216 protein-coding genes and 1 tRNA gene (1 of these 217 only partly in view) are annotated in these 230,686 nt (G+C 33.3%); 123 read left to right on the top strand and 94 right to left on the bottom strand.

The features are described from left to right. Window positions 1-765, bottom strand: partial view of a sensor histidine kinase gene (locus FEF17_RS03050; RefSeq protein WP_139000897.1) — the 5' portion only. It extends 390 nt beyond the left edge of the window; 765 of the gene's 1,155 nt are visible here — the first part of the coding sequence; it begins with the start codon at window positions 763-765; its stop codon lies off the left edge, out of view. 120 nt (window positions 766-885) lie between these two features. On the opposite strand from FEF17_RS03050, the gene FEF17_RS03045 reads away from it, so the two are divergent. The 6 genes from FEF17_RS03045 to ppk2 (FEF17_RS03020) all read left to right on the top strand — a co-directional run bounded on the left by FEF17_RS03045 (window position 886) and on the right by ppk2 (FEF17_RS03020) (window position 6,004). Next, complete coding sequence (locus FEF17_RS03045; protein ID WP_139000896.1) at window positions 886-1,755, top strand: flavin reductase family protein; 870 nt, start codon at window positions 886-888, stop codon at window positions 1,753-1,755. A 26-nt stretch (window positions 1,756-1,781) separates the two neighbouring features. Further along, window positions 1,782-2,159: a DUF3127 domain-containing protein gene (locus tag FEF17_RS03040; protein WP_139000895.1), complete on the top strand. Its 378-nt coding sequence runs from the start codon at window positions 1,782-1,784 to the stop codon at window positions 2,157-2,159. Window positions 2,160-2,264: 105 nt separating this feature from the next. After that, window positions 2,265-3,641: a short-chain fatty acid transporter gene (locus FEF17_RS03035; RefSeq protein WP_139000894.1), complete on the top strand. Its 1,377-nt coding sequence runs from the start codon at window positions 2,265-2,267 to the stop codon at window positions 3,639-3,641. Further along, on the top strand, window positions 3,641-4,267 hold the full coding sequence (gene aat, locus FEF17_RS03030; RefSeq protein ID WP_139000893.1) for a leucyl/phenylalanyl-tRNA--protein transferase: 627 nt from the start codon (window positions 3,641-3,643) through the stop codon (window positions 4,265-4,267). Before FEF17_RS03035 ends, aat begins: the two co-directional genes overlap by 1 nt. Window positions 4,268-4,324: 57 nt before the next feature. Continuing rightward, window positions 4,325-5,173 carry a polyphosphate kinase 2 gene (ppk2, locus tag FEF17_RS03025; protein ID WP_139000892.1) on the top strand — a complete coding sequence of 283 codons (849 nt, stop codon included), beginning with the start codon at window positions 4,325-4,327 and terminating at the stop codon, window positions 5,171-5,173. A gap of 6 nt (window positions 5,174-5,179) precedes the next feature. Further along, on the top strand, window positions 5,180-6,004 hold the full coding sequence (ppk2, locus tag FEF17_RS03020; RefSeq protein WP_139000891.1) for a polyphosphate kinase 2: 825 nt from the start codon (window positions 5,180-5,182) through the stop codon (window positions 6,002-6,004). On the opposite strand, the gene FEF17_RS03015 is transcribed toward ppk2 (FEF17_RS03020), so the two are convergent. Continuing rightward, window positions 6,001-6,567, bottom strand: a complete 567-nt coding sequence (locus FEF17_RS03015; protein WP_139000890.1) for a DNA-3-methyladenine glycosylase I — start codon at window positions 6,565-6,567, stop codon at window positions 6,001-6,003. The two genes, ppk2 (FEF17_RS03020) and FEF17_RS03015, sit on opposite strands and share 4 nt — an antisense overlap. Before the next feature lie 108 nt (window positions 6,568-6,675). Here FEF17_RS03015 and FEF17_RS03010 point away from each other — a divergent pair, with 108 nt between their 5' ends. After that, the gene (locus tag FEF17_RS03010) at window positions 6,676-7,293 is read left to right on the top strand and encodes a thioredoxin family protein (protein ID WP_139000889.1); all 618 of its coding nucleotides are present in this window, start codon (window positions 6,676-6,678) and stop codon (window positions 7,291-7,293) included. Here FEF17_RS03010 and FEF17_RS03005 read toward each other — a convergent pair. From FEF17_RS03005 to FEF17_RS02990, 4 genes are read right to left on the bottom strand one after another with little or no spacing between them, the layout of a single operon-like run. Further along, window positions 7,277-7,999, bottom strand: a complete 723-nt coding sequence (locus FEF17_RS03005; protein ID WP_246046776.1) for a hypothetical protein — start codon at window positions 7,997-7,999, stop codon at window positions 7,277-7,279. The two genes, FEF17_RS03010 and FEF17_RS03005, sit on opposite strands and share 17 nt — an antisense overlap. A 53-nt stretch (window positions 8,000-8,052) precedes the next feature. Continuing rightward, window positions 8,053-8,745, bottom strand: coding sequence for a tRNA pseudouridine(55) synthase TruB (gene truB, locus FEF17_RS03000; protein WP_139000888.1), 693 nt, complete (start codon window positions 8,743-8,745; stop codon window positions 8,053-8,055). Between the two features lies 1 nt (window position 8,746). After that, complete coding sequence (locus FEF17_RS02995; protein WP_139000887.1) at window positions 8,747-9,541, bottom strand: undecaprenyl-diphosphate phosphatase; 795 nt, start codon at window positions 9,539-9,541, stop codon at window positions 8,747-8,749. 51 nt (window positions 9,542-9,592) lie between these two features. Continuing rightward, window positions 9,593-10,615, bottom strand: a complete 1,023-nt coding sequence (locus FEF17_RS02990) for a LacI family DNA-binding transcriptional regulator (RefSeq protein WP_139000886.1) — start codon at window positions 10,613-10,615, stop codon at window positions 9,593-9,595. A 124-nt stretch (window positions 10,616-10,739) separates the two neighbouring features. Here FEF17_RS02990 and FEF17_RS02985 point away from each other — a divergent pair, with 124 nt between their 5' ends. The 6 genes from FEF17_RS02985 to FEF17_RS02960 all read left to right on the top strand — a co-directional run bounded on the left by FEF17_RS02985 (window position 10,740) and on the right by FEF17_RS02960 (window position 19,194). Continuing rightward, window positions 10,740-13,412, top strand: coding sequence for a TonB-dependent receptor domain-containing protein (locus tag FEF17_RS02985; protein ID WP_139000885.1), 2,673 nt, complete (start codon window positions 10,740-10,742; stop codon window positions 13,410-13,412). An 86-nt stretch (window positions 13,413-13,498) separates the two neighbouring features. Then, on the top strand, window positions 13,499-14,800 hold the full coding sequence (locus tag FEF17_RS02980) for an MGH1-like glycoside hydrolase domain-containing protein (RefSeq protein WP_139000884.1): 1,302 nt from the start codon (window positions 13,499-13,501) through the stop codon (window positions 14,798-14,800). Window positions 14,801-14,803: 3 nt separating this feature from the next. Next, a complete protein-coding gene (locus FEF17_RS02975) occupies window positions 14,804-15,415 on the top strand; it encodes a GNAT family N-acetyltransferase (protein ID WP_139000883.1) in 612 nt (203 codons plus the stop codon). 4 nt (window positions 15,416-15,419) lie between these two features. Further along, window positions 15,420-17,066, top strand: a complete 1,647-nt coding sequence (locus FEF17_RS02970; RefSeq protein WP_139000882.1) for a sodium:solute symporter family transporter — start codon at window positions 15,420-15,422, stop codon at window positions 17,064-17,066. A 19-nt stretch (window positions 17,067-17,085) separates the two neighbouring features. Continuing rightward, window positions 17,086-18,207, top strand: coding sequence for a glycerate kinase (locus FEF17_RS02965; RefSeq protein ID WP_139000881.1), 1,122 nt, complete (start codon window positions 17,086-17,088; stop codon window positions 18,205-18,207). 15 nt (window positions 18,208-18,222) lie between these two features. Then, on the top strand, window positions 18,223-19,194 hold the full coding sequence (locus FEF17_RS02960; protein WP_139000880.1) for a type I phosphomannose isomerase catalytic subunit: 972 nt from the start codon (window positions 18,223-18,225) through the stop codon (window positions 19,192-19,194). Here FEF17_RS02960 and FEF17_RS02955 read toward each other — a convergent pair whose 3' ends face one another. The 3 genes from FEF17_RS02955 to FEF17_RS02945 form a co-directional block, all read right to left on the bottom strand. After that, window positions 19,195-19,449 (bottom strand): DUF3098 domain-containing protein, encoded by a 255-nt coding sequence (locus FEF17_RS02955; RefSeq protein WP_139000879.1) that lies wholly within the window; start codon window positions 19,447-19,449, stop codon window positions 19,195-19,197. 67 nt (window positions 19,450-19,516) lie between these two features. Then, window positions 19,517-20,395: a cell division protein FtsX gene (locus FEF17_RS02950; protein ID WP_139000878.1), complete on the bottom strand. Its 879-nt coding sequence runs from the start codon at window positions 20,393-20,395 to the stop codon at window positions 19,517-19,519. A gap of 82 nt (window positions 20,396-20,477) precedes the next feature. Further along, window positions 20,478-21,392, bottom strand: coding sequence for a DMT family transporter (locus FEF17_RS02945; protein ID WP_170180956.1), 915 nt, complete (start codon window positions 21,390-21,392; stop codon window positions 20,478-20,480). Between the two features lie 129 nt (window positions 21,393-21,521). On the opposite strand from FEF17_RS02945, the gene leuS reads away from it, so the two are divergent. The 7 genes from leuS to FEF17_RS02910 all read left to right on the top strand — a co-directional run bounded on the left by leuS (window position 21,522) and on the right by FEF17_RS02910 (window position 28,902). After that, a complete protein-coding gene (gene leuS / locus FEF17_RS02940; protein WP_139000876.1) occupies window positions 21,522-24,335 on the top strand; it encodes a leucine--tRNA ligase in 2,814 nt (937 codons plus the stop codon). 116 nt (window positions 24,336-24,451) lie between these two features. Further along, entirely contained in the window at window positions 24,452-24,757 is a 306-nt protein-coding gene (locus FEF17_RS02935) for a DUF6370 family protein (protein ID WP_139000875.1), read from the top strand. An 11-nt stretch (window positions 24,758-24,768) separates the two neighbouring features. Next, window positions 24,769-25,020: a SemiSWEET family sugar transporter gene (locus tag FEF17_RS02930; RefSeq protein ID WP_139000874.1), complete on the top strand. Its 252-nt coding sequence runs from the start codon at window positions 24,769-24,771 to the stop codon at window positions 25,018-25,020. An 80-nt stretch (window positions 25,021-25,100) separates the two neighbouring features. Next, the gene (locus tag FEF17_RS02925; RefSeq protein ID WP_139000873.1) at window positions 25,101-25,796 is read left to right on the top strand and encodes a zinc metallopeptidase; all 696 of its coding nucleotides are present in this window, start codon (window positions 25,101-25,103) and stop codon (window positions 25,794-25,796) included. A 75-nt stretch (window positions 25,797-25,871) separates the two neighbouring features. Continuing rightward, a complete protein-coding gene (locus FEF17_RS02920) occupies window positions 25,872-27,641 on the top strand; it encodes a MutS-related protein (protein WP_139000872.1) in 1,770 nt (589 codons plus the stop codon). A gap of 11 nt (window positions 27,642-27,652) precedes the next feature. Further along, on the top strand, window positions 27,653-28,183 hold the full coding sequence (gene rimM / locus FEF17_RS02915; protein WP_139000871.1) for a ribosome maturation factor RimM: 531 nt from the start codon (window positions 27,653-27,655) through the stop codon (window positions 28,181-28,183). Window positions 28,184-28,242: 59 nt separating this feature from the next. After that, window positions 28,243-28,902 carry a tRNA1(Val) (adenine(37)-N6)-methyltransferase gene (locus tag FEF17_RS02910; protein ID WP_139000870.1) on the top strand — a complete coding sequence of 220 codons (660 nt, stop codon included), beginning with the start codon at window positions 28,243-28,245 and terminating at the stop codon, window positions 28,900-28,902. Here the strand turns inward: FEF17_RS02910 and FEF17_RS02905 are convergent, their stop codons facing one another. Next, window positions 28,903-29,781 (bottom strand): dimethylarginine dimethylaminohydrolase family protein, encoded by an 879-nt coding sequence (locus FEF17_RS02905; protein WP_139000869.1) that lies wholly within the window; start codon window positions 29,779-29,781, stop codon window positions 28,903-28,905. It abuts the gene before it with no gap. Then, complete coding sequence (locus FEF17_RS02900) at window positions 29,782-31,089, bottom strand: amino acid permease (protein ID WP_139000868.1); 1,308 nt, start codon at window positions 31,087-31,089, stop codon at window positions 29,782-29,784. A 74-nt stretch (window positions 31,090-31,163) separates the two neighbouring features. On the opposite strand from FEF17_RS02900, the gene FEF17_RS02895 reads away from it, so the two are divergent. From FEF17_RS02895 to FEF17_RS02880, 4 genes are all read left to right on the top strand, one after another. Further along, window positions 31,164-32,252, top strand: a complete 1,089-nt coding sequence (locus FEF17_RS02895) for an SRPBCC family protein (RefSeq protein WP_139000867.1) — start codon at window positions 31,164-31,166, stop codon at window positions 32,250-32,252. Window positions 32,253-32,382: 130 nt separating this feature from the next. Continuing rightward, complete coding sequence (locus FEF17_RS02890; protein WP_139000866.1) at window positions 32,383-33,561, top strand: acyl-CoA dehydrogenase family protein; 1,179 nt, start codon at window positions 32,383-32,385, stop codon at window positions 33,559-33,561. A gap of 138 nt (window positions 33,562-33,699) precedes the next feature. After that, window positions 33,700-37,158: a PPi-type phosphoenolpyruvate carboxykinase family protein gene (locus tag FEF17_RS02885; RefSeq protein WP_139000865.1), complete on the top strand. Its 3,459-nt coding sequence runs from the start codon at window positions 33,700-33,702 to the stop codon at window positions 37,156-37,158. 76 nt (window positions 37,159-37,234) lie between these two features. After that, window positions 37,235-38,134 carry a metallophosphoesterase family protein gene (locus FEF17_RS02880; RefSeq protein WP_139000864.1) on the top strand — a complete coding sequence of 300 codons (900 nt, stop codon included), beginning with the start codon at window positions 37,235-37,237 and terminating at the stop codon, window positions 38,132-38,134. A 5-nt stretch (window positions 38,135-38,139) separates the two neighbouring features. On the opposite strand, the gene FEF17_RS02875 is transcribed toward FEF17_RS02880, so the two are convergent. The 7 genes from FEF17_RS02875 to trmB all read right to left on the bottom strand — a co-directional run bounded on the left by FEF17_RS02875 (window position 38,140) and on the right by trmB (window position 42,253). Beyond that, window positions 38,140-38,481 carry a YegP family protein gene (locus FEF17_RS02875; RefSeq protein WP_139000863.1) on the bottom strand — a complete coding sequence of 114 codons (342 nt, stop codon included), beginning with the start codon at window positions 38,479-38,481 and terminating at the stop codon, window positions 38,140-38,142. Between the two features lie 41 nt (window positions 38,482-38,522). Next, window positions 38,523-38,852 carry a 2Fe-2S iron-sulfur cluster-binding family protein gene (locus tag FEF17_RS02870; RefSeq protein ID WP_139000862.1) on the bottom strand — a complete coding sequence of 110 codons (330 nt, stop codon included), beginning with the start codon at window positions 38,850-38,852 and terminating at the stop codon, window positions 38,523-38,525. 118 nt (window positions 38,853-38,970) lie between these two features. Next, window positions 38,971-39,213 carry a NifU family protein gene (locus FEF17_RS02865; protein ID WP_139000861.1) on the bottom strand — a complete coding sequence of 81 codons (243 nt, stop codon included), beginning with the start codon at window positions 39,211-39,213 and terminating at the stop codon, window positions 38,971-38,973. A gap of 3 nt (window positions 39,214-39,216) precedes the next feature. Beyond that, window positions 39,217-40,353, bottom strand: coding sequence for an Mrp/NBP35 family ATP-binding protein (locus FEF17_RS02860; RefSeq protein ID WP_139000860.1), 1,137 nt, complete (start codon window positions 40,351-40,353; stop codon window positions 39,217-39,219). A gap of 261 nt (window positions 40,354-40,614) precedes the next feature. Beyond that, complete coding sequence (locus tag FEF17_RS02855) at window positions 40,615-40,947, bottom strand: MGMT family protein (protein WP_139000859.1); 333 nt, start codon at window positions 40,945-40,947, stop codon at window positions 40,615-40,617. Continuing rightward, entirely contained in the window at window positions 40,947-41,576 is a 630-nt protein-coding gene (locus FEF17_RS02850) for a LysE family transporter (protein WP_139000858.1), read from the bottom strand. The genes FEF17_RS02855 and FEF17_RS02850 overlap by 1 nt, the downstream gene beginning before the upstream one ends. A 2-nt stretch (window positions 41,577-41,578) precedes the next feature. Then, on the bottom strand, window positions 41,579-42,253 hold the full coding sequence (trmB, locus tag FEF17_RS02845) for a tRNA (guanosine(46)-N7)-methyltransferase TrmB (RefSeq protein WP_139000857.1): 675 nt from the start codon (window positions 42,251-42,253) through the stop codon (window positions 41,579-41,581). A 136-nt stretch (window positions 42,254-42,389) separates the two neighbouring features. Between trmB and FEF17_RS02840 the strand changes: the two genes are divergently transcribed. Beyond that, a complete protein-coding gene (locus FEF17_RS02840; protein WP_139000856.1) occupies window positions 42,390-43,439 on the top strand; it encodes a glycosyltransferase in 1,050 nt (349 codons plus the stop codon). Here FEF17_RS02840 and FEF17_RS02835 read toward each other — a convergent pair. Both FEF17_RS02835 and FEF17_RS02830 read right to left on the bottom strand, forming a co-directional pair. Then, the gene (locus FEF17_RS02835; RefSeq protein ID WP_139000855.1) at window positions 43,422-44,465 is read right to left on the bottom strand and encodes a sensor histidine kinase; all 1,044 of its coding nucleotides are present in this window, start codon (window positions 44,463-44,465) and stop codon (window positions 43,422-43,424) included. The two genes, FEF17_RS02840 and FEF17_RS02835, sit on opposite strands and share 18 nt — an antisense overlap. A gap of 7 nt (window positions 44,466-44,472) precedes the next feature. After that, window positions 44,473-45,153, bottom strand: a complete 681-nt coding sequence (locus FEF17_RS02830) for a response regulator transcription factor (protein WP_139000854.1) — start codon at window positions 45,151-45,153, stop codon at window positions 44,473-44,475. 183 nt (window positions 45,154-45,336) lie between these two features. Here FEF17_RS02830 and FEF17_RS02825 point away from each other — a divergent pair, with 183 nt between their 5' ends. The 3 genes from FEF17_RS02825 to FEF17_RS02815 all read left to right on the top strand — a co-directional run bounded on the left by FEF17_RS02825 (window position 45,337) and on the right by FEF17_RS02815 (window position 48,491). Then, window positions 45,337-45,678 (top strand): T9SS type A sorting domain-containing protein, encoded by a 342-nt coding sequence (locus FEF17_RS02825; RefSeq protein WP_139000853.1) that lies wholly within the window; start codon window positions 45,337-45,339, stop codon window positions 45,676-45,678. A gap of 112 nt (window positions 45,679-45,790) precedes the next feature. Next, window positions 45,791-47,428 (top strand): T9SS type A sorting domain-containing protein, encoded by a 1,638-nt coding sequence (locus FEF17_RS02820; protein ID WP_139000852.1) that lies wholly within the window; start codon window positions 45,791-45,793, stop codon window positions 47,426-47,428. A gap of 82 nt (window positions 47,429-47,510) precedes the next feature. Beyond that, window positions 47,511-48,491, top strand: coding sequence for a LuxE/PaaK family acyltransferase (locus tag FEF17_RS02815; RefSeq protein ID WP_139000851.1), 981 nt, complete (start codon window positions 47,511-47,513; stop codon window positions 48,489-48,491). Window positions 48,492-48,595: 104 nt separating this feature from the next. On the opposite strand, the gene tyrS is transcribed toward FEF17_RS02815, so the two are convergent. Then, window positions 48,596-49,891, bottom strand: a complete 1,296-nt coding sequence (gene tyrS / locus FEF17_RS02810; protein WP_139000850.1) for a tyrosine--tRNA ligase — start codon at window positions 49,889-49,891, stop codon at window positions 48,596-48,598. A gap of 87 nt (window positions 49,892-49,978) precedes the next feature. Here tyrS and FEF17_RS02805 point away from each other — a divergent pair, with 87 nt between their 5' ends. Continuing rightward, complete coding sequence (locus tag FEF17_RS02805) at window positions 49,979-50,989, top strand: NAD-dependent epimerase/dehydratase family protein (protein ID WP_139000849.1); 1,011 nt, start codon at window positions 49,979-49,981, stop codon at window positions 50,987-50,989. Here FEF17_RS02805 and FEF17_RS02800 read toward each other — a convergent pair. Genes FEF17_RS02800 through FEF17_RS02790 form a run of 3 tightly spaced genes read right to left on the bottom strand, consistent with a single transcriptional unit; the run spans window position 50,946 to window position 53,540 of the window. Continuing rightward, window positions 50,946-51,467, bottom strand: coding sequence for a DUF4296 domain-containing protein (locus FEF17_RS02800; protein WP_139000848.1), 522 nt, complete (start codon window positions 51,465-51,467; stop codon window positions 50,946-50,948). The two genes, FEF17_RS02805 and FEF17_RS02800, sit on opposite strands and share 44 nt — an antisense overlap. Next, a complete protein-coding gene (locus FEF17_RS02795) occupies window positions 51,464-52,810 on the bottom strand; it encodes a dihydroorotase (RefSeq protein WP_139000847.1) in 1,347 nt (448 codons plus the stop codon). The genes FEF17_RS02800 and FEF17_RS02795 overlap by 4 nt, the downstream gene beginning before the upstream one ends. Window positions 52,811-52,817: 7 nt before the next feature. Next, entirely contained in the window at window positions 52,818-53,540 is a 723-nt protein-coding gene (locus tag FEF17_RS02790) for a polyprenol monophosphomannose synthase (RefSeq protein ID WP_139000846.1), read from the bottom strand. A gap of 118 nt (window positions 53,541-53,658) precedes the next feature. Here FEF17_RS02790 and FEF17_RS02785 point away from each other — a divergent pair, with 118 nt between their 5' ends. Both FEF17_RS02785 and FEF17_RS02780 read left to right on the top strand, forming a co-directional pair. Then, entirely contained in the window at window positions 53,659-54,306 is a 648-nt protein-coding gene (locus FEF17_RS02785; RefSeq protein ID WP_139000845.1) for a DUF4271 domain-containing protein, read from the top strand. Between the two features lie 23 nt (window positions 54,307-54,329). Next, window positions 54,330-55,079 carry a uroporphyrinogen-III synthase gene (locus tag FEF17_RS02780; RefSeq protein WP_139000844.1) on the top strand — a complete coding sequence of 250 codons (750 nt, stop codon included), beginning with the start codon at window positions 54,330-54,332 and terminating at the stop codon, window positions 55,077-55,079. An 86-nt stretch (window positions 55,080-55,165) separates the two neighbouring features. Here FEF17_RS02780 and pckA read toward each other — a convergent pair whose 3' ends face one another. Both pckA and FEF17_RS02770 read right to left on the bottom strand, forming a co-directional pair. Beyond that, window positions 55,166-56,782 carry a phosphoenolpyruvate carboxykinase (ATP) gene (gene pckA / locus FEF17_RS02775; protein ID WP_139000843.1) on the bottom strand — a complete coding sequence of 539 codons (1,617 nt, stop codon included), beginning with the start codon at window positions 56,780-56,782 and terminating at the stop codon, window positions 55,166-55,168. 58 nt (window positions 56,783-56,840) lie between these two features. Continuing rightward, window positions 56,841-57,242 (bottom strand): DUF423 domain-containing protein, encoded by a 402-nt coding sequence (locus FEF17_RS02770; protein ID WP_139000842.1) that lies wholly within the window; start codon window positions 57,240-57,242, stop codon window positions 56,841-56,843. Between the two features lie 112 nt (window positions 57,243-57,354). Here FEF17_RS02770 and FEF17_RS02765 point away from each other — a divergent pair, with 112 nt between their 5' ends. Both FEF17_RS02765 and FEF17_RS02760 read left to right on the top strand, forming a co-directional pair. Continuing rightward, entirely contained in the window at window positions 57,355-58,719 is a 1,365-nt protein-coding gene (locus tag FEF17_RS02765) for a saccharopine dehydrogenase family protein (protein ID WP_139000841.1), read from the top strand. 99 nt (window positions 58,720-58,818) lie between these two features. Then, window positions 58,819-59,286 carry an Lrp/AsnC ligand binding domain-containing protein gene (locus tag FEF17_RS02760; RefSeq protein WP_139000840.1) on the top strand — a complete coding sequence of 156 codons (468 nt, stop codon included), beginning with the start codon at window positions 58,819-58,821 and terminating at the stop codon, window positions 59,284-59,286. Here the strand turns inward: FEF17_RS02760 and FEF17_RS02755 are convergent. Both FEF17_RS02755 and FEF17_RS02750 read right to left on the bottom strand, forming a co-directional pair. After that, on the bottom strand, window positions 59,276-60,097 hold the full coding sequence (locus tag FEF17_RS02755) for a DUF6503 family protein (protein WP_139000839.1): 822 nt from the start codon (window positions 60,095-60,097) through the stop codon (window positions 59,276-59,278). The genes FEF17_RS02760 and FEF17_RS02755 overlap by 11 nt on opposite strands. 91 nt (window positions 60,098-60,188) lie before the next feature. Beyond that, window positions 60,189-61,730: a glycine--tRNA ligase gene (locus tag FEF17_RS02750; RefSeq protein ID WP_139000838.1), complete on the bottom strand. Its 1,542-nt coding sequence runs from the start codon at window positions 61,728-61,730 to the stop codon at window positions 60,189-60,191. 64 nt (window positions 61,731-61,794) lie between these two features. On the opposite strand from FEF17_RS02750, the gene FEF17_RS02745 reads away from it, so the two are divergent. Next, window positions 61,795-62,517, top strand: coding sequence for a ComF family protein (locus FEF17_RS02745; RefSeq protein ID WP_344736738.1), 723 nt, complete (start codon window positions 61,795-61,797; stop codon window positions 62,515-62,517). A gap of 191 nt (window positions 62,518-62,708) precedes the next feature. Beyond that, entirely contained in the window at window positions 62,709-64,319 is a 1,611-nt protein-coding gene (locus FEF17_RS02740; RefSeq protein ID WP_139000837.1) for an Ig-like domain-containing domain, read from the top strand. On the opposite strand, the gene FEF17_RS02735 is transcribed toward FEF17_RS02740, so the two are convergent. The 5 genes from FEF17_RS02735 to FEF17_RS02715 all read right to left on the bottom strand — a co-directional run bounded on the left by FEF17_RS02735 (window position 64,309) and on the right by FEF17_RS02715 (window position 69,088). Continuing rightward, window positions 64,309-65,088: an amidohydrolase gene (locus FEF17_RS02735; RefSeq protein ID WP_139002116.1), complete on the bottom strand. Its 780-nt coding sequence runs from the start codon at window positions 65,086-65,088 to the stop codon at window positions 64,309-64,311. The genes FEF17_RS02740 and FEF17_RS02735 overlap by 11 nt on opposite strands. A gap of 267 nt (window positions 65,089-65,355) precedes the next feature. Further along, window positions 65,356-66,498, bottom strand: a complete 1,143-nt coding sequence (locus FEF17_RS02730; protein ID WP_139000836.1) for a methionine aminotransferase — start codon at window positions 66,496-66,498, stop codon at window positions 65,356-65,358. Window positions 66,499-66,528: 30 nt separating this feature from the next. Then, window positions 66,529-67,218 carry a LytR/AlgR family response regulator transcription factor gene (locus FEF17_RS02725; RefSeq protein ID WP_139000835.1) on the bottom strand — a complete coding sequence of 230 codons (690 nt, stop codon included), beginning with the start codon at window positions 67,216-67,218 and terminating at the stop codon, window positions 66,529-66,531. A gap of 3 nt (window positions 67,219-67,221) precedes the next feature. Further along, on the bottom strand, window positions 67,222-68,193 hold the full coding sequence (locus FEF17_RS02720) for a sensor histidine kinase (RefSeq protein ID WP_246046775.1): 972 nt from the start codon (window positions 68,191-68,193) through the stop codon (window positions 67,222-67,224). A gap of 118 nt (window positions 68,194-68,311) precedes the next feature. Next, the gene (locus tag FEF17_RS02715; protein WP_139000834.1) at window positions 68,312-69,088 is read right to left on the bottom strand and encodes an XRE family transcriptional regulator; all 777 of its coding nucleotides are present in this window, start codon (window positions 69,086-69,088) and stop codon (window positions 68,312-68,314) included. A 77-nt stretch (window positions 69,089-69,165) separates the two neighbouring features. Between FEF17_RS02715 and FEF17_RS02710 the strand changes: the two genes are divergently transcribed. Together FEF17_RS02710 and dinB are read left to right on the top strand one after the other, a co-directional pair. Next, the gene (locus FEF17_RS02710) at window positions 69,166-72,138 is read left to right on the top strand and encodes a DNA polymerase III subunit alpha (protein WP_139000832.1); all 2,973 of its coding nucleotides are present in this window, start codon (window positions 69,166-69,168) and stop codon (window positions 72,136-72,138) included. After that, window positions 72,138-73,355: a DNA polymerase IV gene (gene dinB, locus FEF17_RS02705; protein WP_139000830.1), complete on the top strand. Its 1,218-nt coding sequence runs from the start codon at window positions 72,138-72,140 to the stop codon at window positions 73,353-73,355. The genes FEF17_RS02710 and dinB overlap by 1 nt, the downstream gene beginning before the upstream one ends. 1 nt (window position 73,356) lies before the next feature. Here dinB and FEF17_RS02700 read toward each other — a convergent pair whose 3' ends face one another. From FEF17_RS02700 to FEF17_RS02690, 3 genes are read right to left on the bottom strand one after another with little or no spacing between them, the layout of a single operon-like run. Continuing rightward, entirely contained in the window at window positions 73,357-73,809 is a 453-nt protein-coding gene (locus FEF17_RS02700; protein WP_139000829.1) for a DUF3157 family protein, read from the bottom strand. A gap of 36 nt (window positions 73,810-73,845) precedes the next feature. Beyond that, window positions 73,846-74,052, bottom strand: a complete 207-nt coding sequence (locus FEF17_RS02695; RefSeq protein WP_139000827.1) for a helix-turn-helix domain-containing protein — start codon at window positions 74,050-74,052, stop codon at window positions 73,846-73,848. Window position 74,053: 1 nt separating this feature from the next. Next, a complete protein-coding gene (locus tag FEF17_RS02690; protein WP_139000826.1) occupies window positions 74,054-74,578 on the bottom strand; it encodes a DUF2975 domain-containing protein in 525 nt (174 codons plus the stop codon). Between the two features lie 114 nt (window positions 74,579-74,692). Here FEF17_RS02690 and FEF17_RS02685 point away from each other — a divergent pair, with 114 nt between their 5' ends. The 6 genes from FEF17_RS02685 to bioB are packed head-to-tail and all read left to right on the top strand — an operon-like array spanning window position 74,693 to window position 80,425. Continuing rightward, a complete protein-coding gene (locus FEF17_RS02685) occupies window positions 74,693-75,841 on the top strand; it encodes an aminotransferase class I/II-fold pyridoxal phosphate-dependent enzyme (RefSeq protein WP_139000825.1) in 1,149 nt (382 codons plus the stop codon). Window positions 75,842-75,852: 11 nt separating this feature from the next. Then, the gene (locus FEF17_RS02680) at window positions 75,853-76,230 is read left to right on the top strand and encodes a DUF2007 domain-containing protein (RefSeq protein WP_139000824.1); all 378 of its coding nucleotides are present in this window, start codon (window positions 75,853-75,855) and stop codon (window positions 76,228-76,230) included. Then, complete coding sequence (gene bioD / locus FEF17_RS02675; protein WP_139000822.1) at window positions 76,230-76,838, top strand: dethiobiotin synthase; 609 nt, start codon at window positions 76,230-76,232, stop codon at window positions 76,836-76,838. The genes FEF17_RS02680 and bioD overlap by 1 nt, the downstream gene beginning before the upstream one ends. Beyond that, on the top strand, window positions 76,835-78,100 hold the full coding sequence (bioA, locus tag FEF17_RS02670; protein ID WP_139000821.1) for an adenosylmethionine--8-amino-7-oxononanoate transaminase: 1,266 nt from the start codon (window positions 76,835-76,837) through the stop codon (window positions 78,098-78,100). The genes bioD and bioA overlap by 4 nt, the downstream gene beginning before the upstream one ends. A gap of 21 nt (window positions 78,101-78,121) precedes the next feature. Continuing rightward, window positions 78,122-79,279 (top strand): beta-ketoacyl synthase N-terminal-like domain-containing protein, encoded by a 1,158-nt coding sequence (locus FEF17_RS02665; RefSeq protein ID WP_139000819.1) that lies wholly within the window; start codon window positions 78,122-78,124, stop codon window positions 79,277-79,279. A 51-nt stretch (window positions 79,280-79,330) separates the two neighbouring features. Beyond that, window positions 79,331-80,425, top strand: a complete 1,095-nt coding sequence (gene bioB / locus FEF17_RS02660; RefSeq protein ID WP_139000818.1) for a biotin synthase BioB — start codon at window positions 79,331-79,333, stop codon at window positions 80,423-80,425. Between the two features lie 83 nt (window positions 80,426-80,508). Here the strand turns inward: bioB and FEF17_RS02655 are convergent, their stop codons facing one another. Beyond that, the gene (locus FEF17_RS02655) at window positions 80,509-81,009 is read right to left on the bottom strand and encodes a 30S ribosomal protein S16 (RefSeq protein ID WP_139000816.1); all 501 of its coding nucleotides are present in this window, start codon (window positions 81,007-81,009) and stop codon (window positions 80,509-80,511) included. An 86-nt stretch (window positions 81,010-81,095) separates the two neighbouring features. After that, on the bottom strand, window positions 81,096-82,157 hold the full coding sequence (locus FEF17_RS02650) for a lactonase family protein (protein WP_139000815.1): 1,062 nt from the start codon (window positions 82,155-82,157) through the stop codon (window positions 81,096-81,098). 184 nt (window positions 82,158-82,341) lie between these two features. Between FEF17_RS02650 and dnaE the strand changes: the two genes are divergently transcribed. After that, window positions 82,342-86,727: a DNA polymerase III subunit alpha gene (gene dnaE, locus FEF17_RS02645; protein ID WP_139000813.1), complete on the top strand. Its 4,386-nt coding sequence runs from the start codon at window positions 82,342-82,344 to the stop codon at window positions 86,725-86,727. A gap of 71 nt (window positions 86,728-86,798) precedes the next feature. Here the strand turns inward: dnaE and FEF17_RS02640 are convergent, their stop codons facing one another. Then, window positions 86,799-87,473: an NAD(P)H-dependent oxidoreductase gene (locus tag FEF17_RS02640; protein WP_139000812.1), complete on the bottom strand. Its 675-nt coding sequence runs from the start codon at window positions 87,471-87,473 to the stop codon at window positions 86,799-86,801. Window positions 87,474-87,577: 104 nt separating this feature from the next. Here FEF17_RS02640 and FEF17_RS02635 point away from each other — a divergent pair, with 104 nt between their 5' ends. Further along, window positions 87,578-87,907 (top strand): winged helix-turn-helix transcriptional regulator, encoded by a 330-nt coding sequence (locus tag FEF17_RS02635; RefSeq protein WP_139000810.1) that lies wholly within the window; start codon window positions 87,578-87,580, stop codon window positions 87,905-87,907. A gap of 127 nt (window positions 87,908-88,034) precedes the next feature. Continuing rightward, window positions 88,035-89,993, top strand: a complete 1,959-nt coding sequence (dnaG, locus tag FEF17_RS02630) for a DNA primase (RefSeq protein ID WP_139000809.1) — start codon at window positions 88,035-88,037, stop codon at window positions 89,991-89,993. Here the strand turns inward: dnaG and FEF17_RS02625 are convergent. Together FEF17_RS02625 and nadE are read right to left on the bottom strand one after the other, a co-directional pair. Continuing rightward, on the bottom strand, window positions 89,988-90,620 hold the full coding sequence (locus tag FEF17_RS02625) for a response regulator (RefSeq protein ID WP_139000808.1): 633 nt from the start codon (window positions 90,618-90,620) through the stop codon (window positions 89,988-89,990). The two genes, dnaG and FEF17_RS02625, sit on opposite strands and share 6 nt — an antisense overlap. A gap of 104 nt (window positions 90,621-90,724) precedes the next feature. Next, complete coding sequence (gene nadE, locus FEF17_RS02620) at window positions 90,725-91,513, bottom strand: NAD(+) synthase (RefSeq protein ID WP_139000807.1); 789 nt, start codon at window positions 91,511-91,513, stop codon at window positions 90,725-90,727. A gap of 93 nt (window positions 91,514-91,606) precedes the next feature. Between nadE and gldB the strand changes: the two genes are divergently transcribed. After that, window positions 91,607-92,569 (top strand): gliding motility lipoprotein GldB, encoded by a 963-nt coding sequence (gldB, locus tag FEF17_RS02615; protein ID WP_139000806.1) that lies wholly within the window; start codon window positions 91,607-91,609, stop codon window positions 92,567-92,569. Then, window positions 92,569-92,904, top strand: coding sequence for a gliding motility protein GldC (gldC, locus tag FEF17_RS02610; protein ID WP_139000803.1), 336 nt, complete (start codon window positions 92,569-92,571; stop codon window positions 92,902-92,904). Before gldB ends, gldC begins: the two co-directional genes overlap by 1 nt. Window position 92,905: 1 nt before the next feature. On the opposite strand, the gene def is transcribed toward gldC, so the two are convergent. The 8 genes from def to FEF17_RS02570 all read right to left on the bottom strand — a co-directional run bounded on the left by def (window position 92,906) and on the right by FEF17_RS02570 (window position 101,511). After that, on the bottom strand, window positions 92,906-93,433 hold the full coding sequence (gene def, locus FEF17_RS02605; protein WP_246046773.1) for a peptide deformylase: 528 nt from the start codon (window positions 93,431-93,433) through the stop codon (window positions 92,906-92,908). A gap of 162 nt (window positions 93,434-93,595) precedes the next feature. Next, complete coding sequence (rodA, locus tag FEF17_RS02600; RefSeq protein ID WP_139000800.1) at window positions 93,596-94,873, bottom strand: rod shape-determining protein RodA; 1,278 nt, start codon at window positions 94,871-94,873, stop codon at window positions 93,596-93,598. Then, window positions 94,866-96,812 (bottom strand): peptidoglycan D,D-transpeptidase FtsI family protein, encoded by a 1,947-nt coding sequence (locus FEF17_RS02595; protein ID WP_139000799.1) that lies wholly within the window; start codon window positions 96,810-96,812, stop codon window positions 94,866-94,868. The genes rodA and FEF17_RS02595 overlap by 8 nt, the downstream gene beginning before the upstream one ends. Next, on the bottom strand, window positions 96,809-97,165 hold the full coding sequence (locus tag FEF17_RS02590; protein ID WP_344736436.1) for a rod shape-determining protein MreD: 357 nt from the start codon (window positions 97,163-97,165) through the stop codon (window positions 96,809-96,811). The genes FEF17_RS02595 and FEF17_RS02590 overlap by 4 nt, the downstream gene beginning before the upstream one ends. A 142-nt stretch (window positions 97,166-97,307) precedes the next feature. Beyond that, window positions 97,308-98,126, bottom strand: coding sequence for a rod shape-determining protein MreC (gene mreC / locus FEF17_RS02585; protein ID WP_139000797.1), 819 nt, complete (start codon window positions 98,124-98,126; stop codon window positions 97,308-97,310). A gap of 21 nt (window positions 98,127-98,147) precedes the next feature. Continuing rightward, window positions 98,148-99,176: a rod shape-determining protein gene (locus FEF17_RS02580; RefSeq protein ID WP_139000796.1), complete on the bottom strand. Its 1,029-nt coding sequence runs from the start codon at window positions 99,174-99,176 to the stop codon at window positions 98,148-98,150. A gap of 170 nt (window positions 99,177-99,346) precedes the next feature. Next, window positions 99,347-100,879 carry a bifunctional phosphoribosylaminoimidazolecarboxamide formyltransferase/IMP cyclohydrolase gene (purH, locus tag FEF17_RS02575; protein ID WP_139000795.1) on the bottom strand — a complete coding sequence of 511 codons (1,533 nt, stop codon included), beginning with the start codon at window positions 100,877-100,879 and terminating at the stop codon, window positions 99,347-99,349. Between the two features lie 176 nt (window positions 100,880-101,055). After that, the gene (locus tag FEF17_RS02570) at window positions 101,056-101,511 is read right to left on the bottom strand and encodes a GAF domain-containing protein (RefSeq protein ID WP_139000794.1); all 456 of its coding nucleotides are present in this window, start codon (window positions 101,509-101,511) and stop codon (window positions 101,056-101,058) included. Between the two features lie 66 nt (window positions 101,512-101,577). On the opposite strand from FEF17_RS02570, the gene xrtF reads away from it, so the two are divergent. The 7 genes from xrtF to FEF17_RS02535 all read left to right on the top strand — a co-directional run bounded on the left by xrtF (window position 101,578) and on the right by FEF17_RS02535 (window position 106,904). After that, window positions 101,578-102,126: an exosortase family protein XrtF gene (gene xrtF, locus FEF17_RS02565; protein ID WP_139000793.1), complete on the top strand. Its 549-nt coding sequence runs from the start codon at window positions 101,578-101,580 to the stop codon at window positions 102,124-102,126. Beyond that, on the top strand, window positions 102,123-102,551 hold the full coding sequence (locus FEF17_RS02560) for an exosortase F system-associated membrane protein (RefSeq protein ID WP_139000792.1): 429 nt from the start codon (window positions 102,123-102,125) through the stop codon (window positions 102,549-102,551). The genes xrtF and FEF17_RS02560 overlap by 4 nt, the downstream gene beginning before the upstream one ends. A 57-nt stretch (window positions 102,552-102,608) precedes the next feature. Further along, a complete protein-coding gene (locus FEF17_RS02555) occupies window positions 102,609-103,010 on the top strand; it encodes an HYC_CC_PP family protein (protein ID WP_246046771.1) in 402 nt (133 codons plus the stop codon). 102 nt (window positions 103,011-103,112) lie between these two features. Next, on the top strand, window positions 103,113-103,835 hold the full coding sequence (locus FEF17_RS02550; RefSeq protein ID WP_139000791.1) for a heavy metal translocating P-type ATPase: 723 nt from the start codon (window positions 103,113-103,115) through the stop codon (window positions 103,833-103,835). Window positions 103,836-103,892: 57 nt separating this feature from the next. Further along, window positions 103,893-106,133 (top strand): TonB-dependent receptor, encoded by a 2,241-nt coding sequence (locus tag FEF17_RS02545; protein WP_139000790.1) that lies wholly within the window; start codon window positions 103,893-103,895, stop codon window positions 106,131-106,133. 22 nt (window positions 106,134-106,155) lie between these two features. Next, window positions 106,156-106,512: a heavy-metal-associated domain-containing protein gene (locus FEF17_RS02540; protein ID WP_139000789.1), complete on the top strand. Its 357-nt coding sequence runs from the start codon at window positions 106,156-106,158 to the stop codon at window positions 106,510-106,512. A gap of 26 nt (window positions 106,513-106,538) precedes the next feature. Then, a complete protein-coding gene (locus tag FEF17_RS02535) occupies window positions 106,539-106,904 on the top strand; it encodes a DUF2200 domain-containing protein (protein WP_139000788.1) in 366 nt (121 codons plus the stop codon). Between the two features lie 165 nt (window positions 106,905-107,069). Here the strand turns inward: FEF17_RS02535 and groL are convergent, their stop codons facing one another. The 8 genes from groL to miaB form a co-directional block, all read right to left on the bottom strand. Further along, window positions 107,070-108,701 (bottom strand): chaperonin GroEL, encoded by a 1,632-nt coding sequence (groL, locus tag FEF17_RS02530; protein ID WP_139000787.1) that lies wholly within the window; start codon window positions 108,699-108,701, stop codon window positions 107,070-107,072. Between the two features lie 98 nt (window positions 108,702-108,799). After that, the gene (locus FEF17_RS02525; RefSeq protein ID WP_139000786.1) at window positions 108,800-109,075 is read right to left on the bottom strand and encodes a co-chaperone GroES; all 276 of its coding nucleotides are present in this window, start codon (window positions 109,073-109,075) and stop codon (window positions 108,800-108,802) included. A gap of 145 nt (window positions 109,076-109,220) precedes the next feature. After that, complete coding sequence (secG, locus tag FEF17_RS02520) at window positions 109,221-109,586, bottom strand: preprotein translocase subunit SecG (protein ID WP_139000785.1); 366 nt, start codon at window positions 109,584-109,586, stop codon at window positions 109,221-109,223. A 2-nt stretch (window positions 109,587-109,588) separates the two neighbouring features. Next, on the bottom strand, window positions 109,589-110,533 hold the full coding sequence (locus FEF17_RS02515; RefSeq protein ID WP_139000784.1) for a DUF8458 domain-containing protein: 945 nt from the start codon (window positions 110,531-110,533) through the stop codon (window positions 109,589-109,591). Between the two features lie 10 nt (window positions 110,534-110,543). Then, a complete protein-coding gene (lptE, locus tag FEF17_RS02510; protein ID WP_139000783.1) occupies window positions 110,544-111,056 on the bottom strand; it encodes an LPS assembly lipoprotein LptE in 513 nt (170 codons plus the stop codon). A 53-nt stretch (window positions 111,057-111,109) separates the two neighbouring features. Continuing rightward, entirely contained in the window at window positions 111,110-112,381 is a 1,272-nt protein-coding gene (locus FEF17_RS02505) for a sigma-54 interaction domain-containing protein (protein WP_139000782.1), read from the bottom strand. A gap of 13 nt (window positions 112,382-112,394) precedes the next feature. Next, a complete protein-coding gene (locus tag FEF17_RS02500; RefSeq protein ID WP_139000781.1) occupies window positions 112,395-112,736 on the bottom strand; it encodes an avidin-fold protein in 342 nt (113 codons plus the stop codon). A 6-nt stretch (window positions 112,737-112,742) separates the two neighbouring features. Then, window positions 112,743-114,191, bottom strand: coding sequence for a tRNA (N6-isopentenyl adenosine(37)-C2)-methylthiotransferase MiaB (gene miaB / locus FEF17_RS02495; RefSeq protein ID WP_139000780.1), 1,449 nt, complete (start codon window positions 114,189-114,191; stop codon window positions 112,743-112,745). A gap of 147 nt (window positions 114,192-114,338) precedes the next feature. Between miaB and FEF17_RS02490 the strand changes: the two genes are divergently transcribed. From FEF17_RS02490 to FEF17_RS02450, 9 genes are all read left to right on the top strand, one after another. Further along, the gene (locus tag FEF17_RS02490) at window positions 114,339-114,992 is read left to right on the top strand and encodes a TonB-dependent receptor plug domain-containing protein (RefSeq protein ID WP_139000779.1); all 654 of its coding nucleotides are present in this window, start codon (window positions 114,339-114,341) and stop codon (window positions 114,990-114,992) included. 40 nt (window positions 114,993-115,032) lie between these two features. Then, window positions 115,033-115,794 (top strand): hypothetical protein, encoded by a 762-nt coding sequence (locus FEF17_RS02485; RefSeq protein WP_139000778.1) that lies wholly within the window; start codon window positions 115,033-115,035, stop codon window positions 115,792-115,794. Between the two features lie 138 nt (window positions 115,795-115,932). Beyond that, entirely contained in the window at window positions 115,933-118,422 is a 2,490-nt protein-coding gene (gene topA, locus FEF17_RS02480) for a type I DNA topoisomerase (protein ID WP_139000777.1), read from the top strand. Window positions 118,423-118,607: 185 nt separating this feature from the next. Further along, the gene (locus FEF17_RS02475) at window positions 118,608-119,774 is read left to right on the top strand and encodes a formimidoylglutamase (RefSeq protein WP_139000776.1); all 1,167 of its coding nucleotides are present in this window, start codon (window positions 118,608-118,610) and stop codon (window positions 119,772-119,774) included. 162 nt (window positions 119,775-119,936) lie between these two features. Further along, window positions 119,937-121,301 (top strand): T9SS ring complex lipoprotein PorK/GldK, encoded by a 1,365-nt coding sequence (gene porK / locus FEF17_RS02470; protein ID WP_170180955.1) that lies wholly within the window; start codon window positions 119,937-119,939, stop codon window positions 121,299-121,301. A gap of 74 nt (window positions 121,302-121,375) precedes the next feature. Beyond that, window positions 121,376-122,011: a type IX secretion system motor protein PorL/GldL gene (gene porL / locus FEF17_RS02465; RefSeq protein WP_139000774.1), complete on the top strand. Its 636-nt coding sequence runs from the start codon at window positions 121,376-121,378 to the stop codon at window positions 122,009-122,011. Window positions 122,012-122,060: 49 nt separating this feature from the next. Then, entirely contained in the window at window positions 122,061-123,620 is a 1,560-nt protein-coding gene (porM, locus tag FEF17_RS02460) for a type IX secretion system motor protein PorM/GldM (protein WP_139000773.1), read from the top strand. A 48-nt stretch (window positions 123,621-123,668) separates the two neighbouring features. Next, window positions 123,669-124,559, top strand: a complete 891-nt coding sequence (porN, locus tag FEF17_RS02455) for a type IX secretion system ring subunit PorN/GldN (RefSeq protein ID WP_139000772.1) — start codon at window positions 123,669-123,671, stop codon at window positions 124,557-124,559. Window positions 124,560-124,664: 105 nt separating this feature from the next. Further along, window positions 124,665-125,705, top strand: a complete 1,041-nt coding sequence (locus FEF17_RS02450; RefSeq protein ID WP_139000771.1) for an NAD(P)/FAD-dependent oxidoreductase — start codon at window positions 124,665-124,667, stop codon at window positions 125,703-125,705. Window positions 125,706-125,734: 29 nt separating this feature from the next. Here the strand turns inward: FEF17_RS02450 and FEF17_RS02445 are convergent, their stop codons facing one another. Continuing rightward, window positions 125,735-126,118, bottom strand: coding sequence for a DUF983 domain-containing protein (locus tag FEF17_RS02445; protein ID WP_139000770.1), 384 nt, complete (start codon window positions 126,116-126,118; stop codon window positions 125,735-125,737). Window positions 126,119-126,205: 87 nt separating this feature from the next. On the opposite strand from FEF17_RS02445, the gene abc-f reads away from it, so the two are divergent. From abc-f to FEF17_RS02305, 28 genes are all read left to right on the top strand, one after another. Continuing rightward, entirely contained in the window at window positions 126,206-128,122 is a 1,917-nt protein-coding gene (abc-f, locus tag FEF17_RS02440) for a ribosomal protection-like ABC-F family protein (protein WP_139000769.1), read from the top strand. A gap of 93 nt (window positions 128,123-128,215) precedes the next feature. After that, a complete protein-coding gene (locus FEF17_RS02435) occupies window positions 128,216-129,046 on the top strand; it encodes a Two component regulator three Y domain protein (RefSeq protein ID WP_139000768.1) in 831 nt (276 codons plus the stop codon). Between the two features lie 83 nt (window positions 129,047-129,129). Continuing rightward, window positions 129,130-129,312, top strand: coding sequence for a CPXCG motif-containing cysteine-rich protein (locus FEF17_RS02430; protein ID WP_139000767.1), 183 nt, complete (start codon window positions 129,130-129,132; stop codon window positions 129,310-129,312). 58 nt (window positions 129,313-129,370) lie between these two features. After that, window positions 129,371-129,443 (top strand) — tRNA-Met (locus tag FEF17_RS02425). Window positions 129,444-129,537: 94 nt separating this feature from the next. Next, the gene (locus FEF17_RS02420; protein WP_139000766.1) at window positions 129,538-131,037 is read left to right on the top strand and encodes a toxin-antitoxin system YwqK family antitoxin; all 1,500 of its coding nucleotides are present in this window, start codon (window positions 129,538-129,540) and stop codon (window positions 131,035-131,037) included. Between the two features lie 5 nt (window positions 131,038-131,042). Beyond that, window positions 131,043-131,738, top strand: coding sequence for a toxin-antitoxin system YwqK family antitoxin (locus FEF17_RS02415; RefSeq protein WP_139000765.1), 696 nt, complete (start codon window positions 131,043-131,045; stop codon window positions 131,736-131,738). Between the two features lie 304 nt (window positions 131,739-132,042). Further along, window positions 132,043-134,430, top strand: a complete 2,388-nt coding sequence (locus tag FEF17_RS02410) for a lectin-like protein (protein WP_139000764.1) — start codon at window positions 132,043-132,045, stop codon at window positions 134,428-134,430. A 246-nt stretch (window positions 134,431-134,676) separates the two neighbouring features. Further along, window positions 134,677-135,573: a toxin-antitoxin system YwqK family antitoxin gene (locus tag FEF17_RS02405; RefSeq protein ID WP_139000763.1), complete on the top strand. Its 897-nt coding sequence runs from the start codon at window positions 134,677-134,679 to the stop codon at window positions 135,571-135,573. A 284-nt stretch (window positions 135,574-135,857) separates the two neighbouring features. Next, the gene (locus FEF17_RS02400) at window positions 135,858-136,808 is read left to right on the top strand and encodes a sugar phosphate isomerase/epimerase family protein (protein WP_425552632.1); all 951 of its coding nucleotides are present in this window, start codon (window positions 135,858-135,860) and stop codon (window positions 136,806-136,808) included. Between the two features lie 53 nt (window positions 136,809-136,861). After that, window positions 136,862-139,174 carry a chondroitinase-B domain-containing protein gene (locus FEF17_RS02395; protein WP_139000761.1) on the top strand — a complete coding sequence of 771 codons (2,313 nt, stop codon included), beginning with the start codon at window positions 136,862-136,864 and terminating at the stop codon, window positions 139,172-139,174. A gap of 5 nt (window positions 139,175-139,179) precedes the next feature. Next, window positions 139,180-140,181, top strand: a complete 1,002-nt coding sequence (locus FEF17_RS02390) for a sugar kinase (RefSeq protein WP_139000760.1) — start codon at window positions 139,180-139,182, stop codon at window positions 140,179-140,181. A gap of 67 nt (window positions 140,182-140,248) precedes the next feature. Next, a complete protein-coding gene (locus tag FEF17_RS02385; RefSeq protein WP_139000759.1) occupies window positions 140,249-141,286 on the top strand; it encodes a polysaccharide lyase family 7 protein in 1,038 nt (345 codons plus the stop codon). Window positions 141,287-141,318: 32 nt separating this feature from the next. Next, window positions 141,319-143,199 (top strand): NADP-dependent phosphogluconate dehydrogenase, encoded by a 1,881-nt coding sequence (gndA, locus tag FEF17_RS02380; protein WP_139000758.1) that lies wholly within the window; start codon window positions 141,319-141,321, stop codon window positions 143,197-143,199. 22 nt (window positions 143,200-143,221) lie between these two features. Beyond that, entirely contained in the window at window positions 143,222-144,496 is a 1,275-nt protein-coding gene (locus FEF17_RS02375; RefSeq protein WP_139000757.1) for an Nramp family divalent metal transporter, read from the top strand. Between the two features lie 54 nt (window positions 144,497-144,550). Continuing rightward, window positions 144,551-145,615, top strand: a complete 1,065-nt coding sequence (locus FEF17_RS02370) for a polysaccharide lyase family 7 protein (RefSeq protein ID WP_139000756.1) — start codon at window positions 144,551-144,553, stop codon at window positions 145,613-145,615. A gap of 17 nt (window positions 145,616-145,632) precedes the next feature. After that, on the top strand, window positions 145,633-146,400 hold the full coding sequence (locus FEF17_RS02365) for an SDR family NAD(P)-dependent oxidoreductase (protein WP_139000755.1): 768 nt from the start codon (window positions 145,633-145,635) through the stop codon (window positions 146,398-146,400). Window positions 146,401-146,618: 218 nt separating this feature from the next. Next, entirely contained in the window at window positions 146,619-147,698 is a 1,080-nt protein-coding gene (locus FEF17_RS02360) for a T9SS type A sorting domain-containing protein (protein WP_246046770.1), read from the top strand. 21 nt (window positions 147,699-147,719) lie between these two features. Beyond that, window positions 147,720-150,122, top strand: coding sequence for a heparinase II/III domain-containing protein (locus FEF17_RS02355; protein ID WP_139000754.1), 2,403 nt, complete (start codon window positions 147,720-147,722; stop codon window positions 150,120-150,122). 10 nt (window positions 150,123-150,132) lie between these two features. Further along, entirely contained in the window at window positions 150,133-150,510 is a 378-nt protein-coding gene (locus FEF17_RS02350) for a cupin domain-containing protein (protein ID WP_139000753.1), read from the top strand. A 431-nt stretch (window positions 150,511-150,941) separates the two neighbouring features. Beyond that, on the top strand, window positions 150,942-154,049 hold the full coding sequence (locus FEF17_RS02345) for a SusC/RagA family TonB-linked outer membrane protein (RefSeq protein ID WP_139000752.1): 3,108 nt from the start codon (window positions 150,942-150,944) through the stop codon (window positions 154,047-154,049). Between the two features lie 12 nt (window positions 154,050-154,061). Continuing rightward, window positions 154,062-155,510, top strand: coding sequence for a RagB/SusD family nutrient uptake outer membrane protein (locus FEF17_RS02340; protein WP_139000751.1), 1,449 nt, complete (start codon window positions 154,062-154,064; stop codon window positions 155,508-155,510). Window positions 155,511-155,526: 16 nt separating this feature from the next. Continuing rightward, window positions 155,527-157,467, top strand: a complete 1,941-nt coding sequence (locus FEF17_RS14490) for a PKD domain-containing protein (RefSeq protein ID WP_139000750.1) — start codon at window positions 155,527-155,529, stop codon at window positions 157,465-157,467. A gap of 5 nt (window positions 157,468-157,472) precedes the next feature. Beyond that, window positions 157,473-158,387: a polysaccharide lyase family 7 protein gene (locus FEF17_RS02330; protein ID WP_139000749.1), complete on the top strand. Its 915-nt coding sequence runs from the start codon at window positions 157,473-157,475 to the stop codon at window positions 158,385-158,387. 31 nt (window positions 158,388-158,418) lie between these two features. Beyond that, complete coding sequence (locus tag FEF17_RS02325; RefSeq protein WP_139000748.1) at window positions 158,419-159,330, top strand: polysaccharide lyase family 7 protein; 912 nt, start codon at window positions 158,419-158,421, stop codon at window positions 159,328-159,330. Between the two features lie 262 nt (window positions 159,331-159,592). Next, on the top strand, window positions 159,593-160,303 hold the full coding sequence (locus FEF17_RS02320; protein ID WP_139000747.1) for a FadR/GntR family transcriptional regulator: 711 nt from the start codon (window positions 159,593-159,595) through the stop codon (window positions 160,301-160,303). Window positions 160,304-160,488: 185 nt separating this feature from the next. Then, the gene (locus tag FEF17_RS02315; protein WP_139000746.1) at window positions 160,489-161,766 is read left to right on the top strand and encodes an MFS transporter; all 1,278 of its coding nucleotides are present in this window, start codon (window positions 160,489-160,491) and stop codon (window positions 161,764-161,766) included. Between the two features lie 39 nt (window positions 161,767-161,805). Beyond that, entirely contained in the window at window positions 161,806-162,570 is a 765-nt protein-coding gene (locus tag FEF17_RS02310) for an SDR family NAD(P)-dependent oxidoreductase (RefSeq protein WP_139000745.1), read from the top strand. A gap of 37 nt (window positions 162,571-162,607) precedes the next feature. Continuing rightward, complete coding sequence (locus FEF17_RS02305) at window positions 162,608-163,363, top strand: SDR family NAD(P)-dependent oxidoreductase (protein ID WP_139000744.1); 756 nt, start codon at window positions 162,608-162,610, stop codon at window positions 163,361-163,363. Between the two features lie 71 nt (window positions 163,364-163,434). Here FEF17_RS02305 and FEF17_RS02300 read toward each other — a convergent pair whose 3' ends face one another. From FEF17_RS02300 to hutH, 3 genes are all read right to left on the bottom strand, one after another. Then, on the bottom strand, window positions 163,435-163,662 hold the full coding sequence (locus FEF17_RS02300; RefSeq protein ID WP_139000743.1) for a YgaP family membrane protein: 228 nt from the start codon (window positions 163,660-163,662) through the stop codon (window positions 163,435-163,437). 79 nt (window positions 163,663-163,741) lie between these two features. Beyond that, window positions 163,742-165,739 carry a urocanate hydratase gene (gene hutU, locus FEF17_RS02295; RefSeq protein ID WP_139000742.1) on the bottom strand — a complete coding sequence of 666 codons (1,998 nt, stop codon included), beginning with the start codon at window positions 165,737-165,739 and terminating at the stop codon, window positions 163,742-163,744. Window positions 165,740-165,749: 10 nt separating this feature from the next. After that, a complete protein-coding gene (gene hutH / locus FEF17_RS02290; protein ID WP_139000741.1) occupies window positions 165,750-167,243 on the bottom strand; it encodes a histidine ammonia-lyase in 1,494 nt (497 codons plus the stop codon). A gap of 81 nt (window positions 167,244-167,324) precedes the next feature. On the opposite strand from hutH, the gene FEF17_RS02285 reads away from it, so the two are divergent. From FEF17_RS02285 to era, 3 genes are all read left to right on the top strand, one after another. Then, window positions 167,325-168,203 (top strand): LysR substrate-binding domain-containing protein, encoded by an 879-nt coding sequence (locus FEF17_RS02285; protein ID WP_139000740.1) that lies wholly within the window; start codon window positions 167,325-167,327, stop codon window positions 168,201-168,203. Window positions 168,204-168,256: 53 nt separating this feature from the next. Further along, window positions 168,257-169,012, top strand: a complete 756-nt coding sequence (gene bamJ / locus FEF17_RS02280; protein ID WP_349291587.1) for a BamJ family beta-barrel-assembly machinery protein — start codon at window positions 168,257-168,259, stop codon at window positions 169,010-169,012. A 100-nt stretch (window positions 169,013-169,112) separates the two neighbouring features. Further along, the gene (gene era, locus FEF17_RS02275) at window positions 169,113-169,991 is read left to right on the top strand and encodes a GTPase Era (RefSeq protein ID WP_139000738.1); all 879 of its coding nucleotides are present in this window, start codon (window positions 169,113-169,115) and stop codon (window positions 169,989-169,991) included. 10 nt (window positions 169,992-170,001) lie between these two features. On the opposite strand, the gene FEF17_RS02270 is transcribed toward era, so the two are convergent. Both FEF17_RS02270 and FEF17_RS02265 read right to left on the bottom strand, forming a co-directional pair. After that, window positions 170,002-170,733, bottom strand: a complete 732-nt coding sequence (locus FEF17_RS02270; RefSeq protein WP_139000737.1) for an SIMPL domain-containing protein — start codon at window positions 170,731-170,733, stop codon at window positions 170,002-170,004. A gap of 44 nt (window positions 170,734-170,777) precedes the next feature. Further along, window positions 170,778-171,272, bottom strand: a complete 495-nt coding sequence (locus FEF17_RS02265; protein WP_139000736.1) for a GTP-binding protein — start codon at window positions 171,270-171,272, stop codon at window positions 170,778-170,780. 174 nt (window positions 171,273-171,446) lie between these two features. Here FEF17_RS02265 and der point away from each other — a divergent pair, with 174 nt between their 5' ends. After that, window positions 171,447-172,751: a ribosome biogenesis GTPase Der gene (gene der / locus FEF17_RS02260; RefSeq protein WP_139000735.1), complete on the top strand. Its 1,305-nt coding sequence runs from the start codon at window positions 171,447-171,449 to the stop codon at window positions 172,749-172,751. Window positions 172,752-172,793: 42 nt separating this feature from the next. On the opposite strand, the gene FEF17_RS02255 is transcribed toward der, so the two are convergent. The 5 genes from FEF17_RS02255 to FEF17_RS02235 all read right to left on the bottom strand — a co-directional run bounded on the left by FEF17_RS02255 (window position 172,794) and on the right by FEF17_RS02235 (window position 176,049). Beyond that, the gene (locus FEF17_RS02255) at window positions 172,794-173,597 is read right to left on the bottom strand and encodes a TPM domain-containing protein (protein WP_139000734.1); all 804 of its coding nucleotides are present in this window, start codon (window positions 173,595-173,597) and stop codon (window positions 172,794-172,796) included. Continuing rightward, the gene (locus FEF17_RS02250) at window positions 173,597-174,034 is read right to left on the bottom strand and encodes a TPM domain-containing protein (protein ID WP_139000733.1); all 438 of its coding nucleotides are present in this window, start codon (window positions 174,032-174,034) and stop codon (window positions 173,597-173,599) included. The genes FEF17_RS02255 and FEF17_RS02250 overlap by 1 nt, the downstream gene beginning before the upstream one ends. A gap of 6 nt (window positions 174,035-174,040) precedes the next feature. Next, window positions 174,041-174,643 carry a LemA family protein gene (locus tag FEF17_RS02245; protein WP_139000732.1) on the bottom strand — a complete coding sequence of 201 codons (603 nt, stop codon included), beginning with the start codon at window positions 174,641-174,643 and terminating at the stop codon, window positions 174,041-174,043. A 105-nt stretch (window positions 174,644-174,748) separates the two neighbouring features. Next, window positions 174,749-175,078: a MerR family transcriptional regulator gene (locus FEF17_RS02240; RefSeq protein WP_139000731.1), complete on the bottom strand. Its 330-nt coding sequence runs from the start codon at window positions 175,076-175,078 to the stop codon at window positions 174,749-174,751. Next, a complete protein-coding gene (locus FEF17_RS02235; protein ID WP_139000730.1) occupies window positions 175,078-176,049 on the bottom strand; it encodes a M23 family metallopeptidase in 972 nt (323 codons plus the stop codon). The genes FEF17_RS02240 and FEF17_RS02235 overlap by 1 nt, the downstream gene beginning before the upstream one ends. Before the next feature lie 218 nt (window positions 176,050-176,267). Here FEF17_RS02235 and alaS point away from each other — a divergent pair, with 218 nt between their 5' ends. The 5 genes from alaS (at window position 176,268) to FEF17_RS02210 (ending at window position 185,133) form a co-directional block, all read left to right on the top strand. Beyond that, window positions 176,268-178,880 (top strand): alanine--tRNA ligase, encoded by a 2,613-nt coding sequence (gene alaS / locus FEF17_RS02230; RefSeq protein ID WP_139000729.1) that lies wholly within the window; start codon window positions 176,268-176,270, stop codon window positions 178,878-178,880. A gap of 166 nt (window positions 178,881-179,046) precedes the next feature. Next, window positions 179,047-180,006 carry a GSCFA domain-containing protein gene (locus FEF17_RS02225; RefSeq protein ID WP_139000728.1) on the top strand — a complete coding sequence of 320 codons (960 nt, stop codon included), beginning with the start codon at window positions 179,047-179,049 and terminating at the stop codon, window positions 180,004-180,006. An 81-nt stretch (window positions 180,007-180,087) separates the two neighbouring features. Continuing rightward, on the top strand, window positions 180,088-181,929 hold the full coding sequence (locus tag FEF17_RS02220; RefSeq protein ID WP_139000727.1) for an outer membrane protein assembly factor BamB family protein: 1,842 nt from the start codon (window positions 180,088-180,090) through the stop codon (window positions 181,927-181,929). Window positions 181,930-182,465: 536 nt separating this feature from the next. Then, window positions 182,466-184,418, top strand: coding sequence for a tetratricopeptide repeat-containing sensor histidine kinase (locus FEF17_RS02215; protein ID WP_139000726.1), 1,953 nt, complete (start codon window positions 182,466-182,468; stop codon window positions 184,416-184,418). 64 nt (window positions 184,419-184,482) lie between these two features. Continuing rightward, entirely contained in the window at window positions 184,483-185,133 is a 651-nt protein-coding gene (locus tag FEF17_RS02210) for a response regulator (RefSeq protein WP_139000725.1), read from the top strand. Window positions 185,134-185,440: 307 nt separating this feature from the next. On the opposite strand, the gene FEF17_RS02205 is transcribed toward FEF17_RS02210, so the two are convergent. Next, window positions 185,441-185,755 carry a rhodanese-like domain-containing protein gene (locus tag FEF17_RS02205; protein WP_139000724.1) on the bottom strand — a complete coding sequence of 105 codons (315 nt, stop codon included), beginning with the start codon at window positions 185,753-185,755 and terminating at the stop codon, window positions 185,441-185,443. 110 nt (window positions 185,756-185,865) lie between these two features. On the opposite strand from FEF17_RS02205, the gene FEF17_RS02200 reads away from it, so the two are divergent. Then, window positions 185,866-186,618, top strand: coding sequence for an enoyl-CoA hydratase/isomerase family protein (locus tag FEF17_RS02200; protein WP_139000723.1), 753 nt, complete (start codon window positions 185,866-185,868; stop codon window positions 186,616-186,618). Between the two features lie 2 nt (window positions 186,619-186,620). On the opposite strand, the gene FEF17_RS02195 is transcribed toward FEF17_RS02200, so the two are convergent. After that, entirely contained in the window at window positions 186,621-188,378 is a 1,758-nt protein-coding gene (locus FEF17_RS02195; protein ID WP_139000722.1) for an aromatic amino acid hydroxylase, read from the bottom strand. Window positions 188,379-188,531: 153 nt separating this feature from the next. Between FEF17_RS02195 and FEF17_RS02190 the strand changes: the two genes are divergently transcribed. Continuing rightward, window positions 188,532-189,635 carry a bestrophin family protein gene (locus FEF17_RS02190; RefSeq protein ID WP_139000721.1) on the top strand — a complete coding sequence of 368 codons (1,104 nt, stop codon included), beginning with the start codon at window positions 188,532-188,534 and terminating at the stop codon, window positions 189,633-189,635. 40 nt (window positions 189,636-189,675) lie between these two features. On the opposite strand, the gene FEF17_RS02185 is transcribed toward FEF17_RS02190, so the two are convergent. Both FEF17_RS02185 and FEF17_RS14255 read right to left on the bottom strand, forming a co-directional pair. Further along, entirely contained in the window at window positions 189,676-190,242 is a 567-nt protein-coding gene (locus FEF17_RS02185; protein WP_139000720.1) for a DUF4136 domain-containing protein, read from the bottom strand. Between the two features lie 147 nt (window positions 190,243-190,389). After that, window positions 190,390-190,554 carry a C1orf53 family protein gene (locus FEF17_RS14255; protein WP_170180954.1) on the bottom strand — a complete coding sequence of 55 codons (165 nt, stop codon included), beginning with the start codon at window positions 190,552-190,554 and terminating at the stop codon, window positions 190,390-190,392. 49 nt (window positions 190,555-190,603) lie between these two features. Here FEF17_RS14255 and FEF17_RS02180 point away from each other — a divergent pair, with 49 nt between their 5' ends. The 4 genes from FEF17_RS02180 to hemL are packed head-to-tail and all read left to right on the top strand — an operon-like array spanning window position 190,604 to window position 193,948. Further along, window positions 190,604-190,942: a hypothetical protein gene (locus tag FEF17_RS02180; RefSeq protein WP_139000719.1), complete on the top strand. Its 339-nt coding sequence runs from the start codon at window positions 190,604-190,606 to the stop codon at window positions 190,940-190,942. Further along, window positions 190,932-191,846 (top strand): 1-aminocyclopropane-1-carboxylate deaminase/D-cysteine desulfhydrase, encoded by a 915-nt coding sequence (locus tag FEF17_RS02175; RefSeq protein ID WP_139000718.1) that lies wholly within the window; start codon window positions 190,932-190,934, stop codon window positions 191,844-191,846. Before FEF17_RS02180 ends, FEF17_RS02175 begins: the two co-directional genes overlap by 11 nt. Next, window positions 191,847-192,650 carry a glucosaminidase domain-containing protein gene (locus tag FEF17_RS02170; protein ID WP_139000717.1) on the top strand — a complete coding sequence of 268 codons (804 nt, stop codon included), beginning with the start codon at window positions 191,847-191,849 and terminating at the stop codon, window positions 192,648-192,650. 11 nt (window positions 192,651-192,661) lie between these two features. After that, the gene (gene hemL, locus FEF17_RS02165) at window positions 192,662-193,948 is read left to right on the top strand and encodes a glutamate-1-semialdehyde 2,1-aminomutase (protein ID WP_139000716.1); all 1,287 of its coding nucleotides are present in this window, start codon (window positions 192,662-192,664) and stop codon (window positions 193,946-193,948) included. A 72-nt stretch (window positions 193,949-194,020) separates the two neighbouring features. Here the strand turns inward: hemL and FEF17_RS02160 are convergent, their stop codons facing one another. From FEF17_RS02160 to FEF17_RS02150, 3 genes are all read right to left on the bottom strand, one after another. Next, the gene (locus FEF17_RS02160; protein WP_139000715.1) at window positions 194,021-194,476 is read right to left on the bottom strand and encodes a DUF4890 domain-containing protein; all 456 of its coding nucleotides are present in this window, start codon (window positions 194,474-194,476) and stop codon (window positions 194,021-194,023) included. Window positions 194,477-194,589: 113 nt separating this feature from the next. After that, on the bottom strand, window positions 194,590-195,759 hold the full coding sequence (locus FEF17_RS02155; RefSeq protein WP_139000714.1) for a hypothetical protein: 1,170 nt from the start codon (window positions 195,757-195,759) through the stop codon (window positions 194,590-194,592). Window positions 195,760-195,845: 86 nt separating this feature from the next. Next, on the bottom strand, window positions 195,846-197,366 hold the full coding sequence (locus FEF17_RS02150) for a hypothetical protein (protein ID WP_139000713.1): 1,521 nt from the start codon (window positions 197,364-197,366) through the stop codon (window positions 195,846-195,848). A 150-nt stretch (window positions 197,367-197,516) separates the two neighbouring features. On the opposite strand from FEF17_RS02150, the gene yiaA reads away from it, so the two are divergent. The 5 genes from yiaA to FEF17_RS02125 all read left to right on the top strand — a co-directional run bounded on the left by yiaA (window position 197,517) and on the right by FEF17_RS02125 (window position 201,105). Beyond that, on the top strand, window positions 197,517-197,999 hold the full coding sequence (gene yiaA / locus FEF17_RS02145) for an inner membrane protein YiaA (RefSeq protein ID WP_139000712.1): 483 nt from the start codon (window positions 197,517-197,519) through the stop codon (window positions 197,997-197,999). A 230-nt stretch (window positions 198,000-198,229) separates the two neighbouring features. Further along, the gene (locus FEF17_RS02140) at window positions 198,230-199,024 is read left to right on the top strand and encodes an alpha/beta hydrolase (protein WP_349291586.1); all 795 of its coding nucleotides are present in this window, start codon (window positions 198,230-198,232) and stop codon (window positions 199,022-199,024) included. Beyond that, complete coding sequence (locus FEF17_RS02135; protein ID WP_139000710.1) at window positions 198,984-199,808, top strand: alpha/beta hydrolase; 825 nt, start codon at window positions 198,984-198,986, stop codon at window positions 199,806-199,808. The genes FEF17_RS02140 and FEF17_RS02135 overlap by 41 nt, the downstream gene beginning before the upstream one ends. A gap of 144 nt (window positions 199,809-199,952) precedes the next feature. Continuing rightward, window positions 199,953-200,420 carry a hypothetical protein gene (locus FEF17_RS02130; RefSeq protein WP_139000709.1) on the top strand — a complete coding sequence of 156 codons (468 nt, stop codon included), beginning with the start codon at window positions 199,953-199,955 and terminating at the stop codon, window positions 200,418-200,420. A gap of 208 nt (window positions 200,421-200,628) precedes the next feature. Next, complete coding sequence (locus FEF17_RS02125; RefSeq protein WP_139000708.1) at window positions 200,629-201,105, top strand: DUF2306 domain-containing protein; 477 nt, start codon at window positions 200,629-200,631, stop codon at window positions 201,103-201,105. Between the two features lie 136 nt (window positions 201,106-201,241). Here the strand turns inward: FEF17_RS02125 and lysS are convergent, their stop codons facing one another. Next, window positions 201,242-202,933: a lysine--tRNA ligase gene (gene lysS, locus FEF17_RS02120; RefSeq protein WP_139000707.1), complete on the bottom strand. Its 1,692-nt coding sequence runs from the start codon at window positions 202,931-202,933 to the stop codon at window positions 201,242-201,244. A gap of 161 nt (window positions 202,934-203,094) precedes the next feature. Here lysS and FEF17_RS02115 point away from each other — a divergent pair, with 161 nt between their 5' ends. Then, window positions 203,095-203,253 (top strand): YqaE/Pmp3 family membrane protein, encoded by a 159-nt coding sequence (locus FEF17_RS02115; protein WP_139000706.1) that lies wholly within the window; start codon window positions 203,095-203,097, stop codon window positions 203,251-203,253. Window positions 203,254-203,282: 29 nt separating this feature from the next. Further along, window positions 203,283-203,987, top strand: coding sequence for a lipoyl(octanoyl) transferase LipB (gene lipB, locus FEF17_RS02110; RefSeq protein WP_139000705.1), 705 nt, complete (start codon window positions 203,283-203,285; stop codon window positions 203,985-203,987). 2 nt (window positions 203,988-203,989) lie between these two features. Here lipB and ppk2 (FEF17_RS02105) read toward each other — a convergent pair whose 3' ends face one another. The 7 genes from ppk2 (FEF17_RS02105) to rsfS all read right to left on the bottom strand — a co-directional run bounded on the left by ppk2 (FEF17_RS02105) (window position 203,990) and on the right by rsfS (window position 209,654). Then, a complete protein-coding gene (gene ppk2 / locus FEF17_RS02105) occupies window positions 203,990-204,769 on the bottom strand; it encodes a polyphosphate kinase 2 (protein WP_139000704.1) in 780 nt (259 codons plus the stop codon). Window positions 204,770-204,882: 113 nt separating this feature from the next. Next, window positions 204,883-205,146 carry an acyl-CoA-binding protein gene (locus FEF17_RS02100; protein ID WP_139000703.1) on the bottom strand — a complete coding sequence of 88 codons (264 nt, stop codon included), beginning with the start codon at window positions 205,144-205,146 and terminating at the stop codon, window positions 204,883-204,885. Continuing rightward, window positions 205,139-205,795 carry a phosphatidylserine decarboxylase family protein gene (locus FEF17_RS02095; protein WP_139000702.1) on the bottom strand — a complete coding sequence of 219 codons (657 nt, stop codon included), beginning with the start codon at window positions 205,793-205,795 and terminating at the stop codon, window positions 205,139-205,141. Before FEF17_RS02095 ends, FEF17_RS02100 begins: the two co-directional genes overlap by 8 nt. Next, a complete protein-coding gene (locus tag FEF17_RS02090) occupies window positions 205,785-206,606 on the bottom strand; it encodes a phosphatidate cytidylyltransferase (RefSeq protein WP_139000701.1) in 822 nt (273 codons plus the stop codon). The genes FEF17_RS02095 and FEF17_RS02090 overlap by 11 nt, the downstream gene beginning before the upstream one ends. Window position 206,607: 1 nt before the next feature. Next, window positions 206,608-207,216: an LUD domain-containing protein gene (locus FEF17_RS02085; RefSeq protein ID WP_139000700.1), complete on the bottom strand. Its 609-nt coding sequence runs from the start codon at window positions 207,214-207,216 to the stop codon at window positions 206,608-206,610. A 119-nt stretch (window positions 207,217-207,335) separates the two neighbouring features. Next, on the bottom strand, window positions 207,336-209,276 hold the full coding sequence (gene ftsH, locus FEF17_RS02080; protein WP_139000699.1) for an ATP-dependent zinc metalloprotease FtsH: 1,941 nt from the start codon (window positions 209,274-209,276) through the stop codon (window positions 207,336-207,338). Window positions 209,277-209,282: 6 nt separating this feature from the next. Next, window positions 209,283-209,654 (bottom strand): ribosome silencing factor, encoded by a 372-nt coding sequence (gene rsfS / locus FEF17_RS02075; protein ID WP_139000698.1) that lies wholly within the window; start codon window positions 209,652-209,654, stop codon window positions 209,283-209,285. 92 nt (window positions 209,655-209,746) lie between these two features. Between rsfS and FEF17_RS02070 the strand changes: the two genes are divergently transcribed. Beyond that, window positions 209,747-210,478 carry a biotin--[acetyl-CoA-carboxylase] ligase gene (locus FEF17_RS02070; RefSeq protein ID WP_139000697.1) on the top strand — a complete coding sequence of 244 codons (732 nt, stop codon included), beginning with the start codon at window positions 209,747-209,749 and terminating at the stop codon, window positions 210,476-210,478. Here FEF17_RS02070 and FEF17_RS02065 read toward each other — a convergent pair. Continuing rightward, window positions 210,475-210,870, bottom strand: a complete 396-nt coding sequence (locus FEF17_RS02065) for an SRPBCC family protein (protein ID WP_139000696.1) — start codon at window positions 210,868-210,870, stop codon at window positions 210,475-210,477. The two genes, FEF17_RS02070 and FEF17_RS02065, sit on opposite strands and share 4 nt — an antisense overlap. Window positions 210,871-210,937: 67 nt before the next feature. Continuing rightward, entirely contained in the window at window positions 210,938-211,582 is a 645-nt protein-coding gene (gene pyrE, locus FEF17_RS02060; protein ID WP_139000695.1) for an orotate phosphoribosyltransferase, read from the bottom strand. Between the two features lie 124 nt (window positions 211,583-211,706). On the opposite strand from pyrE, the gene FEF17_RS02055 reads away from it, so the two are divergent. Next, on the top strand, window positions 211,707-212,288 hold the full coding sequence (locus tag FEF17_RS02055; protein WP_139000694.1) for an NUDIX hydrolase: 582 nt from the start codon (window positions 211,707-211,709) through the stop codon (window positions 212,286-212,288). Between the two features lies 1 nt (window position 212,289). On the opposite strand, the gene FEF17_RS02050 is transcribed toward FEF17_RS02055, so the two are convergent. Beyond that, a complete protein-coding gene (locus FEF17_RS02050; RefSeq protein ID WP_139000693.1) occupies window positions 212,290-214,026 on the bottom strand; it encodes a M14 family metallopeptidase in 1,737 nt (578 codons plus the stop codon). Window positions 214,027-214,162: 136 nt separating this feature from the next. On the opposite strand from FEF17_RS02050, the gene FEF17_RS02045 reads away from it, so the two are divergent. Further along, window positions 214,163-215,776 carry a SulP family inorganic anion transporter gene (locus tag FEF17_RS02045; RefSeq protein ID WP_139000692.1) on the top strand — a complete coding sequence of 538 codons (1,614 nt, stop codon included), beginning with the start codon at window positions 214,163-214,165 and terminating at the stop codon, window positions 215,774-215,776. A gap of 23 nt (window positions 215,777-215,799) precedes the next feature. Here the strand turns inward: FEF17_RS02045 and coaD are convergent, their stop codons facing one another. Then, window positions 215,800-216,255: a pantetheine-phosphate adenylyltransferase gene (gene coaD / locus FEF17_RS02040; RefSeq protein WP_139000691.1), complete on the bottom strand. Its 456-nt coding sequence runs from the start codon at window positions 216,253-216,255 to the stop codon at window positions 215,800-215,802. Window positions 216,256-216,273: 18 nt separating this feature from the next. After that, window positions 216,274-217,248, bottom strand: a complete 975-nt coding sequence (locus FEF17_RS02035) for a D-alanine--D-alanine ligase (RefSeq protein WP_139000690.1) — start codon at window positions 217,246-217,248, stop codon at window positions 216,274-216,276. A gap of 171 nt (window positions 217,249-217,419) precedes the next feature. Here FEF17_RS02035 and FEF17_RS02030 point away from each other — a divergent pair, with 171 nt between their 5' ends. Both FEF17_RS02030 and FEF17_RS02025 read left to right on the top strand, forming a co-directional pair. Continuing rightward, window positions 217,420-217,974, top strand: coding sequence for a PASTA domain-containing protein (locus FEF17_RS02030; RefSeq protein ID WP_139000689.1), 555 nt, complete (start codon window positions 217,420-217,422; stop codon window positions 217,972-217,974). A gap of 2 nt (window positions 217,975-217,976) precedes the next feature. Beyond that, on the top strand, window positions 217,977-219,011 hold the full coding sequence (locus FEF17_RS02025; RefSeq protein ID WP_139000688.1) for an RluA family pseudouridine synthase: 1,035 nt from the start codon (window positions 217,977-217,979) through the stop codon (window positions 219,009-219,011). Between the two features lie 80 nt (window positions 219,012-219,091). On the opposite strand, the gene FEF17_RS02020 is transcribed toward FEF17_RS02025, so the two are convergent. Beyond that, on the bottom strand, window positions 219,092-220,441 hold the full coding sequence (locus FEF17_RS02020) for a serine hydrolase domain-containing protein (RefSeq protein WP_139000687.1): 1,350 nt from the start codon (window positions 220,439-220,441) through the stop codon (window positions 219,092-219,094). A 203-nt stretch (window positions 220,442-220,644) separates the two neighbouring features. Between FEF17_RS02020 and yaaA the strand changes: the two genes are divergently transcribed. Further along, entirely contained in the window at window positions 220,645-221,403 is a 759-nt protein-coding gene (gene yaaA, locus FEF17_RS02015; RefSeq protein ID WP_139000686.1) for a peroxide stress protein YaaA, read from the top strand. A 5-nt stretch (window positions 221,404-221,408) separates the two neighbouring features. Further along, window positions 221,409-222,134 carry a hypothetical protein gene (locus tag FEF17_RS02010; RefSeq protein WP_139000685.1) on the top strand — a complete coding sequence of 242 codons (726 nt, stop codon included), beginning with the start codon at window positions 221,409-221,411 and terminating at the stop codon, window positions 222,132-222,134. A 13-nt stretch (window positions 222,135-222,147) separates the two neighbouring features. On the opposite strand, the gene FEF17_RS02005 is transcribed toward FEF17_RS02010, so the two are convergent. Then, on the bottom strand, window positions 222,148-222,282 hold the full coding sequence (locus FEF17_RS02005; protein WP_139000684.1) for a 30S ribosomal protein THX: 135 nt from the start codon (window positions 222,280-222,282) through the stop codon (window positions 222,148-222,150). 55 nt (window positions 222,283-222,337) lie between these two features. Here FEF17_RS02005 and FEF17_RS02000 point away from each other — a divergent pair, with 55 nt between their 5' ends. After that, window positions 222,338-223,015, top strand: a complete 678-nt coding sequence (locus tag FEF17_RS02000) for a uracil-DNA glycosylase family protein (protein WP_139000683.1) — start codon at window positions 222,338-222,340, stop codon at window positions 223,013-223,015. 18 nt (window positions 223,016-223,033) lie between these two features. Here the strand turns inward: FEF17_RS02000 and FEF17_RS01995 are convergent, their stop codons facing one another. The 4 genes from FEF17_RS01995 to rnhB all read right to left on the bottom strand — a co-directional run bounded on the left by FEF17_RS01995 (window position 223,034) and on the right by rnhB (window position 228,018). Beyond that, window positions 223,034-223,510 (bottom strand): hypothetical protein, encoded by a 477-nt coding sequence (locus FEF17_RS01995; RefSeq protein ID WP_139000682.1) that lies wholly within the window; start codon window positions 223,508-223,510, stop codon window positions 223,034-223,036. A gap of 93 nt (window positions 223,511-223,603) precedes the next feature. Continuing rightward, on the bottom strand, window positions 223,604-224,653 hold the full coding sequence (locus tag FEF17_RS01990) for a nucleoid-associated protein (RefSeq protein WP_139000681.1): 1,050 nt from the start codon (window positions 224,651-224,653) through the stop codon (window positions 223,604-223,606). A gap of 288 nt (window positions 224,654-224,941) precedes the next feature. After that, the gene (locus tag FEF17_RS01985) at window positions 224,942-227,374 is read right to left on the bottom strand and encodes a ribonuclease HII (RefSeq protein ID WP_139000680.1); all 2,433 of its coding nucleotides are present in this window, start codon (window positions 227,372-227,374) and stop codon (window positions 224,942-224,944) included. Window positions 227,375-227,418: 44 nt separating this feature from the next. After that, a complete protein-coding gene (gene rnhB, locus FEF17_RS01980; protein ID WP_139000679.1) occupies window positions 227,419-228,018 on the bottom strand; it encodes a ribonuclease HII in 600 nt (199 codons plus the stop codon). Between the two features lie 371 nt (window positions 228,019-228,389). Here rnhB and FEF17_RS01975 point away from each other — a divergent pair, with 371 nt between their 5' ends. After that, window positions 228,390-230,378 carry a putative porin gene (locus FEF17_RS01975; protein ID WP_139000678.1) on the top strand — a complete coding sequence of 663 codons (1,989 nt, stop codon included), beginning with the start codon at window positions 228,390-228,392 and terminating at the stop codon, window positions 230,376-230,378. Window positions 230,379-230,686: the final 308 nt, after the last annotated feature.

Genomic DNA, 230,686 nt, shown 5'->3' with positions numbered 1-230,686 from the left:
TGACTTTAAATAATCGTAAGAATCAATCGTTTCTTTAACAATATCGAGTGGTTCTAAATTAGTTGTAGACCCTATTTTACTAAAGCGTTCTGTAATCGTTTGAAGTCTGTCAATATCCTTTTCAATTTCAAAAATATAATTTGGATTTACATTTTCACTTTTTAAAATTTCAGTCCAACCAATTAAAGAAGATAAGGGTGTGCCAATTTGGTGTGCGGTTTCCTTGGCCATACCCGACCATAACTTATTTTGAATGGCATTTTTGTTACTGGTATAGAAAAAATAAATAACCGCACCAAAGAGAAAGATTATGAGTAGTAGTGCTAAGGGATAATATTTTAATTTATTTAATAAAGGCGAGTTTCCATAGTAAATAGTCGATAATACTTCATTATTGTATATAACCTTAATTGGTCTGTATTCGTTTTGAAATTTTAAAATGAGCTTTTTAATATAAATAGAATCCTTTGCTTTTTCTTCTTCTATGTTGTTGGTTTCATAACTCCCATCTTGATTGACTATAATCATTGGAGTTGTCTTGTTGCTTTGCAAAATTTCTATGGGTAATTCGCCTATATCTGTGTTTAAATCGGAAGTTTTATTTAACTCCTTTTGAGCAAAAGACCAATTTTGCATTTTTACACGCTCTTCTTCTTTAAAGTTTTGAAAAAACTCGTAAGTGTTCCATAATATAAGAGAAACAATAACAAAGGATACTACAATCATTATCCATCGAAGAGAATTCTTATACTTTATGAAAATCATTGGCGGTAATTTTTACATGTAATATAATGCAAATCTGTTAATATTATTGTGTAAGTTGTTAGTAAATCGGTTTTTAGTTATATACCATTATAGTTACATTTGTTCAAATTAAACATGGGTATGACTTCATTTGATCCTAAAGCCTTAGCTACGGGAAAATTACACAGTTACTTGTTGTCTGCAGTGGCACCAAGGCCTATTGCTTTTGCAAGTACCATAGATGAAGATGGAAATTCTAATTTATCGCCGTTTAGTTTTTTTAATGTATTTAGTGCTAATCCACCAATTATGATATTTTCTCCTGCGCGTCGTGTGAGAGATAATACTGTTAAGCATACTTTAATAAATGCAGAGGCTACAAAGGAAGTGGTTATAAATGTTGTTAATTACGATTTAGTACATCAAATGTCATTAAGTAGTACTGAATATGACAAAGGTGTAAATGAATTTGAAAAGGCTGGTTTAACAATGTTAAAATCGGATTTAGTAAAACCTTTTCGAGTAGCAGAATCTCCAGTTCAATTTGAATGTAAAGTCAATGAGATTGTTAAATTAGGAACAGAAGGAGGAGCGGGAAATTTAATCATATGCGAAATAGTGAAATTTCATATTAGTAAGGACGTTTTAGATGAAAATGGAGCTATTAATCAAGAGAAGTTAGATTTGGTTTCTCGAGCAGGAGGAAGCTATTATAGTCGTGCAAATAAGGGCTTTTTTGAAATACCAAAGCCATTATCAACACTAGGAATAGGTGTGGATGCTTTGCCAGACCATGTTAAGAATAGTATGATTTTAACTGGAAATGATTTAGGAATGTTAGCAAATGTTGAAGTTTTACCCTCTCAAGAAAGTGTAGAAGCTTTTATTGAAGATGTTGGTGGGAAATACCCGAATATTAAGAATGCGACACATAGAGAAAAACATAAATTAGCTCAAAATTATTTGAGTTTTGGAGATGTAGATAGTGCTTTAAAAATAGTATTAAGTTAGAATTAAATAAATATAAATTATAGTAAATGGAAGTTCAAGGAAGAATTAAAGTGATTGGAGAAACTCAAACGTTTGGTGCTAATGGGTTTAGAAAAAGAGAAATTGTTGTAACTACAGAAGAACAATACCCACAACATATTATGGTCGAGTTTGTTCAAGATAAAACAGATTTATTAAACAATTATCAGGTTGGGCAACAGGTTAAAATAAATATCAATTTAAGAGGTAGAGAATGGGTAAACCCACAAGGTGAAACCAAGTATTTCAACTCTATTCAAGGATGGCGTATTGAAGCACTTCAAAGCGAAGCTGGAGGAGAGAACTTACCACCAGTACCACCAATGGATGCATTTGAGCCAGCGGGTGATTTAAATGAAGATGATCACGACGATTTGCCTTTTTAATTAAATATTTTAAGAAACCAGTAGGTCTTTACATTTTATGTAAAACCTCAACGTAATATTTACGTTGAGGTTTTTTTTGTTTAGAAAATGACTTATTTTTCCAGTATGAAGATTACGAAATCCATCGAAGTTTTTTTTAAACGGTTTATGCCTTCGCCATTTACTATTGCAATTTTGCTAACTCTAATTACAATAGTTTTGGCGCTCATTTTTACTGAACCTAAAGGAGATAGTCTTTATTTATTAGAGATTTTGTCGTTTTGGGAGTCTGGTATTTGGAATAACGCGCTTTTAGTGTTTGCCTACCAGATGATGCTAATTCTTGTACTGGGTCATGTTTTGGTGCTTAGTGTACCTGTTAACAAAATAATTATTGCTTTGTCTAAGAATATTAAAAACACTTCAGATGCAGTAGTTTTGGTAAGTGTTACTACTATGCTCATGGCATTTTTAAATTGGGGTCTAGGGCTAATATTTGGTGCAATTTTGGCTCGTAAAGTTGGAGAACACGCCCAGAAACACAATATTCCTTTAAATTATCCTTTAGTTGGTGCTGCTGGTTACGGTGGTTTAATGGTTTGGCATGGAGGTATTAGTGGGTCTGCTCCAATTAAGGTAGCAGAAAATAATCATATCCAAGATTTGATGGAAGGTGTTTCCGCTACTGAAATACTTAATCAAATACCAAGGAGTATTAATTTTGACGTTACAATTTTTAGTATGAGTAATATATTAATATTTGGAATGTTACTCGTTCTAGTTCCTTTGGTATTAAAAAGACTTAGCAAGGTAACCGAATCTACTAATTTTAATTTAGATGTTTATAAGTTTAACTCAAAACCAGTTGAAGCCATTAATGGAGCTGAAAAACTAGATTTTTCCTCTGTTTTGGGCATAGGTTTTGGAGTGATATTGTTAATTGCTTTTTTCTATCAGTACTGGGGAAATTTAATCTCATTACAAATAACACCTAACATGTTAAATTTTTTCATGCTAGCATTGGGCGTTTTACTTCATAAAAATTTCAATAATTTTTTAAAAGCAGTTCAGGAAGCTATAAAGGGAACTTCTGGAATACTTATACAGTTTCCTTTGTATTTTGGTATTATGGGCATTATGAAATCTTCAGGAATGGTGGTCATGATGTCAGATTTCTTTGTGTCTGTTGCAACAGAATCCACCCTGCCTATTTTTACTTTTTTTAGCGCAGGTTTGGTTAATCTTTTTGTTCCTAGTGGTGGAGGTCAATGGGCAATTCAAGGGCCAATTATAATAGAATCTGCATTGCAATTAGGAGTTCCTCTACCTAAAATTATAATGGCATTAGCATATGGAGATCAAGTAACTAATATGTTACAACCGTTTTGGGCATTGCCGCTTTTAGGTATTACCAAGTTGAAGGCTAAAGAAATTTTACCCTATACTTTAATATTAATGATGCTAGGTATTGTGGTATTCATTTCTGGATTAATACTGTTTTAATGGTTTATTTAACAAAAGAGTTATGGTTCCCAGACTTAGGAGAAGCCACAGATGAAGGGGTGCTGGCAATAGGAGGGGATTTGTCAATTGACCGTTTGTTACTTGCCTATAAAAAAGGCATATTTCCATGGTATGAAACTGGATTTCCTGTTTTATGGTGGTCACCAGATCCTAGATTTGTTTTATTTCCTGAGAAGTTGAAGATTACGAAAAGTATGCATCAGATATTACGAAATAAAAATTATAGTGTAACTTTTAATAAAGCTTTTGAGGATGTTATTACTGAATGTGCCGTTGCAAAACGAAGAGGGCAACGGGGAACATGGATTACGGATGATATGATTAATGCATATATAGAATTACATCATCAGGGTTATGCTAAATCTGTTGAGGTTTGGCAACAAGATAAACTAATTGCAGGACTCTATGGTGTAGATCTTAATAATGGTGTGTTTTGTGGAGAAAGCATGTTCACAAAAGAAAGTAATGCTAGTAAAGTTGGGTTTATATCCTTTGTTCAGAATTCGAATTATAAATTAATAGATTGCCAAGTTTATACTTCTCATCTTGAAAGTTTAGGAGCAGAGGAGATTTCTAGGCAAGATTTTTTAAAATATTTGTACTGACAAATATCATATTTTTTATTATGAATTTTAATAATATTAGTATGATAAATTTGTAATATGCTAACATTAGAACATTTTAAAAAGTTTAAAGCCAAAGCGGAGTTTATAAAAATTCTAAAGGAGCATAAAACTGAAGAGCAAGTTGCTGATTTGCTAAAAACTGTTGATTACGAAATTGAATTAAAGAAACTTCAAGCAGAATTAGTTGATTTACAGCAATGGGTTGCAAAATACAAAAAACGTGTTTGTGTTATTTTTGAAGGGCGAGATGCAGCGGGTAAAGGCAGCTCTATTCGGCGTTTTATTGAGCATTTAAATCCGCGCTCAATGCGGGTTGTTGCTTTAACAAAACCAACAGACGTTGAAAAAGGGCAATGGTATTTTAGGCGCTACATTAAAAAAATGCCAAATCCAGGAGAAATAGTTTTTTTCGATAGAAGCTGGTATAATCGAGCAGTAGTAGAACCTGTAATGGGGTTTTGTAGTGAAGAGGATTACGATAAATTTATGGTTCAAGTTCCAGAGTTTGAACACATGCTTTATGAAGACGGAATTGTTTTAATCAAATTTTGGTTTTCTATTTCTAAAGAAGAACAAATAAAAAGGTTTAATTCTCGCTTAGAAAGTCCTTTAAAGCGCTGGAAATTTAGTCCAGTAGATCAAGAAGGCCAAAAACGTTGGGATGATTATACCTACTATAAAGAACAAATGTTTAGTAAAACACATACTACATTTAGTCCTTGGATTATCATTAAAACTAATATTAAAAAAGAAGCTCGCTTGGAAAGTATGCGCTATGTACTGTCTAAATTTAAATATGAAAATAAGGGAAATTCTGGAACAACACTACTACCAGACCCTAACATTGTGCAGCGTTACCATAGGATGATTAAACAAATTGATTAGATTTTTATGAATAATACTATAACTTCAAAGGATTTAAACAAATTGAATTCTAAAAAAGGAATTGTTCAATTTTTAATAGATGATGATATTTCTGTTTCTAAAGTATTAAGAAATTTAAATTATGAATCACGTCTAAAATCCTTGCAAGAAGAATTAATAAAACTGCAACATTGGGTTGAGGAAAAGAAAGAAAAAATAGTTATCATTTTTGAAGGACGTGATGCGGCAGGAAAAGGTGGTGCAATTAGAAGAATTACACAACACCTAAATCCTAGAGAGTTTAAAGTTGTCGCATTACCAAAGCCTACAATTGAAGAAAAGGGACAATGGTATTTCCAACGATATATAAACCAATTGCCTCGAGAAGGCGAGATTGTTTTTTTTGATAGAAGCTGGTATAATAGAGCTATTGTAGAACCTGTTAATGGGTTCTGTTCTAAAAATGAATATGAGATATTTATGAGCCAAGTAAATCAATTTGAACGTATGATTTCTGAATCGGGTATGAGACTTGTAAAATTTTATTTTTCAATTTCAAAAGACGAACAAGAAAGACGTTTTGAAGATATAAAAACAAGTCCATTGAAAAAATGGAAATACAGTCCAGTAGACCAAAAAGCATTGGAACTATGGGATAATTATACCTACTACAAAAAGAAAATGTTTAAAGTAACCAATACTAAAGTTGCACCTTGGGTTATTATAAAAGCTAATAAGAAGACAAAAGCTAGAGTAGAAGCTATTGAGCACCTTTTAGATATTATGCCTTATAAACCAAAAGATCAAGAGGTGATAGAACATATTGAAATTGAAGAGAAAGAAATTGATTAAACTTCATCATATCTAAAACATTTAACTTCATGGTCGTTAACCATACCTGTAGCTTGCATGTGAGCATAAATTACGGTAGTGCCAACAAATTTAAAACCCCGCTTTTTTAAATCTTTACTAATAGTATCGCTTAACGGGGTGTTAGCGGGGGCTTTTCTGTAATCTTCTAAAGCATTTTTTATAGGTTTGCCATCAATAAACCCCCAAATATATTTGCTAAAACCCCCAAATTCGTCTTGTATTTTCATAAAGGCCTTTGCGTTTGTAATTGTGGCATTCACCTTTAGTTTATTCCTTATTATTCCTGCATCTAGTAATAGGCTATCTATTTTATCTTGCTTGTAATTTGCTATTTTTTTATAATCGAAATTATCAAAGGCTTTTTTGAAATTTTCACGCTTTCTAAGTACAGTTATCCAACTCAAGCCTGCTTGGAAAGTCTCTAGTATCAAAAATTCAAAAAGTGTATCATCATCATAAACAGGAACGCCCCATTCTTCATCATGATAAGCTTCATATAAAGGGTCGCCAAGACACCAGCCACATCTTTTTTTAGTATCCATATTTAATATAGTAAGGTTTAAAGTAAAAGTATGACAAATATCATCTTAATTAAAATGTCAAGATGCTAATTTTGGAGCTTGATATTTTACTTCAAAAAAAACAGCATTATGAATCTAGTTATTGATAAAAGTTTGAAAAAGGCCATGTCTTATCGGGAGTATAAAGATTTGGTTAAACAATTGGTTGAAGAAAATTCTACTACTGGAAATGAAAAAACTGAGGCTTTGGCCAACTACACCAAACTTAACGATAGACGCATGAAGCGCTGGGATAAGACGGTTAAGCTTTCTGATGAAACTAAAGATCGTTTAAAATCCTTTGACGGGAAGACTACATGGTTAGTTTTAACTGAGAGTTGGTGTGGTGATGCAGCACACGTTATTCCTGTATTAAATAAGATAGCCGATTTTACTGGAAATATTGACTTAAAATTGGTGCTTCGAGATGAAAACCCTGAATTAATGGATACTTTCTTAACAGATGGCAACAGGGCGATTCCAAAGCTTATTATGATTGATAACGAAACAAGTGAGATCGTTGATACTTTCGGACCCAGACCAAGTGAAGCGACAAGTTATGTAAATCGTTTTAAAGCTATGAATGGAAAATTAACTCCAGAGTTTAAAGAAGATTTACAACATTGGTACAATAAGGATAAAGGAAAAAATATTATTGAAGATGTTACCGAAATGTTGTGCGAACTAAAACCTAATGTTTGCCAATAAAATAAAAAGTAATTGAGCCAATTTGTGAAGGTTTTGAAGCGTCGGCACTAAATAGTGATTCTTTAGCATATTCCAGGGCGTGTTCAATTAAACATTCGTTTGAAGAATTTGAGGACGTGTTAACGTAAGTGTCGATAACGCTGCCCTTTGCATCAACCGTTATGTTAACTACTATTTTACCGTCATTCTCACACAAATAAACAGGAATTGGGATATGAACTTTTGTTCTGTCTTTTAAGGAGAAACTAATAGTGCTTTTTGCATTGTTTCCATCGTCTTGCTGTTGCTTGAGTAAATCATTTACCTTATCAAAAGAAGATAACTTATCCTTATCTATGGCAGGCTCTATTGGTTCATGCTTTTTCGCTTCATGATTCCTACCATCATTTAAATTATCTGCATTTGATTTAGGGTACTCATAATCTTCGGGAGGAGCAATTGGTTTGTAGGCTTGCGCAAACTGTTTGCTTTGCTTGGTTTCATTAAAAGCGTTGTTGGTTTCTGCTTTACTAGCATTCAATTTTTCTAGAGCTTCGAGGAGTTTAACTTCTTCTTCAGTTAATTCTTCTTCTGGCTCAACTTCATAATAACTTTCAGAAAGAAATTCGCTTTGCTTTTTAAGACTTAAATTAAAGACAGAAAGAATAATCGTTCCAGAAATTAGAAGCGTAATAAGCAGGGCTTTATGTTGATCTGTTAGGCTCAAATCCAATTAAATTAATAGCAATGTTACACGAAAGATACGTAAAAATATAGAAATTAGACTTTTAGAGAGGTTATGAAGCTTTCAATACTAATGGCATCATTCACATTAAAATTACCTATCTTGGTACGTCGTAGCGACGATAAATGAGCTCCAGATTGCAATGCTTTTCCAAAATCGTTGGCTAAAGAACGAATGTAAGTCCCTTTGCTACAAACTACTTTAAAATCAATTTTCAGTCCTTGAATTTTTGTAATTTCAAATGTAGTAATACGAACTATTCTAGGTTTTATCTCAACATCTTGACCAGCTCTCGCAAATTCATATAAGCGCTTGCCATCCTTTTTAATTGCAGAAAAAACAGGAGGGTATTGTTTAATTTCACCAATAAATTGATGGGTTGTGTCTTTAATTAAATCTTTAGTAATGTGTTCAGTTGGATAAGTTTCATCGATTTCTGTTTCTAAGTCAAAAGAAGGTGTAGTACTTCCTAAAACAAATGTGCCAGTGTATTCTTTTATTTGTGCTTGAAACGAATCTATTTGCTTAGTCATTTTGCCAGTGCAAAGTAATAACAAACCAGTTGCCAATGGATCTAGAGTCCCAGCATGACCGACCTTAATTTTTTTTATTTTAAAAGCTTGTTTTATTTCCCAGCGTAGTTTGTTGACAACTTGAAAGGAAGTCCAATTTAAGGGTTTGTCAATTAAAAGTATTTGACCAGATTGATAGTCTTCGGCAGTTTTCATATTAATTTAATAATGAAAATATAATTGCAATAAGACCAACAATAGTGCAATAGATTGCGAAATAAGTTAGTTTACTTTTTTTAACCAGAGCAATCATCCATGTGCAAGCGAACAAACCAGCAATAAATGCCGCTATAAAACCAATTGACAGAGCAGTGAAATTTTGACTTTCCATTGATATATCTCCACTTAAAACATCTTTGGCTATTTTACCAAAAATTAGTGGTACAACCATTAAAAAGGAGAAACGTGCAGCTTTAGTTTTGTCATTTCCTAACAATACAGAGGTTGATATGGTTGCCCCCGATCTTGAAATTCCTGGTAACATGGCAATAGCTTGTGAAATACCAATAAAAAAGGCATTTATATAGGATACTTTTTTATTAGTGTTTTTAGCTTTATCTGCGAAAAACAGTAGGGCGGCAGTAACAATTAACATGCATCCTACTAGTAATATATTACCACCAAATAGAGCTTCTAATTGTTCTTCAAAAAAAAGTCCAACAATAACGGCAGGGATCATTGAAATTCCAATTTTGAAAATAAATTGTAGATCCTCGTTCCATTTTAATTTTAGGGCACCTTTAAAAAGATTAAAAATATCTTTTCTAAAAACAACAATGGTGCTTAAAGCTGTGGCAAAATGCAGAACTACTGTAAAAAGCAAACTTTCTTCTGGTATTGAGTTATCACCAAGAATGGCTTTCCCTAATTCTAAATGACCGCTTGAAGAAACTGGTAAAAACTCGGTAAGTCCTTGAATAATGCCAAGAATAATTGAATCAATAATATCCATCCGGCAAAAATATTAAAATAGACCTAGTAACAATTATTTAATTCAAAAAAATTAAGCTTTAAAAGTTGAGTCTCTAATAATGAGGGTTCCTTTAATTTCTATGGTTTTAATACTTATTGTTTCAGATGGATTGTTAATTTCTTCTATCAAATATTTTACCGCAGTAGTCCCAATTCGCTCGCCTGGTTGGTCTATTGTAGTTAAATTGGGTTCTATTATTGTTGAATGACTGGAATTGCTAAAACCAACTACTGCTATTTCTTCAGGAATTTTTATATTAAACTTTTTTAATGTTTGTATAACACCAATAGCGGCGCTATCGGTTATAGAAAAAATAGCATCTGGTCTATTCTGTATGCTTAATAATAAATTAGTCATACGTTTACCTTGTTTTAAAGAAATATCATCCACACTAATTATTAATTTTTCGTCTATGGGTAGATTATGTTCTTTTAAAGCTCTTATGTAACCAGCATATCGTCTTTCAGAAGTATATGAATATTCGGATTCTTTTATTATTGCTATTCTCTTTTTTCCAATATTTATAAGATGTTCTATAGCATTATAAGCTGATTCTTCTTCATTAGTAACAATTTGAGAACAAGGTATTTTATTGGACGCTTTATCAAAAAGTATTAATGGTATTTTATCGATAATGTTTAAAATACTATCAACACTTCTTGTCATTTTAGATATGGACATTAAAATGCCATCGACATTGAACTGCAATAGGGTGTTGAGCATTTCCGTTTGTTTAATAATATCATTGTTTGATTCTGAAATTATTACTTTATATCCCTGTGCGGAGGCTTCAGCCAAAATACCTCTTAACATAGTATCTGTAAAATAATGGGTGATATTAGGAACTAAAACACCGATAATATTTGTTTTGTGTTGCCTGAATCCTTTTGCGAAAATATTTGGTACATAGTTTAGTTCGGATGCTAATTTTTTCACTTTATCTTTTGTTAAATCACTAATATCTGGATGATCGTTTAGAGCACGAGAAATGGTTGAAGTAGATAATTTTAATTCCTGTGCTAGTTTTTTTAAGGTGGTAACTTCTCTCTTCATAAATAATTTTTAGTAAAAAACAAACGTTCCCGCAATCGTTTGCATACAAATATGATAAAATTATAGCACTTTTATTATGTATTCGATTATAGATTTATCCTAAATTAACTAATTCTTAAACAAAATGAGAAAAACTATTTTAACATTATTATGCCTATTTAGCATTTCTGCAATGTTTTCACAAACGGATATTTCAGGAACTATTAAGGATAATTCAGGTGTCCCAATTACAGGAGCTAATATTCTTATATTAGAAAGTACTTCTGGAGCTACATCAGATTTCGATGGAAATTTTAGTTTCACTACTAGTCTTAGTGGAGCACAAACATTACAGATATCTTATTTAGGGTTTGTAACGCAAGAGCAATCTATAACTTTAGATGGCACTCCTATTATCTTAACTCTTGTTATGCAAGAGGGAGGCAACTCTTTAGATGAGGTCGTTTTAACAGCATCAGCCACTTTTAGATCGCAAAAGGAAACGCCAATGTCTATTAGTTCGCTCAAGCAAAAAGAAATAACAAAACTTTCTGCAAATAGTCAAGCTGATATACTAAGAAGTATTCCTGGTATAACTGCTGAAGGTGGTGGTGGTGAAACGGCTTCAAATGTATTTGTTAGAGGTTTGCCTTCTGGTGGACAGTATGTATTTAATCCGTTACAATATGACGGAATGCCATTAATGAGTACGTTTGGATTAAACTCTTCTGCACATGATGTTTATGCAAGACCAGATATTGGATTTAAAGGTGTTGAATTCGTTCGTGGTGGTGCAGCAGTTCTATATGGTGCTGGATCAGTTGCTGGGATTATTAATTACACAAGTAAAACTGGAGATTCAAATCCAGAAAATATTATAAATGTGGAATGGGCGGACAAAGGTCGTTTAAAAACAGACTTTTACACAGGTGGAAAACTTGGAGGCGAAGATTCTAATACATATTATGCGTTAACTGGTTTTATTAGAAAAGATGACGGGCCTATTGATACAGGTCTACCTACTAAAGGAGTTCAATTTAGAGCCAATATAAAAAAGAAGTTTGAAAATGGATCTTTTACAGTTCATGGACAATTTATTAATGATAATGCACAATTCATTATGCCTTTACCGCTAGACGGAAATAGAAAAAGAATCGCAGGTAATGATGGTGATTCAGTTGAGCAACTGTTGTCAGGTGAGCTGGCAAATACGTCATTTTTAACAGCTGGAGGTGTTTATGAAAGCCCAATAGAAGATGGCGTATCCACACAAGGGGGTTACTTAATGGGTGAATTCAATTACAACTTTTCAGACGATTTAAAATTACGCTCTAAAATAAGATACGCAAATTACAAGCATAACTTTGCTTTATATGTTGGTGGTAATGGAGATAACAACAACCCAATAACATTAAACGAGTATGTAGATAATATTGCTCCTGGGAATTTAGGATTTAGTGCTCAATATCAAGGAAATTCTACTGATATTAATGGCTCTGATTTGGTTGTAGATAATCTACATATTGATAGATTGCGTCCAATGACTGATTATTCTGGAGAAGCATCTTTAACTAAAACACTGGAGGTAACAAATGGAACTCACAATATTACTGGGGGATTCTTTTTAGCAAGAACTGAAGCTGAAGACGTGAACTACCAATATCGTGTTTTATCTGAATTCAACAATAATCCAAGATTGGTAAATTTAAGTTATATTGATGCAGGAGGAAATGATGTTACTTTTTCACAAGGAGGTCTATATAATAGAATAGGTATGACTTCTAACAGATTTTTATCTCAGAATAAATCGGCATTTTATTTAACAGATGAGATGGTTTTTGACAGATGGCGTTTTGATGTTGGATTTAGAATTGAAAATACAAAAGGGACTTTTAATAATGGTAACATAGTTGAGACTCAAATATATGATGATGCTACATTAACACCAGAATTGGCCAACGTTCGTTTTGCTGATGGAAGTTTTACTAGAGCAAATGTAAGTGCTACAGATTGGGCAGTTTCTTTAGCGGGTTTATATAAATTAAATGATAAGGTTAATTTATATGCCAACTTTTCTAAAGGTTTCTTTTTCCCTCAAATAAGAGGTTTCGCTCCTATTGCAACTGGTATTACGGGTAGTAAATATGATTCAGAAAGAATTATACAATTTGAAACAGGAGCTAAGATTGGTACAGAGAAATTAAAAGGGTCTATCGCTGCATATTACGTTGGGTTAAGTGATAGAATTAAAATAGATCAAGGTTTTAGTAATGGAACATTAGTTGATTTGTTTAGATCAGACCAAAGTACAAGAACCATTGGTTTAGAGGCTACTTATGATTGGGTATTTGCAGATAACTTTAGTTTAAGAGGTTCTGCAACCTACCAAGCTCATGAGATTACTAAAAATGAAAGAACCGATTTGGTAGCTAACACAACTACAACAGCCGACGAAGGAAATGAATTAGCAAGACAGCCTAACTTCCTAGGAACATTGGGTGTGTATTTTGATAATAGCAAATTTGATGCCTTATTTTCACTTAACCATACTGGAAGTAAATTTGCAGCAGATAATAATACGGTTGAGTTAGATGCTATTACAATTGGTCGTTTGGGCGCTGGATACATGTTTAATATTGGTGATAATGATAGTGACGATACATTAAGACTTGGATTTTCAATATTCAATTTATTTGATGATGAAGGAGTAACTGAAGGAGATCCTAGAAATATTAATCAGCAAGGAGACGCAGAGTTTTTCTTTGGTAGACCAATTTTACCGAGACGTTTCTTTTTAACAGCTACGTTTAATTTTTAATCATATTTGATTAGTTTGTTTAGTGCTCATCACTTACTGCTAATTGTAAGTGATGAGTTTTTTTAAAAGAATAATAAAATGAAACCATGAGTGAACTATATAAAAAAGCCATTGAAGTTCTTGAAAATAACTGGAGAGGTAGGTTTAGCATACCCTGTGCTAAATTGTATCCTTTTCAATGGTTTTGGGATTCTGGATTAATAGCTATAGGTTTGGCGCATTTCGATATGGAAAAGGCAGAAACCGAAATAAAAACTTTACTTGATTCACAATGGGGAAACGGTTTTATTCCACATATCATTTTTCATTCAGAGAGTGATTCTTACTTTCCAGGGCCAGATTTTCACCGTTCAGACTTACACCCTCAATCCTCAAAAAAATATAACTCAACAGGAATGACTCAACCTCCTGTAACTGGTTTTGTACTCGAAGAGATTTATAGAATAAGTAAGGACAAGAAAGCAACTTTAAAATTCATTGAAAGCACAATTGATAAGGTGTTTTTTAATCATCAGTACTTTTATAATAATCGGGACCCTCATAATGAAGGTTTAGTTTATATCTACCATAATTGGGAATCGGGGACCGATAATTCTCCTATTTGGGATGATATTTGGGACACCATGAACCCTCCAGAATACACATTTGAGAGAAGAGACACGACACATGTAGATCCCTCCCAAAGACCATCTAAAAGAGAGTATGATCATTATTTGTATATTATTGATATAGCCAAAGAGCATAATTATAGTGATGCAAAGATAGCTGAGCTATCTCCATTTTTAGTACAAGATCCTCTCTTTAATGCAATGCTTATTAAGTCTAATGAAAGCTTGATCTATTTATACGAAAAGCTTGGAAAACACGAAAAGGTAAGTCAGCTTAAAAAATGGCAAGAAAAGAGTATTCAATCGTTTAATAGTAAACTGTTTGATGAAGAAATTGGAGCCTACGTGCATTATGATTTGCGTAATGAAAGACCACTTCAGTTCTTATCATCGTCCTCATTTTCTCCATTATTTGCAGGAATTCCTGATGAAGAAAGAGCAAATGCTATGGTAGAGGTTATGTTGAAAAAATTTGGTGGGGAGCACCAGTATTTATGTGCTTCTTTCGATCCAACAAGCGAAAGGTTTAATCCAAAAAAATATTGGCGTGGTCCGGTTTGGATAAACCTTAATTGGATGCTTTATAATGGTTTAAAAAAATATGAAATCAACGATATTGCTCAGCGCGTTAAACAAGATACTATTGATATGTTACAAAATAATGGGTTTTATGAGTATTTCGATTCAAGAAAGGAAATGCATAATAATGGTAAGGCAGGCTATGGAGGAAATAACTTTTCTTGGAGTGCGGCTTTATTGATTGATTTGCTTGAAGGATAAAAAATGCCTGATTTAGATTTTTCAATAAACTATATTTTAGAAGATGATCGGGTTAAATTAATCCCTTTAAAAGTTGAACATGTAAAGTCCTTATTAGACATTTCTGAAGAACCAAACCTCTGGACCTATTTCCTTGAGAAAGGTAATGGAATTGAAAAACTAAAAAAATATGTTTTAAAAACCATCAATAAAAGGAATTTTAAACAGGAATATCCTTTTATAATTTTTGATAAATTAAAAAATAGATATGCAGGAACAACAAGATTCTATGAGTATTCATCAGAATTGAAAACTATAAAACTTGGACATACATGGTTTGGTAATGAGCATAGGGGTACTGGTTTAAATAAGCATTGCAAGTTTGTACTGTTTCAATTTGCATTCGAAACATTACAATTAGAGCGCATAGGCTTTGGAGTACATATAAGAAATGAAGTAAGCATTGCAGCAATGAAAAGTGTGGGGTGCAAAGAAGAAGGTGTTTTACGTAATTATATTCCAGATTTAAAAGGAAATGGAAGAGCAGATATTATTTTGCTAAGCATTTTAAAAAATGAATGGTTTGATAAAGTAAAGACAGAATTAAAGCATAAACTAACTAATATTAAAAATTAAAATTATGAATTGGCTAGATTATAGTATCGTCATATTTTACATTATATTTTTCTTGGGCATGGGCTTCTTTTTTAAGGACAATAAAGATTCCAAGGATTACTTTTTAGGAGGGAAAAGCATGGGCTGGTTCCCATTAAGTTTATCAACCATGGCAACGCAATTGTCGGCTATTAGTTTTATATCTGCGCCGGCATTTGTGGGAATAAAGCTCGGAGGAGGAATGAAATGGTTAACCTTTGAGTTTGCAGTTCCTTTGGCCATGATATTTATTATGATTGTAATTATTCCACCATTATTTCGATCTGGTGTTGTTAGTATATATGAATTCGTAGAAAAACGATTTAGCCCTTCAACACGATTGGTTTTAAGTATTGTTTTTCAATTAAGTCGTGCTTTAGCAACGGGTGTTATGGTATATACAATCGCCATTATTTTACAGGCTGTTTTAGATATAGATTTTGTGTATACAATTTTAATTATTAGTGTTATTACAATTATTTATTCTTGGCAAGGAGGTATGAAAGCGGTTGTCTGGGGAGATGCTATACAAATGATTATTTTATTTGTGGGATTAATTATCTGCTTATATTTTGGGTGGTCACTTTTACAGGAGCACGGTGGTTTAGCCGAAGGATTTAACCCAGATCGTTTAAGAGTCATCGATTTTAATTTAGGTATTGGAGAAGGAAAGGAATATGGTTTTTTACCCATGGTAATAGGTGGATTCTTTTTATATGTATCTTATTATGGTTGTGATCAAACCCAAGCGCAACGCTTGTTATCAGCCAAAAGCGAGAAAACCATTAGGCAACTATTACTTGCTAATGGGCTTTTAAGATTCCCAGTTGTACTAATATATTGTGTTATGGGATTAGTAATAGGAGGCTTAGTAACATTAGCTCCAGATTTTTTACAAGAAATAGCAAATACAACACAAAAGTATTTCCCAGAAGAATTCGCAAAAAATGGTATGAAACCAGATTTAATGATTCCTGTCTTTATTATAAAATATTTACCTCATGGACTTATTGGTATTTTAATGGTTGGAATATTATCTGCTGCAATGTCTTCATTAAGTTCAACGGTTAACTCACTTTCGGCAGTTACCGTTGAAGATTTTTTTAACAGAGGCAAAGAAAAACTATCTGATAAAAAATATATGGTAATTTCAAAAGCATCAGTTGTTTTTTGGGGAGCTGTTTGTATTGCAAGTGCCTTTTTGTTTGGAGGAAGTAAAAGTGCTGTTATTGAGATTATTAATGCTATTGGCTCTGTTTTTTATGGACCAGTATTGGTGACATTTTTTCTAGCATTCTTTTCGAAAAAGGTAAATCATGTTGGAATGAATGCAGGTATAATTCTAGCTGTTTTAATTAACTTGATTTTTTCTAAAACTATTCAAGAACTGTTTGGAATTGACCTAGGAGTTCATATCTTTTGGATATGGTTAAATTTTACAGGAGTATTTATTTCCTTAGTTGTTGCCTATCTAGTTAGTGCTTTAACTAAAAATGTTGAAGTGAAAAAGATTTCTAATTTCAACATAGCTATTAAGAAAGAAGATTTCATGATAAAAGAAGTCTATATTTTAATAATATTTTTTATCGCGATTGTTATTTTTAGTTATTTTATTCCAACCTTATTCGGATAAACCATTTATTAATTTTTAAATGAAACTAGTATTAGCTCCAGATAAGTTTAAAAACTCCTTGACGGGTTTAGAGTTTTGCTCTGCCGTAGAAGAAGGAGTTAAGGCTATTTTACCTGATGCTGAAGTTTTGAAACTACCTTTAGCTGACGGTGGAGATGGAACTATTGAAGTAGTTAATTTTTATTTAAATGGAATTGAAGTGAAGGTTATGGTTAATAATCCTTTCTTTAAACCTATCGAAGCCACATATTTATTTAGTAAAGAATTAAAAATGGCTTTCATTGAAATGGCGGAAGCCTCTGGAGTAAAACTTCTTAAACAAGAACAATTCGATTGTAAAAATGCTACAACTTTTGGAACTGGAGAAATGATTGTTGACGCCATTAACAAAGGGGCTTTAAAAGTTATTCTAGGAATTGGTGGAAGTGCAACGAACGATTGTGGGATTGGTATGGCATCAGCTTTAGGATATCAATTTTTAGATGGAAAAAAGAAAGAAGTAAAACCTATAGGAGCCAATTTATCGAGTATTGAAACGATTGATGTTTCTAATGTGAATTCAAAACTAAAAGATGTTAGTTTTAGCATAGCCTGTGATGTTACAAATCCCTTATATGGAGAAAATGGAGCAGCTCATATTTACAGTGCTCAAAAGGGAGCAACACCAGATGATATTTTATTATTGGATCAAGGTCTTAGAGACTTTTCAAAATTATTAAATGTTGTTTTCAATATTGATTCACAATCTGTTATTGGAGCTGGTGCAGCCGGGGGAATGGGGATTGCCTCTAAAGTATTTTTAGATGGTAATTTAGAACCAGGTATACAATTGATAAAAAACTTAGCAAATTTTGATAATAAAATTCAAAATGCAGATTGGATTATTACTGGGGAAGGAAAGTTAGATAGACAAACTATGTCTGGTAAAACTATACAAGGCGTAGTTCAATCTGCAAACAATAAAAAAATTCAAGTGGCCACATTTTGTGGTGCTATAGATTTAGAAGGGAAGAGTCCAGAAGATTATGGAATTCACTACGCTGATGCGGTAATGAATTATGCTAAAGGGTTAGAAGATGCAATGAAAAATGGATATGATTATGTAAAGGTAATGGCTGGGGTTTTTGCTAGAGAAATATAAATTGAAAATTATATTATGAAGTTATATCCTTTAAGGTTTAATCCAGTTTATAGCTATCGCATTTGGGGTGGGGATAAATTAAAAACGGTTTTAAATAAAAATTACCAAGAAGAGTCTATTGGCGAATCTTGGGAAGTTTCAGATATCAAGGACAATGAAACCAAAGTAGCTGAGGGCTCATTAGAAGGACAGACTTTAAAGCAACTAATAAAGAAATTTAAAGGTGACTTTGTTGGAAATAGTGTTTATAAGAGTTTTGGAAATAATTTCCCTTTATTGATAAAGTTTATTGATGCAAAAACTCCTTTATCAATTCAAGTTCACCCCAGTAATAAATTAGCTAAGCAACGTCATAATTCATTTGGTAAAAACGAAATGTGGTATGTGTTGCAAGCCCAAGAAAATGCTGAATTAATTGTTGGTTTTAGTAAAAAAATAGAAAAGGAAAGTTATCAGGCACATCTTAAGGATTCAACTTTAACTGAAATTCTAAATATTGAAAAAGTTGATAAAGGAGATACATTTTACATTCCAACTGGCAGAGTTCACGCTATTGGAGCAGGGGTGTTACTTGCTGAAATTCAACAAACGTCTAACATAACATATCGAATTTATGATTATGATAGAGTTGATGCCAAAACTGGCGAAAAAAGAGAACTTCATACAGAATTGGCAATGGATGCTATTGATTATAATGCTTACAAGGATTACAGAACAGTATATTCTATATCGGATAACGTTTCAATTAAATTAGTGCACTCCCCATATTTTAACACTAACATTATTAGTATTTCAGAAACAATGGACATGGATTATTCTAAAATAGATAGCTTTGTAATTTATATGTGTGTTGAAGGCAAGTTAGAAGTTGACTATAACAATACGAGTTATAATCTTCAAATGGGTGAAACTTTAGTAATTCCAGCCGTAATCAATCAATTAAAGCTAGTTGGGACTAAAGCAAAACTTTTAGAAATATATTTGTAATTATTTCTTATCAGGATTCAATAAGATGGCATATATCTGAATACCAAAACCAATTAGTACTAATGTAGGTGCTAAACGAATACGTCTCCAAGAAAATATTTCAGGATTAAAAACATTAGGGTCATCACTTCCGCCACCAGACATTAAAATAAAACCAATTGCAATACAAGTGAGTCCTATAAACATCCATTTATAGTTTTTCTTTCCAAAAACAAATGCAGGTCTTGATGCTTCTTTACGTTTTTTTTCTCCCATAATACGCTGTTGCAAAATAATTTAGTGCAAATTAAAATATTTATTTAAAAAATAGTGTTAATAGTTTTTAATAATAAAGCTGATCCGTTTTTAAATTCAAAAAGCGCTGTGTTGCAAAATGTGTACTTATCCAAGTTATTAAAATACCTAATCCAAAAACTAATGCAAAAAGTAATATTACTAAAATCGGCTTATTAAGTAAACCAAGTTCAGGAAATGTTCGATTTAGATAGTATAAAACAAAACTCATGCCTATAAGTGCTAATACGGCACCAATTATGCCAAGTCTTACACTTTTCCATACAAAGGGACGTCTAATAAACTGTTTGGTAGCACCTACCATTTGCATGGTTTTTATAGTGAATCGTTTCGAGTAAACAGCTAGTCTAATGGAGCTGTTAATTAATAAAACAGCTATTAAAGTAAATATGGAACTAATAAAAAGCACCCAGAAACTTATTTTCTTAACGTTATCATTCATTAAATTAACCAAGTCGTTGTCATAAGATACTTCATCAACAAAGTTCTTATTCAGTGCTTCCGTCGAAATCTTTTCAAGCTGCTCGGAATTTACATAATCTGCTTTTAAATGCACATCTATCGAATTCTGAAGCGGATTATAACCTACAAAATCCATGAAATCTTCTCCATTTTCTGCTTTCATAAATTCTGCCGCTTGTTCTTTAGATACATATTCGGTCGATTTCACATAATCAGACATGGCTAAACTTTTTTCAAGTTGTTTGGTCTCAACTTGCTTAGCAGAATCTTTTAAGTAAATAGTAACAACAACCTGTTCCTTAAAATGGTCAGAAACTTTTTTAGCGTTAAGAACCAAAAGTCCTAACAAACCCAACAAAAACAAGACTAAAGCAATACTTAAAACTACCGAAAAGTATGAAGACACTAATCTGCGTTTTTGGTGTTTTTCAAAGGATGAGCTCATAAAAGTTTGATTATTGAGGTAAAAATAATAAAGTAAATGTAATCTCTCTTGTATTAACTAAAACATTTCAATATTGTTGTGTTTAAGCAAATTTCTTAGGTGGTTTGCTAATAATGTAAACTCCGATAATGACCATAATACAGCTTAATATTTTTATGAGATTAATATCCTGTGCGTATTTATCTTTCATAAAAATGTAAGCATAAATCCCAACCATAATAAAGCTAATTACAGGTTGTAAATAAATATAGCTGCTCGTTACGGATGGAGAAACAAAATTAAGTGCGTAAATATTGAATAAATATGCAAAAAAGGTGGTAAACAAAACAACATACCCAATAACTAGATAAGTACTAGTCGTAAAATATTCAAAATTAGTTTTTGTAAAATCATTTAAAATGAAAGGAGTTACAAACATTAGCCCGAATAAAAACATCCAGCTAATAATAGTTATGGCATTATATTTTTTCATTAAGGGTTTTACAATAACAAGGTAAAGGCCATAGCATGTAGCATTTATAAACACAAATAAATTCCCAAGAAAAGAACTTGTTCCAGCGGAGTTATTTCCATAGAGAATAAGAATTAGCGCTCCTATACCGCCAATTATAATACCTAGGAGTTTGTTTTTGGTAATGGGCTCTTTAAGAATGAAAAAACTAAAAATTAAAACAATAACTGGCGTTACAGTCATAATAATTGAAGCATCCACCGGCGATGTTAAATTAATTCCATGAAAGAAAAACAACATATTTGCTGCTGCCCCAAGCAGCCCACAAAGAGCTATTCTCAAAAAATCTTTTTGTTCAACTTTTTCTTTGATGAACAAAAATTTAATAAACCAAAACAGAATAACACAACATGCTAAACGCATAAAAACAAATGCGTTTGGATTAATTTTTTCCGGCATAATTCCTTTTGCAATAATATAATTGGCGCCGTAAATTAAGTTAGCTCCAAGAAGAGCAACATGAGCCTTGTAAATATTTGAATTCAACAATATGGTTTTAAGATATCAAAAGTAAATTTATATTGTCAAATGCCCTATTTCTTTTAGTAAATAAAAGGTTTTTAAGTTGATTTATAAACCGTAAATTTGCGCTTTTATTAAAAGGGACAAGAACGGATGAGATACAATTTCAACGAAATTGAAGCCAAATGGCAAAAGTATTGGGCGGAGAATCAAACTTTTAAAGCTGAAAATAATAGCGATAAACCAAAATATTATGTTTTAGATATGTTTCCTTATCCAAGTGGGGCAGGTTTACATGTAGGACATCCATTAGGTTATATTGCTTCCGATATTTATGCTCGTTATAAACGTCACCAAGGGTTTAATGTCTTGCATCCTCAAGGGTATGACAGTTTTGGGCTTCCCGCGGAGCAGTATGCGATTCAAACGGGACAGCACCCAGCTATAACGACAGCAGAAAATATAAAAACATACCGCCGCCAGCTAGATCAAATAGGGTTTTCATTCGATTGGTCTCGCGAAGTACGCACGAGTGATCCAAAGTATTATAAATGGACGCAGTGGGTTTTCATTCAATTATTCAATTCTTGGTTTAATAATGATTCGGGTAAAGCTGAAGATATTTCAGAATTAATAAAAGTTTTTGAGACTGAGGGCAATTTTAATGTTAAGGCAGTCTGTGATGATGATGTTGAAGTGTTTATAGCTGAAGATTGGAATAGTTTCACATCAGAAGAGCAACAAAAAATATTACTACAATATAGATTAACCTATTTAGCCGAAACGGAAGTAAACTGGTGCCCTGCATTGGGAACAGTTTTGGCAAATGATGAAATTGTTAATGGTGTATCAGAACGCGGAGGGCATCCTGTAATACGTAAAAAAATGACGCAATGGAGTATGCGTATTTCGGCTTATGCAGAAAGGTTACTTCAAGGTTTAGATACTATTGATTGGACAGATTCTTTAAAAGAAAGCCAACGCAACTGGATTGGAAAATCGGTTGGGGCTTCTGTTACATTTAATGTAAACAACCACGAGGCTTTTATTGACGTTTTTACAACTAGACCTGATACCATTTTTGGAGTGAGTTTTATGACTTTGGCGCCAGAGCACGACCTAGTGTCTAAAATTACAACAACAGAACAAAAATCTGAAGTTGAAGCTTATATAGAGGCTACTGCAAAGCGCAGTGAACGCGATAGAATGGCAGATGTTAAAACCATTACTGGAGCATTTACTGGCGCGTACGCAGAACATCCGTTTACAAAAGAACCGATTCCTATTTGGATTGGCGATTATGTGTTAGCTGGCTATGGAACAGGAGCAGTGATGTCGGTGCCATGTGGTGATCAACGCGATTACGATTTTGCAAAACATTTTGATATTCCAATTCCTAATATTTTTGATGGCGTTGATATTTCGGAAGAAGCCTTTGCTGACAAAGAAAAAACCATCATTGCGAATAGTGATTTCTTAAATGGACTGAATTATAAAAAAGCCACTAAACGTGCCATTTATGAATTAGAACAAATAGGTCAAGGTGAAGGAAAAACCAATTACCGTTTACGCGATGCGGTTTTTAGCCGTCAGCGCTATTGGGGAGAACCATTTCCAGTGTATTATGTGAATGGCTTGCCACAAATGATAGACACCGAACATTTACCAATTGAATTACCAGAAGTAGAAAAATATTTACCAACCGAAACCGGCGAACCGCCTCTAGGAAACGCTACGGTTTGGGCCTGGGACCGCCTCAAGGCGGAAGTAGTCTCAAATAATTTAATCGATAATGAAAATGTTTTTCCATTAGAGTTAAATACCATGCCAGGGTGGGCAGGAAGTTCTCAGTATTTTAATCGATACATGGATCCAAATAATGAAGATGCTATCTTCTCAAAAGAGGCTATTGATTATTGGCAACAAGTAGATTTATACATAGGTGGTTCAGAACATGCTACGGGGCACTTATTGTACTCTCGTTTCTGGCAAAAGTTTATGTTTGATAAAGGTTATGTGAATCATGACGAGTACGCTAAAAAACTGATAAATCAGGGAATGATTTTGGGGACCAGTGCATTTGTTTATCGTGTTGAGGGTGAGAATAAATTCTTGTCTATGGGATTGATTGGTGATTTAGAGGTGCAACCTATTCATGCTGATGTATCTTTTATAAACTCTTCTGATGAACTAGATATTGAAGCTTTTAAAAAATGGCGTCCTGAATTTATGGATGCTGAATTTGTTTTAGAAGAAGGTGTTTACAAGGTTGGTAGAGACGTTGAAAAAATGTCCAAATCCAAATACAACGTAGTAAACCCAGATAATATTTGTGAACGATACGGGGCAGACAGTTTACGCCTTTATGAAATGTTTTTAGGGCCATTAGAGCAGTATAAGCCTTGGAATACAGCTGGTATTACAGGAGTTCATGGTTTCTTAAAGAAATTATGGAAATTGTATTTTGATGACAATGGAGTTAAAGTAACTAATGTAAACCCAACAAAAGATAGCTTAAAAACGCTTCACAAAACCATCAAAAAGGTTCAAGAAGATATAGAGAATTTCTCTTTTAATACATCGGTGTCTACGTTTATGATTGCTGTTAACGAGTTAACATCTCAAAAATGCACATCTAACGAGATATTAGAGCCACTATTAATTTTAATTTCACCTTACGCACCGCATATTTCAGAAGAATTATGGAGCCAGTTAGGAAATAGCGAGTCCATTTCAACAGCACCATTTCCAGAGTTTGATGAAAGTCATTTAGTAGAAAGCACAAAGAATTACCCGATTTCTTTTAATGGTAAAATGCGCTTTACTATGGAATTACCGCTAAATTTGAGTAAAGAAGACATAGAAAAGGCAGTTCTAGATAACGAAAAAACACAGGAGCAATTGGCGGGCAGAGCACCAAAAAAAGTAATCGTTGTTCCGGGAAAGATTGTAAATATAGTTGGTTAATGTCATTCTGAGGAGGAGCGACATGCGAATCTGTTGAAATAAGATTCCGTTTAAAAGTCAGCCACAATTTTTCATTAAAAATTTTGCGTTTATATCACTTTTTAAAATATAAAAATATGAAAAGAATAATTATAATTTTGGCTATGTTTTTAGGTTTTACATGTCAGAATAAGAAAATACAAAAACAAATTGTGGAAATGTCTTGTGGTCAATGTCAGTTTGGACTTACCTCTAAAAAAGGCTGTAATTTAGCAGTTCGAATTAATGGTGACTCTTACTTCGTTGATGGTCCAGATATTGACGATTTTGGTGATGCCCATGATGAAAAAACTGGATTTTGTGAAGTAATTAGAAAAGCTGAGGTAAATGGTAATTTACAAGGAGGGCGATTCAAAGTTAGTTCAGTTGAATTATTAGATTAATCCGATAAAATATGGAAATAATTGGCTTTGCTGCTGCCATTTTAACCACCGGGGCTTTTTTGCCTCAGGTTTATAAAACTTGGAAGACAAAAGACGTATCGGGACTGTCCTTGTCGATGCTATTAATATTTTTTATAGGCATTGTGGGTTGGTTGGTCTATGGTATTTTAATGAAAAGCCCTTCCATGATTTTTGCAAATACTATAACCGCTATTTCTTCGTTTCTGTTGTTATATTTCAAAATGAAATACTCGAAGAAATAATTAAAGCGACTGACAAACTTTCACGCTTAATAAATGGTGCAATTATTGCTATCTTTATTTGAGAAATAAAATTAAAAAACATGTTTGGATATTATATATTAATTGGAGGAATAGCTTTAGTAAGTTGGTTAGTAAGTAATCAACTAAAACGTAAATTCGATAAATACTCAAAAACACAGTTGCGTAATGGAATGAGTGGGCGAGAAATAGCTGAAAAAATGCTTTCAGATCATGGAATATACGATGTTGAGGTTATTTCAACTCCAGGACGTTTAACAGATCATTACAACCCCAAAAATAAAACAGTTAATTTAAGTGAAGCCGTTTATAATCAGCGAAATGCTGCTTCTGCCGCAGTTGCGGCACACGAATGTGGTCATGCAGTTCAACACGCTCAAGCTTACAGTTGGTTACAAATGCGATCTACCTTAGTGCCTATGGTAAGTGTTACTTCTGGTATGTCACAATGGCTAATTATTGGTGGATTAATCTTAGGTGGTGCCGCTGGTTTAGGTTTAGGCTGGTGGGTTGCTGTTTTAGGCGTTGTTTTTATGGGGTTTGCAACTTTATTTAGTTTTATAACCTTACCTGTGGAGTATGATGCGAGTAATCGTGCTTTGGCTTGGTTGAAAAACAAGAATATGGTTTCCCAAGAAGAATATAAAGGTTCCGAAGACGCTTTGAAATGGGCTGCGAGAACGTATTTGGTTGCTGCGATTGGAGCGTTAGCTAACCTATTGTATTGGGCGCTTCAAATTTTTGGTGGACGCGATTAATAAATCAAAGCATTAAGCATTAAAGCTCTGAAGTATTTCAGGGCTTTTTTGTTTCTTTACTCAATCAATTTTGGCATGAATTTCATCGAATATTACCATAAGCATTTAGATAAGTATCAATTGGAAGCACAACGTCTTTTTAAAAAGATGACTTTGTTGAGCGCGCTTCGTTTAATTGTGTTTGTTGCTACGGGGTTTGGTTTTTATATGCTAATCAATTATTGGCAGGTTGCTTTACTGTTTGCTATTACTGGTATTTCGGTATTCATTTATTTATTATCCAAACACACAGACATTAAAGGTAAACATGTATTCCATAAAGCCTTGGTGGCTATTAATAACGATGAAATAGAAATAGCTTCTGGAGATTTTCACGAAAGAGATAAAGGATTGCAATTTCAAGATTCTAATCATTTTTATGCATTAGACATTGATTTGTTTGGTCGTGGTTCTTTTTTTCAGTTTATAAACCGAACAACCATTAAAGATGGAACTGTAGTTTTAGCTGAAGCTTTAAAAGCTAATAATATTGAAGATATAGAACTCAGGCAAGAGGTTATAAAAGAATTGGCATCCAAACCACAATGGCGTCAATATTATATGGCTACTTCTAATTTAGTTGAAGTTGAGACTCCTGCTAAACAGATTATAAATTGGTTGAAGCATCATAAATCATTTTTATCTCCAAAGATGTCCTGGGTGCCTTTGGTGTTTAGTGTTGTTTCTGTAACAGTTTTTGCGCTTACAATTTTAGCGGTGATTACGATGCATGCCTTAATTGGTTATTGGTTACTTCTGGGATTAGCCATAACAGGAATATTTATTAAAAAAATGAACAATTTAGCCTCAAATACCGATAGAGTTCGAGATACTTTTAGACAATATGCCAATTTATTGGATCTTATTGAAAATGAATCGTTTTCGTCTGAGTTGCTCATTGGTAAACAAAAGCAAATACAATTAGGAGACGTAAAAGCATCCACTATTTTTAAACAGTTTGCTAGATCTATGGATGCACTAGATAATCGGAATAATTTAATTGGAGCCATTTTTGGAAACGGACTTTTTTTAACCGATATAAAATACAGTTTTAAAATAGAACAGTGGATTTCAAAATATTCGGATAAAGTATCCGATTGGTTTGAAGTAGTCACTTTTTTCGACGCGTATAATACCTTAGGAAATTATGTGTTTAATCACCCAGACTTTGTTTTTCCTAAGATTGAGAAAAGCGGGACAGTAATAAAAGCTGAAAATCTTGGACATCCCTTATTGGAAAAAACCAAACGAGTAACGAGTGATTTAAACATAAACGAAGAACAATTTTTTATTGTTACAGGTGCTAATATGGCTGGTAAGAGTACGTTTTTAAGAACGGTGTCATTGCATATTGTAATGGCAAATGTAGGCTTGCCAATTTGTGCTAAAAAGAGTAAATATTCGCCAGTTAAATTAATAACAAGTATGCGTACTACAGATTCTTTAACCGATGACAGCTCGTATTTCTTTTCAGAGTTAAAACGACTTAAATATATTGTGGATGCTATTAATGAGGAACCTTATTTTATTGTTTTAGATGAAATTTTGAAAGGCACGAACAGTACCGACAAAGCGATTGGTTCAAGAAAATTTATTGAAAAGCTGGTGGCGTCTAATGCTACTGGAATAATTGCAACACATGATCTAAGTTTGTGTGAGATAGAAAAAGAACTTGATGATGTGAAAAATTATTACTTTGATGCCGAAATTATTAATGATGAACTTCATTTTGATTATAAATTAAAGCAAGGTGTTTGTAAAAACATGAATGCCTCATTTTTACTCAAAAAAATGGATATTGTTTAAAATTTGAATACGTGAAAAAAGAAGACTGTTTTTACTTAGGTAAAATTGTAAAGAAATATAGTTTTAAAGGAGAAGTGCTTGCGAAATTAGACACCGACCAACCTGAGCTATACGAACACCTAGATGCGATTTTTTTGGAGCTAAGAAATAACTTGGTGCCTTTTTTTGTAGAACATTCTCAATTACATAAATCGGAATTATTGCGCATTAAATTTGAGGATGTAGACACAGAAGGAGATGCGGATGCCATAATGAAGAGTGGATTGTATTTACCACTAGATTTATTGCCAAAGCTAGAAGGTGACAAGTTCTATTTTCATGAGGTAATTGGTTTTGAAATTGAGGATGTTAATTTCGGAAAGGTTGGCGTGATTAAAGCTATAAATGATGCTACCGCACAATCACTTTTTGAGATTGATAGAAATGGTGTAGAAATATTAATCCCCATGAATGACGAGTTTATTGTAAAAGTCGATCGAGATAATAAGACTATTGTTGTTGAAACACCTGAGGGATTAATTGATTTATATATAGAAGAATAGTCGTGTCCATAAAACCTTTTAAGTTTAAAGAGTTTACTGTTAAGCAAGATCGATGTGCGATGAAAATAGGTACCGATAGTGTTCTGTTAGGTGCTTGGGCATCTTTAAATATTAATCCTTTTTCAGTTTTGGATATTGGTGCAGGTACTGGTATTTTGTCATTGATGTTAGCCCAAAGATCTCGAGCAGAAATTATTGATGCTGTTGAAATTGATGATAATGCTTTTGAGCAATGTGTTGAGAATTTTGAACAATCTCCGTGGGGAGATAGGCTCTTCTGTTATCACGTTTCTTTAGACGAATTTGTAAATGAGATTGACGATAAATACGACCTCATAATTTCCAATCCGCCTTTTTATAGTGAAGATTACAAAACTGATAACGAGCAACGTGATTTAGCCCGATTTCAAGAAGCGTTGCCTTTTGAGCATCTGTTATATAGCGTTTCAAAATTACTATCTAATGATGGTGTTTTTTCAGCGGTAATTCCTTTTAGTGAAGAAGAAAAATTTTTACAAATAGCATCGCAATTTGAGCTATTTCCAAGCAGAATATTACGCGTAAAAGGACAACCAACTTCAGAAATAAAACGAAGCTTAATTGAGTGTACTTATAATAAAGAAGATGTTGAAACAAATGAATTAATTATTGAAACACAAAGACATCAATACACTCAAGATTACATCTATTTAACGAAAGATTTCTATTTGAAAATGTAGCTAATAAGATCTTTTTAACGGCCTTGTTAAACAGGTTGGACCACCACCACCTTTAATACTGATCTCTTCACCTTTATACGCAGTTACTTCGCATCCCGCTAATTCTAATGATTTTTGAGTTTTTGGATTGCCATTAACCATAATACATTTTCGTGGTGCAATTGCCAATACATTACAACCCATAGATTCAAATTCTTCATCAGGAACTTCAATCAATTCATAACCTCTTTTAATAAGCTCATTTCTAAATTTAATTGGCATAAGAGGAGAATATACAACAGCTAAATCTTTATCTACAGGGCTTAAAATACTCATTAAATGAAAGACATCGTTTTTACCTTTATAATGTGGTAACTCAGCAACAATAACACGCACACCCTTAGGTTCAATAAGTGCTTTGAGTTGAGCGATGCCTTCATGGTTAGTTCTGTACGTATGACCAACCGCTAAAGTTTTTTCATCTAACCAAGCAATGTCTCCTCCTTCTAAAGTTCCTGGGGCTTCAATAATACCTAATATAGGAATACTATGCTCCTTATAAATTTCTAGATGTGATTGCGGTTCATTTATACGTTCGTCTTTTCCCATATAACAAATAATCATACCAAAATTTGTGGCAATGGATGCATCTCTACAATAAATTGAATCAATCTGGACATTTTCATTGATTGGAAATTGCTCAACTTTTACATTATTAGCTAATAGATATTTCTGGAATAGGTAATATTCTGCTAATCCCTTTTTAAAATCTGGACAAGACAAATAATTTAGTTTCTGCCATTGATTTCCTAAATTAACATCTGATATAAAGGCATTTATTGCTGGTTTAATAAATACAGATTCTAGCTTTTTGTATTCTGAATGGTACGTAGTTCCCATTTATTTTTCACGTTTATTCCATTGCATTAAAATATAGAATGGAATCCCAGACATTAATAATAAAAATCCATAGAATACAGTTTCTGAACCAGTACCGTAAATGGCCCAAGTAGAAAAGGCCATACCTAAACCTCCTAATACTAAAGTCTTTACCCAACTGTTTGCGTGAAGCTTTTTTTCAATGATTACTAGAATATAGGCAGCAGCTGTAAACAAATAAGGCATTAAAGCAACAAATACAACCACCTCTACAATTATTTGAAACTGATCTACTAGTCCTTCAGTAAAATTCATAAGCATTACCAGAGAAGACAATACACTGCCAACAACTAAACTTATTACTGGTGCTCCCTTTTTATTTTCCTTTTTAAAAAGCCTAGGAAATAAATTATCTTTTGCCGTTGCCATTGGTAATTGTCCTGTAACTAGAACCCAACCGTTTAAGACCCCTAAACCAGATATTATAACCCCAACAGCAACAAAGTAGCCTCCAAAATCACCAGCTATTAATTTAGCGGCTTCAGCAAAAGGAGCTGCAGAATTTTGTAAGACATTCATTGGTAATATTCCAAACAAAACAATGGTGCTTAATATATAAATTATAGCTGTTAAAATTGTACCTATCATTGTCGCTTTAGGTACTGTTACCTCTGGATTTTCAACATTAGCAGCAGGAATAGTAGCACATTCAATACCTAAAAAGGCATACAAAGTTAAAGCACCAACCACAGGTATCGTAGAAAAATCACTTTCACCAGTTAAGTTGAAAGCTGGGAAATTTTCAAGTTTAAAAACGAAGAAACCTACTATAATTACAAATGCTAATGGTAAAATTTTTAATACTGTTGTTACAACTTGTACTCTACCAGATTCTTTAATTCCTCTTGAATTTACCCATGTAAAAATCCATATTAATGCTAAACCAATACTTACTTGGTATATAGAATGTGTTTCTAAAACCGGAAAAAAGAAACTTAATGCACCTACTATAGCAATAGCAATCCCTCCATTACCAACCCAACATGAAACCCAATATCCCCAAGCCATCAAAAATCCAATAAAATCTCCAAATCCAGCTCTAGCATAAGCGTATGGCCCACCACTTTTGCTAACAATTATTTTACTAAAATTGCTAAATATTTTGGCAAGTATTATTGCTCCAATTGCTGTAAATATCCATCCTAAAAGACTAATGCTTCCATATTTAGCTAAAGCTGCTGGGAGCACAAAAATACCTACACCTATCATGTTTCCAACAACTAATGAAGTTGTTGTAATTAATCCAATTTTTTGTGTCTTAGAATTCATTTAGTGGTTTTAAAAGCGGTAAATATTAATTGAGTAAATTAGGGACGAAAAGCGAATTTACAATTATAATATTTATGATAAAGAAATACACTATTGATTCAGATATTAGAAAAGCTGAAACACTTCCTGCTATTTTTTATAAAGACGAAAATACTTTTGAATCTTTAAAAGAGAATGTGTTTCTTAAATCTTGGCAGTTTATAGGTGATCAAAGTTTGTTGGATGAAACTATGTCTGTTTATCCTTTTATCTTATTAGATAATTATCTATCTGAGCCATTATTATTAACAAGAGATGGGGGTGATAAAATTAATTGTCTTTCAAATGTTTGTACACATCGAGGTAATCTAGTAGTCTTAGAATCTGGAAAAACAAAAAAACTAACCTGTGGTTATCATGGTAGAAGATTTAATCTTAAAGGTGAATTTGAATTTATGCCAGAATTTAAAGAGGTACTTAATTTTCCAAAGCCATGTGATAATTTATATGAATTCCCAATAATAAAATGGGGAAGCTTATTATTTGTTGGGTTAAATCCAATGTTCAATTTTCAACAAGTAATTGATAAAATGAATGAACGCATAGGGTTTCTTCCTTTTGATAATTTTTTATTAGACGAAACATTAAACAAAGACTTTGTTGTAAATGCACATTGGGCTTTGTATTGTGATAATTATTTAGAAGGATTCCACGTACCATTTGTGCATAACGATTTGGATGCTGTACTAGATTATGGCAGTTATAAAACAGAAACTTACGAATATTGTAACCTACAAATTGGATATTCTGATGAAGCAACCAATACGTTCAATTTACCAGAAGACCATATAGATTATGGTAAAAATGTAGCAGCTTATTATTATTGGGTATTCCCTAATATGATGTTTAATTTTTACCCTTGGGGGTTGTCGCTAAATATTGTTCAACCGCTAGGGCTCAATAAAACAAAGGTTTCATTTGTTTCGTATGTTCTTAATACTTCAAAATTAGAACAAGGTGCAGGCAGTGGCTTGGAAAAAGTAGAAAAAGAAGATGAAGAAATTGTAGAGAATGTTCAAAAAGGAGTTAATTCAGCATTCTATAAATCTGGGCGATATTCACCTAAGAGAGAGCAAGGAGTTCATCATTTTCATAGTTTACTTGCACGGTTTCTAAATCTTTAAAATTCTCTAAAAAAAAACTTATTGATTCAGTTGCTTTAGTTAAATTTGAAGAGTTAAAAATATTGAATTATCAAAAAAGTAATGTTTTTATTGATAATCTTATTCTAAATTACATTAAAACCGAGTCTTTATGAAACCAGACTTATTTGAAGCACCAGATTATTACAACCTTGACGAACTGCTAACCGACGAGCATAAATTAGTTAGAGATGCTGCTCGCGAATGGGTAAAACGGGAAGTTTCTCCAATTATAGAAGAATATGCCCAAAAAGCAGAATTTCCAACTCAGATTATAAATGGTTTAGCAGAAATAGGAGCTTTTGGCCCTTATATCCCTATGGAATATGGAGGAGCTGGGTTAGACCAGATTTCTTATGGTTTAATCATGCAAGAGATTGAAAGAGGCGATTCTGGAGTGAGAAGTACAGCCTCGGTGCAGTCGTCGTTGGTAATGTACCCTATTTGGAAGTATGGTAATGAAGAACAACGTCAAAAATACTTACCAAAACTAGCAAGTGGAGAATGGATTGGTTGTTTTGGTTTAACCGAACCAGACCATGGCAGTAACCCAGGAGGCATGGTTACTAACTTTAAAGACAAAGGAGACCACTATTTATTAAATGGCGCTAAAATGTGGATTAGCAATGCGCCTTTTGCACAGGTTGCTATTGTTTGGGCGAAAGATGAAACCGGAAGGATTCATGGGCTTATTGTTGAGCGTGGTATGGAAGGGTTTACAACACCAGAAACACATAACAAATGGTCGTTAAGAGCATCTGCAACAGGAGAGCTTATTTTTGATAATGTTAAAGTTCCAAAAGAAAATTTATTACCTAACAAATCTGGTTTAGGAGCGCCTTTAGGTTGCTTGGATTCGGCAAGGTATGGTATCGCCTGGGGAGCTATTGGCGCTGCTATGGATTGTTATGATACAGCACTTAGATATAGCAAAGAGCGCATGCAATTTGGAAAACCTATAGGACAATTTCAATTGCAACAAAAAAAACTAGCCGAAATGATTACCGAAATCACTAAAGCACAATTATTAACATGGCGTTTAGGTGTGTTACGTAATCATGGGAAAGCAACTTCCGCTCAAATCTCAATGGCAAAACGCAATAATGTGGATATGGCTATCAATATAGCTAGGGAAGCACGACAAATGTTAGGAGGCATGGGAATAACAGGCGAGTATTCGATTATGCGTCATTCTATGAATTTAGAAAGTGTCATCACTTATGAAGGCACTCACGATATTCATTTATTAATTACGGGATTGGATATTACAGGGCTCAATGCCTTCAAGTAATTTTTTTCTTTAACAAGGTTCTAAACTATAACGTTATCGTAGTTTTTCTTATGCTAACATGACTTTTGACAGCTTTTTTCCAAAGTTCGTGTTTTAGTTTTGCTAAAGAATTATTCAACTAAATTCAAGCAAAATGTCATGAAAACATCAAGGAAAGATATTATTCAGTTCACCAATCTGCAACTGGCAGCCTTAGGACAACCAACCTTTAAAGATAAATTAGATAGCAAGGAAAAGTTTTGTGATCCTGAATTTGAAAAAACCACACGACCATTAATAATGGGTCTTAGAGAAAAGTCACGTCTATTGGCAGACCATTTAGCGCCTGCTGACGCTCGAATTCAAAATTTTATAGATCGTTATTTGAAAGATATATCCGTTGATAAATCTTATAAGTTACCAAACAACACTTTGATTCTTTCTAAAAAGGGACAAGCGAGGGAAGCGAGTTTGCCACCAGATGGTAACTCCTTTGAAAGTGATTTAGTAAACTCCAAACGACTAAAACAAGGGATATTAAACAACCCTTTGCATGATAAAAGAACTACGAAAGGAACATTCCATATCGTTGAAGGTCCGTTACCTGTTCCTTTAGACAAAAAAGAAGTGCCAAAAGTAGTTTTGGCTCACTTTATAAATGAAGCTTTTAAGCCATCTGCTGAATTAAACACGCTTCCGTTTACCTCTAATCAAGAAAAGAAAGCCTTAACCATGGTTTCTATGCTTTTAAGACCAGTGGTTTGCCCAGAGGTAAAAGGTGTTATTTCCGAAAAAAGATTAGAAGTGAGATTTTTTGCCCCAGGCTCTTTGGTAAGTAATCTAGATTTTGTTGAAAATATTTTTGGAAATGCAGGAAATCCTAATTTAGCTCATAACGATTCAGCTCTAAACCCAGAGCGCTGGACTGGTCATACAGGTTGTATTATTCTTGCCCCACAATTATTAAAACTTAAAAAGAAAGATGTAGGTCTTCCTCATTTTGACAACGCCACAGATCGCCAGAAAAAGGATGGCATGTGTTGGATAGAAGAAAACGAGCTGTATAATGATGGAGGTGCTTTTAAAATTACTTGCAGAGATGAAAGTGGTGTTGTGGTTACATTAATTGCCGACAACTATTACGGTTACTCTAAAAAGGAAATCAAGACCCAGATTAGCTACTCTGCAAATCTATACGGAATGTTGGAAGAAGAGCATGCTGGTGGCGCCATAGCTTACGCTAGAAGGGTGATGGGCGACACAGTAAATTGTAACGACTACAACCAATATTATGGTTTAGACCATACCTTTGAAGATGTAAAAACCTTGTTAGGAAACCGCATTACCGTGAAACCTGAAAACTACGCAATAGACAATAAATATCCTAACATAGTTTACATACCAGAATCGTCTTATTTCAACACAAACACCAATAGTATAAGTTGGAACTATAAAGGTAAAGAACAAAAACTAAAGTTATCGCCTTTTAAAACTTACGTTCATCCGTCAGGAAACAAACTAAGGTTAGAAAAACATAAATCTATCGACCTATGGCGTATTGTAGAAACCTATCCAGAAGGTGTATTTTGCCATAAACCATGTACCGTTTCTGGTGGAGGGAAATCGGAGATTTCTAAATCTATGCAAAATGCTATAACCTATGGTAGGTTTAACATTCACAACATAGAGGAGGATTTCAAGAAGGCTGATGAAATTATTGAATTTAATTATTCCACAAGATGGAAAGTAAAAGACCCTAATAGACCAAAATCAAGATCATTTTTAAGTGAAAAAAGAACATTAGGATCTGTTGTAAAACTTTTAACACCTTCTGAAGAAAATTCAGATGAGTTCAATGAGTGGTTAGAAAACATCCCGGTACATATTCGCTCGTTAGTGTTATTTGTAAAACGCTTATTTAGACAAGCGCATGGTGCTAACCTCAATTGGAAAGACTTGATGTCTGTGGACATAATAAATGGTGTTAAAGGAACTTCATTATTATATAATAACAATCCTGTTGTAGGTAGCTATGTGCGTATTGGTTTCAACCAAAAAGGGAATTGGATGCTTAATAAGTTGCGTTCTGATTTCTCGGCTAGTGAAAAGATTCAAACTGAAGATGATATTTCAGCATCCATTACACTTCCAAGGAATAAGTTTAAAGATTTAAACCCAGAGTACACAAATCAAAGTGTAAAAGTTCTAACAAACTGTGAGGCTCACCTTTTCCAAAGACCAGATGAAGCGATTGTAAGAGGTTATGATAAGGGTGCAGAATTAGATATTATTTCAGATGGTAGATTCTTGACCAACTATGAAATGTTGACTAAAAAAGATGCTATTGAAATATACGAAGACACAATTAATTTTGACAAGTACACTCAGCCTGTTCAGGATTTTATAAAGGAAATTATAAATAGTGAGGATGAGGATATTCAGTTTGTATTGCCATCTCACCCAAGAATTATCGAAGATGGTTTACCTACCAAAAACCCACGTTATTTAGAACCTAACAGGTTTTATAATGAAACTGAAGCATCTTATATTTCGGATATGGGGGTACGCTTAAAAAGAAAAATCAAGCTCGAGGATCCAGTAATTCATACTGTAAACGCTGTCTTACCAGGTAGAAGAAACAATCCCGTTGATAAAAAAGCAGGTATTAGACCATTGGCGGTATACAACCCGATTCATTATCAGGAAACACCAGAATTGTTTATGGATTTTATTTGTAGTTTAACTGGTAAATCACCGTCCACTACAGGTGCTGGTTCTGAGGGCGCACTTACGAAAGCACCATTTAATATGTTAACACCGACAACAGATTTAAACAATGCTTTATTATCGCATATTCTAACAGAATCAAATGGTTTTAGTACTGCAGCAGGTTATATAGGCGCAGAAAATAAAATAGACCATGATGTGAGTTTATTAATTCCAGAAATTTGGGCTAGAATGGCTCCTGAAGATAGAGATCCTCAAAACTTAATTGCCAATGACTCTTTAGAAAAATTAGAGGACTTTGAATACGAAGGACAAAAAGTGTTAGCAAGTAGATTAGGTTATAGAATTACAAAAAAATTCAACTTACTTTGTTTAAATAGAATTTTTGATGAACCGACAGCTGTATTTAGTGAGCGCATGTTAAAACCAGAACTTCAAGGTATGGATGACTACGTTGACGGTATCAATAATATTGTAGAAGCACAACAAAAAGTAGCTTTAAATTATTTTGAAGATGGTAGTATTGATGCTGCGATTCCACCGTTAAAAATCTTATTGCACATTATGGCCTACGATAACTATGAAGGTAAAGATATTAGCGACCCTGAGTTACGTAAGTTTTTCGATAGAGACTATGTTTTAAATAGTGATTGGTATAAAGACCGGTTGGCTTTAAAACAACAAAAAGACATTGGTTTTTATGATGCTCAAATAGGGTACCTTGAGGATTTTATTGCAAACCCTAACAATAAGGTTTTAGTTTCTGAGATGAATATTAAAGAACGACTAAAAGCTGTAAGGAAATCTTATGAAGATGTTAAGTCTAAAGACTACCTTAAAAGTCTAGAGGGAACTATTGGAGTTGATCCTTTATATAAAAAAGCAAGTTAATCTAGCTATACTTTTTACTCAAATAACAAAAAAATCCAAGTTTATTACTTGGATTTTTTTTAATTACATTTACTTCATGTTTTCATCCAAACAAAGATTAGATCGCGCTTATAAAAAAGCCAAAGTCGTTGATTTTGATGACGACAGCAAGTTTATTCTATTTAGTGATTGTCATCGGGGAGACAATAGTTTTGCTGATGACTTCGCTAACAATAGAAACATCTATTTTCATGCCTTAAAACATTATTATAATCAAGGGTTTCAATATTGCGAATTAGGTGACGGAGACGAATTATGGGAAAATATTTCGTTTGATGCCATTTTAAATGCCCATAAGAACGTTTTTATGCTTATGAAACGCTTTCATCAAGAAAATAGATTACACATGATTTGGGGAAATCATGACATGGTATATCGAAATCAAGATTATGTAGATAAAAATTTGTCAACTTACTTCGATCCAAAAACAGGTGAAGACGTTACTCTTTTTGGTGAAATAAAATATCACGAAGGGATTATTCTGAAACATTGCATGACAGGACAAGAAGTATTTTTAACGCATGGTCATCAAGCCGATTGGTGGAACTTTTTGTTTTGGAAATGGAGCCGTTTTATGGTTAGAATTCTCTGGAAACCTCTAAATGTTATGGGTGTTGCAGACCCAACAAGTCCAGCCAAGAATTATAAAGAGCTAATTAAAGTCGAGCGTCGCACAAAAAAATGGATAAGTGATAATAGGAATTTATTAACTGTAGTAGGTCATACACATAGACCTCGTTTTCCAGAGCCTGGTAATATTGCTTTTTTTAATGATGGAAGTTGCGTGCACCCAAGAAGTATTACGGGCATAGAAATTGAAAACGGTGCTATTTCATTAATTAAATGGCAGATTGCAACGAAGGAAGATGGAACGCTTCAAATTGTTAGAATACTTCTTGAAGGACCAAGAAAGTTAATAAATTATCAAACAGAATAGCTTATTTATAGGGCGTAAACCGAATTGTCGATGGTTGCACCTTTGGCATTCTTCTTTATTAAATTCAATGCCTTTTCCATAGCACCAAAAGTTAAAAATGTTTCGCTGGTAGCTAGTAATTCTCGATCGGATAGTTTTTCAAAAGTAAAATAGGGACTTCCACAATTTGCTTTTTGTCTAACAAAATAATGATCGTTAAAAGCATGTTTTTTAAAATAATGCAGTTTTTTTAAACAAATAATAATCGAATGGTAAGGCTCGCTGGTGAGTATGATGAGATGATTATTAGGTTTGAATAGAAACCGATAGCGTCCAGATTTGTCTTTGTATATTTTGAATTGAGCCATTTAAACTTTAGACCCAAATCCTTTCAAAAAGTCACATGTGTTTAACTCTCAGGCGCAAGTTCTACTTCAAGACCTTCAATATCTGGTGTCATTTGTATTTGACAACCTAAACGGCTATTATCTCGTACATCGAAAGCTTCAGATAACATAGCTTCTTCGTCATCACTCATTTCAGGTAACTCGGTCTCACTTAAAACATAGCATTGGCAAGAAGCACACATAACCATTCCGCCACAAACACCAATAGTTCCTTCTGGAGCAAGTTCGTAGGATCTTACCACCTCCATTAAATTCATTGCCATGTCCGTAGGTGCAATTATATCATGGGTTACACCATCTCTATCAGTAATTTTAATATTTATATCTTGCATTGTTTGAGTTTTGAACTTCTCTATGAAAAGCATGTCATAATTCGTGCCGCAAATTTAAGCTTTCTGAATTATTTATAAATAAGAATGTCTATTATTTTAGTAGGAAATAGGGAATGTATTAAATTTCAATATTAATCACTTGTTCAATCTGAGGTGCATACTTTTTAATAGTCATTTCAACACCAGATTTTAAAGTCATTTGGTTGACACTGCAACCTACGCAAGCTCCTTGCAGTTGGACTTTAACAAGGTTATCGTTTTCTATAGATAATAATGAAATATCGCCGCCATCACTTTGTAAAAATGGACGAATCTCATCTAAGGCTTTTTCAACATTTAATTTTAATTCTTCTGAAGTCATATATTACTTTTTAACTGCCGAGCAACCTGCCATTGTTGTTATTTTAATAGCTTCGGTAGGTGGTAAATCATCGTTACGTCTTACTACCTCTTCAACCACATTTTGGGTTAGCTTTTCAAAGGCTTGCTCCAAATATGTTGCTGTTTGTAGAGCAGCTGGACGTCCAACATCACCAGCTTCTCGAATACTTTGTACAAGTGGTAACTCCCCTAAAAATGGTACGTCTAAATCTTCTGCTAAATTTTTAGCACCTTCTTTCCCAAATATATAATATTTATTCTCTGGAAGTTCTTCTGGAGTAAAATACGCCATGTTTTCTATAATTCCTAAAACAGGAACATTAATGCTGTCCTGTTTAAACATTGCTACACCTTTCTTTGCATCGGCCAAAGCGACATTTTGGGGTGTGCTGACTACGACAGCACCAGTTATAGGAAGCGATTGCATAATACTCAGATGAATATCACCCGTTCCTGGAGGTAAATCAAGGAGCAAGAAGTCGAGTTCGCCCCAATGGGCATCAAAAATCATTTGATTTAAGGCTTTAGCAGCCATAGGGCCTCGCCATACAACAGCTTGATTTGGTTGTGTAAAGAAACCTATTGATAATACTTTTACACCATAATTCTCTATCGGTTTCATTTTAGATTTTCCACCAATATTAACGGCAAGAGGCTTTTCAGCTTCAACGTCAAACATGATAGGAATTGATGGTCCATAAATATCGGCGTCTAAGACACCAACATTAAATCCCATCTTAGCCAAGGTAACTGCAAGGTTGGCTGTAACTGTAGATTTTCCAACACCACCTTTCCCCGAGGCCACGGCAACAATATTTTGGATGCCAGGAATAGGATTCCCTTTTATAATATTTGGTTTTGGCTTAGCAGGAGCATCAACCTTTATATTAACCGTGATTTTTGCCTTCTCGTAAACTTTCTCGTGAATAGTTTTTAAAATATCCACTTCTGTACGCTTTTTGGCTTGTAAACTTGGATTTTTAATGGTAATATCTACAATAACTTCATCAGCGAAAGTTACTACATTTTTAACGGCACCACTTTCAACCATATTTTGTCCTTCACCTGGTACGGTTATAGACTCCAAAGCCTTTAATATATCTTGTTTGTTAAGCTTCATTTCTTTTATTAAGAATCATTCTAAAATGCAAATATATACATTAAAAACATACTAAAGATGATGCTTTAAGAACTTTTGTTTATGTGAATATTAGGATAAATTATTTGGTTAAAGAGGATGTTATTTAGCCAAAATATAACCAGTTCGAACGACAAAGACCTTTAATTTCTGACTTTAGCACATAAATCGCCTCTGAATTTTATAAACACATTCATTCTTAAAATCAATTAAAAGATTAATAAGATGTTTAAGGTAATCTAATTAGTTTTGAAGTGAAAATGGATCCCAAAAAACCTTATCTAAATCTTGAATTTGGTTATTAATAACAACAATACCTTCACTCTCTAAAAGCTGTTGCATTAAATTGGTGCCATCAAAGTGATGTTTCCCCGTTAATAGCCCTTTTCGGTTAACTACTCGGTGAGCAGGAACATCTTTTCCACCAGAGCCATTCATTGCATAACCAACCATACGGGCACTTCTTGAAGCTCCAAGATATTTTGCAATAGCTCCATAACTTGTCACGCGACCATAAGGTATTTGCTTAGCGACTGCATAAACACGGTCAAAGAAATTTAGAGTCTCAGCTTTCATTAAAACTCCTTAATAATTTTAACGAGTGTTAGAATAGAAATAATACCTGTAATACCTCCAATGATGTAATTCATATTCTTTTGAGACGTAAATGCTTTACTCTTAATTTTATCAAAGAAAAAAATATAGATATATAGCATGACGAAAGTTCCCATGGCAGCACCTGAAACATAAGATATAATGCTAGTTTGATCGAATGTAAGCCAACCAATAGATGCCAATGTAATGGTCATATACGCTTGGTATGGAATAGGAAATACATTTATAGCAGAAAGTAAAATACCATGAAAAAACCGACTATGCTTACTTCTTATTTTGGGTTCGACTTGCTGCTTCCGTTCCGATTTGGCAATTAATAAATAATAGACTGTTATTAAAATGAAAATGATTAGTGCTACTTTTTGAAGAATATCGATTATTTCGGGGTGCTTACTCAAGTAGCGAGCAAATATGGCAGCTATATAGGTTTGAAAAAAAACAACTGTACAAACCCCAATTGAAAACATAATACCTCTTGTATGCCCTTCCTTTAAACTTATTTTTGCAGCGGTCATGTTCAATAACCCGGGAGGAATTACCCCAATAAGTGCAAAAAATAACCCCAATATGAAAATAAAAGTGATATTCAATACTATTTAATTTTAAATCTAATATAAGTAATTGGTTTGTTTTGTTCTAAGTATTGCGATTCGTAAAAGGTTTGAATACTCGTAACTTCTTCGGGACTACCTTCTTGTTTGTAAACGTTATGATTGGCATAAAGCACTTCGTGTCCTGCACCATGAAGCAGCCCTAGTGTGTAACCATGCATGAATTCGCTATCGGTTTTTAAATGCAAAATACCATCAGGTCTTAAAATTTGTTTGTAGCGTTTTAAGAACTCAAGATTGGTCATACGATGCTTGGTTCGCTTATATTTTATCTGTGGATCTGGGAAAGTAATCCAGATTTCATTTACTTCATTGGCTGCAAAAGCATGGTCTATCAATTCTATTTGAGTACGCAAAAAGACAACGTTAGGTATATTTTCCTCTAAGGCAGTTTTTGCACCGCGCCAAAAACGTGCTCCTTTAATATCAACACCAATAAAGTTTTTATCTGGGTATTTTTTAGCTAATGCCACAGCATATTCGCCTTTTCCACAACCTAATTCCAGTACAATAGGATTGTCATTTTTAAAAACTTCTTTTCTCCAAGAGCCTTTTAAATTAAAATTGCTACTAACTAATTCCTCTCGAGTTGGTTGAAGGACATTAGCAAAAGTTTCATTTTCTCTAAATCTTCTAAGTTTGTTTTTACTTCCCAAGGCTTATTACCGATTTCTTATTATTCTAAAATTTTGGTAAAATTAAGGAAATATATAAGAGGGTTTATATGCATATCTTTGATTTTACATAAAACCCATATTTTAGTTGTAAACGCATAGTATAGCTTTGGTAAAATTGAATAAAAAAAGAGTTTTGGTTGCACCTCTTAATTGGGGTTTGGGACATGCTACTAGAAGTATTCCTATTATAAAGGCCTTAATAAGTGCTGATTTTGAACCAATAATTGCAAGTGATGGGGCTGCCTTAATGTTATTGCAAAAGGAATTTCCAGAATTAAAATGTTTAGAACTTCGTACTTATAATGTTACATATTCGAAGGAAGGAAAACATTTTAAACTTAAATTACTTAAGGGCTCTCCTAAACTTTTAAAAGCTATAAAGAAAGAAAACAAGTTTACTCAAGAAATTATAGAGAGATATAAAATTTCTGCAGTGATTTCAGATAATAGGTTAGGGGTACGGTCCAAAAAAGTGCCTTCTGTAATAGTAACGCACCAATTGAATGTTTTAAGTGGAAATACAACATGGTTAAGTACAATGATGCATGAACAATTTATTAGAAAGTTTGACGTGTGCTGGGTTCCTGATTACAAAGAAGAGAATAACTTGAGCGGTAAACTTGGACACCCCAAGAGCTTTGTAATTGATACTAAGTACATAGGTGCTTTAAGCCGATTTGAAAAGCAGAAATTACCAATAAAGAATGACTTACTTGTTTTGTTATCAGGTCCAGAACCCCAGCGTACACTTTTGGAAGAAAAACTATTACGAGAGTTGCAAAACTTTACAGGTAAAGTGTGTTTTGTAAAAGGTAAAATGGAAAAGAAACAGATTATTGAAGATCTGGGTAACTTAAGAATTTACAATTTCATGACCTCAAAAGACTTGGAGAAAACAATAAATGAAAGTGCTTTGGTTATTTCTAGGTCTGGCTACACAACAGTTATGGATTTGGCCCAATTAGGTAAAAAGGCTTTTTTTATTCCAACACCTGGCCAATTTGAACAAGAGTATTTAGCAAAAAGGTTGACCCATTTAGGGTTAGTTCCAAGTTGTAGTCAGGAAAAGTTTACCTTAGAAAAATTAAATTATATTCAACATTTTGAAGGATTTAATTACACAAATGGGCAACCAAATTTGAAGGACTTATTCCGCCTTTTCTAATGTGAATGAAAATTCGCTACCAACTCCAAATTGACTTTCTACATAAATTTTTTCGTCATGAGCTTCTATAATATGTTTCACTATAGATAATCCTAAACCAGAGCCGCCTTCGCTACGAGCACCACTTTGATCTACGCGATAAAATCGTTCAAAAAGGCGTGGTAAGTGTGCTTTTTCAATGCCTACACCATTATCAGTAATTCGAACTATTACCTTGTTTTTTATTAGGTTTTCAATGCTAACCTCGGTAGTACCTTTAAGGTTACCATATTTTAAAGAATTTACAATAAGATTAGCAAGCACCTGTTGTATACGCTCTTTATCGGCTTTCACGTAAATTGGATTGCTGTAATCCATATCGAAAGTCAACGTGATTTTATTTTTGCTGGCTCTCATTTCGAACATTTCAAAAACATTCTTAACCAATTCTACAATATCAAAAACTTCCATCTTTAGACTTAAATCACCAACTTCTAGTTTGGTAATCATATCTAAATCTTTAACTATATAGCTCAATCTTTCAACCCCTTTGCTGGCTCTTTTTAAATATTTTTCGCGAATTTTTTCATCATTCATAGCACCGTCCAATAGGGTTAAAATATAGCCTTGAACAGTGAATAATGGTGTTTTTAGTTCGTGCGACACATTTCCAATAAATTCTTTTCTATACTGCTCTCGAACTTTTAGAGTTTCTATCTCAAGTTTTTTGTCACGTGCAAACCTATCTATCTCTTGGGTTAATGTACCCATGTCTGTAGTTATGGCGCTTTTAGAGAGTGAAGTGGACTCTAATAGTGTTAAATCATCATAAATTTTCTTGACACGTTTATAAATTAAGCGCTCTATTCTCAATTGAATGAGAACAAACGAAACGATATACATTGTTATGGCAAGTAATGCTAGTAGTAACCAATTAACTTCAAAAAAATAATATAAAAAAACACCCATTATGAGTGTTACGCCTAACGTAGAAAAAAGGGCTGTTTTAGCCGCAAAGCGATATGTTCTTTTGAATTTAGGCTGCATTGTAATGCTAATCTACAAACTTATAGCCAACTCCCTTAACCGTTTTAAAACTTTCGTCACCTATTTTTTCTCGTAGTTTTCTAATATGAACATCAATAGTTCTACCTCCAACAATAACTTCATTACCCCAAACTTTATCAAGGATTTCATCTCGTTTAAATACTTTACCTGGTTTTGAAGTTAATAAGGACAGTAATTCAAACTCTTTGCGAGGTAATATTATTTCTTCGCCTTTAAGACTTATTTTGTATTCCTCTCTATCAATAACCAAATTCCCGATTTTGACAGTACTGCTAACAGTGTCTTCTTTAAAGCGTCTTAATAGTGCTTTTACTTTACTAACTAAAACCTTTGGCTTTATTGGTTTTGTGATATAGTCATCAGCACCCGCATCAAAACCGGCTAATTGAGAATAATCTTCACCTCTAGCAGTTAAGAAAGTAACAATGGTATCCTTTAAATCGGGGACTTTTCTAATTTGCTCACAAGCTTCAATACCATCCATTTCTGGCATCATAACATCTAAAATAATTAAATGTGGTAATTCCTTTTTAGCTTTTTTTAACCCTTCACTTCCATTTTCTGCTGTTATAATTTGATAACCTTCGTTAGATAGGTTGTAACCTACTATTTCTAGGATATCAGGTTCATCATCCACTAATAGTATTTTTATGTCTTTTTTATTCATTTTGAGCTAAAAGGTTTTACAAAAGTAAATATAAAGTTTAAAAGGTAAATTGATGAAAATCTTTAATACAAATAACGTTATGGTAACACTACATTAACTTTTAAAGGATTTCATAATATTTTAACCATTTTTTGGTATAACTTTTGTTATTATTTCTTAAATTTAACTTGATAAAATCCTACTATGATAAAAAACTACGTTTTACTTTTATTTATTGCCTCTTTATTCTTTTTGTCGTCAAAAGGATATGCCCAAAATTTTACTGGAAACTTTTCTGAAAATCAAAAGATTGAAGCGCTTTCTATATACCCCAATCCTGTAAGTAACAACAGGCAATATGTTAATATTACTACAAGATTTAATAAAACCAAGCAAATCGAATTTTTCAATGTTATAGGAAAAAAGATTTATGCAACTGTTTTAAATGGCAAAGAACTTAATATTTCCAATTTAGCAAAAGGGGTTTATTTTTTAAAAATCACAGAAAACAACATTACAGAAACTAGAAAATTAGTAATCAAGTAAGGCTAATATTATTACATTGTAAAAAAAACAGCTTAAATGGCTGTTTTTTAGTTTTATATTAAAAAGTATTGTTATTTTTAGAGGGACTAATTTTTTTAAATAATTTATTACAATGAAAAAACTTTACTTTTTACTTTTTACTTTTTTATTTTTCACTTTTTCTTATACTCAAACTTCGGTTTTTATAAATGAAATTCATTACGACGATGCGTCTGGTGACTCTGGTGAAGGAATTGAAATAGCAGGGCCAGCAGGAACAAATTTGGGTACTTATACTTTAACACCTTATAATGGTAATGGAGGTGCAGCATATAGTGTTACTGCTCTTTCTGGCATAATTCCAAATGAGGGTAGCTCTGGTTATGGAACTTTGTGGTTTCCCATTTCTGGACTGCAAAATGGAGCGCCAGATGGTATTGCACTAGATAACAATGGTGTTTTAATTCAATTTTTAAGCTACGAAGGAAGTTTTACGGCTGTGGGTGGATCGGCGGATGGTCAAACTTCAACAGATATTGGAGTTGCTGAAAGCGGCTCTATTGAAGGGGAATCTTTACAATTAACAGGTTCAGGAACTACATACGAAAATTTTGCTTGGAGCAATTCAATGACTTCTACCTACGGAACCATTAATACTGGACAAACATTTGGAGCGGCATCTCCTTCGATTAACATAACATCTCCAACCGATAATGCTGTTTTTGCTCCTGGAACTACCAATGTAAATATTGAATGGTCTACCCAAAATCTAAATGGCGGAGAGACTGTAGATGTTACTGTAAATGGTGTAACAGTTAATAATCAAACTAGCCCGACATCAGTTCCTACGTTAGATGGCTTTACTTATAATGTTACCGTCGAATTAGTTGATGGTGGTGTTATAGCCAGTGACATGATTTCTTTCGATGTCGCTGCATATACTCAAGTTGGCAACATTAATGCCTTAAGGGCTCTGGCTTCTGGAACATATGCAGAATTAACAAGTGAAGCTTTAGTTAGCTATACTAGATCTTCTAGGAATCAAAAATATATTCAAGATGCCACAGGCGGAATCCTTATTGACGACGCCCCAGGAACTATAACAACAACTTTCAATGAGGGTGATGGTATGACTGGATTAAAAGGTGTTCTTACCAATTTTAATCAGTTAATTCAAATTAATCCTGTCGAAGACATTTCGGCTAGTTCTAGTGGTAATACTATTACTCCAGATGTCGTTTCTCTTTCAGTTATTGCCGCTAATTTAAATGATTATGAAAGTAAATTAGTTAGAGTAAATAATGTAACGTTCGCTGACGGCAATGGAATAAATACTTTTTCTTCAGGCACGAATTATGTTATTAATGATGGCACAGCCTCTACGTTTAGAACAAATTTCAGTGAAGCAAATTACATTAATGAATTAATTCCAGATTCTGTAATTGATTTCCTAGCAATTGTTGGTAGTTTCAATGGTGCTGCCCAAGTTACTGCAAGAAGTCTATCTGATTTAACTACTCTATCAACATTAGGGAATTCTATTCAAGGCTTTAGCTTATCACCAAACCCAACCTCATTAGGCTATATTAATATTTTAAGTAGAAGCAATTCTAAAATGGACGTAAAAGTTTACGATATTCTTGGTAAACAAGTTATAAATGAATCATTAGAAAATAATCGATTAGACGTTTCTAAATTGACGTCTGGAGTTTACATTTTAAAAGCATCTCAAGATGATGCTATATCAACTAAGAAACTAGTTATTCAATAAATATAATTTTCTTAAATATTTTAAAAGCGTTGCTTATTGGCAACGCTTTTTTATTTAACTATTTTTGAACTACTATAATTTTATGATAGATACCAAAGCCATATTTAAAATAAAAACTGAAAGCGACTTTAAAAAAATGGCTCTTGAGGTTTTCAAATTTCAGTTTGAAAACAATAAAGTGTATCGGTCATTCTGCGATTTGATAAATAGACATCCAAGCGACGTAAACACCATAAAAGATATTCCGTTTTTACCGATTCAATTTTTTAAAACCCACCAAATTTTGAGTTCTAAAGAAAGGATAGAAAAAACGTTTACAAGTTCGGGAACGACTGGTAGTTTAACGAGTAGCCATCATGTAACCAATTTAGACATATATGAACATAGTTTTGTTACTGGGTTTAAACACTTTTATGGGAATTTTGAAGATTATACCATATTAGCGCTTTTACCATCTTATTTGGAACGCGAGGGGTCTTCGTTAATCTATATGGTTGAAGACTTAATTGAAAAATCGAAAAGTAAAGAAAGCGGTTTTTATTTGAATAATATTTCGGAATTAAAAAGTAACTTGATTAGGCTTGATTTTGAAGAAAAGAAAGTACTTCTTATAGGTGTTTCTTTTGCTTTATTAGATTTGATAGAAGCTCAAAAATTCAATCTTGAAAACACCATTATTATGGAAACTGGTGGGATGAAAGGAAGACGTAAAGAACTTGTTAGGTCTGAGCTCCATATGATATTAAAAGAAGGATTTGGAGTTAAAAATATACATAGTGAATATGGAATGACAGAATTATTAAGTCAAGCCTATTCTAAAGAGAGTGGCGTTTTTAAATGTCCTAATTGGATGAAAGTATTAACCAGAGACACAGAGGATGCTTTAACAATTCAGGAAAATGGACAAACAGGAGGGATTAACATAATTGATTTGGCTAATATTAATTCTTGCTCATTTATTGCAACTCAAGATTTAGGAAAGGTTTATCATGATGGTGCTTTTGAAGTGGTTGGTCGTTTCGACAACTCCGATATTCGTGGATGTAATTTAATGGTGTTGTAAGGTTTTAAAAAACATTACGACTACATAAGTGCTAAGAAAAAGAAAGATTAATTTTTTTAGTTGGTTGGTTAGTTAAAAGCCCGATTTAAAAATCGGGCTTTTCTTCATTTTACAGATAATACAAAGTAGTTCTTTTTACCTCTTTGCAACAATATAAATTTGTTGTTTATAAGGTCTTCTTTAGTAATTTTATAGTCTTCTTTTACCTTTTCTTTATTTATAGAGATTGAATTTTCTTTTAAGGCACGACGTGCTTCTCCGTTTGATTTTAAGAAGCCTCCTTTTTCTGCTAAAGCTGCTATAACGTCTAACCCGTTTTCAACATCATCATGTGTAATCTCTGTTTGTGGAACACCGTCAAAAACATCTAAGAAAGTCTGTTCATTCAGCGCTTTTAAATCTTCGCTTGTTGACTTTCCAAAAAGAATGTTACTAGCCTTAATAGCATTATTTAAGTCTTCTTTAGAATGTACCATGGTTGTGATTTCCTCTGCTAAACGTTTTTGAAGAACTCTTAAGTGTGGCGCTTCATTATGCTCAGAAATTAATGTATTAATAGTGGCTTCATCTAAAAAAGTAAATATTTTAATATACTTTTCTGCGTCCTCATCACTAGAGTTTAACCAATATTGATAAAATTTGTAAGGCGAAGTTCTGTTGGCATCTAACCACACATTACCGCCTTCGGACTTGCCAAATTTAGAACCATCAGATTTTGTAATTAGTGGGCAAGTAATAGCATAGCCTTTTCCATTTCCAATACGTCTAATTAATTCAGTTCCAGTGGTAATATTTCCCCATTGGTCACTTCCTCCCATTTGAATAGAGCAGTCATTGGCTTTGTATAAATGAAGGAAATCGTATCCTTGTACTAATTGATATGTAAATTCAGTAAAGCTCATCCCTTCTGAGGATTCAGATGAAATCCTATTCTTTACAGAGTCCTTAGCCATCATATAATTTACGGTAATATGTTTGCCAACATCTCGAATAAATTCTAGGAATGAAAATTCTTTCATCCAATCATAATTATTAACTAAAATAGCAGCATTATCTGCATGGCTTTCAAAATCTAAAAAGTGCGCTAATTGATTCTTTATGGCCTCTTGGTTGTGTCGTAATGTTTTTTCATCTAATAAATTACGTTCATTAGATTTACCAGAAGGATCTCCAATCATACCAGTAGCACCGCCAACTAAAGCAATGGGCTTGTGACCACATCGTTGGTAATGAGCCAATAACATAATGGGTACTAAATTTCCAATATGTAAAGAATCTGCTGTTGGATCGAACCCTATATAAGCACTGCGCATACTCTCCATTAAATGTGCCTCAGCACCCGGCATTACGGTATGAATCATACCTCTCCACGTCAATTCTTCAACAAAATTCTTTATCATGCTTTATAAAATTTAATAAACTAGGGCAAATATAAAAATACGCTCATAATTACTTATGCATTCTGAATATTTCTTTACATTAGTTATATGATTTTAGTAACAGGTAGTACAGGTTTATTAGGAGGGCATTTAATTTATGAGTTGGTCGCTAAAGGCGAAAAAGTTAGGGCCATTTATAGGAATGAAAGCAAACTTAAAAATGTAAGAAGTGTATTCTCTTGTTATACTGATGATGTAGAAGATTTATTTAATAAAATAGAATGGTTTAAAGCAGATATTTTAGATATACCTGCTTTAACTGAAGCGTTCAAAGACGTTTCTTATGTATACCATTGTGCTGCTTTTGTGTCTTTTGAACCAGATAAGTATCATTTGTTAAGACGCACAAATATTGAAGGTACAGCCAACATTGTTAATATTTGTTTAGCAACTAATATTAAGAAGCTCTGTTATGTAAGCTCTATTGCTACCTTAGGCAAAGAGTTGAATAATAAACCTATTACCGAAACGACTCAATGGAATCCAGATGGTGATAATAATGTTTATGCTATTACCAAATATGGTGCAGAAATGGAAGTTTGGCGCGCCACGCAAGAGGGGTTAGATGTTGTAATAGTGAAGCCAGGAGTAATTATTGGATCAGGTATATGGCGTTATGGATCTGGTAATTTATTTAAAAGAGCTTATAAAGGGATAAAATTTTATACTAATGGAAGCGTTGGGTTAATTGATGTTGCTGATGTTGTGTCTATTATGATAAAGTTAATGAATAGTAATATTAAGAATGAATCATTTCTGCTTGTTGCTGAAAATTGGAATTACAAACAATTTTTAGAAAGTCTTTCATTATCTGTAAAAAGACATCCGCCTAAAAAATTAGCTTCACCAGTACTTTTACAAATAGCTTGGAGATTAGATTGGTTAAAGCATAAAATAACTGGGCAACGCAGACAATTAACAAGGCATTTAGTAAATTCTCTTCAAACTAAAAGAGCTTACAATAATCATAAAGTTAAAGATAGATTAAATTATAATTTTAATTCTATTGAGAGTGCTATTTCAAAGGTTGCGGCAGACTATCTGAAACAGGCTGAATAAGTCCTTTTTCAGGTTTTTTGTTTATCAATTTTCGTCTTAACGAATCGATTTTTTTAAACTGCTTAAGGGAATCTCGAACTTTTAAAGCATTAATAGAATCTTTTTTAGTTTTTTCCTTCAATTCCATTTCCTCCTGCTTTTCAAATAATTCCTTTAATAATTTCAAGCTGTCTCTAACTTTTTTATAGATTTCATCATAATCATCTATATAAAAAGCGTAATAATCACTACTTGAGGCAAATTGGATACTATCAATTTTATGTTTTTTATAAACGTATGTTTCAGGGACAATTTTATTATTTTCTAATACAGCTCTATTAGACCCAGTTGAAGAGGTTAACAATCTAATATCTATTAAAATATTAACCATTTCTTCTTTTGAAAGCAGATTTTCAGGTTTTTCTGGACCTTTAAGTTCATAGCAACTCGCAAGCACAATAAAAACAATGAAAAGAATTGTAAAACGTTTTTTAATCATCTATTAAAAGTTAATCGTTTAGCTACTTTTTTATTAGAAAACTTAAAATTATTATATACTAAATTACCATTTAAAAAGGTGTGTGTAATTCTAGATTTAAAGGTTGTTCCTTCAAATGGAGACCAGCCACATTTATAAAGAATATTTTCCTTTTTTACCGTCCATGGATTATTTAAATCAACTAATACAAAATCAGCATAATACCCTTTTTTAATATACCCTCTTCTTTCGACATCAAACAAAATAGCAGGGTTGTGGCACATCTTTTCAACAATCTTCTCTAATGAAATTTTTTCTTTGTGATACAATTCTAACATGGCAGGAAGCGCATGCTGCACCAATGGCCCACCCGAAGGTGCCTTTGTGTAGTTGTTGCTTTTTTCTTCAAGCGTGTGCGGTGCATGATCTGTTGCTATAACATCAATTCTGTCATCTAATAGTGCTTCGAGTAGTTGTTCCTTGTCTTTTTCAGTTTTAACAGCAGGGTTCCATTTAATATGGGTGCCTTTTTTGTCGTAATCTTTATCTGAAAACCATAAATGATGGATACAAACTTCAGAAGTTATTTTTTTGTCTTTTAAAGGGATTTTATTGCTAAATAAATTCGTTTCCTTTCCAGTAGACAAATGAAAGACATGTAGTCTTGCACCCGTTTTTTTTGCGAGTTCAATAGCTTTTGAAGAGGATAAATAGCAAGCCTCTTCACTTCGAATAATAGGGTGTTTACTAATGGGGATATTTTCGCCATAAGCTTCAATGTGCTCTTGAAGGTTTTTTTTAATGGTATTTTCGTCCTCGCAATGAACGGAGATGACCATATTGGTGCTTTTAAATATTTTCTCAAGAACAACAGGGTCATCAACTAACATGTTTCCTGTTGAGGAGCCTAAAAATAATTTCAAACCAGCAACAGTTTTTGGATCCACTTTTAGTATTTCATCAAGATTATCATTAGTGCCGCCAAACATAAATGAATAATTAGCCCATGAGGTTTTAGATGCTATCTCAAACTTCTCTTCTAATTTTTGGGCAGTTGTTGTTTGAGGGTTGGTATTAGGCATCTCAATAAATGAGGTAATACCTCCTGCAATGGCTGCTCTCGATTCAGTTTTAATATCCGCTTTATGAGTTAATCCAGGTTCTCTAAAGTGTACTTGGTCATCTATTGCGCCAGGTAATAGATGTTTGCCTTCAGCATCTATAACAAGAACATCACCCGATTTAGCGCTTATAGAGCTACTTATTTCTTTTATAAATTCACCTTCAATAAGTATATCACCGCTTATTATCGACCCTTCGTTTACAATATTTGCATTTTTTATAAGTGTGGTTCTTAGCTTCATTTTTCGTTTACTTTTTAAATACGCTTTTAAGTTTCATTGAAATAACGCCAAAAATAGCTTCAGATATTATACCAGAACTCAATTTAGATTCTCCTTTCGTTCTATCTGTAAAAATAACAGGAACTTCAATAATTTTGAACTTCTTCAAATAAGCTTTAAATTTCATTTCTATTTGAAAAGCGTAGCCTATAAATTTAATTTTATCCAAGTCAAGCGACTCCAATACCATTCGTTTGTAACAAACATAACCAGCTGTAGTATCGTGTATTTTCATTCCAGTAATTAAACGCACATATTTTGAAGCCAAATAGGACATTAACACACGACTCATAGGCCAATTAACAACATTAACTCCAGTGACATAACGTGACCCAATGGCTAAATCTGATCCGTCTATTTTACATGCATTATACAAATGAATTAAATCCTTTGGGTTATGTGAAAAATCGGCATCCATCTCAAAAATGTATTCATAAGAACGCTCTAAACACCATTTAAAACCATGTATGTATGCTGTTCCTAAACCAGATTTCTCCTTACGAATTTCTAAAAAAAGTCTATCACTGTAAGGCTCTTGTAATTCTTTTACTTTTAATGCAGTTAAATCCGGAGAATTATCATCAACAACAAGAACATGGATGTCGTTAGACTCAGAAAATATAGCTTTAATTATCGCTTCGATATTTTCAATTTCGTTGTATGTTGGAATAATGACAACAGAATTCTGCATTTGTCTATATAATTTTGACTAGAAAATTTTTAACAAATGTAAACTATTAGCCGATTATTTATTTTAAATATTCCTTAATAATTGGGTAATAATTAAATATTTATAATAATTTTATCCTATGATTCGTGCTGTCTCCTCAAATGAATTCTTTACCATATTAATAATTGCCAGTTTACTTATAGTTGCCATGGCAAAATTACTGTCTCCGAAGCGATTTAGTGATTTTGTATTCGTTTTTGGGCGATCTAAATATCTTAAAATTTACGCTCGAGAACAGAAGTTTTTTGATAGGTTTGATGCCTTATTATTTACCAACTTAGTTATTTCTTCTGCAATTTTTATTTTTATTCTTTATCAGTACTTAACTGGTACTTCTGGAATTTCAATAAACTTATTATTCAAACTGGCGTTTGGGATAGGTGCGTATTTATTAATAAAAGTTCTTATAGAAAGGCTCATTGGTAGTTTATTTGAAATCGATAAATTAATAGATGAATATTTGTTTCAAAAAATTACTTACAAGAATTATTTAGGTCTAATATTACTTATAGTAAACGCTTTTTTAATTTTTACTTTGGTGCCATCGCTTGCTTTATTTTATGTTATTGGAGGAGCATTGTTATTGGTTAATATTATCGGGTTAATTACTTCATTTAAAACGCATCAAAGTTTAATAAAAAATAACATTTTCTATTTTATTTTGTATCTTTGCGCTCTCGAAATCGCACCTTATATTGTTTTATATAAGGTTTTTGTTTCGAATTAATTGAACAAAACTACTTGCTATTTATGAAAGTGAAAACGATTTTGGTTTCTCAACCGGAACCTAAAATAGAAAATTCTCCTTATTTCGACCTACAAGAAAAGCAAAAGGTTAAGATTGATTTTAGACCCTTTATTCATGTCGAAGGTGTTTCTGCAAAAGAAATTAGACACCAAAAAATCGATTTGAATAACTATACTGCCATTATTCTTACAAGTAGAAATGCAGTAGATCATTTTTTTAGAATCGCCGAAGAAATGCGTTTTAAAGTACCGGATACCATGAAGTACTTTTGTCAGTCTGAAGCTGTAGCGTATTATTTACAAAAATATGTGGTTTATAGAAAACGTAAAATATATGTTGGTAAGCGTACTTTTGCTGAACTTTCACCACTTATTAAAAAGTATAAAGACGAAAAATTCTTATTACCAAATACTGATAAGGTTAAGCCTCTGGTGCCACAAACATTAGATGCTTTGGGCGTTGATTGGAAACAGGCTACTTTTTACAAGACGGTTGTTAGTGATTTGTCTGATTTAGCGGATGTTTATTATGATGTATTAGTGTTCTTTAGTCCATCTGGGATAGAATCGTTATTTAAAAACTTCCCGAATTTTAAACAAAATGAAACACGCATTGCCGTGTTTGGAAATACAACTATAAAGGCTGTTGAAGAAAAAGGTCTGCGAGTAGATATTGCTGCACCAACGCCAGAAACACCATCAATGACCATGGCGTTACAGAAGTATATAGATAAAGTAAATAAAGGGAAATAGTTTAATTCCTTCAAATAAAAAAAGCGATTTCGAAATAACGAAATCGCTTTTTTTATTTGAATTAGTCTATAATTTTAATTAAAATACTAGAATGCATAACGTTGTGGACCACCTCTTCGAATTTCTTCCGTGCAATGAGCTTCATATTTTTTGAAGTTTTCTCTAAATGCATTCGTTAATTTAAAAGCTGTGGTGTAATAAGCTTCGTCATCATTCCATGTAGCTCTCGGACTTAAAACACTTGTTGGAACTCCAGGGCAGGTTCTGGGTTGTGCTACTCCAAATACTGAATGGATGTGATAATCGTCATAATTATATAAACCTAAATCACCATTTAGTACAGCATTAATCATGGCGCGTGTATACTTTAACTCCATGCGCTTACCAATGCCGTAAGGACCACCAGTCCATCCTGTATTAATCAGCCATACGTTTACACCCGCTTCAATCATTTTTTGGCTTAACATTTCTGCATACTTTCCAGGGTGCAGAGGCATAAATGGAGCGCCAAAACATGCTGAAAAAGATGGTTGAGGTTCTTTAACATCGGCTTCAGTACCTGCAACCTTGGCGGTATATCCTGAAATAAAGTGATATGCAGCTTGACTGGGAGTCAACTTTGAAATAGGAGGAATAACGCCAAAGGCGTCAGCTGTTAAAAAGAATATATTCTTTGGGTTTTTACCTGTAGACGGTACTTTTATATTTTCAATGTGGTCAATAGGGTAGCTTACTCTAGTGTTTTGCGTGATAGAAGTGTCTTCAAAATCTACGTGACCTTCAGAATCTAAAATAACATTTTCTAGGATAGCACCTTTTTTAATGGCATCGTAAATTTCTGGTTCCTTGTCTCTTGAAAGATTGATTACTTTGGCATAGCAACCCCCTTCAAAATTAAAAACCGAATTTTCATTAGTCCATCCATGTTCGTCATCACCAATTAAGCTTCTATTAGGATCTGTAGAAAGCGTTGTTTTTCCTGTTCCAGAAAGTCCAAAGAAAATTGCTGTATCACCATCTTTACCCACATTAGCACTGCAGTGCATGGGTAAAGTGTTTTTTTCGACAGGAAGAATGAAATTTAATGCTGAAAAAATACCTTTTTTAATTTCGCCAGTGTAACCAGTACCTCCAATTAAAGCAATTTTTTTTGTAAAATTTAGAATGGCAAAATTATGCTGTCTTGTTCCATCTAATTCTGGATTAGCCATAAAACCTGGAGCGTTAACAACAAGCCAATCAGTTTCAAAATTTTCTAATTCTTCTTCGGTGGGTCTTAAAAACATGTTGTAAGCAAATTGATTACTCCAAGCATATTCGTTAATTACTCGAATGTTTAATTTATAGTTATCATCTGCACACGCATAACTATCACGAACAAATATTTCTTTGTTAGATAAATAATCTACAACCTTTTGGTAAAGCTTGTCAAATCTTGTAGCTTCAAATGGAATGTTAATATCACCCCACCAAACATGATTTTTAGTAATATCATCTTTTACAATAAATCGGTCTTTGGGAGAGCGCCCAGTAAACTCGCCTGTATTAACTGCTAAAGCACCCGATGATGCTTCTACACCTTGCCCTTTCTCAATGGTGATGTTGTGTAATTCTTCTGGGGATAATTGATAATTAATTTTTGCATTTTTAATTCCGTAATTTTCCAACGAAATCGTTTTCGTAAGTTGGCCGTAATTTTCCATACTTTTGATTATAAATTATTTATCATGCAAAATTAATACTATTATTTTAATACATTCATTATTTATAATCATTTTTAGAGGTGTTTTTTAAGAAATTCATAAACATAATTAGCCATGCAAATATTAATAACGCTCCACCTATGGGTGTTATGAATCCTATGGATTTAAAGTCGAAACTTGTTAATGTATTTGTTGATAGACCGTATATAGATCCAGAGAAAAACAACACACCAATTAGAATTAAGTAAAACATTGTTTTTTTAGTCTTTTGATGAATTAATACTGTGCTTCCAACAAATAGTAATAAAATTGCATGATACATTTGATAACGCACACCAGTTTCGAATGTTTGTTGAGCTTCAAATGAAATTAATGGCTTTAATGCATGAGCTCCAAAGGCACCAATAATTATTCCTAGAAACCCAAAAATTGATCCAGTAATTAATATTATTTTGTTCATATTTCCATAAATTATTCGTAATAAATCCTTTTTTTATTTATTAAATTCGTAAAATTGAAAGCAGATTGGATTGCTTAATTACTTAAAACAAAATTACTCAACTAAACTCGAAATGCGAAAAATTTTAATTATAGGTTTTGGAAAATCATCCTCATATCTTTTAAAATATTTAATGGAAAAGTCGACTTCTGAGAATCTTTTTATTACTGTAGGAGATTTAAATATCGACAATGCTAAGATGTTAATCGGTAATCATAAAAATGCAGAATGTTTAAAGTTGGATGTGTTTGATGCTAGTTCAAGATCTGAAGCTATTAAAAGAACAGATATTGTAGTTTCCATGCTTCCTGCTCGCTTTCATATTGAAGTAGCAAAAGATTGTTTAGCTTATGGGAAAAACATGGTAACAGCATCTTATGTTAGTAAGGAAATGCAAGCCTTGGATGAAGAAGCTAGATCTAAAGGACTTATTTTAATGAATGAAATAGGTGTAGATCCAGGCATAGATCATATGAGTGCTATGCAGGTTTTAGATAGTATTCGTGATAAAGGTGGTAACATTATTTTGTTTGAATCTTTTACAGGAGGACTTGTAGCTCCAGAAAGCGATACTAACCTTTGGAATTATAAATTTACTTGGAATCCCAGAAATGTTGTTACAGCAGGACAGGGTGGAGCTGCTAAATTTTTACAGGAAGGTACTTATAAATATATTCCTTATCACAGATTATTTAGGCGAACGGAGTTTTTAGATATTGAAGGTTTTGGTCGTTTTGAAGCTTATGCCAATAGAGATTCATTGAAATATCAAAGTGTATATGGATTAGATAATGTCAAAACTTTATATCGTGGAACCATGAGACGTGTTGGTTTTAGTCGCGCTTGGAATATTTTTGTTATTCTAGGAATGACTGATGATAGTTACACGATTGATGACAGCGAAAATATGAGCTATCGCGACTTTGTAAATGCATTTTTGCCATACAGTCATACAGATTCGGTAGAACTCAAGTTAAGACATGCGCTTAAAATAGATCAAGATGATATTGTTTGGGATAAACTTGAAGAACTTGACATTTTTAATCCAAATAAACGCGTAGAATTAAAATGTGCTACACCGGCTCAAATTCTTCAAAAAATCTTAATGGACAGTTGGACACTTAATCAAGATGATAAAGACATGATAGTCATGTACCATAAATTTGGATACGAGCTACATGGTAAAAAATATCAGATTGATTCGAATATGGTTGTTCTCGGAGAAAACCAAACCTATACAGCTATGGCTAAAACAGTTGGTTTGCCGGTTGCTATTGCGACTTTGGCTATATTAAATAAAGAGATTACTACACCTGGTGTTCAAATACCAATTACAAATGAGGTTTATGAGCCGATTTTGAAAGAACTTCAAACTTTTGGGATTTCATTTAATGAAAAAGAGGTGCCTTATTTGGGGTATAATCCTTTGAATAATTAGATCAATATTTTGCTTTCAATATAATTATTGCCATTTTTTATAAGTTAATATTTCAATTTCGGGTTAAATAACTATTTTTAGTTTCAAATTAAAATAGTAATGAAGAGAAAATCCAAAACAATAACTATAGATGGTATTGATAAGAAAATCCTTAGAACCTTAATGGCCGATGCGAGAACTCCAATTTTAGAGATAGCTCGTAATGTTGGTATTTCTGGTGCGGCAATACATCAAAGATTACGGAAACTAGAAAAGTCTGGGTTAATTTCGGGTTCAAAGTTTATTGTAGAACCAAAAGTATTAGGTTTTAATACTATGGCGTTTGTTGGTGTTTATTTTGATAAGGCAGCCGATGCACCGTTAATTATTAAATTACTAAAGCGTGTTCCAGAAGTTTTAGAATGCCACTATACAACAGGTAATTGGAACGTATTTTTAAAAGTTTTATGCCGAAATAATGATCATCTCATGCAATTATTAAACACACTTCAAGGTATTACGGGTGTGGCAAGAACAGAAACATTTATTTCTTTGGATCAGCAAATAGAACGACAAATTAAGATTTAGGTAATTTAAAATCTTCTGGCTTAAAACCATTGTTGAATTTTATTTCACTAAAAATGTATTGTCCATTTAATTGATATTCACCTTTTTCATTTGGCGCATAAGATTTTCTAACCGTAGAAATATAAACTCCATCAACCTTTTCATACTCTAATGTCATTTTTAAAATGGGATCGTTAATGCCCCAATCTGGTAAAGAAAAATAAAACCAATCTACTAAATGGGTCTCTGGATTAAAATATAAAATATATTTATCATTTTTTTCTTTCTTAGTAATACTCGCATCATATTTTAAACTTACTTTATCATATTGGATGTTGTTCACTTTTTCAGTTCCTAAATGTTTATAATTTGTTCCAGGATCCTTTAGTTTATACATCATGGTAAACCAATAAAAGTTTACTTTGCGTAAAAAAATAGTACCTTCAATAGCCTTTTCATCCTTTATTTCTTTACCGTTTAAAGCCAATGCTGGCTCTCCATGAACTAAAGATTGTACAGCGATTCCAGCTTGTTTTGGTAGCACATTTCTTTCATGGTGTTTGTATTCTCCCCAAGAGTGCTCGCCATGGAAAATATGACGCTCTAAAGACACATCTTTTCCCGCATCAAAATTGTCATATAAATAACTAAATTGGACATCTTTCTTCGATGCTAAGTGCTTATATCCACCATTCTCCTTTAACAAGGCATCAATAATTTCTAATGATTTTTCATCACCTTTTTGTGCATTAATTTCAGTGGAAAAAAGAAATGTTGTAGTAATAATTAGGGCTACCGCCTTTATGGTAGCATTTTTTAAAGATAGTTTCATAACTGGTCGATTGAATAAAGATGTTTTTAACTATTTACTTTGTATGAAAAAAAGCTTATTCCTTACAGTCTAAAAAAAATTAAAAAGAATTTTACATCTTCATCAACCAAGAACGAACATCTACTTCTTTCTTAATAATATCTCGAAGGTCTTCAATTTTCACGCGTTCTTGTTCCATAGAGTCTCTATGACGAATGGTAACCGTATGGTCTTCTAAAGTATTATGGTCTACCGTAATACAAAAAGGTGTACCATTGGCATCTTGTCTTCGGTAACGTCTTCCAACAGCATCCTTTTCATCATACACAACGTTGAAATCCCATTTAAGTTCTTCAATAATTTTACGAGCAATTTCTGGTAAACCATCTTTTTTAACAAGAGGTAAAACAGCTGCTTTAATTGGAGCAAGTACACTTGGTAATTTTAAAACAGTTCTTGTTGTGCCATTTTCTAAAGCTTCGTCTTGAAGTGAATTTGAAAAAACGGCTAAAAACATACGATCTAAACCAATGGAAGTTTCTAAAACGTAAGGAGTATAGCTTGCATTATCTTCGTGATCGAAATATTGCAGTTTCTTACCAGAATATTCCTCATGCGCTTTTAAATCGAAATCTGTTCTAGAGTGAATACCTTCTAGTTCTTTGAATCCGAAAGGGAATTTAAATTCAATATCGGCAGCGGCATCGGCATAATGAGCTAATTTTTCATGGTCATGAAAACGGTAATTGTCTTCACCCATACCAAGCGATAAATGCCATTTAAGTCTGGTTTCTTTCCAATGCTCATACCATTTTTGTTGTGTACCTGGTTTAATAAAGAATTGCATTTCCATTTGTTCAAACTCACGCATTCTAAAAATAAATTGTCTTGCAACGATTTCATTTCTAAAAGCTTTACCCGTTTGTGCAATCCCAAAAGGGATTTTCATCCGTCCTGTTTTTTGAACATTTAAAAAGTTAACGAATATACCTTGAGCAGTTTCAGGTCTCAAGTATAAATCCATAGCACTGTCAGCAGAAGCGCCTAGTTTTGTTCCAAACATAAGGTTAAACTGCTTAACATCTGTCCAGTTTTTACTTCCTGTTAATGGATCGGCAATTGCTAATTCTTCAATAAGTGCTTTCACATCAGCTAAATCTTCATTTTCTAAAGATTTTGCCATTCTAGAAAGGGTATGATTTATTTTTTCTTGATAACCTAAAACACGTCCATTAGTAGATAAGAATTCCTCTTTATTAAAAGCATCACCAAAACGTTTCGCTGCTTTATTAACTTCCTTATCAATTTTGGCTTCAATTTTCGCGCAATAGTCTTCTATTAAAACATCGGCTCTATAGCGTTTTTTAGAATCTTTATTATCAATTAAAGGATCGTTAAAAGCATCAACATGTCCTGACGCTTTCCATGTGGTTGGATGCATAAAAATAGCAGCGTCAATACCAACTATATTTTCATTCATCTGTACCATGGCTTTCCACCAATAGTCGCGTATATTCTTTTTTAATTCTGCTCCGTTTTGAGCGTAGTCGTAAACTGCACTTAAACCGTCATAAATTTCGCTGCTTTGGAATACGTATCCGTACTCTTTTGCATGCGATATTACCTTCTTAAATTGATCGTCTTGATTTGCCATAAGTGCAAAAATAAAAAACCACCCGAAACTAAAAGCCTTGTTCGTTAAAAATTAGTGCTTGAATGTGTTATTTTTTATTTATGTTTACAAAGCTGTACCTTATCAAACTATGCTGCAATCTTTGGTTAATTTATTCTTTCCTAAAATATGTTATGCTTGTCTTAATTTGTTGGAGGATAATCAAGATACAATTTGTCTTTATTGTAGACACGATTTACCAGTCACCAATTTTCATTTTAACAATGATAATAATGTTTTAAAGGTTTTTTATGGACGAGTTAAAGTTGAACATGCGACAGCCTTATTTAGGTTTGAAAAAAAAAGTACTGTTCAACAGCTTATACATGGTCTTAAATATAAGGGTTACGAAAAAATTGGTTATGTTTTAGGTAATTGGTTAGGAGGTGAGTTACAAACTATAGAAGACTACAAAGATGTACATTTGGTTATTCCAGTTCCACTTCATAAAAAGAAACTTAAGAAAAGAGGATATAATCAGGTTTCAAAATTCGGAAAACAAATAGCCGAGTCTTTAGATGTTCCATATGTTGATAATGTTCTATTAAAGATTACAAATACGAAGTCACAGGTAAGTAAAAAACGTTTTGCACGGTGGAATGAAAGTGATGAGGTTTTTACCCTTCAAAATATAAACCTAATTGAAAACAAGCATATTCTTCTTGTAGATGACATTATTACCACAGGAGCTACCTTAGAAGCTTGTGTAAATATCTTAAATCAAGCTACGGATGTTAAAGTTAGTATTGCTGTTATTGCAATAGCCTAAAGAGTTGCTCGTTATATCTGTAAAATTATGTAGGTTTCTTCTGTGAAGAACCAAATTTTGCTTTAAAAAAAACACAAAATTTTGTTCCACTTCAGTTACCGCTTTGTTAGTACATGATTTTTTTCATTCTGTTTTTAAGAATTTCAGAACAAAAAAAATCATGTACTTTTGCTGGAAATTTAAAATTGTTGATGCGTAAGATCCTTTCAAATTTTATTTTAGCTTTTATAATAGGACTCATTTTTATTAATTGTGCTAACCGTGGCACACCAGAAGGAGGACCAAAAGATGAAACACCACCTGAGATAGTAAAATCTGAACCAGAAAACTATTCCATAAATTTTAATGGTAATGAAATAAAAATAACCTTCAATGAATTTGTTAAGTTAAAGGATATACAAAAGCAACTTATTATTTCTCCCCCAATGGTTACTCAACCAGAAATAAAGCCAATCGGAAGTGCTAGTAGAGAAATAACCATTAAAATTTACGATACGCTGCAACCCAATACAACGTATGCTTTTAATTTTGGGAATAGTATTCAAGATAACAATGAAGGGAATCCATTCTCTTATTATAGATATGTTTTTTCAACAGGTGATTATATAGATTCTCTTAAGGTGAAAGGAAATATTGTTGATGCTATAAAACGAGAGCCTGAGACTTTTGTTTCTGTGGCTTTATATGAAGTAGATTCTACGTTTAGAGATTCTATTGTTTACAAAGAAACACCTAAGTACATTACAAATACGCTGGATAGTTTAACCACTTTTACCATTGAAAATGTTAAAGAAGGGAAGTATTTGTTGGTAGCGTTAAAGGATTCAAATGGTGATAATAAATTTCAGCAAAAGACGGATCAAATAGGGTATTATGATGAACTTATATATGTTCCAACGAAAGATTCTTTGCATACATTAAAGCTTTTTAAAGAAGATTTAGATTTTAAAGCTGTGAGACCAAAATTAATCTCTGGAGAGAAGATTGTTTTTGGGTATGAAGGTGACTATAAAGACATGAAAATAGAATTACTATCTGAAGTGTCAGAAGATTTTACTTATAGTATAACAAAGGATAAAGAAACCGATTCCCTTTATTATTGGTATGCACCAAGACAAGAGGTAGATTCATTAATTTTTAAAGTCTCGCATCCAACTTTTGAAAAAGAGTTTACGGCCAGAATTAGCGAACAAAAGAGAGACTCTCTTATGCTCACGCCTTCACCATCTGGGAATATAGGCTATGATGAACCTTTTAGAATCTTTGGAAGTACGCCTTTTAAGAATATTGATGCTTCCAAAATCACCATTTTAGATAAAGATTCAACAAAAGTTGCTTTTAATTCAAAACTTGATAGTATTTTCAACACGTTTATTTTAGATTTTGAAAAGACCGAAGCGAATAAGTATAATATTGAAATACTGCCTGAGGCTTTTACTGGCTTTTTTGATGTAAAGAATGATTCATTAAACTATTCTGTTAGCACAAAGAGAATATCTGATTTTGGATATATACGTTTTAACATGGTTAATGCAGTCTACCCTCTAATTGTTCAATTAACAGATGCTAAGGGAGAGGTGAAAGATGAGCGTTATGCTACCGAAAATAAACCCCTAGATTTTTTAAATGTAAATCCCGGTAAATATTTTGTGCGGGTAATTTTTGATTCAAACGGAAATAAAAAATATGATACGGGTAACTTCCTAAAAAAAATTCAACCTGAACGGGTAAGTCATTTTGAAATGTCTGAAGAAGTTCGAGCAGATTGGGGGCTCATAGAAACACTTCAGTTTATTCGATAGTAAAACTATCTCTATCTTCTAAAAACTTAAGCTTATTTCTATAAGCATGAATATGGCTTTTCTCTAAAGTAACAGTTTCAGTATGTCCTTTGTTTGGTTTAAATGAAGTTATGCAATTCCCTAAAACATCGTAGACTGCGGAATGACCAGAATATTCGCTATTCATTCCATCTAAACCTACTCGATTAACACCTATGCAATAACTCATGTTTTCTATAGCACGCGCCTTTAATAAAGTGTCCCATGCTGAAATTCTAGGTTTAGGCCAATTGGCTACGTATAATAAAACGTCATAATCTGCTACATTTCGTGTCCAAACAGGGAATCGTAAGTCATAACAAATTAAAGGGCGTATTTTCCATCCTTTGTAGGTAATAATCACCTTTTTTGAACCAGCAGTGTAAATTTTGTCTTCGCCTACAAGAGTAAAGGTATGTCGCTTATCGTATGTTGATATATACCCCGATGGTTCAACAAAAAGTAGTCTATTGTAATACTTGCTGTTTTCTTTTATGACTAAACTACCAGTAATTACAGCTTTGGTTTTCACAGCTTGTTCATGCATCCAAATAACAGTCTTTCCATTCATAGTCTCTGCAACTTTGGAAGCGTTCATGGTGAATCCAGTTGCAAACATTTCTGGAAGGACAATTATGTCGACAACATCATCAATGTTGTCAATCTCTTTGGAGAAATTTATACGGTTTTGCTCTGGGTTTTCCCAAACTAAACCCGATTGAATTAGTGCTATTTTAAGCTGCTCCTGCATATATTGATTATACTTTTTTGAGTCTATTTTTTTTATCACAAGATTTTTCATATTTCTCTAGCCTATAGCTTCATTTTCTTGTGACAATTTGCTTTATCACCTTAAAAATTTTTATCTTTTTTTACTTTATATGCAGTATTGTTAAAAATTACGTCTTGTGAGTTATTTAACAATCCTACATTAAAAAAAACTAATATGAAAACTCTAATATTTTTGTTTTATAATTTTACGATTATGTGTAGGAAACAAAAACATCTCTAAAGTTAGTTAAATATTGCATAAAATTTCGGCAGCTTGTTTTAAAGTGTCATCTTTTTTAGAGAAACAAAATCGCAATACCTTATTATCTAAATTGTTCTCATTAAATACAGATAAAGGAATAGATGCAAGTCTCGATTTTATAGTTAGTCGTTTGGCATAATAAAGATCGTACTCTTCAGTGATTTCAGAATAATCTAGTATTTGAAAATAGGTGCCTTTCGATGGTTTAAAATTAAATTTAGAATCTTTAATTAGGTTTAAAAACAAATCTCTTTTCTTCTGGTAGAATTCTGAAAGTCTCAAATAATGTTTTGGTTCTTGCAAGTAATCGGCAATGCCCTTTTGGGTGGGATGATGCACACAGAACACATTAAATTGATGTATTTGCATGAACATGTCCATAAGTTCTTTTGGTGCACAGCAATACCCAACGCGCCATCCCGTATTATGAAACGTTTTACAGAATGACGCAACAACAAAACTTCTAGATTTTAAATCTGGGAATAAGCAAACGCTTTGATGTTTTTCATCATCATAAATCATATGTTCATAAACTTCGTCACTCAATACAACAATGTTGGTGTCTTTAGTGATGCTTTGTAACTGGAGCATATCATTTTGTGAAAACACCATGCCCGATGGATTATGCGGTGTATTAATGATAATCATTTTGGTGTTCCCGTTTACCTGATGTTTAACGTTATTCCAATCAATTGAAAAATTTGGTGTTTCAAGTTGAATGGGAATTACTTTGCCTCCATTGAGTTCTATGGAAGGTTGATAGCTGTCGTATGCGGGCTTAAAAATAATGACTTCATCTTTTGGTTTTACGAATGTGTTTATTATGGTGAAAATAGCTTGGGTTGCACCAGCGGTTATGGTAATTTCATTTTCTGGATGATAACTAGATTGATAAAGTATTTCCATTTTCTTAGATATGGCTTCACGTAATTCTAAATTACCAGCCATTGGTGCATATTGATTATAACCAGAATTCATAGCATTGTTTACCAAATCAATAAGCTTTTGATCACTGCCAAAATCAGGGAACCCTTGCGACAAATTTATAGCGTTGTGCTTTTTAGCCAACTTACTCATTGTTGAAAAAATGGTAGTGCCTACATTGGGAAGTTTAGAATTATGCTGCATAAACGTAAAGATACAGACTTCTAATAAAATTTACACTCCTAATTTATTAAGCAATTCTTGTTTGTAAGTCCTGCCAATGGGAATTTTATTTGTCTTTATAAAAAGCGTGTTTCCCGAAATCTTGTCCACAAATTTACTATTAACAATAAAGGATTTATGCACTTGAATAAATTGGCTTTCGGGGAGTTTTAAAGTCCAATTTTTTAAAGAATCAATATATGACAGCCTTTGATCTTCCGTGGCAACAGTAATATAATTTCTATCTGATTCAATATATAAAATACTGTTTAATACTATTTTATGGTGTGTTTTATCTACGTTTAAAAAAATGGTTTCATCATTTTCTTCTATTGGATTTTTTGATGGCTCTAGTCTGTTCTTAGTTTTGTTAATGGCCTTTAAAAATCGATCAAACGAAAATGGTTTTACCAAATAATCTACAATGGTATCTAGCTCAAAACTATTTACTGCATATTCGGGATATGCGGTAGTCATAATAATTGCAGGAGGATTTTTAATGCTCCTAATAAAATCTAATCCAGACATATCAGGTAAATTAATATCTAAAAAAACGATGTCTACGGTGTTGTTATTCAGGAATGCGTTAGCTTCAATAGCGGCTTTAAAAGTGGCGATTAATTTTATACTAGGTATTTTCGCAATAAAACTTTTTAGAATTTTTTGCGCAGGAATTTCATCTTCAACTATAATACAATTCATGTGCTATTTCAAATTAAGTTTAAGGGTCACTTTAAATAGATCTGTTTTATTTATGTTCAAAGTATAAGCGTCTTTATAAATAAGTTCTAATCTTTTTTCTAAGTTTTGTAAACCAATTTTCAGATCTGAAGAGTTTACTTTTTCATTGTCAAAATTGTTTATGCAAGTAAAATTTAAAACACCATTTATTACTTCAATATGTATATTAACAGTACTGTTGATAGTGCTATGCTTAAATGCATTTTCAATGATTGTGATTAAAAGTAATGGAGCGATATAATGCTGTATGGTATCTATGGTTTTAGAATAATTAATTTGCTTTATACCTTCTGTTCTTATTTTTTGAAACTTTATGTAATTATCTATAAAATGAATCTCTTTTTCTAGTGAAATTGTTTTCTCATTACTTTCATACAAAACATGTTTTAAATTTTCTGAAAGCATGAGAACGAGCTCTGGGGTTTCCTTGGGTTTTTCTAATGCGTATGAATAAATAGTGTTCAAATTATTGAATAGCACATGTGGATTTATTTGAGATTTTAAAAATTTCAATTCCATTTCGGTATGCTGCTTTTTAATGGTTTCTACTTCTTCTTGTTTGTCAATAAAACGATACAATATCCATACAAAAGAAAAGAATATAAGCGGGACCAAAGATTGCCACAAATAATCACTTAGGCATTTAAAAACGGTGCATCCACATTGGGCAAATGAATAGCAATAAAGTTGTGTTGCTAAAAATGAAATGGCTGCAAAAACGAAAACGTAAAGTATATATAGTTTCTTTCTAACAAAAAAAGGCAGTAGTAAAAAGTTATTAATGTAAACGATAACTACTAGAAGTACTAGGTATTGAAGAAAAGGATTTTCTTTCCAGTAGAAGTCTGAAAACAAAAACAATGATACAAAAACAAAGAGCATCCAGAATAGAATGTGAACCAATGCTTGCGAAATATGTTTATTGATAATGCGCATATCGTTTTTGAAAATTAACTAGAAAAGCTTTAATCATCAAAATATATGTACAAAATTCATGTTTGTAGATACGAACAGCTTAATTATGCCTGTGTTAATGTAAAATGTGACATTATTTTTAAGATAAACTGTTGTTTAAATTTTTAATTGACTTTAATTCAACATTAAGTTCTTGAAATAGCGTTGCAATGCTACTTAGTTTTAATTCATCAGCATCATATTCTTGAGTATTAATACAACAAGTGAATTCCCATAGTTCTAAAACGCTTTCTTTTTTAACGTCATATGGGTTATAAAACCTATTATCGCTCCTCAGTGTTAGTGTTTCGTTATCTTTTATATAAACGCGTTTATATACTAATCCGTCATCCTTAGTTAGCACAATATAGGTACGGCCATTTTTTACCTCATTAATGTCATCTATAAATTTTGCTACAACAAAAGAGCCGTCTTTTACGGGTAACATAGAATCGCCACTAATAGGGAAAGCTCGATGTGTTCCTGTAGGTAAAAAAGGGAGCTTTATTTTTTGAAGTTGCTCTATATATTCAGGGTCTTCATAACCTTGCAAATACCCTGCTGATGCTTTTGTAGGTATAATTTCTATTAAATCTTCATTGGCTTCATTTACCGTTATAGGAAACAGTACACGCTTATTACCTACTTCAATAAAGGAAGTGTCTGTAGCTTTTCTTAAGTCATTCTTTACTAAAATATCTATAGGGATATCAAAGTAGTTTGAGAGTTCTATCAAGCGGTCAATTGGTGGTTCTGAGCGTCCTTCTTCATACGATCCTACCATAGAACGTGACCATCCTAGTTCGTCTGCAAATCGCTCTTGCGAAAACCGCTTAAGCCCTCGTAAATGCTTAATGTTGGATTGAATATACTTCACCTGAAATTAATTTTAACACTATTTACTACAAATATAAGCAATAAAAACTACAAATAGTAGCTAATTTTGTTAATCCTATGTATTTGAATTGTCACACATATTACAGCTTACGCTATGGTACTATTAAGCCCGAAAAATTGCTTGCTATTGCCTCAAAAAACGGTGTACAAACATTAGCATTAACCGATATTAATAATACATCGGCGTGTTTGGATTTTGTGCGACTTTCTAAAAAGTATGATGTAAAACCTGTATTGGGTATCGATTTTAGAAATGGAGCAGAACAGCAATTTGTATTGCTTGCAAAAAACAATGAGGGATTTCAGAATATAAATGCTTATTTATCAAGGTTTCTACACAATAATAACTTAAAAATACCTGGAAGAGCACCTGAATTAGAGCATACCTATGTTGTTTATTCGTATCAAAAAGATAGTGACTTTAATTTAAAAGAAAATGAATTTTTAGGAATTAAACCTAAAGATCTCAATACGCTTAAATTTTCCAAATGGAATAACTTCCGAAGTAAATTAGTGGTACTAAAAACAGTTTCTTTTGAAACAAAAAAGGATTTTAATACCCACCGTTTGTTGCGTGCTATTGATAACAATACGTTATTGAGTAAACTTCCAAAGAGTGAAGAAGGTAAACCTACAGATAGTATGCTGCCTTACCATGAGCTGTGTGAAATTTATGAGGAATTTCCTGAGATTTTGGGTAATACTTCTGCCATTTTAAACGATTGCAATATTGCATTCGATTTTTCGCAAGAAACTCCAAACAATCAAAAAGCGTTTACCCAGAATGAAGATTCCGATTATAAATTACTGAAGACCTTGACTTATAAAGGATTGCCATACCGCTATGACAAACCTAATAAAGCTATTTATAATCGTATAGAAAAAGAATTAAAAATTATTAAGAGTCAAAATTTTGTGTCTTACTTTTTAATTAACCATCATATTTTAGAATACGCTCGAGGCAAAGGTTATTATTATGTTGGTCGTGGTAGTGGCGCTAATAGTATTGTAGCCTATTTATTGAGAATTACAGATGTAGATCCTATAGAATTAGACTTGTATTTTGAGCGTTTTATTAACCTTTACCGGAAAAACCCTCCCGATTTTGATATTGATTTTTCATGGACTGATAGGGATGATATTACCGATTTTATTTTTAAAACCTTTAAGAATACAGGGCTTTTAGCGGTTTATAATACCTTTAAATTTAGAGCATCAGTACGCGAGTTAGGGAAAGTTTTTGGATTGCCAAAAGCTGAAATGGACGTGCTTACCCGAGGGCGTTATAATATTAACGATTTAGATAAACTGTCTCGCCTTGTCTTAACCTATAGTAAATACATTCAAGGGTTTCCCAATTACCTGGGCATACATGCAAGCGGTATTATTATTTCGGAAAACCCCATTCATTATTATACTGCCACTTTTTTGCCTCCCAAAGGCTATGCCACTACACATTTTGACATGGTAGTTGCAGAGGATATTGGGCTTTATAAATTCGATATCCTCAGCCAGCGTGGTTTGGGAAAAATTAAAGATGCCGTTAAGATTGTGGCCTATAACCATCCTAAAAAACCACCTATTGATATTCACGATATCAAACGGTTTAAAGAAGATAAACGCATCAAATATTTATTGCGAAACGCTAAAGCTATTGGCTGTTTTTATGTAGAATCTCCTGCAATGCGTATGCTTCTTAAAAAATTACAAGTAGATGATTATTTAGGGTTGGTAGCTGCAAGTTCTATTATTCGTCCTGGTGTTTCAAAATCTGGAATGATGCGCGAATATATTTTAAGGCATCGCTACCCAGAGCGTATTAAAAAAGCACATCCGGTGTTGCTTAATATCATGCCAGAAACTTATGGTGTTATGGTATATCAAGAAGATGTAATTAAAGTTGCCCATATTTTTGGAGGCTTGGATTTAGGTCAGGCCGACAAACTGCGCCGTGGTATGTCGGGTAAATTCCGTTCGCGCAGTGAGTTTTTGGCCGTAAAGCAACAGTTTTTTGATAATTGTAAAAAAAGCGGAAAATCCGAAGCACTTACTGCAGAAGTGTGGCGACAAACCGAAAGTTTTGCTGGCTATGCCTTTGCTAAAGGGCATTCGGCATCTTATGCTGTGGAAAGCTACCAAAGCCTTTTTTTAAAGGCCTACTATCCGTTGGAATATATGGTGGCGACCATCAATAATTTTGGTGGATTTTACAGAACCGAACTCTATGTACACGAGGCCAGAATGCATGGTGGTATTATAGAAGCACCGTGTATTAACACTAGTTTCAATCAAGCGATTATTATAGGTAAAACCATTTACTTAGGTTTTATGTTTTTACATGCTTTAGAAGCTAAAACCATCAAGAATTTAATTGAAGAACGTCAGCAAAAAGGAGCATTTAAAAACCTAGATGATTTTATAGACCGCGTACCTATTTCAATTGAACAAATTTCAATTCTTATAAAAATTGATGCTTTTAGATTTACGTATGTTAATAAACGAGAGTTGCTTTGGGAAGCGCATTTAAAGATAAGTAAAACTAGCTTTGAAACACATGTTAATACGCTTTTTAAAACGGAAAAAATAAACTACGAAACTCCCGAACTGCCTAGCAGTACCTTGGAAAACGCTTTTGATGAAATAGAACTATTAGGATTTTCGTTGTGCAACCCTTTTAAGCTTTTGGAAAAGTCACTCGAGATTAAATTAACAGCTAATGATTTACCTAATTATATTGGAAAGGTAGTATCTATTAAAGGGTATTTAATTACTACAAAGAACACCTCCACTTCTAATGGTAAACAAATGCACTTTGGAACATTCTTAGATTACGAGGGTTATTTTATTGATACCGTTCATTTTCCACCTGTAGCTAGTAAATTTCCATTTAGAGGAAAGGGTGTTTATAGTATTACGGGAAAGGTACTAGAAGAATTCGATTGTATTAATATTGAAGTGTTATCCATGTATAAATGTGCGGTTATTGAAGACCCTAGATATGCAGACAATAATAAAGTGTTAGTTTCATAATGATAGATAATAGAGCCATTGTACATATGGATTTAGATACATTTTTTGTGTCTTGCGAGCGTTTGCTTGATAGTAGGTTAATTGGCAAACCTGTACTTATTGGTGGTACTTCAGATAGGGGTGTTGTAGCTTCTTGTAGTTACGAAGCTAGAAGGTTTGGGGTGCATTCAGCTATGCCTATGCGTATGGCAAAAATCCTATGTCCTGAAGCTATTGTACTTCGTGGAAATTCTGGGATTTATAGCAATTTTTCAAAAGATGTTACCGATGTAATCAAAGAAAGTGTTCCGCTTTATGAAAAAACATCTATTGATGAGTTTTATATAGATTTAACAGGTATGGATAAGTTTTTTGGATGTCATAAATTGGCTTCCGAATTACGCCAACGTATTATAAAAGAAACGGGACTACCTATTTCTTTTGGATTATCTATTAATAAAACTGTTTCCAAAATTGCTACAGGCGAAGCCAAACCAAATAATCAAATAAGGATATTAAAGGGTGCCGAAAAACCATTTTTAGGACCGCTTTCGGTAAAAAAAATTCCTATGGTGGGTAATGTTACGTACAAATCTTTATGCGATTTAGGTATTAAACGTATAAAGACGGTTCAGGAAATGCCTATGCAGCTTATGCATCGGGTATTAGGAAAAAACGGTTTAAGTATTTGGAAAAAAGCTAATGGTATAGATAACAGCCCTGTAGTGCAATATCATGAACGTAAATCCATTTCAACAGAGCGGACGTTTAATAAAGATACTACTGATGTTACCAAACTAAGAGGTATTATTATTGCTATGGCCGAAAATCTAGCATATCAATTACGTCGTGGTAATAAGTTAACTGCTTGTATTACTTTTAAAATTAGGTATTCCGATTTTCAAACTTACACCCAACAACAGCGTATTCCATATAGCGCTATGGATCATAATATTATTCCTGTGGTTTTAGATTTGTTTCAAAAGTTATATAGTAGGCGTTTATTAGTGCGACTTATTGGCGTAAAGTTTAGTCATTTGGTAGAAGGCGGACATCAAATAAATTTATTCGAAGACAATGAAAAACATTTACATTTAAGTACAGCTATAGATAAAATGCGAGAACGCTATGGTGATAGAGCGGTAATTAATGCAGCAGGAATGGAAGCTAAAAGTATTAGTCGATGGAACCCTTTTACTGGAGAGCCGCCACCACTTTTAGCTAATAGACGACAATAATTTAAAAAATATCAATCGCCTTTACAATAGAATTACCAACACGTTTATAAGTAACCTTTGTCCCATTAGCACAGAAGTAATACACATCTCTAGCTTTTTGTTCTTTTGCTGAAAGTAAAATAACATCCTCAACTGAGCAATTATGGTCTTTGGCAACTTTCTTTTTTACATGGCCAATCGTAGCGCGTCCTTTTTTTAGTTGCGCTTGTATTTTCCTGTTTAATTGAGGTTCTTCAAAGTTGGTAGGAACATTACAGGAATTAGATTTTAATGGTTCTATATTCTTAACTTTTGCACTGTCCACTAAAGTAAGCGGTTGCATGTCTATGTATTCCCACGTATAATCGGCTTTAAGTAATACGCGTCTACCATCGTCAGTTTTTACAATATAATTGTTTTGTGTGAAGCCTAAAGTAATAATAAAGAAGAATAAAAGGGACAAATAGGTTTTCATAGCAACTATTTTAAAATTGAATTCAAAAATACAATTTTAATCCTCAATAAATTCTAAAATATCTCCAGGTTGACAATCTAACGCTTTACAAATAGCTTCCAAAGTTGAAAAACGAACTGCCTTTGCTTTACCCGACTTTAAAATAGACATGTTAGCGGTGGTAATGCCAATAATTTCTGCTAGTTCTTTGCTTTTCATGTTACGCTTGGTAAGCATGATGTCTAGGTTTACTATAATTGGCATACTATATAGTTAGTTTGTTTTCTTCTTCAGTTTCCTTTGCGCGTTTAAAGATATCGCCTAGAATATAAAACGCTAACCCCGCTGGGATTAAAAATGTAAACTCTGCTTTGAGTTCGTTAAAAAAGTTAAAAGTAGAATTGTTTGTTAAAGCCAAAAGAAACCGTAACACTAAAACATTAACGGTGTACCAAATAAAAATGTTTCCTATCTTTTTAAAATACTTGATGTTCTTATGACTAAAATAATTTCCTTTTTCAATTTCCTTAAGAATGGATAAAAAATAAGAAAAACCATATATAAGGTAACCTCTCCAAAAAAACAATCCAGCACTTATGGCATAATAACTCCATTGAATAGCATTTTGAGATGTAAACCAAGTGTTGCTTTTATTGGCAGTTTTTGCCCAATTTTGAAATTCTTTAAATTGATCAAAATCGAACTGATTAATATCACTAATTAAAATTGAAGCGGAAGAGAGTAGAATTCCCCACGTGATAAAGGCTAAAATATTAGCGTTGTCTTTCATTTAATTATTGTTTAACGATAACAAATATATAAAAATTATTGAAAAACAATAATTCTTTAATTAAAATTATTTTACATCCCTAATCCCGGACTCATTATTTATATTTGTTTTTGGATGAAAGACTTACCAAAAAAATTACAGCAAAAACTAGAGGAGCGTAAGGCGAGTAATGCTTTGCGGAAGCTCGATAATCAAAACGGGTTAATAGATTTTTCATCAAATGATTATTTAGGTTTTGCAAAATCTAAAACCATATTTCAGAATTCTCACGATTATTTAGTCGGACACAATATTATTCAAAATGGTTCAACAGGGTCGCGCTTACTTTCTGGAAATAATCAATTATACAACATTATAGAGTCTATGCTTGCCAGTTTTCATAATAGTGAGACCGCGTTAGTATATAATTCTGGTTACGACGCTAACGTTGGTTTTTTTTCGAGCATTCCGCAACGCAATGATATCATTCTATATGACGAATTTATACATGCATCCATAAGAGATGGTATAAAAATGAGCAATGCCAAAGCTTATAAATTCAAGCATAATAACCTAAATGATCTAGAACAAAAATGTCAGACTGAGCGGAGTCGAAGTCCTGATGAAATCGATATATATATCGTCACAGAATCTGTCTTTTCTATGGATGGAGATTCTCCCAATTTACTAGAACTTTCAAAATTATGCCAAAGGTTCGGAGCGCATTTAGTAGTGGACGAAGCCCATGCTACTGGAGTTTTTGGTAAACAAGGAGTGGGGATGATTCAAGATTTAGGGTTAGAGAATGATGTTTTTGCTCGCATCATAACATTCGGGAAGGCCATGGGGTGTCATGGAGCAGTTGTTTTTGGTAGTGAAAAGTTAAAACAATTTTTAATAAATTTTTCGCGTAGTTTGATTTATACTACGGGATTGCCTCCACATAGTTTAGCAACTATTCATGCTGCTTATCACGAATTAATTTCTACAAGTAATATTTATAAACTAAAAGGAAATATAGATTTTTTTAGAGATGAAATTATTATAAATGGATTTCAAGATATTTTTATTGAATCGTATTCTGCCATACATTGTTGTATTATTCCTGGTAACGAGAGGGTTAAATTGATTGCCAAAAAACTCCAAGACTATGGATTTGATGTTAAACCCATTTTATCACCGACTATTTCTGAAGGTTCTGAACGTTTGCGTTTTTGCTTACATAGCTATAATTCTAAAAAAGAAATGTCAGAAGTTTTAAGGTTGTTAAGTACTTTTGTTTAAATTTCACATCAATGATAGATAATTATACAATACTCGCTACTTTTCCCTATTCAACAGAGGCGCAGGTCACAAAAGCGAAGCTTGAAGCGGAAGGAATTCGTGTGATGTTATTGGATGAAAAAACGGTTGATTCCGACCCTTTAATCAGTCAAGCCATTGGAGGTGTAAAATTATTGATTCATAACGACAATGTGAAGGAGGCCATAAAGATTTACAATCATATAAGAGCTTATGAAAAGGATAAAAATGGGAATGCTATAGTTTGTAAAAATTGTGAATCAACAAAAATATTGGTTGCAGAACCTTCAAGAAAAAATATATTTTATATGCTCTTTCCCTTTTTTGAAAAAAACAAGTATCGGTGTAACGTTTGTAATACTACTTTTTAATGAACACTTATTTCATTACAGGAATTTCAACCGATGTTGGCAAGACAATAGTTTCTGCCATTCTAACTGAGGCATTATATGCCGATTACTGGAAACCTGTGCAAGCCGGAGAACTAGATAATTGTGACACAAAGAAAGTAGAACGATTAATTTCTAATTCTATATCGAAGTTTCATAAAAATGCTTACGCATTAAATACACCGATGAGTCCACATGGAGCAGCAGCTATTGATGGTATTCATATTGAACTTCAAAAAATAAAAGTACCAAGTACAAATAATCATTTAGTTATTGAAGGAGCAGGCGGTCTTTTAGTGCCATTGAATAATACCGACACTGTTTTAGATTTAATAAAACCCAATTATAAAGTTATAGTGGTTTCAAGACATTATTTAGGAAGTATAAACCACACACTATTAACCATTAAGGTATTAAAGGATAGAGGTTTTGATGTGTCCATAATTTATACTGGAAATGAGCATAAATCGACTGAGGATATTATCAAAAAAATGACTGGGGTTCCGGTAATAGGGAGAGTTGAAGAAGAACCTTATTTCGACAAAAATGTGGTTCAAGAGTATGCAGAAATGTTTAAAGAGAAGTTATGAGTCTAAAAGAACGCGATAAAAAACACCTTTGGCATCCATTAAGGCAACATCATTTGAATCCTGAGAGTATAGCAATTACAAAGGCAAAAGATTGTATTTTAACCGATGAAGATGGTAATGAATATATAGATGCCATCTCATCTTGGTATACTTGTATGTATGGACATTGCAATGATTATATTGTTGAGGCAACGTATAGGCAAATGCAACAATTGGATCATGTAATGTTTAGCGATTTCACACATGAACCTGCAGTAAAACTCTCAGAAGAACTCATTAAAATATTACCTCATAATCAAAACAAAATTTATTTTAATGATAACGGATCTACTGCCGTTGAGGCCGGCATTAAAATGGCATTGCAATACTATTTTAATAAAGGAGAAAAACGAACTTTGTTTATGGCTTTTGAAAACGGATTTCACGGAGATACTTTCGGAGCTATGAGCGTTTCTGGGTTGTCTGTATATAATGGTCCTTTCGAAGATTTTCTTATTGATGTAAAGCGTATTCCAACTCCAGATGGTAAAAATCATCATGAAATTTTGAAAATCCTTGAAACATTTACTTCTAATTATAAAATAGCAGGTTTTATTTATGAGCCTTTAATTCAGGGTGCTGCAGGCATGAAAACTCATGATGCTAAAGGATTGAATAAAATCTTAGATTTTTTTAAAAGTCACGATATCTTAACTATAGCAGATGAGGTCATGACTGGCTTTGGAAAAACGGGCAAATACTTTGCTTCAGATTATATTGAAACTAAGCCGGATATTATGTGTTTTAGTAAAGCGCTTACAGCAGGATTATTGCCAATGGCAATCACATCTTGTACCCAAGATATTTACAAAGGTTTTTTAAGTGATAATGTAGGTGATGGGTTTTTTCATTGTCACACCTATTCGGCAAATCCAGTGGCATGTGCCACAGCCATTGCCGGAATAGAGTTATTAACCTCTAAAGAAATTCAATCGAATATAAAAAGGATTGAGAAATCACATGAATTATTTAGAATGAAAGTTAATCATCACTCAAATGTAAAATCGACAAGACATTTAGGAGTGATTTTTGCCTTAGATCTTAATATAGCAATGGCACGATATGGCGATTTAAGAGATAAACTTTTAAAATTCTTTATGGATAGAGGTGTTTTTTTGCGACCACTCGGGAATACCATTTATATTCAAGTGCCATATGTAATTTCAGAAGAGCAACTTCAGAAAGTCTATAAAGTAATTGAAGAAGCTTTAGAAATAGTATAAATTTGCCACCAAACTAAACTTTTGAATAAACCAATTTCAATAACAGCGGTTTCGTCAATCTCTCCATTAGGAAAATCTTTTGAAGAGGCTTGTGAAAGCTACAAAAACGATAAACACTGTATAAGTACTTCATTATTCAATAGTGAGTCTGTTTTTATAGCCAAAATTCCAAATGAGGCAAAAGCTGAGATTAACGTTTTTAGGCAATCAGATAATAAATACAAATCACTAGATCTTAGCGTTCTTTATGCTCTTTACGCTTCTAGAAAAGCAGTTAAAAAAGCTAATTGGCATAGTTCTGATAATTTCGGTATTAACATAGGGTCTTCACGTGGAGCAACATCTCTTTTTGAAAAATATCACGAAGGGTTTCTTAAAAATAATAAAGCTAAAACGTTAAGTTCCCCGACAACCACATTAGGTAATATTTCATCCTGGGTAGCACATGATTTGCAGACACTAGGACCAGAAATAAGTCATTCTATTACCTGTTCTACAGCATTGCATGCCATGTTAAATGGTATTGCATGGATTAATTCTGGTATGAGTGATAAATTTTTAGTTGGTGGTAGTGAGGCACCATTAACACCATTTACGATCGCTCAAATGCAAGCTTTAAAGATTTATTCAAAAGAAAAGGGGGATTATCCTTGCCACGCTTTAGACCTCCAAAAGTCAAAAAACACTATGGTTTTAGGAGAAGGAGCATCAATGGTTTGTTTGGAAGCGGGTAAGAAAGACAGTGCGTTGGCAATAATTAAAGGCCATGGTTATGCTACTGAGATTTTGGAGCATAATATCTCTATTTCAAGAGATGCACAGTGTTTTCAAAAATCAATGAAAATGGCATTGAGAAATACAAATCCAGATGACGTTGATGTTGTTGTTATGCATGCTCCTGGAACTATTAAAGGTGATATTTCAGAATTCAAAGCAATTGAAACTGTTTTTAAAAATAAGGTACCTGCGGTTACTTCAAATAAATGGAAAGTTGGTCATACTTTTGGGGCTTCAGGTGCGCTTAGCATCGAGCTTGCAGTTTTAATGTTACAACAACAAGTTTTTGTTGGTATTCCATATTTGAAAGATCAAAAAGAGCCTAAAAAAATTCATACTATTCTAGTGAATGCAGTTGGATTTGGCGGAAATGCGGTTTCTATATTATTGACTAAAAACTAAAGGAATATCCTCTATAATTACTATTTTTGATTTTAACTAACTAGCAGATTTATGAGTGAGACCAAACACAATTGGACTAAAGAAGAAATTCTAGAAATATATAATAAACCTTTAATGGAGTTGCTTTACGAGGCTGCTTCTATTCATCGTTTACATCACGACCCAAATACGGTTCAAGTCTCTACATTGTTGTCTATAAAAACGGGAGGTTGTCCGGAAGATTGCGGTTATTGTCCTCAGGCAGCACGTTATCATACCGATATAGAGGGCAATGATTTAATGACGGTTCAACAAGTTAAAGCGCAAGCACTTCGAGCAAAGTCTAGTGGGAGTTCACGTGTATGTATGGGTGCAGCATGGCGGAATGTGAAAGATGGCGAAGAGTTTGATCAAGTTTTAGAAATGGTGCGTACCATTAATAAATTAGATATGGAAGTATGTTGTACATTGGGGATGATAACTGAAAACCAAGCACAACGTCTAGCCGAAGCAGGTTTATACGCATACAACCATAATTTAGATTCCTCTGAAGAATATTATAAAGAAGTTATTTCTACACGCGGTTTTGAAGACCGTCTAGAAACCATTGATAATGTGCGTAAAACAAACGTAACGGTTTGTAGTGGTGGTATTATTGGTATGGGTGAAAAGACCGAAGATAGAGCAGGTATGTTAGTCGCGTTATCGACCTTGAATCCGCAACCAGAATCGGTACCTATAAATGCTTTGGTTGCCGTTGAAGGAACACCTCTTGAAGACCAAGAGCCGGTTTCTATTTGGGATATGATTCGAATGGTAGCAACCACAAGAATTGTAATGCCGGAAACTCAGGTGCGATTAAGTGCGGGAAGAACTCAAATGACAAGAGAAGGGCAAGCGATGTGTTTCTTTGCTGGAGCAAACTCTATTTTTGCTGGCGATAAATTATTAACCACTCCAAATCCAGATGTAAACGAAGACATGAAAATGTTTGAGTTGTTAGGATTGAACCCTCAAAAGCCATTCATTAAGAAAATGCAACCACAAACGGTTGAAGCACAAAATTCGCAATATCAAGCTTTAGGAGAGAAACCAAAATGGACACGACCAGAACATTCCATTGAGCGCAACGAAGTGGCAAAAGAAAAAGCGAAAGCTGTCAAATAAATTTATTAAATAGTACATAATAACATAAAAAAACTCCGATACTAAGTATCGGAGTTTTTTTGTAAAGTATAAAAATGTATTTTTTATTCTTCTTCGTTTGAAGCTTCAACTTCAGCTTCCTCTGTTTCTTCAACAACAGGAGCAGCAGCAGCGATTCTTGCTTCGTTAACTGCTTTTTCAGCTGCTAGTGCATCAGCTTTAGCTTTAGCTTCAGCATCAGATAAGCCATCAGCTTTAGCTTGTACTTTTGCTACTTTTTCTTCTAACCAAGCATTAAATTTCTCTTCAGCTTGCTCTTCAGTTAAAGCACCTTTCTTAACACCTCCTGCTAGGTGATTCTTTAATAAAGCACCTTTGTAAGATAATAAGTTTTTAGCTGTGTCAGTTGGTTGTGCACCATTCTGTAGCCATTTTACAGTACCATCAACGTTTAATTCAACTGTTGCTGGATTTGTGTTTGGATTGTAAGCACCTAATTTTTCTAAGTATTTACCATCTCTTTTGGAACGTGCATCTGCTGCAACGATCCAATAGTAAGGTTTCCCTTTTTTACCGTGTCTTTGTAATCTGATTTTTACTGGCATAATAATTAATTATTTGAGGTTCTCGACCTCGGTTATTAATGAGGGCGCAAAGATAATTTATTATTTCTTAATTACCAGTATTTTAATTAAAATAATAAGCAAACCGGTTCTGGTATTTTTGCGTCATGCATAAACTTTAATTTCCCAGAAGAAGAATCAATACTAAAAACGGAGATATTATGGCTCCATCTATTGGCTACAAGTAAAAATTTTCCAGTTGGGTCTAGTGTAAAATTTCTTGGCCAATTCCCTTCAACGGATATGTTTTGAATTTTGGTTATTGTACCATTGTTGTTATCTCTTTCAAAAACAGCAATAGTATTTTCTCCTCTATTAGATGCATATAAAAAACGTTCGTCTTTAGATAAATGAATATCGGCGCAAGAATTCTTTCCTTCATAGTTTTCATCTAGTGTAGAATCAGTATCAATCTGTTTAAATCCAGTATCTGTTCTTTCTATTGAGGTAATAGAACCGCCATATTCATTAATAATATATATAAACTTGCCATCCTTAGAAATTTCAAAATGTCTAGGTCCTGGATTACCTTCTATATTTATAATGGATTTTGATTCTAATTGATAAGCATTATCAACAAGTTTATATTGGTAAAATCTATTTCTTCCTAAATCTGAAACGAATAAGTCGTCTTTATAAAACTTTGCAGAATGTGCATGTGCTGGTTTTTCATCCGCTTCGTTATGATCAAAAACTTGGGATGCTTCACTTATAGAGCCATCTTCAAGAATCTTATAGATTCCTATATTACCTCCCATGTAGTTAGAGACAACAACCTTAGTGCCATCCGTATTAAGCGATACATGACAGGGTGCGCCGCCATGAGTCGTTACTGTATTCAATAATTCAAGAGTTCCAGATTTTTGAATTTTAAAAGCTGAAATGGTTTCATTACTTTCTCCAACAGAATATAAATACTTTTTATTATGAGAATATGTTATAAAAGAAGGGTTCTCGGTAGATGTAGACAGCTGCAAGTTAGTTAAATCACCTGTCTCTGTATTGAAATCAAGTTTATATATGCCTTCACTGTCGCCATTGGTATACGTGCCAACATATAATGGGATGGTTTGGGCTTTACAATTAAAAAGAGCTATTACTGGTACTAAAAAATAGAATTTAAATTTCATCGACAAGTTTTTATTAATTTTATAAATGTATAATAAATTTAAGTATAACGTTATACAGTCTTAAAGACTTTTTTGTTTACAACTCTTAATAACTCCTTTTTAAAAAAGTACAAATTCTACCTATTTTTATATGCTCGTTATTTCCGAATCAACGACTAAGCAAATCAACGACTAAACGTTAAGCATGTATTTAATCTTCGATACCGAAACTACTGGATTACCAAAACGCTGGGACGCGCCCATTACAGATACCGATAATTGGCCAAGGTGTATTCAAATTGCATGGCAATTACATGATGCCATGGGTAATTGTATTGACCATCAAGATTATTTAGTGAAACCTGAAGGATATAATATTCCTTATGACGCCGAAAAGATTCATGGTATTTCTACAGAATTGGCGGAGGAAAAAGGAATGCCACTAGCTGAAGTTCTAGAAAAGTTCAATGAAGTTTTAGAAAAAACCAAGTTTGTCGTTGGGCAAAACGTAAAGTTCGATTTGAATATTATGGGAGCTGAATTTGTTCGTAAAGACTTATCAAATCAACTGCAAGAACTTCCTGTTCTGGATACATGTACAGAGCATACAGCAAGTTTATGTCAAATTCCTGGTGGGCGTTATGGTAAATTTAAATTACCAACACTTACGGAGTTGCATGAGTTTTTATTTAACAAACCATTTGCTGAAGCGCACAACGCCACTGCTGACGTAGAAGCTACTACAAGATGCTTTTTGGAATTAATTCGTTTAGAAGAATATACAAAGGAAGAGTTAGACGTTCAACCAGATTATTTCGAGAATTTTAAAAAAGAGAATCCTGATGTTATTCCGTTAATAGGATTAAAGCATATTAATCTGAAAAGAGAAAGTGCTAAAATTCGGGAGCGTTTAGAAAAAGTTGAATCTGGAATTTCATCAGAAGATATTCAACAAAACGTATCAGATTTAGCTGATGTAAGCTTTGTGCATCTGCATAATCATTCGCAGTTTTCGGTATTACAGTCTACTATGAGTGTGTCCGACCTAGTGAGTGCAGCGGCAAAATATAACATGCCAGCGGTTGCCTTAACGGATCATGCGAATATGATGGGCGCATTTCATTTTGTAAATGCCGTAAATAAATATAATAGTTCCATTGAAGATAAATTAGCAAAGGCGCTTGCAAATGGGGAAACTTTAGAGGTAAAACCTGTAAAACCCATCGTGGGTTGTGAGTTTTTTGTATGTGAAGACCATACTGATAAAACTAGAAAAGATAATGGATATCAAATAGTACTGCTCGCTAAAAATAAGAACGGCTATCATAATCTCGCAAAGTTATCTTCTCATGCGTTTGTTGATGGATTTTATTATCTACCTAGAATTGATAAAAAATTAATTTTGCAGTACAAGGAAGACTTAATTGTACTAACTGGAAATTTATACGGAGAAGTCCCGAGTAAAGTTTTAAACATTGGTGAAAATCAAGCAGAGGAAGCTTTGCTTTGGTGGAAAGAAGCGTTTGGAGATGATTTGTACATGGAGTTAATGCGTCATAATCAAGAGGATGAAAATCGTGTCAATCCAACGTTAATAAAACTCGCCAAGAAGTATGATGTAAAGTTGGTAGCGACAAATAACACCTACTACCAAAATCAAGAAGATGCTAATGCACACGACATTTTGTTATGTGTAAAAGATGGTGAAAAGCAAGCAACACCCATAGGTAGAGGTCGCGGGTATCGTTACGGATTGCCAAATCAAGAATATTATTTTAAGTCATCTGAAGCTATGAAAAAATTGTTTCAGGATGTTCCAGAAGCCATTTTAAATGTGCAAGAAGTGGTTGATAAAGTTGAAGCATTTCAATTAGCTCGTGATGTCCTTTTACCTGCTTTTGATATCCCAGATGAATTTAAACATGAAGAAGATTTAGTCGATGGTGGTAAGCGTGGAGAAAATGCCTATTTACGACATTTGGTGTATGAAGGTGCCAAAAAACGTTATGGTGAATCACTTCGCGAAGAAATAACAGATCGCCTCGATTTCGAATTAAGCGTTATAAAAAATACGGGTTATCCAGGGTATTTCCTTATTGTTGAAGACTTCATCCGAGAAGCACGAAATATGGATGTGTCGGTTGGACCTGGTCGTGGTTCTGCGGCAGGTTCGGTAGCTGCATATTGTTTATGGATTACTAATATAGACCCGCTTAAGTATGATTTGCTTTTTGAGCGTTTCTTAAATCCAGATCGAATTAGTATGCCAGATATCGACATCGATTTTGATGATGAGGGTAGAAGTCGTGTGATGGATTATGTAATTGAGAAGTACGGTGCCAACCAAGTAGCACAGATTATTACCTATGGCACGATGGCGGCAAAGTCGTCTATTCGTGATACTGCACGTGTATTGGATTTGCCATTGTTTGATGCTGATAGAATCGCAAAATTAATTCCTAATATGTCTAAGCTAAATAAGATTTTTGGTTTAGATGAAAAGGAACTCGGCAAGAAATTTAGAGCTGAAGATTTAGAAAAGGTCAATCAGCTTTTAAATATTTCTGATGGTAGCGATTTAGAAGCCGAAACCGTAAATACAGCGCGGGCACTTGAAGGTTCGGTTAGAAATACGGGGATTCATGCTTGTGGGGTGATTATCACGCCAGATGATATTACCAAATTTGTCCCTGTAGCTACTGCTAAAGATTCTGATTTGTATGTAACACAATTTGACAATTCTGTAGTGGAAGATGCGGGGTTGTTGAAGATGGACTTCTTAGGGTTAAAAACGCTGACCTTAATTAAAGACACCGTTAAAATCGTAAAAGCAAAACATGATATTCAACTTGATCCTGAGAGCTTTCCTTTAGATGATGAAAGGACCTATGAGTTATTCCAAAGAGGTGAAACGGTGGGCGTATTTCAGTACGAATCTCCAGGGATGCAAAAACATCTTCGCGATTTAAAACCTACAGTGTTCGAAGATTTAATTGCAATGAACGCATTGTATCGTCCGGGACCCATGGAATATATTCCAAGTTTCGTTCGCAGAAAACATGGTGACGAAGACATTGAGTACGATTTACTGGCTATGGAAGAGTACCTTAAGGAAACTTATGGTATTACTGTGTATCAGGAGCAGGTGATGTTGTTATCTCAAAAGCTAGCAGATTTTACCAAAGGTGAAGCTGACGTACTCCGCAAAGCGATGGGTAAAAAGCAGATTGCGGTACTTGATAAAATGAAACCAAAATTCATTGAGCAGGCTAGTGCCAATGGTCATGACGCGAAAATTTTGGAAAAAGTTTGGAAAGATTGGGAAGCATTTGCCAGTTATGCCTTTAATAAGTCTCACTCCACTTGTTATGCATGGATAGCTTACCAAACGGCCTATTTAAAGGCGCATTATCCTGCTGAATATATGGCTGCGGTACTATCTAATAATATGAACGATATCAAACAGGTGACCTTCTTCATGGAAGAGTGTAAACGTATGAAGTTGGACGTATTGGGGCCAGATGTTAATGAGAGTTATTATAAATTTTCAGTAAATAAAGATGGTGCCGTTCGTTTTGGTATGGGAGCCATTAAGGGAGTAGGTCATGGCGCAGTAATAACTATTGTAGAGAATCGTAAAAAAGATGGGTATTATAAATCAATTTTCGATTTTGCAAAGCGTATTGATTTGAGAGCTGCAAATAAAAAGGCATTTGAAAACTTAGCATTGGCAGGTGGTTTTGATGGCTTGGGAAAGACCCATCGTGCCCAGTATTTTCATGATGATGGTGATGGCATAACCTTTTTAGAAAAAGCTATAAAATTTGCACATAAGTATCAGGAAAATGAAAACTCTGCTCAAGTTAGTCTGTTTGGTGATGCCAGTGATGTGCAAATAGCAGAGCCTCAGGTGCCTCCTTGCGAAGAGTGGGGTACTATGGAAAAGTTAAGTAAAGAACGCGAGGTCGTTGGTGTTTATATTTCTGGGCATCCATTGGATGACTTCAAAACAGAGATGCGTACGTTTTGCAATGCTAATGTTGGAATTTTTAATAATCTGGAGCCTTATGTTAACCGTGAGTTGGTTTTTGGAGGTGTTGTTACAGATGTACAACACCGTGTGAGTAAACAGGGTAAAGGTTGGGCGTTGTTTACTATTGAGGACTATACCGATAGTTACGAGTTCAGAATTTTTGGAGAAGAATATTTAAAGTTCAGGCATTTTTTATTGCAGAATAGTTTTGTGTTTGTAAAAACATTTGTTCGAGAGGGCTGGATTAATAAAGATACTGGCAAGAGAAGCGACCCTAGATTACAGTTTAATAATTTTCAGTTACTGCATGATGTTATGGAAAATTATACTAAAAAACTGTCTATTCAAGTAGATATTAAAGATTTAAAAGAAGATCGAATAGAATCGCTCAAAGACTTATTGAGAATGCATCCAGGAAATCAAATGCTTAATTTTGTTGTTTATGATACTAAAGAAAAGATTAAGTTAACGATGCCTAGTCGAAAACAGAAAGTTAAGGTTTGTCAGGAGCTGTTAAATGAATTGGAAGATCAAGATATTAGGTTTAAACTGAATTAAATATTGAAAAAATTAGCCGAATAGAATTTTTTGTGATAGTTCTATTCGGCTGAATCATTATTCATTAGATTTTATTTCCAAGTAACTATCTCATTGAGAGGTCTTCTTGATTTCGGATGCCCTGGTTCTTCTTTTCTATATCCAAAAGCAACCATATAGGATAGGCCATATTTTTCAGTGTCAATACCAAACTTATCGCGTAGTAAGGCTTCTGCTTTTTCATGATGAAACCCTTCAATAGGACAGCTGTCAATTCCGTTTAAGGCTGCAGCAGTCATCATGTTAGCCAAGGCAATATAAGTTTGTTTTGATGCCCAATCGAAAAGTTTTTTGTCAGTGTCTAAATCAAAATCACGCTCTTGAAATTCACGATAAAATTTAGAATACATTTCAATAACATCTTCAGGAAATTGCTTTACATCTTTCATTATGTTCATGATGTATTCAGAATCCCATTTAGTCATGGGTGCTTTCATGCTAAGCCCCAGAATGAAATGACTAGCAGTATCCAATTTTAAAGGTGCTCCCCATGCTACCGGTTTTAGTAATTCCCGTAATTCTTTATCTTGAACAACTACAAAATGCCAAGGTTCAAACCCAAAGGAACTGGGTGATAGATTTGCGGTTTCAAGGATAAAATTAATGGTGTCATCAGATAGCTTTTTACTCGCATCAAATTCTTTTGTCGCGTGTCTATAATTAAACGCATTGATGATGTCTTTTTGTGCAATATTCGGAGTATTCATTTTGTTATTTTTAAACTATATTTTTTATAGTTGCAAACTTAAGTATAGTATTTTATATTTGCAATAACGGTCAAAAATGATAGTTTAAATATTAACGGAGAATTATGCATAAATTTAAAGGTAAAGAATATCCCTGTTGTACGAGTTTAACCATGGGTATTATTGGCGGGAAATGGAAGACAGTTATTTTGTACCATCTTATGGAAGGGACATTAAGATATAATGAATTAAGGAAGGAAATACCATCTGTTACCGAACGAACGCTGAGTTTACAATTAAAAAATTTAGAAACCGATGGTGTTATTAAACGAAAAGTATATACCTCTAAACCGCCCTTGAAAGTTGAATACTCCTTAACTGAATTTGGAAAAACGTTGATTCCATTGATAAAATCGATAGCAGATTGGGGAGATTATGCTGTTAAAAATCATTAAAAATAGTAGTGAGTTTTATAGCTTAAACTATTCAATAATTTACTAGAATAAATGTAAAACCCGAAGTTATTGTTATTGAGAATGTATTATTTTATCTTACATTTACATTCCCTTTTATAATTACAATTTGATATCACCAACAACCATAGACCAAGTATTTGAAACCGCCAGAGTGGAGGAGGTTATAGGTGATTTTGTAAATCTAAAAAAGGCCGGAAGTAACTTTAAAGGATTAAGTCCTTTTAGTGATGAACGTTCGCCTAGTTTCATGGTATCTCCCGTAAAACAAATATGGAAAGATTTTTCAAGCGGTAAAGGTGGGAATGTTGTGGCTTTTTTAATGGAGCACGAGCATTTTACTTATCCAGAGGCGATAAAATACCTAGCTAAAAAGTATAATATTGAAGTTGAAGAAACCGTGCAGTCTGATGCACAAAAAGAGAAAGCAAATGAGCGCGAGAGTTTATACTTGGTAAGTGAGTTTGCTAATAAGTATTTTCAAAATATTTTACATAAAACCGATCAAGGAAAATCTATAGGTTTAAGCTATTTTAAAGAAAGAGGTTTTACCGAAGAAACGATAAAGAAATTTGACTTGGGTTACGCGCTTAATGAGTGGCAAGCCTTTACAGATGAAGCTTTAAAAAAGGGCTATAACATAGATTTTTTGTCTAAAACAGGTCTTACTATTGTAAAAGAACAGAAACGATTTGATCGTTTCAAAGGAAGAGTCATGTTTCCGATTAAAAGCATGAGTGGACGTGTACTTGGTTTTGGTGGACGAATTCTTATTACAGATAAGAAAGCTGCTAAATATGTGAACTCTCCAGAAAGCGATATTTACCATAAAAGTAAAGTTCTATATGGTATTTATAATGCTAAGCAAAGTATTGCTAAAGAAGACAATTGTTATTTAGTTGAAGGTTATACAGATGTAATTCAGTTTCATCAAACAGGTATAAAGAATGTAGTATCTTCTTCTGGAACTGCATTGACTTCGGAGCAAATAAGATTAATAAACAGACTTACAAAAAACATTACTGTGCTTTTCGATGGTGATGCTGCAGGAATGAGAGCATCCTTACGCGGGATTGATTTAATTTTGGAGCAGGGTATGAATGTTAAAGTTTGTACGTTTCCAGAAGGTGAAGACCCCGATAGTTTTGCAAAGCAAAATACATTAGAAGAACTCTCATTGTATCTTGATGAGAATGCTAGGGATTTTATTCAGTTTAAAGCATCCGTTTTGTCCGAGGATTCGAAAAATGATCCCATAAAAAAAGCAGAGACCATTAGAGATATTGTAAATAGTATTTCGAAAATTCCAGATCGTATTAAAACTGAAATTTATATCCAAGAGTGTGCTCGAATAATGGATATTAGCGAAGAAGTGCTTTTTACCACTTTAGCTCAGATTAATAAAAAGGAATCTCAAGAGGATAATAAACAATTTAAAAAAAATCAAAAAGTTTTTGAGGTTATTAAGCATCAACAACCAGTTAAGAAGATTGATGTTCAATACGTTTTAGAACGCAAAATAATAGAAGTCTTATTACTCTATGGTAATAAGGTTGAAGATTTTGAAGATTTAGTTTTAAAAGAAAATGATGTAGGAGAACTTGTTTTAGAACCCGTTATTCAACAAGCAAAGGTTTTTGAGAAAATATTTTTAGATCTTCAAGATGATGAAATGGAGTTTACAAACGAGAAGTTTAAGACCCTCTATTATACACTTATTGATACACTAAACCAGAACTCTGACTTCGAATTAAAAAACTTTGTAAATTCTGTAAACCAAAATATGGCTAACGAAATTACAAATATCTTAATGGAAGATGAGCGTTATGCCTTAGATAATTGGGAGCGCATGAATATTTTCCCTAAGGGGAAAAATCAAACTGTCGCGCAATTGGTGAGTGAAACTATTTTAAGTCTTCGTTGCTTTTTAATAGACCAAAAAGTTAAGGAGTTTCAACAAGAGACCATGCAATCAAAGAACGAATCAAATAGAAATATTCTCGAGGAAGTAAAAGATTACTCGAGTTTAAAAATGCTGCTTTCCAGAAAACTGAGCCGAGTATTATAACTCGGCTGTTCTAAGTTTTGCTTGATTAACTAAATCAACTAGATTTGTCACTTTCAGCTTTCGCATTAAGCGAGCTTTATAAGTACTAACGGTTTTTTCGTTAATATCTAACTCTTTAGAAATTTCCTTGTTTTTTCTTCCAATCGTTAAAAGTTTTAAAACTTCAGCTTCTCTAGTAGATAATTTTTTGTAAAATCTACCAGATCTGTTAGACTTTGTTCCAAAAGCCAATTGTTGTGTTATTTCGTTACTTAAATAAATACCACCTTCACTTACCTTCATAATGGCTTCGCTAATGGTAATAATGTTAACAGTTTTAGAAACATAACCAGAAGCACCAGCTTTTATCGCATTAACGGCATAAACCTCTTCTGGTTCTCCGCTAAAAATGATGGTTTTAATGTCTGGATAATCTGTTTTTAAATGTCTTAAAACCGTAAGCCCGTTTAAATTAGGAAAATTAACTTCGGTTAAAATAATATCTACTGGATTGCTTTTTATAAAATCCAAAATGGCTTGGCCATCATCAACACTTCCCACTATTTCAACGTTGGAAGAGGCCGAAAATAAGAGCTCGAGCCCTTTTCTAATAATTGGGTGATTGTCTGCTATTAATAATTTTATCATATTGTTTAAGCTTTTTAATCTTATTCATTTGAGAGGCTGACTAAGATTGAGAGAATTGCAAGCTAAATGGTAAATATAGGGAAATTATGATAATATAGCAATAATTACTTGAGATTGTTAGGGATTTCACAAATAGGAATAGGAACCATTTTGTGCTTGTTACTTGTGTTAAATCGTTTATAAATTTTGAACACATCTTTTTCACGCCCATGGAAGTCACTCTCAGTTTTTCCCTTATCGTCCATAGCCATTGCCCACTCAAGTTCTGGGTAGGAGGCACCTATTTGATCTTCATCTGTTCTATCATCTCCCCAGAGTCCATCGGTTGGAGGCGCATCAATTATTTCTTTATTTATATTTAAATATTTTGCTATGGAATATACTTCAGTTTTTAGTAAATCGGCAATTGGGCTAACGTCAACACCTCCATCACCATATTTTGTATAAAAACCAATACCAAAATCCTCCACTTTATTTCCAGTACCAGCAACAAGCAGTTTATCCAATGCTGCAAAATAGTAAAGAGAAGTCATTCTTAAACGTGCTCTAGTATTGGCTAAAGACATAAATCGGTCTTCTTCATTTTCTACATTTGGTAATGCGTCAATTAAACAATCAAATACAGGTGTTAGATTTACTTCTGTCATCGTTACAGCATTAAACTTAGTTTGCAGCCATTTTATGTGATTCATAGCTCTACTTACTTGTGATTCTGCTTGATGAATAGGCATTTCTAAACATAGTAAAGGGAAACCCGTCATAGCACAAAGAGTTGATGTTACTGCGGAATCAATACCACCTGAAACACCAATAACGAATCCTTTCATTCCTGCATCTTTAACATAGTCTTTAAGCCATTTAACAATGTGGTCTACTACTTTTTCTGTTTGCATATTAACGGTATTTTTAATCTAAGAATAGTACATTTGCAAACAAAAATAAACCATACACTTAATTAATAAAAATTTATGCGTATTAAGTTTTTTATGAGGTATTTAAATGTTCTTCCCTTAATGCTATTACTGTTTTTTTCTTGTAAAGAAGAGCGTAGATTAGAGCAGGAAATTGCCAATATTAATACCGATATTTCCATTGAGCGATTCGATAAATTTTTTGCAAGTGCAACTGCAGATGATTTACCGAAGCTAAAGCGAGCATATCCTTTTATGTTTTCTGCAAAGTATGGTGATTCTTTTTGGATTGATAAAATGAAGGATACTTTGCAAATCCAATTGTTAAGGGAAGTAGACAAAAAGTTTAATAATTTAGACGATGTTGAAGGAGAAATAGAGTCACTTTTTAATCACCTTAAATATTATTTTCCAGAGTTTATTCCTCCTCGCATTATTACAACTACCTCGATGGTAGATTATAGGAATAAAGTAATAGTAACAGATACCATTGCATTAATTTCTCTTGACACGTATTTGGGTAGTGACCACGAATTTTATGATGGTATTCAAAAGTATATTGTTGCGAACTTAAGAAAGGAACAAGTAGTTGTTGATTTGGCAACAGAATATGCTGCAAAATATATTTATCAACCAAAAAAGAAAACCCTTCTTGATGAAATGATATTTTTTGGAAAGCAACTTTATTTCAAGGATGTCGTAATTCCGTTTGTTGAAGAAGAAGAGCGTATTGGTTATAACAAAGAACAGTTTGATTGGGCTCGAGCTAACGAAAGTTATATATGGCGTTATTTTGTTGAACGGGAATTATTGTTTAGCACAGACTCAAAATTACCAGGAAGATTTATAAATCCAGCACCATTTTCTAAATTTTATTTAGAAGAAATTGATAGTGAATCGCCAGGGCAACTAGGACAATACATCGGCTGGCAAATAGTAAGAGCATACATGGAACAGAACGATGTGTCGCTTAAAGAAATGCTTATAAAAAGCGCTGAAGAAATATTTAATAACTCAAAGTTTAAACCACGAAAATAATGTCAAACAATATAAAATCTAAAATAGAATTGAACGTTGAGCTTGATGCGAATCGCATACCAGAAAAGTTGCGATGGACGGCTGAGGATGGAGGAATTAGTGATGAAGAAGCTAAGGCAATGATGTTAGCTGTTTGGGATGCTAAGGCTAAAGAAACGTTACGTATCGACTTGTGGACAAAGGATATGCCTGTTGATGAAATGAAACAATTTTTTCATCAAACCTTGGTAGCAATGAGTGATACATTCAATCGGGCAACTCAAGATGAAAAAATGACTGCCACTATGAAAGATTTTTGTGATTATTTTGCTGAGAAATTAGAGTTGAAAAAGTAATTTATAAACTACTTTTTTTGGCATTGTTAATTTCTTTTTGAAGGTGGTCTAAATATAGAATTCCGTTTAGATGATCTATCTCATGTTGAAATACAACAGCAGTAAAACCCTTAACCTTTTCCGCTGCAAGCTCCCCATCAATAGTGTGATATTCAATAGAAATTTCTTGTGATCGACTATTAAGGGTTTCACTTCTATCTGGAATAGATAAACAGCCTTCTATTACCGTTTGTGTTTGAGTAGAATATTTAACAATCTTAGGGTTCAAGTATACCTCAAAAGGTAAATTTTCTTTGTCAAAACGCTGTACCCAAATAATATTTTTTAAAACGCCAACTTGCGGTGCTGCGATACCAACCCCCATAGACATGCTATCTCTTACCGTTGCGTAAAGACGCTTTACAAAATTCCTAAGAACGATATTGCCTGGTTCAGGTTTAATGTAAGTACTTTTAGTTCTTAATAGTAGTGAATCACTTTTATTAGTAATCTTAAACACACGCAATGGTGTTAAGCTGTCAGCATCCATGATTAGTTTTTTTTCTTCAGAAGAAAAAAAATCATTTTTTAAGTGTTTCGAGCCAGAACAATTTAAAATTAATAAAACAAGAATTAGTGTAAAGTATGTGCTTTTCATATATGTATTACAAACGAGCGTTTTTCAAAATATAGACTACCAAATAATCTAAGGTCACCATTCATTAATCCGGTTGGAGTCTAATTTAATAAATATAAATAGTAAAATAGTAAATGCCCAAAGTCCAGAACCACCATAACTAAACATAGGTAACGGAATACCAATGGTAGGTATTAAACCCATAACCATTCCTATATTTATCAAGAAATGCATAAATATTATGGAAGCAACACCATAACCATAGACACGACTAAATTGCGATTTTTGTAATTCTGCTAAATGTAAGACACGAATAATAAGTAATACAAATACAATAACGACCATAGAACTACCAAGGAATCCCCATTCTTCTCCCACGGTGCTGAAAATATAATCTGTATGTTGTTCTGGCACAAATTTTCCAGTGGTTCTAGTGCCTTCTAAAAAACCCCTTCCTGTAAAGCCCCCCGAGCTTATGGCCTTTTCGGATTCATTAAGATTATAAGCAAATGTTTTTTTCATCTGCTCTAATTTTACTGGGTCTTTTTCCAAACGCAACCATAGACTTATGCGTTCTTGCTGATGTGGTTGCAAGATACTCTGATAGAAAAATTTAATACCCACCGATAATCCGACACAAACAAATAGCATAAAAAGAGATTGTAAAATTGGTGGTTTCTTTTTACTCAAAAAATGATATGCTACTATTAGAATAACTGTAAGTATGGAAGTGATTGTAGCTCCAAATTTTAATGAAAACACTGATAGTAGTGTGGCTAATACTGCTAAATTCAAATATATTTTAGGAAGCCCTTCCCTATACAACACAAAAAAGAATGCTCCATAAACAACTGTGCTACCTGTATCATTTTGCAAGAGCACCAATATAGCAGGAATGGCTATAATTATAAACGTTTGAATTTGATCTTTTAACCGCTTAATATCGCTGTTTAAGTCGCTCACATATTTTGCTACGGCCAAAGCTGTGGCTGCCTTTGCAAATTCACTGGGTTGTAGTGTCATGCCGCCAATGGCATACCATGAGGTGGCACCATTTACATTTTTCCCAAATAAGAACAAGCCAACCAAAGATAGCATGGAAACGATATAAATAATACTTGAGAAGCGTTCGTAAAACTTTGCTTCAATGGACAGAATAATAACAATTAAACCAAGCGTAAGGAGGATGAATATTAATTGCTTACTGTAGGGCTGCGAGAAATTAAAATAATCAATGGTCTCACCGGTGTTAGATGCCGATAAAATATTTAACCACCCGAAGCCAACCAATAAAAAAAATAGGATAATGGTAATCCAGTCGAACTTAAAATATTTATTAGTTTCTCTAACCATTAACCTTTACTTTACTAATTTTCTTCAATTGTTTTTTAAGTCGAATATATTCTGCCTCATCAACTGCTTGTATGGTTGTCTCACCATTTATTTTAAAAGGTTGCCCTGACTGCGGTTTAGCATACTCATCCTCTAAACTATGTCTTAAAATCCATTCTTCAAGATCTGTTCTGGAAATATGCCCCTTTATATATTTTTCAATAATTAAACTAGCAATTTTACCCGCGAATCTACTTCCCCAATAACCGTTTTCAACAAAAACAGCAAGTGCAATTTTTGGATTGTCCTTTGGTGCGAAAGCTACAAATATGGAGTGGTCAGTAAGTTGCGTTTTTACACCATCAATTTTTGCAAAATTTTCGGCCGTTCCAGTTTTACCGCAAATATCGATGTCTTTAACACGAAGCATTGAAGCGGTTCCCTTATTATAAACATCAAACATACCTTGTACTATAGGCTCAAAATAACGATTGTCAATTGTCGTTTGTTTTGGTGTCGTATAATTTTCATTAATTGTTTCTCCTTCTATGTGTTTTATAATATGGGGGGTGTAAAAAAAGCCTCTATTACTTATCGCAGCTACCATGTTCGCTAATTGAATTGGAGTCGCTTCAACCTCACCTTGTCCAATGGCGTTAGATATGTTATAAGTTGCTGCCCATCGGTTTTTGCCATACCATTTATCATAAAAAGCGCCATCTGGAATGCGTCCTTTGTTACCTATTTTTAAGTCATAGCCTAAATAGTTTCCTAACCCAAAACTCTTTACATGATTACTCCATGCATTCATTCCATCATAAGGTTTGTCATACTTTTCAATAATGCGTCTGTAAACATTGGCAAAGTAGGCGTTACACGATTGTGCAATACCATCAGTCATACTTAACGGACTTTTATGGTGGTGGCAACCTGTTAGTCTTCTACTTCCTAAATAATAACCCATTCTACAACTAAACCTATCTTGTGTGGTTACAACTTCCTCTTGTAAACCAATTAGGGCGTTCAAAACTTTAAACGGCGAACCTGGAGGGTATTGAGCTTTTAGACTTCTATCAAATAATGGTTTAGCAATGGTGTCATTATATAGCTTTGTGAAGTTTCTTGAACGTTCTCTACCTACCAAAATGTTAGGATTATAAGAAGGGGCAGATACCATAGTAAGTATTTCACCGCTACTCGGTTCAATAGCGATTATACCGCCTCGTTTGTTTTGCATAAGAAGCTCTCCGTAGGCTTGGAGTGTGGCATCAATAGTTATAGTGATATCCTTACCTTGCTCTGGGATGGTATCGAACTTTCCTTCCTTATAAGGACCAATATTTCGGTTAAATCTATCTTTTTGAATAAACTTAATGCCTTTAACGCCACGCAAGGTATTTTCATAGGAAGCTTCAACACCTTGCTTACCAATAAGGTCGCCCATTCTGTAATAAGGGTCTTTATTTATTATAGCGTTATTAACTTCTCCAATATCACCTAAAACATTGGCTCCAATTGAGGTTTCATAGTTTCTTAAAGACCGCTTTTGAATATAAAACCCTTCATATTTTCTCATTTTTTCCTGTAGAACAGCATAATCTTCTTTGGATAAATGCGAAACAAAAACTGATGGTAGTCTAGGTGAATATCGATAACACTTATTATAGGTTTTAATAAACTTTTCCTTATCTATTTTTAGTAAGGCACAAAACTCAATTGTATCTAAAGGTTCAACTTCTCGCGGGATTACCATAACATCATAAGATGGCTGATTTGCTACAAGTAGTTCCCCATTTCTATCGTATACAAAACCCCGTTTTGGATAATCGTAAACCTTTCTTATGGCATTATCCTCATATAAGTTGTGCGTGCTAGATGTATATACTTGCAGATAAAATAATCGCGCAATAAATACAAGTCCAGCAACAATTACCGATAAGAATAAGAGAAATTTTCTCATTTGCTTTCTCGACTAAAAATAATAGTGATTAATACACAAAGTATGATTGTAAATATACTAGAGAATAACGTTTTTTGAAAGACTAAAAGTATTCGAGAAATGCTAAATATTTCTAAAGAAAATAATATTAAATGATGAAGCGCAGTCATCAAAACAATATAAGTGAATTTCGATCCAAATTCTACAGCATTGAATTTCATTGTTTGATGCTCATATTGCATGCCAAAAGAGAATTTTAAAATTACTGGTCTTGCATAAGCAATGCATAAGGAAGATGCTGCATTAATACCTCCTGAATCTAAAAACATATCAATCGTTAAACCTATTAAAAAACTCAAGAAAATGAATAACATTCTATTATTTTTTAAAGGATATAAAATGACAAATAAAATATAAATATACGGGTTAATATACCCGAGAAAATTAATGTGATTACAAATTAAAACCTGTGCTAAAACAAGTACAATAAACCGCATTATATTTATTGAAATAACATTATTCATTCGATAAATTTGTTATTTCAGGTTTATCTCGATTTTCTATAATGTAAACGTGTTCAATATTTGTCATATCATTAAACAATTTCACATTTATTTCATAATAGTTTTCGGCAGTATCTAGTTGAAAATCTTCTACAGCTCCAATCAATATCCCTTTTGGAAAGATAGATGAACGACCAGATGTAATGATCGTGTCTCCTTTTTTTAAATTGGTTCCTGCTATTTTTGGAATATCTATTAACTGTACCAATTCTGGTGAATTTGAGTCCCATTTTAGAGTTCCAAAATGGTTTGTCTTTTTAAGTTGTGCACTAATTTGGCTTGTCGTGTTAAGTACAGAAATTACAGTCGCATAATTGTCACTAGTTTTATCGATAATACCAATAATTCCCTTTGAGCTAACCACGCCAAAATCTTGTTTAATGCTGTCGTTTCTTCCCTTGTTAAGGGTTAATAAGTTATCAGATAGTGAGTAGCTACTTTTTATAATGTTGGCAGTAGTAAACTTATATAGGCTACCATATTTTGAACTATCAAGGTAAACAGAATCTGCTGCTTTTTCTGAATCATACAAAAGTGTTCTTAGTTTTTTGTTTTCTTCAGCTAACAGTTGATTTTGCGATTTTAAATTAAAATATGAGCTTATATTATTTATTGAATTATATATACCACCCGTTAAAAAATTAGCAGAGTTTATAAACTTACTTTTATGATAGGAATGTGATTGAATGGTGAATAATATCGATAAAGAAAACAGCAACAAGAACAACAAAAAGGTTTTGTTTCTTATTATAAAGTTTATAATCTGTTGCATGAATTAGACCTATTTACGTCTTTATTTTATCAATACACTTTTATATTTAGGTAAATTTTTAAGTGTTATCCCTGTACCGCGCACTACTGCCCGTAATGGATCTTCAGCAATATAAACTGGTAAATCTGTTTTTTGAGATAAACGTTTATCTAAACCTCTAAGCATAGAACCACCACCGGCTAAATAGATACCTGTATTATAAATATCGGCAGCTAATTCTGGAGGGGTTTGAGAAAGGGTTTCCATAACCGCATCTTCAATACGAAGGATAGATTTATCTAGTGCTTTTGCAATTTCTCTATATGAAATGGATACTTGCTTAGGCTTTCCAGTTAATAAATCTCGCCCCTGTACACTCATATCTTCAGGAGGTAACTCTAAATCTTCAGTGGCTGCACCAATTTGAATTTTAATTTTTTCTGCAGTCCGTTCGCCCACGTATAAATTGTGTTGAGTTCGCATATAATACACAATATCGTTTGTAAAGACGTCACCAGCAATTTTTACAGACTTATCACAAACTATTCCACCTAACGCAATTACAGCAATTTCGGTTGTGCCACCGCCTATATCAACAACCATATTTCCTTTTGGTTGCATAATATCTACTCCAATACCAATAGCAGCAGCCATCGGTTCGTGTATCAAATAAACTTCCTTACCATTAACACGTTCGGCACTTTCTTTTACAGCACGCATTTCAACCTCGGTTATTCCAGAAGGAATACAAATAACCATTCTTAATGCAGGAGTGAAAAATTTCTTTTTTAACGAAGGAATGTTTTTAATAAACATACTTATCATTTGTTCAGACGCATCAAAATCGGCGATAACACCATCCTTTAAGGGACGAATAGTTTTAATGTTCTCATGAGTCTTTCCTTGCATTAAACTTGCTTCTTGACCAACCGCAATAATTTTACCAGTGGCTCTATTTCTAGCGACAATTGAAGGTGCATCTACAACAACTTTGTCGTTATGAATAATAAGTGTATTTGCAGTACCTAAATCTATTGCAATATCTTCGGTTAGGAAGTCAAAAAAGCCCATATATTGTTTGTGGTTTAAGTGGGTTAAAAACTAATGTTGTAAATGTAATAAAAGTTGATAAATATCTGCGTTATTAATAGTACAGATATTTAACAAAATTCATTATAAATTTATACGTTTAAATATTCTATTTGGATGGCTTAAATGAATTAAAAAAGCTAATAGCTTTTTTAATGTTTAAAATGACGCGTTCCAGTCATAACCATAGCTACATCATTTTCATTACAGTAATCAATGCTTAGTTGATCTTTGATAGAGCCTCCTGGCTGAATCACAGCTTTAATTCCTGCATTTTTGGCAATCTCAACACAATCTGGAAATGGAAAAAATGCATCACTTGCCATAGCTGCTCCATTTAAATCGAATTTAAAAGTTCCTGCTTTATGAATTGCTTGCTCTAAGGCATCAACACGACTTGTTTGTCCTGTTCCACTAGCACATAATTGTTTGTTTTTAGCTAAAACGATAGTATTCGATTTGGTGTGCTTACATATTTTAGAGGCAAATAATAAATCTTCTATTTGAGCAATTGATGGTTCAATATTGGTGACTGTTTTCAAATCCTCGGCTTTATCTGTAACGTTATTTCTATCTTGTACTAAAACACCATTTAGACAACTTCTTACATTTGTTGAAGGCATGTCTACGTCATGGATTTTTAATAAAATACGATTCTTTTTTCCTTTTAAAATGCCTAAAGCCTGAGGTGCAAATGAAGGAGCAATAACAACTTCACAGAACAACTTATGAATTTCTTCTGCAGTAGCCAGGTCAATTTCAGTATTACTAATTAAAACGCCACCAAAGGCCGAGACAGGGTCGCCAGCTAAAGCGTCAACATAAGCTTGATGCAGGTTGTCTCGTTGTGCAAGTCCACATGCATTGTTGTGTTTTAAAATAGCAAAGGTTGGTCCATCATTTTTAAATTCTAGCATCAAGTTTACTGCGGCATCAACATCTAAAAGATTGTTATAGCTTAGCTCTTTTCCATGAAGTTTAGTGAATAGCTCCTCAAAATTTCCGAAGAAAAACCCTTTTTGATGTGGGTTTTCACCATAGCGTAATGCTTTGCCATTAGTTTCACTGAGCTTTAAAACAGTTTCTTCGTTATTATGATTAAAATAATTGAAAATAGCTGTGTCATAATGCGACGATACGTTAAATGCTTTCCCTGCAAAACGTTTTCTGTCTTCTTCCGAAATAGTGCCGTTGTATTTAGAAATTAGTTCTAAAAATTCAACATAATCGTCAACAGAAGAAACACAAATAACATCTGCATAGTTTTTCGCCGCTGCTCTAATCAAAGAAATACCACCGATATCGATTTTTTCAATAATATCTTGGCTGCTAGCACCAGAAGCCACGGTTTTTTCAAATGGGTATAAATCAACAATTACCACGTCAATTTGTGGAATTTCATATTCAGCTAATTCGGCAACATCACCATCATGATTTTGTCTGTTTAAAATCCCACCGAATACCTTTGGATGTAAAGTTTTTACGCGACCTCCAAGAATTGAAGGGTAAGAAGTCACATCTTCTACAGGAACAACATGTACCCCTAAATCGTTAATAAATTTTTCTGTACCACCAGTAGAATATATGGTTACACCTTGTTTGTCAAGTTCTTTTATGATAGGTTCTAACCCGTCCTTACTAAATACAGAGATTAATGCCGATTTAATAGTTTTTTCGTTACTCATTATGAATTTGAATTGTGATTAAAATCTTCTTTTTTAAATGAAATTACACCTGTTTTTCAGTGTTTTAAGCTGAAGTTTATAAATAATTGCAAAAGTAGTTATTTCCTTGAAAAAACAAGTACGTAAATCTTAAAAATGGAACTGATTTTTTAACTAAAAAGCAAAGTTGTTAACAGTTATAAAATGGAAGAAACTTTTTCACAAACAAACTCTAATAAACGCTCGTCTTCTGCTGTAAATGGATCAGGAGTGTTGGAGTCGATATCAATTTGACCAATATTTTGACCATTTACAAAAATTGGGACTACAATTTCAGCGTTCACCGTGATACTGCATGCGATATAATTATCTTGAGCAGATACATCTGGTACCACAAAATTTTGATTACTAAGGGCTACTTGTCCGCAAATGCCCTTTCCAAAAGGGATTATGGTGTGGTCTGTAGGCTCTCCAACATAAGGGCCTAATTTTAACTCTTCTTTTTGGCCATTTCTAAAATAAAAACCAACCCAGTTATAATACTCTACGTGTTTTTCTAGGAGTTCGCAAATTTCGAAGAGTCGTTCATCGACTGTTTTTTTAGTATTTGAAACAATGGTTTCAACTTTAGGTTTTAAATTTTCAAAAGGCATAACTTCAAAAGTTTTGGTAAAAGTATTTAAAAAGGTGTAATTTCGATATTAAGATTAACAAATTAATTGAGAGCCCTTTTTTCTAAATACAAGTCGGTTATAAAATTTATACTTACATTTTTGTTGGTGTATATTGCTTTATCTTCCATATATGCACTTTATTTAAAATTTTCAACTGGAACTCACTTCTATCCAGATTATGTCACAAATCTGGTTGCAAGACAAGCTGAATTACTTTTAGATACTTTTGGGTATAATTCGCAAGTAGTACCGCATCCAAATGAACCTTCAATGAAATTAATTTTAAATGGAAAATACATTGCACGGGTAATAGAAGGCTGCAATGCAGTAAGCGTCATAAATTTATTTATAGCCTTTATTATAGCTTTTACTGGAAGACCAAAACAAACATTTATTTATGTGCTTTCTGGGAGTGTTTTAATTTATACTGTTAATTTATTGCGCATTGTTATTTTGTCTATGGGGATGTACCATTATCCATGGCGTAAAGATATTTTGCACACCGTAATTTTTCCAGGTATAATCTATGGGATGGTATTTTTACTTTGGATGTTATGGGTTAATCGGTTTGCAACAATTTATAAAAAGACATGAATAACTACACCAAATATATCGTGTTGTTTTTTTTATTTGGGTTATTGATTTTAATTCGAGTTTTTGAAAATGAATTGTTTTACGATCCGTATTTAGTTTTTTTTCAAAACGATTATCTCTACATTGACAGTCCAAGAAGAGAACTAGCGAAACTTGTTGCATTTACTTGTCTTAGATACTCGCTAAATACAATTATTTCACTTGTCATATTACATCTATTATTTATTGAGAACAGCGTTGTTAAATTCGCTGCCATATTATATGTATTGGCGTTTATTATTTTAATGTTGCTTTATCTTTATTTTGTTGTGAACCCACGTCAAGAAGACTATTATATGTTCTTCAATGTGCGTCGTTTTCTTATTCAGCCTCTTGGCTTATTAGTCTTAATACCGGCATTTTATTACTACAAGATTAGGAGATAAATGTTAAGCCTTTGATAAAATTAAATTGTTCATTTTGAAATTTCGTATTTTTGTATCGTGTTAAAGCAGGTTTTACATAAGGGATTTTCTATTGCAATGGCAATCCTCGTTTTGTTTTCAACGGTTTCTTTTACTGTTGAAAGTCACTTTTGTGGAGATACGTTAGTAGATGTATCTATCTTTTCTGAAGCAGAGAAGTGTGCGATGGAGTCTATGGAAATCTTACAAAAGAAATCCTGCTGCAAAGATAAAGTCAATGTTATTCAAGGTCAAGATGAATTACATGTAGTTTCATTTGAAGACTTAGATTTAGACCAAGATCAGTTATGGTTCACTTTTACACAATCGTATCCTATTCTTTTTGAGAGTTTGTCAAAACAAATTATTCCTCATAAAGACTATGTTCCGCCCAACCTCATTTACGACATACAGATGTTAGATGAGGTTTTCCTAATTTGATTTTATAAAGTTTTGTTCATCTGAATTGATACACATTCCCCAATCAATGTATAATTCAGAAATTTAGGATATTCAAAATTTTATGAATTCAAATAAATCAAAATGAAACATACATATACAATTACTGGCATGACCTGTAATGGATGCAGAACTTATGTTGAGGATGCCTTAAACGCAATTCCAGAGATAAATTGTGTAGAAGTTAATTTAGAGGCTTCTGAAGCCTCTATTGAAATGGCTCAACACATTTCCACGGATAAATTACAAAAAGCACTTTCTAGCAAATATCATATTGCAGAAAAAAATATTTTCAACGTTTCTTCAGAAACTCAAACAACTAAAAAAAGTGAGTTACAACAATTGTTTCCATTATTCTTGATTTTCTTTTTTATAATAGGTTCTTCAATATTATTAAACTATAATCCGTGGAATGGACGGGCATTTATGCTTGATTTTATGGGATTGTTTTATATAGTATTTAGTTTTTTCAAATTTTTAGATCTAAAAGGTTTTCCAGATTCTTTCAGAATGTATGATCCTGTGGCTAAAGTAATTCCATTATATGGCTGGGTTTATCCATTTATAGAGTTAGGTTTAGGAACGCTGTTTTTAATGCGCATTGAAATTACATTGGCGCTAATTGTAACATTAGTCATTTTAGGGATAACTACTATTGGCGTTACTAAAACCTTATTAGGCAAGAAGTCTATTCAATGTGCATGTTTGGGGACTGCTTTAAAACTCCCTATGACAAAGGCCACATTAATTGAAAATACTATTATGATTGTGATGGCAGTTGTCATGCTAATCAAATTACACAACTAAATATCACTTCGTGTGATTCTGCAAGTCAAAGTCACGTGATATTACATAAGATATAAAATGAGAAAAATAATATATATAATATTTATACTTCCAGCCATTTTCTTTTCACAAGAAAGTATTAGCGGCATGATAATAGAAGCGAATAAAGAAAACAAGCATATCGGTTTGGTAGGAGCAAACGTGTATTGGCTCGATACTACCGTTGGAACCGTAACAGATTTAGACGGCAAGTTTAACCTATCCTACAAACCGGAATATGAAAAGCTAGTAGTAAGTTACGTTGGTTTCAAATCTGATACGTTAACGATTAAAAGTCCTGATAAGATGGTACAACATTGGTTGCAGCCAACAAGCGATCTAGAAGAAGTTACCGTTACCTCTAGAAAGCAAGCGACGGCCAAATCGTTTTTAAAAGCACAAAACGTTATTACGGTAAGCAGCGACGAATTATTGAAAGCTGCATGCTGTAACCTTTCCGAAAGTTTTGAAACGAATCCGTCTATCGACGTTAATTTTGCCGATGCAATTACAGGAACGCGTCAAATAAAAATGTTAGGACTTACAAGCCCGTACATTTTAATTGCTACGGAAAATATTCCTTCTATACGAGGTGCTTCACAAACGTATGGTTTGAGCTTCATTCCGGGAACTTGGGTAGAAAGTATCCAAATTACTAAGGGTGCTGGTAGTGTTATTAATGGGTTTGAAAGTATCGCAGGTCAAATAAATACTGAATTGGTAAAGCCTTCAACAGATGATAAGTTATTTGTGAATTTATACGGGGCTACTAACTCACGTTTAGAGTTAAATACGCATTTAAATACTAAGGTGAGCGATAAATGGCATTCAGGATTATTTATTCATGGCAATACCCAGAATGAAAAACATGATGTGAATAATGACGGGTTTTTGGACATGCCTTTGTTTAATCAGATTAATTTAATGAACCGCTGGCAATATACCGATACTCAAAAAGGGTTTGTGAGTTTTATAAATTTGAAATATTTAAATGACGAAAAACAAACTGGCGAATTAGATTTTAACCCAGATACAGATAAATTAACTACAAATTATTGGGGTAGTGAAATTGAAACCGAACGTTATGAGCTTTCGGGTAAGTTTGGTTATGTGAATCCCGAAGTGCCTTGGCAAAGTTTAGGAGTGCAAGCGGCTTTTAGCAGTCATGAACAAGAATCCTATTTTGGTTTGAATGTTTATGATATTAAGCACAACAGTTTGTATGCTAATGCTATTTACAACTCAATAATAGGCGATTCTCGTAATAAAATAAAAACGGGAATAAGTTATACCTACGATCATTATGACGAATTAGTAAATATTACCGACTTTGAAAGAACCGAAAATTCGGTAGGAGCATTTTTTGAATATAGCTATGACAATCTTGAGTTATTAAATCTTACAGCAGGTGTGCGCATAGATAGGCATAATTTGCTAGGAACATTTATTACACCTCGCGTTCATTTAAGGTATTCACCTTGGAGCAAATCAGCTTTTAGAGCATCTTTTGGTAGAGGGAAACGGAGTGCTAATATTTTTACTGAAAATCAGCAGCTTTTTGCCACATCTAGGACTATTGGTATATTAAATTCAGGTGGCGATATTTACGGATTGGATCCAGAAATAGCTTGGAACTATGGGGTTTCTTATTTACAAGGATTTAATTTGTTTGGAAGACAAGCCGACATCACTTTAGATTATTACAAAACTGATTTTAAAAATCAAGTAGTAGTCGATTGGGAGAATCCTCAAGAAATTAATTTTTATAATCTTGAAGGGAAGAGTTACGCGAACAGTTTTCAAGCTGAATTTAATTATAATCCTTTTGAAGGTTTCGATTTACGAATGGCATATAAACTGTACGATGTGAAAACTGACTATAATTCTGGAAGATTAGAGCGCCCTTTAACACCGAGAAACAGGCTGTTTGCCAATGTAGGATATAAAACTAAGGAAAAGGACAATGGAGCACGCTGGAAATTCGATGCAACATTTAACTGGTTGGGAGACCAAAGGTATGCATCAACGACAAGTAACCCAACTCAATACCAATTGCAAGAGCGAACGCCAACGGTATCGACCTTAAATGCGCAAGTTACTAAGGTGTTCTCTAAAAAATTTGAAGTATATTTAGGAGGTGAGAACATAACTAATTTAAGGCAGTCCAACCCCATTTTAGGAGCCGAAGATCCGTTTGGAGCGAATTTTGATAGTACGTTTGTATATGGACCAATTTTTGGCAGTATGTATTATGCAGGATTGCGATTTAAAATAAAATAATATCTTAAAAAATAACAAGACCATGAAAAACTTAATTATCATAACACTATTTTTAATAGGGACAACCACATTTGCTCAGAACAGAAATGCTAAAGCTTCGATGGAAGTGGACGGGGTTTGTGCTATGTGTAAAGCACGAATTGAAAAAGCATGTTTAAATACCAAAGGTGTAAAATTTGCTGAATGGAGTATTGATACCCACGAATTAAAATTGATTTTTGATGAGCGTAAAACAAATTCAGAAATTATAAAGAATCAAGTATTAGCTGCAGGTCATGATGTGCAAGAATTAAAGGCTTCAGATGAAGCCTATGCCGCGGTGCATGCTTGTTGTAAATATCGAGATAAGGATGTGACAGATTCACACCACAAAGAATAATGAATAAGCTTTAAATTATTATACTTATGAAAACAACACCTGAGCATAATGAACGAGTAAGGACTATGAAGTTTTATTCAGTATATCCGCATTATGTAAGTAAAGTTGAAAAAAAAGGTAGAACGAAAGAAGAATTGCATACTGTAATAAATTGGTTAACAGGTTTTGACGATTCTAAAATACAGGAGATGATAGATCGAAAAGCTACGTTTGAAGATTTCTTCGATGAGGCAAACCTTAATCCAAATGCAGAACTCATAAAAGGCGTAATATGTGGTTACAGAATTGAGGAAATTGATAATGAATTAACAAAGAAATGCCGTTACCTCGATAAGTTGATTGACGAATTGGCTAGAGGTAGAAAAATGGAGAAGATTTTGCGCTCAAATTAATTAAGAGTGTAGTTTTAATTAGAGATTTATTTTTTATCATTTCATATTAGAAATACAATACAAAAAAACGCTTTCAAATATTTTTTGAAAGCGTTTTATAAATATTTATGTTAACTTGGTATAATAATAGGTAAGAGTGACATATCTATCCATACCGATTCGGCATTACATCATTCCTGGCATTCCTCCGCCTCCCATTGGAGGCATCGCAGGCGCATCTTCCTTAATGTCGATTAAAGCACACTCTGTTGTTAGAATCATTCCAGCTACAGAAGCTGCATTTTCTAAAGCAATACGTGTTACTTTCTTAGGATCAATAATACCTGCTTTAAGCATATCTACATAGGCTTCAGACTTGGCATCGTAACCAAAGTCTTTTTTGCCTTCTAGAACTTTATTGATAACTACAGAGCCTTCGCCACCTGCATTTTCAACAATGGTTCTTAAAGGAGATTCTATCGCTTTATTTACGATTTGAACCCCAGTAGTTTCATCTAAGTTTTCTGTAGTGATTTTTTCTAAGATAGCTTTTGCTCTAACTAAGGCAACACCACCACCAGCAACAATACCTTCTTCAACTGCTGCTCTAGTTGCATGTAATGCGTCATCAACACGATCTTTCTTTTCTTTCATTTCAACTTCAGAAGCAGCACCAACATATAATACCGCTACACCACCAGCTAATTTAGCTAAACGTTCTTGAAGCTTTTCTTTATCGTAATCACTTGTTGTCGTTTCAATTTGAGCTTTAATTTGATTAACGCGGGCTTTAATAGCATCTGCATCTCCAGCTCCATTTACAATAGTTGTATTGTCTTTGTCAACAGTTACAGTTTCTGCACTGCCTAACATTGATAAATCTGCGTTTTCTAAAGTAAAACCTCTTTCCTCCGAAATTACAGTGCCTCCAGTTAAGATAGCAATATCTTCAAGCATAGCTTTACGTCTGTCGCCAAAACCTGGAGCCTTAACTGCAGCAATTTTTAAACCGCCTCGTAATTTGTTAACTACTAAAGTAGCTAATGCTTGACCATCAACGTCTTCAGCAATAATTAATAAAGGACGACCAGATTGTGCAACCGGCTCTAATATTGGAAGAATTTCTTGTAAATTAGAAATCTTTTTATCAAACAATAAAATATACGGATTCTCTAAATCAGCAACCATTTTATCAGAATCGGTAACAAAATAAGGCGATAAATAACCTCTGTCAAACTGCATACCTTCTACAACATCAACATAAGTATCCATACCTTTAGCTTCCTCAACAGTAATAACTCCTTCTTTTCCTACTTTTTCAAAAGCTTGAGCGATTAACTCACCAATAGTATCGTCATTGTTGGCAGAAATTGCAGCTACTTGTTTTATTTTTTCTGAAGAGTTACCTACTTTTTGAGCTTGTTCTTCGAGGTCTGCAGTAATAGCTTCTACCGCCTTGTCAATACCGCGTTTTAAATCCATTGGATTAGCTCCAGATGCTACATTTTTTAGGCCTTCCTTTACAATTGCCTGAGCTAAAACTGTAGCTGTAGTAGTTCCATCTCCTGCTAGATCATTGGTTTTACTAGCAACTTCTTTTACCATTTGAGCACCCATGTTCTCATGAGCATCATCTAGTTCAATTTCTTTAGCCACTGATACACCATCTTTAGTTACTTGAGGTGCGCCAAAACTTTTACTAATAATCACATTACGCCCTTTTGGACCTAATGTTACCTTTACTGCATTTGCTAATGCATCTACACCACGCTTTAAACCGTCACGTGCATCAATATCGAATTTTATATCTTTTGCCATTTTAATTATATTTTGACATTCCCAAAAGAAGGGAATCTATTTAATTTTTAGTTTAATTTTTATTATGCTTCCTGCATGCACAGAAATGAAAGTTTGTATTAAATTATTGCAAGAATATCGCTTTCCCGCATTATTAGGTAATCGTTACCTTCTAATTTTAATTCAGTACCAGCATACTTTCCATATAAAACAGTATCACCAACTTGTACTGTAATAGGCTCGTCTTTTGTGCCTGGTCCAGCCGCTACAACCGTTCCTTTTTGAGGTTTTTCTTTAGCGTTATCTGGAATAATAATTCCTGAAGCTGTTTTTGTTTCAGCAGCAGCGGGTTCAATAAGAACGCGATCTGCTAATGGTTTAATGTTCAATGCCATTGTTATATGTTTTTGGTTTAAAAATTTAATTTAACGCTTAAGCGTTATGCTAAAAATGTGCCAACATTTTTTTACTGACAAACTTTCAGAAACAAAAAATGCCAACTTTAAATAGCTGGCATTTTTTTAAATTATTTATGCACTTTTATTGTGCAGAATCCGTTGCTGTTGACGCTTCAGGCAATGTAGTTGCGGCATTATCTTCAGGAACTGCTGGTAAAGGTTGGGCAGCTGCAGCATCTGGATCTAATGCTTTAGAATCCACATTTTCTGAACCTCTATTTATGGCTACATTAGAAAGTAATATAAGCACTAATAATAGTGTTGCTAGCGTCCAAGTACTTTTATCTAAAAAGTCTGTTGTCTTTTTTACGCCACCTAACTGTTGGGTGCCTCCACCGCCAAAAGATGATGATAACCCGCCCCCTTTAGGATTTTGAACCATAACTACTACTATTAGTAAAAATGCCACTACTACGATGAGGGCTAAAAATATTGTAAACGTACTCATTACTATTTATTTTGTTCTTGTAATTGTTTTACACTCTTAATTTGGTTTGCAAAGAAACTACTTTTTTCTGGATATTTCAAACTTAAAATTTTATAAGATTGAATGGCTTTTTTATAGTTTTTTTGTTCCACATAAATACGTGCTAAAGTCTCTGTCATTAAAGCTTCAGGTTGTATCATTTGGGCTTTGGCTAAATTGCCTTTTGGAGTGTTTTGTTGCGTTGGATTTATCTTAGGGTTTTTAGCAATAAACTTATCAATTAGCTCAAACTTTTTAGCTTTTTCTGATGATGGTGAAGCTTTAGTTGATATGTCTGCTTTAGCTACATTTTTGCTTTCAGTTCTAACTATTGGTTTATATCTAGTTAATTTTAGCCATTCGTTAAATGAATGTGTTTCACTTTTATCAAATTGAAGTGGTGTGCCTAAACCAAGGATGTCTTCCGCTGTTGCTTCTTGAGTTTTTGTTTCTTCAGTTACATTCTCAATAGCTTTCGATTCATCCAATGAGAAGACCATTGTTTTTTGAGTTCGACGTTCTTTTGGTTCGAATAAAGTAGGGTCTAAAACACCTTTAGTTTCCTGAATTTGCTTTTTTAAAGCTTCATCAATGGCAACGCTTTTTTCAACAGAAATATCTTCAACATCTACATTTATATCTTTTAAATGCTCGGTGTTCTGTTTAATGAATTGTGAAATTTCATTCTGAATAAAACTATCGGATGTAATAAAATCAAATAAAATACTTCGATCTGTTGTGTAGGCCGCGGTAGTTTTAAGTTCTTCATTATACTTAATACTACTCTGATTTTTTAAACCTTTTAGGTAAACGGCTCTGGCAGACTGGAAATAGGGATAAGAATCAATAACAGATTTTACGTCTTCAGTCTGTTCGTATGTTATAGACTGTGGATGTTGAAGTATATATGTAAAATCGTTAATATTCATCTTTTATAATCTACCATCGAGCAAGTGTTGCATTAAAAATGTCTTGTGTTAAACGGTCTAAAATCTCTTCGTGGGCTGTTGTTTTTTGCGCACCAATTAGTTGGGCGCTTCCAGGGTAATCGTAGAAAAACGAGAATGACTGATTTTCGAGATCGTCTTCCTCTTTATTCCTATTATAAAAACTAATCCTTACCGAAATTGTTAATCTATTTTGTGCTGCCGTATTTTGAGAAGTTGAGGTGGTTGGTGAAATTCTATATTCTGTAATTTCACCTTCGTAAACTAAATCTGGATTGGATGACGTTAAATTTAAATTAGTTTGATTTTGTATTAAATCTTCAAGCGTGATTTTGAAATCTCTTTCCAAACCAGGTTCAACCAAATTGGCATTATTTTCAAAGCGCGTTACTTGAAATGAGTCAGCTTCAATAGAATTAGGTTGAGTAAAACCATACTGAACTTTGCAATTAACAATTATCACTGTTACTAATAATAAGAAAAGAAAGTATTTTAATTTATTCATTTTTAAATTAAATGCAGTTCTAGATTGATAGCGTTAATTTAGATAACGCCTTGTTATAAATCGTATTGTTTTATTTTTCTATATAACGTCCGTTCACTTATGCCTAATTCTGCTGCTGCTAATTTACGCTTTCCATTGTGACGCTCAAGAGATTTTTTTATTAATTCTAGTTCTTTGTCATGGAGCGACAAGGTTTCTTCTTCTTCAATTTCTTCGGCAAAATGATATTTATCTTGCGTCTCGACTAATTCATCATTGGAAGTTACATGCTCTGGAATAGATAAAACTTCGGTTTCTGTAATAGCTTCTTCAAATTCGTTATTGTCGTCATCGCTGTCGCCATAAATTTTTTGAATTAACCCTTCATGATCCTTCTCGACATCTTTTACATTACCCGTTTTCATGAGTTCCATGGTGAGCTTTTTTAAATCGTTTAAATCACTTTTCATGTCGAAAAGCACTTTATAAAGAATTTCCCGCTCACTGCTAAAATCGCTTTCAGACTTAGATGTTTTTATTACTGCAGGCAAATTAGTTCCTACTGTGGCCGGTAAATAACTTCTTAATGTCTCAGAAGTAATGGTCCTGTTTTGCTCAAGTACTGATAGTTGTTCAGCTATATTTCGCAATTGTCTAATATTACCACTCCATCTATGTTTTAGTAGTAACTGAATGGCATTATCGGTTAATTTAACTGTTGGCATTTTATATTTTAAAGCAAAATCACTTGCGAATTTTCTAAATAGTAGATGGATGTCATCTCGTCTTTCTCGAAGTGGAGGTAAATGTATATCAATGGTGCTTAATCTATAATAAAGATCTTCTCGAAACTTTTCTTTTTCGATGGCTTCAAACATATTTACATTTGTAGCAGCAACGATGCGTACATTAGTTTTTTGAACTTTACTGGAACCAACTTTTATGAATTCACCATTTTCTAAAACGCGTAAAAGCCTTACCTGCGTTGTTAGCGGAAGTTCTCCAACTTCGTCCAGAAAAATAGTCCCTCCATCAGCTACTTCAAAATAACCGTGTCTTGCTTGGGTAGCACCTGTAAAAGCTCCTTTTTCGTGACCAAACAGCTCGCTGTCAATGGTGCCTTCTGGAATGGCGCCACAGTTAACAGCTATGTATTTATTATGCTTTCTGTGAGAAAGTTGATGTATGATTTTTGGAATACTTTCTTTACCTACACCGCTTTCCCCAGTCACCAAAACAGAAATGTCTGTTGGGGCAACTTGAATGGCTTTTTCAATAGCACGATTTAGTGCTGGAGTATTGCCAATGATACCAAAACGTTGTTTAATTGCTTGTACCGATTCCATTTTACATTATAATTTAGTTCTCAATATATTCAGAAATTCCACTTTCATTATTCTCTCCAAGCCATTGCCAATTAAGTTTTAATTTCATTTTGCCTTCTTCAGTAAAATTGATTTCTGCAATTGCTTTTCCTGCTTTTAATTCATTTTCTGTAGTTATACACTGGTATAACATATTAAGCTTATTTTTATTAAGGAGGCCAATTATTTTTCCATATTTAATAGAGCCTCCAAAGTAGTCTGCTGTTACAAGATTTTCGTCTTGCTTGTAATTAAATTGTGTATCGGAATTCGCTTTACCATTTCTGGAATTCACTAAAAGGGAAAAATTTCTATTATTTAAGTTGAATTCTGACATGTTTATTTAATAATTTTCCGAATATCCAATGGCCTTTCCAATAAGTGTTGCAGTCGTACAATCGTGGGTTTGTACGTTTACATAATCACCTATGTTGTAATGTTCTTTTGGGAAAACAACCACGGTATTTTGTGGTGTTCTACCAGACCACTGCTCTTTTGATTTTTTAGATTCTTTCTCAATTAATACTTCAACAACTGTATTTAAATATTGTTTCGTTCTTTCTCCGCTATGTCTTTGTTGCAGTTCAACCATTTCGGCTAGCCTTCTCTTTTTTGTTGGCTCTGGGACATCATCTTCCATTTTACGTTCTGCTAATGTTCCTGGTCGTTCCGAATAAGTAAACATGTAACCAAAATCATATTTTACATATTCCATTAACGATACGGTGTCCTGAAAATCTTCTTCGGTTTCTGTAGGAAATCCAACAATCATATCTTGACTTATGGCACAGTTAGGTATAATGCGACGAATGTTGTCAATTAACTGCATGTATTCCTCACGTGTATGTAAACGATTCATCTCTTTTAATATACGGTCGCTACCGCTTTGAACAGGTAGGTGAATATGGTTACATATATTATTGTATTTAGCCATGGTTTCTATAACATCCATAGTTAAATCTTGAGGATTCGATGTTGAAAAACGAATACGCATTTTTGGTTGAGCTTTTGCGCATAACTCTAGTAGTTTTGCAAAGTTTACCGAAGTCGCTTTTTGAATATCACTGGCTTTTTCGAAATCTTTTTTAAGTCCACCACCATACCATAAATAACTATCAACGTTTTGCCCTAAAAGTGTAATTTCCTTGAAACCTTTACTCCATAAATCGTTAACTTCCTCTATAATACTATGTGGATCGCGACTTCGTTCACGACCTCTAGTAAAAGGTACAACACAAAACGTACACATATTGTCGCATCCGCGTGTTATGGATACAAATGCGGTAACACCATTAGTGTTTAAACGTATTGGTGCGATATCACCATAGGTTTCTTCTTTAGATAGAATAACATTTATAGCATCTCTGCCTTCATCTACTTCGGCAAGTAAATTTGGTAAATCCTTGTAAGCATCTGGACCAACAACAAGGTCAACAATTTTTTCTTCTTCGAGGAACTTGCTTTTTAGGCGTTCTGCCATACAACCCAAAACACCCACTTTCATTTTTGGGTTGCTTTGCCTTTTTACTGATTGGTATTTTTCTAATCGTTTTCTAACGGTTTGTTCTGCTTTATCACGAATGGAACATGTGTTCACCAATACCAAATCGGCCTCCTCTAAATTTTGAGTAGTGTTGAAGCCTTCGTTAGTTAAGATTGAAGCTACAATTTCACTGTCGCTAAAGTTCATAGCACAACCATAACTTTCTATAAAAAGCTTGCGTGTGTTTTCTTTTTTGGGTTCTAAAACTAGCGATTCGCCTTGTTTGTTTTCGTCAATAATCTTTTCCATATTTTGTAATGAACCATGTTGGTCAATAAGTATGCAAAGATACAATTTATTTATGTTTTATGACAAAGTGTCAGTATCGATTTTGCTAGAGTTTTTTAAATTTTTAGATTAATGATAAATTCGTATTTTTAATAAAATTTTATTTTCATGAAATCATTGCTTACTATTTTATTTATAGTATTTTCTTTTAATAGTTTAATTACCCAAAATAATGAGTCCAAAATATTTGAGCTAAAAGGTTCAATCAAGGATTATGATGGTAGTCCAATAAAAGGAGTTCGAATTTTTGTAGACTCTTTAAAAACTAAATCAAAAACAGATAAACACGGGGCCTATAGTGTTAAAATCACAAATGAAGCTAAATTGATTACAGCTTATTCAGAAAAGTATGGATTGATTGATATCGAGTATAACAATGAGGATAGAATTGATTTTATTTTTCCAAAGGATAAAGAAATTATTTCAAAGAAGAGATTTTCAGAAATGGGTTTTGGATATTCAGTTTATAATAACAATTCAATTGACTATTCTAGCTACACGGATATATTTCAACTTTTAAGAACAAAATTTCCCAATGTTAGAGTAATTGGTCAAGAAATTAGGGTAATTGGAGCTGGTAAATCTTTGTCTAATGGTAGTGACTTTTTTATTAAGCCATTATACATAGTTAATGGTACACAAGTTTCAAATATAGCTTCAATAAGCCCTGCTGATATAAAGCATATATCTGTCGAAAGGGTAAATAGTAGTTTATATGGATCTCGAGGAGCTGGAGGTGTAATTAAAATTAAGTTGAAGTAAAGGTTAAATGTTTTTTTGTTCTCAATAAATTTTTAAGAATATGTTAGAATTAATTTTAAACAAAATTGAAAACGCCAAAGAACTTGATTTTGGTGATATTTTCAATAAGTCCATAGAACTATTTAAAAAGGTATGGTTGCAAGGTTTAGTTATGTTGCTTTTAACTTTTGTGCTCATGCTTCCTTTTTATATAATTATGTATTTGCCATTGATTGCAATGGGAATCCTGGATCCAGATGCGCTCAATAATGGAGGAAACTCTGAGTGGGCTTTTTTAGTTCCCTTTTATCTTTTTGTATTAGTATTTGCATTTTTTGCTATGGTAATAGGTTTTGGCTTGAAATCGGCTTTTTATAGAATATGTAAATTAAAAGATTTTGATGAGGCCTCTAAAGACGACTATTTTTACTTTTTCAAAAAACCTTATTTAGGAAAAACAATAAAGCTAGCAGCTATGACTTTTGGGATTTCATTAGTTGCAACTTTGCTATGTGTGCTTCCCATTATATATGTTGCTGTGCCAATTGCATTGATGAATGTTATATATGCTTTTAATGCTGATTTAGAAGCTTCTGATATTGTTAAAGTAGGTTTTAAGTTAGGGAATAAGAAATGGTTGTTGACTTTTGGGCTTATGATTGTTGCTGGAATTTTGGCGCAATTAGTTGGTATGATATTGTGTTTTATTGGTGTGCTTGTTACAGCTTCTTTTGCTTATTTGCCTGCTTATTTTATTTATAAGGAATCTATAGGATTTGAGAATACGGATGCTATTGAGGAAATAGGAACTCAAGTAGAATAAAATTTATTTTAGATTAGAAAAGCCCTTATTTATTGTGATAAATATGGGCTTTTTTTTTTTTTAAATCAATGCGGATAAGGATTTAATTAGGAAGTTAAACTTTTTTTGACATACATTTGTAGCCACAAAGATCCATTTATGGCAAAGAATTTAGTAATTGTTGAGTCACCTGCAAAAGCAAAAACTATAGAAAAATTTTTAGGAAAAGATTTTAAAGTTGAATCTAGTTTCGGTCATATTTCCGACCTTCCTTCAAAGGAACTAGGAGTAGACGTTGACGGTGATTTCAAACCAAAATACGAAGTTTCAAAAGACAAAAAAGCAGTTGTTAAAAAACTTAAAGATTTAGCAAAAAAAGCTGAAATGGTTTGGTTAGCAAGTGATGAGGATCGAGAGGGGGAGGCTATCGCTTGGCATTTGGCAGAAGCCTTAAAATTGGATAAGGATAAAACAAAACGTATTGTATTTCATGAAATTACCAAATCGGCCATTCAAAAGGCAATAGAAAACCCGAGAGGAATTGATTACGATTTAGTAGATGCTCAGCAAGCGCGTCGTGTTTTAGATAGAATAGTTGGATACGAATTGTCTCCAGTGCTTTGGAGAAAGGTAAAAGGAGGACTGTCGGCGGGTCGTGTGCAGTCTGTATCTGTACGTTTAATTGTAGAAAAAGAGCGTGAAATAGAAGCTTTTACTCCAGCCGCTTCCTATAGAATAGACGCGGAATTTTCAAATGAAAATGGACAGACTTTTAAAGCAAAGCTTCCAATGAATTTTTCATCCAAGGAAGGAGCTCAAAAGTTTTTGGAGCAAAACGCATCAGCGTCTTTTAAAGTTGCTAATTTAGAAAAGAAACCAGCAAAAAAATCTCCTGCAGCACCTTTTACAACTTCAACCTTGCAACAGGAGGCTTCACGAAAATTATATTTTTCAGTAAGTAAAACCATGACCATGGCTCAGCGACTGTATGAGTCTGGTTTAATTACTTATATGAGAACCGATAGTGTAAATTTATCGGGCGAAGCAAGAAAAGGAGCAGAGGCAGAAATTAAAAGTTCATTTGGTTCAGAATATAGTAAACCAAGAAATTATAAGGGAAAATCCAAAGGAGCCCAAGAAGCTCACGAAGCGATTAGACCGACTAATTTTGCAGTACATTCTGTAGATATTGATTATGATCAAGCCCGTTTGTATGACTTGATATGGAAGCGTTCTATTGCATCTCAGATGAGTGAAGCACAATTAGAAAGAACTAATGTAAAGATTAGTGCTTCAACACATAGCACTAATTTTAGCGCTAATGGAGAAGTTATTAAATTTGACGGTTTCTTAAAAGTGTACTTAGAAGGAACGGATGATGAGAATGAGGAACAAGAAGGCATGCTTCCTGCGCTAAAAGTTAATGAGAAGCTTCTTAACAACTATATTACAGCAACAGAGCGTTATACTAGACCTCCTGCAAGATATACTGAAGCCTCATTGGTAAAAAAATTGGAAGAATTGGGTATTGGTCGTCCATCTACGTATGCACCGACCATTTCGACTATTCAAAACAGAAACTATATTGAAAAAGGAACTGTTGAAGGTGTAGAAAGAAACTATTCTCAACTAACTTTAAAAGATGGAGTAATTAAAGATGTTACCTTAAGTGAAAAAGTAGGATCTGATAAAGGCAAGCTTGTACCTACAGATATAGGAATGATTGTAACCGACTTTTTAGTGAATCACTTTGATGCTATTTTAGATTATAATTTTACGGCTAAAGTAGAATCAGATTTTGATGATATTGCAGACGGTAAAGAAGATTGGACGAAGATGATGAAATCTTTTTACAAGGAGTTTCATCCAGTTGTAGAAGATGTTAAAGAAAATGCCGATAGAGAGTCTGGAGAACGAATATTAGGAAAAGATCCAAAAACAGGCAAACAAGTTAGTGTGCGTCTAGGAAAGTTTGGTCCAATGGTTCAAATAGGAACGGTTGATGATGATGAGAAACCACAATTTGCAAGTTTAAGTCCAGACCAACAATTAAATACCATTACCTACGAAGAAGCTATGGATTTATTTCAGCTTCCAAAAAAGTTAGGTGATTACGAAGGAGAAGAAGTGCTAGTTAATAATGGACGTTTTGGACCTTATGTGAAATTTGGTAGTGCATTCGTTTCACTTCCTAAAGGAGTAGACCCTTTAAGTGTAGAGTTAGACGAGGCTATTGTTTTAATAAAAGAAAAACAAAAAGCAGATGCACCTATATATATATATAAGGACTTGCCAGTTCAAAAAGGTAAAGGGCGTTTTGGACCATTTATTAAATGGAACAACATGTTTATTAATGTCAATAAGAAATACGATTGGGATAACCTGTCGGATAATGATATAATAGAACTCATTGAAACCAAAATCCAGAAAGAAATAGATAAAGTTATTCATAACTGGGAAGACGAAGGTATTCGTGTAGAAAAAGCTCGTTGGGGAAGGCACAACGTAATTAAAGGCAAGGTAAAGGTAGAGCTTGCTAAAACGGTTGATGTATCAGAAATGACTTTAGAGGAGGCTAAAGCTTTAATTGAGGCAAAGACACCAAAGAAAAAAACTCCAAAGCGTAAAGCGGCTACCAAGAAAAAGTAATTAATAGATTGATATTAAACGGTTTATTCGGCTTTTTTAAAGAAATGCCCAATTAATTACCATTTTATAACTAATTGGACTTAATTTTTACATTAACATCATAGTAAAAATCATTATTTCTTTTGATATTTGTGAGAAACCTCAAAGACCAAACTTGTTAAACATTGTTTTAGCAAATTAATATTATGAACTTTAATTTTCTCTCCCCAGTTTCAGATATGGTTTTGGCTCATAATGAGTTGATTTCACCTCAAGCGTTCGGAAGAAAAATTCGTATTCATTCATCTCAAAACGGTATTCCAGATTTAACTAAAGTTAATATTGCTATTGTTGGTGTTTTAGAAAACAGAAATGATATTAATTATATAGGAGAAGAATTTCAGTTAAATGAAATTAGAAAGTCATTATATGGTCTTTTTCCGGGAAGTTGGGGGACTACTGTAGCAGATTTAGGAGATATTAATAAAGGAGAAACTGTTGAGGATACTTATTTCGCTTTAAAAACTACCATTAACATATTAGTTAAAAAGAACATTATACCCATAATAATTGGTGGTTCACAAGATCTTACTTATGCTAATTATAGGGCTTACGATGATATTATTCCTATGGTGAATATAGTTAATGTAGATTGTAAGTTCGATTTGGGTGATTCTGCGAAACCCATAAAGAATAATAGCTTTGTTGGTAAAATTATTCTTGACGAACCTTACAATCTATTTAATTATGCTACTATAGGTTATCAAACCTATTTTAACTCCCAAGAAGAAATCGATTTAATGGATAAGCTATATTTTGAGGCTTATCGATTGGGACAAGTATCAAATGATGTTACAATAGCAGAGCCAGTTATGCGAGATGCTAACATGGTAAGTATTGATCTAGGTTCTGTTAAAGGATCAGAGCTTAGTTTAAATCAAAAATATTCTCCTAATGGTTTAGATGGAAAAGAAATATGTGCCATTGCTCGTTATGCAGGGATAAGTAATAAGGTAACTTCATTTGGCATATATGAGTATAAGCCATCAAATGATGATGAGATTACATGTATGCTTATGGCTCAAATTATGTGGTACTTTATAGAAGGTATTAATTATAGGGTTAAGGATGATGATTTTTCAGATGAAAATAGCTATCAAAAATTTATTACCTTAGTAGACTCCCAAGAATTAATCTTTTACAAAAGTAATAAGACCGGTAGGTGGTGGATTGAAATCCCTTTTTTAGCAGAATTAAATAATAAATTAAAAAGACATACGTTATTACCATGCATGCATCAGGATTACTTAGATGCTTGTAATAATAAGGTCCCAGACCGTTGGTATAAGGCGTTTCAGAAGAATTGTATTTAACCATTAAAAGTAGCTAAAAGGTTAATTTCATCGATGAAATGTAATTTTTTCACGACGAAATGTAATTTTTTTTACTAAAAAGTTGTTTTTTAAGAAATATATAAATATGTTTACGCTCTCGAAATTGAAGCTTAAATAATTAACCTCGAGTTTTCTATGGATATGAAGAAGTTTATATTATTAACCGCAGTATTAACATTGTTCGCTAGTTGTGGCTCTAAAGATAGGGGTGAGCTAGTTGGTGTTAAAGGAAAAAAGTGGCATCCAGAAAAGCCTTATGGAATGGAACTTGTTCCTGGTGGTGCTTTTATAATGGGTAAAGCAGACGACGATTTAGCTGGTGTGCATGATGCACCTGCAAAAACCGTAACTGTTCGAGCCTTTTATATGGATGAAACTGAAATTACAAATAGTGAGTACCGTCAATTTGTTAATTGGGTAAGAGATTCTATTATTAGAACTAAGCTTGCCATTTTAGCCGATGAGGTTGGTTTAACCCAAGAAGATGAAGGTACAATTGGTGAATTTGCATTTAAAAATGCCGATACTGCTAATATGACTGTTTACGAAAAGTATATTTATAATAATTATACAGGATTAGGACCAACAGGATATGAAGGTTATAAACTTAATAAAGATGTCGATTTAGTATTTGATACTTCAGAGTATATAGATGAGTATTATGCCGAAGTTATGGATACTATGTATTTACCTGAAGAAGAATCATATAATGGACAACGTACTTGGGATGTTTCTAAGTTTAAATTCCAATATACATATATGGACATCCAAAAAGCAGCTAAGGATAGAAGTCTTAGACGTAAAGATGTTCTAATAAAAGAAGAAGTAGAAGTATATCCGGATACAACAACTTGGATTAGAGATTTCGCATATTCTTATAACGAACCAATGCATAATGATTATTTCTGGCACGATGCCTACGGAGAATATCCAGTAGTAGGTGTTACCTGGAAACAAGCAAAAGCATTTTGTCAATGGAGAACATTATGGAAAAATGCCTATCAAAAAGGGAAAAAAGGAGCACACTTTGTAAATTCTTTCAGATTACCATCTGAAGCAGAATGGGAGTATGCTGCCAGAGGAGGTTTACGAGCGGCGACTTTCCCATGGGGTGGTCCTTACGCTAAGAACGACAGAGGTTGTTTTATGGCAAACTTTAAACCAGTTCGTGGTGATTACGCAGCAGATCAAGCTTTATATACTGTTGAAGCAGATTCGTATGAACCAAATGATTACAACTTGTACAATATGGCTGGAAACGTTTCAGAATGGGTGAATGCATCATACGATCCATCATCTTATGAGTATGTTTCTACTGTAAATCCAAGTGTAAACGATAAAGAAAATCAACGTAAAGTAGTGCGCGGAGGATCTTGGAAAGATGTTGCATACTTCTTACAAGTGAGCTCAAGAGACTACGAGTATGCAGATTCTGCAAGAAGTTATATAGGATTCAGAACCGTTCAAGATTATATGGGGACACAAGTAACTAAAAACGGTAAGTAATAAATCAAATCAATAATAAATACTATTAATTAACCTACTTAAGTATTCGTACTTAACATTAAAAATCGAAAATTATGGCACAGTCAAGAGCAAGTAAAAAGTTTATGAATTTAGCTTACGGATTAGGAGCATCAATTGTAATTGTTGGAGCACTATTCAAAATTATTCACTTTGAAATTGGACCTTTAACAGGTAACGTTATGTTAACCATTGGTCTGGTAACCGAAGCAATTATTTTTGCTATTTCAGCATTCGAACCAGTAGACGACGATTTAGATTGGTCGTTAGTTTACCCGGAATTAGCTGGAGGACAAGCTTCAGAAAAAGAAGCAAAAGATCCACAAGGATTATTATCTAAAAAATTAGACGAGTTATTAAAAGACGCTAAAATTGATGGCGAGCTTATGGCAAGTTTAGGAGACAGTATTAAGAATTTTGAAGGTGCTGCTAAAAATATTTCACCTACTGTAGAATCTTTAGAAGCTACTAGAAAATATGGTGAAGAGTTATCTTTAGCTGCAGCTCAAATGGAGTCTTTAAACAGCTTATACAAAGTACAATTAGAAAGTGTAAACAGACAAGCTTCTATTAATGAAGAGTCTGTAGAAAATGCTGCTAAATTGAAAGAGCAAATGCAATCATTAGCATCTAACTTATCATCATTAAATGGTGTTTATGGAGGAATGCTTTCTGCAATGAACAAAAGCTAATTAGGGGTTAACCCAAATTTATATTAATTAACCAAAAACCTAATTAGACATGGCAGGAAATAATCTATCACCAAGGCAGAAAATGATTAATTTGATGTATTTAATATTTATAGCAATGCTTGCTTTAAATATGTCAAAAGAAGTACTATCTGCATTTGGATTAATGAACGAAAAGCTTACAGAATCTAACCAAGCTGCAACAGAGCGTAACACAGCTTTTATTGCAAGTTTAGAACAAAAAGCAATAGACCAGAAAGAGAAATATGAGCCATTAAAACTTAAAGCAAGTCAAATTGAAGATCTTGCAGATAATTTTGATGCGTACTTAGAAGATCTTAAATCTAAGATGTCTGCAACTGTAGATGATCCTACAGATTACGAAATCATGGATAAAGGTGATTATTTGGATGAAAACTTTTTTAAAGGCGACAAATTAAAGCCTGCAGGAGAAGAATTCATGAATCAAATGGCAACTTTTAGAGATGGTGTTTCGGCTGTATTAGCAGACCAAAAAGGAATGGAAGACATCATTAAAGATGTACAAAAGAAGTTCGAAACAGATCCTGTAAAAAGAGGAGCTGGTGAGCAAAAATGGTTAGAATATCACTACAAAGGATTTCCTTTAGTAGCGTCATTAACTAAAATGACACAGCTTCAAGCAGATGTTAAGACTACTGAGTCGGAAGTATTATCGAATATGTTACAAGGTACACTTTCCAGTGAGGTGTCTATGACCAACTATACAACATTGTTAGAAACAACAAAATCTGCATACTTCAATGGAGAAACGTTTGATGGTCAAATTGTACTTGGTAGAAAAGATGCTACTACAAAGCCAAACAGAGTTGAATTAACTTTAGATGGTAGACCTTTAACTAAAGATCAATATACTATTGAAGATGGTAAAGTAAAGTTAAATGTTGGTACAGGAACTCCCGGTGAGCATAAAATTGAAGGAAAATTAATTTTTGCTCAGGATGGTGAGGAAGTTGAAGTTGATGTAAAGCAATCTTTCGCAACGGTTCCTAAACCAAATGCTGCTACGATTTCTGCAGATAAAATGAATGTAGTATATCGTGGTGTTAAAAACCCAATGACAATTTCTTTTGCTGGTATTTCAGATAATAATGTAAATGCTAGAGCTCAAGGCTTAACTAGAGTTAGAGGAAGCAAATACGTTATGGATGCGACAAGAATTCAAGGTAGAGAAGTTACTATTAATGTAACTGGAAAATTACCTGATGGGCAACCAGTAAGTGATAGAGCTACATTCAGAATTAAAGATTTACCAAAACCTACAGGAACTATTAGAGGTGAAGATGGTGCAGTAAAAATGCAGCGTAACAGTCTTGAAATTTCTACTATTGGTGCTAAGTTCGACGATTTCGATTTCGAATTACCATTACGTGTTACAGGATTTAAATTTAAAGTTCCTGGACAACCTACAATAAATGTAAGTGGAAGTAAGTTAGATAGTAGAGCGAAATCTGCTTTACGTAAAGCTAAGCGTGGTTCTGGTGTTCAAATATTTGATATCCAAGCTAAAGCAGGCGGTGTAAGTGTAATACTTAAAAAAGTATCACCTGTATTTGTTGAGCTTACAAATTAAAATTTAGGGACTAATTATTTTAGGCCCAATAAATAAAATTAAAGAAAGATGAATTTTAAAAGTTTTTTAATAACCGTTGTAACTGTTCTTTCAGCAGTAAATACATTTGCTCAAGCAAATATATTAAACGCTAAATCTCCAGAAGAGATAGGTGTTAGAACAGAAGCACAAATAGCTATTGATAACGATCAAGCGTTACCATATGGGTATGTAGACGATAGAGATATTCTTTTCTCTAAAATGACGTGGGAAAAAGTTGTTCTTGATGAACGTGCTAATTTTCCGTTGTACTACCCAATTGATACCAATAATATTGGAAGCGACAGAAGATCGTTATATGATGTGCTTATGAAGAACATTAAAAATGGTAATATTGAAAACATTTACGATGATTCTTATTTCACAACAAAACGTACTTTAAAGGATATTGAAGCAGCCCTTTCTAAGGTTGACACTACCGAGTTAGGTATTGAGCAATTAAATGCTGGGGAAGAATTATCTGGCGAGTATATAGATAGGAGAGACATTACAGCAGCCGATATTACAGAATATCGTGTTAAGGGGCTTTGGTATTTCGATAAGCGTCAAGCCGAAATGAAATACAGACTTTTAGGTATTGCACCAGTGTCTCCAGATGTGAACTTTATTGATGAGGAAGAACCGGATTTAGTTGAGCTATTTTGGGTGTTTTTCCCTGATGCAAGAGATGTTTTGCATGAAGCAAAATCGTTTAATAACGAGAATAGTGCCATCCCGTTTTCTTTCGATCACTTATTGAATTCTAGACGTTTTCATGGGTATGTTTATCAAGAAGAGAATGTACAAGGCGATAGAAAGATTAACGAATATGTTTCTCAAAACGCTCTAATGCAGTTATTGGAGTCTGACAGAATTAAGACTAAAATAAGAGATTTTGAACTTGATATGTGGACGTATTAAACCACATTACATGTAAAATATAAAAATGCTCACTTTATAAGTGAGCATTTTTTTTATAATACATTTTGAAGCCAAAAACCATTTTCTAATTACCTTCGCATCAAGATGCAAGTAGATTACATTATCGTTGGAATAGGTTTGGCAGGAATTAGTTTCTGCGAGGAATTAATTGCGAATAATAAAACCTTTGTGGTTTTTGATGACGCATCTCAAACGTCTTCAACTGTCGCAGGCGGGTTGTATAATCCCGTGGTTCTAAAACGTTTCACTTCTGTATGGAAAAGTAGAGAACAGCTAGAAATTGCTCTGAGAATTTACAATGCCTTAGAAAAAAAGCTAAACGTTAAGTTAGACTATAAAATTCCGTTATATAGAAAATTTGCATCTTTAGAAGAACAAAATAATTGGTTTGCAGCATCAGACAAACCAAGGCTTAGTGAATACCTTTCCGCCAACCTTGTAAAGAATAAGAACAATGCTGTAAATGCGCCTTATGGATTTGGAGAAGTTAAAAGTACAGGTAGAATAGATGTTAAAACATTAATTGATGCTTATAAATCATTCCTATTTCAAAATAATTTATTAATAGAGAATGAATTTCAATACAGAGATTTAATTGTTATTGAGAATGGTTTTCAATATAAAAACTTAGTGTCTCATAATTTAATATTCGCCGAAGGTTTTGGCATGTCTAAAAATCCTTTTTTTAAGGACCTGCCATTAGTGCCTACAAAAGGAGAATTACTTACCATTTATGCCTCACAGTTAAATATTGATTATGTTTTAAAAGGACCCGTATTTTTGATTCCCTTAGAGGAAGATTTGTATTTGGTTGGGGCGACTTACGATTGGAACGATTTATCCAATAAACCTAGTGAAAAAGGAAAAGAAACGCTTTTAACCAAATTAAAAACACTAATAAATTGTCCATTTGAGGTTGTAAATCAATTAGCTGGTGTACGTCCTACCGTGAAAGATCGACGCCCTTTAGTCGGTAAACATCGAGAGATTGATAATATGTACATTCTTAATGGTCTTGGTACACGAGGCGTTATGATAGGGCCTTATGTGGCTTCTCAGCTTTTCAATTTGGTAGAGAATAATATACCGTTGGAAGAAGAAATAGATATAAATCGTTTCTATTAGTATCTCTAATAAAATAGTTTAGCGAGCAGTTACTTTTTGGCTAAAGACTTATCGTAATGCATGAAAAAATTTATCCATATATTTCGAGAAAGCCTTAAAATAATTGGCATAAAAACGATAAGAGTCGCAATAATTGAAATAAATACGATATTTATATTGGCTTCAAAAACAAAAAACGAAATAACAAAAGCGGCTGTGGCGAAAGCAATCCCTACAGGGTAACTTACATACATAGAGCCGTAAAAAAAAGAGGGTTCAATTTTATATTTTGTACCACAATTACCACATGTTTCGTTCATTGCTAAAGCTTCAGATAGAATATATGGATTTTTATTTTTAAACATAGATTCTTCGTGACATTTAGGGCAAGATCCTGTTATAATACTGTATAATTTATTCCCTTTTTTAAACATAATATTTGTGTATTTTTGCCAACGCGCTAAGGCAATGCAAAGTTAGTTTATTCGGCATATATCGTTGGCAATAAAAGTTACATTTCTATGATGAACATCCACAATTTATCAATTTCATTTCAAGGCGAATATTTATTCGAGGATATTACCTTTAAATTGGGTAATGGTGACAGAATTGGGTTAATTGGTAAAAATGGGGCAGGTAAATCTACCATGCTAAAGATCTTGTCTAAAGAAATGGAGGCTGATACAGGACAAATAGCTGCTGACAAAGAATTAAAAATTGGATTTTTAAAGCAGGATATAGATTTTGATTTCGGTCGTACCGTTTTGGAAGAATCTTATGAAGCATTTACCGAAATAAAAGAGGTAGAAGCTCAAATGGAATCTATTAATGAGCAGTTAGCGGAGCGCACGGATTATGAGAGTGATGGCTATCATCAGTTGATGATTGATATCAATGATTTACAACATCAATACGAGATTTTAGGAGGCTATAATTATCAAGGTGATACCGAAAAAATATTACAAGGTTTAGGTTTTAAAAGAGACGATTTTAATATGCTTACCGATACGTTCTCTGGTGGTTGGCGTATGCGAATTGAGTTGGCAAAGTTGCTTTTGCAAAACAATGATATTCTTTTGCTCGATGAGCCAACGAATCACCTGGATATTGAGTCCATTATTTGGCTAGAAAACTTTTTGAAGGGGTATGCAGGTGCTGTTGTAATAGTATCTCACGATAAAATGTTTCTGGATAATGTAACCAATAGAACTATCGAGATATCTCTGGGACGAATTTATGATTATCCAAAACCTTATACCAAATATTTAGTACTTCGAGAAGAATTGAGAACCCAACAATTGGCTTCACAAAAAAATCAGCAAAAGCAAATAGAGCAAACTGAAAAGTTAATTGAAAAGTTTAGAGCCAAAGCTTCTAAAGCAACTATGGCACAGTCTCTTATAAAGAAGTTAGATAAAATTGAACGTATTGAAGTAGATGAAGACGATAATAGTGTTATGACACTTAATTTTCCTATTTCTATAACACCAGGGAAAGTTGTAGTGGAAGCTGAGCGCGTTTCAAAGAATTATGGAGATAATCAAGTGCTTAAGAATATCAATTTATTGATTGAACGCGATAGCAAAACAGCTTTTGTAGGTCAGAATGGTCAAGGGAAATCAACCTTGGCCAAAATAATTGTTGGTGATATTAAATACGATGGTCTACTAAAATTAGGACATAATGTGCAAATTGGTTATTTCGCTCAAAATCAAGCGGAGTATTTGGATGGGAGTAAAACGGTATTAGACACTATGATTGATGCTGCCAATGAATCCAATAGGAGTAAAGTACGTGATATTCTCGGGTCATTTTTATTTAGAGGAGATGAAGTAGATAAATATGTAAGAGTGTTATCTGGGGGTGAACGTAACCGTTTGGCATTAGCAAAACTAATGCTTCAGCCATTTAACGTTTTAATCATGGATGAGCCAACAAATCATTTAGACATTAAATCTAAAAACGTTTTAAAGGAGGCATTATTCAGATTTGAAGGCACTTTAATTCTAGTGTCTCACGACCGTGATTTTCTTCAAGGGTTAACAAATATAGTTTATGAGTTTAAAGACCATAAAATTAAAGAGTATCTGGGTGATATCGATTATTACTTAGATCAGCGGCAAGTTGATAACTTAAGAGAGGTTGAAAAACGAACGGTAGTAAAAAAGGACACTCCAAAGCAAAAGAGTCATCAGTCCTATGAAGACCAAAAGAAATTAAAATCTCTAAATAACAAGTTGAGCAATGTTGAATCTAAAATAAGCCAGTTAGAAAAAGACATAAAAGCCATTGATCTTGAACTTGAAATTAATTATGAAGAAGTAACATCTCAAGATAATTTCTTTGATAATTATCAGAAAAAAAAGACTGAATTGCAGGATTTAATGCAAAAATGGGAGTCCATTCAGCTAGAAATTGAGCAGTTCATCGATTCATAAATGTTAAAATTTTATGTATTTCGTCGAATAAAATAGTTTTTAGTCTGCTTCTAAACTACTTTCGTAGGAGAATTAATCCCAAATTTATTCGATATGAAGACTTTAAAACTTATAATTGCCTGCTTATTTGTATCGGCATATTCCTTTGCTAATATATCCTCTACAGAGAAAGACGCTTTATTAGCACTCTATAATTCTACAAACGGAGATAAGTGGAATGTAACGTGGGATATAACTACAGATGTAAATACTTGGCATGGTATTCAAGTTGAGAATAACGAAATAGTTGAAATTAACCTTCAGTTTAATAATTTACAAGGAACTTTACCTACAGAAATTGGCAACCTTACCAGTTTAAGAAAGATGAACCTAGGGTTCAATAAGCTAACTGGTCAATTACCAACGACACTTCAAAATTTAAAAGAATTAAAATCTTTAGAATTATTTATGAACGGTTTTGAAGGAAATATTCCTTCAGAATTAGGTTCATTAAAGAATTTAGAGTCCTTAAAACTATATAGTAACAGATTATCTGGGACTATTCCAGAATCTTTAATGGAGTTAACAAACCTTAAAGAATTGTTACTTGGTAGTAACTTTTTAACAGGAACTATTCCTAACCAGATTTATGCACTTTCAAAATTGGAAAAGCTGAGTCTTATGGATAATAAAATGGAAGGTGAAATTCCTGTTGAGTTAGCTCAGTTGGAAAACTTACAAGAGTTGCTATTATCTACAAATCAATTTACAGGCGATTTACCTTCGGAATTTATGAGTCTTACCAATTTGAATACAATTATGGTAAGTGATAATAATTTAAATACCGATTTTACAACCTTTTCAGGAAATAACCCACCGGATTTAATCTTCTTGGAATTACAAAATCAGAATGCTACGGCTACAATGGATATTGAGAAAGAGTAAAAAGTAATGTAATAGTTTATCATAAATTAGTTAGTTAGTAAAAAGCAGATAATATTTATTATCTGTTTTTTTATTTTTATACTATGCTAGAACACTTTTTTGTATGTCCATATTGTTGGGAGGAGATATCAATGCTCTTAGATAAATCGGTTAGTAACCAAAATTATATTGAAGATTGTGAAGTGTGTTGCAACCCCATTCAGGTTACAGCACAATTTTTAGATTTAGAACTTACAGCTTTTGAGGCAAACAATATTGAACAGTAAATTTTTTATTTTTTTCCTTGATAAACCTAAAAAGGATTGTATATTTGCAGTCCAATATCGCGGGATAGAGCAGTAGGTAGCTCGTCGGGCTCATAACCCGAAGGTCACTGGTTCGAGTCCAGTTCCCGCTACGAAGAAAACCTCTTGAGAAATCAAGAGGTTTTTTTATGCCAAGATTTACTTCATTTAATTTTTCTATATTTAAGAAAGCTTTATAATCTTCAAATGAAAAAAATCTTACTGCTACTTTTATTTGTTCCTACATTTTTAATTGGTCAATCTAAGCAGGTTAACGATACTGTAAGTTCTAATCAACTAATAAAAAAAGGAGATTTAACATATAAAATTAGTGCAAACAAGCCATTTACTGGAGTTCAGGTTGAAACATTACCTAATGGGGAAGTATCTTCTGAGACGCATTTTGAAAATGGTAGCATAAGTTTGGCAAAAACTTTTAATAACGATGTGATTTACAGTATTGCAGAATATTCACCTGAGAGTATAAATAAATTTACCTTTTATTTTAAGAGTGGGATAAAACGCTTCGAAAGAATTTACGATAAAGCAAGTAGAGTCACTAGTGAAACCACCTGGTATAGTGATGGAAGTAAAAAAGTCGAAAAGATATATCCTAGCGCTCACCCTATGCCAGGCACTGCGATATCGCTTCCAGATGAAGAATTACTATTGGAAGCAATGGTTTCAAAAGACACGCTTAATCAAGACGACTATTTTGCATACGAAAAAGCAAATAATGAGCCATTTACGGGCGTTGTTACTTTTTCTGGGGAATTGAATTTTAATAGGAGCAAACGAGAAATTTTTATTCCGCACGATAGTTACGTTTCTGCGGTCACATTTGTATCTGGAAAAATTAATGGGCAGTACACAACATGGTTTAAAAAAAATGGTAAGAAGAAATCAGAATTAACCGTTACTGGTGAACGTGCGAGAATAAAAGGAAATGGACCCTATACGCATTGGTATCCAAATGGACAAATAGCAATTACTGGTATTTCAAAAAATGGAAAAAGAAGCGGCAACAGAACCACATGGCACAAAAATGGCCAGATAAAAAGCGAATCTTATTTTGAATTTGGAGAACCAGTTGGTACAGTTATGGCCTGGAATGAAAATGGAGAGAAGTCACTTGAGGTAGTTTATTCTGATGGAATTGAAATTAAAAGAATTGAAAGGGATAAAAATGGAAATATTGTTAAAGAATGGCCAGAAGTAGATGAAGACAACTTTGGTTTAAAAATATTTGTTGATAATTTTATGACTATCCTTAAAACGGAAAACTATGATGCATTGAGGAAATTATTCGCATCAAAAGAGGAATCTGTACCTGTGCTGTTGAAAATTAAAGAAGAGAAGCCTTTCAACGAGATGCTTGAAAGCATAAATGCTAGTTGGGATGAAAACGTATCGGAAAAAATCAATGATATTGAAGACCAATTACGAGAGCATAATCCTGTTGAAATGTTAAGAGAATACAATGTTTTCTATTCCTACAATCTTATTAATGATGATAATTCTAATGAGAAAGTTAGCTGGCCTAAATCAATAAATTACGATATTAGTACAGCAACAATTGTAATTGCCAAAATTGCAATTACACATAAAGTAGTGCCTCTTAAATTAGTATTATCTCTTTGTTACATAAACAATAAATGGTGTTTTATTGCTACTGATTCTGCAAACATCATTCAAGTAACCTATTAACTGTCATGAAAAAAACCTTATTATTAGTAATCTCTTTACTATTTATTGGTAGTAATTTTTTAAGTGCACAAAACCAGAAAGTTAAGATTAAGGAATTGAAGCAAATTAGAATCAATGATGGTATCGACTCGTTAACTTATAACGGCAAACCATTTACAGGTATGGCAGTAGATTATTATGAAAATGACAGCCTTAGATTGAAAGTAACTCTCGTTGAAGGGAAGGCAGAAGGTCTTTCAACTAAATGGCATTTTAACGGGCAGAAGGAGTTAGTGAGTAACTATAAAGATGGAAAGAGAGACGGTACTGAAATAATTTGGTATGATAATGGGCAGAAGGAAAGAGAAGGTTATTATAAGGAAGGGAAGGCAGAAGGTCTTAGGACTAGTTGGCATAATAACGGGCATAAGTTGTCAGAAGCTAACTATAGGGATGGAGAGAAAGAAGGTCTTTCGACTAGTTGGCATCTTAACGGGCAGAAGAAGTCAGAAGAAAACTATAAGGATGGGATTGGTCTTTATACTTTGTGGGATAGTAATGGCCAGAAGAGGCAAGAAGGTAATTTTAAGGATGGGACGCAGGAAGGTCTTTGGACTTGGTGGCATAGTAATGGGCAGAAAGCTTATGAAACTATCTATAAAAATGGAGAACCATTAAGCAGAAAAGCATGGGAGGAAGATGGAAAGGAAATAAATAATTAAAACTCCACCACTTTCAAAAAGTCACATATAAACTCATTTAGGTTCAATAATTGAATGCTTTCCGCTACAAAGAAAACCTCTTGAGAAATCAAGAGGTTTTTTTATGTCTTTCAATCTAGCAATGGCCAATTATGGATAATAATAAGTAAACTTTTCAATTAGCGGTCCGATTTTTTCATACCTTGGTAAAACAAACCTTACAACAAGCCATAAAACCTCCCCCTAAGCCATTATTGTTTTAGTAAACACATTTTACAATATATAAGGCAATAGGTTATTAGCTGTTAATTAAAAATAATGCTTTATGAATAAATTATGTATGATATTAATTGCAAGTAATTTAGTGCTTAATCTTAGTGCCCAAAACAAGAATGCCTTAAAAACTCAATCATTATATGACAGTAAAATTTCCATTCCTTCAAGTCTTACAATAACAAATAAATATATTTGGCTTCCAAAATTAGTCTCACTACCAGCAGTGATATCTTATGACGTCAAGTTTAATGATGAAAGTGGTCCATTTATACCTGTATATTCATATAATAAAGTTAAGTGGGGAAATAATAATCCCTCACCAGACGCATTAAGTTGGTTTTTATCTCCACAAAACAGGAATTTTACCTTTAGAACGGGACTTTTTAAATCTTTTCCAAATGTGCATAGGGGTGAAAACATTAAAATTGAAATTGGAAAGTTGTTTAATGTAACATGTGTTATACATAAAAGCTCAGCGATTTATTATGTTGATGGTAAACCATATGCTAAGGCAATCTATGATGAAGGTGCCGTTCCTAAAGAAGGATATTTTGGTTTTGCTGTTTGGGGCATAGCAAATATAAAAGTTACAAATATAAAATTAGTTTCTCCCTACAGTTCCCATACTGAAAAATCTAATTTTATAAGTTCAAATCTCAATAAACAAGCTAATGAGTTTAAGGTAGACGGAGGTAATGTTCAATTACAAATATATAGTAACGATGAAGTAATGGAATTAAACAAATTACTTTATAAAAAAAGGGACACAACTCTAATAACGGGGAAACTTATTGATTATGATATTGATGAAAAAATAATGATGGAAGTAAATTATAAAGAAGGAGAACCAGACGGAGTAAGTAGAGTATGGTATGAAAATGGACAGCTTCAATTTGAAACAAATATTAAAGAAGGAGAACCAGACGGAGTAAGTAGAGTATGGTTTGAAAATGGGCAATTAGAAAAAGAAGTGAATTCTAAAGAAGGTAAACAAGAAGGTTTATTTAGACAATGGCATAAAAATGGACAATTAAAAGATGAAGGGAATTTTAAAAACAATAAACAGGACGGATTAGGTAGAATGTGGTATGAAAATGGAAAGCTACAGGCAGAACAAAACTATAAAGATGGTATTCAAGAAGGAATATTGAGAAAATGGTATCCAAACGGACAACTTCAAGAAGAATTTAATTTTAAAGATGATAGACAGCATGGTTTGGCAAGAAAATGGTATGAAAATGGTCAAATTAAAGCAAAAACGAACTTTTTAGACGGTAAGCAAGATGGATTATTAACAGACTGGTATGAAGATGGACAGCTTAAAGGAAAGGCTAATTTTCAAAACGGTAAGGCGGAAGGAATTAGTAAGGTATGGTATCTAAATGGTCAATTGGCGAGAGAATTAAACCTTATAGAAGGGGTGAAGGATGGTTTATTTAGAGAATGGTATGAAAATGGCTTTCAAAAAACAGAACAGCCTTTTAAAAAAGGCAAGCCAGAAGGCTTGTGTAAAGAATGGTATGGAAATGGTCAATTGAAACAAGAAGCGAACATTATACAAGGTGTTCAGGATGGGCTAACTAGGGAATGGTATGAAAATGGACAACAAAAAATAGAACAGTTATTTAAAAAAGGTAAGCCAGAAGGATTATATAGAGAATGGTATGTAAATGGTCAGCAAAAAAAGGAACAACTCTTTAGAGAGGGTAAGGTAAATGGTGTAGACAGAGAATGGTTTGAAAATGGACAAATGCAAAAAGAAATGAACTTTTTTGAAAGTATCCCGGAAGGGTTATATAGAGAATGGTTTGAAAATGGACAATTAAAAGTGAAAGTACTATTGAAAAAAGGAGACCCAGAAGGTTTGTCTAAAGAATGGTATGAAAACGGACAGTTAAAAAGGGAAGCAACATTTAAGGACGGCAAACAGGAAGGTGTTGAAAAAGTTTGGAACACAGACGGAAAACTAATCAAGGAAGCTCTTCCACAAACAACAATGTGTTATGTTGAAGGTGAAATACCAACCCTAATCAATACATTTATTTACTCAGGACACAAATATCAATACATGAAAATGAATGTGAGCTGGGATATTGCCGAAAAATTAGCAGAAAAAGAAGGTGGCTATTTAGCTGTCTTTGAGACATTGGAGGAAATGAATTATGTAACAGAAGCAAGTGAAAAGAAAGCAACCTATTGGATAGGTCTTAGTGACTCTGAAAAAGAGGGTCATTGGACTTGGATAAATGGAATAGCACTTAATAAAAATATGGAAGGTTATTTAGAAAAAGGGAATGACCTCGAAAATAGAGATTACGGACATATTATGGGGCGAGGTGGTTTATTATCTAGGCAGATAAGCGGTAGATTGCCTAATGGATGGAAAGGTCAAATGTGTGTTTCAGGATACTTAGTAGAGTTTGATTCTTTCGATTAATATTTTCTGTTATTATCTTAGAATGAACTAAATCTCATTAATTCTTTATTGAATTGGTTCGACAAAATAATATTAGGGGGGAGCCATATTGGACAGTTAAACAAGACCAACTTGTCGAGTTAGTTAGGTTTTAAATTCAATTATTGCAATAAAGTCACTTAAAAATTGGTTCGATAATACAAGGTTTCCCGCTACTAATATGAGAAGCTTCATCGTTCTGGTGAGGCTTTTTTTGTACCTTGTAATATGGTAAAACAAAAACTATTATTATTATCACTTCTATGTTTTTATATAACCTTAGGGCAAAATATTAATAATAAAGATGTTGCAATCGCAAGCTTAGATGATGTTATAGATATAAGAGGTCTTATTTATTATAAAGCAGACTCTTCGTTGGTTACAGGAAAAGTAATTAGATACAATAGGAAAAAGGAATCTAAGCGATATATTATGGTTAGAAAGGGAAAACCTGATAAATTAGGTTGGATTTATGAGAATGAAAAAAAGTACGTAAAACCAGAAGAATCTGCACTTGGGACCATCTTAACAGTTGCAGCAGTCACGACAGGACTAGTTATGGAAGTATCTGGTAATAATATTGATGTGCCCTTTCCTGATAGTAATAATATTAAAAACGACAATAATAGATTAATCGAAAATGAGATAACACCTTTATTAAATTATAACAAAGAAATTTCGGTAAAAGCTAATGATAATATGTTGCAAAGAAATGAAATATCAAAAAATCTTCAGTTAAATGAAAACTCTGATATAATAGAAAAACCGACTGAAGGACCTTATCAAAAAAAACATGAAGATGGCCAAATTGAAATTGAGGGAAACTACATTGATGGATTAATGAATGGTGTTTGGAAAACATATTATTCTAATGGAAAAATTAAGAGCAAAGGAGTTTACATTGATGGAAAGCAAAATGGTATTTGGGAAGAATATTATGAAAATGGTCAATTAAAGCGAAAGGTTAATTATAAAAGTGGAGTTAAAAATAGTTTATGGGTGCAATATCACTCAAATGGTCAAATATGGGGTGAAGGGTATTATAAAGATGGTCGAATGGTTGGCGAATGGAATTATTATTATGAAAACGGGAACCTTATTTTAAGTGAAAACTACGACAACTAATCATTACTTGACCTGATATTGTGCATGTTTAGCATTTTTCAAAAAGTCATTTAAAAGTTCATTTTGGTTTCATATTTCTATGCGTTCCACTAATATTTATAGAGTTAACCGAAATGTTAGCTCTTTTTTTTTTACTCAAAACCTAATGAGCGTTTGCACAATATAAGCACTTTAAGGTTTTTATGTGTCACAAAGTTTAGACTTATAGTTTGCATATACGATTATTATTCATATATTTGGTAAACCAATTTGGTTAACCAGTTTATTTATATTCTATTATGTTCTTGAAAACAAGAAGGGATTTTGTCAAAAAGACGGCTTTGGTTACAGGGGGAATTCCGTTTCTGCAAGCATTTCATCCTTGGTCTGGTTTAGAGGATAACATAAACATTAATAGACTCTCTGTTAATATATTTTCAAAACATCTTCAGTTTTTAGATTATAAAGCTACTGGTGAAATGGCTAACGAATTGGGTTTTGATGGGGTCGATTTAACAGTTCGTCCAAAGGGGCACGTTTTACCCGAATTAGTAAAAATAGATTTACCAAAAGCAATAGAGGCTATAAAAGTGGGTGGTTCTGATTGTAAAATGATGACTACTAGCATTGAGAGCGTTAATAATAAATTAGATGTTGATATTTTAAACACGGCTTCAAAGCATGGTATAAAGTACTATAGAACAAATTGGTTTGAGTATCTTAGAGAGAAGCCTCTTGAGGAATCTATAGAAATCTATAAAAATCAAATAAAAGAATTAAGTGAGTTAAATAAAGAACTTAATATAATAGGGTGTTATCAAAATCATGCAGGTGAAAAAATTGGAGCATCATATTGGGAAATTAAGCAATTGTTAGAATCTACCAATTTAAACTATTTTGGCACCCAATACGATATTAGACATGCTGTTGCAGAAGGAGGGCATTCCTGGGTAAATGGGTTGAAACTTTTAAAAAATAACATCAAAGTAATTGTTTTAAAGGATTTTAAATGGGGTGTGGTAAATGGTAAATGGAAACCCGTTAATGTTCCTATCGGTGAGGGCATGGTGGATTTTGATAGTTATTTTAAATTATTGAAAAAATTCAAGTTAAAACCACCTGTATCACTTCATTTAGAATATGATTTGGGTGGAGCCGAAAAAGGTTTAAGTAAGATTTCGGTAGATAAAAAAGTGGTTTTTAATGCGATGAAAACGGATTTAAACCGTATTCAAAAATTATGGGAATCAGCCTAGTATATTTAACGAATAATGTAAAGTAGTATTCATATTAGAAAAATAGATATTTCATGAGAAAAGCAATTTCCATTTTAACAGTAATTTTTGTTCTGGTTTCTTGTAAACAACAAGAAACCTCAAATACAATTAAAGTTTCTAATATTGAAGCGCTCAACGATGCCATAAAGAATAGTAAAGAAGGAGATCAAATAGTTTTATCGAATGGTATATGGAATAATGTTCAAATTAATTTTTATGGTATAGGTACTGAGGAAGCTCCTATCGTTATTAAAGCTGAAACTCCTGGGAAGGTATTTATTGAAGGTGAATCTAATTTAAAATTTGGCGGAGAATATCTTATTGTTGATGGATTACATTTCAGAAATGGCTACTCTCCAAGTGATGCGGTAGTGGAGTTTCGCATAGATAAGGAAACCACCGCGAATCATTGTTCTTTGATTAATAGCGTTATAGAAGACTTTAATAAAATGAATCGCGATGATTCAGATCGCTGGGTACAATTTTGGGGCAGACATAATACCTTGAATAATTCTTATATCAGGGGTAAAACCAATAGAGGGCCTACGATTCGTGTGGATTTAAAAGGTAACGAACACATTAATAATTACCACCAAATTGTTAATAACCATTTTGGGCCTCGTCCACCAAAAGGTGGTGCAAGCGGAGAAACCATTCAAATTGGTGATAGTTATTCGTCTATGTCTCCAAGTTATACTCTGGTTGCTAATAATCTATTTGAGGAATGTAATGGGGAGGTCGAAATTATTTCAAGTAAAACCAATTTCAACGAATTTAGAAACAATGTGTTCTACAATAGTGAAGGCTCTTTAGTTACAAGGCATGGTAATTATTGCACCATCGATGGTAACTATTTTATTGGTGATGGTAAAAATGAAAATATTGGAGGTATTAGAATTATTAATACGGGGCATTGGGTAACAAACAATTATTTTTATAACCTAAAAGGAAAGAGTTTTAGAAGCCCGTTGGCCGTAATGAATGGTATTCCCAAATCGCCTTTAAACCGTTACAATCAAGTAACAGATGTTGTGGTGGCTTATAACACTTATGTGAATTGTAATTCACCATGGCAATTTGGTGTTGGGCAAAATTTAGGTCAAAAAGATGTGTTGCCTCCTTCGGAAATTCGTTCTGCCAGACCTTTGAGAACCTTGATAGCCAATAATGTGATATATAATGAGATAGGCGATGAATCTCCTGTTCTTGAACATGACAAGGCCGATGGCGTAACCTTTAAGAGTAACGCCATTAACAATCAGGGTGTATCTTTTGAAAATTATGACGATGGTATTAAAAGTGTCAATTTTGAATTAAAGAAAGTTGCTGAAAATATAGTCTTACCGTCTTTAAATATTGATATAGCACCATATCAAGGTTTTGAGTTTGAAAATATTTCAAAAGACCTTTTTGGTAATTCAAGAAATGTAAATAATAGTATTGGTGCGGTGGTTAATGCTGATGCTAATGTGCCTTCTGTTTTAGATAAGTCCAAATATGGGCCTTCATGGTTTACAGATGAAGTTAAAGCTAGGGAATCCGCAATCATTATTGTTGAAATCAATGATAATCTTCAAGAAAAAATTGATAAAGCCGAAAATGGGGATGTTATAGTTTTAGGAAATGGAAAACATGTTATTTCAAACCCTTTAATTATCAATAAAAGTATTACCATAAAAATGAAAGACAAGTCAAAGGCAGTTCTTTTTTACGAAGGGGAAAATAATACACCTTTATTTAAATTACATCCTAAAGGGTTCTTAGCTCTTGAGGGTGTTACTTTAAAAGGAACAGGAAATCAACAGGCATTTGCTACCCTTAAAGAAAATATGTACACTCATTTTGGGTTATCGGTTTCTAATTGTGAAATAAGTGATTTTAACTTCGCTCTTAAAGTTTATAAACAGTCGTTTGCTGAGCGTATCACCTTTAAAAAGACCTCTATTTCCAATTGTGAAAATGGTTTGGAATTGTCAGAAGAAACCAATGATAAAGGCGATTATAACACCGAATATTTAACAATAGACAATTGCCAATTCGATAATGTAAAACAAAATGTTATCGATTACTACCGAGGGGGTTATGACGAATCAACCATTGGAGGGAATCTTACCCTTTCCAAAAGTAATTTTACAAATTGTGGTGTAAAAGAAGCGAACGGCATATTAATAAATACTAGAGGTATTGTTAATGTCGACATTTCGAATAACACATTTAAGAACAATCCTATAAAACTAGTGGCCCTGCTTTGGGGTGCAAAGAATAATTCCCATAATAACAATACCGTTAACAATTCTGGAAAAATAGTTGTTGAAGAAAATCTTAAAATGAAATTGATGTACTAGAAATTATGGCTAAAAAACTGATAACGTTTGGTGAGGTAATGATGCGTTTATCACCTCCAGGGCATGAAAAATTTTCTCAAGCATCATCTTTTGAGCTTGTTTATGGAGGCGGTGAAGCAAATGTTGCTATCTCATGTGCTTATCTAGGTATGAAAGCAGCCCACGTTACGCGCTTTCCAAATAATGCCCTTGGTAAGGCAGCAACACAATTTTTAAGAAGGCATTGGTTAAGCACTGAGCATGTAATTTATGGAGATGATATGATTGGTAAATACTTTTTAGAAAAGGGTGCAGTGCACAGGCCTAGTGAGGTTATATACGAAAGAGAAGGATCTGCATTCTCGCTAATTGAACCTTCTATGGTCAATTGGGTGGATGTTCTAAAGGATGCCGATTGGTTTCATTGGACAGGCATAACACCAGCGATTTCAGAAGGCGCCGCACAGTGTTGTTTCGATGCTATAAAAACAGCTAATAAAATGGGAATTACAGTATCTGGAGATATCAATTCTAGAAGTAACATGTGGAAATATGGAAAGACTATGCAGGAAGTCATTCCTAATTTGGTAGAAAATTGCGATGTTGTGATTACAAGCAGTGATGGAATAAACCAGATGTTTGGATTGGGAGATCCTAATGATAAATTTCAAAGTTTAGCCAAGAAATTAATAGACGTTTACCCTAATATCAAAAAAATTGTTAAGAAAACTAGAAGAACTATAAGCGCTTCACATCACCAAATTCAGGGTAAATTGTGGAATAGAGAAGAATATATAAAAACGGAAATGCTGAATATCACCCATATCATTGACCGTGTGGGTACCGGTGATGCGTTTGCTGCAGGTCTTATTTATGGATTACTGCACTATAATGATAAGCAAGCTATGGATTTTGCTTCTGCAGCATGTGCTTTAAAACATACGGTCCCAGGAGACGTTAATACAGTCTCCCTTGATAATGTATTAAATCTAATGGATGGAGACACCTCTGGAGCTATTAGGAGGTAATTGAACCATGGATAATTTCTATATTCTAAATATTCCAATAAAATAATAATAAAGATTATATAATAAAATGAGAACCAAAGTTACTACATCCATATCGCTTCTATTTTTATTAATTGGCTTCGTTTCGGCTTTTAATGCCTGTAAGAGCAAAGAAAAGAAAACAGAGCCTGTGGAAATACAAAAAGTTGTTTATCCGAGTGATGTTATACCCTTTATGGATAAGTGGCAAATCCTTTTAGGAGATGGTACTCGTTCTGATTCTTTGATTAACTACCAAAAAAAAGGTTTCTTTTATGTTGAAAAAGAAGTAGAAACCAATTGGGTGGTTTATAAGACTCCTAATTCAGGTATTACCTCTCCAAATTCAAGTAATACAAGGACTGAACTAGGAGAAAAAAGGCGATGGATACCAGAAGAAGGAGGAAAACTAACAGGGACATTAAAAGTTAATCATGTGTCAACTACAGGTGATGCTACTGCTCGCTCTTCTTACTCTGTTGTAGTTGGACAAATACATAGTGACGAAGGGCACGAAAATGAGCCTTTAAAAATTTATTACAAGAAATTCCCAGGACACGAAAAAGGATCTGTTTTTTGGAATTATGAAATCAATACAGAAGGGAATAACGATGGTCGGTGGGATTTTTCTACATCTGTTTGGGGACATGATTTTTCTGTATTAGGTACAAGTCCAAATTCTTATCCAGAAGAATCTTCGGATGGCATAACTTTGGGCGAAGAATTCAGTTATGAAGTTAATGTTTATAATGGGGTTATGTCATTGACTTTTACAAGTGAAGGTCATGAAACAAAAAGGTTCACTAAAAACCTGTTAAAATCGGATTTTGCTAAAGCCAGTGCCATTCCAAAACAAGTAGTGGATTGGTATGCATCAAAAAGACGGGTTGGGGTTGAACGTGACAGTGCATATGCTGGAGAGCTTCAATTTTTCAAACAAGGAGCATATAATCAAGCTAATGGAAAATCTACCAAATCAGAAACTTATAATGGAGATATTGCCAAACAATATGAAAATGGAAGTTATGCCGAAGTATGGTTTAAAGATGGATCTTTAGGTCCTGGAACAAGGCCAAACGAAGAGTAATTGTATTTTAGTGGTCTACTAAAAATAATATTATGAACCGGGTAATTTTTATTATGGGTGTTTCTGGAAGTGGAAAAAGTACTATTGGCAGCCGACTGGCCAAAGTATTAAGCACACCATTTTTTGATGGTGATGATTTTCATCCAGAAGCCAATGTTACAAAAATGTCAAATGGGATACCACTTAATGATGAAGATCGTTATGGTTGGTTACAAACCTTGAATAAGTTAGCAAAAGAACAGTTGCAAAAAAATAGTTGTGTTATAGTCTGTTCAGCATTAAAACGAAGTTATCGTAAGATACTGTCAGAAGGTATAATAAGTAACATCAAATGGGTATACCTATCAGGAAGTTTCAATCAAATTAAAGAACGTATTAATAAGCGATCAAATCATTTTATGAGTTCAGAGTTATTACAATCTCAGTTTGATACTTTAGAATGCCCTCAAGATGCTATAATCATTGATATTAGTTTGTCACCGGAAGATATAGTAGAAAAAATTAGAAACGAGATAGAAGTGAAATCGGAGTTTGGATTGTTTGGTTTAGGAGTCATAGGAAAGAGCTTAAGTCGAAATTTAGCTCAAAAAGGATTTAATATTTCCATATTCAACCGTGAAGTAAAGGGTTCTGAAGAGAACGTTGCAATAGATTTTAAGAATACCCACCCAGAGCTGGAAAAATCTCAACCATTTTCTAATATCGAAGCTTTTGTAAACTCTTTGCAAACACCTAGAAGAATTATGCTAATGGTGAATGCGGGTAAGATTACCGATATGGTTATTGATGATTTAATTCCTTATCTGTCCAATGGTGATATTATAATTGATGGCGGAAATTCAAATTATTTAAAGACTAAGGAACGTTACGACTATTTAAAATTAAAGAACATAAATTTTATTGGCGTGGGCGTTTCTGGAGGTGAGGAAGGTGCTCTTAAAGGGCCGTCAATTATGCCTGGTGGAAATAAAGAAACCTATGAGCTGGTAAGGCCTTATCTAGAAGGCATAGCAGCTAAAGATGCTAATGGTCTACCATGTTGTACTTATGTTGGTGAAGAGGGCAGCGGACATTTTGTAAAGATGGTTCATAATGGCATTGAATATGTTGAAATGCAATTGTTGGCTGAAGTTTATGACATTTTTAAAACCAAGGGTAAAAACCCAGATGACATCGCGAATATATTCGAGTCGTGGAAATCTGATGTTGATAGTTACTTATTGGGAATTACAATAGATATATTACGAAAAAAGGATGGTAACGACTGGCTTTTGAATAAAATTGTAGATAAAGCAGGTAACAAGGGTACAGGGAATTGGACCACCATTGCCACCGCACAATTAGGAGCTCCAAGTACTTTAATAGCTTCAGCTTTATTTACTCGTTATACATCATTTTATAAAGAAGAAAGGCTTTATGCTAGTGAAAATTTCGGAATTACCCATTCAGAATTATCCCTTAATTCAGATGATGTTTTAAACGCGTATCAATTTGCCAGAATCATGAATCATTATCAAGGATTAAAGCTCATATCAGAAGCAGGAAAAGCTTATAATTGGACTTTGAATTTAAGCGAAATTGCTAGGATTTGGACAAATGGCTGTATTATAAAGTCTGATTTTGTGGAAGAGTTGATTCCGGTTTTAAAAGAAGATGATAATATATTAACCAATCAATCAATTATTAGTCAGTTAAAAGCATTGAAGCCATCAATAAATAAAGTGGTGGTGGAGTGTGTTTTAAGTGGGCTGCCTGTTGTTTGTTTAAGTGATTCTGTAAACTTCTTAAATGCGTACACAACGTCGAATTCATCGGCGAATATAATACAAGCGCAACGCGATTACTTTGGTGCACACACTTACCAAAGAACAGATGATCCTTCAGGGGATTTTCATCATACCGACTGGAATTAATCACCAACTAAACCACCATATTATGCCAGTAACTGAAACTAAAAAGTCGTTTTTAAAAAAGATAATTGCTTTAGTCTTAGGTTTTGGCCCAGGTATTTTTGCCATTGGTTATACCATTGGCACAGGCAGTGTAACATCCATGATTGTTGCTGGTAGCGAATTTGGTATGCAGTTGCTTTGGGTGCTTTTACTAAGCTGTTTTTTTTCAGGGGTCTTAATGTTTGCCTATGGTAATTATGCTCTGATTACAGGTGAAACTGCGCTTTACGGGTTTAAAAAGCATTTAAAGTTTGGTAAGGTTTTAGCAATTTTAATTATTGTCGGAATCACGTTTGGGCAATGGAACTCCCTAATGGGAATTTTGGGAATTTCATCTAACATCATTTTTGAAATACTGGCTATAAATTTTGAGGGTTTAAGTACATTTAAATATGAGACCGTATTGATAACAGCCATAATAATAATTGTTACTTTTTACTTATTGATGCTGGTTGGCAAGTACACATTTTTCGAAAAGATTTTAGTCATATTTGTTAGCGCAATGGGCTTATCATTTTTATTATCCTTATTTTTTGTACAGCCATTACCAATAGATGTAGTTAAGGGTTTAATACCAACCATTCCAGAAGTTCCTGGAGGCAAAATGTTAGTGGCTGCTTTTGTCGGCACCACTATGGCTGCGGCAACGTTTTTGTCTCGCCCACTTTTTGTAAAAGGAAAGGGGTGGACCATTAAAAATCTTCAGCAACAAAAAAAGGATTCGATAACAGCCGCTATCTTAATATTTGTAATTAGTGGCACTATAATGGCGGTATCATGCGGCGCGTTGTTTCATCAAGGAAAAGTAGTGACCGAGGTTTTGGATATGGCAAATACTTTAGAACCTGTTGCCGGAAAGTGGGCTGTTACCATATTCTTTTTTGGCGCATTAAGTGCAGGTTTATCATCCATATTTCCTTGTTTATTGATAGCACCGCTGTTGGTTGCCGATTATCAATCAGGAATATTGGACACTAATTCGCGTCAGTTTAGAATTATTACGGCCATAGCATGTTTAGTGTCACTAATTGGACCAGTGTTTGGGGCAAATCCAATAGAAGTTCAAATACTATCGCAAGTATTTAATGTGTTTGTTTTGCCAATTGTAGTGCTCGGAATCATACTTATACTAAGCAGTAAAAAGATTATGAAGGACTATAAAACGAGCCTTGGTGTTTATATCGGGATGTATGCTGCACTATTCTTTTCTCTAGTGATTTCATATAATGGAATTTTAGCATTGCTAGATTATTTTTAAGACAATCAAACAGAAATCTGAATAAAGATTATTAGAATAAATAAATTATTAAAAATGAATAAAAAAAATATTACTTCATTAGTACCAGCCTTAAGCATTTGTGCTTTCCTAACATTAATTTGTTGTAAAAATGATACTAAAAAATTAGAAATAAAAGAATTAGAGAAAACCGTTTACCCAAGTGATATTATTCCAATCTTTAATAATTTCAAATTAGTTTTGGGTGACGGGTCCAATATTGGTCAACCATTAAATTATGAACATAAGGATTACTTTTATGCAACAACCGATGACTCTGGAAATTGGGTAGTATATAAGTCACCAAATGGTGGCAATACTCATGGCACATCTAAGAATACTAGAACTGAATTAGCCCAAACAAAAAAATGGTATCCAAATAGTGCTAATGACAAACTAACAGCAACACTTAAAGTAATTAATGTATCAACTTCGGGTGATGCGACAAAAGCGGGGGCATATTCTGTAGTCGTTGGGCAAATTCATAGTGCCGATGGACATGAGAATGAACCACTCAAGATATATTACAAAAAATTTCCGGGACATACTAAAGGTTCCGTTTTTTGGAATTATGAAATCAACACAAAAGGTGATGATAATTCGGGAAGATGGGATTATTCCACTGCAGTCTGGGGCTACGATTTTTCTGTGGTTGGAAATGATAAAACGATTTATCCCGAGGAACCGCAAGAAGGACTTGAAATAGGTGAAGAATTTAGTTATGAAGTGTTTGTTAAAGATGGTATTATGAACTTAAAATTCAAGAGTGATGGCCACGAAGCTAAAACATTTTCAAAAAATTTAATTGTATCAGAATATACAACCAAAGCAGGTATTCCCTTGCAAACACGAGACTTGTACTCTGAAAGCGGTAGAGATGGAATTGAGCGCGAAAATGCTTATGCTGGCGAGGGACTTTTTTTTAAACAAGGTTGTTACAATCAAACCAATGGCGTAACGACGGGTGGTGAAACTTATGGAGGCAATATTGTTAAACAGTATGAAACTGGAAATTATGCCGAAGTTTGGTTTAAAAAAGCAAGTAATTATGTAAGTGATGAGGCTGTATCTAATGAGGGTTATTTTACTAAAAATGATTAAAATTATTAGGAATAAACATGATTAAAAATAAAATAACTGGTAAAAATATACTCATTACAGCAGGTGCTCAGGGTATAGGGGAATCAATAACTAAACACTTTATTGATAGTGGAGCTAATGTTGCAATTCACTATTTTTCTAGTGCAGATACTGCTAACAAATTGAAAGCATATGCTATTAGTAAAGGACAAAAAGCGTTTGTTATAGGTGGTGATTTAACAAAAGAAACAGATGCGAATACCTTGGTAGATAAAACTTTAGAGGCATTGGGTGGTTTAGACGTTCTAATCAATAATGCAGGTTCATTGGTTGCACGTAGAATGTTGAATGAAATGGATACTGAATTCTGGCATAAAGTTATGGATATTAACCTTACTTCTATGATGTTTGTAACTCGAGCTGCATCACCGTATTTAGCAAAAAACGAAAATAGTAGTATTGTTAATTTGGCGTCACTCGCCGGACGTAAAGGGGGGCATCCGGGATCTCTAGTTTATTCAACTAGCAAGGGCGCTATCTTAACGTTTACAAGAGCGCTTTCTTCAGAATTAGGGCCGCAAGGTATAAGAGTTAATGCAGTTGCTCCAGGTCTTATTCTTGGCACTTCATTTCACAACACCCATACAACAAAAGAGTCAGCGGCTGCGACAACGGCAGGTATCCCAATTCAACGAGCTGGTAATGCAGACGATGTTGCTCGAGCTGTTTTATTTCTGGCGTCAGAATACGACGGATTCATTTCAGGCGCGACACTCGACATTAATGGAGGCGTTTACAATATGTAGCTTTTTATTTTTAATACAGCACGAAGCTTACTAATATTAAAAATCTTAAAGGATAATAACTTGTGTAATCTTTCTTTGTTAATAAGCACTTTTGGTTGCTAATTGGTTAGCCATTAATGTATTAAATGGATCTTTAATTGAAATACTTAGATAAAGTATTTGGGGAATAGAATAATATGCATATATTTGGTAAACCAAATTGGTAAACCAATTGTATTATGAGAGTTTCATTAGTCTTTAGCCTTATTCTTTTCTGTAAATTTCAGGTTATGTCCTCTCAAGTTGTTTTAGATGCAGATGGGGCAGGAAATACTTACGAATTAATAAACTCTGTTATGGCACCTGGTTATAATGTCACTGAAGTACCAGATTGTAACCATTCTAGTTTTGGAAGGCATATTGATGAAGTTTACGATAATGATTTAAATGCTAATGTTTTCCGCTTTCAAATGCATGTTACGCCTGACAACGACCGCTGTATAAATGTTGACAGGCAGCGTAATGAAATTAAGGCTTACGATAAGTCTCCAGATAATCTAAAAGGCATTGAAGGAGAAACGGTTGTTTATAAATGGAAATTTAAATTAGATGCAGGGTTTCAGTCGTCTCCTAATTTCACACATATTCACCAGTTAAAATCTGTTGGGGGTCTTTACTCAAGTATGCCTATGTACACATTAACTACCCGCAAAGGAACTCCAGATCAATTGGAGCTGCGTTATGCTGAAACATCCTCACAATCCACTTTAAAAAAAACAGACTTAACACCATTTAGAGGGGTGTGGGTTGAGGTTGTAGAAACCATTAAGTATGGTACTAATGCTAGCCCTAATGCAGGCACATATTCTATTGAGATTAAAAGGGTAAGTGATATGGTTACATTGTTTAGTTATACTAACAACGCCTTGAAAAATTGGCAAACCAATGCCGATTTTGTAAGACCAAAATGGGGAATTTATAGAAGCTTGCTTAATGAAATGGATTTAAGAGATGAACAGGTTTTGTTTGCCAATTTTAGCATTGAAGAAACAGGTACGTTATCGATTGATGATTCAAGTCTGAAAAATAAATCGATTAAAGTTGTTCCTAATCCAGCATCCTCTAAAGTTTTAATAATAGAGCTTAAACCGAACAGTTATAATAGAATACAGATTTATAATAGCTTAGGTTCGCTCATGAAAAAATTAAATGTATCTTCTAAGTCTATAGATGTTTCTAATCTAAATTCAGGAATGTACTTTGTCTTTTTTAATAAGGATGCAACCAATGTTGGGGTTGAAAAATTAATAGTCAAATAAACTTAAATAAATTAAACTGAGATGAACAAAATTATTTTTCAGGAAGTGCTTATTTGTAATAAATCAGTAGAAAAGTCAAAAAACATTAATGTTCTTCTTATTGTGTTATTACGCTCTCTGACTTTATTTTTTCATACTACTAATAAAATATCAAGCTATTTAAAATCTGCCTTACTATTAGTTTTAGTTATATCTCTAACGTCTTTTTCATGTAAAGAAAAAGAAAGCAAAGAGAATACGGTAACTTCCAATTCTGGACACCCAAGTTTAATCATAACAAAACAAGGCGTTAAAGACATTAGATCAAATTTAGGTAGTATCCCCATTTTTGATAAAACGTTAGCGACCACTAAAAAAGAAATAGATTCCGAAATTAAAAATGGATTTGATGTGCCAACTCCAAAAGATTATTCTGGAGGTTACACACATGAGACACATAAAAAGAATTATGTACTCATGCAAAAAGCGGGTGTGTTATATCAAATTCTTGAGGATGACACCTATGCTCAATTTGTAAAAGACATGTTGTTTGAGTATGCCAAGAAATATCCAACATGGCCTATTCATCCAAAACCACGTTCTTACGCCAGAGGGAAATTATTTTGGCAATGTTTAAACGATTCTAATTGGTTGGTATATACCAGTCAAGCATATGATTGTATTTATGATTTTTTAAATGAAGAGGAGCGCAATACCCTAGAAACAGATTTATTTAGGCCTTTTGCAGATTATATATCCAAGGAAAACCCCCAATTTTTTAATCGCGTCCATAACCATGCAACTTGGGGTAATTCTGCTGTGGGAATGATGGCGCTTGTCATGGATGATGATGAACTTTTAGACAGAGCTTTAAACGGTGTTAAAGACGTTAATTTTAATCCAAATAAAAAGGACAACGACGGAGGTTATATTAGAAAAGATGGACAAAAAATCGGTTTTTATGCCAATGTAGATGAACCTTTTTCTCCTGATGGCTATTTTACCGAAGGGCCTTATTATCAGCGTTATGCTTCGTACCCATTTTTAATTTTTGCTCAAGCCTTACAAAATAAAAAACCAGAACATAAAGTTTTTGAGTATAAAGACGGTGTGCTTATAAAAAGTATTAATGCCTTATTGAACTTATCTGATTCAGGTGGTGATTTCTTTTTACTAAATGATGCACAAAAAGGTATGTCCTATTTTAATGCATCGTTAATATCTACGGTGGATATTGGCTATCATTTTGGAGGTAATGATCCAGGATTATTAAGTATAGCTAAAATGCAAGATGAAGTTACTCTGGATGATGCTGGTTTAGCGGTTGCTCTTGGTATTAAGGAAGGTAAAGAAAAGCCATTTGTGAAAAAATCAATTGAATTATCTGATGGTGCTAATGGAGACGAAGGAGCTGTAGGGATTTTACGCAGTTATGGGTTGGAGTTGGTATTTAAATATACTGCTCACGGATTGAGTCATGGACATTTTGATAAGCTCTCTTTTGCTTTATTTGAAGATGGGGAGGAAGTGGTTCAAGATTATGGCATGAGTCGTTTCGTGAATATTGAGCAGAAAGGCGGTGGTAATTATTTAAAGGAAAACAAAACTTGGGCAAAGCAAACCATAGCCCATAATACCATTACCCAAAATGAAACCTCACAGTTTAAAGGGAAGTATGATATTGGTAGTAAGCATCATTCAAACAAGTACGTATTTAGCGTTGCCAATGAAAACGTTCAAGTTGCAAGTGCAAAAGAAGAGAATGCGTATCCTGGAACTAAACTTCATAGAACTATGGTTACTATCAAAGATGAAGATTATGAGAATCCATATGTGTTAGATATTATGAGAGTGTCTTCAGAAAACACAAATCAATACGATTTACCATTCTACTTTTTAGGTCATGTCATGCAAACCAATTTTGCATATAACAAATTGAATGTACCAGAAGTTTTAGGAAAGTCTGATGGATATCAGCATTTATTTAAGGAAGCGAGTGCATCTGCTAATGGAGAAAACATTAAGTTAAATTGGTTGTTAAACAACAAGTTTTATACATATTCTGCAATAAATTCAAATAATGACGAGCTTATTTTTGGTAGAATAGGAGCTAATGATCCAGAATATAATCTGCGCAACGAGCAAACATTAATCTTAAGGAAAAAAAATGCAAAAGACGCCTTGTTTGTTTCAGTAATAGAATCACATGGCACCTATTCTCCAGTATCAGAATTAGCAATAAATGCTTATAGTAACATTAAAAACATTTCTGTTCTGTATAATTCAAAAGAATATACTGCTGTTCAAATTGAAACAAAGAATAATAAATCAAAAGTATTTATCATTTCAAACGAAAACAATGATAAAGATGCAGCACATAAATTAACAATAAATAATAAGGAGTATACCTGGCAAGGCACTTATACATTAACAGAAAACGAATAAATTATAAATTATGAATCGATTTAGTGAAAAGTACATCATCACAAAAGAAATGGAATGGGAAGACCTTGGAGGAGGAGTATCAAGGAAGTTTTTAGGTTACGATAACCAAATTATGATGGTAAAAGTGAAATTTGAGAAAGGAGCTCTGGGTTCTCCACATCAACATTTTCACACCCAAGCTACCTATGTAGTTTCAGGAAAATTTGAATTTGAAATTGATGGCGTAAAACAGATTGTAGAAGGAGGAGATGGAGTATATATAGAGCCTAATTTATTGCACAGTGCGGTTTGTATGGAAGAAGGTATGCTAATTGACACATTTAGTCCAGTAAGAGAAGATTTCTTAACTGGTGGCGGTGTATCTTATTTTGGGGATAAACAGACATAAGGAATAAATCTATTAGTCCTAGTTGTTAGGATTTTATTGAGTAGTACTGTTAAAATTGAAATATTATTTGTTTTAACAAAAAAATAACATATATTTGGAAAACCAATTTGGTAAACCAGTTTGGTTTTCCAATAAAACTAAATAAATTAAATGTCTAACTTTTCAAAAATTAATTATTATTATCATGGTGAAAAAATAAAAAAGGACAGGTGCACGCCTATCCTTTTAAAATAATTTACTTCTTTTAGGAGGGAAGTAAAATAAGAGCAAGTAGTCATTTAAGAACAACTCGTCTGTAATTCAAAATTACAAAAATTAAATAGAAGAGCAGGTTGTTTGTGAAGTAATTATGATACTTGAAGTCTTTCAAATTTAAACTAGTATAACTAATACTAGTTATTCTTTACATTTTAAACATAAAAAAACTAATTATGAATTTAAAACACAAACTAACTCTCATTGTAATACTGCTCTTTAGTATTACATTAATTGCACAGAGTGGGAATGTTATTTCGGGTACAATCGTATCAGCTGCAGATAATATGCCTATTCCTGGTGTAAATGTATTGGTGATGAACACATCAAGAGGAACCACTTCAGATTTTGATGGAAACTATCAAATTCAAGCTAGCGAAGGTGAAGTATTGCAATTCACCTATGTTGGTTATAAAACGCAGACGGTCATAATTGCTAATCAAACAACCATAAATATAATTTTATCGGAAGATTTAGCGCAGCTAGACGAAGTGGTAGTTATTGGTTATGGAACACAAAGAAAATCAACGGTAACGGGCTCAATTTCCAAGGTTGTAAATGAGACTTTAGATCAAATTGCTGTATCTCGTGTAGATGATGCTTTAATAGGTCAAGTGTCTGGGGTTAATATTCAAGCGACCAATGCAGAAGCGGGTGGTGCGCCAACAATCAATATTAGAGGTGTTGGTTCCGTTAGTGCCGACACCGGGCCTGCCTTAGTTATCGATGGTATTGTAGTAAGCTCAGAATTTCTTGCAAATATAGATATGAATGATGTGGAGTCCTTCGAAGTTCTCAAAGATGCTGCATCTGCCTCCATTTATGGTAGTGAAGGTGCAAATGGTGTAATTTTAATTACCACTAAAAGTGGAAAAGCCGGTAAAGCTAAGTTTAGCTATCAAACCTATATAGGTTATAAGCAAGCTCATGGAAGTGACGATTATCGAAAAGATCTTAATGATTGGGCTGCCTTAGAACAATCGGCTACAGGGACACTTTCTGGTGAAACTTTGTATGCGCTAGATTTAGCTAGTATTTCTGGAGTGAACAGAGACTGGCAAGATGTTTTTTTTGATGGAGGGAATGTTATTAGTCATTCGCTTTCAGCAAGAGGAGGTACAGAAAACTCCACATATAGTGCTTCTTTTAGAACATTAGGTGATGAAGGTGTTGTAATTACAGACGATTACAAATTGTATACTGCAAACTTGAAGTTTGATACAAAAATAGGTAAGAAATTAAAATTTGGATTAAGAGCTTCTCCTTCTTACACAAAGCAAAGGAGATTGCCTACATCTATTCATAACCCAACGCGTCAATCACCTTGGTTGCCTATTTATCATACCGAGGAGACACTGGAGTTTATAGATCGTAGTCGATATCCAGATGTTGGTGTAGGAGATTATTTTTGGGAAAACCATTTGGAAAACAGAGATTATGATAATGATGGTAGCAATGAGAGACCTAGAACTTCTGGAGATTCCAACCCGTATCAACAATATGTAGAGCGTCAACACTATGAATTTAACACAAAACTTTTTGGCTCAACTTATTTGAGCTATAAGTTGGCAGATGGATTAACAGCAAAAACGTCTTTGGGAATTACACTGGAGCAACGTAAAAGAGATCGATACGATGGTGTTAATTATCATGCTTCAGGAGCATCAAGGTCGAACTATTTTTTACAGAATAGATATCGCACTAGGTTGGTTTCAGATAATACTTTAAATTATAGCAGAACCTTTGGAGATCATGATATTAATTTATTAGCTGGACTTACGGTACAACAACGAAAAAGTGAAATAAGTGAGGTGAATGCCAATGGTTTTAGTGATGATCGTCTTCCAAATGTTCAAGGAGCTAATCCAGATAATACAACCGTTTTCCAATCGAATATAGAGCGTAAAAAAATAGGTTATTTCGCAAGGATAAATTATGCTTATAAAGACAAATATCTATTTAATGCATCCATTAGACGAGATGGTAGTTCTGTTTTTGGTATAGACTCTAAATGGGGTAACTTCCCTGCTGTATCTGTAGGTTGGAATGTGGCAAAAGAAGATTTTCTATTGTCAAGTGATGTAGTGAGCAATTTAAAATTTAGAGCTAGTTACGGTTTTACTGGTTCAGAGAATTTTAATGTGGGATCAGATGTAGAAAACACATGGCCTTATTTGGCATTATTACAAAACTCAAACGCGGTTGTTGATGGAAGCCTCGTTTCAGGAATTTCTCCTTTAAATATAGCGAATACTTTGTTACAATGGGAGGCGTCAGAAGAACTAACAGTTGGATTAGACTTTGGTTTCTTAAATAATAGAATATCTGGTTCTATTGATTACTACCGAAGAAATAGTGATGAATTACTATTGGAAAACCCAGTTTCTTATATTACAGGATTTAATACTGGTATTGTAAACTTAGGTGAGGTTCAAAATAGAGGAATAGAATTCGAGTTAAGAACAAGAAATATTGCAAATGAGAAATTTAAATGGAACTCAACATTTATAGCTTCTGCAAATCAAAATGAATTATTGAGTTTTGGAGAATCTAATAATGCTTTGATTGAGGATACTTATGGCAGAAATTCTCAATGGATTAATAGAATTGGAGAACCTATTTCTTCTTTCTGGGGCTATGTAGTAGATACAGAAAAATATGATGAGACTAGCTTTAGAACTACCTATGTTGATAATCCTTGGAATAGAATTAATGGTCAAGCAGATGATACTATTGTTGTCGATTTAAATGGTGATGGTATTATTACAGAAGAAGATAAAACAATACTTGGAGACCCTTACCCAGATTTGATTTATAGTTTCACAAACGAATTTCAAATGGGGCAATTCGATCTTTCTTTTATGGTACAAGGTAGCTTAGGGGCTCAGGTAAATAATATTGGTGATCAGTATTTCTATAATTGGTTTGGAAATAGGACTCGAAGTGGAGGAGAAGCTCAAGCAGTTGCAGATGGTTTAGTGCCGCATGAGTCATTTATTCAAGAAAAAGTACTCACTAGTGAGGTGATTGCAAGTGCAGATTATTTCTCGTTGAGAAATTTGAATATTGGATATAATTTTCATGAAGACACACTTGCCAAAATTGGTTTAGAAGGTTTAAGGATTTATGCTAGTGCACAGAACCTTATATATATTACCGCAGATGATTATCATGGTTTTAATCCAGAGCATGATGATAATGGAAATATTAGAGCATTTGGTTCTCAAAGAGCTGGTACGCCTATTTTTAAAACATTTACACTAGGTCTAAACATTGATTTCTAAAAAATAATTATTATGAAATATATAAAATATTTAGTATTCACAGTAATGGCTTTATTAATGGCTTGTGATACGGACGAGTTTTTAAATCCTTTACCTGATACCGTGGTAGTAGAAGAGGCATTTTTTCAAACAGATGCAGATGTACAGACAGGTATTTTGGGAATTTATGATGCCCTTCAAGGGGTAAATGAGAATACCGAAACAAATATCGGTAATTTCAATAGAGGCGTACAGTTTGAGCATCTTTTAACAGAGCATCGTACAGATAATACCAGAAATGCAACTTTAGAAGGTTCAAAATCTGATTTTCATAGATATGTAGTTAATGCAAACAATGTTGAATCTGAAGATTACTATGCATCAATGTACGAGGTTATATTTAGAGCAAATAACATACTTAGATTTATTGATATAGCCGATGAGAGCAATCGCTCTAAATATACTGCAGAGGCTAAATTTTTAAGAGGATATGCTTATTTTAAATTAGTTAGACTTTTTGGCAGTGTACCACTTGTTACGCAAGTTGTAGGTCCAACTGACGCAGAAGCACTTTTTACTAGAGTATCTGTGGAACAAATTTATGCGCAGATTGTTGCAGATTTACAGGAAGCTGCGAACGTATTGGATAATACCTATAAAGGAAGAGCTTCTAGAGCAGCGGCTCAAGGTATTTTGGCAAAGGTATATTTGTCACAACCAAGTCCTGACTATTCAGGAGCAGAGCAATTATGCGAAGCGATTATTAGTAGTAACGAATTTAGTTTACAAGAAAATTTTTCGGATGTATTTTATAATGAATTAAATGACGAGATTATTTTCGCTATTCAATATCAATTTGGTAATACGTTAGAAAGTCAAAGTTTCTCCTCAGAGTTTACTTCATTTTCTCGTCAAGGTAGGGAAGATGGTCAAAACATTGTAAACACTAATCTAGTTGCAGACTTTAGTGCATTTGGAGGTGTTCGTAGTTCACAATCTTTTATTAACCTAGGTAGTTCAATTGAGGTTATAAAGTTTTTACCAGAGGGGTCAGATATAACAGTTTCTCCACCAACTTATGGTGCAAACGCACGTAACGCTGGTAACGATTACATTGCACTGCGTTATGCTGATGTTTTGTTAATGCATGTTGAAGCTACAATAGGATCTGGAAATAGCACATCAGATATTGGTGCCATTGAATCTTTTCAAAAAATAAGAGATAGAGCTTTTCCTGCCACTGCTCCTAATGCTATTTCTAGCATAACTAAAGATGAACTCTTAACGGAAAGACGTGTTGAATTGGCGTTTGAAAACCAACGTTGGTTTGATTTAATTCGATTTGGGGTCGCTAATGATGTGTTGAGTGCTCATGCTAATGAGATGGGTTATATATATTCGGCTAGAGATTTATTATTGCCAATTCCATCAAGAGAAATCAATTTAAGCGATGGGCTGTTGACACAAAACCCTGGGTATTAATATTAAAATAAAAACTATGAAATATAAATTAAACATATTTAGTAAAGCGAAACTGTGGCTAGTAGCATTAGTTATAGCAGGCATTTTTGTAAGTTGTGTTGGCGATGAAATTTTTAGGGATGATTTGCCTGGAGCTAATTCAAAAGAAGATACAGTATTTCCAGGAGCTAATTTTTCCTATGCTTCTTCATCTGATGACTTTAAAATTATTAATTTCACGAACCTTTCTACTGAAGCCTTATCATTTGCATGGGATTTTGGTAATGGAAATACTTCAACTGAAAAAGATCCTTCATTTACCTTTGAAGCAGGAGAAGGGACTTATCCAGTATCTTTAACAGCGACCGATGGAAATGGTATAACTGGAACTACAACCATTGATGTTATTGTTGCTGAAGGACCATTTCAACCAATTATAGTGGAACCAGGTTTTGAAGATGATACATTGCCTGAAGGTGGTGGTGATGGACGAGATTCTTGGAGAAATAATGACTTAGGAGGTGTTATTCAAATTACAGGTAGTCCAGTAACTTTTGGAGATCAAGGTGCTAAGTTGCCTGTTCCAGCGGGAGACCGTATTGGTTACCAAGAAATAACTGTAGACCCTGAAATGAATTACGATTTAAGTTTTTGGTATACCATGTTGGCAAATTCTTCAGATCCAAGGCTAATTGTTTCTGTTTTAGGTGTAACCGAAAATGGCGGAACTTTTACAACGTTGGAAGATGTAGCTAACGGTACTATTGCTTCTGTTACCGTAACTAACGATGATGAACCAGATGTATATGTACAACAGAAATTGTCATTTAACTCAGGAAGTAACAATACGGTAGCAATTTTCTTTACAAACGGTGCTGTTGAAGCAAGATTAGATGATTTCACGATTGACATAGGCGCCGAAGGAGCTGTACCTCCTTCTGTAGGATTTAGTTCTGCTCAAAGTGAAATTAATTATTTAGAATATTCGTTTGCAAATTCATCAACAGGAGCTGTAAGTTATGAGTGGGATTTTGGTGATGGAAATACCTCTACAGAGGAGTCTCCAACACATGTGTATGCAGTGGCCGACATTTATACTGTAAAACTTACAGCGACCAACGAATCAGGTTTATCAAGTACTTTAGAGCAAACTATAGACATTCAAGCTCCAGTTTCGGCAGATTTTACATATCAAGTAGATGATAATGACTATAGAACCTACGCTTTTATGGATGCATCTGTTGGCGCCGTTATGTTATTATGGGAATTTGGTGATGGATTTCAGTTCACTGGAATGAATCCTTCTCATACTTATGCAGAAGATGGAATTTATGATGTTAGTTTAACGGCATACAGTATTACAGGAGCAACGGATGTTGAAACTGCACAAGTTGTAGTTTCTCAAGGATTTGTTGTACAGGTTCTTAATGGTACTTTCGACGAATATACAGTTAACACTGGAGATAATGCAGATGCGTGGGATATGACTCCTAATAGTACTGTTGTAGATAATGACGGTAATACAGTTACAAGCCCTTATAGAGCGCTTTGGAGTAATGGCGCCTTAGATTCTTGGCTTGATACTTTTTATGGTGATAACAGCGAACAAGCAGGCTCTACGAGCGAAGGAAATAATGGTACAAGAGGAGCAAAACTAGATGAACCAGGTCGTCGTTTATATCAAGTAGTTACAGTTCAAGCTGGAGAAACATATACTTTTTCTATTGATGCAAAAGGTGATACTGCGGGATTAACCCCAGAAGTATTCATATTAAATACAGAGATAGCTGATGAAGTTGGAATTAATGCATCTACAAGCGATCCTGCAATTGATGGGTACTATCAAATAGCGGCAACCACTAGTTATGCTACGTATACGTTTGATTTCACAGCATCTACTGGAGAGATAGTTATATATGTGAGAACTGTAGTTGGTTCTGCAAGGTTTGATAATGTTACAATTACTGATGCTAATTAATAATAATGAGTAATATCCGTAAAGAAATATTAATAGCATTGTTAATAGGTTTTATATCTGTAAGTGCTACTTGCCAAAAAAAGGCAAGTGGCATTTCAGAAACGGATGTTAAAGTTGAAAGGAAAAAGAAAAAAAGGAATAAAAAGGTAAAACTTCCCAAAATTGATTTAAGTCATTGGAAAGTGACCTTGCCTGTTACAAATGACAAAGGGAAACCCTTTGAAATTGAGCCTCCCGAAATCTTGGATTTCGCAGCAAATGAAATTGCGAAACCTTATATGTATATTGATTCTACTGCTGGGGCAATTGTATTTCATGCAATGCCAACAGCGTCCAAAACAAGGAATACTAAATACACAAGATCTGAGTTAAGAGAGCAAATGGAGCCAGGAAGTAATAGTGTTAATTGGACTTTTGCACAAGGCGGTAATTTAAAGGCAAAAATTGCTATGGATGAAACCACAAAGGATTCGAAGGGGAAATATCATAGAACAATAATTTTACAGATACATGGGCGATTAACTAATGAACAACGAGATTTAATAGGTGCAGATGATAATAATGCACCACCAATTTTAAAAATATATTGGGATAAAGGAAAAGTTCGTGTAAAGACAAAAGTGCTAAAGAATGTAAATGCTCCAGATGTAGCACTGCTTCATGAAGAGGCATGGGATGATGATAAAGGTTTTAATTTTGAACAAGAAGTAGGCTTTAGAAAGTTTACAATAGAAGTTAAAGTATCTGAAGGTAAAATGGTAGTTGTTCTAAATGGTAATGAATTTAAGGTTTATGAAAATATTCATATGAGAAGATGGGGTGTTTTTGAAAATTATTTTAAAGCTGGTAATTATTTTCAATCTAGGGACGAAGGAGCATATTCAAAAGTAAAGTTTTACGAATTAGAAGTAAGTCATTAATATGATCCTAAATAGTTTGAATATTTTAATAATGAATTATACGAAATTTGCTTTCGTTTTCATTTTTGGTATCGCTTTTATAGGTTGCCAGAGTAGTGAGGATGCCTCAGAGGGTATTCCAGATGAAGTGGTTGTTATTCCTGACAATGACAATGATGACAGCAACTCAAGTGGTGAAATAACCTATAAATTACCAAATATAAATTTGAGTAATTGGAAAGTTACTTTGCCCATTGGAAACCCTTCAGAAGTGGTGCCTCCAGAAATATTAAATTACGCAACAAATGAGACATTAAAAACTTTCATGTATAATGATTCTATTAATGGGGCTTTAGTGTTTTATACCTATCCAGGATCCTCAACTCCAAATTCTTCATATTCAAGAACAGAATTAAGAGAGCAAATTGTCCCTGGAAGTAATAGTACGAATTGGACATTTAGTCAAGGTGGTAATATGAAAGGAGTACTCCAAATGAGTGAAGCCACTAAAGATAGTCAAGGAAAGTATCATAGAGCTATAGTAATGCAAATACATGGTCGCCTTTCCAACGCACAGCGCGATTTAATAGGTGCAAATGATAATAACGCGCCTCCAATGTTAAAGATTTATTGGACTTATGGATATGTTAGAGTAAAGACTAAAGAATTAAAAGATTTGAATGCTTCTGAAACGGACATTTTACGTACTGATGCTTGGGGTGATGATGAAGGTCATACTTTTAATGAATATGTTGGTTTTGACAAGTTTAAATTAGAGGTGAAGGTGGAAGAAGGACGTATGGAAGTTGTACTTAACGATAATGAATCGAAGGTCTATAATGATATTCACATACAAAAATGGAATGTTTTTGAAAATTATTTTAAAGCTGGGAATTATTTGGTCACTAGAGATGAAGGAGCCTCGACAAAAGTTAAATATTACGAATTAGAAATATCGCATTAAATAGTAAATTATAAGAATGATTAATAGATTAGTTTGAGTTAGTTTAGTTGTTAGATTTTACTGGTCAGAAATGGCCAGTAAAGTTTATCCATAATATTATAATTGAATGTTCAATCAGATTTTCTTACATTTAGCCATATTGTTTGGTTAACCAATTTGCACGAGTTATGAGATTAACAATAAAAGGAAATAGATTAATAATTAGAGGAATCATTGTATAGAATTTGCAATAGCAATTATTCAGGTCAATAAATTTTAGTATATGAAATTAGAGGTACGTACTGTAAGTGACAATCAGGAAATCCAAAATTCAATAATCAGGAAGATTAAGGAATTAATAAACTATAAAAACCTTGAACCGGGTGACAAACTTCCTTCAGAAAGAATGTTATCTGATAAATTTGAAGTAAGTAGAAGTAATGTTAGGGAAGCTATACAAAAACTAGAATTTTATGGCATATTAAAATCAATTCCTCAAAGTGGAACTTTTGTTGCAAACATTGGTGTAGTTGCCATGAATGGAATGATTGACGATATTTTAAGATTAGAGTCACCAAGCTTTAAATCATTAGTTGAAACAAGAATTTTATTAGAGCTAAAAACAGTTAGGCTAGCTTCTTTAAGACGTACAAAAGAGGATTTAAAACTAATAAAAGAAGCGTTAGATGCTTATGAAAGGAAAGTAAAATCTGGGGAAGATGCTGTACAAGAAGATTTGTTATTTCATTTAGCCATTGCAAAAGCAAGTGGTAATAGTACCATGAATACTTTCATGCTTACCATAACACCACAGATTATTATCAATTTCGAAAAGTACCATGTTTGCGATAAAAATCAGGCAGTTTTAGGAATAAAGGAACATACTGAAATTTATAAAGCAATTGAGAGCCAAAACCCTGATTTAGCAAAACAGAAAATGAAAGATCATTTTAGTGTTTTATATCAATATTGTTATAACAGTAAATCGGCATAAAATTATTTTAAAAATGAGATTGCACGCTCTCATTTTTTGAATATACATAATTAGGAGGGGAGTGTACTACGCAATATAGTCAGACTATATTCATGTTACATTCAAAATGGTAGATATTACCTTTTCCGGAATGGCAATTGTCAGTTTTAGGACTCCTTATTGTTTAATACTAATAAACGAAACAGATGAAAATTAAGGGCTTACGTTGGTGGATTATTACATTAATTTGTCTTGCCACGGTTATTAATTATATAGATAGAACCGCTTTTGGGGTTATGTGGCCAGAGATGGGCAAAGACCTAGGTATGGATGAGTCAGATTATGCAGTAATGCTTAATGTCTTTATGATAACCTATGCCTTAGGTAAATTTTTGTCAGGTAAATTATATGATATAATTGGGACGCGTTTAGGCTTTACCGTATCTATTGTTGTTTGGTCTGTTGCATCTATATTTCATGCTTTTGCTCGTGGGTTATTTTCTTTAACGCTTTTTAGAGCATTGTTAGGGTTAGGGGAAGCTGGTAACTGGCCAGGGGCTGTTAAAAGTAACGGGGAATGGTTTCCTGTTAATGAACGAGCTATCGCACAGGGCATTTTTAATGCTGGTGCTTCATTGGGAAGTGTAATTGCACCCATATTAATAGCTTTTTTATATGGTCATTTTGGTTGGAGAACAACCTTTATTATTATAGGTGCGGTTGGTTTACTTTGGGTAATTCCGTGGTTATTTATAAACAAAACAACACCAGAATCTCATCCTTGGATTACTGATGAAGAAAGAAATCTTATTATGAACAGTAGAATTGAAGTAATAAAATCTACTGAGGTAAAAAAAGAAAAAGGATTAAGTGTAGCCAAAATATTAAGTTATAAAGAATCTTGGGGTGTGTTAGCGTCTAGATTCTTTATAGAACCTATTTGGTGGCTATTTGTAGGTTGGATGCCTTTATACTTAAATTCTAAATTTGGATTTAGCATAGAAGAAATAGGTTCCACTATTTGGATATCATATTTAGGAGGTATGGCAGGTAGTATCGTTGGAGGCTGGTATTCAGGCAAGTTAATGGAGAGAAAATCGGTCGATGCGGCTAGAAAGATTACAATTGTGATTGGTTGTGTTTTAATTTTCCTCGGATTACTTGGTATCATTTTCTTGGTAACAGAAGAAAACCCTATGACATTTATATATATAGTTAGTGTTGTTCTTTTTGGTTTTCAATTCGCCATTGGGAATATCCAGACCATTTCAAGCGATTTACTAAAAGGCCCATCAGTTGGAACATTGGCAGGATTGGCAGGAACGGTAGCTGCAGTTTCCGTAATTATAATGAATTCGCTAATACCGAAAATAGCATCAGTGTCATATACACCTGCTTTTATAGTAATTGCTGTTTTGGCTCCTATGGCAGTGTTATCAATATTTATGTTGATCAAAAAGATTAAACCAGTTGAGCATAATTAATAAAAAACAAGTATAACGTAAAGAATAAATTTAAAGAATATGAGTAATTCAGAAATAAAAGTAGCAGTTATTACAGGTGCTACTGGTGGTATTGGTTTCCAAGTAGCTAAAAGATTAGGCAAAGATGGATACACTGTAATTTTAAATGGTATCGAAGATGAAGCCGGTGCTAAAAGAGTTGAGGAGCTTATAGCACAAGGAATAAATTCAGAATATTATGGTTTTGATGTTACAAATGAAGATGCTGTAACTTCAAATATTAATAAAATAGGAGAAAAGTATGGTAAAATTGATGTTCTTGTAAACAATGCAGGAGGATTAGGTGGAAGATCTAGGTTTGAAGATATGACCACAGAATTTTACAGATTTGTGATGGCACTTAACTTGGATTCTACATTTTTTGCTTCAAGAGCAGCTATTCCTTTTCTTAAAAAAAGTGATAATGCTTCTATAATAAATTATACATCCAATGCAGGTTGGAATGCTGGTGGACCAGGAGCTGGAATTTATGGAACATCTAAGGCCGCCGTGCATACAATAACTAGGGCATTAGCGAAGGATTTGGCGGAATATGGTATTAGAGTTAATGCTGTATCACCTGGTACAATTGATACTGATTTTCATAAACAAATTAAATCTACCAAACCTGAAGTTTTTGCTTCTTGGAAAAATAATATAATGTTAGGAAGATTAGGACAACCAGAGGAGGTTGCCGGTGTGGTCTCTTTTCTAGCAAGTAAAGATGCCTCATTTATTACCGCAGAAACTATACAAATAGGAGGAGGTCAAGGGTTAGGTATATAATTTAAATTACACACATTTATAGTTATCTAAATAAAAATTGAAGAGATTAGAAGGTAAGTTGGCCGTAGTTACAGGAGGATCTAGGGATATTGGTCGCGCAATTTCTATTAAGTTGGCTGAGGAAGGAGCTAAAGTAGTTGTTAACTATTACAATTCTGAATCTGATGCTATGGAGACTGTAGAGACCATAAAATCCTTAGGAGGAGATGCCATTGCTGTTAAGGCTGATGTTTCTAATCTTGATGAAATTAAGAGTTTAAAAACAAAAGTAATTGCGGCTTTTGGAGATAAAGTGGATATTTTAGTCAATAATGCAGGAGGTCTTTTCGCACGCAAAACACTTCAACAGTTGGATGAGCCATTTTTTGATTTAGTGATGGGTGTTAATTTCAAGTCTACAGTTTTCGTTACGCAGGCATTTGAACCATTAATGGGAAAGGGAGCTTCAATTATAAATCTATCATCCCAAGCAGCTAGAGATGGTGGCGGAGGTGGGTCTTCTTTATACAGTTCTTCTAAGGGATCCGTATCTACTTTTACAAAAGCGATGGCGAAAGAATTAGGACCTAAAGGAATTAGAGTAAATGCTGTGTGTCCGGGGTTAATAGGGACAAAATTCCATGACGATTTCACAAAAGACGAAGTTCGATTTAAAGTAGCTTCTGGCACGCCTTTAAGAAGAGAAGGAAAGCCTGAAGAAGTTGCAGATTTGGTGGCTTATTTAGCTACGGATGAAGCATCATTCATGACAGGAAATAATGTGGATATAAATGGCGGTTTAGTCTTTAGTTGATTTATAATTAATTTAAAAAAATAACCTTATGAAAGTTTCTTAAGGTTATTTTTTTGATCGAAATTGTTTAATTATTTCCCATTCTGAATGGGTTCTGAGTCTGGCATAATTTTGTTAAGAACAAAATAAACTGGACAAAATTTAGTAATTGGACTAATAATTTGAAGTACAGCTACAGCTCCGGCTAAATATAGCCATTGTAAATTAACAGTTGCTGCAAGAATAATACTTAGTCCATAAAGAACACCAACAATAGCATCATGTAATCTAATTTTGGTGTGTGTGTGATTGGTTGCCATAGAAAATAGTTTTAATTATTATCAATATGGATAATTCTTAAAATTACGCAAATCTTTTTAATTTGTTTCAATACATAATTTAAAACAAGTTTTCTAACGTATTATTATCTACGAAATTAGGTAGAGTAACGTTTAAATTAGGCGTTCGTGCCATTTCTCTTTTAATAGCAAATAGAGCTTCTTCATTCCTAGCCCAACTTCTTCTAGAAATACCATTATTAACGTCATAAAATAGCATATTTTTCAAACGTTCTTCGGCTTCAATTGAGCCGTCGAGAACCATTCCAAAACCACCGTTTATAACTTCGCCCCAACCTACACCACCACCGTTGTGAATAGAAACCCATGTTGCGCCTCTAAAGCTATCACCTATAACATTATGTATGGCCATGTCCGCTGTAAATTTGCTCCCATCGTATATGTTTGAAGTTTCACGAAAGGGAGAATCTGTGCCGCTTACATCATGATGATCTCTTCCCAAAACAACCGGTCCAATGTTGCCATCAGCTATTGCATTATTAAAAGCTTGAGCAATTTTAATTCTTCCTTCAGCATCGGCATATAGAATACGGGCTTGAGATCCTACAACCATTTTATTGGATTTTGCATTTTCAATCCAAGTAATGTTGTCTATCATTTGTAATTTTATCTCAATAGGGGCAGTTTTCATGATACTTTTTAGAACATTTGCGGCAATGGCATCAGTCTTGTCTAAATCTTCAGACTTGCCAGAAATGCATACCCATCTGAAAGGGCCAAAACCATAGTCAAAACACATAGGCCCTAATATATCTTGGACATAGGATGGGTATTTAAAGTCAATTTTGTTTGGAGCCATAACACACGCTCCAGCGCGGGATGCTTCTAGTAAAAAAGCATTGCCATAGTCGAAAAAGTATGTGCCTTTTGCTGTATGATTATTTATGGAAGCCGCATGCCTTATTAAAGATTCCTTTACTTTCTCTTTGAAACTTTTTGGATTTTCTCGTATTAGTTTGTTGGCATCATCGAAAGAAACATCGACCGGATAATAGCCTCCTGTCCATGGAATGTGCAAAGAGGTTTGATCGGAACCAAGATGTATAAATATATTTTCTTTATCAAAACGTTCCCATACATCTACTACGTTGCCAATAAATGCAATGGACACTATTTCATTTTCAGCTTGTGCTTTTTTAACACGAATAACCAATTCATCCATATCATTAATTAAAACATCAACCCAGCCTTGTTCATGTCTTTTTATGGCAGCTTTAGGGTTTATCTCCGCGCATACAGTAATACACCCTGCAATATTACCTGCTTTGGGTTGTGCGCCACTCATACCGCCTAATCCAGCAGTTAAAAATATTTTACCTGCGGGATTTTCACCTTTTGTCAGGATTCTTCTAAAGGCATTTAATACTGTAATTGTCGTCCCATGAACAATACCTTGCGGACCAATATACATAAAAGAACCAGCCGTCATTTGTCCGTACTGAGTAACACCCAAGGCATTAAATTTTTCCCAATCATCAGGTTGGGAATAATTTGGAATCATCATACCATTTGTTACGACAACCCGTGGTGCATTTTTTGAAGAAGGAAATAAGCCCATAGGGTGCCCAGAATACATATGCAGCGTTTGTTCATTAGTCATGGTGGCTAAATACTGCATGGTGATGAGGTATTGAGCCCAATTCTGAAAAACACTGCCATTTCCACCATAAGTAATTAACTCTTCGGGGTGTTGGGCAACCGCAGGATCCAGATTGTTTTGAATCATGTGCATAATGGCTGCTGCTTGTAATGAATTTGCAGGATAAGATTCTATTGGTCTAGCATAAAATTTATAATCCGGTTTAAAACGATACATATAAATTCGGCCATAATCTTTTAATTCTTGAGCAAATTCATTAGCCAAAATAGCATGCCATTTTTTTGGGAAGTACCTTAAAGCGTTTCGAATAGCAAGTTGCTTTTCTTCGATAGACAGAATGTCTTTTCTTTTTGGAGCGCTATTAATATTTTTTGGATAAGGCTTTTTTTCTGGTAATTCTTTTGGAATGCCTTCAAGTATTTGTTCTTTAAATGTCATGATTCAATACTTATTTTACTATAAATGACTTGGTTTTAACAAGAGTAATCATTGCTGTAATATCATCCTTCAAAAGTCTGTCCTCTTCAAGTTTTTTTACGTTGTCTCGAATAATTTTATGGTTTTTTTCTTGTAAATCTGAAAACCTATTTGGTCTTCTAAACTCCATAGCTTGGGCAGCGTACATTAGTTCTATTGCTAGAATTTTTTCGATATTTTCCAAAATCTGGTTAAATTTTCTCCCCGAAATACTACCCATGGATACATGATCTTCTTGTCCCAGCGAAGTTGGTATACTATCTGCAGAGGGCGGGAAGCATAAAGATTTGTTCTCGGTAACTAGTGAAGCAGTTGTATATTGAGGTATCATAAATCCTGAATTGAGTCCTCCACCAGTTGTTAGTAAACGAGGTAAACCATATTTTCCTTCAATTAGTAAATAACATCGTCTGTCAGAAATATTTCCCAACTCAGATGCGGCTATTGAAGCATAATCTATTGCCATGGCTAGGGGTTGTCCATGAAAGTTTCCACCAGAAATAGCTTCGGTATCACTTAAAACAATAGGGTTGTCAGTAACCGAATTCATTTCTATTTCAGTTAACCTTTTTAAATGATAATAAGCGTTTCTTGATGCGCCATGCACTTGCGGAATACAACGCATGGAGTAAGGATCTTGCACACGTTCGCAATTTTCATGGGACATTATATTTTGAGAGTTTTTAAAAAGCAAACGCATACGTTTAGAGACTTTCAAGTTCCCCTTAAACGGTCTAATTGTATGAAGTGCTTTTTTAAACGGAGACGCACTACCTTTATATCCTTCAATACTCATGGCACCGGCCACATCTGCTAAGTCGAGCAGATAATTCATTTTATTTAGGCCAACAATTGAATGAGCAAGAATGAATTGTGTACCATTTATTAGGCCCAGTCCTTCCTTAGCTTGCAGTTGTAAAGGTTTTAGGTTATGCTTTTTTAACACCTTCCTAGCCGGAGAAATAGTGTCATTTATCCAAAACTCACCTTCGCCTAATAATGGTAAAAATAAATGAGATAGAGGTGCTAGGTCCCCAGATGCTCCCACCGAACCTTGTTCCGGCACTACAGGTAGTAAATCATTATTAATAAAATATAAAATTCGTTGAATGAGCTCTAATCGTACGCCAGAAAATCCTTGACATAGTGCATGTACTTTACAAATCATCATGATTTTTGATAATTTCTTGTCTATAGGATGACCAACACCAACAGCATGAGTGATTAATAAATTTTCTTGTAATTTATTGGTTTCTTCTGGCGTAATTTGCACATCACATAATGGGCCAAAACCCGTATTTATCCCATAAACAGCTTTATCACGAGTTGCAATGGTTTCAACTTTTTTTCTGGATTCATTAACTCTATTAATAGTTTCTTTAGGAATTAAAGTGCTTAATTTTCCTTCGGCAATTGCAATTGCTTTATTTACAGTTAATTTGTCAAATCCGTATCTAAATGCCATTTTCTTGAATAGTTTGAACTTAACAAAGTTATCTGTATTTTTGATTCAAAGTAAGACTATTTTACTCAATTATTAATAACTATGAGTTATCAATTAGAATTCAGACATTTGCGATACTTTCTAGCTGTTGCAGAAAACTTGCACTTCAGAAAAGCAGCAGAAAAACTTTTCATTTCCCAACCTGGATTAAGTAGACAAATTAAACAAATGGAAGATGATTTGGGAGTGCAATTATTCGAAAGAAATACTAGGAGAGTGAAGCTCACTAAAGTAGGTGTTTATCTTCAGTCTGAAATAAAAAGAAATTTGCAGAATTTGGATCAAATATTAAGTCATGCACAGCTTTTAGAAAAAGGTATTGTTGGTGATTTAAGGTTTGGTTATGTGGGTTCGGCAATGCAAAACATTATACCAAACTCTTTGCTTAAATTTAGAAACGAAAATCCAAAAGCCTTGTTTAGCTTAATGGAGATGGATAATCAAAGACAAATAGATAACATACTTTCGGGAGATATAGATATTGGTTTTGTAAGAATGGAGCGTGTGCCTAAAGGTGTTCATTCAAAAACAGTTCTTACGGAGAATTTCTGTTTGGTTTTACCAAAAAATCATGTAATTTCTAAATACAATTTTAAAGCGTTAAAACAGCTTAAAAATGAATCATTTATTTTGTTTGACCCTAACTATAGTGCGAGTTATTACGAAAAAGTGATGCAGATATTTGATGAATCTGGGTTTACACCTATAGTGACTCACAATACGATTCATGCGACTTCTATTTTTAAGTTAGTTAAAAACAATTTTGGGATATCGATTGTTCCAAAGTCTTTACAATCCGAGAATGAGGATGGTATAAAATTTATTGAATTAAAAAAAATTAGTCAAAAAACAGCTTTGTCTGTTATCTGGAATCAAAAAAATAGAAACCCCATGCTAAAAGAGTTCTTAAAACATTTATAGAAATCTAAATAGGCTGTTAACATACTTTTATTCTGCATTTAAATTCCCTACTTTTGGCATCATTAAAAAAAAACTACAAAAGAATGAAGGCAATTAAATTATTAAGTATTGTATTAGTGGCTACGATTTTTGTATCGTGCAATAAAAAAGCAGTAACTAAAGACGCGTTGAAAACTGAGATTGATTCTGTTAGTTATGCCATTGGTATGGACGTTGGAAGAAATGTACAAATGAGTTTTGATGAAATCAATAACGATTTATTCATGGAAGGTTATTTAAACACACTTGATTCTGCTGATGTTTTAATTGATAAAACTTTAGCTCAAGGACTGGTAAAATCTTACTTTCAAAAGAATCGTGAGAAAATCATGAAGAAGCAACAAGAAGCGGCTGCAAGAAAAGCAGAAGCAGAACACGCCGAAGGTAAATTGGCTAGTGAAACTTTTTTAGAGGAAAACAGTACGAAGGAAGGTGTAGAAACTACAGCAAGTGGTTTACAATATATTGTTCTTAAAGAAGGGGAGGGTGAGAAGCCAACTGCAACATCTAGAGTGAAAGTACATTACCATGGTACCTTAATCGACGGAACTGTTTTTGATAGTTCTGTAGATAGAGGAGAGCCTTCTACTTTTGGTGTTGGACAGGTTATAAAAGGATGGACTGAAGGTTTACAACTTATGAATGTAGGTTCTAAATATAAATTCTTTATTCCACAGGACCTAGCATATGGAGCTACACCTAGAGGTGGTAAAATTAAGCCTTTTGATGCTCTGATTTTTGAAGTAGAATTGTTAGAAATAGAAGAGTAATTAAATTTACTCCACATAAATAATTAAAAAGGCAGGAAGATTTACTTCCTGCTTTTTTAGTTTAAAAAGGTTGTAACTTTGCACTTAAATTAATGAGTTTATGAATCATAAAGCTGGTTTTGTAAATATTATAGGAAATCCTAATGTGGGAAAGTCTACACTAATGAATGCTTTTGTTGGGGAGAAGTTATCCATCATTACCTCTAAGGCACAAACCACTAGACATAGAATCTTAGGGATTGTAAATGGTGATGATTTTCAAGTTGTGCTAAGCGATACTCCTGGAATTATCAAGCCTGCATATGAACTTCAAGAATCTATGATGGGTTTTGTTAAGTCGGCCTTCGAAGATGCCGATGTGCTTATTTATATGGTTGAAATTGGAGAACAAGCATTAAAAGATGAGGCTTTTTTCAAAAAAATAACAAGTTCAAAAATTCCAGTATTACTACTATTAAACAAAATTGATCAATCCAATCAAGAACAATTGGAGGAACAAGTACAGCTTTGGAGTGAAAAAGTACCTAATGCCGAAATTTTTCCGGTTTCAGCTTTGCAAGGATTTAATGTTAAGGAAGTTTTTAATCGTATAATCGATTTATTGCCACAATCTCCACCCTTCTATCCCAAAGATCAATTAACGGATAAGCCAGAGCGTTTTTTTATTAACGAAACTATTAGGGAGAAAATCTTGCTTCATTATAAAAAAGAAATTCCTTATGCAGTTGAAGTAGATACCGAAGAGTTTTTTGAAGAAGAAAAAATTATTAGAGTACGATCTGTTATTATGGTAGAGCGCGAAACTCAAAAAGGTATCATTATTGGGCATAAAGGAAGTGCACTTAAACGAGTAGGTGTAGAGGCTAGAAAAGATTTAGAACAGTTCTTCGGAAAACAAATTCATTTGGAGTTATATGTGAAGGTCAACAAGAACTGGCGAAGTAATCAGAAGCAGTTAAAACGTTTTGGTTACAATTAAATAATATTATTTAATCCACCTCATAATTCAACTTCATAGTAATTGAGGCTGTTTTTTCTTTTGATGCTGTATTATAAGTTCCGCCCCAAGAATAGCTTTCGTTAGAGTTTTGGCCAGTAATTTGGAAGATTCCCATTTTTGCAGAAATAAGATCGTGTAATTTCGCGCCAGAATTTTCAGCAATTTTTTCGGCTCTCGCATGTGCATCAGCGGTGGCTTTAGAAATCATTTCAATTTTAAGATCGGCTAATTTTGTATAATAGTATCTTGGAGGTTGTGAATAGAATTGAATTCCTTTATTTAAAAGTTCCGTAATCTCCCTAGAAATTGTTTCTACTTTTTCAACTTCTTTGGATTCCACCTTTAAAGATTGCGTTAACACATAGCCTAAAAAGTCTTCGCCTATATAATTGCCGTCATTACTGTATCGAGCTTTGTTATTTTCTCTGCTTTTTACAGCATTAAATACAATTTTATTTTCATCAATGCCTTTATTAAGTAAATATGCCGTAATTATGCTCTTATCTTTTTCTAAGCCTAAACATGCATCTTGAAGGTTTGAGCTAGTTTTAGAAAACGAGCCTTCCCAAACTATTAAATCTGATGTGAAATCTGCTTTTCCTAAACCCGTAACAGAAATAATTCCCTGAGGGTTGTTTCTATTTATCACAGCATGTCCTAATAAATAAGCAGCAATTACTATTGAAATACCAAAGATTATGGCACTAATGTTTTTTTTCATGGATGTATGTTTTTAAATGGGATTATAATTTATATACGAGCAATTTAACTTTTTAGAGTTTTATTCATGAAATCTCTTAACATAAACATGTCTTTCTTACTCGTATCTCTTCCAATTCTACCTGCAAAATAAAGAACAAACCAAATTAAAATCATTAAAAACATAATACTTAATTGTACTGCAAATTCAGTATTTAACCTCCAGTTTGTATAGGCCCAAATGCCAAATGCAATAAATAATCCAGCAACCATAAAATGCAAGAACATAAACATGGTCCAAACGGTTGGATTTGGTCCATATAATCCATGAAGCAAGCTAGAGCCTTCTTCAGCATAATCTATTTCCAAATGTAGTTGTGGTGACCAGAAGTGTTGTTTTTCTTTTGGAAATTTAATAAAAATATGATTGTCGACTCGCGTTGTAATAAATTCAGACTTATCATTTCTAGTAGCCTCAAATCGTTTCAATATGGATTCGTTATTCTCGTTTATTTCCATTTTAAATCGTGGTCTTAAAACAATGTCATTTTTAGTGGTCATGGGGTAATTGTTTACGTCTATTAAATTACTATTTTTTGTTCATATTTTAAACTTTATCAATCTTTACTTAAAAAAGGTTTTGCATCGTGTATATTTCCTATTTTTGCAAAATATTTGAAATAGTTTAATGGTTAAGTGATTTAACCACTTTAGCTTCAAGTAAATTAATTAATTATGAGCAATATTGTAGCCATTGTAGGTAGACCAAACGTTGGAAAATCAACTTTTTTTAATAGGTTGATTCAAAGACGAGAAGCCATTGTTGATGCCGTAAGTGGTGTAACAAGAGATAGGCATTATGGTAAAAGTGATTGGAATGGTAAAGAGTTTTCTCTTATTGATACAGGGGGCTATGTTCTAGGGAGTGATGATGTTTTTGAGGCAGAAATTGACAAACAAGTCGAGCTAGCTATAGATGAGGCTGACGCTATTATTTTTATGGTGGATGTTGAAACTGGGGTTACTGGCATGGACGAGGATGTTGCCAATTTACTGCGAAAGGTTAGTAAACCCGTGTTTTTAGTTGTTAATAAAGTTGATAATGGAAAGCGAGCCGAGGATGCTGTTGAGTTTTATGCTTTAGGCTTAGGAGAATACTTTACTATTGCCAGTATAAATGGAAGTGGTACGGGCGAGTTATTAGATGCCTTGGTAGACGCTTTGCCAGAAAAGGAAGATGTAATTGAAGAAGACTTGCCTCGTTTTGCCGTGGTTGGTCGTCCAAACGCTGGAAAGTCCTCTTTTATTAATGCTTTAATTGGTGAAGAAAGATATATTGTAACTGATATTGCGGGTACTACAAGAGACTCCATTGATACAAAATACAATCGTTTTGGTTTTGAATTTAATTTGGTTGACACAGCAGGAATTAGACGAAAATCTAAAGTAAAGGAGAATTTAGAGTTTTACTCTGTAATGAGAAGCGTTAGAGCTATAGAACATGCTGATGTTTGTCTGTTGGTTTTAGACGCCAACCGCGGTTTTGATGGTCAAGTGCAGAATATTTTTTGGTTAGCCGAACGCAATAGAAAAGGGATTGTAGTTTTAGTGAACAAATGGGATTTAGTTGAAAAAGATCATAAGTCGGTAAAAGAATATGAAAAAGCTATAAAAAAACAAATGGAACCTTTTACAGATGTTCCAGTTATTTTTATTTCGGCACTGACAAAACAACGTATTTTTAAAGCTATTGAAACCGCTGTTGAGGTTTATAAAAACCGCACTAAAAAAATAAAAACAAGTCAGTTAAACGATGTGTTGCTGCCAATAATTGAAAACTATCCACCACCAGCATTTAAGGGTAAATTTGTAAAAATTAAGTATATCATGCAATTGCCAACACCACAACCGCAGTTTGCCTTTTTCTGTAATTTGCCACAGTATATCAAAGACCCTTATAAACGCTTTTTAGAGAACAAACTTCGCGAACATTTTAACTTTAATGGCGTTCCAGTTAGTGTTTATATGAGGAAGAAATAGAGTTGTTTTGGTAAAGGAAATAAAATAATATGACTATTTTTATTACCAACTTCCTCCAGCGCCACCACCGGAGAAGCCACCACCACCAAAGCCTCCTCCAAAACCACCGCCAGAAGACCAGCCACGACCAGAACTACTTCCCCAACCACTACTGGATGAACGCCCCATGTTACTTAATATAATAGCATCCAAAATACTAGTGCCATTGGTTCTTTTTCCTCTATTCCCGCCTTTTCCACCTCCACGTTTACCTTTAGAAAGGGATATTATAATAATAATAAAAATGATAATAAAGATTAAAAAGAGACCCGCAGGGAAATCATTTTCTTTAGATTTTCGGGAGACTTGATATTCTCCATTTAAAACTTTAAAAATAGCATCACTTCCTTTGTCTAATCCGCTATAATAGTTTCCTTTTTTAAATTCGGGAATAATTATATTTCTAATCAGTTCACCTGTAATACCTGCTGTTAATTTATGTTCAACACCATAACCAGGGGAAATCCATATTTTTCTATCTTTTTTTGCAAGCAAAATAAAAACGCCATTATCCTCTTTTTCTTGCCCAACGCCCCATTCATGTGCCCATCGAGGGGCTAATAAACCAATGTTTTCGCCATTTGTAGTATTAATAATAGCCACAACAATTTGAGTAGCTGTTGTATCTGAATACTTAATAAGTTTTCTTTCTAAATTGTCTTTTTGTAAAGAATGCAAAAGATTAACATAGTCATAAACACTAGTTTGAAATTTAGGTTTTTTTGGAACATCGAATTGTCCAAAAACGGATAAGTTAAATCCAAAGCTTAGTAAAATAAAAAGAAGTGTAAGTTTTATTTTTTGCATTAGCCTTTAGAAATTTCGTCGGAGAGCTCGTTATCATCTGTGGTTGTATAGGGAAAATATTTTTTTAGTTGTCGTCCAGACATCAAAATACCATCTACTAAGCCTTGTTTAAAATTACCTTTTTTAAAATGAGATTGAATCATATTCTTGGTGCTTTCCCAAAAACCTTCAGAAATAACATCATTGATTCCTTTGTCGCCATAAATCACGAATGATTTATCTTCAACAGCGACGTAAATTAACACACCATTCTGGGATTTTGTGTTTTCCATTTTAAGGAAATAAAAAACCTCTAATGCTCTGTTTGTCGCATCACCGTTTGCAGTGGTTTCAATATGCACTCTTATTTCGCCAGAAGTGTTTTGCTCTGCTTTACGAATAGCTCCAACAATTTCCTGTTCTTCTAACGTAGATAGGAAATCTTCAATTTTAGACATTTTATTCTAGTTGTTAAAATTCATTTCTTCAACTTCAACAGGTTTGTCTGCTCCTGATTCAGCATCGAAATATGGCTTTTCATCAAAGTTTAAAATACCTGCAAGAATATTGCCTGGAAATTGTCTAACATGATTGTTGTACGGCCTTACAGATTCGTTAAATCTTGTTCTAGCTGTTTGTATCGTATTTTCGGTACTAGTTAATTCATCCTGTAATTTTAAAAAATTCTGATTGGCCTTAAGTTCGGGATACCTTTCAACTGTAACTAATAAACTTTTCAGAGCACCACTTAGTCCTCCTTGAACTTGATTATATTGAGCTAATTGTTCAGTAGTAACTTTTGAAGGATCAATAGTAATAGAGGTTGCTTTTGCACGGGCATTTATAACAGCTTCCAAAGTGCTCTTTTCAAAATTAGCAGCACTTTTTACCGTATTTACTAGATTACCAATCAAATCATTTCTACGTTGATAGGAGGTTTGTACATTTCCCCATCCTTCTTTAACAGCTTCATCTAATTTAACAGCTGTATTATTGAACCCTTTAGTCCAAGAATAACTTCCTACAACTAATATTCCGATAATAATCCATGGTAAAAATTTCTTCATGATATAGTATTTAAAGATGTTTTTGTTTTAATTGTAAGACACAAAAATTTAATAATTGTTACTAAAATTAAGTGTTTTTTACAAAAAAATGAATGTGATATAACTCTAAAGATGTTCCTTTATCTTGATAAGTTGACCCTTAATACCCTCTAGTTTACTTATAATTTCAAAATTATTGAGCGCTTGCTTCTTTTCTTCTTTTAATTGGGTTTTGGCACCTTCTAGAGTAAACCCTCTTTCTTTTACCAAGTGGTAAATGAATTTAAGGTTTTTTACATCTTCTGGGGTAAATTTTCGATTCCCTTTAGCATTTTTCTTCGGTTTTAATACATCAAACTCTTTTTCCCAAAACCGAATTAAAGAAGTTTTAACACAAAATGCTTTGGCTACCTCGCCAATGCCATAATATCGTTTATCTGGGAGTTCAATATACATTAATCTAAAGATTGATTTTCCACTGATGCGTCCTCTAAAAGTTCTGCAAATTCCTCGGCTGTTAAACTGCCGTAATAAAAGTTTATTGGGTTAATACGCTGCCCATCTTTAAAAATCTCATAATGTAAATGAGGTGCTTGAGAACGACCTGTACTACCAACAAAGCCTATTAAGTCGCCACGCTTCACTCTTTGGTTTTTCTTTACATTGTACTTATATAAATGGGCATAAAGACTCACATAACCGTAGCCATGATCAATTCTAATATGACGGCCATAGCCAGTTGCACCCGCATCTGCACGCGTTACAATACCATCTCCAGAGGCGTAAACAGGTGTGCCTCTAGGTGCTGTAAAATCCATACCCCAATGCATTTTTCTAGCTTTGGTAAAAGGATCAGATCGCATACCATAACCAGATGCCATTCTCGATAAATCTTTATTATTTACAGGCTGAATAGCCGGAATGGCAGCCAATAACTTTTCTTTTTCTTCAGCTAGTTTGGCAATTTCGTCTAACGAGCGAGATTGCACGACAATTTGTTTCTGAAGTATATCCAAGCGTTTACTACTTTCAACAATTAATTTAGAATTGTCGTAACCTTCTAAATCTTTGTATCTATTTATACCACCAAAACCAGCCTTTCGTTGTTCTTCAGGAATAGGGTTTGCTTCAAAATAAACACGGTAAATATTATTGTCTCGGTCTTCAATATTTTCCAAAACAGCTTCGGCATGATCCATTTTTTTATTAAGCAGACTGTATTGAAGTTGCATATTCTGCAACTCACGTTTTAAAGCTTTTTCTTTGGGAGATTCGATATACTGACTGGAGATAAAAACAAATACAAAACCAAATAAAGCAGAGGCAATAATAAACATAGAGGCATACTTTAAGGTAGTCCTTTTTTTGCGCTCTATTTTTCTGTAAGAAAGCGATTCTGGATCGTAATAATATTTTACCTTACTCATTACCTAATTTATGCTATTTTTGCATCTAAATTCAGACAGGTTAACGCTGCATTATACATGCAAACGAACAAACCTACAAAATATTTTTAGCAAAACTAAATCATAAAGTTCAAATATAGTGTTAGCTAGTCGGAATTTTAGAAATAGATTAACAGAGATAAAATAAATGAGCTTCAGTTTAAAAATTAAACATTTTAGAAGCAACTTTTTAATAATACATGAAGTCACAAGAAATTCGATCAAAGTTTTTACGCTTTTTTGAAGATAAAAAACATAGTATTGTAGCATCTGCTCCTATGGTGTTGAAAGACGACCCAACTTTAATGTTTGTCAATTCGGGTATGGCACCTTTTAAGGAATATTTTTTGGGAAATGCAGTCCCTAAAAATAATCGAATAGCCGATTCTCAGAAGTGTTTACGTGTTTCTGGAAAACATAATGATTTAGAAGAAGTGGGTTATGATACTTATCATCACACCCTATTCGAGATGCTAGGTAATTGGAGTTTCGGTGATTACTTTAAAAAAGAGGCGATTGCTTGGGCTTGGGAATTACTAACTGAAGTTTATGCTATTGATGAAGATATTCTATACGTTACTGTATTTGAAGGTGATGAAGAAGACGGGACAGAAATGGACACCGAAGCTTATAATTTCTGGAGAGAACATATTTCTGAAGACCGCATATTAAAAGGTGATAAAAAGGATAATTTTTGGGAAATGGGTGACCAAGGACCATGTGGGCCATGTAGTGAAATCCATGTAGATATTCGTTCTGCCGAAGAGAAAGCCAAAATTTCTGGTAAGGAATTGGTTAACAAAGATCATCCACAGGTTGTGGAGATTTGGAATTTAGTATTCATGCAATACAATAGAAAAGCCAATGGAACTCTAGAGATTTTACCGAATAAACACATCGATACAGGTATGGGATTTGAACGATTGTGTATGGTTTTACAAGGCGTTCAGTCTAATTACGATACCGATGTTTTTTCACCTTTAATTAGAGAAATAGAGACCATTACTGGCAAAAATTATGGGGGAAATGAAAAGGCGGATGTTGCTATTCGTGTCATTTCCGATCATGTTCGAGCTGTGGCATTTTCTATTGCCGATGGCCAATTGCCAAGTAATACAGGTGCTGGTTATGTAATTCGAAGAATACTGCGTCGTGCCGTACGTTATGGTTTTACTTTTTTAAATAAAAAAGAACCATTTATATATCGATTGGTTGATGTGTTAAGTAAAAGAATGGGAACAGCCTTTCCTGAACTTAAAGAGCAAAAGCAACTTATTGAAAATGTAATAAAAGAAGAGGAACAATCTTTTTTAAGAACCCTGGAGCAAGGATTGGTGCTATTAAATAGAATTGTTGAAGAAAGTAATGGAGATACAATTTCTGGAGAAAAAGCCTTCGAATTGTATGATACGTATGGGTTCCCTATAGATTTAACGGCTTTAATTCTTTCTGAAAAGAATTTAAAGCTAGACGAAAAAGGTTTTAATGAAGAATTACAAAAGCAAAAAAATCGTTCGAGAGCTGCAAGTGAAATGTCTACTGATGATTGGACGATTCTTACTGATGATGCCGAAGAGGAGTTTGTTGGTTATGACACTTTAGAAGCAAATGTGAAATTAACGCGTTATAGAAAAGTTACTTCGAAAAAGGAAGGAGACATGTATCAGTTAGTTTTCAATTTAACACCTTTTTATCCAGAAGGAGGTGGACAGGTTGGAGATAAAGGTTATTTGGAAGATACGCACGGTGACGTAGTTTATATTTTAGATACTAAGAAAGAAAACAATGTCATTATACATTTTACCAAAAATTTACCAGAACATCTAAATGAAACATTTAAAGCAGTTGTTGATGCTAAGCAACGCAGCAGAACGGAATGTAACCATACAGCTACCCATTTATTGCATCAGGCACTGAGAGAAGTTTTAGGGACACACGTTGAGCAAAAAGGCAGTGCGGTACATTCTAAATATTTACGTTTCGATTTTTCCCATTTTTCAAAAATGACGGTTGAAGAGTTAAGAGATGTTGAGAATTTTGTAAATAGACGAATTGAAGGTAAACTGCCATTAGAAGAAATGCGAAATGTACCAAAAGAAGAAGCCATTGCAGCTGGAGCGATGAGTTTGTTTGGCGAAAAGTATGGAGATACAGTTCGTGCTATAAAATTTGGAAAATCTATTGAACTATGCGGAGGTACCCACGTTAAGAATACATCAGATATTTGGCACTTTAAAATAGTGTCTGAAGGCGCAGTTGCAGCTGGAATTAGGCGTATTGAAGCCATTACGAACGATGCTGTTAAAGATTTTTATTTTGAGAATAACAGAGCATATTTCGAAATGAAAGATTTGCTTAATAATGCTAAAGAACCTGTGAAAGCCTTACAAGTTTTACAAGAAGAGAATAGTAATCTTAAAAAACAAATTGAGACTTTATTAAAGGATAAAGCAAAGAATATTAAAAGCGTGCTTAAAAATGAATTAACCGAGATTAATGGTATTCAGTTTTTGGCTAAAAAGTTAGATTTAGATGCTGGAGGTTTAAAAAATATCGCTTTTGATCTTGGTAGCCAATTTGATAATTTGTTTTTATTATTTGGTACAGTTCAAGATGGTAAAGCATTGTTATCTTGTTATATATCAAAAGAACTTGTCTCAAATAAAGGGTTAAATGCTGGAAAAGTAGTAAGAGAATTAGGTAAGTACATCCAAGGAGGTGGTGGTGGACAACCATTTTTCGCAACGGCGGGTGGAAAAAATCCTGATGGTATAGATGAGGCTTTAACTAAAGCCAGAGATTATTTGATCTAAGGTTGTTTTATTCCGAGCATTCTTTTGAATGTATTCAGTTCGCATCTATAAAATTTAAGCCATTTCTTTTTTATCGAATTGTATTTGGTTTTTTTCTCTTTCATATTTTATATGGTTATAAAATGTAAGTCTTTAGGATTGCAAAAATGTTACAGAAATAATTCAAATGGATCTTCAAACTAAGATTAATTTTCACGAACAGTCTAATAATCAAATAGATTATAATTCTAATGTGCTATTGATTGGGTCTTGTTTTTCTGAAAACATAGGAAATAAATTAGAATATTTTAAATTCAGGAATTTTCAAAACCCGTTTGGAATACTGTTTCATCCATTTGCAATAGAATGTCTTATTGAAAATGCTGTTTTTAACAGAAATTTCAGCGAAAAGGATGTTTTTATTTTTAATGAAATTTGGCATTGTTTCGATGCACATTCAAAATTAAGTAGTCCTTCAAAAAAAAAATTAGTTGATACTTTAAACAATAATATTGATTTAACGCATCAACTTATAAATAAATCCACACAGATTATTGTTACTTTGGGTACAGCTTGGGTTTATCGAAATATAAACACAAATCAAATAGTCGCGAATTGTCATAAAGTTCCACAACAACAGTTTATAAAAGAGTTGTTGGAAGTTAATACGATTCATCAATCATTGACTAATATCGTTGAATTAATAAGAAGCATTAATCAGTACACTTCAATAATTTTTACCGTTTCACCTGTTAGACATTTAAAGGATGGTTTTATTGAGAACACACAAAGTAAATCGCATTTAATTTGTGCTATTCATCAGTTGTTATCAAACTCAGAAGAGTCTAGGAATCTTAACTACTTCCCTTCCTATGAAATAATGATGGATGAACTGCGCGATTATCGTTTTTATGCAGAAGACATGATTCATCCGAACCGAACAGCTATAAACTACATTTGGGAAAAGTTTCAAAGTGTATGGATATCTAAAGATGCTTCAATAACGATGGACAGAGTTGATGCCATTCAAAAAGGACTTCAGCATAAACCATTCAATCCGCAATCTCAGTCTCATCAAGTATTTCTTCAAAAATTAGAAGCTCTAAAAGAACAACTTCAATCTCAATTTCCACATATCGTATTTTAAATATACGTAATTCATCGTATTGATTTTATTTTCATTTAATTGCAAATTTGTGAAGCTATTAATGTTAAACAAAAATCAACAATGAGAAATTTAAAATTATTTGTTTTTCTATTAGCGGGTACGCTAATGTTAAACGCCCAAAAGGCTGAGACTGCTAATTTCAGTTATAATATTGAGGGTAAAGTAGAGAAAATGACACTCACAACTTCTGGTGTTATGTTAATTATGCATGGAAAAGGGTTAGCAGGAGTAAAGCCAGGTCAAGATGGGCTAGTCTTTAATTTTGATGACTATGGCAAGGTTAAAGAAGAAGAAGTGTTTATTGTGCCTAATACACCATATGTAATGGTGGGTCAAGCAGGTTTTGGTGGTATCGCCGCAAAGCAGAGTGTAATAGATGTAGTGTCGGGTAAACGTTTATTTGATACAAAAGCGAACGGCTGGAAAGCAGCTGGTAGACCAACCTTAATAATGCCAGAAAACAAACTTATAGTTTCTGGACAGCGTACTGCAAAAGAAAAATACACGCAGGCAGTTGGCATTTATGACATGAGTACAGGTAATGAGGTAAAGTTATTTAAATTAAAAGGAACGAACTCACTTACAGGAAGACCTTCCATTATAGATGGCGGTGTAATATTGCCAACATTTAAAGGAGTTTATAGAATTGATATGAATACAGGGTCAGAAAGTTGGGTGGTAGATTTAAAAAATGTTGCCTATGTTATTCCAGATAATGATGGTAAATCAATGTTTGCTGTTCAAGGAAAAGGAAATAATCACGTAATTCACAAAATAAGTGCTTCGGGGGCTCAAATGTGGGGCGAAGGGAAAAAACTTAAAGGAGTTGTTTCAAACTTTGAAGTAACACCAAAAGGATTAGCTATTGTTAGTGATGTTGCAGATACAGGCAAAAAGGGATTGGCAAAATTGGCAGCAGCTAAAGCACAAAGTAACATATCATTTTTATCTGCGAGTACTGGTGAGGATTTATGGGAAAGCGCCCCTAAAACAAAAGGGTATGTTCAACATTTCTATATAATGGATGACGGTATATTATTTGGAATTGGAGAAGGCGGGATTAATAAAATATCTTATGAAGGGCAGCCTTTATTTAAAAAACCTCTTAAAACAGGTGAAAATATTCATACTATGGCTCTAACAAAACAGGGTATGATTTATATAACTGACAGCGATGCCAATATTGTTAATCTAGATACGGGCGAGTCAATTTGGAATAAGCCAATAAAATATAAACGTGCAAAAGCAGTGACTAGTGTTTATGATGAAGCACATTCTAGATATTTAATTAGTACTGGTGAAGAAATGATTGCTATTGATGAGAACAACGGAGATATTAGCACTTTGGCTACTTACGATTTCGATGAAAAAGAAAACCCAACCAGTCTTGAAATAAGAGATGGTGGATTATTATTATCATCAGATCAAAATATGATGATGTTGGATTTTGATGGTAGTGAAAAATTTCATGAATATTTTAGATCTCCAGGTAAAAGTGCATTTGCAGTGGTGGCTTTAAGTGCCTTGGCATTAGCATCTACAGCAGCGATGGCTGATGCAAGCTTTCAAGCAGGTGCCAACAGAAACTATTTAGGTCAATACAATCAGTATGGTGCTCAAAAACAGAGGGAAGCGGATGCTTTTGCAGCAATAGCTACGGCGTCATTCAATGAAATGGCTAAGCGATTTAATGCTACCGCCGCAACTGAAAATGCACAGTTTATTTTAACCAAATTAGATGATGGCGTTGGCTTGGTAAAAGTTAATAAGGATAGTGGTATTGCAGAGAAAGAAATTATTTTAAAAGATAAAAAGCCAACATACGAGGTAGATGAATTAGGAGGGTATTTATATTACCTAGCAAATAACTCTACAATCTATGCATACGATCTTAAAAAATAAATCTTGTTGTTGAGATTTGTTTGATTGGGCGCAGTAAATTTTTATTGCGCTTAATCTTTTTTTCTTGTCACTTTATCGAAAAATTAGAAAATAACTGTCTTTAATTTGTAAATTAAGCATGCTATTAATCAGTTCATATAGAAACACCAATCGCAAGCTACAAATTTAGTTTGGATTGGTGTTTTTTCGTTTAAGATGTTAAATGCACTAATTTACTCTTTTAAATAGTGAAATACCTTGTTATGATAACTTTTGATTTTTTTAGTTTATTTATTGTGTTGTTCTTAATTGTAATTCTCATTTTTATCACCAAAATAGTGATAAGTTTATTTTTAAATAAAGAGAAAAGCTTTCAGTATAATTTAAAGTTGTCAAATCAAATCTCTGATGAAATAAATAGGCGTTACCTTTTAAACAATAAAGTTAAGTTGGTGGATGATTTCAATTCATCGGGTATCGAGATACTAATGGCTGTTAATAAAGAAATGTTTTCCATTCAAAATCTTATATTTGAGAAACGCTACTAATTAATAATCATGAAAAAAGGTTTACTTGCGACCTTGCTATTTGCTTTTAGTCTATGTTGTTTTTCTCAAGACAACTCTAAAATAATAGATAGTTTAAAGCATATAATTTTTAATAAACCATCAGACTCCATAAAAATCAAGGCTTTTAGTGACCTATGTTGGTATTATCGAAATGTTTCAACGGATTCTGCTTTAAATTACGGAGACAAAGCCCTGCAGCTTTCGAAAAATACAATGAACTTGTCTGGTGAAGCGCAGGCTTACAATGATATTGGCATTATTCATTACGGATTAGCAGATTATGATAGTGCTATAAAGAGTTACCAAAAAGCTTTAGATATAAGATTTAAGTTAAAGGATAGTTTAGGTGTCGCAGCACTTTATAATAAAATTGGGTTAGTACATCAAAACACTTTTAAAATGGATTCTGCCTTATTTTATGCTACCAAGGCATTAAGAGTATATGAAGATAAGAATAGACCAAGATACGTAGCTTTAATTAAAAATAATATTGCCAATATTTATAAAGGTTTAAAACAGTATGATAAAGCTCTTCATCTGCACTTAGACATGGCAAGGGTAAATGAAAATAATAAAGATTTTTTAGCACTTACCAAATCGTATAACAATATTGCAAATGCCTATCTTTTCTTAAACGACACGGTTAAAAGTGTTGACTTTTATCAAAAGAGTATCGATTTGGCAGAAACGTATAATTACAAAAGGGAATTAGCGGCACTGTATAATAATTATGGAAATGTTCTATTAGGTCAAAAGCAATATGATAAAGCAGTTGATTTAAATACTAGATCTCTAAAATTGAGGGAGGAATTAAAGGATAATTTTGGTGTATCTAGTACGTCACTTCACTTAGCGGGATTGTATCTTAACTTAAAAGACTTGCCTAAAGCGAAAGGTTATTTGTATTCTGGTATGAGACTAGCTGAATCTTTTGACGGTAATGAGCTTAAATTAGATGCCTATGATAAAATGTCATCCTATTATGCATATCAACTTAAGCCCGATAGTGTTATTTATTATAAAGAATTATTTAAAGCACTCAAGGATACTATTTTTAGTAAACAGGTAATTAAAGAAGTTGCAGAGGTTCAAGAGAAATATAATACAGCAGAACGTGAAAAGAAAATCCTTAGTCAAAGAGCAGATATTGCAGAGAAAGAATTAGATATCAATAAGAAAAACACACAACTTCTTGGATTGGTTTTAGCTATTATACTGTTGTCTTCATTGGCATACTTAATTTACTATCAACAACAATTAAAAAATAAGCGATTAAAAAAGGAAAGTGAACTTAAGGAAGCCTTGGTGAAAATAGAAACCCAAAACCGTCTTCAAGAACAGCGCTTAAATATTTCGAGAGATCTTCACGATAATATAGGAGCACAACTCACGTTTGTAATTTCATCCATCGAAAATTTACAATATGGATTTAAAATAAAAGATTATAAAGTTACCGAGAAGCTTAAAAGGATAAGCGATTTTACAAGAGAAACTATTCATGAGTTACGCGATACGATATGGGCAATGAATAAAAATGATATTACCCTTGAGGATTTGCAAATTAGGATTTCAAATTTTGTGAAAAAAGCTAATGCGTATTCTGAAAAAACCAAATTCGAATTTAGGGTTGAAGAAGGACTTAAAAGCGACATAAAATTTTCCTCTGTAACAGGAATGAGTATTTATCGCGTTATTCAAGAGGCTACAAATAATGCGTTTAAATACGCTGAGGCCAAAAAAGTCTCGGTAAAGATTAATCAGGTTTCAACGGGAATTTTAGTGAATATTGAAGATGATGGAAAGGGTTTTGATACCGAATTGGTTATTAAAGGAAATGGTTTAAATAACATGAGAAAGCGCGCTGAAATCATTGAAGCCGATTTTAAAATTGAAAGTGAAGCTAATAAGGGTACAAGGGTTATACTTGCAGTTTCATTATAAATACGATGCTTTACGCCTTGCAGATCTGTATAAAAGGTAACTTTAATAGGATATAATTAGAAGTATGGTTACAAAAATAGTAGTAGTAGACGATAATACATTTTTAATCCGAACGGTTGAAGAAAAGCTTTCTTTCTTTGATGATGTAAGTGTGAAGTTTTCAGCAATGAATGGTAAAGATTTAATTGAGAAGCTCGATGCCGATCATAATTTAGACCTTATTTTAATGGATATAGAAATGCCAAAATTAAATGGTATAAAGGCTACCGAAATTATCAAACAAAAATACCCTCAAATAAAAATTATTATGCTTACTGTTTTTGATGACGATGAGAATATTTTCAATGCTATTAAAGCTGGTGCAGATGGTTACTTGGTGAAAGAGGTTAACCCAAAAGACCTATATAACGGAATAAATGAAACTCTTGAAGGAGGTGCTGCTATGACGCCTTCAATTGCAATGAAAACCTTAAAATTGCTAAGAAATCCACTTGCCATAAAAAGTATGGATGAGCAGGAATCTATTAAGCTAACACCACGAGAAATAGATGTTTTGGAGCAGCTTAGTAAAGGACTGAGCTATAGTTTAATAGCAGAGAACTTATTCCTTTCAGTAGGAACAATAAGAAAGCATATTGAAAATATTTATAAAAAATTACAAGTGCACAATAAGTTAGAGGCAGTGCAAAAGGCGAGAAAAAATAATTTAATATAATATTAGGATAACATAAGTATAAACTACATCGAGGAATTATAGGTTTATATTTGTATAGCTATTAATCGAGACAATTACTCTGGTTAGCTTGTTATGTCGAAGGAATCCAATGTTTTTTTATCTCAATTCGAAAATAATAACCTTTTAGATTTTCTAATTAAGTACTTGCGAAACTTTATTTATGTTGTTTTAACCTGAGTTTGACGTAAAAAATGGGATAATATACTGAAAATAAAATACTTATGTTTTAGTATCAGTTTAATTGCAGCCGGAACCTATAGAAAATTCAATGTGGCTTATTAGTGATTTAATTATGCGATATTTTGTCATTTAAACTTGTCCAACTTCCTCCGTTTATTGCTTCGATACCATTATTTTTTAAAATGTTTGCAGCATTACCAGAACGAACACCACTTACGCAACACGTAATTATAGGTTTGTTAAGTTTTTTAACCTCGCCAATTTTAGATTTAATAGTTTGTAGTGGAATGTTTATAGAATTGGCAATTGCCCCTTGATTGTATTCTTTAACAGTACGAACATCTATTATAACGGCTCCCTTCGATTGAAAATCTTTAATCTTACTATTTTTGTTTCCGAATAATAAATCTAATAACCTCATATTTTAATTTTCTGCAAATTAGTTTAAATATTTTAATGGTTTTGTAACAAAGGTGGCATCGTGGTTCATTAAAATTTTGTGTATATTCAAATTTTGTAACATCAAATAAAATGGAGTCATACGTAACACAAAAGATTATAAATAATGTTGGATATATTGAGTTTTATCACCCAGATCATAATGCTATGCCAGGTGATAATCTTAAAAAATTAGAACAGACAATTATCGATGCAGGTAATAATAACCAAATTAAGGTTATTGTATTGAAGAGTGGAGGAGATAGGACATTTTGTGCTGGAGCGAGTTTTAAAGAGATGGTGGCTGTAAAAAATGAAGATGAAGGTAAACACTTTTTTCTAGGTTTTGCTAATTTAATTAATGTCATGAGAAAGTGTCCAAAGCTCATTATCGGCCGTATTCAAGGAAAAGCAGTTGGCGGGGGTGTTGGATTAGTAGCGGCGACTGACTTTTGTTTGGCAACTAAATTTGCCTCTATAAAACTTAGTGAATTAAGCATAGGTATTGGCCCATTTGTTATTGAGCCTGCTATTTCCAAGAAAATAGGAAAAACTACCTTGTCTCAATTGGCTATTGATGCCGAATCATTTTTTTCATCAGAGTTTGCTAAAGAAAAAGGTTTATACGCTAGTGTGTATGATTCCGTTGAGGCCTTAGATTATGCCGTAAAAACCTTAGCAGAAAAACTGACCAGGTATAATATAGAGGCATTAAAAGAAATGAAAAAGGTGTTTTGGGAGGGCACAGAACATTGGGATGCATTACTCGAAGCGCGTGCTGGAATTAGTGGTAAGCTTGTTTTAAGCGATTTTACCAAACAGGCATTAAAACGTTTTAGTGACTAAGATTATACTTTTGTTTTGCCTTGAATAATATGTAACCCATCATCAATTAATTGTCCTACTTCTGGACGATTTTGCTTTACAGTTTCTAAATGATTTAAAATGCGTTCGCATAAAACTGTTTCGTTTCCGTCATGTGCTAATTCGTAAAGCTCAACTGCTAAAAGCCAATCATTTGGGTGCTTTTCAATGAGCTCTTCTAAAACTTTTGTTCTAGAAATTGTTCTGTTTTTATGCTCTCTGTAATCTCTTACTTGTTGATAGAAAGTTTCCAATTCAAGTCGCTTATCAGATTTTTTAATATGAATTGTTTTTGTAGAAGGGACATGGTTAATTAAGTTAAAACTATTTAAATCTGCAGGCCCAGAAAAAGCAGAAATAATTTCTTTGCCAACGGCCATATCGTAAGTTCCCCATTCTGGCTTAAACAGTATGTTGTCTTTATGTGTAACAGAACAGTTTTTAAAACTTATAAGTATAATTTTCCCTTGAAGGTTTCTTTTACCGGTAATAATTTCTCCAGACACTTTTATACCACCTTCAAATTGAAGAGTTATATTTTGTTCTTCATAAATGTTATAGGCGGCTAAGTCTCTTGGACTCATATCTTCTATGGCTATATTAATGCCTTTAAGTTTTCCAATAGGTGACCCAAAACCTTTGTCGTGTGTCTCTGCACCATGCCCTACGAGTTCTTTCTCTCTGTAAGAGAGTGCGCTTTTTCCTGTGGTTTGAATATATATGGGCTTGCCATTACTTTCAATAACATCTACAAACACGCCAGATATTTGCAGCCCAGTAGTTAATTCAACTGTTCCTAAGGCTTTAGAGTTTATAAGCTTCTTGACTCCAGAAAGTCCGCCACATCTTAAAGCCATAGTATTAGCAAACTCTTCAAGTACTAAACTTAAGTGTGCAAAATCTGGTGTTACAAACAACTGTGGTTGAGGTTTAGTAATGTCAAAATCTTTAAATGTAGCATCAATGTTGTATGGTAGTTTTTCTACTTCTTTAGTCATACACCAAGCACTTTCACCAATAGAAGATAATAAACCTGCTCCGTATATTTTAGGGTTTTCAATACTTCCAATTAGACCATATTCAACGGTCCACCAATGTAAATTTCTAATTAATGCCATTTCACTTGGTTCTCCCATATTTTGCTGTAAATGTTCTACTTTTTTTTCTGCAGCAATAATGTCATCTTTTTTAGTGTTTGGAGCTTCTTTAATTATCGATAGATGTCTTACGGCTTCATACAATTCATAATCTTTTGCCGATGAGATAGCTTTACAGCCAACTTCACCAAAACGCCTTAAATATTCAGCATATTCTGGATTTGCTATTATTGGGGCATGTCCAGCACCTTCATGAATAATATCTGGTGCAGGGGTGTATTCGATGTGTTCTAATTGTCTGATATCACTTGCAATTACAAGAACATTATAAGCTTGAAATTCCATAAAAGCGTTCGGAGGAATAAACCCGTCCACAGCAACCGCTGCCCAACCTATATCCTTTAAAATGCGGTTCATACCATACATGTTGGGAATGCTGTCAATTGAAATACCGGTTTGTCTTAAACCTGCTAAATAAGATCTGTGCGCAACTTTGCTTAAGAAATCTACATTTTTCCGCATAACATAGCGCCATACAGCTTGATCTATAGCAGAATAATCAGCGTAGTTTTGTGGCTTTATGAATTGCTTCAAGTGTTTAGGAAGCTTACTTAATATTTCGTTAGACTCAAAAGTATCAGACATTATTACTTTGATTAATGAATTAATGTAAAAATACGAATTCTTTAATATTTATCCATTTATTTAATTTTTTTTAAGAATATCATAATTCTGTTAATAAACATTCTTAATCAAAGATTTCCATATATTTATAAAACTAAATAAAAGTAATTAAGCATGTATACAAGACGAATATTCCCAGTAAGAGGTGTTATTAGATGGACACGACGCTATATATTTTTGTTTCTATTCTTAGGCTTAGTTCCGGTTGTTTTATTTGATGTTGTTGGATTAAAATGGTTGCACGTGCCATGGCTACCTTTAGGGGCGTTAGCAACTGCAGTTGCCTTTATCGTTGGATTTAAGAATAATGCATCTTATGATAGGTTATGGGAGGCTCGTAAAATCTGGGGAGGTATTGTAAATGCTTCTCGTTCATGGACAATTATGGTTAAGGATTTTATAACGAATGATCATGCAAAAAAAATAAGAACTGAAGTTGAACTACAAGGGATTAAGAGGGAATTGGTGCATAGGCATGTAGCATGGTTAACAGCATTAAGATATCAACTGCGGAAGGACAAGCCATGGGAGATGCATTTAAAAGAAAAGAAGTCCAATAAAGAATTTAGAGAAGCTCATTATAGGGTTTGCGAAGATGAACTTTCAATTGAAAATGAAATAAAACCATATTTACCAGATGAAGATTATAAGGCTATTTTTTCCAAAGGGAATCAGGCCTCTCAAATTTTGGGAATTCAATCTAGACGCTTAAAAGAATTAATGGTGGATGGTTTAATTGAAGATTTCAGGCATATGGAAATGGCAAATATGCTTGTGGAATTCTATACCTTACAAGGTAAAAGTGAACGAATAAAAAACTTTCCTTATCCCAGACAGTTTGCAACGTTAAATTATCTTTTTGTTTGGATTTTCATAATTCTTTTACCCTTTGGAATCATGGAAGGATTTGAGACTATTGGAGATCATATTTTAGAAGATTTAGCCTCTCATGAATCTAGAACATCTTTTGGCCATATGGTTCAAGAGTTTATAGCTAAACATTTTGTTTGGTTTTCTATACCCTTTAGTGCTTTAATTTCGTGGGTATTCCATACTATGGAGGCGATTGGAGAAAATACTGAAAATCCATTTGAGGGAGGTCCAAACGACGTACCAATAACCGATATGAGTCGTGGTATTGAAATAGATATTCGGCAGCTTATAGATGATACAGATATTCCAGAACCCTATGTTTGGAAGAACGATATTGTAATGTAGTAAAACAAAAAAGCGATTCATTTTGAATCGCTTTTTTAATTTATTGTGGTGCACCTGGCGGGTACTTTGTCATTATTTCTGCAACAAATTCTTTAATTCTAGCTTCTTTCTTTTCTATGTTTCTACTTAAATATCCCGTTCCCATACCTTGCCAAACAAGTTCTTTCTTTTTAGCATCAATAAGGTCAATGTATAGTGTCCCCTGAGTACTTGTTGAAACCGTTGGTTGATTCCATCCCCAGCCCCAGCCGGGACCAAAGCCTCCCCAAGGACCCCAACCGCCCCAACCCCAGGCACCCATGCCCCAAGAGTTGTTGTAAACATCTACACGTTGTTGAGATTTAGTAAAAAGACTAACCAATAAATCCGGTTCTTGAGATTTAGTATAACCTTTTGCAAGTAATTCTGCCTCAATGGCTCGTAAAATTCGACGTTTATCTAAGTCGCTAATTTCGGCTTTGTCAATACCGGTTTTAAAGAATGCAAATGTATTGTATTCACTAAAGTTTGCACCTTTATTATAGTCTGCTGCAACTCTAATTGAGCTACAAGATGTCAATATTACTATTAAAAGTAAAAGTGATAAAGTTTTAAATAATCCATTCATAATGCAATTTTTTATGGTTATAATAGTTTAAAAGCTTTAGTAAATGGTTCTTGACATAAAGATAATTAATTTACAGAAACTTTCTTTTTATCTTGTATAATCATCAAGAATCATACCAAGTATTGAGCGAAAAATGGGTGGAAAATGTTATTTTTTGATTGAATTTGTTCGTTTATCATAACCATATGGGCAATGCCTGCAGCCACTTTCACAACAATAACCTCTTTTCAAATGATATTGCTCCGTGAAACAACGATATCCTTCGGGAGTTAGATAATAGTCACCTTCCTCAATGGGGATGTTTTTTTTCATAACATGCAAAGTTAATATAATTTGGACTGATTTTTGAAATTATAGTAGTATGATAATTATTTCAAAATATTTAATTCCAAAAGGCTATAATGGCTTAACATTGTTTCCATTTGTACTTTTAAGATTGAAGATATTAAAAGGTGATAGTGTATTTTTAAATCATGAAAGAATACATCTTAGGCAGCAATTGGAACTATTGGTTTTACTATTTTACATTATTTATTTTTTTGAGTTTATATTTAGAATTATTCAGTTTAAAAATTGGGAATTGGCATATAGAAACATTTCTTTTGAACGAGAATGTTATGCAAATGAATCCGACTTAGGGTATTTGAAACATCGAAAGTTTTGGAGTTTTTTGAAGTATATTCGCAGACATGATGTTTAAGCTTGAAAATAGTGTTAATCAATACATAAACTTACCTAGAGAACTCGGGGTAGGCTTGTTTATAAAGCGCGAGGATGAAATACATTCTTTTGTGTCTGGTAATAAATATAGAAAGCTAAAATACAATTTAATGGAGGCGCAAAAAGGAGGATTTGGAACCTTATTGACTTTTGGAGGCGCCTATTCAAATCATATTGCTGCAGTGGCTTCAGCTGGAAAACAGATTGGTATTAAAACTATTGGTGTTATAAGGGGAAATGAGTTATTGGGGAAGAAACGTAAGAATGCAACACTTAGTTTTGCAAAGCAATGTGGTATGCGATTTAAATACGTCTCACGCGAAGATTATAGAAATAAAACAAATGATTTATTTATTGAAAACCTTAGGAATGAATTTGGTGCTTTTTATTTAATTCCAGAAGGTGGTACAAACGAATTGGCAATTAAAGGTTGTGAAGAAATTTTAAACGAAGAGGATGGTTATTTCGATTACATCTGTTGTTCGGTTGGAACAGGAGGCACGATCTCTGGACTTATAAATTGTTCAAAACCTAGTCAACAAGTTTTAGGTTTTCCCGCGTTAAAAGGTTCTTTTTTAAATGAAGATATTAGTAAATTTGTTACGAAACCAAACTGGAAGCTAATATCAGATTATCATTTTGGGGGATATGCCAAAATAAATGAAGATTTGGTCTCGTTTATAAATAAGTTTAAGGCATTATACGGTATTCCTTTTGATCCTATTTACACAGGAAAAATGATGTATGGTGTTTTCGATTTAATTAAAAAAAAATATTTTCCAAAAGGTTCAAAAATATTGATCATACATACCGGTGGATTACAGGGTATTTCTGGTATGAACACCGTTTTGAAGAATAAAGGTTTATCATTAATTGATATATAGATGAAACGAATAATCGTTATAGTTTTAATAAGTTTTTTTCTGTTTAGTTGTGGCTCAAAGAAAAATGTCATTACCAAGAAGCAGAAATCGGAGCCTATTATTGAGCGCAAAGAACCAGTTTTAGCTGAAACACCTCCAGAAAAGTCAGAAATTGGTAAAGAGACTTCAAAAGTTTATGCAAATTCAACTGAGAAGTATATAGATACTTACAAAAAAATTGCCCAGAATGAAATGAAGCTTTATGGGATACCGGCAAGTATAACCTTGGCTCAAGGGATTTTAGAATCTGGTTCTGGAAAAGGTAGATTATCGTTAAAAGCTAATAATCACTTTGGTATAAAATGTCATGATTGGACTGGAAAAAAAATATACCATGATGATGATGAGAAAGGAGAATGTTTTCGAAAATATAACGATGCTAAATATTCCTTTAGGGATCATTCATTGTTTTTATCTGAAAGAAAGCGCTATGCTTTTCTATTTGATTTAAAGAAGTACGATTACAAAGGGTGGGCTAAAGGATTAAAATCTGCTGGATATGCAACGGATAGAAAGTACCCACAAAAGCTTATAAGTTTAATAGAACGTTATAAGCTTTATGAGTATGATAGGCCGCTGTTAGGTATAGAAAACAATAATATTACTGAAGAAGCTTCAATTAAATTACTATACACCGTCTCTAAAGGAGATACATTATACTCGATTTCTAAAAGGTATAACACAACGGTAGAAGAACTTCAAAAAATAAATGGATTAAAGGGAAATGACTTAGATATCGGTCAAGTTTTATTAGTTCAGAAATAACAAAAAAATTCATGATTTATCAAAGAAGTAGTGCCTTGTTTGAAGAGGCAGAAAAAGTAATTCCCGGTGGTGTAAACTCGCCCGTGAGAGCTTTTAAAGGGGTAGGAGGAACTCCCATTTTTGTAAAAGAAGCTAAAGGAGCATATTTGTATGATGAAGATGGTAATAGACTAATCGATTTCATAAACTCTTGGGGGCCTATGATTTTAGGTCATGCTTTTGAGCCCGTTGTAGAAGCGGTAATTAATAAAGCAAAAAAAGGAACTTCATTTGGAATGCCTACTGAAATTGAAACCAAAATTGCAGAATTGGCAGTTTCTATGGTTCCAAATATTGATAAAATTAGATTTGTTAATTCAGGAACTGAAGCTTGCATGAGTGCTGTAAGGTTGGCACGTGGATTTACAGGAAAAGATAAAATCATCAAATTTAAAGGATGTTATCATGGTCATAGTGATTCTTTCTTAATTCAAGCGGGGAGTGGTGCTAGTACTTTCGGTGTACCTAACAGCCCTGGAGTAACTCAAGGTACCGCTAAGGATACTTTGCTAGCTTCATACAATGATATTGAAGGTGTTCGGAAATTAGTGGCTTCTGATCAAAATGAGATTGCTTGTATTATTATTGAACCAGTTGCAGGGAATATGGGATGTATACCACCACATGATAGATTCTTGCAAGCATTAAGAGCTATTTGTGATGAAAACGATATTCTATTGATTTTTGATGAGGTAATGACAGGCTTTAGATTGGCTAAAGGTGGAGCTCAAGAATTGTTTAATATTAATGCCGACATTATCTGTTTTGGAAAAGTAATAGGAGGTGGTCTGCCTGTTGGAGCCTTTGCTGCACGAAATGAAATTATGAATCATTTAGCGCCTTTGGGACCAGTATATCAGGCAGGAACTTTAAGTGGTAATCCATTGGCTATGGCAGCTGGTTTAGCGATGTTAAATGAACTAAATAATGATGAAAGCGTCTTTAATCGTTTGGCTGAAAAAACGACGTATTTACATGACGGTATTTCGAAAGTTTTAGCAGAGAATAATATAATTCACACCATTAATAGAGTGGGGTCAATGATTTCTGTGCATTTTGATGAAGGTAAAGTTGTGGATTTTGATACAGCAGCCAAAGGCAATAACGATAGGTTTAAAAAATTCTTTCATGGAATGCTTAACCAAGGTATTTATATAGCGCCAAGTGCTTTTGAAACTTGGTTTATAACTGATGCTTTGACCTACGGAGATTTAGATTTTACCATTGAAGCGGTAAATCAAGTTGCAAAAACCTTATGAAAAAAAGAGACACATTTCAAACGAAAAGCGTCTCTTAAACAAACTATAATAATCAAACTAAACTAAACCAATCTATTCTTGTTCTTTCTTTTTGTGTGATTTTTTCATGCCTTTGCCCTTTGAGCGTGCTCTTGCTCGAGCTTTTTCCCATTTAACAAATTGTTCTTCATTTAAAATCTCTTTCATTTTTGCTTTCATAGCAATTTGATAATCTAATTTAGCATTAGCCATTTTTAATCGCTCTTCCTTAGTAGGCTTTTGAGCTTTACCACTTTCTTTTTTTGCTTTACGACTTTCCATGTGAGCTTTTCTTTTTGTCGCGTTTGCTAAATTGATGTCATAAATTTCTTTTTGCTGAGATTCGTCTAAATCTAAATGAAGTGTCATTTTTTTTGTTTTAAGATTAGCGATTTCCTCGGCACTTAAATTTTTCATCATTTCTCCTCTCTTATGGCCATCTCTTTTCGGTTCTTGGGCCCCAACATGAATAGCCAATAAAGCTAAGGTTATTAAAACGAGTTTTTTCATTTCTATAACTTTTTTGTTCAAGCTTTTGACTAAGAAAAAATAGAAAGGTTTAACGCTAATTGAGTTTTAACCTAGTATTAACATCTTTGAGAGGTTAAGTAAGTTCTGAAAAGTTATTTTAATATAGGGATTTGAACGCTTAGGCCTGTTTGAAAATCTGGAGCGTTATTAACTGAAAAATCTTCTTTGAAATAAAGAGATAGTTTAAATTTTGGATGGCCATAAGTATAGATAAATGTCCAATCGGAAAGTGGATTATATAAAGTTTGTACACCATTTTGCCAACCACCATTTATTTCTTGCCAAAGCCCACGTAAATGATAGTAGCCAGCTTCTTCTTTTTTACCATATCTAGATTGAATGTGGAAATTTACACTAAAGGCATGATAATTTTTTTGCTCGGTGTATTTTGTGAATTCAACATCACTTTGCAAGCTAGCTAAGTATTTGTTTGTTCCTAAATCAATAAGGTCGTCTCTAAAGTTTGCAAAGTTTTTTCTTAATAAACTAGCTCCTAGGCCAATATTAAACTCATTGCCGCTTTTTAAAACAATGTGCTTTACTGCATTTGTAGAAATTCCAATATCTATTGAGGCGTTATATTTAGTTGTATTTATACCAACATGACTTCCTATGTTAAAGAATAGGTTTCTGGTTTCATTAAATTTAAGGGTTGGGTAGTAGAAATGATTTAGTTCTATACCGCCAATTAAGAAATCGTTGTTGTCTAGTTTAAGCGTTCTTCCGTTTCTATCGTTATACTCAAAATTTACTTGGTTGAGTCCATAAAATCGCCTTCCATAAGGGTCTTCGCCGCCAGCAATATTGCTGTGAAACCATTCAATGCTTTCATCTCCGGTAAAAAAGGAAAACGGATATTTTCCTCTAGTTATTAAGTATGATCTTAATGTAATACCTAATTCATGTTTTTTAGCCAAGGGAATATTCAGGTTTAACCTAAATTCTTTTATTACGGCATCAATTACAATATTTAAATAATCGGCAGGAGTGGTTTCCTGGTCAATAAAATTAAAACGACGGTCATGCCAAATAGTATTGCTGAATTCTTCTCTAATAGCATGGTCTTTTGGATAATAAGATTCCACAAATGGATGGAAGTTATTTCCGCTAGCATGGTCTAGTGAAAGCAACGATTGGTTTGGTGGTTCGATTTTGAAATTGTTATTTATTCTTGCGCTAAAAATACCGAAATGATGTGTAGCTAAAATGCTGGGTTTATCAATACCATTTTTAAAAGACAGGCTGTCTTTTTGTTGCCCCATTAATAGAAAGCTAAATAGGTAGGTGACTATGAAAATCGATTTCTTGAGCATTGTTCAAAAATAGATAAAGTTTGAATAATAAATAATTATGTGCCCGATAGTTCTTTTTGAGCTTTTTTTATAAGATCTAAAGTTATTTTGTATAGGTTTTCACTTTTCATTTTACCTTTCAACCAACTGTAAAAACTAATAACAAAAATGTCCTCTCGATATGTTTCTTTCCAGTTAAAAGCATTTTCAACAGTCTCTCTAAATTTTGTAGAATTGGCTTGTTCGGGATTTTTATAGTATGTCTCTACAAAGCCTAAGTAGGTTAATACCCGTTGTTGGTTGATGTCTTTTAAATAAGACGTATAAGATCTTTTAAAACTAAGTAATCGTGATTCCACTAAATCTATATTATTTAAATCAATATGAAGTAATATTTCTATCAAATTCTTTTTTATTACCCATTCTTTGCCTGCTTTTTCTGTATACCATTTATCGGTATGGTAAAATTTTGAAAAGATTTGATGGGCATTTTTTAAATCCCCTTTTTGAAAATTAAGCATGATTAAAGCTAGACGAATATCCAATGCTGCCTCTATATCTATATGTCTTTCTGTGTCTATAGCTTTTAAAGTATGAATAGCAGCGGTTTGGTTGTTGCTATAATTTAAGTTTAAGGCGAGTAATAATTTGTGTTTAAGGTTAAAAGAAGTGTAATGTTTTTTCTTCTGATTTAACATGTATTCATGCATAAGCGCAAGATACTTTTGTGAATCGTTAAACTTTTTATTACGGAATAATGCATTTGCAATAGTATATAAGATTTGGATATGATAATAAAGCTGTTTATTTCTGTGTTTGTGTTTTAAGATTGTATGATAAGCATTAATTAAAAAAGGCTCAATTTTTAAATAATCTTTAGTTGCAAAAGCACTTATATTTACAATGATTATTAGTTGATATAAGGATTTAAATGACAGAGAATCACTTAGACTAATATTGTGTGCGTTAAGTGTTTTGTTAACTATGGTTTCTAAATCTAGAGTTTTTCCTTTATGTGTATAGCTATTTAAGGTTTTTTTAATTTGTGCATAAACAATATTAAGCTGGTCTTCTAAATGATGATTTTTTTGATTGTCTTTAAATTTTAAAACAAGTTTATCTAAGTCTAGAGAAGGAATGGTATAGGCGTATTGGATTTTGGTATGATATATTTCATTTAAAAGTGTAAATAAAAAATATTCTTTAGCTAATGTTTCTGCTTTATCTAATATTTTATAAGCTATTTGATGTTGTTTATTTTCTAAGCAGTTTCGTGAGGCAACAATGTATTTTATAATTTGCATATCAATAGCCTTTTCTTCTTGTAGCCTGTTGTTTGCTATAAAATCTATAATGGATTTGAACAATCGCTTTCTTAGAGCGTGGTACGCATCTTTTTTATGTGTACCATAAAGTTTAAAGCAGAGCTCTTTTGAGTTTAGTTCATTTTTTATAAGATGTTTAAACAAATCTGTGTTTTTAGCATTTTTACGTTTGTTCTTCTTTTCTAAATATTGAATGAATTGATGTTGTTCTTTAGTCGAAAATGTAGAAACGAGATGTTTTAAATTATTCATTTAATCGTCATTAAATAATTATTAATTACAATAAATATAAAATTAATTCGGTAATTTATATAAATTATATCGTCAGTAATATATATATAATGTTTTTTTAATAGACTACATATTTTGCACTTTTGTCTTATAATCATTAAAACAATTATTATGAATTATCAAACAACAGTTTCAATTGATGAAAAATCTAAAGAGACAAAAATTAAAAAGGAAGCTAAGATTTATGATCAAAAGCCAACAGCTGCATTTATAGGAGCTTCATGGTCTGCATTATTGATAGGAATGACTTCATATTGTATAGGCTTATGGAATGCCGATATGATGCTAAACGAAAAAGGATATTATTTTACCATTCTTTTATTTGGATTGTTCTCGGTTATTTCGGTTCAAAAGGCAGTTAGAGATAAGTTAGAAGACATTCCGGTTACCGAGATTTATTATAGTATTAGCTGGTTTACTACAGCAGCATCAATAACACTTCTAGTTATTGGGTTATGGAACGCAGATTTGCTGTTAAGCGAAAAAGGATTTTATGGTATGTCTTTTTTGTTAAGTATATTTTCTGCAATCGCTGTTCAAAAAAACACAAGAGATGTACAGTATATTGATAGAAATATAAGTGATGAAAAATAAGATTCTAGCACATAAATCAAAACAAAACATTTAAACGATTGTTTTGATGATTGGTTGATTAACCCAAAACCTCATGGTTTTATAAATTGTGAGGTTTTAAAATATTTCTTCATTTATTGTATCTTAGTGTGCTAACGGTTTTTAATATGTCTTATTGGATGTACATTACTATTATTGTTTTAATTATTTATGTGATAATTAGTGTTGCGATATATTATTTACAAGACTACATGTTATTTAAACCAGAAAAGCTTTCAAAGGATTTTCAGTTTAACTATGCTAATCAAGATTTCGAAGAGCATAATCTTGAGACAAGAGACGGTGCGGTTATAAATGGTATTCTTTTTAAACCAAAAAAGAAATCCCAAGGAATTGTTTTATATCTCAAAGGAAATTCTAAAAGTATAAAAGGTTGGGGAAAGTTTGCCGTAGATTTTACTAGACATGGCTATAATGTACTAATGGTAGATTATAGAGGTTTTGGTAAAAGTACAGGAAGGCGTTCTCAAAAGGCCATAAAGCGAGATTTACAAGTTGTGTATAATAAAATAAAAGAAAAGACAACAGAAGATAGAATAGTGCTGTACGGGCGTTCTTTAGGATCTGGTTTTGCTGCAAAGTTAGCATCCATGAACAGCCCTAAAATGCTAATATTAGATGCTCCTTATTACAGTTTAACAAAAGTTACGGCACGCTATGCGCCGTTTATGCCATTGTCATTACTTATTAAATATCCATTGCCGACTTATAAATGGTTAAAATATGTTCAATGTCCTATTCATATTATTCACGGTACTAATGATAATTTAATTCCATATAAGACCAGTGTAAAATTATCTAAAGTCAACCCTAAACGGACTAAACTGCATACTGTAATTGGAGGTGGACACAAAAATTTAAACAATTTTGAGTCCTATCACGAAATGATTCATGATATACTCAATTTAAACCCAGAACCAATAGATTTAACCACAACAAGTATTCATGTTAAACATTCGTCGAAGCCGAGTAGGGCAAAAGCTTAACACAATTGGTGTTTTATTATTAGGTATTTATATTTTTTTAGGATTCTTTTTATATGCGTTTCAAGACAGGATGATTTTTTTTCCTACTGAATTACCTCAAGATTATGAGTATAAGTTTTCTTATCCATTTGAAGAGATATTTTTAAAAACAGATTCAAATACAACTATAAATGCACTACATTTTAAAAATGACTCTCCTAAAGGAGTTGTGCTTTATTTTCATGGAAATGCAGGAGATTTATCTCGTTGGGGACATGTAAGTGAAAATTTTATGGCTAAAGGTTACGATGTATTAGTTATGGATTATCGAACTTATGGTAAAAGCAAGGGAAATTTAACTCAAGAATCATTTTATACCGATGCCCAATATTGTTTCGATTATTTAAAAAATAAATACAATGAGCATGATATAAGCGTTTATGGCCGATCTCTAGGGTCTGGGATTGCAACTTTTATTGCTTCTGTTAACAACCCAAAGCAGATTATTTTAGAAACACCTTATTATAGTGTAGCCGAGGTTGCTCAAAATAGATTCCCCATATTTCCAGTTAAATCTTTACTTAAGCATCAATTTCTTTCAAATGAGTTTATAGTAAATGTCACATGCCCTATAACCATGTTTCATGGCACATTAGATTATGTTATCCCAATCGGGTCTGCTTTAAGACTATATGAAGAAGCACCAAAAACTAATACTAAGTTTGTGAAAATAGAAAATGGGAATCACAATGATTTATCAGATTTTGACTTGTATCAAGACCAAATTGAAATACTTTTTCCTTAGTAATTCTTAAAAACCTTAACACTCTCATCAATATTATCTTAAGGAAGTTATAAAAAAGCATTTTTTAGTGTTAAACATTTCTAAAAATTGGTAACAATATTCCTGATTAACCGTCAATTTGTAAAGAAATTAAATCACACTATTATGATACGATTATCAATTATTTTAAGTTTATTTTTAACAGCTAGTGCTTCGGCAACTATAAATAATATTGCCTCAGACTATAACACTTTCCCGGACTACAACATATCTTGCACTTTCATTGATGCGGGTTGTGAATTACTAAATGACGATTTTGATTTAGTAGAAGTAGAAGAGGAGGTTATGATACCTTTTAATACTCTATCATATTTGCCTAAAGGGTTTAATCCTTTAAAGGGCAAGGATGATTTGGATTGGAGTAAAATTGAATTAATTGATGTTATGGAAGAGGTTGATCTATTAATTGATACAAAAGCGTATTTGCCAAAAAACTTTAATCCATTAAAAGGATTGCATGATATAAATTGGAATGATTTTGACCTCATTGAAATTGAGGAAGAACTTGAATTAAATTTTAATATAGAAGATTATTTACCTAATAATTTTTGCTCATATCAAGGTATGGCTTAATAGGTAATTTAGTTAAGTTGTTAGTTAGTTTAGTTAGTTAAATCCGGTAATACAATTACCGGATTTTTTTAGTTTAATAAAGTTATTGATTGGAGTAATTTAAAAAATTGTAATTTAGAAATTATGCAACCCAACCAACTTAAAATGAAAACACGAACTAAGAAAAATCTAACCAAAAAAATTGGATTAACAGTTGTCTTCCTAATAGGTGTTTATTTTTACTAATGCCTTACGATATTTTATTTTTACTGAAGAAGCATATGCCGCATATTTTTGGCCAAGAGTTAATTGGGTCTTTCCTCACGTGGTATGTGTTATAATAGCTCTACTCGCTGGGCCTTTTCAGTTTTCAAATAGATTACGAGCAAAATATTTAAAGTGGCATAAAAGGAGTAGATATCTATATTTAATTGCTATTTTATTTGGTGCCATTGCTGGAATTGGTCTTTCATTGACATCTCAAGTAAATTTAACTTATAAATTCGGACTCTTTTTCTTAGCAATTGCTTGGTTGTTAAACAGTGGAATGGCTTTGATCTGTATTTTAAAGCGTAAAATAGAACAGCATAGAGAATGGATGATAAGAAGTTATGTAGTTACTTTTGCTTTTGTGTTTTTTAGATTGTTTGCTGATATTTTTACTACTATGAAATTGCTGAAAGAGCAGACATCAATGGCCTTATGAGTTGGTCATGTTGGGCTGTTCCCCTTTTATTTACAGAAGTTGTTTTACAGTATAAAAGAACATTAAGTTAGTAAAAAAAGAATCGTTTTTTATTAACGAATTTTTTTTATTCAATTTTTTAAAGGTGGTCTAAACTTTAAACTACCTCCACAAATAAACCTTCATCGGTTTTTTCAACTTTTGCAAGGTTATTTTTGGTGAGCTCTTTAATTGTTTTATCCCATTTTTTGTTAGATAATCCAGATTGAGATTTCAAAACATTCAACCCTAAACGCTGTTCTTTCTTAAGTAAATTTAATAACGCTCTTCCTTCATCACTAATTGCTGGAGCTTTTTTCTCAGGACGCATTTGAGGAAAGAATAGAACCTCTTGTATCGATTGATTATTGGTTAAAAACATAATAAGTCTATCCATACCAATTCCCATTCCACTAGTAGGAGGCATGCCATATTCTAAAGCACGTAAAAAGTCATGGTCTATAAATTCGGTAGCTTCATCATCGCCTTTTGCGGCAAGTTTAAGTTGATGCTCAAAACGCTCACGTTGGTCTATTGGGTCGTTTAATTCTGAATAAGCATTGGCTATTTCTTTACCACAAACCATTAATTCAAAACGCTCCGTTAGTTCAGGATTATCACGGTGTTCTTTGCACAAAGGACTCATCTCTTTAGGATAGTCTGTGATAAATGTAGGTTGTATATAATTGCCTTCACATTTTTCACCAAAAATCTCATCTATCAGTTTGCCTTTGCCCATGGTTTCATCGACTTCAACACCTAAATCTTTGGCAGCTTGTCTTATCTCATCTTCATTTTTACCAGTAATATCAAATCCAGTAAAATGCTTAATGGAGGCGGCCATAGTGACACGGGCATAAGGCGCTTTAAAATCAATTTCATGAGATCCAAAAGTAGCTTTTGTTGTCCCATTGACTGCAATGGCGCAATGCTCTAACAGTCGCTCGCAGAAATTCATCATCCAATTGTAGTCTTTGTAAGCTACATATATTTCCATAGCCGTAAATTCAGGGTTATGAGTTCTATCCATCCCTTCATTTCTAAAGTTTTTTGAAAACTCATATACACCATCAAATCCACCAACAATTAATCGCTTTAGATAGAGTTCGTTTGCAATTCTCATATACAAAGGTATGTCTAAAGCGTTATGATGCGTTATGAATGGGCGTGCTGCGGCACCTCCAGGAATAGGTTGCAGAACGGGTGTTTCAACTTCAAAATACCCAGCATCATTAAAAAATTGACGCATCGCATTAAAAAGTTTGGTTCGTTTAACAAACACTTCTTTTACCTGAGGGTTAACAACTAAATCGGCATAACGTTGTCTATACCGTTGCTCTGGATCTGTAAAAGCATCATATACTACTCCATCTTTTTCCTTTGGTAGAGGAAGTGGTTTAATTGCTTTACTTAACACTTTAAAGTCCTTTACTTTTATTGTTTTTTCACCAACTTGTGTGGTAAAAAGCTCCCCTTCTATCCCAATAAAATCGCCAAAGTCCAGGAGTTTTTTAAAAATATCGTTATATTTAGTTTTATCTTCTCCAGGGCAAATTTCATCACGATTAAAATAGACTTGTATTTTTCCTTCAGCATCCTGTAATTGTGCAAAACTTGCTTTACCTTGTATTTTTACCATCATCAATCTTCCAGCAACAACTACTTGTTTTCCTTCTACATATTGTTCTTTAACCTGTCTGGAATTATGACTTACAGGATACAAGTCTGCAGGATAGGGATTGATTCCTAACTTGCGTAATTTTTCTAACTTCTCTCTTCTAACCAGTTCTTGTTCTGATAATTGCGACATATTCTAAATTCTGAATGTAATTTTAATGCGCAAAGATAATCATTTGAATTGCTATTTGCGCTTATTGATTTAGGATTTTTGGCAGCTTCATTTATCCTTAATTGTAACAAATGATTTATTTTTACGTCAAACATGTAATCATCAATCATTAAAAAATCACTATGAGTTTTTGGAGAGTTTTACTGTCTATTATTTGTCCACCTTTAGCTGTTATAGATAAAGGTTGTGGCTCTATTTTAATTGTCTTCTTGCTATGGCTTTGTGGCTGGGTCCCAGGTGTTATTGCAGCTTTAGTCATCCTTAATAATCCAAAGAGTTAAACCATAAAAATATCGTAATTTTGCAGCTTATGAATAAGCAAATTGAACTGCAAGATTTAGGTTTAAAAGACTACAAAGAAACCTGGGATTACCAAGAGCATTTGTTCAAGGGTATCGTGGATGTCAAAATAATGAATAGACGTGAGGATGCTGGTTTGAAAACTAGTAATTATTTCTTATTCGTAGAACATCCGCACGTCTATACTTTAGGGAAGAGCGGTGATATTTCAAACCTTTTGGTTAATGAAGATCAATTAAAGGCTAAAGATGCAACATTTTATAAAGTTAATCGAGGGGGTGATATCACATATCATGGTCCTGGACAAATAGTTGGTTACCCAATCTTAGATCTTGATAATTTTTTTACTGATATTCATAAATATCTTCGATTTCTCGAGGAAATGATTATTCTCACTTTAGCAGAATATGGTTTAAAAGCTGAACGTAGTGAAGGAGAAACAGGTGTTTGGCTTGATGTTGGAACACCATTCGCGAGAAAAATATGTGCTATGGGAGTGCGTGCAAGTAGATGGGTGACAATGCATGGGTTTGCGTTAAACGTTAATGCCAATTTGGGTTATTTTGATTTAATGATTCCATGCGGAATCAAGGGTAAAGCCGTTACTTCTCTTAATGTCGAGCTTGGAGTTAAACATGTTGATGAGTCTGAGGTTAAAGAGAAATTATTGAAACATTTTAAAACACTTTTTGAGGCAGATTTTTTAAAACGTTAATCTTAATACTTCTCAGGTACAAACGTTTGATAATTCATTGGGGGTCGAACATAAGCCTTATAATCTGGTAAGTCTGGAAGCTCAATAGGCTTAATATTCATTTTTTCGTATGGTATTTGACTTAAAACATGACTAATACAATTTAGACGGGCTTTTTTCTTGTTATCAGCATTTACTACATACCATGGTACCTGTTTCGTGTCGGTATGGGCAAACATGTTGTCTTTTGCTTTGGAATATTCCAGCCATCTCGAGCGTGATTCTAAATCCATAGGGCTAAACTTCCAACGTTTAAGTGGATTGCTTATCCTGTTTTTAAAACGCTCTTCTTGTTCTTCATCACTTACAGAAAACCAATATTTTAGAACAATAATTCCAGAACGAACTAGCATGCGCTCAAACTCCGGACATGAGCGTAAAAATTCATTATATTCTTCTTCGGTGCAAAACCCCATAACTTTTTCTACGCCAGCTCTATTGTACCAGCTTCTGTCGAAAAGTACAATTTCTCCTGCCGCCGGTAAAAAGTGTACATAACGTTGAAAATACCATTGTGATTTTTCTTTTTCGGTAGGAATACCTAATGCAACAACTTTGCAAATTCGAGGATTTAAAGGCTCAGTAAAACGTTTAATCGTGCCACCTTTCCCAGAGGCATCTCTACCTTCAAAAATAATAACAACTTTTAATCCCTTTTTTTTAACCCATTCTTGAAGATGCACCAATTCCGTATGTAATTTTTTTAGTTCTTCTTCGTAATCAAAAGATTTGTTTTTAGACATAATGATATCGCTATGTTGTAGTAGATTACAAGTTAATAAAATTATAAAAGGTATTGAGCTTGAGCAGATCTAAATATTGAAATGTTTGAATCATATACTCGTGCAAAATGTATTTATTTTCTATAAAGAAAATATTCGTTTACCAAAGTAATATATTTTTGCTTAGCTTCTTTTTGAGAGATATTTTCAACTTGAAATAGTGCATTTGTTTTAAATGCATTTATAATGGGTTCCTTACTTTTAGGCTTGCGGTAATTGTTGGTAGCTTTTTTATAATAGGCATAGAGTTTCAATAAGGTGTCTGCAGGAAACGGGTCATGATAAGCATTAACACGATCCACAGCTTCCTTAAATTCTATGTCTAATTTTTTACCCATTGGTTTCGGCAATTACACTTTCGCCACCTTTTACTTTTTGATTAAGTTGTACCTTAATTTTGGTGTCTAAAGGTAGAAATAAATCGACTCTTGAACCAAATTTTATAAACCCAGAATCATCTCCTTGTGTAGCTTGATCATTTTGTTTTGCATAATTAACAATACGTTTTGCTAATGCGCCTGCAATCTGTCTATATAAAACTTTTCCGTAAGATTTATTTTCTACGACAACAGTAGTGCGTTCATTTTCCTCACTTGCTTTAGGGTGCCATGCAACCAAATATTTTCCAGGATGATATTTGCTGAATATAACATTTCCACCAATAGGATAACGGGTTACATGAACGTTTAAGGGAGACATAAAAACACTAACTTGTAAGCGTTTGTCCTTAAAATATTCTTTCTCAAAAACTTCTTCAATTACTACAACTTTTCCATCAACAGGGGAGACAACATGATTTTCATTAAAGGAGGTATGACGCTTTGGATTTCTAAAAAACTGTAAAATAAGTATTAAAAATACCAGCAGTATAGTCATAACTAATACTTGAAGCCACTGGATGTTTATAAATTTATCAGCAAGTAAAAACCCAGCTAAAACCATTACAAACGATACTAAAATAATTTTATGTCCTTCTTTATGAAACATATTTGAGTATTCTTAGAAATAAATAAATAAATGGTGCTGCAAAAATAATACTATCTAGTCTATCTAACAATCCACCATGACCAGGCATAATAATACCACTGTCTTTTACACTGGCTTGTCGCTTAAATTTAGATTCTATTAAATCTCCTAAAGTGCCAAAAACACTTATAATTATGCTTAATATTAACCAGTTTGTGAAATTTAGTGTTTGGGTAAAGTTAGCTATAAAATAACTAGCTAAACAAGAGAAAAATAAACCGCCTAAAAAACCTTCTACAGTCTTTTTTGGTGAAATTTTCTCAAATAGTTTCTGCTTTCCAAAATTCTTGCCCACAAAATAGGCGAAGGAATCATTAACCCAAACTAATATAAAGGCACCTAGCAAAACACTAGGGTCGTAGACGTCAAAATAATTTGCAATGAGTATTAAGAAAACAAAACCACTAGATACATAAAAGGTGGTAAGAATAAATCGCTTAGAGGCGAAAAGTGGAATTTTTTTCTCAGAAAACAAGTCTTTTATCAAAAACAGTTCTACAAAAATAGTTAATACCATAAGTATTTGAGTAGCCTCATTAAAACCTTTGTCGGACTCTAAGACGAGTTGCCAATAACCAAAAACAGCATAAAGTATAACAAAAATGATAAAAGGAATAAAGCTTTTAAGTTGTATTAGCTTTTTGAATTCTACCAAACAAATAATTCCAAACACGAAAAATAAAAGTAATGAGGCATGTTCAAAATTAAGGCAAACTATTAAAAGTGATATATAAAGTAAACCTGAGAGCCCCCGAATAAGAATTTCTTTCATTCTACAAATCTTCTAATAGCAGTAGATAAAGGTTTTTAGCACTACTACCATAACTTAGGAAGTCTTTCTCGTCACCAGATTTAAAATGCTTTATGGTAGTAATATTTGTGGGTATTTTTTTTCTGTTTTTAGATTTGATACCTCGTAAGCCCTCACCAATACTCTCTACAATTTGACTAGTTGTAGCAAATACTATAAAATTAAGCGGTAATTCGGTTAATTTCTTCTCGTATATCTGTCTCGATGAAATTAATAAAGACCCATCATTTGCTATTAAATTCTCGCACGTAGTTAAAAAGAATGAAGATTCACTTGCTCTGTTGGTTGTTTTTAAATTGGAATTACCAAATTTGCTTTCTAAATGCTGGTCTATTATAAGAACTTTCTTGTCTTGCCAATCATTTTCATCGATAATACTCTGCAGGTTTTGAAAAATCTCATTTAAGTCTTCACAATACAAGAATTTGCCTCCATTAGCTTTAAAGTTTATGGTAAACCTTTCGTCTATTGGTAATTTAATTTCTGGCATGTATTTGCCTCTGTCATTGGACTTTAATTCCTCATCTTTATCTTCAGATTTGAAACCAAAAATTTTTCTAAAAAGACTCATTTAGATACTGCTATTAACTCTAATTAATTTGGGGTTTATCAAATATAAAAAATCTTAAACTAACCAAACGGTTAATTTAAGATTTTTACTAAAAGCTTAACAAATGTATGTTTTTCAACCTATTTGTCTAAAATTTCTCTCTCTTCTTTTTCGAAAGCTCTTTTACCAAATATTTTTTCTAGATTGTCTTTAAAAATAACTTCTTTTTCAAGCAACACTTCTGCAAGTTCCGTGAGTTTATCCTTATTGTCTTCAAGAAGTTTAACAGCTCTTTCGTATTGCTTTTCAATGATGTCCGAAATCTCTCTGTCTATTAATTCAGCAGTTTGCTCGCTGTAAGGCTTATTAAAACCAAATTCATTCTGACCAGAAGAATCATAATAAGTTAAGTTGCCAATTTTATCGCTTAACCCATAAATGGTTACCATGGCTCGAGCTTGTTTAGTCACTTTTTCTAAGTCGCTTAGTGCGCCAGTCGATATTTTATTGAAAATAACTTGTTCGGCAGCACGACCACCTAAAGCAGCACACATCTCGTCAAGCATTTGTTCTGGTCTCACAATTAAACGCTCTTCTGGTAAATACCATGCGGCACCTAAAGATCTTCCTCTTGGTACAATAGTTACTTTTACCAAAGGTGCAGCATGTTCTAGCATCCAGCTTACGGTGGCATGCCCAGCTTCATGAAAAGCCACTGCTTTTTTCTCGCTAGGTGTAATTATTTTGTTTTTCTTTTCTAAACCTCCAATAATTCTATCAACTGCATCTAGAAAATCTTGTTTATCGACTTCTTTTTTACCATTTCTAGCGGCAATTAATGCAGCTTCATTACAAACATTGGCAATATCTGCACCAGAAAATCCTGGGGTTTGTTTAGAGAGGAAATCGGTATCTAAATCTTTAGCCTTTTTTAGTGGACGTAAGTGCACTTCAAAAATTTCTTTTCTTTCACGAACATCTGGAAGGTCTACAAAAATTTGTCTATCAAATCTTCCTGCACGCATTAAAGCTTTATCAAGAATATCGGCCCTATTTGTTGCTGCAAGTACAATAACGTTGGCGTTAGTGCCAAAACCATCCATCTCAGTTAAAAGTTGGTTTAATGTATTTTCCCGCTCATCGTTACTTCCAGACATAGCATTCTTGCCTCTCGCACGACCAATCGCATCTATTTCATCAATAAAAATGATTGAAGGGGATTTTTCCTTTGCTTGTTTAAATAAGTCGCGAACTCTCGACGCTCCAACACCAACAAACATTTCAACAAAATCTGATCCAGATAATGAAAAGAATGGTACTTTGGCCTCACCAGCAACGGCTCTAGCTAATAAGGTTTTTCCTGTTCCTGGAGGTCCTACAAGTAAGGCGCCCTTCGGAATTTTTCCACCAAGTGTTGTATATTTTTCCGGGAACTTTAAGAAGTCTACAATTTCTTGAACTTCTTCTTTAGCACCTTCTAATCCAGCAACATCCTTAAAAGTAGTTTTAACTTCTGTGTTTTGATCAAATAACTTTGCTTTAGATTTTCCGATATTGAATATTTGCCCGCCAGCACCCCCACCAGCGCCACCAGACATTCTACGCATAATAAAAATCCACACGCCAATAAGAAGTACAAAAGGAAGAATGCCTAAAAGAAAATCACCAAGGAAATTTTCTTCAGTTATATAAATAGGTTCTAAATCTAAATTATTCTCTTTAATAATATCATTTAATTCTTTTTGGAAGATTTCCAATTCCCCAAACTCAAATTTATAATTTGGTAATCGTGTAGCAGTAGGAATTAATGTAGTTGGTTTCGAATTTTTATGAATTTCTTTTGAAACCGCATCCTTTGTTAAATATACTTTAGCCACACGTTTGTTAACTATCTCAACTTTATCAACATCACCATCTTCAACAAATTGAAAAAACTGAGTTGGATTTGTTTCTTTTCCTTCTTGAAAGCCACTATTACTGAAGAGTGAAGTGCCTAAAAAGATTGTTATTATAATACCATAAATCCAGTATGGACTAAATTTTGGTTTTTTATCTTTTATATTTTTCTTTTCGTTTGCCATGTTTTTTTAGTAACTCGTTTCTATTACTGTTGTTTTTGCATCTCCCCAAAGGCTTTCAATGTCGTAATATTCTCTTATATGTTTTTGAAAAACATGCACCACTACATTTACATAATCAATTAAAACCCATTCGGCATTATCTAATCCTTCGGTATGCCAAGGGTTGTCTTTAAGTTCTTTGCTGACTTTTTTCTGTACAGAATTAACTATGGCGTTTACTTGTGTATTTGAAGTACCTTCACAAACAATAAAGTAATCGCAAACCGTGTTTTCAATATCTCTTAAATCTAAAATACTTATTTCTTTTCCTTTAACATCTTCAATGCCACTTATTATTACAGATATTAGTTGGTCTGCGCTTATTTTTTCTTTCGCCATTAATAATATTTAATTTATGCAAAGTTATTATTTTTTTAGTTCTTTATACTTTAAAATAATCATAAGATTTACTAACTTTTAATAACCTCTAAATGCGTATAATCAAACTTGATGCCATCGATTCTACAAATAACTATCTTCGAGAATTGAGTGCGTTGGAAAGCTTGTTAGATTATACAGTTGTAGTTGCAGAAAAACAGACTCAAGGAAGAGGTCAAATGGGTGCTGTTTGGGACTCTGAACCTTCTAAAAACCTTACGTTTAGTGTCTTTAAGAATATTTCAGGATTGAATTTAGAAGCCTCATATAGCATAAGTATGATAACTGCTTTAGCAATATTGAAGTCTTTACAAGATCTTGCAATTCCTAAATTAAGTATTAAATGGCCTAACGACATTTTGTCAGAAGACAAGAAAATTTGTGGCATATTGATAGAAAATGTCATAAAAGAAGCCAGTCTTAATGCATCAATCTTAGGTGTCGGGTTAAATGTAAATCAAAGAGTATTTAAAAATTTACCGCGTGCTTCGTCGTTAAAATTACTTTCTGGGAAAAATTATATTCTAGATGAAGTTTTAATATCAATTGTAGAAAACCTGAAACAATATTTTCATATTTATGAAACAGGAAATTTCGATGTATTAAAAGAGGCTTATGTAGCCAATTTGTTTAGAATAAATAAGCCTTCAACATTTAAAGATCAAAGCGGGCTTATGTTTTCAGGATTTATTTCTGGGATTTCCAATACGGGAAACCTACAGGTCTTAATAGAGGATAATATTACCAAAGAATTCGATCTAAAGGAAATTACACTAATGTATTAAACTGCCTTGGGGATACTGGTAACAAGTGTTTCAATAAACTTTTTTATTGGGCCTTTTATCATCATTGACATCATTGGATTAAACTCACCTGTAAATTCTAATTGAACTTCGCTAGAAGATGCATCAATATCTTTAATATTACCAACTAATGAAAAGTCTATTTTTCCTCCTGCCGCACCAAGTATTATTTTATTAGGAGGAATAACTTCTTTCTTCTGAAGAATGATTTCAGGCATACCTTTAAGCGCAAACAAAAATTTATCTTCTTCTAAAACTTCAAACTTACTTATGTTTTCTGGCATTAGGGATTCAAAGTTCTTTATGTCAGCTAAAAAATCAAAAACTTCTTGAGAGGATTTACTAACTGTAATGTTTGGTGATTCTAAATTCATTTATGCTGTAATTTTTTTTGTAAAGTTGTTTTAAATTATTTTCAATAAACAACGTTACTTTTACATATCAATTAGCGTTCCATTCACTCGGATTGGAATTCCAATCAGATAAAGTTTTTAATTCTTTTTCTGTAATATAGTTTGTGTCAACTGCTTGCTCTAGAAGGCTTTCGTAATTTCCTAGCGTTTGAAGTTTTACCTCTTGCTTTTCAAAATTTTCTTTTGCAACATCAAAGCCATATGTAAAAATAGCAATCATGCCTTTCACATTCACACCAGCTTCACGAAGTGCTTTTACAGCGTTTAAACTGCTTTTACCTGTGCTTATTAAATCTTCAACCACAACCACGTTTTGACCGCTTTCAATAAAACCTTCAATTTGGTTTTTGCGTCCATGTCCTTTAGCATCTGGTCGCACATAAATAAAGGGTAGGCCAAGATACTCGGCAACCAACATGCCTATGCCAATCGCTCCAGTAGCTACTCCAGCAATGACGTCTGGTTTGCCGTATTGTTTCTCAATTTGCTTTCCCATAGTTTCGCGAATATAATTGCGAATGGGGGGAAATGACAAAATGATACGGTTGTCGCAGTATATCGGTGATTTCCAGCCTGATGCCCATGTAAAAGGGTCTTGTGGGCTTAATTTTATTGCATTAATTTGTAATAAGATTTCGGCTGTTTTTCTAGCGGTATGTTTGTTGAAAATCATAGTTGCAAAATTACATATAAATTTAGTTCTACATAATCTTAAAAACTGAATTAAAATATTTTTTTCAACAATGTTAAGGTTGTGACTAAAAATGATATTTTTACCATTTGGTAACTAATTTAATATGTATCAAATATTCGTTGGAGATAAGCCTGTAGTGCTTACAGATAAGGTAGAGTTAGAGCGTGGTTTTAAGAATTATTTGTTGGATACCGCAAACATGGCGAAAGTTATCAAACGACTTAATTCAAAAGATTTAACTGAAGTTCGCTTAATTTATAAAAACAAAGATAAGTTACTTAAAAAGTTTTTGAAAAAGCTGCCTAATGTGATTGCTGGAGGAGGAAAAGTTTATAATAGCGATGGAGATATTCTTTTTATCTATAGAAACGATAAATGGGATTTACCAAAAGGAAAGACAGAGCGAAAAGAGACTATAGAAGAAACTTCTATTAGAGAAGTAGAAGAAGAAACAGGTGTTGAAGGTTTGGAAATTACAAAGCCACTTCAAACAACATATCATATTTTTAAGCGCAACGGGCGTTACAAAATTAAGATTACTTATTGGTTCGAAATGAAAACTAATTACGATGGTAAATTAATTGCTCAGGAGAAAGAAGGTATTACTAAAGTTGCTTGGTTAAATAAAATGGAAGCAGAGAAAGCTTTGAAAAATTCTTATGCGAATATAAAGTTATTAGTTTAAATTACTTGATTCTATAAATCGGATATAGTAGATGAGCTCGTTCATAATTTTCACTTTGCTTGTGCAGCCAATTTAGTTGGGCATACCAGTTATTTCTAAATTCTGCTATATTTTTTTTTCTGTGTTTAAATTCTGCTTTTAATTCTGGGTTTTGATTTAGTAATTCCAATGCTTTATCCTCCCATACATAAGGTGAAAATCCTTCTTTTTGTTGTAAAATAGTATCGAAAAAATTCCAACTGAAAAAGGAGTCTGCTGCTTGAGGCTCTAAGGTTTCTAATAGGTATCTAACAGAAGGTTGGCTGGTGGGAATTACATAATCGCCCTTTCTAAAGTTTAAATCATTAGTTGATGTTGAAATTGAAATATTGTAATGTGGATAATGGCCTTCATATGCTTGCGTTGTCGTCTCAAAATATTCAATTTTATATCTTTCAACGGAAATAACTGAATCCTTTTCAATTTTAGTCATTTGAACTTCATTCAATTTCAATAAATCAATAATGTTATGCCATCCTTGAGGAATAATATAAGCTGAAGGAATCCTGATTTCTATGCTTGGGTTATAATAATTTTGATAGATAACTTTTTTTGTAAATGGTTTTGTACGATCATATTTTAATCTTTTGAACCCTGTAACTTCGCTATCAATAAATTCCCCTTCATAACCTTTAAAATTTAGTACCGTAGTTTTTGTAGTGTCTATAACCCAGTTAATTGGATAAATGTTACCGGCTTTAAAGTTTTTATTTGCTTGTGTTCTTAGTGCTAAAATTTTACTTCCATCTTCTTCGGTAATTTCCAACATGCTCTTCATTAATTCATAAGTACCTTCAACTCGCTTTTTATATGGTTTAAGCATGTGTGTTTCCACCATCATGCCTATGGTGTTAAACAAAGTTGTGTATCCGGTTGAATATCTCGGCGAATCAATAAATTGCGAAAACCCATTCTCAGGAACAGTATTAAAAACATTAACATAAGGGGTTATGTCCCAGCTTTTATTATTCAATTTTTGCTCAAGTTTAGGCATCATTTCAATATGCAAATAGTTTCCTAATTCATGACCAAGTTTATTGTGTTGTGTGAATAAATGAGTTAGCGTGTATTGATAATCGGCACCATTACTCACGTGATTATCTATAAAAACATCTGGTTTGACCAAGTGAAATATTTGCGCAAAAGCTCTGGCGTTTTTGGTGTCCGCTTTTATAAAGTCTCTGTTAAGGTCGTAATTTCTCGAATTTCCACGAAAACCATAAAATTTTGGTCCATTTTGATTAGTTCTTGAAGTTGAATTTCTATTTAAACTTCCACCAACATTGTAAATGGGTATGGTAACCAATACAGTGTTTTTTAGAGATTCAATTTTGCCATTTACTAAATCTCTAAATAGTATCATGGTGGCATCTATGCCATCAGACTCTCCGGGATGAATACCATTATTAATAAGTAGAATGCGTTTGTTGCTTTCTCTAATTTTTGAAAAATTAAATTCTTTATCTTTATTTAAAGTAATTACGTGTAGTGGTTTTCCAGAATCGGTTTCACCAAGACTGTCAATTGAAACTTGGGGACAGGCTTCGGCTAAATTTTTATAAAACTGAATGGTTTCTTGATAGGTGGCAGTTTCTAAACCTTCAGATTTTTCAAAATGAGTTTGAAAATTAAAATTAGGTTTTTCGCTAGGAGCGTTACAAGAAACTAACAATAACAAAAAAAAATAAAAGATCTTCATATTTTAGAATTTTTATAAATCTACAATTATATTCTATTAACATTCAAACGTTATAGCTAAGCAATTTTTAAATTATCTTTAGAGTACTTGTGCTTCACGATTTTAACCTTAAATTTGCTGCTTCAAAAAATAAACCATGACTGAATTTATTAGAAAACGAACTGCAAACTTGAAAAATGATATTTTAAGTGGAATCACTGTGGCATTGGCATTGGTGCCAGAAGCTGTGGCTTTTGCTTTCGTAGCAGGTGTAGATCCTTTAGTTGGATTGTACGCTGCTTTCATGATTGGTTTGATTACTTCGATTTTCGGAGGTAGACCAGGTATGATTAGTGGTGCAACTGGAGCACTAGCAGTTGTAATGGTTAGTTTGGTAGCCGAAGGAAATGCGATGGGAGTTGAAGGTGAAAATCTTGGGTTGTATTATTTGTTTGCTACTGTAATACTTATGGGAGGAATCCAAATGTTGGCAGGTGTATTAAAGCTTGGTAAATTTGTTAGGTTAATCCCGCACCCAGTAATGATGGGATTTGTAAATGGGTTAGCGATAGTGATATTTTTGTCTCAATTAGGCATGTTTAAGGATGCTAATGGGGCATGGTTTTCAGGGAATCCACTTTGGATTATGGTTGCTTTAGTGGCACTAACTATGGGGATTATGTTCGGTTTGCCTAAACTAACTAAGAAATTACCTGAGGCTTTAATAGCGATTCTAGTGGTTTCGGCTATTGTGATTTTCGGGAATTTAGATGTAGCCACTGTTGGAAGTTTCATTAAAGATGGTGGTGGAGAAGGATTAAAAGGCGGGCTCCCACAATTTCAAACAGATATTTTTAGTAAGGTGCCTTTTAACTTTCAAACGCTTTGGTTTATTGGTCCTTATGCAATGATTCTAGCAGCAATTGGATTAATAGAATCTTTAATGACACTAAATTTAATAGATGAATTAACCGAAACGAGAGGAAATGCAAACAAGGAATGTATGGCTCAAGGTGGAGCAAATATCATTACTGGTTTATTTGGAGGTATGGGTGGTTGTGCAATGATTGGACAATCATTAATCAATATTAAATCTGGAGGAAGAACGCGAGTATCTGGTGTTGTGGCAGCAGTGTTATTATTAATGTTTATTCTTTTTGCTTCTACCTACATTGAGCAAATTCCTATCGCCGCTTTGGTGGGAGTAATGTTTATGGTTGTGATTGGAACTTTTGCATGGAGTAGTTTTAGAATTCTAAACAAGATTCCATTTAGTGATGTTATTGTGTTAGTTACAGTTTCTTCTTTAACGGTAATTTTTGATTTAGCTATTGCAGTAATAGCGGGTGTAATTATTAGCGCTTTAGTGTTTTCATGGGAAAATGCAAAACGGATTAGAGCAAGAAAGCGTATGCGCGAAGATGGAACTAAGGTTTATGAAATTTGGGGGCCTTTATTTTTTGGGTCTATAATTGCTTTTAATGAAAAGTTTGATGTTAAAAATGATCCAGATAAAGTAGAAGTTGATTTTGTAGAGTCTCGTATAAGCGATCATTCTGCGATTGAAGCCATATTTAATCTAGTGAATAAGTATGAAGCTGCAGGGAAGCAAATTAAGCTGAAACATTTAAGTGAAGACTGCAAAATATTATTATACAAGTCAAGTCCGAAGTTTAGAGAGGTTATTGTTGAAGATATAGACGACCCACGGTATCATTTAGCAGAAAACCCTGAAGCTTTCACTAAAGGGTTGTCCGAATATACTCTTTAACAGGTTTTGTTAAAGTGTTAGGATTATTTAACTCGAACGCTATTAGGTACTAATTTGGTGTAATCTCCATTATTTCTAATAACATCACGTACTATAGAAGAAGCTATATAAGAGGTTTGTGCGGATGTTAAAAGGAAAACAGTTTCAATAGGCGCGAGATCTCTATTGGTATGGGCAATGGCTTTTTCAAACTCAAAATCGGCAGGGTTTCTTAAACCACGTAAAATAAATTCAACATCTATTTCTTTACAAAAATCTACAGTAAGCCCTTCGTATGTTACGACTTTAACTTTGGGTTCATTAGCGAAAGCTTTTTCAATGAAAACTTTACGTTCTTCGACAGAAAACATATATTTTTTGCTGGCATTCACACCAATGGCAACAATAATCTCGTCAAAAAGTGTGATACCTCTTTTAATAATATCGTAGTGCCCTAAGGTTAGTGGGTCAAAGGAGCCAGGAAATAATGCGCGTTTCATAATTTAAAAGTACAATTTTTATTTCAAAGCCTCTTGTATGGCATTATCAAATAAGTCACTTAAACTTATTCCTGCTGCTCCGGCTTGTTGAGGTAAAATACTTTCTCGTGTAAGCCCAGGAACTGTGTTCATTTCTAGTAAATGAGGGTCTCCATCTTTAAAAATAAATTCGCTTCTGGAGAAGCCTTTCATTTTTAGAATCTCATATACTTTTTTCGCTTCGGTGTTTACTTTCTCTTCTTGCTCTTTAGTTAGTCTAGCAGGTGTTATTTCTTGAGATTTTCCCAAGTATTTGGCTTCATAATCAAAAAAATCGTTTTCAGAAACTATTTCAGTAATTGGTAATACTTTGGTTTCGCCTTTATAAGTAATCACGCCAACTGAAACTTCGGTGCCATCAAGGAACGATTCTATTATAATTTCATCGTCTTCTTTAAAAGCTGTTTCAATAGCGTCTTTCAAGTTTTCTTTCTCATGAACTTTTGTAACACCAAAACTGCTACCTGCTTTATTGGCTTTTACAAAACAGGGTAAACCTACTTTGCTAATAATGTCATCTTTATTAACAGCATCACCAAGATTAATATAAAAAGATCTTGCTGTTTTTATGCCATAAGGTTTTAAAACACTAAGGCAATCACGCTTATTAAAAGTTAAAGCTGCTTGGTACATGTCACAGCTTGTGTGTGGCATGCCTATTAACTCAAAGTAACCTTGCATAAAGCCATCTTCTCCTGGGGAACCATGAATGGCATTGAATACGCAGTCAAAATCGATAACTTGATCTGCTACAGTAACCGAAAAGTCATTTTTGTTAACTGGGAATTCCTTATTCTTAGCATCAACATACACCCACTTATCCTTAAAAATATGAATGCGATAAGGATTGTATTTGGAGGTGTCTAAAGTCTCAAAAACCACATTTCCACTTTTCAAAGAGATCTGATATTCACTTGAATATCCTCCCATAATGATTGCAATATTTTTTTTCATAAATAAAAGTTCACTTCAATTTAGATTAAGTGAAAATCTTTTCCCAAAACAAGATGCGTCTAAATCAACAATAAAAACGTATCTATATTAGTTATAGCTAAAATATCATATAAATGGCAAAAGAAAAAACAGTTCGGTTTTTATATATTTGCCTAATTGAAAATTCTATAAATGAGCATTGTCAAATTTCTTTCCAGTAAGGTTTTTTTAAAGCAGTTAGCATTGGCAGTCGTCGCCCTAGTCGTTTTATGTTTTATTATTTTAAAATGGCTAAAGGTATCTACTAATCACGGCGATTTTGAAACTGTACCAGACCTTTCGGGGAAGTCCATAAATGTGGCGCAAGTGGAATTGAATGATAACAATTTGGTGATGCAAATTCAGGATTCAGCTAATTATAATCCAAATTACCCCAAGTTTTCTGTTATAGAGCAAGAGCCGATAGCTGGAACAAAAGTAAAGGAGAACAGGAAAATATACCTTACCTTAAATCCTTCTGGTTACAGAAAAATATTGGTGCCTAACTTAGAAGATAAAACGTTTAGGTTAGCAAAAAGCACCTTAGAAGCTCTAGAATTCAAAATAGGAAAGATATCCTATATCGATAACATAGGTAAGGATATTGTGTTAGGTATGAAGCACAAAGGGAATACCATTAAAGAAGGAGACCAATTACCAAAAACGTCTGTTATCGATTTAGTTCTTGGCAACGGTAATAGACCCTAGGTATGGAAGATTATACACAACAATTACCTGATGAGGATAATCTTTATGAGCATTTTGCGTTTACTGTAGACAAAGGGCAAACGCCACTTCGTATAGATAAATATTTAATGAATTTTGTTGAAAACGCGACTAGAAATAAAATTCAAGCGGCTGCAAAAAACGGAAGTGTTTTTGTAAATGATGTTCCTGTAAAATCGAATTATAAGGTTAAACCTAATGATAAAATTCGCGTGCTTTTTGCGCATCCGCCGCATGAAAACTTATTGGTAGGTGAAGATATTCCCATTGATGTGGTTTATGAAGATGATGAGTTACTTGTAGTTAACAAACCAGCGGGTATGGTGGTTCATCCTGGACATGGTAATTATTCGGGGACATTAATAAATGCACTAATTCACATATTCGATAATTTACCGAATAATTCTAGTGAACGCCCGGGTTTAGTGCACCGAATAGACAAAGATACCAGCGGACTTTTAGTAGTAGCTAAAACCGAACAAGCCATGACCCATTTGTCTTTGCAATTTGCTGAAAAAAGCAGCGAACGCGAATACGTTGCTATAGTTTGGGGTAATGTTGAAGAAGATGAAGGCACTATTCAAGGTAATATAGGACGCCACCCGAAAAATAGACTGCAAAACACGGTGTTTTTGGATGATGAAGCAGATAAAGGAAAACCAGCCGTAACACATTATAAAGTTTTAGAACGCCTTGGCTACGTAACGTTGGTGTCTTGCAAACTAGAAACGGGACGGACCCACCAAATACGTGTTCACATGAAGCACATTGGGCACACCTTATTTAATGATGAGCGTTATGGTGGTGAAAAAATACTGAAGGGAACTACATTCACAAAATATAAGCAGTTTGTTGAAAATTGTTTTAAAGCATTACCGAGGCAAGCGCTGCACGCCAAAACCTTAGGCTTTAAACATCCTAAAACAGGTGAGTTTTTAAAGTTTGATACCGTTATTCCAGAGGATATGCAGCTGTGTATTGAAAAGTGGCGTGGGTATACTAAGCATCAAGAGCTATAAATTTTCAAGGCGAGAATTGTTTATAATTATCGAAAATTTTTTTAAGTATATGACCATCATATACATTGTTAAGTTCAGAGTTATTGTTCTCCTTTGAAATGTTCAAATAATGCTAAGCTACGAACAAGATACATAATATTATTATTGTTAGTTGTTTCGTCCTTATTAGCACTAAAAAAAGCAATTACTAATCTTTTTTCTGGCGAAATATAAAGGCCTTGACCACCAAGTCCAAATTTTGCAAAGTCACCATCTTCAAAAACTACATCCCAATGATAACTTTGAAAAAGAGGTTCTTGGTCTTGATAAATTTTTAGCCACAATCTTTGACCTGTTCCGTCTTGTGAACTAAATAATTCTTTATCTCCTTTATTAATTTGACTAAGGTATCTTTCTGAAGCTATTTTAGTGGTAGCATCATCAGTAAAAGCTAATCCGTACCTTGCAAGGTCTCTTAAACGCATTAGCATTGTACCGTAGCTACCTGCCACACCCGAGCTAGATAACGTAGTTCTTGCATCATCCTCGGCCCCTATTTTTGACCAAATATATTCTTGTACTAATTCATGAAATGGCTTGGAAGATGCTCTTTCAGCTATAGTTGCCAAAATCACAGAATTAGCTGAGGTATAATCATAGATTTGTCCTTGACTTTCATAAGCCCCTGCATTAGCTACTAGTTCCATAAGGTTTTCTTCAAAAGCAGATTTTGGTTCTGGGAATAAAGCAGAATGTTGAAGCAGCTGGTAAAAACAATGATTCGGATCAGTAAATGAAACCCTGTCTTTTACATGCTCTCGGCAATTCGTTCCGGATGCCATTCTTAGCAAATTCTCAATGGACACATTTTCCAATGGTTTGTCCTTAAACTCTGGAAGGAATTTTCCAATAGTATCTTGTTCATTTACTATTCCTTCATCTGCTAGGTTTCCAATTACCGTTCCAATAAAAGATTTACTAACCGACCCTAGAAAATGTCTGTCCGTAGGTTCCATATCAGGGTACTTTTCATATATAATTTCGCCTTTGTGCAGAACAATTATACCATTAATTTGTTTTTCATTACATATTTCATTGAGAGAAGTTTCTTTTTTAAAGAAAGTGGTTGTGAGGAGTTCTTGACCCAGAGTATTACTTGAGTTTTTTGGAAGCTCTTTTGTTTTCGTAGCTCCTTTTTCAATTAAAATAGTTGGAATATAGTTTTCTAAATGTCGGAAAATCTCAGTGCTATGGGGCCCTCTTCCTTCTATCCATTCTGGAGAAGTAAAACTTACTTTCTGTTCATTTGGTACAGGCACTTTTCTTGACTCTACAGCTAATCTTATTTTATCTTCTAAGGCAAGCTCTTTGACTTGTTGTTTGCATCCAATTAATAGAAACAAACTGAAAAATATAATTGCATCCAATAGTATTCTATTGTTGTTTGACATGTTTAATTATTTAATTGAATCTAAATATAAAAATAAAGTTGCGTTTCAATGAGCTTTATCGATTGTTAAACGATATTGGCAATTTTTTTTACACTATTATACACATCAATTCCATTTATAATGTCATTAAAAATAATTGTAATCTAAAATTTAAAAAGTAGAGTAGGAGTTGTAAATTTGAATAATCCAAAAAATCACACGGTATGAAACTCGTAATTTCTCCAGCTAAATCTTTAGATTTTGAAACCCCATTACCTTTTACTAGTTACAGCGAACCTCAATTTTTAAAACAATCGGAGCGCTTAAATAAGTTGCTTAAAAAGAAATCTGCTAGAAGCTTATCGAAACTCATGAGCATTTCTGATGCTTTGGGACAATTAAATTATGAACGCAACCAGTCTTGGGAGTTACCATTTACCAAAGACAATGCACGTCCTGCAGTTTATGCGTTTAATGGAGATGTATATCGTGGTCTTGATGCCTACACCATATCAGAAGATAAATTAGACAATCTACAAAATACGGTACGCATCCTTTCGGGTTTATATGGGGTGCTTAAGCCAACCGATTTAATTCAACCTTATCGTTTAGAAATGGGAACCAAAATGCCTGTTGGCGTTAAAAAGAATCTTTACGAATTTTGGAAAAAGGATGTTACAAAAGCCTTAAACGACGAACTTGAAGATGATGAGCTATTCTTAAACCTTGCTAGTAATGAGTATTTTAAGGTCATAGATGTTAAAACTTTAAAAGTGCCTGTAGTTACAGCCAATTTTAAAGATTTTAAAAATGGCGAGTACAAAATGATTTCGTTTTTTGCTAAGGCGGCACGTGGTATGATGGCGCGCTATGTTGTTGATACCAATGCCAAAACCATCGATGATTTAAAAGGATTCAATTATGACGGCTATGGGTTTAGTGAGCCTATGTCTACCGAAACCGAACTCGTATTTATAAGATAGTAATCATGTATTTCTACTTTATTATAGCGCTTCAGGCTTATTGTCTTTATCATCTTTACACTCATAGAAATGCCTTCTATTGGTGGCTTTTAATTTTGTTTTTACCTTTAGTAGGTTGTGTTATTTATATAATTACTCAAGTTTATAATAAGCGTGATGCAGAAAAAATTACTAGCGACATCACGCACATCATAAATCCTACGAAAAAGATTAAAGATTTAGAGAGGCAACTTGAGTTTTCAGAATCTTATCAAAACAGAGTTAATTTGGCAGATGCTTACTTAGAGAATAAAGACTATAACAATGCCATTCCAAATTATTTAGAATCTATAGAAGGAAATACCCAGAACGATTTTTATGTAATCAAGCAACTTATTGAATGTTATTTCAATATAGAAGACTGTGAAAGCGCGATTTTATATGCTGAAAAAATAATGACGCATCCCGAGTTTAAAAAATCTAGATCTCAATTTTTATATGGTTTAGCCTTAGAAAAAATTGGCAAAATTGACGAAGCTGAAAGAAACCTTAAAGCTATTGATGTTAGGTATTCTTTTTATGATGAGCGTCTTATACTTGCAAAGTTTTTAATGAGTAAAGGTAAATCAGGTGAAGCTAAGGACATACTTAGTGAGGTTTTTGAGGAATCCAAGCACATGACCAAGCCCAACCAACGAATTTATAGGGCTACAATACAGGAAGTAGAAAAACTTCTATCAGAAATTGACTAGGCATTAAACAGCACTATTTAGGATTCACCTTATTTCCAACATTAATTTTCGTTTCGGCGGTTATTTTCTTTTTTACTCTTGGTCGTCGCGCTCCAAATGTGCCACGATTAATCTTCCCTCTTTTAGTTTTTTTATCTCCTTTTCCCATAATAATCTGTAATTTGTTCTCATATAATATACAAAATCTCGAAATTTTAAACAAGTTGTTCATTCATAAACATCCATATGAGCCATTTATAAAAAAAGATACAACCAAACTTATTGTTGGTACTTTACCGCCACCAAGATTTTCAACAGGTGAACTTCTTGAAAAAGATGTTGATTTTTGCTATGGAAGTTATTACAACTCGTTGTGGTTATTCATTGATAAAATTCACAGTTTAGGATTGCGATACGATAATTCGAAAGAAGCCATTGAAGAGCGTAAGGCATTTTTAGTTAAGAGTAAAATTGGTGTTTGCGATATTGTAGAGAGTGCAGAGCGTGAAAAAATGGATGCTTCAGATTTAGGAATGAAACATATAAAACTTCGAAATGTCATAGGATACCTAGAACAATATCCCAATATTAATACGCTCTTGTTTACTGGAGGTAACAGTAAAAATGGACCAGAATATTTCTTTAGAAAGCATTTAAAAAATTACGGTTTAAAATTAGAGGTTCTTTCGAATGAAGTCCCTAGAATCCATCAGTTTACGTTATGTCACACTGAGCGTAGTCGAAGTGTCTCTCGAACAATAAAAACAGTTTCATTAACATCGGGTTCAGGTGCTGCCAATATTTCAATTAGTAAATTGCCGCTTTATAAAAAATTTAAAGCTGCTAACCCTAAGTTCAATACGTTTGATTTTCGTGTAACGCAGTATCGGGAGTTTTTTTAAGAAATGAACAATTCTTGGTTACTGATGATAAGCTGCATTATGTGCCAAGGCATTACCGCAGGTGCTACAATTACCTGCAGATCCCGATCCGCCAGCGCATCCATTACTACATGTATAATGAAATACACCAGCTGCATTAGAACTGGAATTTGTCTGCGGCGTTAGAAATGGTCCAGCAGGAGGCGTACTATTCGGTTTATTATGGAAAGCAGCATTATGTACTAAAAGAGTGCCACAAGTTGTGCAATTTATAGCTGAGTCCGCACCACCAGAACATCCTTTAACACAGGTGTAATGGAAAACTTGTCCAGTTGCGCTTTGTGTCGTTTGAGTGCTCGTGTTATTTTGAGCTGCAGCATTTGGTGTGGATACAGTGTTTTCAGTTTCAGTTTGTTCTATGGTACTTTTTGTTTTCGATTTAGAACTATCATTACAGGAATAAAAGGAAATGACTGAACTTAAAAATAGAACTGCAAGAATATTATAGTATTTCATAAGGAATAATATTAATTGGTCAGTTAGAATGAGCTATTAAGCATCTGACTCTTAACGAATATACATGAATTTTTTCATAGTTGAGTAAAGCATTTAAGCTTCGGCATTAAAAAACACTTTGTAATAATGCATTTTCTTTTCCTCATCGTAGCCACGTTCCAAATATTCTTCTGAAGAATCTGGCGCATCAATATCCAGTTTAATTTGGATGTTAGTGTCTAGCTTAATTTCGGTTTTTATTTTACGTTTCTCCTTATTTAGAACCTTTTCAGCAACGTCAAACTGATTGCGAATTAACAAATTCTGGTCACCTTCAAACTCTTTTTTGTAATCTTCAAAAAGTCTAATGTGTTTTTCTTCTTCAAACACATCTTCTTTAAAACGTTCCACGTTAACTATTTCATTTTCTTTAAAGAAATCAATGGTTTTGGCTAAAAACGTATTTTGTTCATGCATGCCATAGCTTGGTTTTAAAACTTCTGATGAGAAATCTTTACATAGTTCGAGATATTGCTGTGTATGGTTGTTGGCATCATCGGCATATTTAATATTTAAAAATTGATTAATCCAGTATTGCGCATCGTAAGTGTTGTTGTCTATACTCAAAACAATAGGGCCCTCTGTGTCACTTTGATTTAAAATAAGACAGCCTTTGTCTACTTTTTTCGAGCTAATCCCTTTTTGAACCAAGACATCGTAGCTTTTGTTTTCTAAATAGGTTTGAAAGAAGTTTACTTTGTTTTCAATTTTAAAAATACCTAATGCGTTAGTAGTAATGCCTTCATATTCTATCCCTTCAAACATAACGACTAACACGTCACCAGTTTTTATTTGAGCCGAATTAGATTGCTCGTATAAATGGGTAACTATGTGTTTAGAAACTTCAATAAAGGCATCATCCTCTTTAAAGATTTGAGAAGTGTAATTATTTATTTCATTCAATGCAATATTCGCATGATGATTAAAGCGATAACTCTGTACTGCACTACCAAACGGTCGCAGTAAAAATGGCAGCATGAGGTCGTAACTAGCTTCATCAAAATCAACCAAATTTTGCGAAAAGGCATTTTCGGTATCATTAAACTTGTTGCCAACTTTATGGATTATAAATTTAGAAATAGAGGCATTTTTTCTGGAAATCATAGTTCGATTTTTAATGACTGCAATAGTATTAAAATTATCTTAGAGTGCCATAAAAAAACGAGCGCCAAAACAAATGCTTTGACGCTCAAGATTCGAGGACTTGGGTATTATTGTAATGTTGTTAACTGTCCCTGAAACATTATACTCTTATGTAAACGCTTCAAAACAGTGATTACCTGTAAATTTTGTTGTTAAGGTTGAAAATGAATGTAAATAATTGATTAATAGCTGGTTTAAATATATGAATTAGTTACAAATTAGCAAACATGTAACTGCTATATTTTAAACTTAATTTATTTGATACAGAATTATAGAATTGTCCTCACCCTTTGTAACGAATTCTAGATTTCTATCCCGATCAATATTATCGAAATCTATTTCAGAATTCCCATATACAGGAAAATTTGGTATGGCTTTAGTCTGACTATCGTATAAATGAATTTTTTGTGACTGTAAATCGGTTAAGGCAACATAAATTTTATCATTAATATAAAAAAGTTGTGGCGCGGTATAATTTCCATAATCTATTTCAACCGTTTTGTTTCTTATAGATAGTTTGTTTTCAGAGTGTGCTACCATTGTTTTTGAAGAACTGGTAATATGATGATTTGGAGATAGGTTTAAATTTTGAGTAGCCACGTTACCTCTTGAATCTATGGTTACCAGTTTACCATCCTTGGAAGTAGTGGTGAATTTATTATTGTAAAGATAAATTGGTTCCATGGAGAAGTTGTTATTGCTTTTTTGAGTCACTCTATTTTTGCCAGTACGATCTAAAATATGCAGTTTGGAATCTGTTTTTATGGTTATATAGTCCTTGCTACCAATTCTAAAATGTTGCGGTTGGGTATTAATAATACCATTAGCGGACTTAAATTTGAATCCACTAACTATTTTGGCTTTAGTGTTATACATTAAAACATTATTGCCTTGTGTGACTAACAGCCTGTAATTTTTCTTTTTGTCATAATCAAACACTGAAAGCGGTTGGGTTATGTCGTCATTAAATTTACCAGGGAAAGGTGCAACATCTTTGCCATTTCTGTCTAATACATAAACACGATTTGGAGTAGCAAAAACCAACTGAAGCCTACCATTTTTGTAAATGTCAATTTGATTTATTTCACCCAAAATAGGACCGTGTAATTGTTTTTTCCAAAGAATTTCCCCCTTATTTGAAATTAAATACAAATTGTTAGTTATGTCTTGAACTACTATTTCTTTTTGCTTAGTGATGTGGTTTGTGACAAACCGCGGACTATTAAGTAAATCATTTTCTAGTTTAATATTGAATTCTTCAGAAACTGAACGTTCTTCTCTTCTAGATTGCGTTTTGCTAATGACAGCATTTACGTGAGCGAAATTATTATCATAAACAAATTGAAGTCCCGATGCTTTATAATTTTTCAGGTTAATATTTAAGTTTTCAGTAAAATTCTTTTTAATCACATTTTCTAGTGTAGTTGAATTGGTTATGAGCATCAAAGACGAGGCATCACTCAGTTCGTTCTTTACGTCCTTAAAGTAATTGCGTTCGCATAGCGTGGTTTTGTTTTGATAGTTAGCAATAATATTTTGTGTCATTTCCAAATTTGTTGAAAACACAAAAAAATTGTCAAGCAAGCAGTAGTTAGTAAAGTTTGTTGAACTAATTAAGGGTTTAAAAGTATTAGCGAAGAATTCCGAATTACTATAATTATAAATAGTTACTTGGCGGTAAGTGTCTATAATATTTTGTTCGGACAGTAAGGCATCTTTTGTAGCAATGTCATCAATAGAATTTAATACAACAGCTCTATTTTCAGATTCATAAATAACCCCAATTTCAACAATATTATTAAAGAGTGTAGAAGGTTCTACTATAGAATCATTCGCATTAAATTTTGCTAGGTTATCTTGTAAAACCTCAAAATCATCAAATGTAAAACTCATAAACCCATCACTATTAGATGGCGTTACATTTTGAATTTGGTTTTCTTGAGGGATCGTATTTTTAAATATATTTATTAAGCTATGAATTGAATCGTTAGCTTTTGCAATCCCGTTTAAAACTATGGTATTTTGATTAAGCTCGGTATCTAGTGCTATATAATCTGTAAAATCGGCAAGCCTTAGGGAGTTGTCGATAAAAAAGGAATCTATAAGATTGTTGTTAGGCCTTACAATGATAGAAATCGTTTTGTCTCTATCAATGGTACTATAAACTTTTTCAAGACGGCTATTTATTGGTATTTTTTCAAAAGCATTGTCAATTATTTTTTTTGAAGTAGATGCTATAAAGATACTGTCAATAATAGTACTGTAAAAAACAGAGTTTTTTAAAGTAGATTTTATTACCGTTTTATCATCGTATGAAAGAGTTTCCTCTAAATATTCTGCTAAAGAATCTCTTTGGAACAAATCTTTATGATGCTTTGTTATAAGAGAAAAATTGAGACTATCATTTTGTGTATGTCCAATTCCAATTAAAACATCATTTATGGGCTTTAGTAATGATGTAAACCCTAATTTGGAATCGAATGATTTGTAAGCATTAGAATTAGAAAACTTATATAAAAAATCATTGTTATTAAGACCGCTTTTCAAACTTCCTAAATTATTAGTTCTTATAATGATGGATGCGTTTTCAGGAATATAATGAACAATTTCAGATCGATTTGTTTTAACGTCAGAGCAGCTTATAAAGATAATTGCAAATAGGATAAAACAAAGTAGACGCATGGAAAATATTAAGTTTTTACAAACCTAGTATATTTTTAACTCTTTTAAAACTCTAAAGTCAATTGTTCTGGCAGTAATTTAAATGATTTTCTATGGTACTTTGTTATACCGTATTTTCTAATCGCATCTCGGTGCTCTTTGGTAGGATACCCTTTGTTTTGCTTCCAATTATACATTGGGAATTCTTCATGGATTTTATCCATATAAGTATCTCTTGTGGTTTTGGCTAGCACTGATGCTGCAGCGATGCTTAAATATTTAGAGTCTCCCTTAACAATGGTTTCAAATGGAACATTTTTATAGGGTTTAAATTTATTTCCGTCCACAATAATAAATTCTGGGTCAAATTTTAATTGCCCTATCGATTTATGCATTGCCAAAATAGAGGCATTAAGAATATTGATTTTATCAATATCTTCTTGAAAAACATGGGCAATACCAAAACCAAAAGCTTGCTCTTCAATAATGGGTTTTAAAACAAACCGCTTCTTTTCGCTTAATTGTTTTGAATCATTTAATAAATCATTTGCAAAGTTGCCTGGTAATATGACTGCGGCAGCTGTTACGGGACCAGCTAAACAACCGCGGCCAGCTTCATCTGTGCCGCACTCTAGGTGAAGATTGGAATATTTTAAAGAGAGCATTATTATAAAATATTATCAAATCTATAATTTTATGCATAATAATTGCTTTTTATTGTTTAATTTATAATACAATTTATGTGGTTGTTTACCTTTTTTTTTAATCCTTTTTTTGGTTTTTTAAGATAATATTAAGATGTTTGTTACTGACTAACTCAAAATAAATACTCGAAGGCATTCCTTTATTGGGATGATACATAAAGAAAGCCAGTAAAATTTTACTGGCTTTCTTTAATTTAAAATAATTCACTTCACTTAACGTTCAAATAATTACTTTTGTCACCGAAAATAGTTATTCAGTAATATATCAACACATTTTCCTGCTTACAAAGTTGTTTATGGTTCATTTTCAAAATCAAAAAGCATTATAATTGATGAAAAGATTAATTTTCACATCCATATTATTGTGTTTTTTAAATGTTTTATTTGCTCAAACTAGACAACCTAGCCGATTTTCTCAAGATTTTGGTAATACTATTAGTCAAGATTCGCTTAGGAATTCTTCTAGAAAAAGTACAAGCATAAAAAAAATTAAAAATACTGATGCTAAAATAGAAGACTATTTGATTATATCTCATCTTAACGACACTACTTTTGTAGATACAACACTTACAATTCAAAAGGATTATAATTTTAATTATCTACGTCGAGATAATTTTGGGTTGATGCCTTTTTCAAATTTAGGTCAAACCTATAATACTTTAACTTTCGATTTTGAGAATACTATTTTGATGCCAAGCTTTGGTGCGAGAGCAAGACATTTCAATTATATGGAAATTGAAGATATCAACTATTATAGAGTGCCAACACCATTAACTGAACTGTTTTTTAAAACGGCATTTGAACAAGGGCAATTGGCAGATTCATTTTTCACTGTAAATACATCACCACAATTTAATTTTTCGATAGCCTATAAGGGTCTGAGGTCACTTGGTAACTATCAGCATCTATTAACAAGCACTGGCAATTTTAGGTTTACATCAAACTATCAAACTAAAAATAAGCGATACTCAATTAGAGCACATATTGTAACTCAGGATTTGTTGAATCAAGAAAATGGAGGTTTACAAGATGCTAGTGTAGAAGACTTCGAATCTGGAACAGAGGAGTTTCTCGACCGTTCTATATTAGAGGTAAATTTTGAAAATGCCGAAAGTGTTTTAAAAGGAAAGCGTTTTCATTTAGAACATGATTATAAGATAGTTAGAAAAAAAGATTCCTTATCAAAGAATAAGTTGAGTGTAGGTCATATAGTGTCTTTAAAAGATAAGTTTTATGAATATGACCAATCTAGTGCTGTAACTAGTTTTTTTGGTAGTGCAAATAAATCTTCAGGACTTAAGGATAGAGTTACTTTAGAGAACTTATATAATCAACTACAATTAAATTATTCAAATAACCTCGTTGGTGATTTGCAAGTTAATGTAAGTCATAATAATTATAATTATGGGTATAACAGATTAGTTGTTGTTGGTAATACAACGATAACGAATAGGTTAAAGGGTGATATAATCTCAGCTGGGGGGAAGTATTTGAAGCAATTCAACAAATTTAAGCTAGAAGGAGCGCTAGGAGTAAATGTATCGGGAGATTTTGAAGGAAACTTTTTTAATGCTAAGGCAAAATTTAAACTTAATGATGATGTTTTTGTTTCTGCCTCTATAAATCATAGTTCCAAGGCACCAAACTATAACTTCTTATTATATCAAAGTGATTACATAAATTATAACTGGCAAAATAATTTCAATAATACAGAAACGCAGCAATTAGCTTTTCAGATAAAATATAAAAGCTTAGCAGATATAACTGTAGATTATTCTAACATTAATGATTATACGTATTTTAAGTTAGATGATGCTCGTATATCGAACGATAACCCAAATCCAATAAAGCCATTTCAAAATACCGAGTCTATATCCTATTTAAGGGTTAAGTTGGTAAACGAAATTAAATACGGGAAGTTTGCTCTAAACAATACCGTTTTGTATCAAAATGTTCAAGACGATAATAATGTTTTTAATGTTCCAGAGCTTACAACGCGTAACACTTTATATTATGCATCTCATTTGTTTAAAAAAGCGATGTATTTGCAGACAGGAGTAACATTCAATTATTTTACAAGTTATTATATGAATGCTTACAATCCGTTACTGGCTGAGTTTTACGTGCAAACGGATAGAGAGTTTGGGGACTTTCCACGTTTAGATTTCTTTATAAATGCAAAAATTCGCCAAACAAGAATTTATTTAAAAGCAGAGCATTTCAATGCAGCCTTTACAGGTTATGATTATTTTGCAGCACCTAATAATCCATATAGAGATTTTGCCATCCGCTTTGGTATAGTTTGGAATTTCTTTCTTTAATTCGCTCAATTACAGAATTTTTATTAGCTCATTTCCCTATGGTGTCAGTTCTAGGAGTGAGGGATGCAACAAACACATATATCATGTAACGGGTATAATATATAATTATTAGAGCCATAAAAAGGATGTCACTACTATTCCTAACTTGTGGGATTGTTATTTAATTATTTAGATTGATATATTATGTCATTAAGTTTAGGATAATTTGTTATAGAGTATTAATAGAAGTTTAGAGGGGTTTTATTATTGTATTAGCAATAATGATTTAGTGATATTATTAAAAAAAATGAGTTTATAAATAGCAGATA

Source organism: Hyunsoonleella aestuarii (genome assembly GCF_006148925.1).
GTDB classification, from domain to species: Bacteria; Bacteroidota; Bacteroidia; order Flavobacteriales; family Flavobacteriaceae; genus Algibacter_D; species Algibacter_D aestuarii.
Note: the sequence above shows the minus strand (reverse complement) of the source record. Positions and strands in the feature narration are given on the sequence as shown.

Coding starts and splice junctions, on each gene's coding strand:
- FEF17_RS03045 (WP_139000896.1), top strand. CDS start 886: ATGACTTCATTTGATCCTAAAGCCTTAGCTACGGGAAAATTACACAGT.
- FEF17_RS03040 (WP_139000895.1), top strand. CDS start 1,782: ATGGAAGTTCAAGGAAGAATTAAAGTGATTGGAGAAACTCAAACGTTT.
- FEF17_RS03035 (WP_139000894.1), top strand. CDS start 2,265: ATGAAGATTACGAAATCCATCGAAGTTTTTTTTAAACGGTTTATGCCT.
- aat (WP_139000893.1), top strand. CDS start 3,641: ATGGTTTATTTAACAAAAGAGTTATGGTTCCCAGACTTAGGAGAAGCC.
- ppk2 (WP_139000892.1), top strand. CDS start 4,325: ATGCTAACATTAGAACATTTTAAAAAGTTTAAAGCCAAAGCGGAGTTT.
- ppk2 (WP_139000891.1), top strand. CDS start 5,180: ATGAATAATACTATAACTTCAAAGGATTTAAACAAATTGAATTCTAAA.
- FEF17_RS03015 (WP_139000890.1), bottom strand. CDS start 6,567: ATGGATACTAAAAAAAGATGTGGCTGGTGTCTTGGCGACCCTTTATAT.
- FEF17_RS03010 (WP_139000889.1), top strand. CDS start 6,676: ATGAATCTAGTTATTGATAAAAGTTTGAAAAAGGCCATGTCTTATCGG.
- truB (WP_139000888.1), bottom strand. CDS start 8,745: ATGAAAACTGCCGAAGACTATCAATCTGGTCAAATACTTTTAATTGAC.
- FEF17_RS02995 (WP_139000887.1), bottom strand. CDS start 9,541: ATGGATATTATTGATTCAATTATTCTTGGCATTATTCAAGGACTTACC.
- FEF17_RS02990 (WP_139000886.1), bottom strand. CDS start 10,615: ATGAAGAGAGAAGTTACCACCTTAAAAAAACTAGCACAGGAATTAAAA.
- FEF17_RS02985 (WP_139000885.1), top strand. CDS start 10,740: ATGAGAAAAACTATTTTAACATTATTATGCCTATTTAGCATTTCTGCA.
- FEF17_RS02980 (WP_139000884.1), top strand. CDS start 13,499: ATGAGTGAACTATATAAAAAAGCCATTGAAGTTCTTGAAAATAACTGG.
- FEF17_RS02975 (WP_139000883.1), top strand. CDS start 14,804: ATGCCTGATTTAGATTTTTCAATAAACTATATTTTAGAAGATGATCGG.
- FEF17_RS02970 (WP_139000882.1), top strand. CDS start 15,420: ATGAATTGGCTAGATTATAGTATCGTCATATTTTACATTATATTTTTC.
- FEF17_RS02965 (WP_139000881.1), top strand. CDS start 17,086: ATGAAACTAGTATTAGCTCCAGATAAGTTTAAAAACTCCTTGACGGGT.
- FEF17_RS02960 (WP_139000880.1), top strand. CDS start 18,223: ATGAAGTTATATCCTTTAAGGTTTAATCCAGTTTATAGCTATCGCATT.
- FEF17_RS02955 (WP_139000879.1), bottom strand. CDS start 19,449: ATGGGAGAAAAAAAACGTAAAGAAGCATCAAGACCTGCATTTGTTTTT.
- FEF17_RS02950 (WP_139000878.1), bottom strand. CDS start 20,395: ATGAGCTCATCCTTTGAAAAACACCAAAAACGCAGATTAGTGTCTTCA.
- leuS (WP_139000876.1), top strand. CDS start 21,522: ATGAGATACAATTTCAACGAAATTGAAGCCAAATGGCAAAAGTATTGG.
- FEF17_RS02935 (WP_139000875.1), top strand. CDS start 24,452: ATGAAAAGAATAATTATAATTTTGGCTATGTTTTTAGGTTTTACATGT.
- FEF17_RS02930 (WP_139000874.1), top strand. CDS start 24,769: ATGGAAATAATTGGCTTTGCTGCTGCCATTTTAACCACCGGGGCTTTT.
- FEF17_RS02925 (WP_139000873.1), top strand. CDS start 25,101: ATGTTTGGATATTATATATTAATTGGAGGAATAGCTTTAGTAAGTTGG.
- FEF17_RS02920 (WP_139000872.1), top strand. CDS start 25,872: ATGAATTTCATCGAATATTACCATAAGCATTTAGATAAGTATCAATTG.
- FEF17_RS02910 (WP_139000870.1), top strand. CDS start 28,243: ATGAAAATAGGTACCGATAGTGTTCTGTTAGGTGCTTGGGCATCTTTA.
- FEF17_RS02905 (WP_139000869.1), bottom strand. CDS start 29,781: ATGGGAACTACGTACCATTCAGAATACAAAAAGCTAGAATCTGTATTT.
- FEF17_RS02900 (WP_139000868.1), bottom strand. CDS start 31,089: ATGAATTCTAAGACACAAAAAATTGGATTAATTACAACAACTTCATTA.
- FEF17_RS02895 (WP_139000867.1), top strand. CDS start 31,164: ATGATAAAGAAATACACTATTGATTCAGATATTAGAAAAGCTGAAACA.
- FEF17_RS02890 (WP_139000866.1), top strand. CDS start 32,383: ATGAAACCAGACTTATTTGAAGCACCAGATTATTACAACCTTGACGAA.
- FEF17_RS02885 (WP_139000865.1), top strand. CDS start 33,700: ATGAAAACATCAAGGAAAGATATTATTCAGTTCACCAATCTGCAACTG.
- FEF17_RS02880 (WP_139000864.1), top strand. CDS start 37,235: ATGTTTTCATCCAAACAAAGATTAGATCGCGCTTATAAAAAAGCCAAA.
- FEF17_RS02875 (WP_139000863.1), bottom strand. CDS start 38,481: ATGGCTCAATTCAAAATATACAAAGACAAATCTGGACGCTATCGGTTT.
- FEF17_RS02870 (WP_139000862.1), bottom strand. CDS start 38,852: ATGCAAGATATAAATATTAAAATTACTGATAGAGATGGTGTAACCCAT.
- FEF17_RS02865 (WP_139000861.1), bottom strand. CDS start 39,213: ATGACTTCAGAAGAATTAAAATTAAATGTTGAAAAAGCCTTAGATGAG.
- FEF17_RS02860 (WP_139000860.1), bottom strand. CDS start 40,353: ATGAAGCTTAACAAACAAGATATATTAAAGGCTTTGGAGTCTATAACC.
- FEF17_RS02855 (WP_139000859.1), bottom strand. CDS start 40,947: ATGAAAGCTGAGACTCTAAATTTCTTTGACCGTGTTTATGCAGTCGCT.
- FEF17_RS02835 (WP_139000855.1), bottom strand. CDS start 44,465: ATGCAGCCTAAATTCAAAAGAACATATCGCTTTGCGGCTAAAACAGCC.
- FEF17_RS02830 (WP_139000854.1), bottom strand. CDS start 45,153: ATGAATAAAAAAGACATAAAAATACTATTAGTGGATGATGAACCTGAT.
- FEF17_RS02825 (WP_139000853.1), top strand. CDS start 45,337: ATGATAAAAAACTACGTTTTACTTTTATTTATTGCCTCTTTATTCTTT.
- FEF17_RS02820 (WP_139000852.1), top strand. CDS start 45,791: ATGAAAAAACTTTACTTTTTACTTTTTACTTTTTTATTTTTCACTTTT.
- FEF17_RS02815 (WP_139000851.1), top strand. CDS start 47,511: ATGATAGATACCAAAGCCATATTTAAAATAAAAACTGAAAGCGACTTT.
- tyrS (WP_139000850.1), bottom strand. CDS start 49,891: ATGATAAAGAATTTTGTTGAAGAATTGACGTGGAGAGGTATGATTCAT.
- FEF17_RS02805 (WP_139000849.1), top strand. CDS start 49,979: ATGATTTTAGTAACAGGTAGTACAGGTTTATTAGGAGGGCATTTAATT.
- FEF17_RS02800 (WP_139000848.1), bottom strand. CDS start 51,467: ATGATTAAAAAACGTTTTACAATTCTTTTCATTGTTTTTATTGTGCTT.
- FEF17_RS02795 (WP_139000847.1), bottom strand. CDS start 52,810: ATGAAGCTAAGAACCACACTTATAAAAAATGCAAATATTGTAAACGAA.
- FEF17_RS02790 (WP_139000846.1), bottom strand. CDS start 53,540: ATGCAGAATTCTGTTGTCATTATTCCAACATACAACGAAATTGAAAAT.
- FEF17_RS02785 (WP_139000845.1), top strand. CDS start 53,659: ATGATTCGTGCTGTCTCCTCAAATGAATTCTTTACCATATTAATAATT.
- FEF17_RS02780 (WP_139000844.1), top strand. CDS start 54,330: ATGAAAGTGAAAACGATTTTGGTTTCTCAACCGGAACCTAAAATAGAA.
- pckA (WP_139000843.1), bottom strand. CDS start 56,782: ATGGAAAATTACGGCCAACTTACGAAAACGATTTCGTTGGAAAATTAC.
- FEF17_RS02770 (WP_139000842.1), bottom strand. CDS start 57,242: ATGAACAAAATAATATTAATTACTGGATCAATTTTTGGGTTTCTAGGA.
- FEF17_RS02765 (WP_139000841.1), top strand. CDS start 57,355: ATGCGAAAAATTTTAATTATAGGTTTTGGAAAATCATCCTCATATCTT.
- FEF17_RS02760 (WP_139000840.1), top strand. CDS start 58,819: ATGAAGAGAAAATCCAAAACAATAACTATAGATGGTATTGATAAGAAA.
- FEF17_RS02755 (WP_139000839.1), bottom strand. CDS start 60,097: ATGAAACTATCTTTAAAAAATGCTACCATAAAGGCGGTAGCCCTAATT.
- FEF17_RS02750 (WP_139000838.1), bottom strand. CDS start 61,730: ATGGCAAATCAAGACGATCAATTTAAGAAGGTAATATCGCATGCAAAA.
- FEF17_RS02740 (WP_139000837.1), top strand. CDS start 62,709: ATGCGTAAGATCCTTTCAAATTTTATTTTAGCTTTTATAATAGGACTC.
- FEF17_RS02735 (WP_139002116.1), bottom strand. CDS start 65,088: ATGCAGGAGCAGCTTAAAATAGCACTAATTCAATCGGGTTTAGTTTGG.
- FEF17_RS02730 (WP_139000836.1), bottom strand. CDS start 66,498: ATGCAGCATAATTCTAAACTTCCCAATGTAGGCACTACCATTTTTTCA.
- FEF17_RS02725 (WP_139000835.1), bottom strand. CDS start 67,218: ATGAATTGTATTATAGTTGAAGATGAAATTCCTGCGCAAAAAATTCTA.
- FEF17_RS02720 (WP_246046775.1), bottom strand. CDS start 68,193: ATGCGCATTATCAATAAACATATTTCGCAAGCATTGGTTCACATTCTA.
- FEF17_RS02710 (WP_139000832.1), top strand. CDS start 69,166: ATGTATTTGAATTGTCACACATATTACAGCTTACGCTATGGTACTATT.
- dinB (WP_139000830.1), top strand. CDS start 72,138: ATGATAGATAATAGAGCCATTGTACATATGGATTTAGATACATTTTTT.
- FEF17_RS02700 (WP_139000829.1), bottom strand. CDS start 73,809: ATGAAAACCTATTTGTCCCTTTTATTCTTCTTTATTATTACTTTAGGC.
- FEF17_RS02695 (WP_139000827.1), bottom strand. CDS start 74,052: ATGCCAATTATAGTAAACCTAGACATCATGCTTACCAAGCGTAACATG.
- FEF17_RS02690 (WP_139000826.1), bottom strand. CDS start 74,578: ATGAAAGACAACGCTAATATTTTAGCCTTTATCACGTGGGGAATTCTA.
- FEF17_RS02685 (WP_139000825.1), top strand. CDS start 74,693: ATGAAAGACTTACCAAAAAAATTACAGCAAAAACTAGAGGAGCGTAAG.
- FEF17_RS02680 (WP_139000824.1), top strand. CDS start 75,853: ATGATAGATAATTATACAATACTCGCTACTTTTCCCTATTCAACAGAG.
- bioD (WP_139000822.1), top strand. CDS start 76,230: ATGAACACTTATTTCATTACAGGAATTTCAACCGATGTTGGCAAGACA.
- bioA (WP_139000821.1), top strand. CDS start 76,835: ATGAGTCTAAAAGAACGCGATAAAAAACACCTTTGGCATCCATTAAGG.
- bioB (WP_139000818.1), top strand. CDS start 79,331: ATGAGTGAGACCAAACACAATTGGACTAAAGAAGAAATTCTAGAAATA.
- FEF17_RS02655 (WP_139000816.1), bottom strand. CDS start 81,009: ATGCCAGTAAAAATCAGATTACAAAGACACGGTAAAAAAGGGAAACCT.
- FEF17_RS02650 (WP_139000815.1), bottom strand. CDS start 82,157: ATGAAATTTAAATTCTATTTTTTAGTACCAGTAATAGCTCTTTTTAAT.
- dnaE (WP_139000813.1), top strand. CDS start 82,342: ATGTATTTAATCTTCGATACCGAAACTACTGGATTACCAAAACGCTGG.
- FEF17_RS02640 (WP_139000812.1), bottom strand. CDS start 87,473: ATGAATACTCCGAATATTGCACAAAAAGACATCATCAATGCGTTTAAT.
- FEF17_RS02635 (WP_139000810.1), top strand. CDS start 87,578: ATGCATAAATTTAAAGGTAAAGAATATCCCTGTTGTACGAGTTTAACC.
- FEF17_RS02625 (WP_139000808.1), bottom strand. CDS start 90,620: ATGATAAAATTATTAATAGCAGACAATCACCCAATTATTAGAAAAGGG.
- nadE (WP_139000807.1), bottom strand. CDS start 91,513: ATGCAAACAGAAAAAGTAGTAGACCACATTGTTAAATGGCTTAAAGAC.
- gldB (WP_139000806.1), top strand. CDS start 91,607: ATGAGGTATTTAAATGTTCTTCCCTTAATGCTATTACTGTTTTTTTCT.
- gldC (WP_139000803.1), top strand. CDS start 92,569: ATGTCAAACAATATAAAATCTAAAATAGAATTGAACGTTGAGCTTGAT.
- def (WP_246046773.1), bottom strand. CDS start 93,433: ATGGATGCTGACAGCTTAACACCATTGCGTGTGTTTAAGATTACTAAT.
- rodA (WP_139000800.1), bottom strand. CDS start 94,873: ATGGTTAGAGAAACTAATAAATATTTTAAGTTCGACTGGATTACCATT.
- FEF17_RS02595 (WP_139000799.1), bottom strand. CDS start 96,812: ATGAGAAAATTTCTCTTATTCTTATCGGTAATTGTTGCTGGACTTGTA.
- FEF17_RS02590 (WP_344736436.1), bottom strand. CDS start 97,165: ATGTTATTCATTTTCTTGAGTTTTTTAATAGGTTTAACGATTGATATG.
- mreC (WP_139000797.1), bottom strand. CDS start 98,126: ATGCAACAGATTATAAACTTTATAATAAGAAACAAAACCTTTTTGTTG.
- FEF17_RS02580 (WP_139000796.1), bottom strand. CDS start 99,176: ATGGGCTTTTTTGACTTCCTAACCGAAGATATTGCAATAGATTTAGGT.
- purH (WP_139000795.1), bottom strand. CDS start 100,879: ATGAGTAACGAAAAAACTATTAAATCGGCATTAATCTCTGTATTTAGT.
- FEF17_RS02570 (WP_139000794.1), bottom strand. CDS start 101,511: ATGCCTTTTGAAAATTTAAAACCTAAAGTTGAAACCATTGTTTCAAAT.
- FEF17_RS02560 (WP_139000792.1), top strand. CDS start 102,123: ATGAATAACTACACCAAATATATCGTGTTGTTTTTTTTATTTGGGTTA.
- FEF17_RS02550 (WP_139000791.1), top strand. CDS start 103,113: ATGAAACATACATATACAATTACTGGCATGACCTGTAATGGATGCAGA.
- FEF17_RS02545 (WP_139000790.1), top strand. CDS start 103,893: ATGAGAAAAATAATATATATAATATTTATACTTCCAGCCATTTTCTTT.
- FEF17_RS02540 (WP_139000789.1), top strand. CDS start 106,156: ATGAAAAACTTAATTATCATAACACTATTTTTAATAGGGACAACCACA.
- FEF17_RS02535 (WP_139000788.1), top strand. CDS start 106,539: ATGAAAACAACACCTGAGCATAATGAACGAGTAAGGACTATGAAGTTT.
- groL (WP_139000787.1), bottom strand. CDS start 108,701: ATGGCAAAAGATATAAAATTCGATATTGATGCACGTGACGGTTTAAAG.
- FEF17_RS02525 (WP_139000786.1), bottom strand. CDS start 109,075: ATGGCATTGAACATTAAACCATTAGCAGATCGCGTTCTTATTGAACCC.
- secG (WP_139000785.1), bottom strand. CDS start 109,586: ATGAGTACGTTTACAATATTTTTAGCCCTCATCGTAGTAGTGGCATTT.
- FEF17_RS02515 (WP_139000784.1), bottom strand. CDS start 110,533: ATGAATATTAACGATTTTACATATATACTTCAACATCCACAGTCTATA.
- lptE (WP_139000783.1), bottom strand. CDS start 111,056: ATGAATAAATTAAAATACTTTCTTTTCTTATTATTAGTAACAGTGATA.
- FEF17_RS02505 (WP_139000782.1), bottom strand. CDS start 112,381: ATGGAATCGGTACAAGCAATTAAACAACGTTTTGGTATCATTGGCAAT.
- FEF17_RS02500 (WP_139000781.1), bottom strand. CDS start 112,736: ATGTCAGAATTCAACTTAAATAATAGAAATTTTTCCCTTTTAGTGAAT.
- miaB (WP_139000780.1), bottom strand. CDS start 114,191: ATGGAAAAGATTATTGACGAAAACAAACAAGGCGAATCGCTAGTTTTA.
- FEF17_RS02490 (WP_139000779.1), top strand. CDS start 114,339: ATGAAATCATTGCTTACTATTTTATTTATAGTATTTTCTTTTAATAGT.
- FEF17_RS02485 (WP_139000778.1), top strand. CDS start 115,033: ATGTTAGAATTAATTTTAAACAAAATTGAAAACGCCAAAGAACTTGAT.
- topA (WP_139000777.1), top strand. CDS start 115,933: ATGGCAAAGAATTTAGTAATTGTTGAGTCACCTGCAAAAGCAAAAACT.
- FEF17_RS02475 (WP_139000776.1), top strand. CDS start 118,608: ATGAACTTTAATTTTCTCTCCCCAGTTTCAGATATGGTTTTGGCTCAT.
- porK (WP_170180955.1), top strand. CDS start 119,937: ATGAAGAAGTTTATATTATTAACCGCAGTATTAACATTGTTCGCTAGT.
- porL (WP_139000774.1), top strand. CDS start 121,376: ATGGCACAGTCAAGAGCAAGTAAAAAGTTTATGAATTTAGCTTACGGA.
- porM (WP_139000773.1), top strand. CDS start 122,061: ATGGCAGGAAATAATCTATCACCAAGGCAGAAAATGATTAATTTGATG.
- porN (WP_139000772.1), top strand. CDS start 123,669: ATGAATTTTAAAAGTTTTTTAATAACCGTTGTAACTGTTCTTTCAGCA.
- FEF17_RS02450 (WP_139000771.1), top strand. CDS start 124,665: ATGCAAGTAGATTACATTATCGTTGGAATAGGTTTGGCAGGAATTAGT.
- FEF17_RS02445 (WP_139000770.1), bottom strand. CDS start 126,118: ATGTTTAAAAAAGGGAATAAATTATACAGTATTATAACAGGATCTTGC.
- abc-f (WP_139000769.1), top strand. CDS start 126,206: ATGATGAACATCCACAATTTATCAATTTCATTTCAAGGCGAATATTTA.
- FEF17_RS02435 (WP_139000768.1), top strand. CDS start 128,216: ATGAAGACTTTAAAACTTATAATTGCCTGCTTATTTGTATCGGCATAT.
- FEF17_RS02430 (WP_139000767.1), top strand. CDS start 129,130: ATGCTAGAACACTTTTTTGTATGTCCATATTGTTGGGAGGAGATATCA.
- FEF17_RS02420 (WP_139000766.1), top strand. CDS start 129,538: ATGAAAAAAATCTTACTGCTACTTTTATTTGTTCCTACATTTTTAATT.
- FEF17_RS02415 (WP_139000765.1), top strand. CDS start 131,043: ATGAAAAAAACCTTATTATTAGTAATCTCTTTACTATTTATTGGTAGT.
- FEF17_RS02410 (WP_139000764.1), top strand. CDS start 132,043: ATGAATAAATTATGTATGATATTAATTGCAAGTAATTTAGTGCTTAAT.
- FEF17_RS02405 (WP_139000763.1), top strand. CDS start 134,677: ATGGTAAAACAAAAACTATTATTATTATCACTTCTATGTTTTTATATA.
- FEF17_RS02395 (WP_139000761.1), top strand. CDS start 136,862: ATGAGAAAAGCAATTTCCATTTTAACAGTAATTTTTGTTCTGGTTTCT.
- FEF17_RS02390 (WP_139000760.1), top strand. CDS start 139,180: ATGGCTAAAAAACTGATAACGTTTGGTGAGGTAATGATGCGTTTATCA.
- FEF17_RS02385 (WP_139000759.1), top strand. CDS start 140,249: ATGAGAACCAAAGTTACTACATCCATATCGCTTCTATTTTTATTAATT.
- gndA (WP_139000758.1), top strand. CDS start 141,319: ATGAACCGGGTAATTTTTATTATGGGTGTTTCTGGAAGTGGAAAAAGT.
- FEF17_RS02375 (WP_139000757.1), top strand. CDS start 143,222: ATGCCAGTAACTGAAACTAAAAAGTCGTTTTTAAAAAAGATAATTGCT.
- FEF17_RS02370 (WP_139000756.1), top strand. CDS start 144,551: ATGAATAAAAAAAATATTACTTCATTAGTACCAGCCTTAAGCATTTGT.
- FEF17_RS02365 (WP_139000755.1), top strand. CDS start 145,633: ATGATTAAAAATAAAATAACTGGTAAAAATATACTCATTACAGCAGGT.
- FEF17_RS02360 (WP_246046770.1), top strand. CDS start 146,619: ATGAGAGTTTCATTAGTCTTTAGCCTTATTCTTTTCTGTAAATTTCAG.
- FEF17_RS02355 (WP_139000754.1), top strand. CDS start 147,720: ATGAACAAAATTATTTTTCAGGAAGTGCTTATTTGTAATAAATCAGTA.
- FEF17_RS02350 (WP_139000753.1), top strand. CDS start 150,133: ATGAATCGATTTAGTGAAAAGTACATCATCACAAAAGAAATGGAATGG.
- FEF17_RS02345 (WP_139000752.1), top strand. CDS start 150,942: ATGAATTTAAAACACAAACTAACTCTCATTGTAATACTGCTCTTTAGT.
- FEF17_RS02340 (WP_139000751.1), top strand. CDS start 154,062: ATGAAATATATAAAATATTTAGTATTCACAGTAATGGCTTTATTAATG.
- FEF17_RS14490 (WP_139000750.1), top strand. CDS start 155,527: ATGAAATATAAATTAAACATATTTAGTAAAGCGAAACTGTGGCTAGTA.
- FEF17_RS02330 (WP_139000749.1), top strand. CDS start 157,473: ATGAGTAATATCCGTAAAGAAATATTAATAGCATTGTTAATAGGTTTT.
- FEF17_RS02325 (WP_139000748.1), top strand. CDS start 158,419: ATGAATTATACGAAATTTGCTTTCGTTTTCATTTTTGGTATCGCTTTT.
- FEF17_RS02320 (WP_139000747.1), top strand. CDS start 159,593: ATGAAATTAGAGGTACGTACTGTAAGTGACAATCAGGAAATCCAAAAT.
- FEF17_RS02315 (WP_139000746.1), top strand. CDS start 160,489: ATGAAAATTAAGGGCTTACGTTGGTGGATTATTACATTAATTTGTCTT.
- FEF17_RS02310 (WP_139000745.1), top strand. CDS start 161,806: ATGAGTAATTCAGAAATAAAAGTAGCAGTTATTACAGGTGCTACTGGT.
- FEF17_RS02300 (WP_139000743.1), bottom strand. CDS start 163,662: ATGGCAACCAATCACACACACACCAAAATTAGATTACATGATGCTATT.
- hutU (WP_139000742.1), bottom strand. CDS start 165,739: ATGACATTTAAAGAACAAATACTTGAAGGCATTCCAAAAGAATTACCA.
- hutH (WP_139000741.1), bottom strand. CDS start 167,243: ATGGCATTTAGATACGGATTTGACAAATTAACTGTAAATAAAGCAATT.
- FEF17_RS02285 (WP_139000740.1), top strand. CDS start 167,325: ATGAGTTATCAATTAGAATTCAGACATTTGCGATACTTTCTAGCTGTT.
- era (WP_139000738.1), top strand. CDS start 169,113: ATGAATCATAAAGCTGGTTTTGTAAATATTATAGGAAATCCTAATGTG.
- FEF17_RS02270 (WP_139000737.1), bottom strand. CDS start 170,733: ATGAAAAAAAACATTAGTGCCATAATCTTTGGTATTTCAATAGTAATT.
- FEF17_RS02265 (WP_139000736.1), bottom strand. CDS start 171,272: ATGACCACTAAAAATGACATTGTTTTAAGACCACGATTTAAAATGGAA.
- der (WP_139000735.1), top strand. CDS start 171,447: ATGAGCAATATTGTAGCCATTGTAGGTAGACCAAACGTTGGAAAATCA.
- FEF17_RS02255 (WP_139000734.1), bottom strand. CDS start 173,597: ATGCAAAAAATAAAACTTACACTTCTTTTTATTTTACTAAGCTTTGGA.
- FEF17_RS02250 (WP_139000733.1), bottom strand. CDS start 174,034: ATGTCTAAAATTGAAGATTTCCTATCTACGTTAGAAGAACAGGAAATT.
- FEF17_RS02245 (WP_139000732.1), bottom strand. CDS start 174,643: ATGAAGAAATTTTTACCATGGATTATTATCGGAATATTAGTTGTAGGA.
- FEF17_RS02240 (WP_139000731.1), bottom strand. CDS start 175,078: ATGTATATTGAACTCCCAGATAAACGATATTATGGCATTGGCGAGGTA.
- FEF17_RS02235 (WP_139000730.1), bottom strand. CDS start 176,049: ATGAGTAAGGTAAAATATTATTACGATCCAGAATCGCTTTCTTACAGA.
- alaS (WP_139000729.1), top strand. CDS start 176,268: ATGAAGTCACAAGAAATTCGATCAAAGTTTTTACGCTTTTTTGAAGAT.
- FEF17_RS02225 (WP_139000728.1), top strand. CDS start 179,047: ATGGATCTTCAAACTAAGATTAATTTTCACGAACAGTCTAATAATCAA.
- FEF17_RS02220 (WP_139000727.1), top strand. CDS start 180,088: ATGAGAAATTTAAAATTATTTGTTTTTCTATTAGCGGGTACGCTAATG.
- FEF17_RS02215 (WP_139000726.1), top strand. CDS start 182,466: ATGAAAAAAGGTTTACTTGCGACCTTGCTATTTGCTTTTAGTCTATGT.
- FEF17_RS02210 (WP_139000725.1), top strand. CDS start 184,483: ATGGTTACAAAAATAGTAGTAGTAGACGATAATACATTTTTAATCCGA.
- FEF17_RS02205 (WP_139000724.1), bottom strand. CDS start 185,755: ATGAGGTTATTAGATTTATTATTCGGAAACAAAAATAGTAAGATTAAA.
- FEF17_RS02200 (WP_139000723.1), top strand. CDS start 185,866: ATGGAGTCATACGTAACACAAAAGATTATAAATAATGTTGGATATATT.
- FEF17_RS02195 (WP_139000722.1), bottom strand. CDS start 188,378: ATGTCTGATACTTTTGAGTCTAACGAAATATTAAGTAAGCTTCCTAAA.
- FEF17_RS02190 (WP_139000721.1), top strand. CDS start 188,532: ATGTATACAAGACGAATATTCCCAGTAAGAGGTGTTATTAGATGGACA.
- FEF17_RS02185 (WP_139000720.1), bottom strand. CDS start 190,242: ATGAATGGATTATTTAAAACTTTATCACTTTTACTTTTAATAGTAATA.
- FEF17_RS14255 (WP_170180954.1), bottom strand. CDS start 190,554: ATGAAAAAAAACATCCCCATTGAGGAAGGTGACTATTATCTAACTCCC.
- FEF17_RS02180 (WP_139000719.1), top strand. CDS start 190,604: ATGATAATTATTTCAAAATATTTAATTCCAAAAGGCTATAATGGCTTA.
- FEF17_RS02175 (WP_139000718.1), top strand. CDS start 190,932: ATGATGTTTAAGCTTGAAAATAGTGTTAATCAATACATAAACTTACCT.
- FEF17_RS02170 (WP_139000717.1), top strand. CDS start 191,847: ATGAAACGAATAATCGTTATAGTTTTAATAAGTTTTTTTCTGTTTAGT.
- hemL (WP_139000716.1), top strand. CDS start 192,662: ATGATTTATCAAAGAAGTAGTGCCTTGTTTGAAGAGGCAGAAAAAGTA.
- FEF17_RS02160 (WP_139000715.1), bottom strand. CDS start 194,476: ATGAAAAAACTCGTTTTAATAACCTTAGCTTTATTGGCTATTCATGTT.
- FEF17_RS02155 (WP_139000714.1), bottom strand. CDS start 195,759: ATGGGGCAACAAAAAGACAGCCTGTCTTTTAAAAATGGTATTGATAAA.
- FEF17_RS02150 (WP_139000713.1), bottom strand. CDS start 197,366: ATGAATAATTTAAAACATCTCGTTTCTACATTTTCGACTAAAGAACAA.
- yiaA (WP_139000712.1), top strand. CDS start 197,517: ATGAATTATCAAACAACAGTTTCAATTGATGAAAAATCTAAAGAGACA.
- FEF17_RS02140 (WP_349291586.1), top strand. CDS start 198,230: ATGTTATTTAAACCAGAAAAGCTTTCAAAGGATTTTCAGTTTAACTAT.
- FEF17_RS02135 (WP_139000710.1), top strand. CDS start 198,984: ATGTTAAACATTCGTCGAAGCCGAGTAGGGCAAAAGCTTAACACAATT.
- FEF17_RS02130 (WP_139000709.1), top strand. CDS start 199,953: ATGATACGATTATCAATTATTTTAAGTTTATTTTTAACAGCTAGTGCT.
- lysS (WP_139000707.1), bottom strand. CDS start 202,933: ATGTCGCAATTATCAGAACAAGAACTGGTTAGAAGAGAGAAGTTAGAA.
- FEF17_RS02115 (WP_139000706.1), top strand. CDS start 203,095: ATGAGTTTTTGGAGAGTTTTACTGTCTATTATTTGTCCACCTTTAGCT.
- lipB (WP_139000705.1), top strand. CDS start 203,283: ATGAATAAGCAAATTGAACTGCAAGATTTAGGTTTAAAAGACTACAAA.
- ppk2 (WP_139000704.1), bottom strand. CDS start 204,769: ATGTCTAAAAACAAATCTTTTGATTACGAAGAAGAACTAAAAAAATTA.
- FEF17_RS02100 (WP_139000703.1), bottom strand. CDS start 205,146: ATGGGTAAAAAATTAGACATAGAATTTAAGGAAGCTGTGGATCGTGTT.
- FEF17_RS02095 (WP_139000702.1), bottom strand. CDS start 205,795: ATGTTTCATAAAGAAGGACATAAAATTATTTTAGTATCGTTTGTAATG.
- FEF17_RS02090 (WP_139000701.1), bottom strand. CDS start 206,606: ATGAAAGAAATTCTTATTCGGGGGCTCTCAGGTTTACTTTATATATCA.
- FEF17_RS02085 (WP_139000700.1), bottom strand. CDS start 207,216: ATGAGTCTTTTTAGAAAAATTTTTGGTTTCAAATCTGAAGATAAAGAT.
- ftsH (WP_139000699.1), bottom strand. CDS start 209,276: ATGGCAAACGAAAAGAAAAATATAAAAGATAAAAAACCAAAATTTAGT.
- rsfS (WP_139000698.1), bottom strand. CDS start 209,654: ATGGCGAAAGAAAAAATAAGCGCAGACCAACTAATATCTGTAATAATA.
- FEF17_RS02070 (WP_139000697.1), top strand. CDS start 209,747: ATGCGTATAATCAAACTTGATGCCATCGATTCTACAAATAACTATCTT.
- FEF17_RS02065 (WP_139000696.1), bottom strand. CDS start 210,870: ATGAATTTAGAATCACCAAACATTACAGTTAGTAAATCCTCTCAAGAA.
- pyrE (WP_139000695.1), bottom strand. CDS start 211,582: ATGATTTTCAACAAACATACCGCTAGAAAAACAGCCGAAATCTTATTA.
- FEF17_RS02055 (WP_139000694.1), top strand. CDS start 211,707: ATGTATCAAATATTCGTTGGAGATAAGCCTGTAGTGCTTACAGATAAG.
- FEF17_RS02050 (WP_139000693.1), bottom strand. CDS start 214,026: ATGAAGATCTTTTATTTTTTTTTGTTATTGTTAGTTTCTTGTAACGCT.
- FEF17_RS02045 (WP_139000692.1), top strand. CDS start 214,163: ATGACTGAATTTATTAGAAAACGAACTGCAAACTTGAAAAATGATATT.
- coaD (WP_139000691.1), bottom strand. CDS start 216,255: ATGAAACGCGCATTATTTCCTGGCTCCTTTGACCCACTAACCTTAGGG.
- FEF17_RS02035 (WP_139000690.1), bottom strand. CDS start 217,248: ATGAAAAAAAATATTGCAATCATTATGGGAGGATATTCAAGTGAATAT.
- FEF17_RS02030 (WP_139000689.1), top strand. CDS start 217,420: ATGAGCATTGTCAAATTTCTTTCCAGTAAGGTTTTTTTAAAGCAGTTA.
- FEF17_RS02025 (WP_139000688.1), top strand. CDS start 217,977: ATGGAAGATTATACACAACAATTACCTGATGAGGATAATCTTTATGAG.
- FEF17_RS02020 (WP_139000687.1), bottom strand. CDS start 220,441: ATGTCAAACAACAATAGAATACTATTGGATGCAATTATATTTTTCAGT.
- yaaA (WP_139000686.1), top strand. CDS start 220,645: ATGAAACTCGTAATTTCTCCAGCTAAATCTTTAGATTTTGAAACCCCA.
- FEF17_RS02010 (WP_139000685.1), top strand. CDS start 221,409: ATGTATTTCTACTTTATTATAGCGCTTCAGGCTTATTGTCTTTATCAT.
- FEF17_RS02005 (WP_139000684.1), bottom strand. CDS start 222,282: ATGGGAAAAGGAGATAAAAAAACTAAAAGAGGGAAGATTAATCGTGGC.
- FEF17_RS01995 (WP_139000682.1), bottom strand. CDS start 223,510: ATGAAATACTATAATATTCTTGCAGTTCTATTTTTAAGTTCAGTCATT.
- FEF17_RS01990 (WP_139000681.1), bottom strand. CDS start 224,653: ATGATTTCCAGAAAAAATGCCTCTATTTCTAAATTTATAATCCATAAA.
- FEF17_RS01985 (WP_139000680.1), bottom strand. CDS start 227,374: ATGCGTCTACTTTGTTTTATCCTATTTGCAATTATCTTTATAAGCTGC.
- rnhB (WP_139000679.1), bottom strand. CDS start 228,018: ATGCTCTCTTTAAAATATTCCAATCTTCACCTAGAGTGCGGCACAGAT.
- FEF17_RS01975 (WP_139000678.1), top strand. CDS start 228,390: ATGAAAAGATTAATTTTCACATCCATATTATTGTGTTTTTTAAATGTT.